This is a genomic window from Pseudoxanthomonas sp. 68-E7 (assembly GCF_057773145.1).
Genome location: NZ_JBYMTI010000008.1, coordinates 1 through 230,686, shown reverse-complemented (window position 1 = coordinate 230,686; position 230,686 = coordinate 1). Strand labels below are relative to the sequence as shown.

General features: G+C 66.5%; 186 protein-coding genes, 1 tRNA gene and 2 pseudogenes (1 of these 189 cut by a window edge). 86 read left to right on the top strand and 103 right to left on the bottom strand.

Going from position 1 to position 230,686, the window contains the following annotated elements; genetic code table 11:
- The 4 genes from AC3DE2_RS18810 to AC3DE2_RS18795 form a co-directional block, all read left to right on the top strand.
- Positions 1–658: the 3' portion of a dipeptidase gene (locus AC3DE2_RS18810; RefSeq protein WP_488427391.1), read on the top strand. Its footprint begins 578 nt before the window's first position; the window shows 658 of its 1,236 coding nt (coding positions 579–1,236); the start codon falls outside the window, past its left edge; the stop codon is at positions 656–658.
- A gap of 586 nt (positions 659–1,244) precedes the next feature.
- Positions 1,245–2,906 carry an EAL domain-containing protein gene (locus AC3DE2_RS18805; RefSeq protein WP_488427390.1) on the top strand — a complete coding sequence of 554 codons (1,662 nt, stop codon included), beginning with the start codon at positions 1,245–1,247 and terminating at the stop codon, positions 2,904–2,906.
- Positions 2,907–3,069: 163 nt separating this feature from the next.
- Positions 3,070–3,948: an RNA polymerase sigma factor RpoH gene (gene rpoH, locus AC3DE2_RS18800; protein WP_295376964.1), complete on the top strand. Its 879-nt coding sequence runs from the start codon at positions 3,070–3,072 to the stop codon at positions 3,946–3,948.
- 127 nt (positions 3,949–4,075) lie between these two features.
- A complete protein-coding gene (locus AC3DE2_RS18795; RefSeq protein WP_488427389.1) occupies positions 4,076–4,543 on the top strand; it encodes a DUF1203 domain-containing protein in 468 nt (155 codons plus the stop codon).
- Here AC3DE2_RS18795 and AC3DE2_RS18790 read toward each other — a convergent pair.
- Positions 4,537–5,805 (bottom strand): NAD(P)/FAD-dependent oxidoreductase, encoded by a 1,269-nt coding sequence (locus tag AC3DE2_RS18790; RefSeq protein WP_488427388.1) that lies wholly within the window; start codon positions 5,803–5,805, stop codon positions 4,537–4,539. The two genes, AC3DE2_RS18795 and AC3DE2_RS18790, sit on opposite strands and share 7 nt — an antisense overlap.
- 219 nt (positions 5,806–6,024) lie before the next feature.
- On the opposite strand from AC3DE2_RS18790, the gene AC3DE2_RS18785 reads away from it, so the two are divergent.
- The 5 genes from AC3DE2_RS18785 (at position 6,025) to AC3DE2_RS18765 (ending at position 13,792) form a co-directional block, all read left to right on the top strand.
- Complete coding sequence (locus tag AC3DE2_RS18785) at positions 6,025–6,708, top strand: response regulator (protein WP_488427387.1); 684 nt, start codon at positions 6,025–6,027, stop codon at positions 6,706–6,708.
- Positions 6,705–8,525 (top strand): sensor histidine kinase, encoded by a 1,821-nt coding sequence (locus tag AC3DE2_RS18780; RefSeq protein ID WP_488427386.1) that lies wholly within the window; start codon positions 6,705–6,707, stop codon positions 8,523–8,525. The genes AC3DE2_RS18785 and AC3DE2_RS18780 overlap by 4 nt, the downstream gene beginning before the upstream one ends.
- Positions 8,526–8,660: 135 nt before the next feature.
- On the top strand, positions 8,661–10,178 hold the full coding sequence (locus AC3DE2_RS18775; protein ID WP_488427385.1) for a YadA-like family protein: 1,518 nt from the start codon (positions 8,661–8,663) through the stop codon (positions 10,176–10,178).
- 296 nt (positions 10,179–10,474) lie between these two features.
- Entirely contained in the window at positions 10,475–11,023 is a 549-nt protein-coding gene (locus AC3DE2_RS18770; protein WP_488427384.1) for an ECF-type sigma factor, read from the top strand.
- Positions 11,024–11,059: 36 nt separating this feature from the next.
- Positions 11,060–13,792, top strand: a complete 2,733-nt coding sequence (locus tag AC3DE2_RS18765; protein WP_488427383.1) for a protein kinase domain-containing protein — start codon at positions 11,060–11,062, stop codon at positions 13,790–13,792.
- Positions 13,793–13,872: 80 nt separating this feature from the next.
- On the opposite strand, the pseudogene AC3DE2_RS18760 reads toward AC3DE2_RS18765, so the two are convergent.
- The 3 genes and pseudogenes from AC3DE2_RS18760 to AC3DE2_RS18750 all read right to left on the bottom strand — a co-directional run.
- Positions 13,873–14,247: pseudogene (locus tag AC3DE2_RS18760) on the bottom strand (YadA C-terminal domain-containing protein); the annotation flags it as partial.
- A gap of 105 nt (positions 14,248–14,352) precedes the next feature.
- Positions 14,353–15,483: pseudogene (locus AC3DE2_RS18755) on the bottom strand (hypothetical protein); the annotation flags it as partial.
- Between the two features lie 219 nt (positions 15,484–15,702).
- Positions 15,703–17,886, bottom strand: a complete 2,184-nt coding sequence (locus tag AC3DE2_RS18750) for a primosomal protein N' (protein WP_488427382.1) — start codon at positions 17,884–17,886, stop codon at positions 15,703–15,705.
- A gap of 442 nt (positions 17,887–18,328) precedes the next feature.
- On the opposite strand from AC3DE2_RS18750, the gene AC3DE2_RS18745 reads away from it, so the two are divergent.
- Together AC3DE2_RS18745 and AC3DE2_RS18740 are read left to right on the top strand one after the other, a co-directional pair.
- Positions 18,329–19,354 (top strand): hypothetical protein, encoded by a 1,026-nt coding sequence (locus AC3DE2_RS18745; protein WP_488427381.1) that lies wholly within the window; start codon positions 18,329–18,331, stop codon positions 19,352–19,354.
- The gene (locus AC3DE2_RS18740) at positions 19,338–19,943 is read left to right on the top strand and encodes a DUF3106 domain-containing protein (protein WP_488427380.1); all 606 of its coding nucleotides are present in this window, start codon (positions 19,338–19,340) and stop codon (positions 19,941–19,943) included. Before AC3DE2_RS18745 ends, AC3DE2_RS18740 begins: the two co-directional genes overlap by 17 nt.
- A gap of 18 nt (positions 19,944–19,961) precedes the next feature.
- Here the strand turns inward: AC3DE2_RS18740 and AC3DE2_RS18735 are convergent, their stop codons facing one another.
- Together AC3DE2_RS18735 and AC3DE2_RS18730 are read right to left on the bottom strand one after the other, a co-directional pair.
- Positions 19,962–20,276: a DUF4286 family protein gene (locus AC3DE2_RS18735; RefSeq protein ID WP_488427379.1), complete on the bottom strand. Its 315-nt coding sequence runs from the start codon at positions 20,274–20,276 to the stop codon at positions 19,962–19,964.
- Positions 20,273–21,505 (bottom strand): DUF3667 domain-containing protein, encoded by a 1,233-nt coding sequence (locus AC3DE2_RS18730; protein ID WP_488427378.1) that lies wholly within the window; start codon positions 21,503–21,505, stop codon positions 20,273–20,275. The genes AC3DE2_RS18735 and AC3DE2_RS18730 overlap by 4 nt, the downstream gene beginning before the upstream one ends.
- A 100-nt stretch (positions 21,506–21,605) precedes the next feature.
- Here AC3DE2_RS18730 and AC3DE2_RS18725 point away from each other — a divergent pair, with 100 nt between their 5' ends.
- The gene (locus AC3DE2_RS18725; RefSeq protein ID WP_488427377.1) at positions 21,606–22,976 is read left to right on the top strand and encodes an MATE family efflux transporter; all 1,371 of its coding nucleotides are present in this window, start codon (positions 21,606–21,608) and stop codon (positions 22,974–22,976) included.
- 86 nt (positions 22,977–23,062) lie between these two features.
- Complete coding sequence (gene sppA / locus AC3DE2_RS18720; protein WP_488427376.1) at positions 23,063–24,973, top strand: signal peptide peptidase SppA; 1,911 nt, start codon at positions 23,063–23,065, stop codon at positions 24,971–24,973.
- An 85-nt stretch (positions 24,974–25,058) separates the two neighbouring features.
- On the opposite strand, the gene AC3DE2_RS18715 is transcribed toward sppA, so the two are convergent.
- On the bottom strand, positions 25,059–25,283 hold the full coding sequence (locus AC3DE2_RS18715; protein ID WP_295376935.1) for a hypothetical protein: 225 nt from the start codon (positions 25,281–25,283) through the stop codon (positions 25,059–25,061).
- A 57-nt stretch (positions 25,284–25,340) separates the two neighbouring features.
- On the opposite strand from AC3DE2_RS18715, the gene AC3DE2_RS18710 reads away from it, so the two are divergent.
- Positions 25,341–26,117: an SDR family oxidoreductase gene (locus tag AC3DE2_RS18710; protein ID WP_295376933.1), complete on the top strand. Its 777-nt coding sequence runs from the start codon at positions 25,341–25,343 to the stop codon at positions 26,115–26,117.
- A gap of 182 nt (positions 26,118–26,299) precedes the next feature.
- On the opposite strand, the gene AC3DE2_RS18705 is transcribed toward AC3DE2_RS18710, so the two are convergent.
- The 12 genes from AC3DE2_RS18705 to AC3DE2_RS18650 form a co-directional block, all read right to left on the bottom strand.
- Positions 26,300–26,608: a hypothetical protein gene (locus AC3DE2_RS18705; protein WP_488427375.1), complete on the bottom strand. Its 309-nt coding sequence runs from the start codon at positions 26,606–26,608 to the stop codon at positions 26,300–26,302.
- A 40-nt stretch (positions 26,609–26,648) separates the two neighbouring features.
- Positions 26,649–27,278, bottom strand: coding sequence for a DUF4124 domain-containing protein (locus AC3DE2_RS18700; protein WP_488427374.1), 630 nt, complete (start codon positions 27,276–27,278; stop codon positions 26,649–26,651).
- Positions 27,278–27,997 carry a DUF4124 domain-containing protein gene (locus AC3DE2_RS18695; RefSeq protein WP_488427373.1) on the bottom strand — a complete coding sequence of 240 codons (720 nt, stop codon included), beginning with the start codon at positions 27,995–27,997 and terminating at the stop codon, positions 27,278–27,280. Before AC3DE2_RS18695 ends, AC3DE2_RS18700 begins: the two co-directional genes overlap by 1 nt.
- A gap of 46 nt (positions 27,998–28,043) precedes the next feature.
- Entirely contained in the window at positions 28,044–28,607 is a 564-nt protein-coding gene (tsaC, locus tag AC3DE2_RS18690) for an L-threonylcarbamoyladenylate synthase type 1 TsaC (protein WP_488427372.1), read from the bottom strand.
- A 59-nt stretch (positions 28,608–28,666) separates the two neighbouring features.
- On the bottom strand, positions 28,667–31,213 hold the full coding sequence (locus AC3DE2_RS18685; RefSeq protein WP_488427371.1) for a DNA topoisomerase I: 2,547 nt from the start codon (positions 31,211–31,213) through the stop codon (positions 28,667–28,669).
- Positions 31,214–31,385: 172 nt separating this feature from the next.
- Positions 31,386–32,366, bottom strand: coding sequence for an RDD family protein (locus tag AC3DE2_RS18680; RefSeq protein ID WP_488427370.1), 981 nt, complete (start codon positions 32,364–32,366; stop codon positions 31,386–31,388).
- A gap of 15 nt (positions 32,367–32,381) precedes the next feature.
- Positions 32,382–33,278, bottom strand: a complete 897-nt coding sequence (locus tag AC3DE2_RS18675) for an RDD family protein (RefSeq protein ID WP_488427369.1) — start codon at positions 33,276–33,278, stop codon at positions 32,382–32,384.
- A gap of 38 nt (positions 33,279–33,316) precedes the next feature.
- Complete coding sequence (locus AC3DE2_RS18670) at positions 33,317–34,414, bottom strand: RDD family protein (protein WP_488427368.1); 1,098 nt, start codon at positions 34,412–34,414, stop codon at positions 33,317–33,319.
- A 107-nt stretch (positions 34,415–34,521) separates the two neighbouring features.
- Positions 34,522–35,223 (bottom strand): GYF domain-containing protein, encoded by a 702-nt coding sequence (locus AC3DE2_RS18665; RefSeq protein ID WP_488427367.1) that lies wholly within the window; start codon positions 35,221–35,223, stop codon positions 34,522–34,524.
- A 30-nt stretch (positions 35,224–35,253) separates the two neighbouring features.
- A complete protein-coding gene (locus AC3DE2_RS18660; protein WP_440468954.1) occupies positions 35,254–35,727 on the bottom strand; it encodes a DUF494 family protein in 474 nt (157 codons plus the stop codon).
- 42 nt (positions 35,728–35,769) lie between these two features.
- A complete protein-coding gene (gene dprA / locus AC3DE2_RS18655) occupies positions 35,770–36,909 on the bottom strand; it encodes a DNA-processing protein DprA (RefSeq protein WP_488427366.1) in 1,140 nt (379 codons plus the stop codon).
- A gap of 78 nt (positions 36,910–36,987) precedes the next feature.
- The gene (locus tag AC3DE2_RS18650; RefSeq protein WP_488427365.1) at positions 36,988–38,157 is read right to left on the bottom strand and encodes a LysM peptidoglycan-binding domain-containing protein; all 1,170 of its coding nucleotides are present in this window, start codon (positions 38,155–38,157) and stop codon (positions 36,988–36,990) included.
- Between the two features lie 131 nt (positions 38,158–38,288).
- On the opposite strand from AC3DE2_RS18650, the gene def reads away from it, so the two are divergent.
- The 4 genes from def to AC3DE2_RS18630 all read left to right on the top strand — a co-directional run bounded on the left by def (position 38,289) and on the right by AC3DE2_RS18630 (position 42,884).
- Positions 38,289–38,804: a peptide deformylase gene (def, locus tag AC3DE2_RS18645; RefSeq protein WP_488427364.1), complete on the top strand. Its 516-nt coding sequence runs from the start codon at positions 38,289–38,291 to the stop codon at positions 38,802–38,804.
- Positions 38,805–38,914: 110 nt separating this feature from the next.
- On the top strand, positions 38,915–39,835 hold the full coding sequence (gene fmt, locus AC3DE2_RS18640) for a methionyl-tRNA formyltransferase (RefSeq protein WP_488427363.1): 921 nt from the start codon (positions 38,915–38,917) through the stop codon (positions 39,833–39,835).
- The gene (rsmB, locus tag AC3DE2_RS18635; RefSeq protein ID WP_488427362.1) at positions 39,832–41,139 is read left to right on the top strand and encodes a 16S rRNA (cytosine(967)-C(5))-methyltransferase RsmB; all 1,308 of its coding nucleotides are present in this window, start codon (positions 39,832–39,834) and stop codon (positions 41,137–41,139) included. Before fmt ends, rsmB begins: the two co-directional genes overlap by 4 nt.
- 74 nt (positions 41,140–41,213) lie before the next feature.
- The gene (locus AC3DE2_RS18630; protein ID WP_295376912.1) at positions 41,214–42,884 is read left to right on the top strand and encodes an ArnT family glycosyltransferase; all 1,671 of its coding nucleotides are present in this window, start codon (positions 41,214–41,216) and stop codon (positions 42,882–42,884) included.
- A gap of 13 nt (positions 42,885–42,897) precedes the next feature.
- Here AC3DE2_RS18630 and AC3DE2_RS18625 read toward each other — a convergent pair whose 3' ends face one another.
- From AC3DE2_RS18625 to AC3DE2_RS18595, 7 genes are all read right to left on the bottom strand, one after another.
- Positions 42,898–44,037, bottom strand: a complete 1,140-nt coding sequence (locus AC3DE2_RS18625; RefSeq protein WP_488427361.1) for a glycosyltransferase family 4 protein — start codon at positions 44,035–44,037, stop codon at positions 42,898–42,900.
- A gap of 10 nt (positions 44,038–44,047) precedes the next feature.
- Positions 44,048–44,887 (bottom strand): glycosyltransferase family 2 protein, encoded by an 840-nt coding sequence (locus AC3DE2_RS18620; protein WP_488427360.1) that lies wholly within the window; start codon positions 44,885–44,887, stop codon positions 44,048–44,050.
- Entirely contained in the window at positions 44,884–46,089 is a 1,206-nt protein-coding gene (locus tag AC3DE2_RS18615; protein ID WP_488427359.1) for an O-antigen ligase family protein, read from the bottom strand. Before AC3DE2_RS18615 ends, AC3DE2_RS18620 begins: the two co-directional genes overlap by 4 nt.
- A 280-nt stretch (positions 46,090–46,369) precedes the next feature.
- Positions 46,370–47,281: a glycosyltransferase family 2 protein gene (locus tag AC3DE2_RS18610; RefSeq protein WP_488427358.1), complete on the bottom strand. Its 912-nt coding sequence runs from the start codon at positions 47,279–47,281 to the stop codon at positions 46,370–46,372.
- A complete protein-coding gene (locus AC3DE2_RS18605) occupies positions 47,278–48,225 on the bottom strand; it encodes a UDP-glucuronic acid decarboxylase family protein (RefSeq protein WP_295376900.1) in 948 nt (315 codons plus the stop codon). Before AC3DE2_RS18605 ends, AC3DE2_RS18610 begins: the two co-directional genes overlap by 4 nt.
- Before the next feature lie 133 nt (positions 48,226–48,358).
- Positions 48,359–50,287 (bottom strand): asparagine synthase (glutamine-hydrolyzing), encoded by a 1,929-nt coding sequence (asnB, locus tag AC3DE2_RS18600; protein WP_488427357.1) that lies wholly within the window; start codon positions 50,285–50,287, stop codon positions 48,359–48,361.
- Between the two features lie 2 nt (positions 50,288–50,289).
- Positions 50,290–51,105, bottom strand: a complete 816-nt coding sequence (locus AC3DE2_RS18595; protein ID WP_295376976.1) for a glycosyltransferase family 2 protein — start codon at positions 51,103–51,105, stop codon at positions 50,290–50,292.
- Between AC3DE2_RS18595 and AC3DE2_RS18590 the strand changes: the two genes are divergently transcribed.
- Positions 51,101–52,165, top strand: a complete 1,065-nt coding sequence (locus tag AC3DE2_RS18590) for a CDP-glycerol glycerophosphotransferase family protein (protein WP_488427398.1) — start codon at positions 51,101–51,103, stop codon at positions 52,163–52,165. The genes AC3DE2_RS18595 and AC3DE2_RS18590 overlap by 5 nt on opposite strands.
- 5 nt (positions 52,166–52,170) lie before the next feature.
- On the opposite strand, the gene AC3DE2_RS18585 is transcribed toward AC3DE2_RS18590, so the two are convergent.
- Genes AC3DE2_RS18585 through AC3DE2_RS18570 form a run of 4 tightly spaced genes read right to left on the bottom strand, consistent with a single transcriptional unit; the run spans position 52,171 to position 56,593 of the window.
- Positions 52,171–53,664 (bottom strand): PH domain-containing protein, encoded by a 1,494-nt coding sequence (locus AC3DE2_RS18585; protein ID WP_488427397.1) that lies wholly within the window; start codon positions 53,662–53,664, stop codon positions 52,171–52,173.
- A gap of 44 nt (positions 53,665–53,708) precedes the next feature.
- A complete protein-coding gene (locus AC3DE2_RS18580; protein ID WP_295376896.1) occupies positions 53,709–54,218 on the bottom strand; it encodes a PH domain-containing protein in 510 nt (169 codons plus the stop codon).
- Entirely contained in the window at positions 54,218–55,657 is a 1,440-nt protein-coding gene (locus AC3DE2_RS18575) for a tetratricopeptide repeat protein (protein WP_488427356.1), read from the bottom strand. Before AC3DE2_RS18575 ends, AC3DE2_RS18580 begins: the two co-directional genes overlap by 1 nt.
- A gap of 36 nt (positions 55,658–55,693) precedes the next feature.
- Entirely contained in the window at positions 55,694–56,593 is a 900-nt protein-coding gene (locus AC3DE2_RS18570) for a lauroyl acyltransferase (RefSeq protein ID WP_488427355.1), read from the bottom strand.
- Between the two features lie 52 nt (positions 56,594–56,645).
- On the opposite strand from AC3DE2_RS18570, the gene dtd reads away from it, so the two are divergent.
- The 4 genes from dtd to AC3DE2_RS18550 all read left to right on the top strand — a co-directional run bounded on the left by dtd (position 56,646) and on the right by AC3DE2_RS18550 (position 61,852).
- Positions 56,646–57,086, top strand: coding sequence for a D-aminoacyl-tRNA deacylase (gene dtd, locus AC3DE2_RS18565; protein ID WP_295376890.1), 441 nt, complete (start codon positions 56,646–56,648; stop codon positions 57,084–57,086).
- Between the two features lie 112 nt (positions 57,087–57,198).
- Positions 57,199–59,055 carry an RNA polymerase sigma factor RpoD gene (gene rpoD / locus AC3DE2_RS18560; RefSeq protein ID WP_488427354.1) on the top strand — a complete coding sequence of 619 codons (1,857 nt, stop codon included), beginning with the start codon at positions 57,199–57,201 and terminating at the stop codon, positions 59,053–59,055.
- Positions 59,056–59,149: 94 nt separating this feature from the next.
- Positions 59,150–59,225: transfer RNA gene (locus tag AC3DE2_RS18555), tRNA-Ile, on the top strand.
- Positions 59,226–59,647: 422 nt separating this feature from the next.
- Positions 59,648–61,852, top strand: a complete 2,205-nt coding sequence (locus AC3DE2_RS18550) for an AAA family ATPase (RefSeq protein ID WP_488427353.1) — start codon at positions 59,648–59,650, stop codon at positions 61,850–61,852.
- A gap of 561 nt (positions 61,853–62,413) precedes the next feature.
- Here AC3DE2_RS18550 and AC3DE2_RS18545 read toward each other — a convergent pair.
- The 8 genes from AC3DE2_RS18545 to AC3DE2_RS18510 form a co-directional block, all read right to left on the bottom strand.
- The gene (locus tag AC3DE2_RS18545; protein WP_488427352.1) at positions 62,414–62,605 is read right to left on the bottom strand and encodes an antitoxin VbhA family protein; all 192 of its coding nucleotides are present in this window, start codon (positions 62,603–62,605) and stop codon (positions 62,414–62,416) included.
- A gap of 4 nt (positions 62,606–62,609) precedes the next feature.
- Complete coding sequence (locus tag AC3DE2_RS18540) at positions 62,610–63,914, bottom strand: TniQ family protein (RefSeq protein ID WP_488427351.1); 1,305 nt, start codon at positions 63,912–63,914, stop codon at positions 62,610–62,612.
- Positions 63,911–64,933 carry an ATP-binding protein gene (locus tag AC3DE2_RS18535; RefSeq protein WP_488427350.1) on the bottom strand — a complete coding sequence of 341 codons (1,023 nt, stop codon included), beginning with the start codon at positions 64,931–64,933 and terminating at the stop codon, positions 63,911–63,913. The genes AC3DE2_RS18540 and AC3DE2_RS18535 overlap by 4 nt, the downstream gene beginning before the upstream one ends.
- 2 nt (positions 64,934–64,935) lie before the next feature.
- Positions 64,936–67,080, bottom strand: coding sequence for a hypothetical protein (locus AC3DE2_RS18530; protein ID WP_488427349.1), 2,145 nt, complete (start codon positions 67,078–67,080; stop codon positions 64,936–64,938).
- A 1,608-nt stretch (positions 67,081–68,688) separates the two neighbouring features.
- Complete coding sequence (locus tag AC3DE2_RS18525) at positions 68,689–69,462, bottom strand: SDR family oxidoreductase (protein WP_295383190.1); 774 nt, start codon at positions 69,460–69,462, stop codon at positions 68,689–68,691.
- A 494-nt stretch (positions 69,463–69,956) separates the two neighbouring features.
- A complete protein-coding gene (locus AC3DE2_RS18520) occupies positions 69,957–72,836 on the bottom strand; it encodes a TonB-dependent receptor domain-containing protein (protein WP_488427348.1) in 2,880 nt (959 codons plus the stop codon).
- A 23-nt stretch (positions 72,837–72,859) separates the two neighbouring features.
- Positions 72,860–73,855 carry a FecR domain-containing protein gene (locus tag AC3DE2_RS18515; RefSeq protein WP_295383193.1) on the bottom strand — a complete coding sequence of 332 codons (996 nt, stop codon included), beginning with the start codon at positions 73,853–73,855 and terminating at the stop codon, positions 72,860–72,862.
- Positions 73,852–74,412, bottom strand: coding sequence for an RNA polymerase sigma factor (locus AC3DE2_RS18510; RefSeq protein ID WP_203322825.1), 561 nt, complete (start codon positions 74,410–74,412; stop codon positions 73,852–73,854). The genes AC3DE2_RS18515 and AC3DE2_RS18510 overlap by 4 nt, the downstream gene beginning before the upstream one ends.
- 699 nt (positions 74,413–75,111) lie before the next feature.
- Here AC3DE2_RS18510 and AC3DE2_RS18505 point away from each other — a divergent pair.
- The 5 genes from AC3DE2_RS18505 (at position 75,112) to AC3DE2_RS18485 (ending at position 87,130) form a co-directional block, all read left to right on the top strand.
- Positions 75,112–75,327 carry a helix-turn-helix transcriptional regulator gene (locus tag AC3DE2_RS18505; RefSeq protein WP_203322824.1) on the top strand — a complete coding sequence of 72 codons (216 nt, stop codon included), beginning with the start codon at positions 75,112–75,114 and terminating at the stop codon, positions 75,325–75,327.
- Between the two features lie 272 nt (positions 75,328–75,599).
- Complete coding sequence (locus tag AC3DE2_RS18500; protein ID WP_488427347.1) at positions 75,600–79,706, top strand: DUF7507 domain-containing protein; 4,107 nt, start codon at positions 75,600–75,602, stop codon at positions 79,704–79,706.
- A gap of 20 nt (positions 79,707–79,726) precedes the next feature.
- Positions 79,727–83,455, top strand: a complete 3,729-nt coding sequence (locus AC3DE2_RS18495) for a hypothetical protein (RefSeq protein WP_488427346.1) — start codon at positions 79,727–79,729, stop codon at positions 83,453–83,455.
- Positions 83,456–83,570: 115 nt separating this feature from the next.
- On the top strand, positions 83,571–86,387 hold the full coding sequence (locus tag AC3DE2_RS18490) for a right-handed parallel beta-helix repeat-containing protein (RefSeq protein WP_295383199.1): 2,817 nt from the start codon (positions 83,571–83,573) through the stop codon (positions 86,385–86,387).
- Between the two features lie 521 nt (positions 86,388–86,908).
- Positions 86,909–87,130, top strand: coding sequence for a helix-turn-helix transcriptional regulator (locus AC3DE2_RS18485; protein WP_203322820.1), 222 nt, complete (start codon positions 86,909–86,911; stop codon positions 87,128–87,130).
- 1,115 nt (positions 87,131–88,245) lie between these two features.
- On the opposite strand, the gene AC3DE2_RS18480 is transcribed toward AC3DE2_RS18485, so the two are convergent.
- Positions 88,246–89,130, bottom strand: a complete 885-nt coding sequence (locus tag AC3DE2_RS18480) for a LysR family transcriptional regulator (protein ID WP_488427345.1) — start codon at positions 89,128–89,130, stop codon at positions 88,246–88,248.
- Between the two features lie 126 nt (positions 89,131–89,256).
- Between AC3DE2_RS18480 and AC3DE2_RS18475 the strand changes: the two genes are divergently transcribed.
- The 7 genes from AC3DE2_RS18475 to AC3DE2_RS18445 all read left to right on the top strand — a co-directional run bounded on the left by AC3DE2_RS18475 (position 89,257) and on the right by AC3DE2_RS18445 (position 94,851).
- The gene (locus AC3DE2_RS18475) at positions 89,257–90,306 is read left to right on the top strand and encodes an NAD(P)-dependent alcohol dehydrogenase (RefSeq protein WP_295374652.1); all 1,050 of its coding nucleotides are present in this window, start codon (positions 89,257–89,259) and stop codon (positions 90,304–90,306) included.
- Between the two features lie 26 nt (positions 90,307–90,332).
- Positions 90,333–91,412, top strand: a complete 1,080-nt coding sequence (locus AC3DE2_RS18470; RefSeq protein WP_488427344.1) for an alpha/beta hydrolase — start codon at positions 90,333–90,335, stop codon at positions 91,410–91,412.
- On the top strand, positions 91,409–92,620 hold the full coding sequence (locus AC3DE2_RS18465; protein WP_488427343.1) for an MFS transporter: 1,212 nt from the start codon (positions 91,409–91,411) through the stop codon (positions 92,618–92,620). The genes AC3DE2_RS18470 and AC3DE2_RS18465 overlap by 4 nt, the downstream gene beginning before the upstream one ends.
- Positions 92,621–92,647: 27 nt before the next feature.
- On the top strand, positions 92,648–92,914 hold the full coding sequence (locus AC3DE2_RS18460; RefSeq protein ID WP_488427342.1) for a hypothetical protein: 267 nt from the start codon (positions 92,648–92,650) through the stop codon (positions 92,912–92,914).
- A gap of 8 nt (positions 92,915–92,922) precedes the next feature.
- Positions 92,923–93,168, top strand: a complete 246-nt coding sequence (locus AC3DE2_RS18455) for a cyclophilin-like fold protein (protein ID WP_488427341.1) — start codon at positions 92,923–92,925, stop codon at positions 93,166–93,168.
- A 150-nt stretch (positions 93,169–93,318) separates the two neighbouring features.
- Positions 93,319–93,735, top strand: coding sequence for a (R)-mandelonitrile lyase (locus AC3DE2_RS18450; RefSeq protein WP_488427396.1), 417 nt, complete (start codon positions 93,319–93,321; stop codon positions 93,733–93,735).
- Between the two features lie 837 nt (positions 93,736–94,572).
- Complete coding sequence (locus AC3DE2_RS18445) at positions 94,573–94,851, top strand: hypothetical protein (RefSeq protein WP_488427340.1); 279 nt, start codon at positions 94,573–94,575, stop codon at positions 94,849–94,851.
- A gap of 346 nt (positions 94,852–95,197) precedes the next feature.
- Here AC3DE2_RS18445 and AC3DE2_RS18440 read toward each other — a convergent pair whose 3' ends face one another.
- The 4 genes from AC3DE2_RS18440 to AC3DE2_RS18425 all read right to left on the bottom strand — a co-directional run bounded on the left by AC3DE2_RS18440 (position 95,198) and on the right by AC3DE2_RS18425 (position 100,479).
- On the bottom strand, positions 95,198–96,100 hold the full coding sequence (locus AC3DE2_RS18440) for a LysR family transcriptional regulator (protein WP_488427339.1): 903 nt from the start codon (positions 96,098–96,100) through the stop codon (positions 95,198–95,200).
- Positions 96,101–96,160: 60 nt separating this feature from the next.
- Positions 96,161–97,897: a gamma-glutamyltransferase family protein gene (locus AC3DE2_RS18435; protein WP_488427338.1), complete on the bottom strand. Its 1,737-nt coding sequence runs from the start codon at positions 97,895–97,897 to the stop codon at positions 96,161–96,163.
- Positions 97,898–98,240: 343 nt separating this feature from the next.
- Positions 98,241–99,161: a D-alanyl-D-alanine carboxypeptidase family protein gene (locus AC3DE2_RS18430; RefSeq protein WP_488427337.1), complete on the bottom strand. Its 921-nt coding sequence runs from the start codon at positions 99,159–99,161 to the stop codon at positions 98,241–98,243.
- Between the two features lie 52 nt (positions 99,162–99,213).
- Positions 99,214–100,479 (bottom strand): peptidoglycan DD-metalloendopeptidase family protein, encoded by a 1,266-nt coding sequence (locus AC3DE2_RS18425; protein ID WP_488427336.1) that lies wholly within the window; start codon positions 100,477–100,479, stop codon positions 99,214–99,216.
- 709 nt (positions 100,480–101,188) lie between these two features.
- On the opposite strand from AC3DE2_RS18425, the gene AC3DE2_RS18420 reads away from it, so the two are divergent.
- The 3 genes from AC3DE2_RS18420 (at position 101,189) to AC3DE2_RS18410 (ending at position 107,243) form a co-directional block, all read left to right on the top strand.
- Positions 101,189–103,990 carry a TonB-dependent receptor plug domain-containing protein gene (locus tag AC3DE2_RS18420; RefSeq protein ID WP_488427335.1) on the top strand — a complete coding sequence of 934 codons (2,802 nt, stop codon included), beginning with the start codon at positions 101,189–101,191 and terminating at the stop codon, positions 103,988–103,990.
- A 129-nt stretch (positions 103,991–104,119) separates the two neighbouring features.
- Positions 104,120–105,859 carry a gamma-glutamyltransferase gene (ggt, locus tag AC3DE2_RS18415; RefSeq protein WP_488427334.1) on the top strand — a complete coding sequence of 580 codons (1,740 nt, stop codon included), beginning with the start codon at positions 104,120–104,122 and terminating at the stop codon, positions 105,857–105,859.
- A gap of 211 nt (positions 105,860–106,070) precedes the next feature.
- Positions 106,071–107,243, top strand: coding sequence for a serine hydrolase domain-containing protein (locus AC3DE2_RS18410; protein WP_488427333.1), 1,173 nt, complete (start codon positions 106,071–106,073; stop codon positions 107,241–107,243).
- A 155-nt stretch (positions 107,244–107,398) separates the two neighbouring features.
- Here AC3DE2_RS18410 and gltS read toward each other — a convergent pair whose 3' ends face one another.
- The 11 genes from gltS to AC3DE2_RS18355 form a co-directional block, all read right to left on the bottom strand.
- A complete protein-coding gene (gene gltS / locus AC3DE2_RS18405; protein ID WP_488427332.1) occupies positions 107,399–108,592 on the bottom strand; it encodes a sodium/glutamate symporter in 1,194 nt (397 codons plus the stop codon).
- A 50-nt stretch (positions 108,593–108,642) separates the two neighbouring features.
- Positions 108,643–110,316 (bottom strand): N-acyl-D-amino-acid deacylase family protein, encoded by a 1,674-nt coding sequence (locus AC3DE2_RS18400; protein WP_488427331.1) that lies wholly within the window; start codon positions 110,314–110,316, stop codon positions 108,643–108,645.
- A complete protein-coding gene (dgcA, locus tag AC3DE2_RS18395) occupies positions 110,313–111,323 on the bottom strand; it encodes an N-acetyl-D-Glu racemase DgcA (RefSeq protein WP_488427330.1) in 1,011 nt (336 codons plus the stop codon). Before dgcA ends, AC3DE2_RS18400 begins: the two co-directional genes overlap by 4 nt.
- Positions 111,317–112,363: an N-acetyltransferase DgcN gene (gene dgcN / locus AC3DE2_RS18390; RefSeq protein WP_295374690.1), complete on the bottom strand. Its 1,047-nt coding sequence runs from the start codon at positions 112,361–112,363 to the stop codon at positions 111,317–111,319. Before dgcN ends, dgcA begins: the two co-directional genes overlap by 7 nt.
- 309 nt (positions 112,364–112,672) lie before the next feature.
- Positions 112,673–113,494: a pyrroline-5-carboxylate reductase gene (gene proC / locus AC3DE2_RS18385; RefSeq protein WP_488427329.1), complete on the bottom strand. Its 822-nt coding sequence runs from the start codon at positions 113,492–113,494 to the stop codon at positions 112,673–112,675.
- A complete protein-coding gene (locus AC3DE2_RS18380) occupies positions 113,491–115,491 on the bottom strand; it encodes a S9 family peptidase (RefSeq protein ID WP_488427328.1) in 2,001 nt (666 codons plus the stop codon). Before AC3DE2_RS18380 ends, proC begins: the two co-directional genes overlap by 4 nt.
- The gene (locus AC3DE2_RS18375) at positions 115,488–116,480 is read right to left on the bottom strand and encodes an alpha/beta hydrolase (protein ID WP_488427327.1); all 993 of its coding nucleotides are present in this window, start codon (positions 116,478–116,480) and stop codon (positions 115,488–115,490) included. The genes AC3DE2_RS18380 and AC3DE2_RS18375 overlap by 4 nt, the downstream gene beginning before the upstream one ends.
- Positions 116,477–117,115: an FMN-binding negative transcriptional regulator gene (locus AC3DE2_RS18370; RefSeq protein WP_488427326.1), complete on the bottom strand. Its 639-nt coding sequence runs from the start codon at positions 117,113–117,115 to the stop codon at positions 116,477–116,479. The genes AC3DE2_RS18375 and AC3DE2_RS18370 overlap by 4 nt, the downstream gene beginning before the upstream one ends.
- Positions 117,115–118,554 (bottom strand): amidase family protein, encoded by a 1,440-nt coding sequence (locus AC3DE2_RS18365; protein WP_488427325.1) that lies wholly within the window; start codon positions 118,552–118,554, stop codon positions 117,115–117,117. Before AC3DE2_RS18365 ends, AC3DE2_RS18370 begins: the two co-directional genes overlap by 1 nt.
- A complete protein-coding gene (locus AC3DE2_RS18360; RefSeq protein WP_488427324.1) occupies positions 118,551–120,086 on the bottom strand; it encodes an amino acid permease in 1,536 nt (511 codons plus the stop codon). Before AC3DE2_RS18360 ends, AC3DE2_RS18365 begins: the two co-directional genes overlap by 4 nt.
- Positions 120,087–120,108: 22 nt before the next feature.
- Positions 120,109–122,358, bottom strand: a complete 2,250-nt coding sequence (locus AC3DE2_RS18355) for a TonB-dependent receptor (RefSeq protein ID WP_488427323.1) — start codon at positions 122,356–122,358, stop codon at positions 120,109–120,111.
- 266 nt (positions 122,359–122,624) lie between these two features.
- Here AC3DE2_RS18355 and AC3DE2_RS18350 point away from each other — a divergent pair, with 266 nt between their 5' ends.
- From AC3DE2_RS18350 to AC3DE2_RS18320, 7 genes are all read left to right on the top strand, one after another.
- Positions 122,625–123,128 carry an Lrp/AsnC family transcriptional regulator gene (locus tag AC3DE2_RS18350; protein WP_295374709.1) on the top strand — a complete coding sequence of 168 codons (504 nt, stop codon included), beginning with the start codon at positions 122,625–122,627 and terminating at the stop codon, positions 123,126–123,128.
- Between the two features lie 131 nt (positions 123,129–123,259).
- Positions 123,260–125,077 carry an N-6 DNA methylase gene (locus AC3DE2_RS18345; RefSeq protein ID WP_488427322.1) on the top strand — a complete coding sequence of 606 codons (1,818 nt, stop codon included), beginning with the start codon at positions 123,260–123,262 and terminating at the stop codon, positions 125,075–125,077.
- Positions 125,074–126,369, top strand: a complete 1,296-nt coding sequence (locus tag AC3DE2_RS18340; RefSeq protein WP_488427321.1) for a restriction endonuclease subunit S — start codon at positions 125,074–125,076, stop codon at positions 126,367–126,369. Before AC3DE2_RS18345 ends, AC3DE2_RS18340 begins: the two co-directional genes overlap by 4 nt.
- The gene (locus AC3DE2_RS18335; RefSeq protein WP_488427320.1) at positions 126,366–129,314 is read left to right on the top strand and encodes a type I restriction endonuclease subunit R; all 2,949 of its coding nucleotides are present in this window, start codon (positions 126,366–126,368) and stop codon (positions 129,312–129,314) included. Before AC3DE2_RS18340 ends, AC3DE2_RS18335 begins: the two co-directional genes overlap by 4 nt.
- Positions 129,311–129,658, top strand: coding sequence for a M48 metallopeptidase family protein (locus AC3DE2_RS18330; protein WP_488427319.1), 348 nt, complete (start codon positions 129,311–129,313; stop codon positions 129,656–129,658). Before AC3DE2_RS18335 ends, AC3DE2_RS18330 begins: the two co-directional genes overlap by 4 nt.
- Before the next feature lie 551 nt (positions 129,659–130,209).
- Entirely contained in the window at positions 130,210–130,515 is a 306-nt protein-coding gene (locus AC3DE2_RS18325; protein ID WP_295383403.1) for an XAC0095 family protein, read from the top strand.
- A 270-nt stretch (positions 130,516–130,785) separates the two neighbouring features.
- Positions 130,786–133,554 (top strand): TonB-dependent receptor plug domain-containing protein, encoded by a 2,769-nt coding sequence (locus AC3DE2_RS18320; RefSeq protein WP_488427318.1) that lies wholly within the window; start codon positions 130,786–130,788, stop codon positions 133,552–133,554.
- Positions 133,555–133,729: 175 nt separating this feature from the next.
- Here the strand turns inward: AC3DE2_RS18320 and AC3DE2_RS18315 are convergent, their stop codons facing one another.
- Positions 133,730–134,044, bottom strand: a complete 315-nt coding sequence (locus AC3DE2_RS18315; RefSeq protein WP_488427317.1) for a hypothetical protein — start codon at positions 134,042–134,044, stop codon at positions 133,730–133,732.
- A 623-nt stretch (positions 134,045–134,667) separates the two neighbouring features.
- Here AC3DE2_RS18315 and AC3DE2_RS18310 point away from each other — a divergent pair.
- The 4 genes from AC3DE2_RS18310 to AC3DE2_RS18295 all read left to right on the top strand — a co-directional run bounded on the left by AC3DE2_RS18310 (position 134,668) and on the right by AC3DE2_RS18295 (position 138,500).
- Complete coding sequence (locus tag AC3DE2_RS18310) at positions 134,668–135,039, top strand: YciI family protein (protein WP_295379364.1); 372 nt, start codon at positions 134,668–134,670, stop codon at positions 135,037–135,039.
- A gap of 298 nt (positions 135,040–135,337) precedes the next feature.
- Positions 135,338–136,318: an amidohydrolase family protein gene (locus AC3DE2_RS18305; RefSeq protein WP_488427316.1), complete on the top strand. Its 981-nt coding sequence runs from the start codon at positions 135,338–135,340 to the stop codon at positions 136,316–136,318.
- Positions 136,319–137,157: 839 nt separating this feature from the next.
- A complete protein-coding gene (locus tag AC3DE2_RS18300) occupies positions 137,158–137,349 on the top strand; it encodes a hypothetical protein (RefSeq protein WP_488427315.1) in 192 nt (63 codons plus the stop codon).
- A gap of 383 nt (positions 137,350–137,732) precedes the next feature.
- Positions 137,733–138,500: a nuclear transport factor 2 family protein gene (locus tag AC3DE2_RS18295; protein WP_488427314.1), complete on the top strand. Its 768-nt coding sequence runs from the start codon at positions 137,733–137,735 to the stop codon at positions 138,498–138,500.
- A 10-nt stretch (positions 138,501–138,510) separates the two neighbouring features.
- Here the strand turns inward: AC3DE2_RS18295 and AC3DE2_RS18290 are convergent, their stop codons facing one another.
- A complete protein-coding gene (locus AC3DE2_RS18290; protein WP_488427313.1) occupies positions 138,511–139,878 on the bottom strand; it encodes a sensor histidine kinase in 1,368 nt (455 codons plus the stop codon).
- Positions 139,879–140,418: 540 nt separating this feature from the next.
- Here AC3DE2_RS18290 and AC3DE2_RS18285 point away from each other — a divergent pair.
- The 5 genes from AC3DE2_RS18285 (at position 140,419) to AC3DE2_RS18265 (ending at position 145,119) form a co-directional block, all read left to right on the top strand.
- Complete coding sequence (locus AC3DE2_RS18285; protein ID WP_295379111.1) at positions 140,419–140,718, top strand: XAC0095 family protein; 300 nt, start codon at positions 140,419–140,421, stop codon at positions 140,716–140,718.
- A gap of 478 nt (positions 140,719–141,196) precedes the next feature.
- The gene (locus tag AC3DE2_RS18280) at positions 141,197–142,033 is read left to right on the top strand and encodes a hydroxypyruvate isomerase family protein (RefSeq protein ID WP_488427395.1); all 837 of its coding nucleotides are present in this window, start codon (positions 141,197–141,199) and stop codon (positions 142,031–142,033) included.
- Between the two features lie 32 nt (positions 142,034–142,065).
- Positions 142,066–143,751 carry a GMC oxidoreductase gene (locus AC3DE2_RS18275; protein WP_488427312.1) on the top strand — a complete coding sequence of 562 codons (1,686 nt, stop codon included), beginning with the start codon at positions 142,066–142,068 and terminating at the stop codon, positions 143,749–143,751.
- Positions 143,751–144,332, top strand: coding sequence for a gluconate 2-dehydrogenase subunit 3 family protein (locus tag AC3DE2_RS18270; RefSeq protein WP_488427311.1), 582 nt, complete (start codon positions 143,751–143,753; stop codon positions 144,330–144,332). Before AC3DE2_RS18275 ends, AC3DE2_RS18270 begins: the two co-directional genes overlap by 1 nt.
- A gap of 43 nt (positions 144,333–144,375) precedes the next feature.
- Entirely contained in the window at positions 144,376–145,119 is a 744-nt protein-coding gene (locus tag AC3DE2_RS18265; RefSeq protein WP_488427310.1) for a 3-keto-disaccharide hydrolase, read from the top strand.
- 166 nt (positions 145,120–145,285) lie between these two features.
- Here the strand turns inward: AC3DE2_RS18265 and AC3DE2_RS18260 are convergent, their stop codons facing one another.
- From AC3DE2_RS18260 to AC3DE2_RS18240, 5 genes are all read right to left on the bottom strand, one after another.
- Positions 145,286–145,462 carry a hypothetical protein gene (locus tag AC3DE2_RS18260; protein WP_488427309.1) on the bottom strand — a complete coding sequence of 59 codons (177 nt, stop codon included), beginning with the start codon at positions 145,460–145,462 and terminating at the stop codon, positions 145,286–145,288.
- Positions 145,462–146,316: a sugar phosphate isomerase/epimerase family protein gene (locus AC3DE2_RS18255; RefSeq protein WP_488427308.1), complete on the bottom strand. Its 855-nt coding sequence runs from the start codon at positions 146,314–146,316 to the stop codon at positions 145,462–145,464. Before AC3DE2_RS18255 ends, AC3DE2_RS18260 begins: the two co-directional genes overlap by 1 nt.
- Positions 146,317–146,385: 69 nt before the next feature.
- Positions 146,386–147,510: a Gfo/Idh/MocA family protein gene (locus AC3DE2_RS18250; RefSeq protein WP_488427307.1), complete on the bottom strand. Its 1,125-nt coding sequence runs from the start codon at positions 147,508–147,510 to the stop codon at positions 146,386–146,388.
- Positions 147,511–147,522: 12 nt separating this feature from the next.
- Entirely contained in the window at positions 147,523–148,740 is a 1,218-nt protein-coding gene (locus AC3DE2_RS18245; RefSeq protein WP_488427306.1) for a nucleoside permease, read from the bottom strand.
- 27 nt (positions 148,741–148,767) lie between these two features.
- Positions 148,768–149,820, bottom strand: a complete 1,053-nt coding sequence (locus tag AC3DE2_RS18240) for a sugar phosphate isomerase/epimerase family protein (RefSeq protein ID WP_295383054.1) — start codon at positions 149,818–149,820, stop codon at positions 148,768–148,770.
- A 92-nt stretch (positions 149,821–149,912) separates the two neighbouring features.
- Between AC3DE2_RS18240 and AC3DE2_RS18235 the strand changes: the two genes are divergently transcribed.
- A complete protein-coding gene (locus AC3DE2_RS18235) occupies positions 149,913–150,917 on the top strand; it encodes a LacI family DNA-binding transcriptional regulator (RefSeq protein WP_295383055.1) in 1,005 nt (334 codons plus the stop codon).
- Between the two features lie 44 nt (positions 150,918–150,961).
- On the opposite strand, the gene AC3DE2_RS18230 is transcribed toward AC3DE2_RS18235, so the two are convergent.
- Positions 150,962–152,545: a winged helix-turn-helix domain-containing tetratricopeptide repeat protein gene (locus tag AC3DE2_RS18230; protein ID WP_488427305.1), complete on the bottom strand. Its 1,584-nt coding sequence runs from the start codon at positions 152,543–152,545 to the stop codon at positions 150,962–150,964.
- A gap of 232 nt (positions 152,546–152,777) precedes the next feature.
- Here AC3DE2_RS18230 and AC3DE2_RS18225 point away from each other — a divergent pair, with 232 nt between their 5' ends.
- The 3 genes from AC3DE2_RS18225 to AC3DE2_RS18215 all read left to right on the top strand — a co-directional run bounded on the left by AC3DE2_RS18225 (position 152,778) and on the right by AC3DE2_RS18215 (position 156,266).
- Positions 152,778–153,539, top strand: a complete 762-nt coding sequence (locus tag AC3DE2_RS18225; protein WP_295383059.1) for an SDR family oxidoreductase — start codon at positions 152,778–152,780, stop codon at positions 153,537–153,539.
- A 70-nt stretch (positions 153,540–153,609) separates the two neighbouring features.
- Entirely contained in the window at positions 153,610–154,689 is a 1,080-nt protein-coding gene (locus AC3DE2_RS18220) for an HlyD family secretion protein (protein ID WP_488427304.1), read from the top strand.
- On the top strand, positions 154,686–156,266 hold the full coding sequence (locus tag AC3DE2_RS18215) for an MFS transporter (protein ID WP_488427303.1): 1,581 nt from the start codon (positions 154,686–154,688) through the stop codon (positions 156,264–156,266). The genes AC3DE2_RS18220 and AC3DE2_RS18215 overlap by 4 nt, the downstream gene beginning before the upstream one ends.
- 37 nt (positions 156,267–156,303) lie before the next feature.
- Here the strand turns inward: AC3DE2_RS18215 and AC3DE2_RS18210 are convergent, their stop codons facing one another.
- From AC3DE2_RS18210 to AC3DE2_RS18155, 12 genes are all read right to left on the bottom strand, one after another.
- The gene (locus AC3DE2_RS18210) at positions 156,304–157,338 is read right to left on the bottom strand and encodes a sialidase family protein (protein ID WP_488427302.1); all 1,035 of its coding nucleotides are present in this window, start codon (positions 157,336–157,338) and stop codon (positions 156,304–156,306) included.
- Positions 157,339–157,343: 5 nt separating this feature from the next.
- On the bottom strand, positions 157,344–158,903 hold the full coding sequence (locus tag AC3DE2_RS18205) for a sodium/sugar symporter (protein ID WP_488427301.1): 1,560 nt from the start codon (positions 158,901–158,903) through the stop codon (positions 157,344–157,346).
- A gap of 27 nt (positions 158,904–158,930) precedes the next feature.
- Positions 158,931–159,833: an SMP-30/gluconolactonase/LRE family protein gene (locus tag AC3DE2_RS18200; RefSeq protein WP_295383067.1), complete on the bottom strand. Its 903-nt coding sequence runs from the start codon at positions 159,831–159,833 to the stop codon at positions 158,931–158,933.
- Entirely contained in the window at positions 159,830–160,618 is a 789-nt protein-coding gene (locus AC3DE2_RS18195) for an SDR family NAD(P)-dependent oxidoreductase (RefSeq protein WP_488427300.1), read from the bottom strand. Before AC3DE2_RS18195 ends, AC3DE2_RS18200 begins: the two co-directional genes overlap by 4 nt.
- 5 nt (positions 160,619–160,623) lie before the next feature.
- A complete protein-coding gene (gene dgoD, locus AC3DE2_RS18190) occupies positions 160,624–161,772 on the bottom strand; it encodes a galactonate dehydratase (RefSeq protein ID WP_295383071.1) in 1,149 nt (382 codons plus the stop codon).
- A complete protein-coding gene (locus AC3DE2_RS18185) occupies positions 161,769–162,404 on the bottom strand; it encodes a 2-dehydro-3-deoxy-6-phosphogalactonate aldolase (RefSeq protein WP_488427299.1) in 636 nt (211 codons plus the stop codon). The genes dgoD and AC3DE2_RS18185 overlap by 4 nt, the downstream gene beginning before the upstream one ends.
- 10 nt (positions 162,405–162,414) lie before the next feature.
- Positions 162,415–163,131 (bottom strand): FadR/GntR family transcriptional regulator, encoded by a 717-nt coding sequence (locus AC3DE2_RS18180; RefSeq protein WP_295383073.1) that lies wholly within the window; start codon positions 163,129–163,131, stop codon positions 162,415–162,417.
- Positions 163,132–163,233: 102 nt separating this feature from the next.
- Positions 163,234–164,802 carry a sialidase family protein gene (locus AC3DE2_RS18175; protein WP_488427298.1) on the bottom strand — a complete coding sequence of 523 codons (1,569 nt, stop codon included), beginning with the start codon at positions 164,800–164,802 and terminating at the stop codon, positions 163,234–163,236.
- Complete coding sequence (locus AC3DE2_RS18170) at positions 164,799–167,555, bottom strand: TonB-dependent receptor (protein ID WP_488427297.1); 2,757 nt, start codon at positions 167,553–167,555, stop codon at positions 164,799–164,801. The genes AC3DE2_RS18175 and AC3DE2_RS18170 overlap by 4 nt, the downstream gene beginning before the upstream one ends.
- 68 nt (positions 167,556–167,623) lie before the next feature.
- Complete coding sequence (locus AC3DE2_RS18165) at positions 167,624–168,784, bottom strand: cellulase family glycosylhydrolase (protein WP_488427296.1); 1,161 nt, start codon at positions 168,782–168,784, stop codon at positions 167,624–167,626.
- A gap of 92 nt (positions 168,785–168,876) precedes the next feature.
- Complete coding sequence (locus AC3DE2_RS18160) at positions 168,877–170,004, bottom strand: aldose epimerase family protein (protein WP_295383079.1); 1,128 nt, start codon at positions 170,002–170,004, stop codon at positions 168,877–168,879.
- Between the two features lie 165 nt (positions 170,005–170,169).
- Positions 170,170–171,090 (bottom strand): 2-dehydro-3-deoxygalactonokinase, encoded by a 921-nt coding sequence (locus AC3DE2_RS18155; RefSeq protein ID WP_295383080.1) that lies wholly within the window; start codon positions 171,088–171,090, stop codon positions 170,170–170,172.
- Positions 171,091–171,271: 181 nt separating this feature from the next.
- On the opposite strand from AC3DE2_RS18155, the gene AC3DE2_RS18150 reads away from it, so the two are divergent.
- Complete coding sequence (locus tag AC3DE2_RS18150; RefSeq protein WP_488427295.1) at positions 171,272–172,273, top strand: glycoside hydrolase family 43 protein; 1,002 nt, start codon at positions 171,272–171,274, stop codon at positions 172,271–172,273.
- A gap of 90 nt (positions 172,274–172,363) precedes the next feature.
- On the opposite strand, the gene AC3DE2_RS18145 is transcribed toward AC3DE2_RS18150, so the two are convergent.
- The 4 genes from AC3DE2_RS18145 to AC3DE2_RS18130 form a co-directional block, all read right to left on the bottom strand.
- The gene (locus tag AC3DE2_RS18145; protein WP_488427294.1) at positions 172,364–173,197 is read right to left on the bottom strand and encodes an alpha/beta fold hydrolase; all 834 of its coding nucleotides are present in this window, start codon (positions 173,195–173,197) and stop codon (positions 172,364–172,366) included.
- A gap of 109 nt (positions 173,198–173,306) precedes the next feature.
- Positions 173,307–174,608, bottom strand: a complete 1,302-nt coding sequence (locus AC3DE2_RS18140; RefSeq protein ID WP_488427293.1) for a choice-of-anchor Q domain-containing protein — start codon at positions 174,606–174,608, stop codon at positions 173,307–173,309.
- 408 nt (positions 174,609–175,016) lie between these two features.
- A complete protein-coding gene (locus AC3DE2_RS18135; protein ID WP_488427292.1) occupies positions 175,017–175,880 on the bottom strand; it encodes an MBL fold metallo-hydrolase in 864 nt (287 codons plus the stop codon).
- Positions 175,877–176,803 carry an MBL fold metallo-hydrolase gene (locus tag AC3DE2_RS18130; RefSeq protein WP_488427291.1) on the bottom strand — a complete coding sequence of 309 codons (927 nt, stop codon included), beginning with the start codon at positions 176,801–176,803 and terminating at the stop codon, positions 175,877–175,879. Before AC3DE2_RS18130 ends, AC3DE2_RS18135 begins: the two co-directional genes overlap by 4 nt.
- A gap of 26 nt (positions 176,804–176,829) precedes the next feature.
- Here AC3DE2_RS18130 and gcvA point away from each other — a divergent pair, with 26 nt between their 5' ends.
- The gene (gene gcvA, locus AC3DE2_RS18125; protein WP_488427290.1) at positions 176,830–177,744 is read left to right on the top strand and encodes a transcriptional regulator GcvA; all 915 of its coding nucleotides are present in this window, start codon (positions 176,830–176,832) and stop codon (positions 177,742–177,744) included.
- 5 nt (positions 177,745–177,749) lie between these two features.
- On the opposite strand, the gene AC3DE2_RS18120 is transcribed toward gcvA, so the two are convergent.
- On the bottom strand, positions 177,750–178,340 hold the full coding sequence (locus AC3DE2_RS18120; RefSeq protein ID WP_488427289.1) for an NADPH-dependent FMN reductase: 591 nt from the start codon (positions 178,338–178,340) through the stop codon (positions 177,750–177,752).
- A gap of 23 nt (positions 178,341–178,363) precedes the next feature.
- Positions 178,364–178,963: a LysE family translocator gene (locus AC3DE2_RS18115; RefSeq protein WP_488427288.1), complete on the bottom strand. Its 600-nt coding sequence runs from the start codon at positions 178,961–178,963 to the stop codon at positions 178,364–178,366.
- Positions 178,964–179,039: 76 nt separating this feature from the next.
- Between AC3DE2_RS18115 and AC3DE2_RS18110 the strand changes: the two genes are divergently transcribed.
- From AC3DE2_RS18110 to AC3DE2_RS18100, 3 genes are all read left to right on the top strand, one after another.
- Entirely contained in the window at positions 179,040–179,936 is an 897-nt protein-coding gene (locus AC3DE2_RS18110) for a LysR substrate-binding domain-containing protein (protein ID WP_488427287.1), read from the top strand.
- Between the two features lie 361 nt (positions 179,937–180,297).
- The gene (locus tag AC3DE2_RS18105; RefSeq protein WP_488427286.1) at positions 180,298–180,717 is read left to right on the top strand and encodes a VOC family protein; all 420 of its coding nucleotides are present in this window, start codon (positions 180,298–180,300) and stop codon (positions 180,715–180,717) included.
- Positions 180,718–180,822: 105 nt separating this feature from the next.
- Positions 180,823–181,266, top strand: a complete 444-nt coding sequence (locus AC3DE2_RS18100) for a nuclear transport factor 2 family protein (RefSeq protein ID WP_488427285.1) — start codon at positions 180,823–180,825, stop codon at positions 181,264–181,266.
- A gap of 18 nt (positions 181,267–181,284) precedes the next feature.
- On the opposite strand, the gene AC3DE2_RS18095 is transcribed toward AC3DE2_RS18100, so the two are convergent.
- On the bottom strand, positions 181,285–181,683 hold the full coding sequence (locus tag AC3DE2_RS18095) for a winged helix-turn-helix transcriptional regulator (protein ID WP_295383094.1): 399 nt from the start codon (positions 181,681–181,683) through the stop codon (positions 181,285–181,287).
- 51 nt (positions 181,684–181,734) lie between these two features.
- On the opposite strand from AC3DE2_RS18095, the gene AC3DE2_RS18090 reads away from it, so the two are divergent.
- A complete protein-coding gene (locus AC3DE2_RS18090) occupies positions 181,735–182,319 on the top strand; it encodes a hypothetical protein (RefSeq protein ID WP_488427284.1) in 585 nt (194 codons plus the stop codon).
- A gap of 23 nt (positions 182,320–182,342) precedes the next feature.
- On the opposite strand, the gene AC3DE2_RS18085 is transcribed toward AC3DE2_RS18090, so the two are convergent.
- Both AC3DE2_RS18085 and AC3DE2_RS18080 read right to left on the bottom strand, forming a co-directional pair.
- Positions 182,343–183,341 carry a hypothetical protein gene (locus AC3DE2_RS18085; RefSeq protein WP_488427283.1) on the bottom strand — a complete coding sequence of 333 codons (999 nt, stop codon included), beginning with the start codon at positions 183,339–183,341 and terminating at the stop codon, positions 182,343–182,345.
- Positions 183,334–183,885 (bottom strand): RNA polymerase sigma factor, encoded by a 552-nt coding sequence (locus AC3DE2_RS18080; protein ID WP_488427282.1) that lies wholly within the window; start codon positions 183,883–183,885, stop codon positions 183,334–183,336. Before AC3DE2_RS18080 ends, AC3DE2_RS18085 begins: the two co-directional genes overlap by 8 nt.
- Before the next feature lie 126 nt (positions 183,886–184,011).
- On the opposite strand from AC3DE2_RS18080, the gene AC3DE2_RS18075 reads away from it, so the two are divergent.
- The 3 genes from AC3DE2_RS18075 to AC3DE2_RS18065 all read left to right on the top strand — a co-directional run bounded on the left by AC3DE2_RS18075 (position 184,012) and on the right by AC3DE2_RS18065 (position 186,350).
- Positions 184,012–184,683 carry a dioxygenase family protein gene (locus AC3DE2_RS18075; RefSeq protein ID WP_488427281.1) on the top strand — a complete coding sequence of 224 codons (672 nt, stop codon included), beginning with the start codon at positions 184,012–184,014 and terminating at the stop codon, positions 184,681–184,683.
- Positions 184,680–185,237 (top strand): cytochrome b, encoded by a 558-nt coding sequence (locus tag AC3DE2_RS18070; RefSeq protein WP_488427280.1) that lies wholly within the window; start codon positions 184,680–184,682, stop codon positions 185,235–185,237. Before AC3DE2_RS18075 ends, AC3DE2_RS18070 begins: the two co-directional genes overlap by 4 nt.
- 240 nt (positions 185,238–185,477) lie before the next feature.
- Complete coding sequence (locus tag AC3DE2_RS18065; protein ID WP_488427279.1) at positions 185,478–186,350, top strand: alpha/beta fold hydrolase; 873 nt, start codon at positions 185,478–185,480, stop codon at positions 186,348–186,350.
- Between the two features lie 49 nt (positions 186,351–186,399).
- Here the strand turns inward: AC3DE2_RS18065 and AC3DE2_RS18060 are convergent, their stop codons facing one another.
- The 7 genes from AC3DE2_RS18060 to ompR form a co-directional block, all read right to left on the bottom strand.
- Complete coding sequence (locus tag AC3DE2_RS18060) at positions 186,400–187,020, bottom strand: pentapeptide repeat-containing protein (RefSeq protein ID WP_488427278.1); 621 nt, start codon at positions 187,018–187,020, stop codon at positions 186,400–186,402.
- Positions 187,021–187,160: 140 nt separating this feature from the next.
- Complete coding sequence (locus AC3DE2_RS18055; RefSeq protein ID WP_488427394.1) at positions 187,161–187,517, bottom strand: VOC family protein; 357 nt, start codon at positions 187,515–187,517, stop codon at positions 187,161–187,163.
- A gap of 2 nt (positions 187,518–187,519) precedes the next feature.
- A complete protein-coding gene (locus AC3DE2_RS18050) occupies positions 187,520–188,140 on the bottom strand; it encodes a TetR/AcrR family transcriptional regulator (RefSeq protein ID WP_488427277.1) in 621 nt (206 codons plus the stop codon).
- 55 nt (positions 188,141–188,195) lie between these two features.
- Positions 188,196–189,473, bottom strand: coding sequence for an outer membrane protein assembly factor BamB family protein (locus AC3DE2_RS18045; protein ID WP_488427276.1), 1,278 nt, complete (start codon positions 189,471–189,473; stop codon positions 188,196–188,198).
- Positions 189,474–189,526: 53 nt separating this feature from the next.
- On the bottom strand, positions 189,527–190,381 hold the full coding sequence (locus tag AC3DE2_RS18040; RefSeq protein WP_488427275.1) for an alpha/beta hydrolase: 855 nt from the start codon (positions 190,379–190,381) through the stop codon (positions 189,527–189,529).
- Between the two features lie 2 nt (positions 190,382–190,383).
- Positions 190,384–191,664, bottom strand: a complete 1,281-nt coding sequence (locus AC3DE2_RS18035; RefSeq protein WP_488427274.1) for an ATP-binding protein — start codon at positions 191,662–191,664, stop codon at positions 190,384–190,386.
- Positions 191,661–192,377 (bottom strand): osmolarity response regulator transcription factor OmpR, encoded by a 717-nt coding sequence (gene ompR, locus AC3DE2_RS18030; RefSeq protein ID WP_295382608.1) that lies wholly within the window; start codon positions 192,375–192,377, stop codon positions 191,661–191,663. The genes AC3DE2_RS18035 and ompR overlap by 4 nt, the downstream gene beginning before the upstream one ends.
- A 277-nt stretch (positions 192,378–192,654) precedes the next feature.
- On the opposite strand from ompR, the gene AC3DE2_RS18025 reads away from it, so the two are divergent.
- Positions 192,655–193,080 carry a hypothetical protein gene (locus AC3DE2_RS18025; RefSeq protein WP_488427273.1) on the top strand — a complete coding sequence of 142 codons (426 nt, stop codon included), beginning with the start codon at positions 192,655–192,657 and terminating at the stop codon, positions 193,078–193,080.
- A 46-nt stretch (positions 193,081–193,126) separates the two neighbouring features.
- A complete protein-coding gene (locus AC3DE2_RS18020; protein WP_488427272.1) occupies positions 193,127–193,408 on the top strand; it encodes a hypothetical protein in 282 nt (93 codons plus the stop codon).
- Positions 193,409–193,493: 85 nt separating this feature from the next.
- Here the strand turns inward: AC3DE2_RS18020 and AC3DE2_RS18015 are convergent, their stop codons facing one another.
- The 3 genes from AC3DE2_RS18015 to AC3DE2_RS18005 form a co-directional block, all read right to left on the bottom strand.
- A complete protein-coding gene (locus AC3DE2_RS18015) occupies positions 193,494–194,216 on the bottom strand; it encodes a glutathione S-transferase N-terminal domain-containing protein (protein ID WP_488427271.1) in 723 nt (240 codons plus the stop codon).
- A gap of 24 nt (positions 194,217–194,240) precedes the next feature.
- On the bottom strand, positions 194,241–195,128 hold the full coding sequence (locus AC3DE2_RS18010; protein ID WP_488427270.1) for an alpha/beta fold hydrolase: 888 nt from the start codon (positions 195,126–195,128) through the stop codon (positions 194,241–194,243).
- A gap of 63 nt (positions 195,129–195,191) precedes the next feature.
- On the bottom strand, positions 195,192–195,665 hold the full coding sequence (locus AC3DE2_RS18005) for a MarR family winged helix-turn-helix transcriptional regulator (protein ID WP_295382603.1): 474 nt from the start codon (positions 195,663–195,665) through the stop codon (positions 195,192–195,194).
- A 57-nt stretch (positions 195,666–195,722) separates the two neighbouring features.
- On the opposite strand from AC3DE2_RS18005, the gene AC3DE2_RS18000 reads away from it, so the two are divergent.
- Positions 195,723–196,652: a S41 family peptidase gene (locus AC3DE2_RS18000; RefSeq protein WP_295382602.1), complete on the top strand. Its 930-nt coding sequence runs from the start codon at positions 195,723–195,725 to the stop codon at positions 196,650–196,652.
- Positions 196,653–196,670: 18 nt separating this feature from the next.
- The gene (locus tag AC3DE2_RS17995) at positions 196,671–197,171 is read left to right on the top strand and encodes a Gar/GrdA family gentamicin resistance ATP-binding protein (RefSeq protein ID WP_488427269.1); all 501 of its coding nucleotides are present in this window, start codon (positions 196,671–196,673) and stop codon (positions 197,169–197,171) included.
- An 85-nt stretch (positions 197,172–197,256) separates the two neighbouring features.
- Here the strand turns inward: AC3DE2_RS17995 and AC3DE2_RS17990 are convergent, their stop codons facing one another.
- The 5 genes from AC3DE2_RS17990 to AC3DE2_RS17970 all read right to left on the bottom strand — a co-directional run bounded on the left by AC3DE2_RS17990 (position 197,257) and on the right by AC3DE2_RS17970 (position 202,002).
- A complete protein-coding gene (locus AC3DE2_RS17990) occupies positions 197,257–198,387 on the bottom strand; it encodes a M23 family metallopeptidase (RefSeq protein WP_295382600.1) in 1,131 nt (376 codons plus the stop codon).
- Between the two features lie 68 nt (positions 198,388–198,455).
- Positions 198,456–199,856, bottom strand: a complete 1,401-nt coding sequence (locus tag AC3DE2_RS17985) for an MBL fold metallo-hydrolase (protein ID WP_488427268.1) — start codon at positions 199,854–199,856, stop codon at positions 198,456–198,458.
- 236 nt (positions 199,857–200,092) lie between these two features.
- On the bottom strand, positions 200,093–200,800 hold the full coding sequence (locus AC3DE2_RS17980) for a DUF6058 family natural product biosynthesis protein (RefSeq protein WP_488427267.1): 708 nt from the start codon (positions 200,798–200,800) through the stop codon (positions 200,093–200,095).
- A 31-nt stretch (positions 200,801–200,831) separates the two neighbouring features.
- The gene (locus AC3DE2_RS17975; RefSeq protein WP_488427266.1) at positions 200,832–201,638 is read right to left on the bottom strand and encodes an SDR family NAD(P)-dependent oxidoreductase; all 807 of its coding nucleotides are present in this window, start codon (positions 201,636–201,638) and stop codon (positions 200,832–200,834) included.
- A complete protein-coding gene (locus AC3DE2_RS17970; protein ID WP_488427265.1) occupies positions 201,625–202,002 on the bottom strand; it encodes a VOC family protein in 378 nt (125 codons plus the stop codon). The genes AC3DE2_RS17975 and AC3DE2_RS17970 overlap by 14 nt, the downstream gene beginning before the upstream one ends.
- A 132-nt stretch (positions 202,003–202,134) precedes the next feature.
- Between AC3DE2_RS17970 and AC3DE2_RS17965 the strand changes: the two genes are divergently transcribed.
- Positions 202,135–203,028 (top strand): LysR family transcriptional regulator, encoded by an 894-nt coding sequence (locus AC3DE2_RS17965; RefSeq protein WP_488427393.1) that lies wholly within the window; start codon positions 202,135–202,137, stop codon positions 203,026–203,028.
- 42 nt (positions 203,029–203,070) lie between these two features.
- Here the strand turns inward: AC3DE2_RS17965 and AC3DE2_RS17960 are convergent, their stop codons facing one another.
- The 3 genes from AC3DE2_RS17960 to AC3DE2_RS17950 form a co-directional block, all read right to left on the bottom strand.
- On the bottom strand, positions 203,071–205,410 hold the full coding sequence (locus tag AC3DE2_RS17960) for a S9 family peptidase (protein WP_488427264.1): 2,340 nt from the start codon (positions 205,408–205,410) through the stop codon (positions 203,071–203,073).
- A 62-nt stretch (positions 205,411–205,472) separates the two neighbouring features.
- Entirely contained in the window at positions 205,473–208,295 is a 2,823-nt protein-coding gene (locus tag AC3DE2_RS17955) for a TonB-dependent receptor domain-containing protein (RefSeq protein ID WP_488427263.1), read from the bottom strand.
- A 164-nt stretch (positions 208,296–208,459) separates the two neighbouring features.
- Positions 208,460–209,206 carry an AraC family transcriptional regulator gene (locus tag AC3DE2_RS17950; protein WP_295382592.1) on the bottom strand — a complete coding sequence of 249 codons (747 nt, stop codon included), beginning with the start codon at positions 209,204–209,206 and terminating at the stop codon, positions 208,460–208,462.
- A 369-nt stretch (positions 209,207–209,575) separates the two neighbouring features.
- Here AC3DE2_RS17950 and AC3DE2_RS17945 point away from each other — a divergent pair, with 369 nt between their 5' ends.
- From AC3DE2_RS17945 to AC3DE2_RS17885, 13 genes are all read left to right on the top strand, one after another.
- Complete coding sequence (locus AC3DE2_RS17945) at positions 209,576–210,532, top strand: proline racemase family protein (RefSeq protein WP_488427262.1); 957 nt, start codon at positions 209,576–209,578, stop codon at positions 210,530–210,532.
- A gap of 47 nt (positions 210,533–210,579) precedes the next feature.
- Positions 210,580–211,689 (top strand): NAD(P)/FAD-dependent oxidoreductase, encoded by a 1,110-nt coding sequence (locus tag AC3DE2_RS17940; protein WP_488427261.1) that lies wholly within the window; start codon positions 210,580–210,582, stop codon positions 211,687–211,689.
- The gene (locus AC3DE2_RS17935; protein WP_488427260.1) at positions 211,686–211,934 is read left to right on the top strand and encodes a (2Fe-2S)-binding protein; all 249 of its coding nucleotides are present in this window, start codon (positions 211,686–211,688) and stop codon (positions 211,932–211,934) included. Before AC3DE2_RS17940 ends, AC3DE2_RS17935 begins: the two co-directional genes overlap by 4 nt.
- A complete protein-coding gene (locus tag AC3DE2_RS17930; RefSeq protein WP_488427259.1) occupies positions 211,927–213,237 on the top strand; it encodes an FAD-dependent oxidoreductase in 1,311 nt (436 codons plus the stop codon). Before AC3DE2_RS17935 ends, AC3DE2_RS17930 begins: the two co-directional genes overlap by 8 nt.
- Positions 213,234–214,142 (top strand): dihydrodipicolinate synthase family protein, encoded by a 909-nt coding sequence (locus tag AC3DE2_RS17925; protein ID WP_295375784.1) that lies wholly within the window; start codon positions 213,234–213,236, stop codon positions 214,140–214,142. The genes AC3DE2_RS17930 and AC3DE2_RS17925 overlap by 4 nt, the downstream gene beginning before the upstream one ends.
- Entirely contained in the window at positions 214,139–215,737 is a 1,599-nt protein-coding gene (locus AC3DE2_RS17920) for an aldehyde dehydrogenase family protein (RefSeq protein ID WP_488427258.1), read from the top strand. The genes AC3DE2_RS17925 and AC3DE2_RS17920 overlap by 4 nt, the downstream gene beginning before the upstream one ends.
- Positions 215,734–216,936 carry a M24 family metallopeptidase gene (locus AC3DE2_RS17915; RefSeq protein WP_488427257.1) on the top strand — a complete coding sequence of 401 codons (1,203 nt, stop codon included), beginning with the start codon at positions 215,734–215,736 and terminating at the stop codon, positions 216,934–216,936. The genes AC3DE2_RS17920 and AC3DE2_RS17915 overlap by 4 nt, the downstream gene beginning before the upstream one ends.
- Positions 216,937–217,023: 87 nt before the next feature.
- A complete protein-coding gene (locus AC3DE2_RS17910) occupies positions 217,024–218,334 on the top strand; it encodes a glycoside hydrolase family 2 TIM barrel-domain containing protein (RefSeq protein ID WP_488427256.1) in 1,311 nt (436 codons plus the stop codon).
- A gap of 369 nt (positions 218,335–218,703) precedes the next feature.
- On the top strand, positions 218,704–219,666 hold the full coding sequence (locus AC3DE2_RS17905) for a LacI family DNA-binding transcriptional regulator (protein WP_488427255.1): 963 nt from the start codon (positions 218,704–218,706) through the stop codon (positions 219,664–219,666).
- Between the two features lie 385 nt (positions 219,667–220,051).
- Positions 220,052–223,072 carry a TonB-dependent receptor gene (locus tag AC3DE2_RS17900; RefSeq protein ID WP_488427254.1) on the top strand — a complete coding sequence of 1,007 codons (3,021 nt, stop codon included), beginning with the start codon at positions 220,052–220,054 and terminating at the stop codon, positions 223,070–223,072.
- 81 nt (positions 223,073–223,153) lie between these two features.
- Positions 223,154–223,861, top strand: coding sequence for a SapC family protein (locus AC3DE2_RS17895; protein WP_488427253.1), 708 nt, complete (start codon positions 223,154–223,156; stop codon positions 223,859–223,861).
- Positions 223,848–224,864 (top strand): cupin-like domain-containing protein, encoded by a 1,017-nt coding sequence (locus AC3DE2_RS17890; protein ID WP_488427392.1) that lies wholly within the window; start codon positions 223,848–223,850, stop codon positions 224,862–224,864. Before AC3DE2_RS17895 ends, AC3DE2_RS17890 begins: the two co-directional genes overlap by 14 nt.
- 11 nt (positions 224,865–224,875) lie before the next feature.
- The gene (locus tag AC3DE2_RS17885) at positions 224,876–226,396 is read left to right on the top strand and encodes a tryptophan halogenase family protein (protein WP_488427252.1); all 1,521 of its coding nucleotides are present in this window, start codon (positions 224,876–224,878) and stop codon (positions 226,394–226,396) included.
- A gap of 8 nt (positions 226,397–226,404) precedes the next feature.
- Here the strand turns inward: AC3DE2_RS17885 and AC3DE2_RS17880 are convergent, their stop codons facing one another.
- Both AC3DE2_RS17880 and AC3DE2_RS17875 read right to left on the bottom strand, forming a co-directional pair.
- The gene (locus AC3DE2_RS17880) at positions 226,405–226,647 is read right to left on the bottom strand and encodes a hypothetical protein (RefSeq protein WP_488427251.1); all 243 of its coding nucleotides are present in this window, start codon (positions 226,645–226,647) and stop codon (positions 226,405–226,407) included.
- 56 nt (positions 226,648–226,703) lie between these two features.
- The gene (locus AC3DE2_RS17875; protein ID WP_488427250.1) at positions 226,704–228,485 is read right to left on the bottom strand and encodes an EAL domain-containing protein; all 1,782 of its coding nucleotides are present in this window, start codon (positions 228,483–228,485) and stop codon (positions 226,704–226,706) included.
- Between the two features lie 243 nt (positions 228,486–228,728).
- Between AC3DE2_RS17875 and AC3DE2_RS17870 the strand changes: the two genes are divergently transcribed.
- Positions 228,729–230,686, top strand: a 1,958-nt coding sequence (locus tag AC3DE2_RS17870) for a methyl-accepting chemotaxis protein (RefSeq protein ID WP_488427249.1), incomplete at its 3' end; no start/stop codon positions are given.

Genomic DNA, 230,686 nt, shown 5'->3' with positions numbered 1-230,686 from the left:
GTGGAACGGCCTGAGCCCCAAGGGCAAGGCGCTGGTGGCGGAAGCCAACCGGCTGGGGCTTATCCTGGATGCGTCACACGCCAGCGATCTGGTGTTCGACCAGTTGCTGGAATACTCGAAGACGCCCATCGTGCTCTCGCACACCAGCGCCGACGCGGTTTTCGATCATCCGCGCAATATCGATGACGCACGCATCCGCAAGCTTGCGGCCAAAGGAGGCGTCATCCATGTCAACGCCTACGGTGGCTACCTGATCTCCATTCCCAAGAATCCCGAGCGCGAATCCGCCCTGGAGGCACTGGCGGAAAAGTATGGCGACGAGAGCAACCGGGACGACGCCAGGATCCAGGCATATCTCAAGGAACGCACCGAGATCGAACAGCGTTATCCCGCACCCAGGGCAACGCTCGAGGACTACATGCGCCATCTGCTGCACATCCTGAAAGTGGCAGGGCCACAACATGTGGGCATCGGCGCGGACTGGGACGGCGGCGGTGGTGTCGCGGGCCTTGAGGATGTCGCGGCACTGCCGAAGATTACCGAGCGTTTGCTGAAAGAGGGCTACTCCGAAGCGGATGTCCGCGCCATCTGGAGCGGAAACCTGTTGCGGGTCATGCGTGCCGTGGAAGCTGCCGCACAGCCGGTACCCAAGTCGTAGGAGTTTCCTGCCGCCGTGTCATGGGATGGCGAGCCCCATGATGCCGCGCACGCTTTCATGCCAGGGCGAGGCCAGCGGAGCGCCGGCCTCGCGCATGCTCGCAAAGTCCAGTGCATGCAGTGGCACAGGATGGGCGACCGACCGCTCGTACAACGCGCACATCCACGGTGGTTCAGACGGCCACCGTCCGAGGCCAGCCGCGATGAGCCGCGCGTTCCGCACCGACGGTTCCCGGCGCTTCGCGCGGCGATGCGGGCTTTCAACCATCAGCGCGAACGACGACACGGTGGGACCATCACCGCCATCGCCGACTTAAGTCACAAGGCACCGTTTCATTTCCGTACCCAAGACAGGAAGGGCCGCAGGGCGCGCGTGGGCCTGACGCCTCTGCTTTCTGCCGTCCATTTCGGAAAGTTCCGATTCCTGCGCGGAATCAGATGGGTGACATTACAGGTCGCGACATGGAAGTCGCGGTCGAATTCCTTCCTGCTCCCGCACAAGGCGACACATCGGTCCCTTGCCATTCCATGGGGGCCTCTGCGCAATCCTGCGCGCGTCCAGATGAAAGCATCACGTCTTTTCACCCATGCATGCCATTCACGCCAAGCTCGAAGCGACTGGCCGCCCGCAGCGGGGCGGTTGGGTTGGTACGCGTGATACCGGTTGCGCAATTGGGCATGGTCTCCACTCGGGCAGGTGGAGGCGTCTCGCGCGTGCGGGGCTTGTCTGGCTGGTGATCCTGATCCCTGGATGGATGGGACTGTCGTTGCTTCAAGACGATGTCCTGCAGACACGCCAGCTAGAAACCTCGCAGGAACAGCGACGCGTGCTGTCGCAACTGGAGATGATGCTCGACGAGGTCCATGCCGCGGCCGTGGCTGCAATGCCGCTTGCCGATGCGCCTTGTGAAAGCGTGCTCGGGGCACTACGCCGGCAGGCTGCCGTGGTTCCACAGGTGCGTTCCCTGCTACTGGCGCGGGATGGCGAGGTCCATTGCGCCAGCCTGTCGGGTGAAAGCGGCGGGGACCTGGGGATGTTCTGGGGTGGCCAGGAAGCATTGGCATTCGTTGCCGGCAGCGCGGTGGCGCCGGAACGTCCGCTCCTGCTTTACCGGTGGCGGCAGGGATCGCAACAGGTGATCGCCGTGGTGGACGCACGGCATGCCTGGCGGGCAGCAATCGGTCGCGACGTTGGCGACAGCGCATGGCGCGTGGCGGGGATGCAGTTGGGGAATGATGGACTTGCACCGTCGCCAACCCGTCCGGACGCGGCAGCGATCGCTTCATCGCGCTATCCCATCGAAATCGTCGCCGATGCGCCAGGCGCGATGCCGCGCCCGCCATGGCGTTCGTTCCACGTTGGTGTCCTGCTGGTGTTGCTCGCCGGTATTCCCGGCGGCTATCTGATTCACCGCCTGATGCCCCGCCGGCAGGGCCGGCACCGCGAATACGAGCGCGCCATCCGGAAAGGCGAGTTCGTTCCCTACTACCAGCCGCTGGTACGTGCCGCGGACATGGAATGGGCAGGTGTGGAAGTACTGGCGCGCTGGCTGCATCCGAATCGGGGCCTGCTGGCGCCCGACAGCTTCATGACTGGCCTGGAACGATCCAGGTTTATCCTGCCCGCGACGGGGTACCTGATGGAGCGGGCCGCCCATGAGCTCGCGGGCATGCTTCCGCAGCTGCCGGTGGGCTTCCATGTTTCCTTCAACATCACGCCTGCGCACTTGGCCGGGCGATGGTTGCCCGAACAGTGTCAGCGCTTTCTGTCTGTCTTTCCGCAAGACAGGATCATCCTGGTCCTGGAGCTGACCGAGCGCGAAGGCGTGGAAGCGGATGAGGACGTGCACGCGGTGCTGGAAGAACTCCGCCGGATGGGCGTGCGGATCGCGCTCGACGATTTCGGGGTGGGGCATTCCAACCTCAGCCATCTCCAGGACCTGCGGGTGGATGGCCTGAAGATCGATCGCGGCTTCATCGCCCGGCTGGGCCCACCCGCCGGCATGACGCCGATCCTGCGGACGATCCTGGAGTTGGCCGAGCGCATGGATCTGGATGTTGTCGCCGAAGGAGTGGAAACCCGGGCACAGGCCGATGCGCTGATCCGGCACGGGGTGACCCTGCTGCAGGGCTACCTGTTCGCCCGGCCGCTGGCGGGCCAGGATCTGCCGTCTGCACTGTCCCGGACGCCACTGCCGCCCGGGGCCCAGCATGTGGATAGCACGCTAAAGGTCAACCAATTGATTTAAAACAAAATTTAAAGTTCTGGTCCTAAGCTGGCCGGGATGTCGGCACTGTTGCCGTTTCCCTTACAGAACCTGAACATCTTTGGTCCATCGTTCCAGATCCGGAATGATGGGGAACTCTTTTACCGGTTAGCAGTCAAACAACCCGACTGCTAAGATGACCCCCATGACCCAGAATGCTCCCGCCACCGCCCTGGTGGCCAACAGCCTCCCCATCCCCAGTGCGCTCGGTTCACTCGAGGCCTATATCGGTGCCGTGCACCAGATTCCGGTGCTGACGGTCGATGACGAGCAGGCGCTGGCCCGTCGCTACCGCGAAGACGAAGACCTGGATGCCGCCCGCGAACTGGTGCACTCGCACCTGCGGTTCGTGGTGCATGTGGCCCGGGGTTACAACGGCTACGGGTTGCCGCTGGGCGACCTGATCCAGGAAGGCAACATCGGCCTGATGAAGGCGGTGAAGCGTTTCGATCCGGACATGGGCGTGCGCCTGGTGAGTTTCGCCGTGCACTGGATCCGTGCCGAGATGCACGAGTTCATCCTGAAGAACTGGCGCATCGTCAAGGTCGCGACCACCAAGGCGCAGCGCAAGCTGTTCTTCAACCTGCGCAAGTCCAAGACCCGCCTGGGCTGGATGAATGCCGAGGAAGTCAGTGCCGTCGCCAAGGACCTCAACGTGTCCGAGCGCGAAGTGCTGGAGATGGAATCGCGCTTGTCCGGACGCGACATCGGTTTCGATGCGCCGGGTGACGAGGACGATGATCATGCCCCGCCGTCGCCCGTGAACTACCTGGTGGCGGGCGACGAGGATCCGTCGCAGGCCTACGAGCGCGCCGACAGCGAGGACAACCAGCTTGAACTGCTGCGCGAGGGCCTGGCCGGCCTGGACCAGCGCTCGCGCGATATCGTCAAGCGCCGTTGGCTGGATGCGGACAGCAAGATCACGCTGCAGGAACTGGCCGATGAGTACGGCGTGTCCGCCGAACGCATCCGCCAGATCGAAGCCAATGCGCTCAAGAAGATGAAGGCGTTGTTCGCCGCCTGAGCGAACGGACCCGACGCAATCCACGACGGCCCCGGAAACGGGGCCGTTTCGTTTTGGGCGCGCAAGAACCGGATGGCGACGCATCCGCACACGGGGGATGCTGCAGGCCCCCTTAGGAGTTTCCGCCATGTCCTACCGCATCACCGGCCTGTCGCCCGACCTGTTCACCCACCTTTGGCCGCTGGATGACGCGGCGCTGGGGCGCCAATCGATGCGGCGTGTCGTTGCCGACAGCGATCGCGGCTTCCCGTGCAGGGTTTCGCTGGACAACGCCCGGGTGGGCGAGGTCCTGCTGCTGTTGCCGTTCCAGCATCATGACGTAGCCGGCCCGTATCGCGCGGGCGGACCGATCTTCGTGCGCGAGCGTGCCGGCGAAGCCGCGGTGTTCGAGAACCGGATACCGGAGTCCTTCCTGCGTCGACTGCTGTCCGTGCGAGCCTACGATGCCGACGGCTGGATGCAGGCCTCCGAGGTCGTGGAGGGTACCCAACTGGTCCAGGCGATCGAAGGCTTCTTCCAGCGCGTCGAGGTGAACTACCTGCACCTGCACAACGCACGCCCCGGTTGCTTCGCGGCGCGCGTGGATCGTCATTGATCCGGTGGTTCTTCCCCGGCGGCGCCGAAGATGATGCGCGCGCCACGCTGGTAGCTCCAGTAAGCCCACGCCCAGTTGAGCAACACGACCAGCCGGTTGCGGAAGCCGATGAGGAAGAACACGTGCGCGGCCAGCCAGAACCACCAGGCCAGCAGGCCGGACAGTTTCAGCCGGCCCAGGTGCACCACGGCCGCCATCCGGCCGATGGTGGCGAGGTTGCCGAAATCCTTGTAGCGGAACGGCGTGGCAGGCTTCCCGGCCAACCGTGACCGTACGGCCGCCGCGATGTGCCGCCCCATCTGCTTGGCCGCGGGAGCCACGCCGGGTACCGGACGCCCGTCGCTCTGCACGGACGCCAGATCGCCACCAACGAAGATCTCGGGATGACCCGGCACGCTGAGGTCGGCCTGCACGATCACGCGTCCGGCCCGATCCAGGGGAACCCCCAGCGAGCGCGCGAGCGGGGACGCGGCGACGCCGGCCGCCCACACCACCGTGCGGGCCGGTACGAAACTGTCGCCCAGTTGATAACCCGTGTCGCTGATGGCGGTGACCGGCACGCCGGTGCTGACTTCCACGCCCAGTTTTTCCAGCTGGCGGCGAGCGCGCCCGGAAAGATCTTCCGGGAATGAAGCCAGGACGCGCGGGCCGGCCTCGATCAGGCGCACGCGCGCCTCGCCCGGATCGATGTTGCGGAACTCGTTCTTCAGCGTATGCCGCGCAATCTCGGCGAGTGTTCCCGCGAGTTCGACACCGGTGGGACCGCCGCCGACGATGGCGAAGTTGAGCCATGCCGCGCGACGGGCGGGGTCGGGCTCGGCTTCGGCGCGCTCGAAAGCGACCAGCAGGTGGCGGCGCAGCCGCAGGGCGTCGTCCAGCGTCTTCAGCCCGGGCGCATGTTGGGCCCATTCGTCGTGGCCGAAGTAGGCATGGGTGGCGCCGGTGGCCAGCAGCAGGTAGTCATAGTCCAGGACGCTGGTGTCACCCAGCCTTAGTTGGCGCGATGACGCATCCACGGCGGTGACTTCCGCCAGGCGCACTTCCACATTGGCCTGGCGGCGCAGGATATGGCGCAGCGGCGCCGCGATGTCGGGCGCCGACAGGCCGGCAGTGGCCACCTGGTAGAGCAGCGGCTGGAAGAGGTGATGGTTGCGGCGGTCGATCAGGGTGATCCGGACGGGCGCCCTGGCCAGTGCCCGTGCCGCCCACAGGCCGGCAAAGCCGCCACCGACAATGACCACATGCGGGCGAGGGGTACTCATCGCGATGCTCCATTGGCATGCGACGAGCCGGAATCCCGCCCGTTGGAAGGCAACGGGAACGTCGATAGGGAAAAAACGACAGTATCCATGCAGCGAATTCTGGCATGGACACGGGCATACGCAAGCGGAAAGCGAGCACCCGTGCAGCACGCGAGTTCTTCAAGGCACGTTAGACTGGGTTGCCGGCGCCATCGAGGCTGCGTCGGCGCAGGGGGAATGATGCAACCACAGCCGATCACACTGGATGCAGTGCTGGTCATCGAGGACGATCCCGGCGTACGCCGCCGGATTTCGCGACTGGTGGCCGCGGTCGCGGAGCCGGAAGCGAGGATCGTGGACGTCGACTGCCTGGCATCCGCGCGTTCCTGCCTGCGGGAACGTCCGTTCGCACTGGCCCTGGTGGATGTGCAATTGCCCGATGGCAGTGGTATCGACCTCATCGCCTGGATGCAGCGGCATGCGGCGGCGACGCAGGCGGTCATCGTGTCCGCGTGGGCGGAGGAGGAAACCATCCTGGCCGGGGTGCGTGCCGGCGCGGTCGGTTACCTGCTGAAGGAACGCGATGACGCCGAGATCCTGATGTCCCTGAAAAGCCTGCGCAGTGGTGGCGCGCCGATCGATCCGATGATCGCGCGCCGCATCCTGGCGTTGTGGCCGGCGGCGACGAAGGCTCCCGCTGCGGCGCTGTCGCGGGAGATCGGAAAGGACGTCTATCTGTCCGAGCGGGAGCACGAGATCCTGGGACTGGTGGCGCAGGGATTCAGCAACCGCGAGATGGCGGAGCTGTTGTCGCTGTCCCGGCTCACCATCGAGTGCCATACCAAGAACATTTACCGCAAGCTCGCGGTCGGATCGCGCACCGCGGCGGTGTTCGAGGCCCGGGCGATGGGACTGCTGCCGTGATCCTGCGGGGATGGGTGATCCTGCTGTGCCTGCTGTGGCCCTGGCTGGCGAACGCGCAAACGCTACCCGCGATCACCATTGATCGCGCCGAGGCGGCGCGATCGGACTGGGAGGCTGCCGCGCCGCCAACCGACAGTTGGGAAGCCGTGCAACTGGTGGACTTCTGGGACGCGCGTTGGCCCGATCACGATGGCGTCGTCTGGTATCGCCTGAAGTGGCAACAAGCCGACACCCGCCAGCCGGTCGGCCTGCTGGTGAATTACATCTGCCTGTCCGGTGCGATCTACGTCAACGGCAATCTGGTCGCGCGCGATCCGGTCCTGGTCGAGCCGCTTTCGCGGGCGTGGGTGGCGCCGTACTACCAGTTGATTCCGGCGGCGCTGCTTCGACAGGGCGAGAACACCTTGCTGGTGCGGGTCTCGGGGCTGGCCGCATACCAGCCGGGATTCGGCACGGTGACGGTCGGCGAGCCCGCCGCGGTGCAGGCACTGTACCGGCAGGAGCGTTTCGCGCGCCACGACATCAAGCTGATCAATGTCGCCATGAGCGTGGTGATGGGGGGCCTGTTCCTGATGCTGTGGTTGTTCCGGCGGCAGGATTCGGTCTACGGCTGGTTCGCGCTGTCGGAGCTGGCGGGATCGCTGTATGGCGCCAATTACATCGTGTCCAGTCCCTGGCCGTTCTCCACCACCGATGGCTGGCAGGCCTTCGTGGCGGCGATGTATCTGGTGACCGGTGCGAGTTACACGTTGTTCCTGTTCCGCTATGCGGAAAAGCGGTTCCCGCGCATCGAGGCGATGATGGCGCTGGCCAGCGTGATCGCCGTGTCGACCGCCCTGCTGGCGCCCGCCTGGATGGGGCCGGCACGCACGCCGTGGATCGTGCTGGGCGGCCTGTTCTTCTACGCCGGCATCGGCTACTTCCTGGTGCAGGCCTGGCGCCGGCGCCGGATTGATTTCCTGGTACTGGCGGCCTGCCTGTTGCTGCCGGTGCTGGTGTCGTTCTATGACTTCGCGCTGTTCTTCGGATGGGTACACAGCGATACCTACCTGCTCAGCCTCACTTCCGTGCTGACCCTGATCGGCATCGGCTTCGTGCTGTCCCATCGCTTCGTCACCGCGATGCGGCGCATCGAGGGATTCAACCAGGAACTGCAACGGGAAGTGTCGGCCGCGACCTCGCGGCTGTCGGAGACGCTGACGCAGCAGCATGCGCTGGAACTGGCGCATGGACGGGCGGGAGAACGGCTGCAACTGGTGCGCGATCTGCACGATGGTTTCGGTGGCACGCTGGTGGGTGCCATCGCCCAACTGGAGAACGCGCCGGAAGAGACGACCAAGGCGCAGATCGTGGGCACGCTGAAAGAGATGCGCGATGATCTGCGGCTGGTGATCGACAGCACGGCCCGGGAGCACGCGGCGCTGGCGGCTCAGTTGGCGCCGCTGCGACACCGCCTGGGCCGATTGCTGGAGACCGCCGATATCGACAGCCGGTGGCAACTGGAAGGATTGGATGGCATCGAACTGGGCCCGGCCCGCAGCCTGGATCTGATGCGGTTGTTGCAGGAGGCGCTGACCAACGTGTTCAAGCACAGCCGGGCCCGCCAGGTGAGCGTCCGCCTGGCCAGGACGGATGACCACCTGCGGTTGCATATCGAGGACGACGGGCAGGGGTTGCGGGAGGAGGGCGACACGCGGATGCGTGGGGCCGGACTGGGCAGCATGCGGGCGCGGGCCCGGCGGCTCGGCGGGCAGCTCCTCATCGACTCGGACACCGGCGGCACCCGGCTGCAGTTGGAGTTTCCGGTACTGGCCTGAGTGGTGCACGCAAGCGGGAGCGGGACTACCTGATTCCGGGGATATCCGGATGCGGGCGACGAAGGCAGGCTCTTGCGCGCCCGGAAGGCAACAGGTCTTCCCGGGGTTCCTGTCAGCCACTCTGGAGCGCATCTCATGGATTCCGTCCGCCCCGCCCGCCGTCGATTGCCGACGGTTTCCGTCCGTGTACCCGGAATCTGTGCTCTGCTTCTGGCCGCGGCGCTGATGGCGCCGATGCCTGCGGCACTCGCGCAGGCAACCGGTGGGACCGGCACCGAGCCCTGTACCCAGAATCCAGGCAGCCAGGACATCGCATGCGGCGCGGGGAGTTCCGCGAGCGGTGCCGGCGAGCCCGGACCCAACCAGTCCGGCTGGACCAGTTCGGCCTGGGGGGCCGGCGGCACCGGCAATACCGCCATCGGCAGCAACGCGCAGGCCGGCGACGGCGGCAATGGGGCGAACGGAACGGCTGGCGGCACTGGGGGGATTGGCGGCGCGGGGGGCTCGCGCAACATCGCCATCGGCGAGAACAGCCAGGCCGGGCTGGGAGGCAATGCCGGCGACGGTTACGCGGGGGGGACGGGGGGTGCCGGCGGCGCTGGCGGCAATGACAACATCGCGTTGGGCAACAACAGCGTGGCCGGGTCGGGGGGGGACGGACCGGACGGGTGCTGCGGTTTCGGGCAAAGGCCGGGTACGGCAGGCACGAACGGCAACACCGCGCTGGGCAACGGGGCCAGCGCCACGGGCGGAAACTCCGTGGCCTTGGGGGCCGGCAGCGACGACGACGGGGCGGCGAATGTCGTCGCGGTAGGGTCCGCGACCTCGCAGCGTCGTGTCATCAATGTCGCGGCGGGTACCGCGGCGAACGATGCTGTCAACGTTTCGCAGATGAACAGCGGCAATGCCGCGACGCTGGCTTCGGCCAATGGCTATGCCGATGCCCGCGAAGCGGCAGTCCGCGCCGACATCGCAACGGGCAGCGCGACCACCCTGGCCGATGCCCAGGCTTATGCGGACACCGCGACCGCGAACGCACTGACCGCTGCCAACAACCACGCCGACGCGGGCGACGTGCAGACATTGAATGCGGCGCGTAGCCACGCCGACGCGGGTGACGTGCAGACGTTGAACGCGGCGCGTAGCCACGCCGACGCGGGCGACGTGCAGACGTTGAATGCGGCGCGTAGCCACGCCGACGCGGGTGACGTGCAGACGTTGAACGCGGCGCGTAGCCACGCCGACGCGGGCGACGCACAGACACTGGACACCGCCAGGAATCATGCCGACGCCGGCGATGCGGCGACGCTCGCTTCCGCGAATGCGTACACCGATGCCCGCTTCTCCGAACTCACCGGGCTGGCGGATGATTTCGAAGCCTTTCGCGGCGACGTGGATCGCCGCATCAACCAGATGGACCGCCGGCTCGACAAGATGGCCGCGATGAGCGGCGCCTATGCCGGCATGGCAATGAACACCGCAGGTCTTGCAGGCAGGAACCGGGTTGGCGTGGGCGTGGGTTCACAAGGCGGCGAACAGGCGATGGCGATCGGCTATCAGCGCGTGGTCGGAAACCGTGCCAGCGTTTCGATTGGCGCGGCATTCGGTGGGGGCGAGAAGAGCGTGTCGGCGGGCGCGGGTTTCAGCTGGTAAGCCAGATTGCGGGGCGATGGGACGCGTCCTGCGGGCGCGCCCTTTCGCCAATCCCGCGGTGAAGCGCCGGCGTATGCATGACCTTCGTGGGTGTCCCGCCGGAATGCCGCGGACAGTTTCGTGATGACGCCCTTGACGCGAATCAGGGCGGTCCCGGGTGAAGAGCGACCACCGGGAACCGGCCGGCCTGTCCGCCGTGGCGGGAAAACCCCGTTGATCCCACCATGCAATACGCCGCGCCGAAGAACTTCGCTACCATGCGCTCGGCCTCCTTGCCGGGCCGCGATGGAGGGGCGATGGGAGACAACCTCACCCGCTTGCTGCAGGGCTGGCGCGCCGGCGATGCGATGGCGCGGGACCGCCTGCTGTCCGACGTCTACGACACGCTGCGCGACATGGCGCGGATGCGCTGGCACCGGCATGGCGCGTGCCACACCCTGCAGCCCACCGCGGTGGTCAACGAAGCGATGATGCGCCTGCTCGATCACGAGATCGACTGGCAGGATCGCGCGCACTTCTTTGCCATGGCGGCGCTGAAGATGCGCGCGGTGATGGTCGATCATGCGCGCGCGCAACTGGCCGAGAAGCGGGGCGGCGAGGTGGCGATGCTCACGCTCTCGCATGCCGAATCGGCCGCGGGGGAGGATGCGTTCGACGTCCTGGCGCTGGACCTGGCGCTGCAGCGCCTGGCCCGCAGGGACCCGCGGGCGGCCCAGGGCCTGGAAATGGCCTATTTCGGCGGCATGGAACGTGACGAAATCGCCTGTGTGCTGGGGGTCTCCGCCTCTACCATCGATCGCGATCTGAAGGTGGCCAAGGCCTGGTTGCGCAAGGAACTGGCCTGATCGGCCACGCGTTCCTGGGGGGAGACGATGGAATCCGTGCACTGGGAGTCTTTGCGGCACCTGTTCGAATCCGTCTGCGATCTGCCGCCTTCCCGATGGCGTGAGGAGCTGGAGCGCGTCAGCGACGACCCGGTGCTGATCGAAGAGGCGATGGCGATGCTGCAGGCGCGCACCGCCAGTTTCGAGCGGGCGCTGGAGCCGCTGCGCGATCTGCTGAGTGCCTCGCCGGAACCCGAGCTCAACGTGGGCGAGCGCATCGGTCCCTGGCGCCTGGTGCGGCGGCTGGCCAGTGGCGGCATGGGCACGGTGTTCGTCGCCGAACGCGATGACGAATCGTTCCGGCAGTGCGTGGCGATCAAGCTGCTGCGCAGCGCGCTGGCCGATCCCGCGCTGGTGCAGCGGCTCATCGCCGAGCGCCAGATCCTGGCCGATCTCAGGCATGCCAACATCGCGCGGTTGTACGATGGTGGCACCACCCCGGCGGGACAGCCCTATCTGGTGATGGAGTATGTCGAGGGTGTGGCGCTGGATGCGTATTGCCAGGCGCACGGCCTCGATCTGGATGCGCGCATCAACCTGTTCCTGAAGGTCTGCGAGGCGGTGCAGGCCGCGCACCGGCAACTGGTGGTCCACTGCGATCTCAAACCCAGCAACGTGCTCGTTCGTGCCGACGGTGAACCGGTACTGCTGGATTTCGGCATCGCCCGCTGGATGGGCGCCGGCGGCGAGGAGGCGGCCGGGTTCTGCACGCCGGCGTACGCCAGCCCGGAGCTGCGCAGCGGCAGCGCACCGGTGAATACCGCGAGCGACGTGTTCAGCCTGGGCGTGCTGCTGGCGGAACTGCTGGCGGGCAGGCGCATCGAGCGGGGCCTCCAGGATGCGTTCCAGCCCATCGCGGCGCCGAGTGAAGCCGCGGCGGCGGATTGCCCCTGGCGCCGCCATCTGCGCGGGGATCTCGACGCCATCGTGGCGCGCGCCTGCGCGATCGAACCGGCGTCGCGATACCCCTCGGTGGAAGCATTGGCGGGCGATCTGCAGCGCCACCGCAGCTACCATCCGATCACCGCGCGCGCGGCGACGTTTCCCTACCGCCTGCGTTGCTGGGGGCGCCGTCATTGGCGCGCGGTCGCGCTGGCGGGCGCGGCATCCGTTGTTGCGATGGCCTTCGTCGGTCGGCTGGAGGTCGAGCGCGCGCGCGCCGAGCGCGAAGCCGCGACCGCCGAGCAGGTCAGTGACTTCCTGGTGGATACGTTCAATGCCGCGGACCCGCGCATGCGCGGGGCGAAGGGCACGGAGGAGCCGACCGCACGCAACGTGCTGGACGTGGGGGTCGCCAAGGTGGACGCCGAACTGGCGCAGAGCCCGGCGGTACTGGCGCGCATGCGCCTGGTGCTGGGCCGCGCCTATGCCAACCTGGGCGAGCGGAAGCGGGCCGAAGCCATGCTCAGGCAGGCTGGCGACGCCTTGCAGCAGCCGTCGATCGGGCGCCCGGATCTGGCCGCGCAGGCCTACAGCCATCTTTCCACGCTGATGAGCAACCAGATGCGCGCCGACGACGCGCTGGCGGCCGCCGAGCGTTCGCTGGCGTTGCGGACGGCGCACGATCGCACGCCGGCGGCGCTCGCCGATGCCTACAACGTGCTGGGGCTGGCGAAGAAGACGGCGGTGGATTTTCCCGGCGCCCAGGCCGCCTACGCGCAGGCGCTGAAGCTGCACCTGCAGGTGTACGGTCCGGACTCGCTGGAAACCGCCGGCCTGCTGCACAACATGGCGCTGCTGTATCGCACCGAAGGTGATGCCGACGCGGCCGAGTCCCACTATCGCCGTGCCCTGGCGATCAAGGTGCGGAAGGCGCCGCGCAGCGTGACCCTGCACACCAGCCGGCAGGGATTGGCGATGGTGCTGGCCTCGCGTGGCCGCTTCACCGAAGCGGCGCAGCTGCTGCGCGAGAACGTGGCGCTGGCCGAGGCGCTGATTGGCCGCGAGAGCGAACGCGTCGCCGATACCGAAATGAAACTGGCGATGGTGTTGCAGCAATCCGGCGATTACATCGGCGCCGGCCACCACTATCGCGAGGCCCTGGGGATCACCGAGCGGGTGCTGGGCAGGGACAGCATCGACTACGCGGTGGTGGCCAGCCAGTTGGCCACGCTGGAGGAACAACGCGGCGATCTGGCCGCGGCCGAGCCGCTGTATCGCATCGCCACCGAGATCCGGCGCGCGCGTCGCCCTGCCGGTGATCGCACCCGTGTCCGCAACGAGGTCTACTGGGCGCGGGTGTTGGCACGGATGGGGCGGATGCCGGAAGCCAGCGCGCTGATGGAACGCGCGCTGCCCGCCTGGCAGGGATTCTTCAGCGCCGACAGCGATTCACCGGAGCGGATAAACACGCGGCTGGTCCAAGCCGAATGGCTGTTGCGGAAGGGGCGCTGGGACGAAGCACGGGCATCTCTGCCGGAGGTCCCGGCCGACAATCCTTCCGCGGCGCTGGAACGGCAGTCGCTGCTGGCCGAGATTGCCAGCCGGCGTGGCGCGCCGGAAGCGTTGGCCGAGTGGAAACGCGCGGTGGCGATGTCGGCCGGATTCACCGGCGCGGACAGCGCGGTGACCGCGCAACTGCGCGTGCCGTACGCGGAGGCGCTGCTGGCGTCGGGCGATCTCGCCAACGCGCGGCGCGAGCTGGCCAGCGCCGAGGCGCCGTTGCGGCGACAGCTCAGCCCGCACGCGGAGGAGTTGCGGCGGATCGCGGCGGCGCGGGCGCGCCTGTGACCTCCGGTGCACGACGCGCGTTGCGTCGTGCACCATGAAGGCCTTTCGGAAACGAGCGCCATGGGGCCAGCCGCATGGCGTCAGAGATCGACGCCGAAACCGATGCCGGCGGACTTCTCGCTGCCGCTGAAGGCACCTCCCAGCGAGAATGACGCGCGCTGGCCGATACGGCGGCCGTAGCCGACCGACAACGCCTGCTCGCCGCCCTGGAAGCCCGCGCCCACGGCGACGCGTCCACGCGGACTCTGCGAGCCGGCGGCGTTGATGGCCATGTTGAGCATGGCCGAGCCCATCGCTCCCTGGCGATCGATGCGGCGATCCTGGTGCTGCAGCCTGCGATCGATGTTGTCGAAACGATCGTTGATCGTGCCTGCATCCAGGCCCACCAACTGCGCGATCCGGTTGTCGGTGTAGGCGTTGGCCGCCGACAGCGTTTCGGCATCGCCGGCTTCCATGTCGTCGCGGATGGCGGCCTCGCGGTTGTCGGTATAGGCGTTGGCGGCGGTGCCGCCGGTGGCCACCGCGGTGTCGGTGTAGGCATTGGCCGTCGCCAGGGTAGCCTGCAACTGCGACAGGTTGACCGCGTCGGTGGCGCCGGTGCCGGCGGCCACGTTGACGATGCGGCGCTCGCCGCCGACGCTGCCGATCGAGACGGTGTTGGCCTGATCGGCGATCGAACCCGTACCCAACGCCACGGCGTTGTCGCCCTGCGTCGTGACCATGCTGTGCGCGCCCAGCGCGGTGCCGTTCTGGGCATGGATGGCCGAGCCGGCGCCGAACGCGCTGGTCGATTCCGCATTGGCCTTGGCGCCGGCACCGAACGCGCTGCTGTCGAGCGCGGCGGCCTCGGTGGATTCCTCGTTCTGGCGGATACCATCGCCGTTGACGTCGCGCCAGCCGCCCACCGCGGTACCGTTTTCGCCGCCGGCTTCGCTGTTCTCGCCAATGGCGATCGCGCTGCGGCCGAGCGCCGTGGCGAACGTGCCGACCGCCGCGCTGCCCGCGCCGCCGGCGCGGCTCGAATAACCCACTGCCGTGCTGTCTTCGCCATCGGCGTAGCTGTGCGCGCCCAATGCGGTGCTGTCGCCCCCCGTCGATTCGGCATAGCGGCCTATGGCGGTGCCGCCATCAGCGGTGGCGCGGCTGGCCCAGCCGACCGCGATGCTATGGCCGCCGGAGGCATCGCCCAGAACACCGATGGCGGACTCGCCGCTGGCGTCGCCGGCGATGGCCAGGCTGCCTCGGCCAGACGCGGTGGCATTGCCACCCAGCGCGGTGGCGAAATCGTTGGTTGCCTGCGCCGAGGCACCGACCGCGGTGGCGCGCTGGCCGCTGGCGATGGTGATCTCATCCAGTCCCACCAGGCCGTCGTTGTTGAGATCGCGCCAAGTGCCGAGGGCGGTGCTGCCGAAGCCGGTGGCGAGGGCGCTGGTGCCCAGCGCGGTGCTCTCGAAGGTGGCCACGCTGCTGGTGCCCAGCGCGACGCCGCCGATGGACGCGTTGGCATTGGTGCCGCAGGCCAACGAGTTGTTGCCGGGAGCCGCCGCGCCCGCGCCGTCCTCGCCGGCGGTGGCCAGATCGCAGACATCGCCGGCCCAGGCCGGCGACGTGATCAGCAGGGACAGGACCAGCGCCAGCGGACGCAGGCGCGGGCGGGCGGGAAAAACGGAAGCAGGTTGCGGGGCTTGCATGGACGCATCTCCAGGAAGGGTAGGGAAAGCCGCGCGCCGGGGTGGTTTCCGGGCGTGTCTGGTTCCCAACCGCGCTCCGTGGCGGCCGAGCGTCATTTTTTTCCGGAGGACGCCGGGGCGCGGGCGACCATGCCTGGGTTTGTGCCTCACCGATTGCATGAGGCAAGCCGGGAAGCGCCCACTGTGCCGCACGCAGGGCGACGCCGGACGGGTCTTCCCTCAGTACAAATCCAGTGGATCCACGTCCAGCGACCAGCGCACCCGGCGCGCTTCCGGCGAGGCGTATAGCTGCGGAATGGCGGCATCGAGCAGCCGGTGCAGCAGGCGCCGCTCCGGCGAGGACAGCACCAGCTGCACGCGGTGGTAGCCGGCGCGGCGCGGCATCGGCGCGGGCAGCGGGCCGTGCATGTCCAGCTTCGGATCGTGATCGCGCAGCACCTGCCGCGCCGCGAGCAGGAATGCCTGTGCCACATCGACCTGCTGGGCTTCCGCGCGCAGCAGAGCCAGGTGGGCGAACGGCGGGAAGCCGGCCGCCTCGCGCTGCGCCAGCTCGGCTTCGGCGAAGGCGTGGTAGCCGCCCTGGATGAGCGTGTTGAGCAGCGGATGGTCCGGATGATGCGTCTGCAGCCAGACTTCGCCGGGCTTGTCGGCGCGTCCGGCGCGTCCGGCGACCTGGATCAGTTGCTGGGCCAGTCGCTCGCCGGCGCGGAAGTCGGCGGAGAAGAGGCCCTCGTCGATGCCGACCACCGCCACCAGGGTCAGGTGCGGCAGGTCATGGCCCTTGGCCAGGATCTGGGTGCCGACCAGGATGCCGGGTTGCTCGCCGAGCGTGTCCAGGTGCCTGGCGAGCGCGTCGCGTCGCTGGGTGGTGCTGCGATCGATGCGCAGCACGGGTACATCGGAAAAGGCGGCGACCAGATGCTCTTCGAGGCGTTCGGTGCCGATGCCCTGCGGCTGCAACGCCAGGCCGCCGCAATCGGGACAGGCCAGCGGCGCCGGCTGGCGCGCGCCACAGTGATGGCATTGCAGGCGGCGGCCACCGGCGTGCACCGTCATCGGTGCGTCGCAGCGCTTGCAGTGCGCGCTCCAGCCGCAGTCGTGGCACAAGAGCACCGGTGCGTAGCCGCGGCGGTTCTTGAACACCAGCACCTGGCCGCCGGCTTCGAGCGCCTGGCGGATGGCCTGCTGCAGTTCGCGCGAGAGGCCGGCCTCCAACGGACGCTTGCGGACGTCGAGCACGCGCACGCGCGGGGGCTGCGCGGCGCCGGCGCGACGCCGCAGGCGCAGGTGCCGGTAACGGCCGCCGTGGGCGTTGTGCAGGGTTTCCAGCGAGGGCGTGGCGCTGCCGAGGATGATCGGCACGTCCAGCGCCTTGGCCCGTACCAGGGCGAAGTCGCGGGCGTGATAGCGGATGCCGTCCTGTTGCTTGTAACTGCCGTCGTGCTCTTCGTCGACGATGATCAGGCCGGCTTCCGGCAACGGCGTGAATACTGCCGAGCGCGTGCCCACGATCACCCGCGCCTCGCCGCGCGCGCATGCGCCCCAGGTGCGCGCGCGTTCGTTGTCGTTGAGGCCGGAATGCAGGACGTGGACCGGCACGCCCAGGCGGGTCCGGAAGCGTGCCAGCGTCTGCGGGGTCAGTCCGATCTCGGGCACCAGCACCAGCGCCTGCCGGCCGCGGGCGAGGCAGGCGGCGATGGCACCCAGATAGACCTCGGTCTTGCCGCTGCCGGTGACGCCATCGAGCAGGAACGGGACGAAGCCGCGGGCGGCGGCCAGCGCTTCGGCGGCAGCCTGCTGTTCCTCGTTGAGTGCCGGACCCGGGCGCGGCACGGCTTCCCCGGCACCGGCCGGCGCCGGGATCCGTTCGGCCAGTTGCCGCGTGGCCAGCGCGCGCGCGGCCTCGCGCCAACGCTCCATGCGCGCCGCGAGCTGATCCTCCGATTGCGGGCCGGCGGCCAGGTATTCCGCCAGTTGCCGGGGTCGACTGCCGGCACGCAGCCGCGCCAGACCGGTAAGGCCGGCCTCGGTCAGTTGCCATTGCCAGGCCTGTTCCGCGTCGGGTACGGGCTCGCCCTGGCGCAGGGGCGCGGGCAGGGCCGTGGCGAAGGTTTCGCCCAGGGGCGCGTGGGTGTAGCGGGCCAGCCAGCGCAGCGAGTCCAGCAGTTCGCCGTGCAGCAGCGGGGAGGCATCCAGCCATTCCTGCGCGGCCTTCAATTCGACGGCTTCGGCGGATGCGCCGGTCCCGGCCACCCAACCCACCAGTTCGCGACCTCCGAAGGGCACACGCACGCGCCGGCCCACGTCGCCGGCCGAGACGACCGAGCCCGCAGGCGGGTGGTAGTCGAACAACCGGGGCAGTGGAACGGGCAGGGCGACGCGGAGAACGACGGGTGGCGACATCGGCTCCAGTGTAGCGAGCCGGTCAAGCCACGCGGCGGGGTGGGGGTTGCGGGATCAATCTGTCAAAAAAATGACGAAGATCACGCAAGTGCAGGTGAGCTAAAGAGATTCCAGCTTATCCACACAAGCTGTGGATAAATCTGTGCATGTCGCCAATGCTCCACGCGCCGATGACCCATTTTCAGGCCTCCCGTGGTGGTTGGTGAAAAAAACGCCAAAACAATATTCTTCTTTTGAATCAATAATTTAATTGTGAAACCAAGCTGAAATGTGACGGCTGGCCACACCGGCCCGCACGATCGTGACACCCGCGTGACTGCTGTGCACAACGCAAATCCGCGAAAGCCTTGCGGCGCTTGGGAGAGCAGGATTCCAAGCAGTGTCAAGCGCACGGAATCACGTTGGCGACCGCTATGATTCGAGGTGATGAGCCCGCGCTTCCATGACTGATCCGTCGCCGTCCGCCGCCCCGGCGCCCCCCGCCCTGGCCGCTTTCCTGCGTGGCGTCGAGCGCCGGAGCGCCCTGTTCGCCCAGTTGCAGTGCGGAGACGCCGAACACGGCGATGTCGCCCTGGCGACCGCGATGCGGGCGTTCTCGGAACAGGCTCCCGGACTGCCGATGGCGGACTGGCCGCGCGGCTTCTGGCAGCGCCTGATGGCGTCCCCGGTCCTGCACCGGGCTCCCGCCGCGGCGCATTGGCCGGAGCCGCTGGCGCACCTCGGTACGCTGGCGCCGGAGGATCGCCGCGCGCTCCTGAGCCGCCTGGCGGCGGGCTTGCCGGAGGATGAAGCGGTCGAGGTGCTGGGCATCGATCTGACCCATTACCGCGCGTCGCTGGCGGCGGCCTGCCCGCTGGATGCGACCGGGCAGCCCGACCCCATCGGTTGGCGGGCGCTGGCCGACGCGATCCAGCAGCAGATGCGCGAGCTTCCGCCGGAGCGGATGGCGCGGTTGGCGCGGCTGCGCGAGCGCGCACTGCGGCCGGAGCCGGCAGCGCCGCGGCCATCGCGCACCCCACCCGTTCCCGTATCGGGCGGACGCGCGCCCCGGAAGGCAGCGTCCACGCCGGGCCGATGGCGGCGCTGGGCGGTGGTGGCCATCGTGCTGGCATGCGCGGGTGGGCTGGCGGTGACCTTTTTCGCACCACCGGCCTGGTGGGGACGGATGGGCGGTACGCTGGAACAGGTCGGCGAGACCGGCTTGGGGTTGGCCGAGGAACCCGACATCCGCAGCGAAGCATTGGCGCCGGCCGATGCGCCGGCGGCCTCGGTCGCGGCGGAGGACGCCCTGCCGCTGCATCCGGATCTGGACCTGCTGCTGGACCCGGAAAGCGAATCGCTGTCGGGCGAGGCCGCGTTCCTGGCCTGGTACCTGGCGGGCCGCAGCCAGCCCTTGCCGGCGGACCCGGCAACCACCGCCGCCGATGCGGCGGCCATCGGGGAGGAAGGCCGTGACACGACGTTCTGAGTGCCTTGCGCTGGCCCTGGCCGTGTTCGCCGTCTGCGCGGCCTGGTGGGCCCATGCGCTGCCGCCCGGGGTGGAAACCGTGTTGGCGGACAGCCGCGCGCGCTGGTCCGCGCTTTCCGGGCCACAGCGTGCGCAGGTCGCCGCGCGTGCGCAGGCGTGGGATGCGTTGGCGCCGATGGAACGGGCGCGCCAGCGAGGCCGGTACCAGTCCTGGCGCGCACTGGACGAAAGCCAGCGCGCGCAACTGCGCGCGGCGGCGCAGGCATTCGCCGCCCTGCCCCCGGAAGAACAGGCACGCCTGCGCACGCTGTACGCCCAGCAGGATGTCTCGCAGCAGCATGGCTGGGAACTAGGCCCCGAACTGGGGGCGGACTGGCCACGCCTGCAACCGCTGTTCGCCTACGTGCCCGAGGATCAGCGCGCGATGCTGCTGGCCCTGTTGCGGCAATCGGATGCGACGCAGCGCGATGATCTCGCCGCGCTGGCGCAGCGCATTCCCCCGCAGGAGCGCGCGTCGTTCCTGCAGGCGTTGCTGAAGACCGAACCTGCGCGCCGTGGCGATTGGCTGCATCGGCGGCGGAGCCAATAGCCTGCGGAACGACGCGGCTCAGCGGCGCGCGGCGCTCGCGAGAATCCGCCGGCTGGCGCGCACCCGATCACCAAAGCGGGCGACGCCCTCGGCACGCATGCGCGGCGCGTGATCGCGCAGATAGGCGTCGAGCGCGGCGCGATCGGTCAGTCGATAGCGGACACAGCGCGCCACCCAACCGGGATCGGCGGGCGGATCCAGCCGCTCCAGGATTTCCGCTTCCAGGAACCCCGCGAAACCCAGCATTTCGCGCACGTGCGCGTCCAGCCAGCGCGCATGCGCCTCGGCGATGTCCGAGGCGATGGCGAGGTCGACCTCGTAGATGATCGTCATGCATTGATGAAGCTGGTGAGGAGGACGAACATCGCCGCGAAACTCACCAGGAACAGGTAGATCATGCCGACGGCGAGGTACTTCAGCATCGTCAGCCACCACGCCTGGCCATAGACCCGTTTCTGCATCAGCAGCAGGTAGATCGGCATCCACCACCAGAGCACGAACTGGAGCAGGCCGGTGATGCTGGCGAACCAGGCGGCATGCGGCGTGATCCATTCGTCCAGCGCCATCAGCAGGAAGATGCCGAGCAACGCCAGGCACAGCCACGCATGGCTGTACAGGGCGACCACCAGATGCTCCAGGTACAGCCGGCCCGAGCCCAGGTAGGCGATCTTCAGGAACACCGCGAAGATCGGGACCATGAAGAACAGCGCGGTGGGAATGGCCTTGAGTCCGGCGTTCTTGATCAGCTCCGGATCCTTCTGGAAGCGCTCCCAGTTTTCTTCCGCGCGATGCGCTTTCTTCTTCAGCCAGCGATCGAGGAATCCCTTGGGTTCGGCCTGCGCGTCCTCGTCCTTGTCCGTGGTCGCGGACGAGGCGGGGGGCAGGGAGGACGCAGGCGAAGCGGACGGTTCGCCCGTGGGCGTGCTGTCCGGTGGCGGAGTGGACGGCGCGTCGGCGGTTTCCGGCGCCGGTGCGGCGACCGGTCCGGTGGATTCCAGGGGCTGCTGCAGCGAGGGATGCTTCGGATCCAGCTCGGCGATGCGTTCCCGCGCCTGCAGGCGCAGCGCCTTGATGCTGCGTTCGAAGCCGATGGCGGCGCCGGGGATGTTGCCGACCGCGGCCTTGCCTTCGAGCAGGCCGCGGATGGCCTCATCGCGCTGGCGCTCCACTTCGGCGACCGTCGTCGCCTCCTCGAAATTGCCCTTGACCACCGCGTCGGGCGTGGGCTCGCCGATATGCACGGCGAACTGCGCGATGAAGAACGTCAGTACGCTGATGATGACGAACAGCCGCAACGGCGCGACGTAGGGAGCGCGATGGCCGGCCAGGTAGGCATTGGCCAGGCGACCCGGCGAACAGAGCGTGCGCAGGGTGCGGAAGATGCGGCCGTCCAGGTGCCAGAACGATTCGAATACTTCCTCGATCGCGTGGCCGGCATGGCGCAATGGATTGTGCGAGGACTGGCCGCAGTGATGGCAGAACTCGCCCTGCAATGGCGTGGCGCAGTTCTCGCACCCGGCGGGCGCATGGTCGTGCGGCAATACGTCGGTCTGGCTGCTCATCTGCGGTTGTGCTTCCCCTGGCGCGAGCGGGTAAGATACCGGCCTCCCGTGACCCGGTGCCAGCGCGCGACCGCGCGACCGTAGTCCGGCGGTCTCCCCCATGTCTTCCACCGTCTCCCATTCGCCGCGTTTCGGCGATGAGGTCCGCGCTTCCGCGAAACTTGCCCTGCCGCTGGTGCTGGGCCATGTCTCCACCGGTCTCATCGGCTTCGTCGACAACGTCATCGCCGGACACCACAGCACCCAGACCCTGGCCTCGGTCACGGTCGGCACCGCCTTGCTGTGGCTGCCGATGATGGTGCCGATCGGCACGCTGATCTCGCTCACCGCGTCGGTCTCGCAACTGGACGGCGCCAACCGGCGCGACGAAATCGGACCGCTGTTCCGCCAGGCGCTGTGGCTGTCGCTGGGCCTGGGCGTGCTGATGTTCGGCTTCCTGACCCTGGCTCCGTACGCGCTGGGCGCGTTCGGCATCGCCCCGGACATCATTCCCGGCGCCACCGGCTTCCTGCACGCGATCCGCTGGGGCGTGCCGGCGCTGACCTTCTATTTCTGCATGCGTTACCTGAGCGAAGGCATGCACTGGACGCTGCCGACCATGCTGCTGGGCTTCGGCGGCCTGCTGGTGCTGGCGCCGCTTGGCTACGTGCTGACCTTCGGCAAGTTCGGCCTGCCGGAAATGGGCGCGGCCGGGCTCGGCACCGCTTCGGCGGTCACCATGTGGGTGCAGGCGGCCTGCTTCGCGCTGTACCTGTGGCACTCGCGCCGGTTTGCCCATCTGAAGTTGTTCAGCCATTTCGAACCCCCGCGCTGGCCGGCGATCGCGCAGCTGCTCAGGACCGGCCTGCCGATCGGCATCACCGTGCTGATGGAGGGCAGCCTGTTCATCGTGACCGCGCTGTTGATCGCGCGGCTGGGCGCCGTCTCGGCCGCCGCGCACCAGATCGCCATCAACGTGGCGGCGCTGTGCTTCATGGTGCCGATGGGCGTCGCCGAGGCCACCACCGTGCGCGTGGGCCACGCGCTGGGCGCCAACGATCCGGCGGGTGTCCGGCGGGCGGCCCACGCCGGTTACGCCATCGTGCTGTGCACCCAGGCGCTGTCGGCGCTGGTGCTGCTGTTCGGGCATGACGCGGTGGTGTCCCTGTACACCCAGGATCTGGCGGTGGCGGCCCTGGCCGGTACGCTGCTGCTGTACGCCGCGGCATTCCAGTTCCCCGACGGCATCCAGGTGCTCTCGGCGGGCGCGCTGCGCGGCCTGAAGGACACCCGGGCGCCGATGTGGCTGGCGATGTTTTCCTACTGGGGCCTGGGCATGCCGCTCGGGGCCGGTTTCGGGCTGGGCCTGGGCTGGGGACCGCAGGGCATGTGGCTGGGCCTGATCATGGGACTCACCGCCGCCGCGGTCAGCCTGGGCTGGCGTTTCAACCGCAGCAGCCGGCGCCTGCTGGCCACTCCGTGCGCTGACTGACATCGGCGCACGGTGACTAAAGGGGCATGCCGCCCGCCAGGCCGAACCGTTAAGCTGGCCCCAGGAATACCGGAGCCTCCACCCCCATGAACCAACCGCCTCCCGTCCGCGGACCCGTCGCCACCTTCTTCGTGGGCGCCTGGAACGTGGTCAATTTCGCCCGCAAGCTGTTCCTTAACGTGCTGTTCTTCGGGTTCCTGCTGTTCCTGATCATGTTCATGATCCTGCTGGCCGGGATCAGCTCCAGCAGCGCGGTCAAGCCGGTCATCGATCGCACCACGCTGGTGGTCGCGCCGGAAGGGCGCCTGGTGGAGCAATACAGCACGGATCCGGCGACCCGCGCGCTGGCCAAGCTGCTCAACGACAAGGATGCGGAGGAGATCCAGCTGCGCGATCTGGTGCGCGCGATCGACGCCGCGCGCGAGGACAAGAAGATCGAGCGGATGATGCTGCGCGTCGACCGGCTGCAGCCGACCGGCTACGCCTCGCTGCGCGAAGTCGCCGCGGCGCTGGAGCGCTTCCGCGCCTCGGGCAAGCAGATCGTGGCGTTCGGCGAGAACCTGGGCCAGCACCAGTACCTGCTGGCCGCGCAGGCCAACGAGGTCTACCTGGATCCGATGGGTGGATTGCTGCTGGAAGGCCTGGGTCGCTATCGCCAGTATTTCCGCCAGGCCCTGCAGGAAAAGCTGGGCGTGGACGTGCACGTGTTCCGGGTGGGCGAGTTCAAGTCCGCGGTCGAACCCTACGTGCTGGACGCCGCCTCGCCGGAAGCCAAGGAAGCCGATCTGTTCTGGATGAACGACGTGTGGCAGCGCTACCTGGGCGACGTCGCCAAGGCACGCAAGCTGACCCCGCAGCAACTGGCCGCCGGCATCGACACGCTGCCGGAAGGCATCGCCGCCGCCGGTGGCGATCTGGCCAAGTTCGCCCTGCAGCAGAAGCTGGTGGACGGACTGAAGACCCGCGAGGACGTGGAGAACCTGCTGATCGAACGCGGCGTGGCCGACGAGGACTCCGACACCGGTTTCCGCCAAGTCACCCTGGACGGCTACCTCGCCCACCTGGACGCGCAACGCGCCGCCACGCTGGACAAGCGCGCGCAGATCGCGGTGGTGGTGGCCGAAGGCGAAATCACCGACGGCGAGCAGCCGGCCGGCCGCATCGGCGGCGAATCGACGTCCGCGCTGCTGCGCGAGGCGCGCGACGACGAGGACGTGAAGGCGGTGGTGTTGCGCGTGGATTCCCCGGGCGGCGGCGTGTTCGCATCCGAGCAGATCCGCCGCGAAGTGGCCGCGCTTAAGGCCGCCGGCAAGCCGGTGGTGGTGTCGATGGGCGATCTGGCCGCCTCGGGTGGCTACTGGATCTCGATGAACGCCGATCGCATCTATGCCGATCCCTCCACCATCACCGGTTCCATCGGCATCTTCGGCATGATTCCGACCGTGCCGCGCACGCTGGAGAAGATCGGCGTGCATACCGACGGCGTGGGCACCACCCGATTCGCGGGCGCGTTCGACATTACCCGTCCGCTGGATCCGGCGGTCGGCCAGGTGATCCAGTCGATCATCAACAAGGGCTATGCGGACTTCACCGGCAAGGTCGCCGACGCGCGCAAGAAGCCGGTCGAGGCGGTGGACGAAGTCGCCCGCGGCCGCGTCTGGAGCGGCGCGCAGGCCAAGGAGCGTGGCCTGGTCGACGAACTCGGTGGCATGCAGGCGGCGACCGAGTACGCCGCGCAGTTGGCCAAGCTGGGTGGCGCCGACAAGTATCGCGTGCGCTACATCGAGCAGAATGCCTCGCCGTTCGCCCAGTTCATGGGCCGGATGGCCGGCTCGCGCATCGGCGCGCTTTGGCTGAAGGATTCGGACATCGCCCGCGCGATGCTCGCGCAACGCCTTCCGGAAGCGAACACGCAACTGCGCTTCGTGGAAGAGGCCCTGCAGGATCGCCAGGGCACGCCGGTCAAGGCGCTGGCCTATTGCTTCTGCGGTTACTGAGCGCTTCCCGCGTCCTGCCGCGCCAGACGAAAAAGCCCTCCGCAAGGAGGGCTTTTTTCATGCCGGCCCGCCGATGCGATGCAGGCTACTGCCGCTCGGCGGCATCGATGGCCGCGCGGGTGTCCTCGGTGGCCTTGCGGGTGGTCTCCTGGACCGCCTTGGCCTTGTCCAGCGGCGCCTGGATGGCGTCGCGCAGTTCGGTGGCGCGCACGGCCTGCGGTTCCGGCGGATGTTCCGTCGGCGGCGGCGTCGGCCGGCACGCGCACAACGGCAGCAACAGCAACAGGCAGGTGATCGGATGCCTCTTCATGCGATGCTCCTCCGGAATGGCTGGCGGTATGCTACCCCCATTCTGACGGAGCGACGCATGGCATCCCATCGGTGGCGACTGGACGGGCAGACTGCATTGATCACCGGTGCCAGCGCCGGCATCGGCCTGGCGATCGCGCGCGAACTGCTGGGTTTCGGCGCGGATGTGATGCTGGTCGCGCGCGACGAGGATCTGTTGGATGCCGCGCGCGAGGATCTCGCCGAGGAATTCCCCGGAAACGAAGTGGCGACAATGGCTGCCGACGTGGCCGACGATGAGGACCGGCGTGCGATCCTCGATTGGGTGGAAGATCACGCCGATGGCCTCAACCTGCTCATCAACAATGCGGGCGGCAACGTCACCAAGGCCGCGGTGGACTACACCGAGGACGAATGGCGCGGGATCTTCGAAACCAACCTGTTCTCCGCGTTCGAGCTGTCACGCTACGCCCATCCGCTGCTGACCCGGCATGCCAGTTCGGCCATCGTCAACGTCGGCAGTGTGTCCGGCATCACCGCCGTGCGCAGTGGCACGCCCTATGGCATGACCAAGGCCGCGCTGCAGCAGATGACCCGCAACCTGGCGGTCGAATGGGCCGAGGACGGCGTGCGGGTGAACGCGGTGGCACCCTGGTACATCCGCACCCGCCGGACGTCCGGGCCGCTTTCGGACGCGGATTACTACGAGGAAGTCATCGCGCGCACGCCGATGCGCCGGATCGGCGAACCGGAGGAAGTCGCGGCGGCGGTGGGCTTCCTGTGCCTGCCGGCGGCCAGTTACGTCACCGGCGAATGCATCGCGGTGGATGGTGGATTCCTGCGCTACGGATTCTGAGTCCATGCCCACGCCCAAATAGCTGCTTCCGCTGAAACTCGTGTTGACCGCCGGTGTGGGCGGAGGCGCTGTGGCCTGCATTCCGGGTCGCGCCGGAAGGGCGGGGCATCTTCGGCGAAATCGCGCTGTACGGGCCGTATGGCGCGCTGGCCGGTGATCCTGTTCCTGGCCGTGGTGTTGTTCTACGGCCGTGATCTCGGGCGGACATTGGCGGCGGTATCGCCCGCCGCGCGCAAGGCGTCGCCTGCTTCGGTCTGGTGGAGGTTCGTGCTGCCGTACAACTTCATCGAGCGCTTTTTCATCATCCGCAGCGTTTCGGCCAGCCTGCGTGCGAAGGGACAGCGGCATGCCGGCTTCGCGAGCTGGCGGGGCTTCGGCGAAGGGACCGGCCTGGGCTGGTGCGGCACCCAGATCCTCTCGCTGGTGCCGAACCTGCTGGGTTCGACCGCCGGACTGGTCGCATTGGTGCTGTGGCTGATCCACCGGCGCATGATCCGCCGCGTGCTGTGCCGGACCGGCGTCCGTCGCCTGTCAGCCGCCGCAGGTACTCTCGGCCAGGATGCGCTGGACGCGATCGAACTCGGCCTTGTTCTTCTCGCTGGTTTCCGCACGGGTGAAGCGCCAGGCCACTTCCGCTTCGTCGCGCAGCTTCGTCCACGCCTCGCACAGTCCTTCATCGGGAACCCGCGCGCAGGTGTCGTGCACCACCTCGCAGGCCTGGCCGGCACCGCCCTGCGGATTGCCGTCCAACCCGGTGGTCTGCAGCGGTTCGCAGCGGGAGGCCGGCTCGCTGTCCTCGGTCACGTAGCCGCCGCCGTCGCGGGTGGTGCAGCGGAACAGATTGGGAGGCGGCAGGCGCGCGGCGGTGTCCGCCGCCGGTGCGGAAGACGCGCTGGTGGCTGTGGGCGTCGCGGGAGTCGCGGGAGTCGACGCGGGTTCGGTGGGTACGGCCGCGGGTTGCGTGGACATGGCCGGCGTCGGTGTCATCGGCACGGTCACTAGCGCCTGCATCCGCTTGATCTGCTGCTTGCTGCCCTTGGGGCAGGGCATGTTCTGCACGGTGAGCGCGCCGGCGGCATCGGTGCAGCGGTAGATCACCAGTTCGTCCGCATGCGCGACGGGCGCCGCGAACAACAGCAGCCAGGCAAGGCGATAGCGCATCAGGGGTTCCTGCAATCGTTGGCCATGCGCGCGTCGATGCCGCGCTGCTCCAGATCCAGCGTTCGCCGCTCGCTGGGCATCGCGCTGCCGTAGCGGCGCAGGATTTCGTAGCGGCGATCGGACAGGCGCGCGCAGACTTCCGCCTGCGGCAATGCATGGCATTCGTCGCGGACCCACATGCCGCCGGCCGGAACGATGATGTTGCCGGGTGGATGTCCGGGTGGCCGTGGAGTGGGAGGGAGCGGCGTCGGGCTTCCACTCTGGAAGGAAATGCTGCCGCCGTTGCCGATGCTGATATTGCCGGAGACACCACCGCCGTGGTGGCGTGGCCAGGCGCCATGGGGATAACCGCCGACCCAGTACGGCACCCAGCGCGGCTGCCCTTCGCCGTTGTCGCTGACATAGCGCTCGCCTTCCAGGGTGACGCACTCGTACATCGGGCGCGGCGCATTGCGATAGACCACCCGCTCGGCGGGGGCCACCGGCGTCGCCGGCGCTTCGGGACGGCGTTCCGGCGGTATCGGCTGCGTTCCGGCGGCGGGATCGCGAGGTCGCTGCATGCTGCGGGTCTGCTGCGTTTCCCCGGGCGCACAGGGAGAATCACGCAAGGTCAGCTGCCCCTGCTTGCCGACGCAGCGGTAGATCACCACTTCCTGCGCGGCCACGGACCGGACAGGACAGAGCGGGAACAGCAGGCAGGCGATCAGGGCGATGCGCATGGCGGCATCTTGCGCGCGAAGCGGGATGTGGACAATGCAGACCGGTTCAGAGCCGAAGCGGCTGCCCGGTCAGCGCGTCGCGAATCGAGGACGGGCGTTCCAGACCGCCGGTTTCGCCTTCACTGACGCCATCGAGGCGTTCCAGCAGCGCGGGATCCAGCCCGGGGCGTTCCCGCGGCGCGGGTTGCCCGCTCAGGTTGGCGCTGGTGGACACCAGGGGGCCGCCGAAGCCCCGGCACAGGGCAATCACCGTGGGATGCGCGGTGACCCGCACGGCGATGCCGGCGTGTTCCCCGGTCAGCCAGCGCGGGACACCGGCGCTGGCCGGCATGACCCAGGTATGCGGGCCGGGCCAACTCGCCAGCACTTCGGCCAGGCGATCGACCGGCAATGCGTCCAGACCCAGGCAGGGCCGGAGCTGTTCGAGATCGGCGGCGATCAGGATCAGCCCCTTCTCGACCGGGCGCTCCTTGATGGCCAGCAGCCGCAGCACGGCGGCCTCGTCGAAGGGATCGCAGCCCACTCCCCACACGGCTTCGGTCGGGTACGCGATCACGCCGCCATGCTGGAGCCATTCCACGGCGGCGGGCAGGGACAGGGACGCGCTCATGGGGCGATTCTGCCACGGATGCCGCGGTTCACCGCGACATCCGGATATGCCGGGGCCGCTCAGAACGGCGCGTCGTCGCTCTGCTTCTTCTTGGCGACCCGCTTCTTGCCTGGTTCCACCTTGGCCGGCGTCAGCAGCGACTTGGCCGGTTCGGTGACGGTCACGACAGCCTTCTTCGCCGTGGCTTTCGTGGTGGCGGTCTTCTTGATCGCAGCTTTCTTCGTCGCGGTCTTCTTGGCCGCGGCCTTCTTCGGCGCCGCTTCCTTCTTCACCGCGGCCTTCTTGGCGGTCGCCTTCTTGGCGCCGAAACCACGACGGGCCGGCTTGCCGGTTTCCTCCAGCAACTGCTGGACTTCGGCCAGGGTGAGCGAGGCGGGTTCGCGATCCTTGGGAATCTTGCCGTTGAGCTTGCCGTCGCTGATGTACGGGCCGAAGCGTCCGTTCAGCACCTGGATGTCGCTGCCGTCGAATTCCTTGATGATGCGGTTGCGGGCGATTTCTTCCTTTTCGTTGATCAGGAAGACCGCGCGGGCCAGATCGATCGTGTACGGATCGTCTTCCTTCTTCAGCGAAGCATAGGTGCTGCCGCGCTTGGCGAACGGGCCGAAGCGGCCGATGCCGACGCTGACTTCCTCGCCGTTGTCCTGGCCGAGCTTGCGCGGCAGCTTGAACAGCTCGATCGCCTCGTCCAGGGTGATGGTGTGCATCGACTGGCCCGGACGCAGCGAGGCGAACTCGAGCTTCTCGTCGGTGTCCTTGTCGCCGATCTGGGCGTAGGGTCCGAACCGGCCCAGGCGCACGCTGACCGGTTTGCCGGACTTGGGATCGGTGCCGAGTTCGCGCGCGCCGGTGGCTTCGCTGCGATCGACCGATTCCTTCTTCTCTTCGATCAGTTCCTTGAACGGGCCCCAGAACTTCTCCATCAGCGGGACCCATTCCTCCTCGCCGCGCGAGACGGCGTCCAGCTCGTCCTCGAGCCGGGCGGTGAAGTCGTAATCCACGTACCGGGTGAAGTGGCCACTGAGGAACTTGGACACCGCGCGGCCCACGTCGGTGGGCTTGAAGGCGCGGCCTTCCATTTCGGTGTACTTGCGGAACAGCAGGGTCTGGATGATCGAGGCGTAGGTGGACGGCCGGCCGATGCCGTACTCCTCCAGCGCCTTGACCAGCGCCGCTTCGGTGAAGCGCGGCGGCGGCTGGGTGAAGTGCTGGTCGGCATGGATGCGATCCAGCGGCACCCGGTCGCCCGGCTTCATCGGCGGCAGCTTGCGGCCTTCGTCGTCGTCCTCGGCGCCCTTCTGGTCCTTGCCTTCCTCGTACACGGCCAGGAAGCCGGGGTCGACCACGGTGGTGCCGCTGGCGCGGAAGCTGTGCTCGCTGCCGGCGGCCAGATCGACACTGACGGTGTTGAGCGTGGCCGGCACCATCTGGCAGGCCACGGCGCGCTTCCAGATCAGTTCGTAGAGCTTGCGCTCGTCGTCGCTGAGGAAGCGGGCGACCTGGGACGGAGTCCGCAGCGCGGAGGTCGGGCGCACGGCTTCGTGCGCTTCCTGCGCGTTCTTGGACTTGGTCTGGTAGGTGTTGGGCTTGTCCGGCAGCGCCTGGGTGCCGTAGTCGCGGGCGATGACGTCGCGGATTTCGTTCAGCGCCTCGATCGACAGGCTGACCGAGTCGGTACGCATGTAGCTGATCAGGCCGACCGTGCCTTCCTCGCCGATGGCCACGCCTTCATACAGCTTCTGCGCGACCTGCATGGTCTTGCGGGTGGTGAAGCCCAGCTTGCGCGCGGCTTCCTGCTGCAGGGTCGAGGTGGTGAACGGCGGCGCGGGCCGGCGCTTGCGCTCCTTGCTGGTCACGTCGGTGACGTGCAGCGAACCCTGCGCTGCCTGCTGGATGCGCATGCGCGCGGCTTCGGCGGTGTCGCCGTCGGTGACCGTGAACTGCTCGAACTTCTGCCCGTCCAGGCGGGTGAGCTTGGCGGTGAAGGACTGGCGCGGGTGCGCGCACTCGGCCTCGATGCTCCAGTACTCTCGCGCGACGAAGGCCTCGATCTCCTCCTCGCGCTCGACGATCATGCGCAGCGCAGGCGACTGCACGCGGCCGGCGGACAGGCCGCGCTGGACCTTGCGCCACAGCACCGGCGACAGGTTGAAGCCGACCAGGTAGTCCAGCGCGCGGCGCGCCTGCTGGGCGTCGACCAGCTCGTTGGCGATCTGGCGCGGCTGGTTCATCGCCTCGCGGATGGCCCGCGGGGTGATTTCGGTGAACACCACCCGGTGAAGCGGCTTGTCCTTGAGCAGGCCGCGCTCCTTCAGGATTTCCGCGATGTGCCAGCTGATCGCCTCGCCCTCGCGGTCCGGGTCGGTTGCCAGGTAGATGTCTTCGGCCGCCTTGGCCGCCTTGGCGATGGCATCGACGTGCTTCTCGTTCTTGTCGATGAGGTCGTAGCGCATCGCGAAGCCGTTGTCCGGATCCACCGCCCCCTCCTTCGGCACTAGGTCGCGCACGTGACCGTAGGACGCCAGGACGTGGAAGTCCTTGCCGAGGTATTTGTTGATCGTCTTGGCCTTGGCCGGCGATTCGACGATGAGGAGGTGCTTGGACATGTCCTTCCGATGGGCGGTGGGGGCGGCGCGTGGCCGGCAAGGGTGGCGCAAAAGCGGGCGGCAGAGAAGCCGACGCCCGGAGCCGTGGCCCCGGGCGTTCAGGTTTCGCTATTTACTAGTGGAATCATGCCCGGGGACGGCTGTCAACCCTGAACGGATTCCGTGAAGGCCATCACTCTCCGAAACCACCGCCCAGCGCCGCGATCAGCGCGCCCATGGCCAACACGCCCAGGAGGGCCAGCAGTCCCCCCAGGATCAGGACGACCCAGGTGACGGTGCCCAATTCGGGACGCTGGCGCTCGGGATGGTGGGTGTAGGCCCACTTGTCCACCACCAGGGTGCCGCAGATCAGGTCGTGCAGGGCCTGCTTGCGACGGGTGAAGGCCGCCATCAGGTAGCCCGCCAGCAGCAACAGCGTGCTGACGAAGGTGGCGAAGAATCGGCCGATCCCGCGCCAGAAGCTGATCGTCGCGCCGTGCCTGTCGACCACCTTGATGCCGATCGCCATCTTGCCGGGCGTGGCTTGGTGGCTGGAGGCGTGGAACCAGGCGAAATAGACCGCCATGATGACGATCTGCGCCAGATAGGACAGGCCCTGCAACGCCCACCATACCGGCGAGTCGAGGGTGGCGCCGCCGTTGCTCATCAGCAATCCGACCATCGCCATCCCGACAACCATGCCGACCACGGTGTTGATGATGGTCATCACGAAGGTGTCGATGATGTAGGCCGCGACACGCTTCCAGAAGCCCGCATAGACGATTTCGCCGCCCTGGACCGCGCGTGGCGCCATCTCGATCGTGGCGTGCGGCGCGGAGTACGGGGAAGCCTCCTGGGTTGGCAGGACTTCCGCGTTGGTCGCAACGGTGCCGGCGCCATCGAACGATGAAGGAGAAGGTGGGACATCGGATGGCCCAGGCGACGCCAACGCCGGATCTTCCGGTGATTCGGGCGACAAGGAGGTTGACCGCGTCGCAATGCCCAGTTCGAGCTCGTCCGCGAAGTCGGCGGCCGCCTGCCACTGCGACAGCCCGTCGCGCCAGATCAGCGTGGCATGGGATATCTGCCCATCGGTCAGCAGTTCCCGCAGGGTCGCGGCATCCACCGGGCCCTGTGGTTGCCGCGCTTCATCGGCGTAGTACCAGTGCTTCATCGTGCGGATCTGGCCTCAGCGGCCCGCCACCGCCGCCATGCCGACGGCGAACACGAAAAAGCCGATGTAGGCGATCACGAACAGGCCGGCCAGCACGATGATCGTCCAGGTCACCGCGCCCAGATCGCGGCGTTGCCGTTCCGGATGCGCGGTGAAGGCCCAGCGATCGACCACGAGGGTGTCGGCGATCATGTCGTGCAGGCCCTGCTTGCGTTCGGTCAGGCCGACCGTGAACGCCGAGATCAGCGTGGTCAGGCCGCAGCTGACCAGGTTGAGGAAGAAGTACGCGCACCAGCGTCCGAAACTGCGGCCCAGGGCCAGTCCCTCGCCGTTGCCGCGGGCGACCTTGATGCCCACCGCCAGCTTGCCCATGGTCGCCTGCGAGGCGGAGGCATGCATCCAGGTGAAATAGGCGGCCTGCGCCAGGATGGGCAGGATGTAGAAGGCCAGGATGAAGGTCAGGCCAAGCGTGCCGCGCATCATGTCGTTGGCGAAGGCCTGCGGGCTCAGCGCGGCGGCGCCACCGGTGAGCATGACACCCACCATGACGACCACCAGGGTCACGACCATCATCACCATGCCATCGATGAAGGAAGCCGCGAAGCGCTTCCAGAAGCCGGCGTGCACGATGTCGCCGCCGAACACCGGTGCGGCCTGCAGCGGAACCTGCGCCGAAGGCGCCGCATAGGGCGAAGCCGGTTCGAGGGCCGGCATGGCCATCGACGTGGCGTGGGCCGGTACGGCAAGGTCGAGCTCCGCCGCCATGTCGCGCACCGCGCGCCAGCCCTCCATGCCTTCGCGCCAGACCAGCGTGTCCGGCTGGATCTCGCCGCGCTGGAAACGCGCGCCGAGTTCCTCCGCGCTGATGGGACCCTGGCGCTGCTCGCCGACGGCGAAATACCAACTGCTCATTGTGCTTGTTGCTCCTGTTGCGTGATTCGTTGCGTGGTTCAACCGAACCGTTGCGTGGTGGCGGCCAGCCCGATGACGAAGAAGATCAGGACCGCGCCCGCCACGACGACGAGACCATACAGGGCCAGCACCACGATGGCGACCACGCCGAGTTCGCTGCGCTGCCGCTCCGGCTCCGTGGTGTAGGCCCACTTGTCCACCACCACGGTGTCGCAGATCACGTCATGCAGGGATTGCTTGCGTGCCGTGAACGCGGCCATCAGGTAGCCGATGCACAAGGTCAACGTGCTCAGGATCGTGGCGAAGAACCGCGCCAGCGCGCGCAGGAAGGAAATCGGCTCGCCGTGGCTGCGCACGACCTTGATGCCGATCGCCATCTTGCCGGGCGTGGCGTAGTTGAAGGTGGAGTGGAACCAGGCGAAATACAGGGCGTTGAGCGCGATCGTGCACAGCGACGTGGTGATCGCCGTCGCCAGTTCGCCGCCGCCGGCCAGATCGCTGAGGATCATGCCGAACAGTTCGCCGCACAGGCCGACCACCAGCGACAGGATGAAGCCATCGATGATCGTCGCGGCCACGCGCTTCCAGAACCCCGCGTAGACCACGTCCTGATCCGCGACGAATGAAGGCTGTGCCTGCAGCGGTGCGCGCGCCGCCAGGTACGGATTACGTGCCGTCGCGGATTCGCCGGAGGTGGCGGCAGCCATGCGCTCGATGATCTCGGGACGCTCGTACACCGGCGTCGGCGATGGATCGCTGCCCAGGTTGAAAACCGCGCGGCCACCCGCGGGCGCAGGCGCCTCCAGTACCTTTTCCGGAGCGGGAGGCATGGCGGTGCGCGCCTCGTCCATTTCGAGGTTCGCGGCCGGGGGCGGCGACGGCGCGGGAGCCGGCATCGGCGGCACGCCAGGGCCAGACGGGAATGCGGGCGCGGCGTCGAACGGTTCAGGACGCGGCATCTCCTGCAGGCCAAGCTGCTGGGCGAGATCCGCCAGCGGCCGCCATTGCATCATGCCGTCACGCCAGACCAGCGTGTCCAGCGCGATCCGTTCATTGCGGAAGTATTGTTTCAGTTCATCCGTCGACAACGGGCCGAGCGGCTGCCGCTCGGCCCCGGCGTAATACCAAGTGGACATGCTGGTTTCCCCAAACCTTGCGCTGCGAACGTTACCGCAAGCGGTTGTCGCCGCCTAGATAGCCCGCGCCCATCGTGCCGGGCCGCGGGACTGCATCGACCCGTGTTTCAGCCCCGGCACCGGACCGGCAGGAACCGGTCCTCGATGTCCGAGGTGCATCCCCACTGCCGGCTCTGGCCATCGTAGAAAATCCAGATGGCGTGATCGTCCATCCGGGTGTTGCCGGTGCCGCGCACCCGCACTTCGACGCCACAGGTGCCATCGTCGAACTCGCCAACCAGGATGCCGGCGACATGTTGCGAAGCGTAGGCGGCTTCCGGCTGGAAGCCGTCGGTTTCGTTGTCGGGGCACTGGCCCGCGGCGAGATGGCGTTCGACCAGCGGCTTCAGCGCATCGCCCGCGGCGATCGGCTCCATCAGCTTCGCGCGCGAGGTGTAGTCGTGGTAGGCGGGCAGGGCGATCGCCGCCAGGATGCCGATGATCGCGACCGCCGGGATGATCGCGGCGAGACAGACGATCAGGATGATCATCCCGCGACTCATCTTGCGTGGCGCGGGTGCGGCGTAGGCGGCGCGCGGCGGCGCGTTCATGGGCCGGCCCGGCAGTGGCGGCGGCAGCGACGAAGCGGCGCCGCCGTCCAGCCCCAGTTCCGCGGCGACGCCGCGCAGCGGTTGCCATTGCGCCATGCCTTCGCGCCAGACCTGGGTATCCAGGAATATCTGGCCCTGCCTGAAACGCGCGGCGATTTCATCCGCCGTGAGTGGTCCGACGTTGCGTCCCGGTCCTTCCGCGTAATACCACTGGGCCATGCTTTCCCCCGAAAGCAGGTTTAAGTCGGCTCAGTGTACCGGTTCAGGTTCGTCGACGAACATCTGCGTTTCCATCCAGGCGTAGGCCGCTTCGGAACCGGGCTGGTTGAACAGCACCATCAGCACGACCCACTTCAGGTCGTCCAGATCCAGCTCGTCCTGGTCCAGCGCCATCGCCCGGTCCAGCACCAGTTCGCGCTGGTCGGCATCAAGGATGCCGTGCTGTTCCAGGAACATCAGGAAGCCGCGGCCTTCCACGTCCAGCTTTTCCAGCTCGGGGCCATGGAAGATGCGGGTGGGACCGCCCGCGCGCGGTTGCGCCGCGCTGGGCCGCTGGTCGGCCAACGCGTCGAGCCAGTCGAAAGCCTTGTTGATTTCGGCGGGGCTGAAACCGGCCTGGATCAAGCCGTTCTGGAGAGAGTCGCGATCACGGACGGGGTCCGCGTCCTCGGTGAAATAGTGTTCAAACAGGTACAGCAATACGTCCAGGATGCTCTCTTTCATTGCCCCTCGGCCTGCGCACGGTGGCGCTGTGGAGGAAAGAAACTAGCCTTTGCGGCAGTAACGGCCGTGTTCGACCGATACGCGCCCATCCAGTTCCATGGCGAGCAGCATGGAGGACAGTGCGGCGGTCGTCAATCCGGTTCGTTCGGACAGTCGATCCATACCGGTTGGGTCATGACCGAGCGCGTCCCACAACTTCTGGTAGTTGGTCTGTCCGGCCAGCGGGCCGTGAACCGGTCGGCCGGGCGGGCTCCGTTCAGGTTCGTGGAGGCGGTCGCGCAGGATTCGGGCGCAGCCGGCGAGTTGGGGTGCGAGCGCATCGAGCACCTCGCCGGCCTGTTCGACCAGGCCGGCGCCATCGCGGATCAGCCGATGGCAGCCGCGCGCCAGCGGGTTGTGGATGGAGCCGGGCACGGCGAATACGTCGCGCCCGCTGTCGGTCGCCTGGCGGGCCGTGATGAGGGCGCCCGAACGCTCGGCGGCCTCGATCACCAGGGTGGCCAGGGACAGCCCGGCAATGATGCGGTTGCGCCGCGGGAAGTGGCTCGGATGGGCGCCCGTGCCGGGCGGATGCTCGCTGACCACCGCGCCCTTGCTGGCGATGCGTTCGCGCAGGCGATCGTGCCGACGCGGGTAGGCCTGGTCCGGACCGGTACCGAGCACGGCGACGGTCGTCCCGTCCGTCTGTTCCAGGGCGCTTTCATGGGCGGCGGCATCGATGCCGGCGGCCATGCCGCTGACCACCACGACGCCGGCGCGGGTCAGCGCGCGGGCGAACGCGGCGGCGTTGTCTCGCCCGCCCGCGCTGGGCGAGCGGCTGCCGACCACCGCCACCGAGGGTCGCCACAGCAGCGTCGGATCGCCATCGACGAACAACGCCAGCGGCGGATTGGGACCGTCGCGAAGCAATGGCGGATAGTCCGGCGAATTCCATCCCAGCAGGTGGTGGCTCTCCGAGGCCGCCAGCCAGTCGCGGCCGGTGGCCAGGGGCTCCGGCGGTGGCGCCAGGAGCGCGCCGACCTGCGTTTCGTCCAGGCCCGCCGCCCGCCAGGCGCCGGCGCCGGCGCGGATCGCGGCCCGGGGCGTGCCGTGCCGTTCCAGCAGGCGCCGGCGAACAGGGGTCGCGCCGCCGGCCAGGACCAGCCGCAGGAGGGCGTCGGGAGCGTCATCAGGGCAGGACATGGAAGCAGCCTAGTCCGGAGACGACGACGGCGCCCTCGGGCGCCGTCGCGATGTTGCGTAGGGTTTGTCCGAACGAGATCAGTAGGTCGCGTCCGGATGCTTCAGTTCGTAGCCCACCCGTGCGGCCTTCACCCCTTCCATCACCAGGCCGTAGCTGACCTTGTCGAAGGTGCGGAACACCATCACATGGGCGGCGTATTCGTCCGGCAGGCTGACCCGGCCGGCGCCGTTGCGCGGGGAATCGTCCATGCGCGAGGAATTGGGCCAGCGCACCTTGTTGGCGACGTGATCACCCTTGCGCCACACCGACAGCACGGTGCCGTTGTCGATGCCTTCGCGGCTGCCGCCGGAGATGGCGACCACGTCGCGCGGGCCGCCCGAGGTCAGCGCGTTGGCGACCGCGAGGATCTGCAGCTTGCCTTCGGCGATGGCGGAGGCCGGCGGGTGCGGGAAGAACTGCAGGTCGTACGGCTTGGCTTCCACCGGCACCACGCGATCACCGGCGCGCACTTCCTTGCCGCTGTCCTCCAGGGTCAGGGTGACGGTTTCGCTGCCGGGCACGCTGCCGCGGGTGATGGTGCCGACGTTGACCTGCTCCAGCTCGTAGCCCAGCAGTTCGACCGGACCGCCGTCGGACAGCGCGGAGCTGGACCACTGGCGGTTCCAGTCGGCCGGCGCGCCCTTGATGCGGGCGCCGCGGAAATCCAGGTCTTCCTTGTAGGTCAGGTACTCGCCGCTCGACTTAACCCGGGTCTGGGTGTAGCGCAGGCCCGGCCGCACGACGGCGTAGCGCTGGCCCGGCTGGGCCTGGTCCAGGCCCAGCACGTAGACGCTCTGGCCGGCGGTGGCGCGCAGCATGTTCTCTTCCAGCCCGGCGACGTACGGCAACTGCTTGAAGCTGTCGGTGATGCTGAGGTTCTTCAGGAACGGCTCGACATCGGCCAGCGGAATCGCGTTCAGCGGGGCTTCCTGGCGCGGACCGGCCTGGACGGCCACCCGATCCAGGTAGGCCAGGCTCAGCACGTCGCCCGGGTAGATGAGATGGGGATTCTTGATCTGCGGGTTGGCCTGCCAGATCTCCGGCCACAGCCACGGCTTCTTCAGGAAACGGGCGGAAATGTCCCAGAGGGTGTCCCCCCGCTTGACCACGTAGGTGTCCGGGTGGTCCCCCGCCATTTCGGCGGCGGCGGCATAGCTGCCCACGGTGATCGCCGCAACGGCGAGAACCGTACGAAAATGTTTAAACATGGCTGTATCTACCTGATTCCCCGACAGGTGGTCCGCACTATAGTCCAGAAAACCCGGCGCAACGCAAGCGCCCGAGTTAGAATCCGTGAGGCCTTGCCGGATTCCACTGGCGCCCCCATCTCGGACACACCATGGCACTGCTTCCCATCCTCGAGTTCCCCGATCCCCGGCTGCGCACCAAAGCGGTGCCGGTCGAGCCTGTGCGGGTGACCGAGCCGGCCTTCCAGCAGCTGCTGGACGACATGTTCGAGACCATGTACGAGGCCCCGGGCATCGGCCTGGCCGCCAGCCAGGTGGACGTGCACCAGCGCTTCATGGTCATCGACATCAGCGAAGAAAAGAACGAGCCCCGGGTGTTCATCAACCCGGAGATCATCGAGCGCGCCGGCGACCAGGTCTACCAGGAAGGCTGCCTGTCGGTCCCGGGCATCTACGCCGACGTCACCCGTTCCAATGAAATCACCGTGCGCTTCGTCGACCGCCGGGGCCAGGCGCAGGAACTGCGCGCCGATGGCCTGCTGGCGGTCTGCATCCAGCACGAGATGGACCATCTGGACGGCAAGCTGTTCGTCGATTACCTCTCGCCGCTCAAGCGCGAGATGGTGCGCAAGAAGCTGGCCAAGCAGCGTCGCCAGGCCGCAGCCTGACGGCCCGACGGCCGCGGGATTGGTGAGTCGGGAATCGGGATTCGCAAGGGCAAGCCTGCGGGTCGCGTCGACGGCCATCTCCTCCCTTCCTTCCCGGATATTCCACCTCCATGAGAATCGTTTTTGCCGGTACGCCGGCGTTCGCCGTTCCCAGTCTGCGCGCCGCGCATGCGCGCAATGAAGTGGTGGCGGTCTATACCCAGCCCGATCGTCCTGCCGGCCGCGGTCGTGGCCTGACTCCTTCGCCGGTCAAGCTGGAGGCGATCCAGCGCGGCATCCCGGTGCTGCAGCCGGAATCGCTGCGCAGGAAATCCTCGCAGGAGGCACTGCGCGAACTGGCACCGGATCTGATGATCGTGGTGGCCTACGGCCTGATCCTGCCGCAGGCGGTGCTGGACATCCCGCGTTACGGTTGCTGGAACGTGCACGCCTCGCTGTTGCCGCGCTGGCGCGGCGCCGCGCCGTTCCAGCGCGCGATCGAGGCGGGCGATGCGGAAACCGGCGTCTGCCTGATGCAGATGGAAGCCGGGCTGGATACCGGCCCGGTGCTGTTGTCCCAGCGCACGCCCATCGGCGAGCAGGAAACCGGCGGGCAGCTGCACGACCGCCTGTCCGAACTGGGCGCGCGCGTGCTGGCCGACGGCCTGGGCCTGCTGCGCGCGGGCATGCGCCCGATGGCGCAGCGGCAGCCGGAAGCCGGCGCCAACTACGCGCACAAGCTGGAAAAGCACGAAGCGCGGCTGGACTGGGCGCAGCCGGCCGACGTGCTGGCGCGCAAGGTGCGCGCGTTCGAACCCTGGCCGGTGGCCGAGGCCAGCGTGGCCGGCGAGCGCCTGCGCATCCATGGCGCGGTCGCGCTGGATCTGGCGCATCGCGCCGAGCCCGGCACCCTGCTCGCCGCAGGCCGCCAGGGCCTGGACATCGCCTGCGGCCAGGGCGCGTTGCGCCTGCGGGTGGTCCAGCGCGAGGGCGGCAAGGCGATCACCGCCGCCGACTACCTCAACGCGCGCCGGGATCTGGTGAGCGCGTGAACCCGGGCACGGGCGCCCCCGTCCGCGCGCTGGCCGCGCAGATCCTCGACGCGGTCGCGCACCGCGGCCGATCGCTGAAGGCGGAACTGGCGGCGGCGCTGCCGCGGCTGGAAGATCCGCGTGATCGTTCGCTGGCCGAGGCGATCTGCTTCTCCGCGCTGCGCCAGCGCGTCCGTTACGACGAAGCGCTGAAGCGCTGGATGCAGAAACCGCTCGGCCGCCGCGACGGCGAACTGCGCGCGCTGCTGTGGGTCGGCTTTGCCCAGATCGATGCGCTGCAATTGCCGGCGCACGCGGCGCTGTCGGCGACCGTGGAAGCGGCGCGCGTGCTGAAGCGCACGCATCAGGCCGGCATGGTCAACGCGATCCTGCGCCGCGCCCAGCGCGAGGGACTGCCCGTGGCCGCGCCCGGACAGGCATGGCCCGAATGGTTGCGCGCGCGGGTGCGCGGGGACTGGGCGGAGCAGGCGGACGCCATCTTCGCCGCCAGCGCGGAAGCCGCGCCGCTGTGGTTGCGGGTCAACCGCGCGCGCATGCCGGTGCCCGATTATCTGGAACGGTTGCGCGAGGCATTGCCGGGGCTTTCGGCGCAGACGACATCCTTGGCCGCCGACGCGATCCGCGTCGATACGCCGGTGGCGGTGGCCGCCTTGCCCGGCTTCAGCGCGGGCGATGTCTCGATCCAGGATGGCGCCGCGCAACTGGTGGCGGATGCGCTGGCGCCAGCGACCGGCGCGCGGGTGCTCGACGCGTGCGCCGCGCCGGGCGGCAAGGCCGCGCATCTGCTCGAACGCGATCCGGGCCTGCGCCTGCTGGCGCTGGACGTGGATGCGCGCCGCCTGCAACGGGTCCGCGACACGCTGGCCCGGGTCGGTGTGCAGGCACGCCTGCAGGCGGCCGATGCCGCGGCACCGGGCGCCTGGTGGGATGAACAGGCATTCGACGCGATCCTGCTGGACGCACCCTGTTCGGCGACCGGCATCGTCCGTCGCCAGCCGGACGTGCTGCTGCATCGCCGGCCGGAAGACATCGACGCCCTGCGCGCGCTGCAGGCGCGCCTGCTGGATGCGGCCTGGACCGTGCTGCGGCCCGGCGGCGTGCTGCTGTATGCCACCTGCTCGATCCTCAAGGACGAGAATGAACGCCAGATCGACGCCTTCCTGGCCCGCACGCCCGATGCCCGCGCCGAAGCACTGGATGCGCGCTTCGGCCATGTTTCCGGTGCGGGACGCCAGCGCCTGCCCGGCGAGGACGGCATGGATGGTTTCTTCTATGCGCGCCTGGGTCGCACCGCCGGGGCGTGAGCCGGCCGACATTGATGGAACGGGGACGCCGGTTCCGACAATTGGCTAACGGTTCGCCGGTATCATCGCGCGCCATGATCAAGACCGACGACAAGACTGCGTTCTGGTGGTTCCTGCTGTTCGCGCTGGTGGTGATCGGCGCGGGGCTGGGCATGCGCGCGCCGTGGCCGGCCGACGAGCCGCGTTTCGTGCTGGTGGCCAGGCAGATGTGGGAGTCCGGCCAATGGCTGTTCCCGCACCGCGGCCAGGAGCTGTATCCGGACAAGCCGCCGCTGTACTTCTGGATGATCGCGTCCACCTACGCGGTGGTGCGCAACTGGAATGTCGCCTTCCTCATTCCCTCGCTGCTGGCGGCGCTGGGCACGCTGGCACTGACCTACGACTTCGCACGCCGCGCCTGGAACCGCCAGGCCGCGTTGTGGGCGGCCGGCGCGGTGCTGTGCGCGATGCAGTTCGTCTACCAGGGCAAGCGGGCGCAGATCGATCCGACCGTGGTGTTCTTCATCACCCTGGGCATGTACGGACTCGGCCGGCACCTGTTGCTGGGGCCGAACTGGCGCTGGTACTGGCTGGGCTGCTTCTCCGCCGGCCTGGGCGTGATCAGCAAGGGCGTGGGCTTCCTGCCGCTGCTGGCGCTGGTTCCCTACGCGCTGATGCGTTGGCGCGGCTGGCAGGGCCTGAGCACGCCGGCGCCGAAGGGCGCGGGGCGGTGGTGGCTGGGCGGGGCCAGCTTCCTGCTCGCGATCGCGCTGTGGTTCGTGCCGATGGTGGTGACCGCGCTGACCAGCGGCGATCCCGAACATCGCGCCTACCTCAACGAAATCCTGTTCCGCCAGACCGCGACCCGTTACGTCGCCGCCTGGCACCACCAGGCGCCGCCGTGGTACTTCCTGGAAGTGATCGCGCTGTTCTGGCTGCCGTTCTCGATCTTCATTCCCTGGCTGATCAAGCCCTGGCGCGAGGCCTGGCGCCGGCGCGACGCACGGGTATGGTGGCCGCTGGCGTGGATGCTGCTGGTGCTGCTGTTCTTCAGCGCCAGTCCCGGCAAGCGCGACATGTACATCCTGCCCGCGTTGCCGGCGCTGGCTTTGGCGGCCGCGCCGTTCCTGCCCGCGCTGGGCGAGCGACGCGACGTGCGCGCCGCGTTGCTGGCGTTCGCGATCGTACTGGGCGGGCTGTTGCTGGTGGCCGGCGGCATGGCCTTGTCCGGCGACCCGCGTTTCGAATTGAAGCTGGAAGCCGAGCGCGGCCTGGCCGGCGATCCGCATGCGGACCGGTTGTGGCTGGCGCTGGCCGTGATGGGCGGGCTGATTGTCGCCGCCGCGCTGTGGCTGCGGCGTGCGCGCGCGGTCGCGTTGACCCTGGTGACCGTGCTGGTGCTGTGGGTCGGCTACGGCATGGTGCTGGCACCACTGCTGGACGGCGAGAACTCGGCGCGCGACGTGATGGCCCAAGCGCGTGCGCGCGCCGGCCAGGACACCGCCATCGGCCTGGTCGACTGGAAGGAACAGCAGTTGTTGCAGGCCCGGGGCGAGGTCACCGAATTCGGTTTCCGCGCGCCGGTGGAACAGCAATGGCAACGCGGCCTGGCCTGGCTGCACGAGGCGCCCGCGCAGCGCGTGCTGATGGCGCAGGACGCGACCTTGCCGGCCTGCGTCGATCGCGAACGCGCACACGCGCTGGGTTCGGCCAATCGCCGCAGCTGGTGGCTGGTGGACGAGGCGGCGGCGGCGGCCTGCCGCTGATCGCCGACGGCGATCAGGGCTCTGCCAGCAGCGCCCGATAAACCGCTTCGGTGGCGTCGGCGAAGCGTTCGATACCGAACTCGGCGAGCGCATGCGATCGCGCGGCGATGCCCATCGCGGCCACTACGTCGCGGTGGTCGAGCATCCAGCGCAGGGTCTCCGCCATGGCTTCGTGGCCATGTACCGGCACCACCCAGCCATCCTCGCCCGGTTGCAGGTTCTCCGGCAGGCCGGCGTAGTCGGTCACCATCACCGGCTTGCCCATCGCCATCATTTCGCGGCAGGCGAAGGAAATCGTCTCGATGTCGTGCGAGAGCACGAAGCCGGCGTCGAGCGCGGCGATGATCGGACGCACGTCGTCCAGCAGGCCGGGGAAATGGAACTGCGGTTCCAGTCCAGCCCCGCGCACGATCTCACGCTGGCGCGTGGAAGGCGGCTGGCCCGCGATCACCACCTGCACGCGGCGGCGTTCGTCGGCGGACAACAGCGCCAACGCGGCGACCAGATCGGTCCAGCCCTTGTAGTCGGCGGTGCCGGCGCTGCTGCCGATCAGCAGCGCGCCCGCATCCGGCGCGAAGTGTTCCCGCTCGTCGCGCGCGTCCTCCGGCGACCAGGGCGCGAAATGCGCGGTGTCCACCCCGTTGTAGACCGTCTGCGGATGGCAGGCGCGGTAGGGCGTGGCGTCGAGCTGGTGGCGCACGTACTCGCACACCGCAATTGCCTTGTCGGTGTGAAAGCGCGCGCGCCAGACGTGCTGCAGGCCGCCCATGGGCTTGGTGTTGTGCTTGGTGAGCACGATGCGCGGGCGCGGTGATATCCCGCGCAGCGCGGCGATGGCGATGCGGTGATCAGCCGAACCGTTCACGTGCACGATGTCGAACCGGTGCCCGCGCAGGTAATCGCGCAATTGACGGACGGCGCGGGCACGCTCGCGCAGACGGCGCAGGCCATTGGGAAAGGGCTGGGCGAGCGTGTGCACGCCGGGCAGCGCGGCGGCTTCGGCCAGCAGGCGACTGCCGGCGGGCGCGGCGACATGGACCTCATGCCGGGGTCCCAGCGCGCGTGCCAGTTCGCGGATGTAGGTGGTGTGGCCGCCGCCGCTGCCACTGTGGAAATTGGTGTAGAGCAGCTTCATCGACGATGCGGTTGCCATGCGGGGCGGGCTAGGGGACCCCGGGATCCTGCAACAACTCGGGATGGCCGTCGATGCCGCGTTCGCAACGGGTGATCTTTTGCGTGCGGGTGGCATGGAACAGGCGGTTGTTCGGCAGGCTCATGTCGTCCACGTCCGGTGGCGCGCGCGAGTTGTGCCACAGATGCACCGCCAGCGCGGCCCACTTGAGCGCCCGCCGGCGCAGGCCGGTGTTCTCCAGCCGCGCGGCCAGTTCGCGATCCTCGGCGCCGTAGCCTTCCATGCGCTCGTCGAAGCCATTGACCTTCAGCAGGTCCGCGCGCCAGAAGCTCATGTTGCAGCTCATCACCCGGCCACCGTTGCGCGAGCGCGCCTTCCAGCGCGCCAGCCAGGGCTGGCGGAAGGCATACAGCCGGCGGGTGCCGTCGAACTCGTCGAAATCCGCCTTGACCCAGGGCGCGAACACCGGCCGGCCACCGGCCAGCAGGCGCGTGCTTTCGGCGACGGTGGCCTTCAGCCGGCCACCCTGCAGGAAGCATCCTGGTTCGGCGAAGCGTTCGTGATCACCGACGAAGTCCGGGTGCAGGATCATGTCGCCGTCGAGCAGGATCACGTAGTCACCGCGGCTGGCGGCGATGGCGCGGTTGCGGCAGCGCGCCGCACGAAAACCGCGATCCTCCTGCCACAGGTGGCGCACCGGCACCGGCAGCGCCTGCTGCCAGCGGGCGACCACTTCGGCCGTGTCCGGCCGCGAACCATCATCGGCGACCAGTATTTCATCCGGCATCCTGCGCTGGGACGCGACGCTTTCCAGCACCCGTTCCAGGGCTTCGGGCCAGTTGTAGGTGAGGATCGCGAGGGAAATCTTCATCGGATGCGCGGCCGGTCGGTGGATGCGGCCGGCAGCGACAGGCTGAGCGCCAGCGGCAGCCAGATGATCAGCCAACCGGGACGCGGGCTGTCAATCAGGTGCGGCAGATCGAACTGCACCATCACGCTGGCGAACACCCACAGGCCCAGCACGACCCGGCCGATCACCTCGTCGCGATGCCGCCAGGCGCGCCAGCCCAGCGCCAGCCAGAGGGCCGACCACAGCAGCAGTCCGGGCAGGCCGAGCTCGACCGCGATCTGGGTGAACAGATTGTGGGTATGGACCTGGTCCATGCCCATGCCGCCCTGGACCGGGATGGTGAAGCGCGCGCCCTGGCCCATGCCCAGCCAGGGATGCTGTTCGAACAGACGCCACGCGTAGTGCATGATCTGCGGGCGGAACGACCAGCCGCGTTCACTGAGTTCGGGGTAGGCCGCCGCGATCACGCCCAGCCCGACCACGCCCAGTCCGAGCAGCTGCCGCCAGGCGCGCTCGCGGTTGCGGATGGCGAGCAGCACGAAAATCGCGGCGAACAGCGCGGCCCATGCGCTGCGGGAGTCGGCCAGCACCAGGCAGGCGACCATTACCGCCATGGCCAGCCACTTCAACGCGCGCCGTCCCGGTGTCTGGAAACGCCACGGCCACAACCACAGGAAACCGGCGCCCATCGCCGCGGCGATCAGGTTGGCATTGGCCATCACGCCGAATCCGGTCACCCGGCCGTCGGCCGGCGGGTGGATGGCGAACCGGATCATCGCCGCGACCGCGGTCGCCGCCAGCACGCCCGCGCCGCCCACCAGCAACCAGCGTTGCCGGCGCGAATCGTCGCCGACGCCGTGAAACCAGGCGAACAGGAACACCAGCACGCTGAGGGTGCGCAGGATTTCATCCAGCGGACGCGCCGCGTTGGTCCAGGCCAGGCTCAGCGTGGACCAGGCGAACAGCGCCATCAGCCAAGGCATCAGCGGCCGCCGCCCGAATTCGCGCCAGCGTTCGAAGCGCGCGAATCCCAGGATCAGCGCCGGCAGGTACAGGCTCAGCACCAGCAGGTACTGGTAAGGCTTTCCGGGGTTGAAAGAAGCGCCAGCCGGCAGCGCGCACATGCCGGCGACCAGTGCCATCAACCCCACGCACAGCGTGTTGCGCCAGCGATCCGCGATTCCGGCGCCGCCGATGGTGGCTGCGGCTGACGCGTCTTTCACTGCCGGCATCTCGCGCGGTCCGCGCACAGGCGATGGCGTGCCCGCCGGGGCATCCGGATCGCGTGCGCGTGACAGGGAGGGGCGGTGGGGTTGCGCCGGCGGCAGGTCAGGTGCGGGGGAAGAGGGAGAAGTTCGGGAGGTCAAACACGGCGTCCGGCAGGCCACGGGGATGCGGGGGCAATCCACCAAGCGTAAGGCAAGCTACGGCCCGGGACAAAACCAGGATCGGGTTTTGTTGAGCGGGTGTGAAAAGAAGGCGGCGTCCCCGACGGGCGGTCGCCTAGCCGGAGCGCTTGCGGCTGCGGACGATGCTCAGGATGCGCTCCAGGCGCTTCCACCAGGGCAGGCGCGCGCGCCAGCACAGGTCGATGTAGCGGCGCGCCTCGGCCCAGTCCGGATCCGGCTTGGTCCGGTACTCCAGCTTGGCCAGTTCCAGGCAGGAATCGTCCATGCCGGCGGTCCGCGCGTAGTGGGCGATCAGGCCACGCGACTGCAGCAGGCCCAGGAAGGTCGTGCTCCGGTTCTGCTGCGCCCACCAACCGTTGTTGCCGTGGATGCGATAGCCAACCTGGCCAGTCGGCAGGAAGTACTTGCGCGCGCCGAAGATGCTGGCGCCGAACACCAGGCAGTTGTCGGCCGAAATGCGCCAGGTCGCACTCACCTGCGCCGGCAGATCCATGCACTGGCGCGCGTAGCGCAGCCGCAGCGACAGCGCCGAGGTCGGCGCGCCGTACCAGTAGGTCAGGGCATAGGTGCTGATCGCGGTATAGCCGAGGTCGACGGCCTGCCTGGCGAAACCGATGCGACCTTCCTCGTTGCCGAACAGATCGATGTCGGAGAACACGAAGCCGACATCCTTGCGCTCGTCGTAGATCGCGCCGATCTTCTCCAGGTAATCCGGCTGCCAGCGGTCGTCGGCATCGAGGAAGCAGACCACGTCCACGCCGGCATCCACGGCGGCCACGCCGCGCTGGAAGGCCGCCAGTTGGCCGCCGTTCTCGCCGAACAGCAGCTGCACGCCCGGATGCTGGCCGTAGTGTTCGGTCAGCAGGGCCTGCGAGCCATCGGTGGAGCCGTCGTCGACCACCAGGATCTGCGCCGCGCGCCGCCCCTGCGCCAGCACGCCGTCGACCGCTTCGATCACGAAGCGGGCATAGTTGTAGTTGGTGATGATGACCGCGAAGCGGGTCATGCCTGGCCCTCGGCCAGCAGTTTGCGGAAGTAGCCGATGGTTTCCTTCAGGCCGTCCTCCAGTGCCACCTTCGGCTCCCAGCCCAGCTTTTCCCGGGCCAGGGTGATGTCCGGCTGGCGCTGCTTCGGATCATCGGAAGGCAGTGGCTGGAAAACCAGCCGCGATGTTCCGCCGACCAGGCCGAGCACCTTCTCCGCCAGTTCCAGCATGGTGAACTCGCCGGGATTGCCGATGTTGACCGGGCCGGTGAAGCCGCGCTCGGTTTCCATCATCCGCACGATCACCTCCACCAGATCGTCCACGTAGCAGAAGCTGCGGGTCTGGCTGCCATCGCCATAGATGGTGATGTCCTCGCCGCGCAGCGCCTGCACGATGAAATTGCTGACCACCCGGCCGTCATTCGGATGCATGCGCGGGCCGTAGGTGTTGAAGATGCGTACCACCTTGATGTCCAGCCCATGCTGGCGGTGGTAGTCGAAGAACAGCGTCTCGGCGCAGCGCTTGCCCTCGTCGTAGCAGCTGCGCAGGCCGATCGGATTGACCCGGCCCCAGTAGCCTTCCTGCTGCGGATGCACTTCCGGATCGCCGTAGACCTCGCTGGTGGAGGCCTGCAGGATGCGCGCGTCCAGGCGCTTGGCCAGGCCCAGCATGTTGATCGCGCCGTGCACGCTGGTCTTGGTGGTCTGCACCGGATCGTGCTGGTAATGGATCGGCGAGGCCGGGCAGGCGAGATTGAAGATGCGGTCCACTTCCACGTACAGCGGGAAGGTCACGTCATGCCGCATCAGCTCGAAGTAGGGATGGTTGAGCAGGTGCGCGACATTGCGCTTGCTGCCGGTGAAGAAGTTGTCCGCGCACAGGACGTCGTGTCCGTCCCCGATCAGGCGATCGCACAGGTGGGAACCCAGGAAGCCGGCGCCGCCGGTGATCAGAATGCGCTGCATGAACCACTCTCGAAGAAGGAAGAACGCCGCCAGCGGCCACGCGGTGGCGCGCCGGGCAGGCGCATATTGTCACGGCAGGGTCGATGCGGGGGAAGGGCGCGAACGCGCGCGGGGCCGGTTCAACGGTGCCGGTTCATGCCGGCGGACGGATCGCCTGCAAGCGTTCGCGCCAGGCCTGGAACATCAGCACGCCCCACAGGTGGGTGTGCCATTTGCGCTGGCCGGCCTGGAACTCGTGCCAGATGGCGCGGATCGGCGCCGGATCGAAATGGCCTTCCTCGCGCAGGCGGCGCTCGTCCAGCTGGGCCTCGGCCCAGTCGCGCAGCGGGCCGCGAAGCCAGTCGCCGACCGGCGCGCCGAAGCCCGATTTGGGCCGGTGCACCAGCGAGGCGGGCAGGTAGCGCTCCAGCAGGCGCTTGGGCAGGTGCTTGAGCTGGCCGTCGCGGTATTTCATCGCCAGCGGCAGCGACCAGGCGAACTCGACCACCCGCCAGTCCAGCAACGGCGCGCGCGCCTCCAGGGCCACCGCCATGCTGGCGCGGTCGACCTTGGTCAGGATGTCCTCGGGCAGGTAGCAGGCGAAATCCAGCGCCATCAGCCGGTCGGCGGGTCCGCCATTGGCCGGCAGCGCGGCGGGATCGTCGTAGGCGGTGATCGCGCGGCGGGCGCCGCGCACCACCCGTTCCGGCTGCCGCCAGCGGCTGACCCGTTGCAGGGCGACGCCCTGCAGATCGCCGGTGGCCAGTTCCGCGCGCGCCGCCGCCAGGCCGCCCAGCCGCGAGCGTTCGCCGGGGTTGCCGGCCAGGCGCGCCAGCAGGCCTCGCGGCAACCGCGCCAGGCGCGCGTCGTTGCGCAGCGCGCGCAGGTAGCGGCCATAGCCAAAGAACAGTTCATCGCCGCCATCGCCGGACAGCGCCACCGTCACGTGCTGGCGGGCCAGCCGGCACAGCAGCGCGGTCGGCAACTGCGAGGAATCGGCGAACGGCTCATCGAACATCCGCGCGATGTCCGGCACCAGGTCCAGCGCGGCGCGGCCATCGGCGTGCAGCTCGGTGTGATCGGTGCCCAGGTGCTTCGCCACCGCCGCCGCATAGGCGCTCTCGTCGTGGTCGGTGTTGTCGAAACCGATCGAGAAGCTGCGCACCGGGCGGGTGGACTGCGCCTGCATCAGCGCGGTGACCAGCGATGAATCGGTGCCGCCGGACAGGAACGTCCCCAGCGGCACGTCCGCTTCCATGCGCAGGCCGATCGCGTCGCGCAGCAGCGCATCCAGCGCGTCCAGCGCCGCGTCCTCGTCGCCAACGAAGCCCTGCGCGATGGCCACCTCCTGACGCTGGCGGGCATTCCACCAAGGCTGGGGCGCGCGCACCGGATCATGGCCGGCATCGCCCGCCGCCAGCGTCGTCGGATCCAGGCGCAGCAGGGTGCCGGCCGGCAGTTTGTGCACGCCGCGCAGGATCGCGTACGGCGCCGGGATATAGTCCAGTCGCAGCAGCAGCGCCAGCGCGTCGGGATTGACCTCCGTGCGCAGGCCCGGATGGACCAGCAGCGCGGACAGTTCGCTGCCGAACACCAGCGTGCCATCGGTGGTCCAGCCGTAGTACAGCGGCTTCTTGCCGACCCGGTCGCGCGCCAGCCACAGCGTGCGTTCGCGCCGATCCCAGGCCGCCAGCGCCAGCATGCCGTTGCCGCGTTCCAGCGCCGCCTGCACGCCCCATTGGGCAATGGCCGCCAGCAGCACCTCGGTGTCGGAATGGCCGCGGAAGCGGTGTCCCAGCGATTCCAGCTCGGCGCGCAGCACGGCGTGGTTGTAGATCTCGCCGTTGAAGGCGAGCACCCAGCGGCCATCGGCCGACACCATCGGCTGGTGGCCTTCCGGGCTCAGGTCCAGGATCGACAGGCGCCGGTGCGACAGCACCAGGCCGGCGTCGGCGTCGACCCAGGTGCCGCTGTCATCCGGACCGCGGTGGGCGATGGCCACGCCCATGCGTCGGCCGAGGGCATGGAGTTCGTCCGCGTCGCTGCGCGGTTGGGGCGACCAGGCGCCTGCGATACCGCACATGGTCAGGGCTTGTCCTGGTCGGAAGGCGCGGGCGAGACCACCGGCTGCCCGTTCTGCAGCAGCCACAGCATGATGGTCTTCTGGCGCACGTAGTTGGCGCGCACATAGGCATAGACCAGGCCGTGCCAGCCGTCGAGGAAACCGCCGCGCAGCAGGTAACCGCGCCAGAAGCGCCAGGCCGGCGACAGCACCAGCTTGGCCAAGGTGGCGCGCTTGCCGCGCGCGAAATCGTGCTCGGCCATCATCCGCGCGTAGCGCTGGGTCTTGAGCAGTTGCTGTTCCAGCGAGCGGTAGGGGTAGTGGACCAGATCCCCGCGCAGGGTCTTCACCGCGCCGTCCACGCTGGCGGCCTCGTGCACCTCGCGCTTGCCGCGCCAGCCGCCGCGGCGGCGATCGAACAGGCGCAGCACCCGATCCGGGTAGGCGTTGCCATGGCGCAGGAAACGACCGAAGTAATCCGACAGTCGCGCGAACCGGTAGCCGGCAGCGCCGTCGAAGCCCGCGTCACGGGCCGATTCGATGGCCGCGCGCAGGGTGCCGTCCACGCGCTCGTCCGCGTCCAGGCACAGCACCCAGTCGTGGCGGGCCTGCTCGACCGCGAACTGCTTCTGGCTGCGGAAGCCGTCGAATGGCCGCTGCAGCACCCGTGCGCCCGCCGCCTGCGCGATCGCCACGGTGGCGTCGGTGGAGTACGAATCCACCACCACGATTTCGTCGCAGAACGCCAGCGAGGCCAGGCAGTCGCCGATGCGGTCCGCTTCGTTAAACGCGATAATGCAGGCCGAAATCGGGACCCGGTGGTTCGAGGAGGCGTTGATGGCGGATTACCTGTTGTTTGCGACGGAACGCTATGCGCTGCCCATCTTGCAGCCGCTGGCCGATGCGCTGCAAGCCGCGGGTCATGGCGTGCACGCCTGGTTCGTCGACGGCGCGGCGGGCGCGCGCCTGCCCGCGCCGGTGCGGATGATCGACACCCCGCGCCAGGCCGTCGAACTGCGTCCGCGCGCGGTGTTCAGCGCCGCCAACTGGGTGCCCACGTTCGTGTCCGGCGCCAAGGTGCAACTGTTCCATGGCTTCAACGTGGAGAAACGTGACGCCGCCCGCGGCCATTTCCGGGTGCGCGGCATGTTCGATCTGTACTGCACGCAGGGACCGGCGACTACCGCGCCGTTCGAGACGCTGGCGCGCGAGGCGGGTCACTTCAAGGTGGTCGAAACCGGCTGGCCCAAACTGGATCCGCTGTTCGGCCCGGAAGACGCGCGGTCGCGGCAATGGCGCGCGCAGGCCGGCGGCCGGCCGGTGGTGATGTTCGCCTCGACCTTCACCGAGCGGCTGAGCGCCGCGCCGCACCTGTACGACGCGATTGCCGCGCAGGTGGCCGCCGGCGAGCGCTTCTGGCTGCTGACCCTGCATCCCAAATGCCCGCCGGAATTGTTCGAACGCTATCGCGCGCTGGCCGGCGCGAACGCGGTGTTCGTCGAAACCGAGGATCTGATCAGCGCCGAGCGTGCGGCCGACGTGCTGGTGGCCGACACCACCTCGGTGGTCAGCGAGTTCGTGGTCCAGCGCAAGCCGGTGGTGACCTTCCGCAACCGCGCGCCCAAACCGCACATGATCGACTTCGCCGATCCGGCGCGCCTGCCGGAGATGCTGGCGCGCGCTTTCGCCCCGGACGATGCGCTGCGCGCCGCGCTGGCCGACTATGCCACCGCCATCCACCCGTACCACGACGGGCATTCCTCGCAGCGGGTGATGCTCGCCACCGAGCGCCTGCTGCGCGGGGAACTGGGACCGCTGGGGCGCAAGCCGTTCGGCAGCCTGCTGCGCGGGCTGCAGATCCGCAAGGATCTCGGCTACTGGGGGCCGGCCGCGCGCTGAGCGCGCTACCAGCGCAGGCGGCGGCGGGCGAGGGCGTCGGCCAGGCGCAGGTAGATCGCCTGCACCTCGGCTTCGGGCAGGAAGCGCAACCGCAACGGCGGGCTCAGGCCACGGTCGCCGGCGGTGTCCAGCCACAGCGTCGCGGTGCCCAGCCAGCGATCCACCGGCGTGCGGCTCAACCGCAACGCCTGCAATTTGTCGACCTCGGCGAACCGCCACCAGCGCGACCACCAGCCGCCACGCACCGCGATCAGTTCATCACCGATCGCATGGCCGGAACGCCGCGCGTTCTGCCAGGCGGCCCATCCGGTCAGCGGCCAGAGCAGCAGCGCCAGGGTGGCCCAGGCGCCGAGCGGGAACCCGATCGCGATCGCCAGCAGCGGCGTGAGGACCAGTCCGGGCAGCCATAGTCGCCACGCCGCCCGCATCGGCATGGGGCGCCACTGCGTGGGCGGCCAGGCCGAATGCGGCAACAGATGGCGGACGAGGACGTCGCAGGCATCCGGCGTGGCAATCGGCGCCAGCACCTTGAGCGCGCGGCCATCGTCGTGCTCGACGCGGCTGGCGACCGCGGTGTCGATATGCAGGCTGCGCCGCTTCAGCCAGCGCTGCACCACGCCTTCGCGCAGGGTCCAGGCCTGGATGCGTCGTCGCGACACGCTGTTGCGCAGTCGGGTCAGCAGGCCGCGTTCGACGGTCAGCCGGCGATCCGCCTCGCTCAGGCGGAAGCCATGGAACTGCACCAGTGCCAGCAGCACCGACAGCAGCCGGGTCAGCACCACCACCAGCGCGATCACCGCGAGTGCGGCCAGCACGCCACTCTGCCAGCTCCATTCCAGGTGGCTCGCATAACCGAACGCCTCGCGCGAATAACGCTGCACCAGCCGCGCCATCATCTTGTCGGGCAGGACCTGCCAGGCCAGGCCGAATGCCGCCGCGACCACGACCATGCCTCGATTGGACGCCAGTCCCAGCCGGATCACTTCCGCCAGCGGCAGCGCCAGCAGCGTGTTCGCGGCGGGCGCAACCGGTGCGTCGACCGACGTGGCCGGCGTGGTCTGGCCGCGATGCCGGATCAGGTTCTCCAGCGCGTTGGCCGCCGACAGGCTCAGCACCCGCATCTCCGCTTCGGGCTTCTGCCCGCCGGCCGATTCCAGCCGCACCTCCGCCACCTGGAACAGGCGATGCAGCAACGACTGGTGGATGCCCACGTTGTGGATGCGTGCGAACGGAATCTCGCGCAGGCTGCGATGCAGCCACCCACTGCGGATGGTCAGGCCGTCGCGGCCGATCCGGTAGCGGTAGGTGAAGTACTGCACCACCGACACCACCACCAGCACGCCGACCGCGATCACCGGCCCCAGGTTCGCCCACAGATTGTCCGGATCGCCACGTCCGCCGAACACCACCAGCGCGATCAGCGGCAGGATGAACTGCTTGAGCTGCTGCACCAGCACGAACAGCCACGACCACGGATGCAGCCGCTGCTCCACCGCCATCGGCAGGGCATCGGCGGAGGGAAGGGGAGGCGGCTCGGGAGCGCTCACAACGCGTCGTCGAGATCGAGCTGGCGGGCCAGCCGATCGCGCAGGCGCTCGGCGTCGGCGGCATCCAGCGCCTGCACGTTGACCGTGGCCTGGCGGGTGCCGGCGGTATGCACCACCAGGGTGGCCAGGCCGAGCCCGCGTTCCAGCGGCCCGCGCTTCAGATCCAGGTGCTGCACGCGCGAAATCGGCACATGGGTTTCGCTCTGCCACCAGTTGCCGCGCCGCACGGCGAAGCCGGAATCGTCCAGTTTCCAGCGCGTGCGTAGGTGCCGGCGCACGCTCACCCACGCGCCCAGCGCCGCGCCGATCAGCAGCGCGGCCGGCGCGCTCAGCCACGGCGAACCCCAGCCGCTGGCCTGGCTGACGAAGGCGGCGCCCACCGCCAGGGGGATGCCCAGCATCACGCCGCCCAATGCGGCCAGCCACGCGCCGCGCGTCGGCAGCGGCTGCCAGCCCGGTGCGGTATCCGGCACCGCGACCGGCACGACGGGAGGCAGGTCGCTCATCAGTATTTCCCTTCCTTCGCTTCGTTGTAGACGCTGTAGTCGAGGACGTAGTCCTGGCCCTTGCGATAGCTGTTGAGTCGCTGCCGCATGCGCTTGATGGTCGCGACCTGCGCCTTGCGTTCGGTGATCTCGCCAGGCACCTTCGCGATGGCGTCGTTCTGGTAGGCGATGGCCTTGTCGAAGCGTTGGTTGGCGGCCAGCGCCGCGGCCACGGTGTCAAGTTCGCTGGCGTCCAGCTTGTCCTTCCGTTCCATCATGAACTTCGCCAGTTCCAGCGCGCGCGCTGGATCGCGCTGCGCGGGAATCGGGCAGGTCGCCAGCGTCCATACCTGTTCGTTGCGCGCATGCTCGATGCCCGCCTCTTCCGCGCGCGCCTGCCAGTCGGCGGCCTGCCGGCAATCGCGGGGAAGCCCGGCCAGCCCTTCGGCATAGAAATGCGACAGTTCGATCATCGCCATGCCGTTGGACGCATTGGCTGCGCGCTGCAGGTGCGGCAGCACGCGCCGGTAGTGGGCATCGCCGAACTGCGACGGGTCCTGCATCAGCAGGCCGGCGGTGTACATCGCCGCGCGCGCGTTGCCGTTGTTGCTGGCGCGCTCCAGCCATTCCAGGGCTTTCTTCGGATCGTGCCGCACGTACTGCGGATTCTCGTCCAGCATCATCGCGCCCAGCGCCAGCTGGGCCAGGCTGTCGTCGGCTTCGGCCTTGCGTTCCAGCGCTTCCACCCGGAAGCGGAACACCGTGTCGTAATCCGGCCACTGTTCGTTGAGGCGGATGCGCGCGGCGGCATCGTCCACAGGCGCGCGATCCAGCACCGCCAGGCGCGGAGGCTCGGCTTCCAGGATTCGCCCGAGCACGAACTCGGTCATTTGGGTGTTGGTCACGCCCGCGTTGGTGGTCGATCGGTCGAAGGCCGCCGATGCCTCCAGCGTGGAGGATTCCAGGCGGTACTTCCAGCCGTCCTTCTCGTGCACGAAATCCGGGCCGAACTGGAAGTTGCTTTCGGTGGGAGATCCAATTTCGGACACCGCGTGCTCGCCGGAAATGGTCACGTGGGTCAGCGAAACGGGACCATCCTCCTCGTCGCTGCGCACCGAGATCCAGCCCTTGCTCGCGAACAGCCGCGCCACTGCGATGCCATCCAGCTTCTTCAGCGCGGCCTCGTCCTGGGTGGCGCGCAGCAGATAGACCTTGACCCGATCATCCGAAGGCAGGCGCCGCAGCTGTTCGGCCGAGGCGTACAGCGCGGCGTCGCGCAGGAACGTGAAATGGGTGAAGCTGGAGGCCGCCAGCAGATCCGCGCTTTCCGGCTTGCTCGCGTTCACCAGTTCCGCATAGCGATCCCAGGCGCGGCTGACCGCGTTGATTTCGGCCAGATCATCGCCCGCCGCCAGTGCCGGCGCCGCCCACAGCGCCAGCCACACACCCATTGCACGCATGTCGTCCCCTTGTTGCGTTCGAATCGTCCTGCGGGTTCAGAGGTAAGGATTGTCCTCGCCGCTGCCCGGTGGCCGCAGCGTATAGCGTTTGTACGTCCACTGGTACTGGGCCGGATCGCGGCGCGTGATCCGCTCCACGCCGGCGTTGAGCGCGGTGACCGCCACCACCGGATCCGAATCGGCGATCGCCGGCTCGGCCGGCTCGATGTGCAGGGCGAAATCCGGGCCGTCGCCGATCCGTTCGCACCAGGCGAACAGCACCACCGCGCCAGTGCGCTCGGCCAGCCGCGACAGCAGCGTCATGGTCAGCGCCGGTACGCCGAAGAACGGCGCGAACTCGCCGTCGCCCGCCTTGGGCTGCTGATCCGGCAGGATCGCCACCACGCCGCCATCCTTGAGCTGCTTCCACAGCTGGCGCACCGCCGGTCCCTCGGCGCGCACCTGGGTGATGTTGGCCGCGCCGCGCGCGCGCAGCAGGAAGGCATCGCCCACCGGCGATTCGGGTACCCGGTACACGAACGCGTACGGCCCGCGCGAGGCCAGCCATTGGTTCAGCAGCTCCCAGTTGCCGTAGTGGGGCGCGGCGATGATCACGCTGCGGCCTTCGGCGCGGGCCTGGTCGTAGAGCTCGGCACCATGCAACTCGCGCAGGCAGGCCAGGTTCCGGGCATGCGGTTGGGTCCAGAAGCGCAGGGTTTCCATCAGCTGGCGGGTGGTTGCGCGCAGGATGTCCCGATGCAGCGCCTCGCGCGCGGTCGCGTCCAGGTGCGGAAAGGCCAGTTCCAGGTTGCGCCGCGCCACCCGGCTTTCGCGGGCGTCGGTGCGCCGCCACAGCCAGGCCAGCCGGTCGCCCAGCCAGCGCAGCAGCGGCCAGGGCAGGCGCATGAACCCGGCGATCGCGGTGTGGAGGAGTAGGGCGGTGGTCTGCGGCTTCATCCGGATCAGTCTAGCGGTTGACCGTGACCGCCCGCGCCGCGAGCATGGCCGCATGCTTGCCTTGATACAGCGGGTCACCCGGGCGTCGGTGACCGTGGACGACGAAACCATCGGCGCCATCGGCGGCGGCCTGCTGGCCCTGGTGGCGGTGGAGCCGGGCGATGCCGAGCCGCAGTTCCAGCGCATGGCCGAGCGCCTGCTGGGCTACCGGGTATTCGCCGACGCGGCGGGGAAGATGAACCGTTCCCTGGCCGATACCGGCGGCGGCCTGCTGCTGGTCAGCCAGTTCACCCTGGCCGCCGACACCCGCTCCGGCATGCGCCCCAGCTTCACCACGGCGGCCCCGCCGGAGGAGGCTGAACGGGGATTCAACCGGCTGGTCGAAATCTGCCGGCAAAAACACGCGCCAGGGGTGGAAACCGGGCGTTTCGGTGCCCATATGGTCGTCAGCCTGGTCAATGACGGGCCTGTGACCTTCCTCCTGCGGCCCTGACGTTCAGGGAAGCGGGAACAGCGTGTCCTCCCGGGTTTCCGGGGACGGTGGCTGGTCCGGGCTGGTATAATACTAGGTTCCTTCCTCCTCTCATGCCGGTGGCGCAACCTCCATGGCCAACGAACGTCCTGCCCAACAATCTGAAATCAAGCTGCTGATCAGCAAGGGTCTTGAGCAGGGCTACCTGACCTACGCCGAAGTCAACGATCACCTGCCGGACGACCTGGTCGACCCGGAACAGATCGAAGACATCATCGGCATGATCAACGGCATGGGCATCGACGTCCATGAAGTCGCCCCCGATGCCGAAACCCTGCTGCTGTCCGACGGCAACACCGGCGGTCGCGAAGTCGACGAGACCGCGGCCGAGGAAGCCGCGGCCGCGCTGACCTCGCTCGACACCGAAGGTGGCCGCACCACCGATCCGGTGCGCATGTACATGCGCGAGATGGGCACGGTCGAACTGCTGACCCGCGAAGGCGAAATCGCCATCGCCAAGCGCATCGAGGAAGGCCTGGGCCAGGTCCAGGCTTCGCTCGGCAACTTCCCGTGGTCGATCGAACTGCTGCTGGAAGAGTACGAACTGCACAAGACCGGCAAGAAGCGCCTGGCCGAAGTCGTGGTCGGCTTCAACGACGTCGAGGAACCGGCCGAAGAAGTGCCGGAAGCCGTGGAAGCGTCCGACGGCGACGCCGACAGCGACGACGACGACGATGACAGTGGCGACGACGCGGCCGAAGAGGCCGCGCCCACCGGTCCGGATCCGGAAGAAGTCGCCCGCCGCATGCAGGCGCTGGCCGACGGCTATGCCAAGTTCAAGAAGGCGCACGCCAAGAACGGCCCGGACAACAAGGCCGTCACCAAGATCCGCACCGAAATGGCCGAGGTCTTCGTCACCCTCAAGCTGCCGCTGGCCCTGACCGACACCCTGGTCCGCAAGCTGCGCGACGTGGTCAACGAGATCAAGGACCACGAGCGCCGCGTGATGCACCTGTCGGCCAACATCGCCAAGATGCCGCGCAAGGACTTCCTGCGTGCCTGGGAAGGCAACCAGACCAACCTGGGCTGGGTGGACGAAGTCCTCAAGCGCAAGCAGAAGTGGTCCTCCGGCCTGCGTGAAGTGAAGGATCAGATCATCGCCGAGCAGGAAGCCACCATCGCCGTCGAACAGGCGATGCACCTGCCGCTGGCCGAGATCAAGGAAATCAGCCGCGCCATGGCCTACGGCGAAGCCAAGGCCCGCAAGGCCAAGAAGGAGATGGTCGAGGCCAACCTGCGCCTGGTGATCTCCATCGCCAAGAAGTACACCAACCGCGGCCTGCAGTTCCTCGACCTCATCCAGGAAGGCAATATCGGCCTGATGAAGGCCGTGGACAAGTTCGAATACCGCCGCGGCTACAAGTTCTCGACCTACGCCACCTGGTGGATCCGCCAGGCGATCACCCGCTCGATCGCCGACCAGGCGCGCACCATCCGCATCCCGGTGCACATGATCGAGACGATCAACAAGTTGAACCGCATTTCCCGCCAGATGCTCCAGCAGTACGGCCGCGAGGCTACCCCGGAGGAGCTGGCCAAGGAAATGGACATGCCCGAGGACAAGATCCGCAAGGTGATGAAAATCGCCAAGGAGCCGATCTCGATGGAAACCCCGATCGGCGACGACGAGGATTCCCACCTGGGCGACTTCATCGAGGACACCAACGTGGAGTCCCCGATCGACAACACCACCAACATCAACCTGCAGGAAACCGTCCGCGACGTGCTGGCCGGCCTGACCCCGCGGGAAGCCAAGGTGCTGCGCATGCGCTTCGGCATCGACATGAACACCGACCACACCCTGGAAGAAGTGGGCAAGCAGTTCGACGTCACCCGCGAGCGCATCCGCCAGATAGAAGCCAAGGCCCTGCGCAAGCTGCGCCACCCCAGCCGCTCCGAACAGTTGCGCAGCTTCCTGGACATCGACTGATTCCAGCCAGCAGGCAAGCCGAGCAAGCAAAGAACCCGCCGCAAGGCGGGTTCTTCGTTTCCACCCCCGCCCCCCGCTACAATGGCCCGGCAGCGGGCCTATAGCTCAATGGTTAGAGCAGAGGACTCATAATCCTTTGGTTCCAGGTTCGAGTCCTGGTGGGCCCACCACAAAGCAGTCCTAGGTTGCCCGTTGGTCGTTTCGACATAAGTTGCTCCAAAAGGTCAACTTATGTGAGATTTCCAGCATAAGTTGAAGACAAGACCAACGTTGGGCCTTGGGAATCAACGGATTACTCTCTGAGGTGAATTGGGAAGGTCGGAGAGGTTTGAGGACATCCCGGGGGATTCCTGATTTCCGGGCTTGCTGGCCAGCGCTCAGCCGAAGCGGACTCTGGTTGACCATTCTCCGCAGCCACTCTTTCACGGCGGCGACCGGGGGTTCGAACCCCCGTGGGGAGGTCGACCTTGGTGTAATGTCCCTTTCGACCCAAAGCGGTCGTTGCTCGGTCAAGGCAGCGGACGTATGTGAACTGCGTTAGATTGTCGAGAAGAATAGGTGGTCATGACGAGTCATGCTCGTAGGGGAAAGCATGTTTCGGCGAATTGAATCCATCTCTCAAGCGGCAGTCTGGGACGGCTACGACGGGCGAACGAGCGCAGCACCAGACTTCGCGCGTTACAACCTGATCTATGGCTGGAATGCTTCCGGCAAGACGACCCTTTCCCGTGTCTTCGGGCTATTGAACGGGCCGACCATAAGCGGGCTGCCGGCCGGCGCACATGTGCGTGTCAGCATGGGACAGGGCGTGCTGGATAGTCGGAAAGAGCAAGATCGGGGGCAGGTTCCCGTGCGCATCTTCAACCGGGACTTTATCGACGCAAACCTGCAGCAGGCCGATTACACGCACGCACCTGCCTTGTTCATCGTGGGCGAAGACAACATCCGGCTGAGTAACCGCATTGTGTCGCTGTCCCGACGGCGGGACCGTGTGGCGGCGATGTATCGCTCGGTCCAAACAAAGCAGAGTGAGACCAGTACCGCCAGGGAGAAAGCGGCCACGGACTTGGCTAGGGAAGGCGGAACGGTGCTAGGTGTCCGCGACTTTCGTGCGCCCAATCTGAAAGCTATCCACCAACGGCTGACCGCGCCGGCTAACCACCTTCTCAACGCCGCCACGTTGCAAGCAATGGTTAACCAGGCGCGCGACCAGAGTGAGTTCGCTCCCATTGGCAACCTGCCAGTGGTGGTGCCTCCGCTCCCGCCTAGGGTAGATGACATCGCGAAGTTGTTGAAGGAGACACCAAAACAGAAGACGATCAAACGCTTGTCTGACGACTCCGCGCTGAGCGACTGGGTACGCACCGGTCTGCGCTTTCATGAGCACAATACGACCTGTGCCTTCTGTGGAAACGATGCAGCGCAAGCGCTGGAAGCCTACGCGAACCACTTCTCCGACGAGTATCGCCACCAGCACGCAGCCATCACGGCGGCAATCGGGCGGTTGGAACAGCGCAGGCCGGCGCACACCTTCCCGCATGAGAAGGAGTGGATCCCCGATGTCCGGGCCAAGGTCCAGGCTGCACTGGGTCGGCTCACGGCTTGGGAAGCTCGGGAAAGCGAGATCCGTGCGAGTTGGGCTGGCCTGCTGAAGGAGAAGCTTGCCAATATGGAGACGGCCTACACCGTGGAGGCAGTTGAAGATCGAGCTCCCGAGTTGGCGGCTATCCTTGCGGAGCTTCACCAGGCAACAGACGACCACAACCGCGCGTGTGACGAACTTGCCGCCAGACGCCGAGGCGCAGCCGAGAAAGTGAAGGAGCACTTCGCAGCCCGGTTTGCGCTCGACCCCGGAGCGGCGGAAGCGGTCTCGTTCTTGAACCAGGCTGAAGCGGAGCTTGGACGTATCAAGGCTGTCGGTCAGAAAATTGCAGGGCAAGTGGCGGCGGTAAATTCCGAGCTACAACGTAGCTCGGTGGCCGCAAGTCAGATCAATGGACTACTGAAGCGCTTGCTTGGACCGCGCATCTCCGTCGAGCAGGCTCAGGACAATCGGATCCAGTTCATCCGCGAAGGTCAACCCGCCACCAATATGAGCGACGGTGAGCGGACAGCGATCTCGCTGGCTTACTTCCTGGTTAGCTTGGGGCAGAACGGTCAGCGACTTGAGGACTTGGTCGTTTTCGTGGATGACCCGATCTGTAGCCTAGATGCCAACCACATCTATGACGTGGCCTACCTACTCATTACGAGTCTAAAGGTGTGTCGGCAGCTATTCATTTCGACGCACAACTCGGAGTTCTTCAACACCGTCAAGCAAGATTGGGCTGACCGTGCAGGAAAGTTTCACAAGGATCATGTGGCGTATCTTGTCCATCGTGAGAACGACGGTGCTAGCCAGTTGATGGGGCTTCCAGCCCACTTGGCGAAGTTCCGATCAGACTATCATCACGTCTTCTTCTGCCTTCGCCAGTTCCAAGCGAGCACAAGACCCGATGTGGAAGCATACCTAGGTTGCCCAAACCTTCTCCGGCGTTTCTTGGAGATGTATCTTGGGTTCAAGCGTCCTACGCCGAAGAATTATCTCTCCAAGTTGGACATTTTATTCGATGACGAAGTGGAGAGAAACGCGGTCGCAAGATACGTAGACGAGGGGTCGCACAGCGCATCAACGCTCCGTCTGCTCGAGTTTTCCGACTTCCCCGCAATGTCGCGGGGAATGGTCGAGCGCGTGATGCGGGCAATGGAGCGTGTGGACCCAGATCACTATTCAGTGTTGATGGAGGAGACTGCCTAGATATCTATGTCCGCTTCTGGCCGTTGGCGGACACTCGTTATGTTCGTGCGATTATCTGCACTTGTAATGCTGGCCGCTTTTCGGAACCAAGGACGCAATCGTGGCGATTGGGAAGAACAGCAGCCTGCCGTTAAAGGATTGCTCCGTTTGTAGCGGCACCTGCAAAGTGAAATGCCCCGAGCGCGGCGCGAGGGCAAACCATACGACTGTCAAACTTGCTGGGCCATTTCCAGATAGCTGCGCGAGAGTTGTTGCCGAAGCTGTACACGCTGCCCTGCCCATAGCGCCGGTCGGCCCTGGACTGGGTTGTCAGTTGGCGGCCGCGGCACGGAACACTGCCGCGCCGGCGTTGTGTCAGCGCAAGCGCATAGCGGTCTTCGCGCCTTTACGGAGGACGTGCTTGTTGACGGTTCGCATCAGGATATCGTTCTGGATGCCAAGGCGGTCCAGCTCTCCCGCGTGGCGAACGTTGAGGGCAGCCACTCATTAAAATCGAGATAGTAGCGTGGCCGCTGCGAGAGCAAAGATCACGCCGTCTGCGTCTGCCGACTGGATCGTAAGTTAGAACTCATCCACGCCATGGTAGGGAGCTTTGTGAATGCACTCAAGAATTATGTCTTTTGCAGTGGCAAAAGAGATTTCGCCTGCCGCGGCACGCTCAAGAATGGCTCGCATTTCTTTGGGTACCACCAGCCCGGCGAGTTGCACCGATGCAATCGCATCGGCCAATGCGTCCTGAGGTGATAGCTTCATCATCTCAGTTCTCCTGCGGAGGTTTCGGAACGTAGAGCATGCCATTTCGTGTGCGGGGTCGATGCTGGCCGCAGGACGCAAGATAGCGTTGCCTGACGAGCCATAAGGGCGAAGCCGTCTCCATCGCAATCCTCTCTAGACGACGTTTAATAGGGCCGTGCGTCTCCGAAACGGGCAAACGCGAAAGCGACCTATCGATTTTCCGGGTTTGTGTTACTCTCGCCGAAGAAAGCTGTAGCTTTCTTTTCGCCATAAGCTTCATCACAAGGTCCCTGCCACGTTGATTGACTGTGCTTTGGCAAAATCCATGGTCCTGACAGAACTGTCGGAGTGTAGGTGCCAGGTCTTTGCTATTTAGACACTTCTTCAGAGCGCACTCGATCGCCGATTTGCGCGCTCCGCGAGGGAGATAGTTCCCCCGCAAGCGCCGAGGTAGCCGAGGCTTTCCCACATTAAGGCTGGCTACGTTGGCGGCCTGCTCGGGCGAGGAGAGTATCAATGTCGTACTTACGTCAAAGTACTCAGAGATGTGAAGCAACGAGCACAAAGACGGCCGAGCATGTTCCGCTTTGCGAAGAATCCTACCTAGCCGTTCTACTGCATCACGCATATCAACATGTTTGCTGATGCCGAGAATGAATGCTCCGGCAGCCTCTTGTCGGAAGTTGGGAAAGGGAACGGAAGCCGTGCACTCCAAAAGCTCCACGATATGACGCTCACCCGGGTCTGGCGGCAACAGCCGCGCCGACCGGGGAAGGCTCATCAATGAGCGGCCGCAGTCGCCGCACGTGTCTGGCGTACTGCAGCGCTGCCAGTGCTGCTTCCCACCACATTGTCTGCAGCAAACCTCTAAGCGAGTTCGATGCACGCTACATCGGTGGGTACCCACTAATTGCCATATCAATCGTTCGTAAGGCGGCCGGCCAAGATCACGGTCCTCGCGAAGGCAGGCCGGGCACCAAGCGCGGTAGGGCTTGATGCTGTCACTGTTGTTCTTGGCGCACACCTGTTGAAGGGGAAGAAGTGTACAGGCTGAAAGGTCAGTACGGTTTGTAGCGTTCTGCAGCGCCTGAACGAGGCGCTGGACATTAGGGCTATAGCCATTGACCCGGATGCTGAAGAACCGGGGAACAATTGAATTGTACGTCTGTCGGTACCATGCATCTAGGCAGCTCAGCAACTGGTGGGGGCTCATCCCGTGTCGTTCCGAGAGGCGGACCAGATAGGATGCCAATGATTCGACCTCGAAAGACCCCAGTCCCTTGGGGTCGAGATCGAACAGGAAGGTTGTCGGGAGCGGTCGCTTCATGCGGGCGTTACCCCGACACTATCTCGTGTGAGCGAGCGCTGCCCCGGGCGCCGGCGCCCAGGTGGAGCGGTGTTTCTCACAGCCTCTTCCTCAGGAAGAGGAGAAGCTGACTCAAACATGTCAGTACGCATCTTCTTGAGCAGGTGCCGCCGCTGATTGAGATCATGGAACGATTCGGCTTGGGCGACTCGCCGGGATGACTCAAAATCAGCGATCGTCAAACGATGTCGCTCATGTGCGCCCATCTGGGCTAAGGCAAGTTTCGCCCACTTGATAATTGAGCCGACGCATCCGGCCGTACCCGCATACACCAGGTCCCGATAACTCATCAGGCACTGGCCTGATTTCCAGGGCAAGAGGCTGTCTATACTAGTTAGGATGCGATTGAAGTCAGCGCTGTCAGCCTTGCTGGTCGAGTAACCCGGAAACTCAAGGACAACCATCCGGCCATTGAGGTGTGCCGACAAGAAACATCGGTCAAGCATCGTGTAGTCGCCGCAAATGACAATAGCTACATTGGTCTCGTTGCCTAGGCACTTAAGCGTGTCCAGTGCGGCCAGCGGACCACCGCGACTGCGCGATGAGAAGATTGGCATGGCCTCGTCAACCGCCAGCAAGGCGGTGCGACGAGCTTGCAAGGTTCTCGCAATGATCGACCGTAGGGCGGCTTCGGTGTGAGAATGACGTGGTAGATAACTGCTGTCAGTGAAAGCCGGGTGTTTGAGCACCGCCAGAAAGTCAGCCCACAATTGCTTCAATGAGATGGAGCCCTGATTGGTCTGAGACGCATCAACGCAGGCGTAGGGGATATATCGTTCGTCATGATGGCCCTTAAACATATCGTGGATGCACTCTGCCAGCAACGTGCTCTTGCCGACACGGGATGGGCCTACAAGGAAAATAACATCCCCGCCATTGGCAATCTGCAGGTTGGCATAGGCCAGCCGATACGTTTGCTCATACAGGCGATGCCGGATTCGTATGCGGGTCAGTTTGTTGGCCAAGTCAATGTAGTTCATGGTCACTCCTCCTCAATGTCGTACGGCAGAGGGGAGATTTCCGTGTCAGCAAGCCGGATGGAACTAAGTTTACTCTGCTGCTTTCGGGGACGATTTCGGTCCTTCGCAGCGCCAACGACAGACTGAACTGCCTGCGCCATATGCAGCGCCTTCTTGTCGGTCAAGCGGCGCTGAACGTCAGTGCACTCGATGTGTGGGATGGACTGGAAGGCTAGTTCCGCGGTTTCCTTGGCTGTAGGCTGGTAGGACCAATTGTGGTGGCAGGTCACCAGTTCAGAACCCACCAAAGCATAAAGACGGTTGGTGTCCCAAGGTTCCTCAAAAGCCGTGACCGAGGCGCCATCTTGTAGTGTATTGAGTGCTGGATGCCGGTAGTAGCGGCCTTTGTGGCGAATGCCACGTGCTTCATCTAGCTGGAGGCTGCGGCGGAGCTCAGGCGCGGTTAGCGACAAGAAAGCGTTGTCGAAACTAACTGCGTTTCCACTCATCGGAAACCGGTCCATTCCCGCCTTGAACAACTGGGCGGGTGACTGCAGACCTTTGATGGCATGTGTGTTGAAGATGTCGATGTAGTCAGCCACCGCTTTGCATACGTGCTCAAAGTCCAGGCAGGCATGTGCCTTGCCCTTGTGCGAGGCACTGCTCGCGCGGCCAAACCCGTCGTTGCGTTTGTTGCCAGGAAAGGACTCTATATGAGATTGCATGGAGCCGAAGGCGGACTCTATGCAGCTGCCATATCGCGGAGCGCCGGGTGGACGGCTTTGTTTGCTGATGGCCAGATAGGCCAAGGTGGTTTCAAAGTAGACCGAGCCAAACTCTGCACCATTGTCAACAATTACAGATTCGGGCAGACGTCCGTGTCGGTAGGCACAGTCCCTAATGACCATGCAGCAGGCCCGACGACTGGGAGCATAAAAGCTAAGAATGTAAGCCAAATATAGGCCGGAATATTCATCCCGCATGGCCGTCAGCCAGGGGGATTTGAACATCAGATCTTCTCCCTCGCCGGCAACCACGACGTTGATCGCAAGGTACTGATGGTCGATATGCGCGCGCCTGAACGGTCTGTCGGGCGGGATGTCACGCAGTGTCGGATCCACTGGCGAACGAACGGAATTTGCGCTGCGGCGACCATTGCGAGCCAAGGCGAGCTGATATGGGTCTAAGGCTTTGATCCAGTGATAGAACGTGCTTCTGGCGACCGGCTCCTCCTGTTCATGCACTGGGATTCTGCTTAGGGCTTGGGCATGAGCCAGGAAGTACTGTCGATACGCTGCCGCCTTGGAAATCGACTGAGGGCTGACGAAGTGCTTCTGGATGATCTGATTGGCCAATTCGGAATGCCACGGTGCGTGTCGCGCCTGACGATTTCCCTTCAGGCGATGCTTTGGTATCAACGCCGAGATGCTGTTGTTGTTTCTGTATGCTTTTTGCCATCTGCATCTTGTGCTTTTGGAAATAGAAATCTCTAGCTCGCCGCGTAAAAACTGAAGACGAGTAGCGGCAATCAGCCCATCTTTGGATTGTGGAGCGACGGCGTTTGGTTCGGTCGAGAGTTCGGTGTCAAGATAGATGGCGTCCCTTAGCTTTTGGGCATCCGCTGCAATCAGGAAAGTATGCGGCCGGGTGATGAGGCGCCGTTCCATGTCCCCTACAATCGCGCCGGCTCCAATGAGCTGAATCAGTGGGCTAAAGTCTGTAAGGTCAAGGCACTGGGCTAGCTCAGCCAAGGGCATGGCGCCGCGCTGTTCAAGAATGCGGGTGACCTCGTTGCATACTCGTTGCCCGACGGACGTCGTCCCGATATCCAGCGTGCGAGCGACGAGGTCAAGGTTCTCGGTGAGAATCGGGCAAATGGTTCGTTCTGTCACCACGGCATAGCGCAGTCCCAGGGCCGCGAAGGCGTCCCTTGCGGGCACGAAATCCCAACACTCTTCGCCCGAGTCCTGCCATTGGTCCGGACGCTCTTGGCCAAGCCTCTTGCACTCTCGCAGAAACTTAACCTCGGCAACCCAGGCGCCAGTGCGAGTAATGACCAGGAAGTCCGCATGGTAAGGGCGTTGGCGTTGTTTGCTCCCAACGCGTATGGTGATGGGTGGGGGCTGGTCCCAGTACTCCAGCACATCATCATTGAATTCGCAGCTCATCGCGAATCGCTGTTCTATTGCGCTCTCACACCCCACGGTATGTCCCATTTTCCGGCTCGCATATCGGACCGGCGTGTTTTGGGGCTTCTCCCCCGAGCGTACGCGTCGGCTAGGTGGTGAGTGGCGCGCGGCATGGATGTATTGCATGGCGGCGTTCTGCAGTTGGGCCGACGCCAGGACCTGGTCGATGAGATAGTCAGAGGTAGGCATAACCCCTCCCAACGATATGCAGTGGGAATGGAGCCCAGCACGACTGAGTTGCAGGCGGCTTGGAACCGGCACGGCACCGGCAAGTGCGGTCACGTGAATTTCGATGAAGCGAGAAGGGGAGCCGCTCGGGGGGCTGGGGGCTATGCGTAGCCCGGTTTAATGGGCTTGGAGCAGGCAAACAGGCCTGCACGACGCGTTCGGTCGTGTTCATGGATGTCCTCACGAATAGGGCGCGCGAAAAAAAGCGCGAACTGACGGCACACACCCCAAATTCGCGGGTGCGTGTACTTGACATTCAATGAGAACGCCTAGAGCATAGGCCGCAGCGAGGGTCACTACCCGCGTCGACCTCAGAAGCCCCGCACGGCAAATGCGGGGCTTTTGTTTGTTCCAAGCGTTCGATGAGCTACTTGGACATGGGCTGCTCCTCTCGCGAATAAAGGGTAGATGGGGCTACACGGTCCCTGGCACTTGGCCTGCACAGCAAAATGCGGCCCGTGCGTCAGAAAATTCCAATCATTTCAATTACCTGCTGTCTGCCTGCGGCCCCTTCACTCGGGATGCCTAGAACCAGCTAGCGTAGAGGTGTTTCGGAGGCATTGACTTTCGGAGAGGATGCGCGCAAGAGGAACGGACACCAAACCGTTATCGAGGGGCCGACCATTCGCATTGGCGGCCCTTCGTCCTTTGAGGTTCTGCGATTGGCTGCATATTGGGTCAGCTCATCGCGGTGTCCTCCTCATTCAAGAACGCTTCCACCCAAGCGCAAACCTGTTGCCGTGAGGCAAACCAGCCGCGGCGTCCGGGTAGCTTGAACATGCGAATCGGTAGGCGACCGGCGGCCCTAGCCTTTGAAAGCGCCTCCCTGGTTGGGAAGCCCATTAGGCGAGCCGTGTCTGCAGCCGACAGAAATGGACTGTCGGGTATGGAAGCAGTGACCACGCGCAGGGCTTCGGCGGACCTCATCGGTGTTCCTATCGTTGACGCTGATGCGCCATAGGCACCTGCGGTTAGCCCTGTTCAGGCCGTTACCGCTCTGTCCCTATTTGGCTTGTAAGCGACCCTGCCACCACGAATGGGTCAATGCACGCTGCAGTGCAGCGTAAGATATTGATTTGTAAGATATATTTATATCAGACTAGAGCCGTCTTGGGTGACGGGTCGGCTAGAATAGGCAATCCCGAAGGGGCAACGAAATGGGTGACGTGATCGCCCCCTTCGGGGGGGCCATCGCTGACGCCTACGGCCCAGCTTCCTGCTCCGGACCTGCACACTTCGCTTGCGTGCGGGTTCTACCCCGTTTCCACGGACGATTGGTTAAGAATCTAAAGGCCTGATCCCTGGCATCGAATGCGCGATCCGGTCCGTGGACCGGATCGCATGGCGCATCATGCGGGTTCAACGGGTGGTGTAACCACCGTTGGCGAAAATGGTCTGTCCGGTGACCCACCAGCCGTCGGTGACCAGGAACTTGACGAGCGGTGAAATGTCTTCGATGTCGGTCAGGCCGGTCTTGCTGTACTTGCTCAGGGCCGCGGCGGATTTGTGATAGGCCACGGCATCCGGTTTCTCCTGCCCATAGAAGAAGGGCGTATCCATAGGGCCAGGTCCGATCGCATTGACTGAAATGCCTCGCTCGCCAAACTCCTTCGATGCGGCGCGTGTGTAATGCTCAACCGCCGCCTTGCTGCCGGGATAGATAGCGTAAAAAGGCGTATACGCCGCCAGCAGTGAGCTGACGATGGTGACAATCTTGCCGCCGTCGGCCAGCGTGCGGCCAGCTTGCTGGATGAAGAAAAATGCCGCTTTGGCATTTGCGTCAAAGCTCTTGTCGTAATCGGCTTCGGTGACGTCGGCGATAGGCTTCTTGATCACTACGCCCGCCGTATTTATCGCGATATCCACTTGGCCGAAGTGGGCCTTGGCTTGGTCGAACAGCTTTACGTTGTTGTCGACCACCGCCAGATTGCCCTGGAACAAGATCACCTCCGCACCTTTGGCACGCAGTTCGCCAGCGGTGTGCTCGGCCTCGGCCTTTGAAGCGTCGCTGTTGTAGTGAACTGCGATGCCGCGGGCGCCCGCATCCACAAACTGGTGAGCCACCAGGGCGCCCAGGTTCTTGCCTCCGCCGGCGATGACCGCAACCCTGTTTTTCAGTGAATGGTCGGCCATTTGAGTCTCCTCGTGTCGTGGGTGTGCTGTGAAGAACGCAATGCGGCGACTGGCCTGAAACTTCACGAAAGCCGGCCTCCGGCAGAGAAATCCTAATCGGGCAAAGTCGAAAAGTGCGTCGCCAATCACATTTGGTGACCGATAATCACGAGGCGCACGCGCTGGGGCCGAATATCGGCTCTGGCCTGCCATGGCGTTTGTACACACGCATCCGAGAAGAATTCCTAAGAGGCCTGGAGCGCGAGTGAGTGATGGACGAGCCAGGAAACGCGGCCAATGACCGACATGCGACTGGTGCGGATGCGGTCATACCCCAGCGCTGCTAGGGCTAGACCGCAGAAGTCGTTGAACCAGGAAGACCATCGATCTAGCGCGTCAGACATACGCCATTTCCAAGCAAGATCCCGCCCAAAATCTACGGGGATGCCGCAGGGGCTAATGTGGCCAGTACGGACTCAACCATGTGTGCGAAAGAACGATGGCAGCGTTGAGACTTAGAAGCGGTAGGTCGCGGCCAAGGTGAAGTAGCGTCCGTAGACGTCGTCGACCGCCATGTTGTAGCCGCCGGTGTAGAAACGATAATTCACGGGACGCCTATCCAGCAGGTTGCTGACGTTGAGCGAATATGACCAGCCTTCCGGGCCTGAGTAACCGGTATTGAGGCCCAGAAGCGTCGCCGCCGGGCTGGCGCACTTGCCGGCGTCGCGATTCGCCTTGGGGCATGTCCCTCCGGCGGGATAGGCGTACGAGGAGCCGAAATGGCGCACGGTCAAGGTCGCGGTCCAGTGGCCATATCGCCATTGCACATTGCCCAGCAGGGTCAGCTTGGGGGTGTCATGTCCGGCGTTTTCGACGGCCTTGGGTTGGATGATGCTGGAAGTGGTATATCGGCTGAGATAGTGCGCCGCCAGATGGAAGCTGAACTCTCCCAGCTCATCGTGCCGCAGCAGGTAATTGGATTCGAACTCCCATCCGCGGGTTTCGGACCTGCCGATATTGGCAAGGAACCGGTTGGCGCGATAAAGCACGCCATTGGCATCGCGAACCAGCCCGTCCGGGAAAAGGGAGGGGTACCGAAAGGCATCCGCGATGCCGAACTCATCGGTGCGCGATACGTGGTAGCGGTCCAGACTCGCGCTGAAGGATGGTGTCGGAGCCCAGGCCACGCCGAACGTCAGGCTGCGCGAAAACTCCGCGCGCAGATGAGGATTGTCGCCCACCCCGTACTCGACCCGGCATCGATCGGACCCGACCAGGACGCAAGGCAGCAACTGCGGCGTGGCGCGCATGTGCAGAATATCGATACCTTCGTCAAACGGTACACGTACGTCGTTCAGACTGGGGGCTCGATAGCCTTTGCCAAGGCTGGCGCGTGCCAGAAACGTTCGATCCGGGGTCCACTTGAAACCGATCCGGGGAGAGGTATTGGACTGGAATCCCTGGTGATGGTCGAGGCGGGCCGCCAGATCCACTTGCAGCGTCCGGTGCAGTGGCAAGTTGAGTTCGGCGAAAGCGGCAGAATCGTGAGCATGAATACGGTACGGTTCAATGCCGACCGAACCGAAAAGAAGGCCGCCATTGACCTGCAATGGATCCGGAGTGCTTCGCCGCCGGGCGAACTGATGCGCCAACCCCACCACAACCTGTGCGGTCGCGCCAAAGGCGTCAAACAGCGAGCGGTTGGAAGTCGCTTCCAGTGTGTCGATTGAATAATACCCGGCGGAGTGGAGGGTCCCCCGCAGCGCGTTCATGACCTCCGTATTGTCCGACCCATCGATGCGGATACGATCGATATTCTCGGCCACCTTCTTTCGCAGCATGACGTTGTTGATGGTGCTGCGAACCCGGCTCTCGCTGCGGGACAGCGCGATGTTCCAGTTCCATCCGTGGGCCAGACCCTCCAGGCCAACCGACACGTCATTCGTGGTGCTGGCGGTATGGTTTCGAGGAACCCCGAATTCATAGAAAGCGTAATCGACATCCGAGTCGGGGCCGGGAGCCTTGGCATAGTCCGGGTGGGACGGTGTAATCCGGAAGAAGCTGAAAATGGGCGAGTACTGAAGTGTCTGTTCGCTCTGGGTGCGCAAGCCGGAAACATACAGCGAAAGTGAACTGCCAAAATCCTGATCCCAGCGGAAATATGCGGATTTGTTGCGCGCGCCGGGCTGCAAGGTCCGATATCTCGCGGAATCCAAGCGACAGTAGGGGGAGTCTGGATTTTCCCCAGCCGCCAGGCATCGCGGAAGCGGGGCCAAAGGAACCCCGAACCGGCTTGAGAATCCGATGAATACGCGCTCGTCCGGCAGTCCGAATCGGGAGCGATCGTTGGTGTGCCATTCGCGGCGATCGCCGCCGAGTTCGTCCTGCGAAGAAGTGTTCACCGCCAGCAACAGGTTTCCGCCGGATCGTGTGCGCGTACCGAACATCACGGAGGTCTGGCGGGATAGGGCATCTCCCTGCTGGGAAAGGCCGAGGCGCGAGGAGATCTCGCCTCCCTCATGACCCTTCTTCAGGATGATGTTGAGCGTGCCGGCCATTGCATCCGCCCCATAAATCGCGGAGGCGCCGCCGCGCAGCATTTCGATGCGGTCGATGAAACTCAGGGGAATGCTGTTCAGATCGATCAAGCCGCCGAGATCATTGGATGCGAGTCCGAATGAGGCAATGCGCTTGCCATTGAGCAGGTAGAGTGTCGCCCTCGGTCCGAGCGAATAGAGGCTGGCGCCGGAGGCAACCACGGTTGGATAGTATCTTCCATCGCTGGAAACGTTCATGGGGTGATGGCTCACCAGGCCGGGACGTTCGCTCAGAAAATCGTAAAGCGTTTGTCGTCCGCTGCGCTCGATGTCGTCCGCCGTTATCACAGTCATGGGGACGGACAATTCCAGCGAGGTCCGCGGAATGCGGGTTCCGGTGACGTCGACCGTGGCAAGCTCGGTCGTGCTGGTCTGAAGGCTCGTTCCCGGGTTCCTGACGGGATCGCCGGCTTCGCGAACCTGATTTCCGGCGCCCCGTAGAAGGTAGGTGTTGGCGTTCACCGCGACCGCCGTCAGGCCGTGCTCCGCAAGCAGCCGGGCGAGCCCGGCGACCGGGGTGTGGTTGCCCCGCAAGCCGTCACTGTATCTGCCGCGCACTAGCATGGGCGAGTAGAGCAACTGGATGTTCGACTGATTGGCGAACGCCTGCAGGGCTTCGTCCAGCGTGCCCGCGCCGATCTCATAGCGGAATGACGTGGGGGGACTCGCCGGCCCCGCGATGGCGCTCTGCGTGGCAATCGCCAGGAACGCCAGAACGAACAGGCGCACCAGGCTGCATTTGAGGGATTCACGATAGGCAGCCGTTACGCGGCGTCCGCCGCAAGGACTGATCGGCATGGTCGACAGTGCTCCCCCGGCACCTATTGCTTCGATGCGGACAACTCGATCCGATTTCCGCCGACGGGTTTCGCCTGCACGCCCCAACCCTGGCGCAGGGTGGTGAGCAGCCCTGACTGGTCGCCGGCATTGAATACGCCGCTGACCCGGATCTCTCCCAGTTCGGCCTGGGACAGCACCAGCTGATCATGGGAGTATCGATTGAACTCCACGACCAAGTCCGCGAGACGTTCTTCCTTGAAGACCAGCCGCCCCCGCGTCCAGCTCTCCGCGACATTGCGGTCAATGCTTCTGGGGGATCCGAGCTTGCCATCGGCGTCATAGACGAGTTGTTGCAACGGGTGCAGCTCAATGGCATGACGAGGGGGATGGCCTTCCGTATTCACGATCACACGCCCTTCCAGCAGGGCAACGACAGTCTTTCCATCCTGTCGTTCCACCTGGAATACGGTGCCCAGCGCACGGACGCTGCCGATTCCCGAGGTCACCACGAACGGCCGATTGGCATCGTGCGCGACGCTGGCCTGCATGCGGCCTCTCAGCAGAACGACGCGGCGCTGCGAACGCTCGTAGACCACCTGAACGAGCGTATTGGTATCCAGCACCAGCGCGGAACCGTCCGGCAGATCGACACGGCGCTGTTTCCCTATCTCCGTCGCGTAGGGAGTGGCTGGGGTGCTCTGGAAATCAGCAAGAAGCCAGAGCCCGCCGCCCACGGCCAGCATCAGGGCGGCGGCCCAGGCCACGGGACGGTACCAGGTACGCCTGCGTCGCGTGGTCGGCATGCGGGTGGTCGGGATGGGTTCCGCACCACGCAGCGTCGAATTCACTCTCAATGCGCCGGCCAACTGGTGAATACGTTCGACCTCGGCGTAGTCGAGCGCATTGCGAGAGGACATGGCCAGCCAGTCCTCGAAAGCGGCGTGGTCGGACGCGTTGCAATCAGGTGACAGCAGGCGTGCCAGCCAACCTTCAGCCGAATCGGGAAAGTCCTGGTGGGAAGGTGTCGCGGTGTTCATGGGAGCTGCCCGGGTACGCCCACGGGGCGCGTCTGATGGGAGAGCGACTTCCTCAGCGAGGACAGCGCCTTCCCGATATGTTTCTCGACCGCCTTGACGGATATGCCGCATTGTTCGGAGATCTGGCTGTAACTCATCCCTTCAATACGGTTGAGCAGGTAGACCTCCCTACAGCGTTCCGGAAGGAGGCTGATGGCGGCTCGGACACGCTCCAGCTCCTCCCGGTTTTCCGCCCATTGTTCCGGTCGCGGCATCTCATCCTGGATGTCATGCGCCTGGAGGCCCATATCAGACAGGGATGTCTGGGGCATGCCGGACTGCCGCCGCCGGGAATCGTGGAGCGCGTTGAGCGCAATCCGGTATAGCAGTGGTTTCAGGGCTTCGACCGGCAAGTCGCGATAGCGCGTCAGCTTGTAGAGGCTTTCCTGCGCGATGTCCTGGGCATCATCGAGGGAAATCCCCCGGCCGCGCAAAAAACTGACCAACATGGGGCGTTGCTCGCCCAGAAATCGCTCGAAGAGCTGGTGACTGATCCTGGCGTCAAAAGTGGCACTCATTTGCCCCCGCTCGCAGAAGGAAGTCGCCTTTGTGACTGATTTTAACCAACCACCCAAGTAATTTCACCCGCTTCATGGACCGGCAACCGTTACCGGTTCGGGCCTGGTGGGGGCGACGACCATCCGGCGATAAGGGGCGAAAGCCGCGGTGATGGCTTGTCCAGATGCGGTTTCAGAACGAATCGGGTGTTGATGACGGCTGGCCGGACAGGAGAACTCACCTGGCATCAGACCGCCCTCCGAAAATCCAACCCTTGCCTTCTGCCGGCGCTAGTTGGTCGGAGGTAGGGAGGTGGGAGCCATTCTGCGTTTCCAAGAGCTACGGGGATACCGTCTGCTTTCAGCAGACGGCAAGGGTGCAAGCGTGGGAATCCTGTGGACCCGGTGCCGGGGATGTCCGCAGATTGATTGTTGTGGCGGACCGAAGTGGGCGCCATGCAAGGCAACTGCGTGGGCGGGATGGTGGATATTGGTCGCAAAGGGTGATGGCCAACACGATTTTGCTCCCCTCATTGGGGTTTCCCAGCGGTTCCTTGCTAAGGGCTGCGCGCAAATACGGTTGAGGAGTTCACACGCGAAATCCTGGTGTCTTCGTCTCGACAAGGAGATTTGCCCGTCGTCGCACACGGAGGTAGGGAGGGAGGGCTGATGCTGCGTTGCTGGAGGGAACCTTGATCGGGGGCGGGGACGATGGAAGACATGGCGGCGCGCATCCGCATCGCGCGCCTGCGGGCGGAAATGACGCAAAGTCAGTTGGCGGAGCGGATTGGGGTGACGCGCAGCGCGGTTTCCAACTGGGAAATCAGCTCACGTCCCAAGCCCAACGTCGCCAACCTAGCTTCCATCGCGATAGAAACGAATGTTTCGTTTGAGTGGATCGCCTTTGGCCGTGGGGATATCGAACTAAAGGTGTGAGTCGATGGCTTTGTGACTTCCAATCACAAGGTGCGACCCGCAGAAAATTTCTGTGCTTGGGGCGATGCGATTTATCAGTGTTGCCGGCTCCTGGGTCAAGGGGAGGGGCCCAGGAGCCGATTTTCAACTTTTCTTGTGCGACGCCTGCATGGCGCATCGCAGGTGTGTAACGGACTGGACGCCAAGCCTGGGGGTCGTTCTGCGTGTCGCCTAATTCCAAATTCATGCTGTGGTCGCGCCGAATTTCATCGTGTGCGTTCGCGGGCTGGCTCATGCTTGCCGTCGCGTCGGCGTTCGCCCAGACGGCAAGCAATACGGTTACGTTGGCCCCGCCAACGGGGGTGATCGATCCCGTATGCGACGTTGGGAATCCGCTTTGCAATAGCGCGACGGATACCGACACGGTCCTGTACGGGATCACACTGGGCAAGCAATGGTCAGGCGGGGTTGCCGGCAACACGGTGGCCCTGACCATGGGTGGCGCGGATGTCGTCAACGCGACGGCAGGGAGTTCCACCGCGCCCGGCACGACCACACTGGCGACCGCCAATGCGCCCGGCGGCACCTCGATCACCCTCACGGAGGCCTTTTCCACCGGCAACGTGGCCGCTCATGTGGTCACGTTGGTGTGCAACGGCACGTCCGTACCGGTGACGGTCAATACCGGCGCCAATGCCGCAACGGCGACTTTCACCACCCCAGCCACCGGCGCGGTCGCCTGCGAATACACGAATACCGCGCTGAGCCAGGCGCTGACGAAGGCGATGACCAACAACGCCGACGGCGACAACAGCGGAACGGTGAGTTTGGGTGACGTGCTGACCTATACGGTCACCGTAACCAACACCAGCGTCACCGGCAACCTGGCCAACGTGGTGGTGAGCGACAGCAAGATCACGCCCGGCACGATCACCTGCACCAGCGTGGCACCGGGGGCGACCTGCGTGCTGGCGGGCACCTATACGGTGACCGCGGCGGACGTGACGGCGGGCAGCATCAGCAACACCGCGACCGCGACCAGCCCGGCCTGCCCGGTGGGCAGCACGGGCCCGGCGTGCAGCACGACCGTGGTGACCTCGACGACCGCGATGAGCCAGACACTGACGAAGGCGCTGACCGGCAATGCCGATGGCGACAACAGCGGCACGGTCAGCCTGGGCGACGCGCTGACCTATACGATCACCATGACCAACACCAGCGCCACCGGCAACCTGACCAACGTGGTGGTGAGCGACAGCAAGATCACGCCGGGCACGACTACCTGCGCCAGCGTAGCGCCGGGCGCGACCTGCGTGCTGGTGGGCACCTATACGGTGACAGTGGCGGACGTGACCGCGGGCAACATCCGCAATATCGCGACCGCGACCAGCCCGGTCTGCACGGTGGGCAGCACCGGTCCGGGGTGCACAACGACCACCGATACGCCGACCGCGCATCGGGTCATCGATGCCACGGGAGACGCCTATACGGACATCAGCGGTGCGACAGGCAATTCCAATGCGGGCAACGCCTACACCGAGAACGACACGTTGAACAACCAGCCGGTGAATCCGGCTGACATCGTCGGCGCGGTGACGACGCCGGCGACGCCAATCAACGGTAGTCCGGTACCGGTGCTTGATCCGGCCACGGGCGTGGTGAGTGTGCCGGCGGGTACATCGGCGGGTACCTATTCGATCACGTACCGGATCTGCGAGAGAGTGGATCCGACGAACTGCGATACGGCAATCATCACAGTGACCGTGATCGCGGCGACGATCGATGCGGTGGACGACAGTTCGCCGTCGATAAACGGCAGCACGGGTGGCACGACGCCGTCGGTGTTGATCAACGACACACTGAACGGCCAGCCGGTGAATCCGTCTGACGTGACGCTGACGCCAGGAACCAGCCCGAATCCGGGCTTGACGATGAATCCGGACGGCACCATCACGGTGGCGCCGGGAACGCCAGCGGGTACGTACACGTATCCCTACCAGATCTGCGAAGTGCTGAACCCGGCCAACTGCGATAGCGCCAACGCCACCGTGGTGGTGGGGGCGGCTCCCATCGTGGCCAACGATGACACGTACTCCGGCATCAATGGCGCGACCGGCAATGCCGACGCGGGCAACGCGTACACCAACGATACGTTGAACGGTCAGCCGATCACGGATGTGTCCCTGATCACGGGTACGGTGACGACGCCGGCGACGCCGATCAACGGTGGCCCGGTGCCTGCGCTGGATACGATCACAGGTGTGGTAGGCGTGTCGCCGGGGACGCCGGCGGGCGCCTACGCGATTACGTATCAGATCTGCGAGAGGTTGAACGCGACCAACTGCGACACCGCCATCATCACGGTGACGGTGGTCGCACCGGTCATCAATGCATTGGACGATACGCCGGAACCGATCAGCACCGGGGCAGGTGGCGTCACGCCCAGCGTGTTGGTCAACGACACGCTGAATGGAAGTCCGGTCGCGTCCATCGCCGTCACCCTGGTTCCGGGCGCTCGTCCGCACCCGGGTCTGACGATGAACCCGGACGGCACCATCACGGTGGCGCCCGGTACGCCGATGGGCACCTACACCTATCCGTACACGATCTGCGACAGGGTCAACCCGACCAACTGCGATACGGCGGTGGCCACGCTGACCGTCGTGGGTCAGGCACAACTGCGCCTGGTTAAGACCGCCGGGGTCCGCGAAGCCAGGATCGGCGATTTGATCCGTTTCACCATCACGGCTGAGAACGTGGGCGACGCCGATCTGGTCAACGGCTATCTCGTTGATACGGCGCCGGCGGGCTTCACTTACGTGGAAGGTACGTTGTCGGTGGTCGATGGTGACAACGCGGCCACCGTGTCCGGTCAGAGCCCGGTCCGGTTCGGCGGCCTGGATATCGGCGTCGGCGAAACCGCGACGCTGGTCTACCTGATGCGCGTTGGCGCGGGCGTCCGCCCTGGGACTCATGTCAACCAGGCTCAGGGTTACTCGCTGACGGATCGACCCATCTCCAACGTGGCGACCGCCGAAGTCACCTTGGTCGCGGACCCCTTGGTGGACAACAGCCTGATACTCGGCACCGTGTTCGACGACCGCGATGGTGATGGCTGGCAGGACAGCGCGGCGCTGAGTGGGGTCCGCGTGCAGGGCGGCTTCAACCCGTCCGCCTACGTGCTCAACTCGACCACGATCGATCGCGGCACGGGCCCGCAGCCCGAGTCCGATGCGAGCGCGCCGATGCTGCACGGCATTACCGTAGGCACGATCGATGGCCGCCAGTCGGTGGCCGATCCGGAGAGCGCGCACCAAGCGGTGATCCGACAGACACTCAGCTCGCCAGATTTCACCGACGACTTCGTGCTGACCAGCGCGCAGGGCGTGACCGTACGCATGGACAAGGCGGGCAACACGACGGTCGAGAAGTCCGGTGAAGCAGCCAAGGGACTGAATGCGGCGGCGCCGAAGGTCGAGCGCAGGATTGCGCGGAGCGCGCACGGCTACGTGGTGGATTACATTCTCTCCAACGTCGGCGTCGACGAGCGCGGCATTCCGGGGGCGCGCATCGCGTCGGTGGAAGGCCTGTTGATCGAGACCGATCAGTTCGGGCGTTATCACCTGCCGGATACGTTCGGTGGTGCCGATCGCGGCCGTAACTTCATCCTGAAGGTGGATCCGACCACCTTGCCGGCCGGTACCGGGTTCACCACTGACAATCCGTTGCTGCGTCGCCTGGTGCCGGGCTTGCCGGTGCGCTTCGACTTCGGCGTGAAGCTGCCGGTTGAGCAGATCCCGGGCGGCAGCGAGCAGATCGAGCTAGAGATGGGTCAGGTGTTCTTTGCCCCGGGCAGCGCCGACGTGCGTATCGAGTTCCTGCCCGCCATCGACAGGATGGCGAACAAGGTCGAGCAGTACCAGGGCGGCGAGGTGGTCATTGCCGCCAACGGCGAGACCGACGCGCTGGCGTTCGACCGGGCCATGGCGGTGAAGGTCGCCTTGATGGGCAAGCTCGGCGCCGAGTCGGCCAAGGCATTGAAGATAAGCGCGCGCACCCATGTCGATGATCCGGACTCGCTGCTGGTCGGTGTGGAAGACGGTGGCGCCCTTCTGGGCACCGTGCTGTTCGACACCGACAAGTCAGTGGTCCGGCCCGAGTTCGAGCCGTTGTTGGACAAGGTCGCGGCGGCGCTGGAAAAGATGGGCGGCGGCCAGATTGGCATCGTCGGCCATACCGACGTGCGCGCCTCGCGCGAATACAACATCGCCCTGGGCCTGCGCCGGTCCAACGCGGTGTACGAGGCATTGACCAAACGCCTGAGCCCGGAGGTGCGAGCCAAGGTCCGTGTGGAAGTGAATGACGATCCGACCGCCGCTGTCGGCGCGAAGCGGAAGTGAGGGGGACGCGGATCATGCAGATGAAAATGAAGCTGCTGGATTACACGCTGATTGGCGTCCTGGCGGGCATGACGCCGCTGGCCGGTGCGCAGGAAGCGGACACGCGGACGCAGCCGCCGCAGGACAAGGCGGAGGGCACGGCCCAACTGCTCGAATGCACCGATGAATCCTGCGCTTCGCAGGAGGGCCTGCTGTTTCGCCTGCGTACCCGCAGCTACGACAAGCCGGTCACCCAGGGCACGGGCAAGCAATCCTCATCGGCGGAACTGCAGCCGGATCGCCGCGTGACCGTGGCGATCGAGCAGCCGGGCAAGGCGGTCGCGCTGGGGAAATTCTCGATCCCGCTGCCCGGCGGCGGCGCGATCTGGGCGACCGAAGACCCGACGCTGGGTGACGCATCGTTGACCGTTTCGGCGCCGTCACTGGTGCCGTTCGATGGCCAGGCGATCGTCCAGCCGGTGCAGTTCTATGTGCGCAGCAACTACTCGGCATTCGTGCAGCGCTACGAGCTGTATGTGTACCGTGCGGCAGACGCGGACCTGATCGAGCCGATCGCCACGCTGCCGCTGAAGGTCGGCAACGTCGCCAACTACGAATGGGACGGAAAACTGCCGGCGAAGTATCCATTCCGCCAGGGAGACGAGCTGGTCTACGTGCTGCGCGCCTACGACGCGCAAGGCAACTTCGACGAGACGTTCCCGAACAGGTTCCAACTGGTCAAACCGGAGGAGTTCGAGCGCGGCGCCAGGCTGCTGCGCGACAGCAGCCAGAGAACCCTGGGCACATCGATGAGCGTCGAACAGGCGCAGGCCCGGAGCCTGATCGACGCGGCGTTCGCGCAGAACGGCCTGCGTCAGCAGAACATCCCGTTGTACGGTTCGCGCATCCGCATCCAGGGCCGCAATCTGCCCGGCCAGACGCAGCTGCGGATCAACGGTGAAAGCTATCCGGTCGACATGGAGCGCAAGTTCGTCGCCGAGTACCTGGTGCCGGTGGGCAGCCACCGCTTCGATATCGTGGTTGGCGAAGGGTCCACCGCCGAAGGAGCGACACACGATGCCAGGAATGGCGTCGCATCGCATACGCTGAACGTGGACGTCACCGGGAAGTACTTCTTTGGCGTCGGTCTGGCCGACGTGACTGTCGAGAAGAACAAGGTCAGCGGTTCACCGGCGTTGTCCGTCACCGACGTTCGCTACGACGACGACGTGATCAGCGACGGCCGCCTGGCGTTCTACGGCAAGGCCAAGTGGGGAGGGAAGTACTTGGTCACCGCGCAGGCGGACACCACCGAGAAGGATCTCGAGCATCTGTTCGATGGCTTCGGCCAGGCATATCCGCAGGACATCTTCCGCCGCCTCGATCCAGACCTGTACTACCCGGTATACGGCGACGACTCTACGGTGTATCGCGATGTGGACACCATGGGCCGCTTCTACCTGCGTGTGGACTGGGACAAGAACCAGGCACTGTGGGGCAACTACCAGACCGGCATCACCGGGACCGAGTACGCGCAATACGTGCGCTCGCTGTATGGCGCGGCCTTCAACTGGCGCTCGCGCGGCACCAATCCCTGGGGTGACCCGAAGAGCGAGTTGCGACTGTTCGGCTCCGAGGCGCAGAGCGCGCCGGGGCACAACGAGTTCATCGGCACCGGCGGCAGCCTGTACTACCTGCGCCACACCGACATCCTGCCGGGATCGGACGTGGTCGTGCTGGAGGTGCGGGACCCGACCACCGGCCGCGTCGAGCACCGCGCCACGCTGGCCCGTGGCGCCGATTATGAGATCGACGAACTGCAGGGCCGCGTCCTGCTGACCCGGCCGCTGTCGCAGATCACCCGCGACAACGTGTCCACGCTGACGCGCGACACCCCGCTGGACGGGTTCGAGCAGCGCCTGCTGGTGGACTACGAATTCATCCCGTCCGGGTTCGATCCCGACGACATCGCCGCCGGCCTGCGCGGCAAGCAATGGTTCGGCGATCATGTCGCCGTCGGCGCCACCTACGTGGACGAGAACCGCGCCGGCGAGGACTACACCATCGCCGGCGGCGATCTGACCCTGCAGGCGGGCAAGGGCACCTACCTCAAGGCGGAATACACGCAGACCGAATCGTCCGCCGCACCGATATTCTTCTCCGACAACGGTGGCCTCAGCTTCAGTCAGATCAATGACGCCGCTGGCCGCCGCGAAGGCGATGCCAGGGCGATCGAAGCGCGGGCCAATTTCAAGGAACTGGGCTGGGTCGAACAGGACTGGAGCGCGGGCACCTGGTGGCGCAAGGTCGGTGCCGGCTACTCGACCGGCCGCTACGGCAGCGGTGAGGAGATTACCGAGTACGGGGCCGAAGTGCTGGGGCAGTTCACGCCGGACGTCGGCGTGTACGCGCGATTCACCAAGGCCGAGCGCGGCGATGAAAGCCTGACCCAGGCCCAGCTGAGCGGCGAGTGGCGCATCGACGAAGCCAGCACGCTCAGCGGCGAGTTGCGTCGCGTCGAGGAGCAGCGCGTGGGCGGCGATGCCGCCGGCACGCTGGCCGCCCTCAAGTACGCACAGCGCCTCGGCACCCGCCTGGACCTGTACGGGCAGGCCCAGCTCACCGTGGACGACGATGGTGGCCGCTATGCCGACAACGATCTGTACACGCTGGGCGCCAAATACCTGTTCAACGGCCTGTCCAGCGTGGGCGCGGAAGTCAGCAGCGGTGACCGCGGTGACGCGGCCACGGTCAACGCCGAATACCGGCTCGATCCCGAACACACGATCTACGGCAGCTACACCTACAGTACCGATACCACCGAGTACGACCCGCTGTTCAACCCCAACCGGCAGACGGGCTGGACCTTGGGCCAGCGCTGGCGCCTGTCCCATCAGGTCAACCTGTTCAACGAGAGCCAGATGCTGAAGGGGCGCGGCGAATCGGGCCTGGCGCACACCTTTGGTATGGATTTCTATCCGGCGCAGGGTTGGAACACGGGCTTCACCCTGATGAAGGGCGACCTGACCCACGTGGACGGCGGGCAGGTGCGGCGCAAGGCGGTCAGTCTCAATGGCGGCCGCACCTCGCCGGCCATCGATTGGCAGAGCAAGATCGAGTGGCGCAAGGACACCGGCGCCGAGCGGCGCGAGCAGTGGGTCAGCACCCACCGCCTGACCCGGAAGATCAACGATAGCTGGCGCATCGCCGCAAGGCTGAACTATTCGAAGACCACCGATGAGGTGGATGCGGCGGCCGGCGCGAAGTTCATCGAAGGCAACTTCGGCTTCGCTTATCGTCCGTGGAACAGCGTGCGCTGGGGCTTGTTCGGGCGCTACACCTATCTGTACGACCTGGCCACGCTGGGACAGGTAGGTGGCGCGGACTACGACCAGAAAACCCAGGTGGTATCGCTGGAGGGCACGTACAAGGTGACCGCGCAGTGGGAGTTCGCCGCAAAGGTGGCACGCCGCGAAGGCGAGGTGCGCCATGGTCGCAATGCCGGCAACTGGGCCGACTCGACCACGAACTTCGCCGCGGTTTCGGCGCGCTACGACCTGGCCGGGCAGTGGCACGCACTGGCGGCGTATCGCTGGCTGGACGTGAAGCGCGGTGGCAGCACGGGCGGCGCGCTGATCGGGCTGGACCGTGACATCGGCAAGAACTTCCGTATCGGCGTTGGCTACAGCTTCACCGATTTCAGCGATGACCTGACCGACTTCGACAACGACCACAAGGGCTGGTTCATCAACCTGACGGGCCGGTATTGATTCGGCGGCGGTTCACGGCACGAACGCGGCAGGCGCAAGCCGACGGCCATTTCCAGTACGAAGCGTTTCGTCAAAGGTAGTGGGGTTGGCATTTCATGGCAAAAACAGAAAACTCATGCGTGCATTCATGATGCCTATCAAAATCTCGAAGGTCCTACTGATCGCTTTGGCGCTGTTCTCCTTTCGCGCCCAGGCGGATACCTATACGGTGACCACGCTGGGCGATGCGGCGGGGTCATGCACGGGCGTCAGCCCAAGCTTCAGCTGTACCACGCTGCGCGCGGCCATTGACGAGGCCAATGCCACCACGGGGGTGGCTGACACCATCGTGTTCAGTGTGTCAGGCGCCATCGTGCTGGGTTCGACGCTTCCCGGTGTCATTGATACCGTGATCATCAACGGCGGCAATGTCGTCAGTCTTGCGGGTGGACCTTTCGACACCTTGAATTTTGAAGATTCGGGAGCCGACGACAGCCAGCTCCTGAACATGGGGTTCACCGGGACCACCAGCCCCGCCAGCACGGTGCGTATCAATACTGTCTCGAACATGCTGGTTCAAGGAAACACATTCGTCATGGGCGTGACGACGGGTAGTGCCATCCTGGTGCGTGATAGCGACAACGTCACCACTAACGGCAATCAGGTTACCGGCGGCGTCTACAGTATCAATTATTACAACACCGCCAGCTCGCCCTACCTCGCGAACCCAGCTTACAACGGCACCATCACCAACAACACGGTCACGGGTGGAACTTCCGGCATCGTACTTTTCACGGCTGACAACATATTGGTTGACGGCAACAACATCACCAATAGCACGGGTATCGGCATCCGGTTGGGCATGCAGTTCGACGGCCCCTACGGAGCCAGCAACAACATCATCACCAACAACACAGTGAGTGGTGGAGGCGGCCCTGGCGTCTCCGTCACCGGTTACGGCGGTGGCGCCCAGATGGGCGTATTCAACAACAATCTCATCCAGGGAAACACGATCACCAATAACTCCGGGTCCGGCGTGCTGCTTCCCAGCGCGACCCTGGCTCAGATCAACGGCAACGTCATCACCGGAAACATCATCACAGACAACCGAGGCGACGGCGTAAACATCACCGGCGTTAATGCTGCAAACAACATCGTATACGCCAACACGAACATCTCCGGGAATCTGGGATTGGGCATCGACCTGGCCAACAACGGTGTGACTCCGAACGATGCCGGTGACGTGGATACCGGCCCCAACGGTGTGCAGAACTTTCCGGTGGTCACCGGCGTTTCGGGCAACACCGTCAAATTCGTTCTCGATACCGTCGCAAACCCCAACGGTTATCGAATCGATTTCTACAACAACCCCGGTGGCGTGGATCCGACCGGCTACGGCGAGGGCCAGGTCTGGTTAGGGTCGTGCATCGTCGCCAGTCCCAGCGCCACCGTTCCCAGCAGCTGCAGTGTCGCGAGCGTGGACGCCGCCACCCTGCGCATGACCGCGACCCGCTGCCTGACCGCGGCCTGCGATTCTGGCGCGACCTCCGAATTCAATGGTCCGTCCACTACTAACCTGACCATCACCAAGACCGACGGACAGGCGACGTATGTCTCCGGACAAAGTCTGATCTATACGATCGTGGCGACCAACAATGGCAACGTCACGGTCAGCGATGCGGTCTTCACCGACCCGGTGGTGACCGGCCTGTCGGTGAACGCCGTGACCTGTGGAAACGCCACGCTCGGTTCGCAGTGCCCGGCCGCAGCCAACACCACCGTGGCGCTGATGCAGGGCCCGGGCATCGTCGTTCCCCTGCTAACCCAAGGTGGCAGCGTCACCTTCACGGTCACGGCGACAGCCACGGCCACAAGCGGCAGCCTGACCAACACGGCCGTCCTGGCTGTGCCGGCCGGCGTGACCGAGTCGACCCCGGCCGACAATACCGCCAATGACACGGACGTGCAGAGCGGCAGCATCACCATCGTCAAGGACGCGCTGCCCGACGACGCGCAGGACTTCGCCTTCGTCACCACGGGCCTGGGCTTGAGCGACTTCAGCCTGGACGATGACGCCGACGCCGCCTTGCCGAACACCCGGACGTTCATCGGCTTGGCCGCGGGCAGTTACAGCGTGGCCGAAACGGCAGTGGCTGGCTGGACCTTGACTGGCCTGATCTGCGCCGACCCGGACAGCGGTACCACGGTGAACCTGGGCACGGGCGTGGCCACCATCGACCTGGACGCGGGCGAGAACATCAACTGCACCTACACCAACAGCAAGCAGGCCATCGTGCGTCTGCAGAAGTCGCTGCCCGGCGGTCGTTTCAATACCACGGACCAGTTCACCTTGGGCATTGCCGGTATGGGGGCGCCCGCGCCCGTCACGACCGGCGGCAGCGGCGGCACGGCAACCGGGATGGTGACGGTGGGGGTGGCGACCCTCGGCGCGACCTACACCCTGTCGGAGTCGGCCGCGGCTGGAGCGGATCTGGCGAATTACGCCACCACCTACAGCTGCATCAATGCCGCCTCGGGTGGGCAAACCCCGGCCGGCAGCGGCACCAGTTTCAGCGTGACGCCGGTGGCGGGCGACGACCTGACCTGCAGCTTCATCAATACGCGGAAGCCGAAGGCGGATTTGTCGGTCACCAAGACCAATACGGCCTCGTCAGGGCCGGACGACCTGGCCAACGATACGGTGACCAGCGGCACTGCGACGAGCTATACGATCGTGGTGAGCAACGCGGGTCCGGACGCGGCGGATGGCGCGCTTGTCCGCGATACGGTCAGCGGGCTGAACTGTACGGCGGTGAGCTGCGGCGGGGCGACGGGGGGCGCGATATGCCCGTCCGCGCTGGATGTGAGTACCCTGCAGGGGCCCGGTGTGGCCATCCCCACATTTCCGGCCAACAGCAGCGTCACCTTCATCGTTACCTGCAGCGTGCCGTAGGCGTGCGGCGATGATGCACCGGCCGATGACGGCGCTGCTGGCCGTCCATGCGGGAGGTGGCGAACCCGGTCGTCGGCCGCGCTTGCCGGCCGCGCGGCTGGAAATCCGAACGTATTGATCTCTTCAGGGAGCGGGTGGCGCGAAGCGGGATCGGATGCGGGGATAAGACCCCGGGCGGCGGATGAGGCGCGATGCGGGAATGCGCGCTTTTCCTTCACGGTCTGGCGGGACAAGCGAAGGACCTTCCGGATAACGCGTCGAGCGGTCACCCGTCCGCGCGCATCCTTGCACGCGCGTGTCGCCGTCGTATGGCCATTTCCCGCAATCAGTCGTGGCGGCCGATCGTGGATTCGGACGGCTGCAAGGCGGCATGGCGCTTCTCGTCTCCGCTGGGGACCTTCTACGCAAACGCAGGCGGCCATCCCTGAATGACTCATTCCTGTCGCCCGCGAAGGGAGGTAGGGAGGCAGGGGCCAGTCCGCGTTTAACTCCAGAAGAGAACTCGGCGGAGACGAAAAACCATGGACATGGCGACGCGTGTGCGTGTGGCGCGCCAGCGTGCGGGGATGACACAAAGTCAGCTGGCGGAACGGATTGGCGTATCGCGCGGTGCGGTCGCCAATTGGGAGGTCAGCCAACGTCCCAAGCCAAGTGCAAGCAATCTGGTGGAAGTGGCGACCACGACAGAGGTCTCGGTTGAATGGCTGGCGACCGGTCGCGGCGAGATCGCGCTTCCCAGATGAACGAGGCAATCGGTTCCAAGGCATGGTGATTGTCAATCACGAAATGTCACGCACGGATTTTTTCGCGATTCGCCGTCGTTACGCTTTCCCGTTAGTCAGTTGTCGAGTCCGAGCCCACCATCTTTTTCGCGGCCGGTTCCAACTCGTCGATCAATCTCCATAGAAGCGATTTCAATGAGCGCCAATTCATGTGGTCAGGCGATGCGTTCACCGGGTGTCTACGTATGCAACGGGTCGCCGTCACGCGGGCAACGGAATGCGCCAACGCGCGGCGGCCCGTCCTGCGACTGGCCGGCACTCTGGCCCCGATTCGGCAAGCGGAGAATCAAGTGAAAATCCGCGCCGCCCTGTTGGGGTTCGTGTTTCCGTGCCTGGTGGAATCCAGCTGCCCCCCGTTGCCCCAGGACGCGCGCGGCTTGCCGGAGTTGACGGATCACGGCTGCTTGCAAAGCGCCGAGGGCAGGCAGGACATTCCCGTGGTCCCGAGAAGCAGCGCCACTTTCGGTTAGACGGGGATGCCGAGTGGCGGAAATCCGTTCCCGGCACGATGCGGCATGCGGAGAAGCCCGGAACCCGGCATTCCCTGGTCCATAGGGGCTCGTCGAGCACATGCGGACGAACCGAGTGGCAATGATCCGGCCGATGACACGCGGAGCTGTCGCATCCAGCTGCTGGCGAACCGCAGCGACAGGCAGGATGCCGGAATCCGGGCGGTGGGAAACCGAACGAACAAGGAAGTGGGTAAGCCCACTTCGAACCCCCATCTGCCCGCTCCCGGAAAGCCGCCCCCCAAATCAGAATAGACAAGACGCGTCAGGCCCTGCAGCCGTCGATTGACCAGTAGCCCCACCGGAATTTCGTCCTTGGCCGCGCCAGAGGGGCCTGGGGCCCGTTCTGACCATCCGCGTCTTTCGCATCTGACCTTGGTCAACTTATGCGAGAACGCAAAAGCAACTTATGCGCTAAAGCCCACCGTCAGTTGTGCGATCAACCATAGTTTGTCCGTAATGGCCAAACTATCACGGACGTCCGAAAACACTGTCCGCCTCACTGGATCACAGTAGGTTTGTGCCTGGCGGATGTCCGCTTCCGACCCTAAGCGGACATTTTCGCTATTACATCCGCAGCGCATCCACGACCAGCGAAAACGCCGGCGAGTGCTGGCGTCGGCTCGGGTAGTAAAGGTGGTATCCCGAGAACGGCGGACACCAGTCCTGGAGGACGCGCACTAAGCGACCTTCTTCGATGTGAGGCGCAAATTCTTCCTCCGGTAGGAACGCGATGCCCGCGCCGCCGAGGGCTGCCAGCACGATATGCGGCGAGGTATTGAAGATCGCCTGGCCCTGGACACGCACGTTCACTTGTCGGCCGCGGCGCTCGAATTCCCAGACGTACACGCCGCCGGAAGGGAAACGGATGTTGATGCAATTGTGTCGCGTCAGGTCCTCGGGAACCTTTGGCGCGGGATGCTTGGCGAAGTAGGCAGGCGATGCCACAGCCGCCATACGCAGCTTGGGACTGATCGGTATCGCGATCATATCCTTGTCGATGCTCTCGCCCAGACGCACACCGGCATCGAAGCGGTCGGCGACGATGTCGCGGAGCCCATAGCTGACGTCGAATTCGATGCGGATGTCCGGATAGTGATCCATCACCGGCATGAGCTTGGGCAACAGGATCGTGCGCAGAACCCAGTCGCCGCAGGTGATGCGTACCGACCCCGCGGGTTTGTCCCGCAGTTCGGTCAGGGCGTCCAGTTCCGCCTCGATCTCGTCGAATCGATTGCCGATGGCCTGAAGCAGTCGTTCGCCGGCTGGCGTCGCCGACACGCTGCGCGTGGTGCGGGTCAGCAGGCGGATCTCCAGCCGCTCTTCCAGGGCCTTGATGGCTTGGCTCAGTGCCGACTGGGATACCCCCAGCACCGCGCCGGCGCGGGTGAAGCTCCCTTCCCGGGCAACGGTGACGAAGGTCAGCAGGTCATTAAGGTTGCGTCGCGCCATGGGCCTAGTCTGGCACGGCCAATTAATTAGTAAAGCTAATATGGTCTAAAAGCATTAATCCACTAATCAAGCGAATCGCGCGAGGGGAGAATTTCCGGACCCTGCTTCCTGGCCCGGAGAAACCCCATGTCTGTCAAAGCGTACGGCGCCTACGCCGGCGACAAGCCCTTGGAGCCGATGGAGATCACCCGTCGTGCGCCCGGTCCGCACGACGTGCAGATCGAGATCGCCTTCTGCGGCATCTGCCACTCCGACCTGCACCAGGTCCGCGCCGAATGGGCGGGTACCCGGTTTCCGTGCGTACCTGGCCACGAGATCGTCGGATGGGTCTCGGCCGTGGGCGCGCATGTCACTGGCTTCCAGCCCGGCGACCTGGTCGGCGTCGGCTGCATCGTCGACAGCTGCAAGCACTGCGAGGACTGCGCCAGCGGCCTGGAGAACTACTGCGATGGCATGGTCGGGACCTATAACTTCCCGACGCCGGACGCCCCCGGCTGGACGCTCGGTGGCTACTCCCAGCAGATCGTCGTCCACGAGCGTTACGTGCTGCGCGTGCGCCACGCGGAAGAACAACTGGCGGCGGTCGCGCCGCTGTTGTGCGCCGGCATCACCACCTGGTCGCCGCTGCGGCACTGGAATGCCGGTCCCGGCAAGAAGGTCGGCGTGGTCGGCATCGGCGGCCTCGGGCACATGGGCATCAAGCTCGCCCATGCGATGGGCGCGCACGTCGTGGCCTTCACGACCTCCGAGTCCAAGCGCGAAGCCGCCATGGCCCTCGGCGCGGATGAAGTCGTGGTTTCGCGCAACGCAGGCGAGATGACCGCGCACGCGAAGAGCTTCGACCTGATCGTCAATACGGTGGCCGCGCCGCACGACCTGGATGCCTTCCTCGTCCTGCTCAAGCGCGACGGCGCGATGGTGCTGGTCGGCGCGCCTGCCACGCCGCATCCGTCTCCGGGCGTGTTCAACCTCATCACCAAGCGTCGCACGCTGGCCGGCTCGATGATCGGCGGCATCCCGGAAACCCAGAAGATGCTCGATTTCTGTGCCGAGCACGGAATCGTGGCCGACATCGAACTGGTCCGGGCCAACGAAATCAATACCGCCTACGAGCGAATGCTCAAGAGCGACGTCAAGTATCGCTTCGTGATCGACAACGCCACGCTTGCCGCTTGATTGCGGCACAACTCGAAGGAACCGCCATGAACAAGCACAAAGTCGGACGCCGCGGCCTGATCAAACTGGCCAGCCTGGCTGTCTTGGTCGGCGCGTCGCCGGCCTTTGCCCAATCCAATCCGTCCGTAACCGGAGCAAGCACCATGCAGTTGACTCAGGAGTGGGACAAGGTCTTCCCCAGGAGCAACAAGGTCGACCACCGGAAGGTGACGTTCAAGAACCGCTATGGCATCACCTTGGCGGCTGACTTGTACGTGCCAAAGAATGCCGATGGAAAGCTGGCCGCGATCGCCGTGGGTGGCCCCTTCGGCGCGGTGAAGGAGCAATCATCCGGCCTGTATGCGCAAACGATGGCCGAACGCGGTTTCGTCACTTTAGCGTTCGATCCGTCGTATACCGGCGAAAGCGGCGGCGAACCGCGCAACGTCGCCTCGCCGGACATCAACACCGAGGATTTCAGCGCTGCCGTCGATTTCCTGGGCCTGCAGCCCAATGTTGATCGTGAGCGCATCGGCATCATCGGCATATGCGGCTGGGGCGGCATGGCGTTGAACGCCGCCGCCGTGGACAAGCGCGTCAAGGCCATCGTGACCAGCACCATGTACGACATGACCCGAGTCATGTCCAGAGGCTACAACGACAGCGTGACCCTCGAGCAGCGTACGCAGAGCCTGGAGCAACTGAGCCGGCAGCGTTGGCAGGACGCGGCGAATGGAATGCCCGCGTACGGCCCGCCTATGAACGAACTGAAGGGCGGCGAAGCGCAGTTCCTGGTGGATTACCACGACTACTACAAGACGCCGCGCGGATTCCACCCGCGCTCGGTCAACTCGAACGGATCGTGGACGCTGACCAACCCGCTGTCGTTCATGAACATGCCGCTGCTGACCTACATCAAGGAAATCTCGCCACGCCCGATCCTGTTCATCCATGGCGAGAAGGCCCACTCGCGCTACTTCAGCGAAGCCGCCTACGCGGCCGCAGCGCAACCGAAGGAGCTGATGATCATTCCCGGCGCCAATCACACGGATCTGTACGACCGGGTGGACGTGATTCCGTTCGACAGGATGACGGCCTTCTTCCAGCAGAACCTGGCCGCGAAATGACTGCGCCGGTGGATATCCGTGTAGGTGCTGGCCAATACGAGGCTGCGACGACGCCCGCCCGCTGGGGCGGCGTTTTCGCGATGTCGCTGTGCGTCTTCGCGCTGATCGCGTCGGAGTTCATGCCGGTCAGCCTGCTGACGCCGATCGCCGCCGACTTGCGCGTCAGCGAAGGCCTGGCAGGGTATGGCATCGCCATTTCCGGTGCGTTCGCGGTATTCACCAGCCTGTCCATCTCCACGCTGGCCGGCAGCATGAACCGCAAGGCGCTGCTGCTGGTGCTGACGGGATTGATGGCGCTGTCCGGCGCCGTGGTGGCGCTGGCGCCGAACTACTTCGTCTACATGGTCGGGCGTGCCCTGATCGGCGTGGTCATCGGTGGTTTCTGGTCCATGTCGGCTGCGACCGCGATGCGACTGGTGCCGGCGGCGCAAGTGCCGCGTGCCCTGGCGATCTTCAACGGCGGCAATGCGCTGGCCACAGTGGTCGCCGCGCCTTTGGGGAGTTATCTCGGATCGGTCATCGGCTGGCGCGGCGCCTTCTTCTGCCTGATCCCGGTGGCGGCCATCGCCCTGATCTGGCAGTGGGTCAGCCTGCCGAGCATGACCGTCGACCGCACCGGTAATTCCGGCAACGTGTTCCGCCTGTTCAAGCGCCGATCCGTCGCGCTGGGCATGGCCGCCTGTGGCGCGTTCTTCATGGGGCAATTCGCGTTGTTCACCTATGTGCGGCCTTTCCTGGAAACGGTGACGCGGGTGGACGTGTCCACGCTCTCGCTCATCCTGCTGGGCATTGGTGTGACAGGTTTCGTCGGCACCTTGGTCATCGGCAGTTTCCTTGGGAGAGGCCTGTATCGCACCCTGATCGTCATTCCTGTCCTGATGGCAGTGATCGCGCTGGCGTTGATCCCCTTGGGCGCGTGGGTGTTACCTGCTGCGATCCTCTTCGCGTTGTGGGGACTTTTGGCCACCGCGGCGCCCGTGGGCTGGTGGAGCTGGATCGCTGAAGCGCTGCCGGCCGATGCCGAAGCTGGCGGCGGGTTGATGGTGGCAGTGATCCAGTTGGCTATTGCCCTGGGCTCCACCGCGGGCGGGGTGCTGTTCGACCACAGCGGCTACCGAAGCACCTTCGTGGCAAGCACGATAGTGCTGTTGTTCGGCGCCTTTTTAACCGTGCTGACCGCGCGCGCGCAAACGCCGCGCGCGGTCTGAGCGCGATGCCGAGCTACGAGGTGCATCATGACCTACAACCACCTTTGTTCACGCTTCGACCTGCCATCTAGGCATCGACTCATGCTTGGGTTAAGCATGACGTTCGGGCTGTTGGCGTTGACCGGGTGTAAGGCCAGCCTGCCTGCGGTGCCCGCAACTGCTGCCCAGGATGCTGGCAGAGCATCCACCAATACGGAGGAAATCCGAATGTGGATGACCGTCGGCGAACGTCGCTTCGCCATTAATTTGGCCGACAATGAAACCGCCCGCGCGTCGCGGCTCATTCGCCGTTGACGCTGGACATGGCCGAACTCAACGGCAACGAAAAGCATGCCGACCTGTCAGAGCCGCTGCCCACCCATTCGAGTCGACCAGGAACCATCCGCAACGGCGATCTGATGCTTTACGGATCGAATACGGTGGTCATCTTCTACGAGACCTTTCGTTCCCCTTACGCCTACACGCGCCTGGGGTGGGTGGAGGAGCCGGATGACCTGAGTCGAGTATTGGGCCGCCATGATGTTCGAGTGGTTTTTTCAGAGCAGTAGATGCGGGTTGTCAGCCCGGGATTGGCCCGGCGAGGAGAAATGACCATGCCTATCCCGAAGCAGCGCTGGCTGCGCTCAACGTTTTCCACTCTCTTGATCAGCGCAGAGATTATTCCGCTCTCGCTTGCATCAACCAAAGGAGCCGGCACCATGCACATTGATCGAAACGGTTCTCTGCCATCCAGCAAGGGTCATCCGGAATACTTCACCGGAAATGTCAGGATCGACATGCAATTCCAGCGGGGAGAACCATCGCGCGTTGCCGGAGCCACGGTGACCTTCGAACCGGGCGCGCGCACCGCCTGGCATATCCATCCGCTGGGACAGACCCTGATCGTCACATCCGGGAAAGGGTGGACGCAGTGCGAAGATGGCCCCGTCGTCGAGATCAATGCCGGGGACATCATCTGGTGCCCACCCGGCCATCGTCATTGGCACGGCGCGACGCCCACAACCGCCATGACACATATAACCATCCAGGAGGCGCTAGACGGAAAGGTGGTCACATGGATGGAACACGTGAGCGATGAGCAATACCGCGCGAGATCCTCAACGCCTCTCGAATAGGTCGGGTTCGAATGGTCGCTTCTGGCCGAAAGCCGCCCTCAGATCTGTTTGTCCTGCATCGACCGGCTGGCCCTGGCGGATCGGTCTTGGTGATCAACCCTACTGGCGCGCGGGAGTCGGCGAGAACCGAGATATACAGGCTGGGAGGCGGGTGCTGTTGCCGTCGAGTTCGCAGAGCACCCACGAGCGACACTGGCGTGCTTGGCCGCAGGTGGCTTTGCCCTCAAAATGTCCGAGGTTGTCCAATGAAGTCCGATTCACACCGACCCAAAAGTGAGTCAAAAAGTGAGTCGGATTTCAAGTGATTTCAAGACAATTCTCGCCAGAACAAGTAGATGCGTTATCTATTCGTGTGCTGGTGGGCCGCCAGATAGACACCAGTGTTCCCGTCAGTTTTTCTTGGAACCATAAGTTGGCCGTTCGCCGTACGGAGAACGAGCGCCAACCCTTCAGACAGTCGGTTACTGACCCAGGAAAAAGGGGAACGGGTCAGCCCTGGCGAAGGTTGCTTTTGTCTATCCAATGAGTCGTACGGCTGGCGCGAAGTTGGACCTGGATTGGGCTCCATCACACGCTCGAATACCTCCCAGGTTTCATGTGGCAGGAGTCCGGGCTAGGGAGTCGGGACTTCTTTAGGATCGATCGAGCGAGCAACATGGATTGGCATGGTTGCAAGCTGGGGCACAAGCCTATCAACTGCCGCGCAGTCATGTTTCGTCAAGGGTAAGCTAGCGTGCGAATAGCAGCGATTGCCCCGCCGGTTCGACCTCCCCGCCTCGCCTATGCTTCCATTCCCGGTACTTGTGGGAAGATGAGCAAGAAGGCGGTAGTTTTACCATGCGCCTCTTGTTGAAGAATTTCTTGCGCCTTGCGCCTAGCACCGTCGCGGGAGGTGCCAATGGACATTTCCATGCCGATGGCAGTGCGATTCGAACGGTCGAGGGCTGGATGAATGGTGCGGCGGACTGGCTTGGGGGAAATGCAGGTGTCAATCAAGTTCTGGTCGAAGCAGCTGTCTCTTCTTGTTTTTATCGGGATGATCGCCTACCTGCCGGCGCGCATTTCTGGCGAGCTATTTTCCATTGTCGCCAGGCATTATGGACCACCGGAAAGTGACGTGGCGTTTTCCATGGTGGGTACGTTGTTTGGGTTCTGCGTAATCTCTCTGCTTCTGATAGGGGTAATTGCCATTCCGGGAGAGCTGTCCGGCTTGATTAGGTCGTACAGGCAAGCGGACTCGAATGTTGCGGAGGCCCGGTCGATATCGCGCAAGGTCCTTCTTGTCGCGGTGTCCGTGCTTGCCTGGGGGGCGTTTCTTACGCTTGTGGTATCGGTGTTCTACTTCCGACGTGGATGATGGTTGGCCAGGTCAGTCCGACAGGGTTTGGCCGACGCATCCGCAAGACAGCCACCCGGCATGGCGCACGCTACCGGATAGCGGCACGCCCGCCACGGCCTGCGGTCATGCGGTGCCGCCGCCGCGGATTTCGCCGAGGACCTTGGAAAACATCGAGATGAACTGGGTCGCCGCCTTGGACGGTGGCCGGTCCTCCAGGTACACGCATTGCACGTTGAAGCGCAGCGGGGGCGCGAACGGGCGGAAGTCCATCGTGTCGTCGACGCTGGCGCGCGCGGTGAATTCATCCACCACCGCCATGCCCGCGCCGCAGCGGGTCAGCGCGGCGGCCACGTAGAACGTCTGGTTGGAAACCACTTCGCGCACGCTGATGCTCTGGCGCTGGATTTCGCGATTGAACAGTTCGCCGACCGGGCCGCCCATGGTCAGGCCCACCATGTCCTGGCCATCGAGCTGCTTGAGCGAAACGCGCTCGGCGACGTGCGGCATGCTGTCCTTGCGGAACAACAGGGTCAGTTCCGCGCTATCGAGGTCGCGCCGGCGGACGCGGGGATGCGAAGGCGGGTCGTAGGCGATGGCGATGTCGCAGGTGCGTTCGTACAACGATTCGAACAGGGCATCGTGGTGCAGCGTCTGCACCTCGAAGGTCGCGTCGGGGTATTGCTTGCGGAAACGCGCGATGGCCAGTGGCGCGGCGTGCAAGCCCAGGGAAGGCACGACCGCCAGCCGGATGTGGCTGGCGGTGAGGCTGCGCAGGTTGCCGACGGTCTTCTGCAGTGACGTCAGGCGGTTGAACACTTCCGAGACTTCGATGAACAACGCGTGCGCTTCGTCGGTGGCGATCAATCGCCCGCGCACCAGCCGGAACAGCTCCAGCCCAAGCTGCTGCTGGGTATGGTGCAGCACCTTGCTCACCGATGGCTGCGAGACGTGCAGTGACCGCGCCGCCGCGCTGATCGAGCCGGTGGTGTAGACGGCGTGGAAGACTTCGATCTGTCGAAAACGCATGCTTTTTCCGAAGAAGGACTGGATGCCAGTATCGCCGTCGCGTCCGGCGATGTCCCGTGCCTAGAGTCCTGCCGCGACGCCTTCGCGGCGCGGATCGGCGGCGCCGGCCAGCTTGCCGTCGCGCCATTCCACGCCATGCAGGCCCGAATCCTCGCCCGACCCGGCGACGATGTCGACGCCCAGCTTCGACAACGCCTCGCGCAGGCCGGGTGCAAAGGCATCGGCTTCGCCGTTGAAGTTCTTCCCGCGCGCGACGAGGTTTGGCAACGCGACCGCCTGTTGCAACGGCATTTTCCAGTACAGCCAGCCGACCAGGGTCTTGGCCACGTAGGCGGGAATGGCGTTGCCGCCGGGTGAACCGAGCGCACCGACCAGGCGGCCCTCTTGGTCGAGCACGATCACCGGCGACATCGACGAACGCGGGCGCTTGCCCGGCGCGATCGCGTTGGCCGCGCCGGCGGCCTCGCCCCATGAAAAGTCGGTCAACTGGTTGTTCAGGAACATGCCGCCGACCGTGCGCCCCGAACCGAAGAATGATTCGATGGTCGTGGTCATCGAGACCGCGTTGCCCGCCGCATCCACCACCACCAGGTGGCTGGTGCCGGCGGGCTCGTCGGTGGCGTCGCCACCACGCCAGGGCGCGCCACCGGGTTCACCATGCAGGGGCGGCCTGGCGGCGGCATGCGCGCCGATCAGTGCCCGCCGCGCGGAGATGTAATCCGGCGCGAGCAAACCGTCGACGGGCACGTCGACGAAGCGTGGGTCGCCGACGTAACGGTCGCGGTCGGCATAGGCGAGTCGGCTGGCTTCGGCGAACAGCAGCCACGCGCGCGGATCGTCCGGGCCGCGGTCGGCGATGTCGGTGCCGTCGAGGATCATCATCAGCTGCAGCAAGCCCACTCCGCTGGCCGGTGGCGGTGGCACGCAGACCGTGTAGACGCGCAATGGGCGGCAGATCGGGGCAGTGTGTTCGGCGACCTGCTGCTGCAGGTCTTCCGCGGTGACGCGGGCCCCGTTCGGCGCCTCGGCCAGGCGCGCGATGAGCGCGTCAGCGAGCGGACCGGTGCGCAGAGCCTCGGCGCCACGCGCGGCCACCACGCGAAGGCTTTCCGCATAGGCGGGATTGCGGAAGGTGTCCCCGGGCTGCAACTGCGTGCCGTCTTCGCGCGCGAACATCGCCTTCACGTCTGGCGCCGACGCTTGCGGGAACGTGCCGGCGATGTGCCGGTGCATGCGCGGCGTCACCGCGAAACCCTGTTCGGCGCGTCGCTCGGCCGCACCGAACAGGCCCGACCATGCCAGCCTGCCGTGCGCCGCGTGGGCCATGGCCAGCGCCGGCAAGGTACCGGGCACGCCGGTCGCGTGGCCGCTGAGCATCGCGTCGCCGCGCGACAACGGACGGCCTTCGGCATCGTTGAACATCCCGGGTCCGGCGGAGGCCGGCGCGCGCTCGCGGCCGATGTAGCTGTCGACGCGCCCGGAGGTGGCGTCGTAATGCAACAGGATCGCCCCGCCCGTCAGGCCGGAGCTCTGCGGTTCGACCAGGCCCAGCATCGCCTGTACCGCAACCGCGGCATCGATCGCGCTGCCACCGCGCCGCAGCACGTCCAGCCCGGCTTCCGTGGCCAGCGGATGCGCGCTGGCAACGAAACCGGTGGTGGCCGGGGCTGGCGGGACCGCGGACGCCGACGGCACGACGGGGGGGCGTGCGCCACCGGCACAGGCGGCGAGGGTGGAGAGCGCGACCGCAACGAGCAATCCGTGCAGTGCGCGGGGGAGGTTGGAAGTGAAGGCCATGAACGCGGGTCCCCGGGGGAACGGATATGCGCGTCGGCGGGTGACGCGCATGCGACAGGGTATCTCCGTCGTCGCGCGCGCACCCGACCTTTTGATGAGGTCCAGGATAGCCCGGGGTTATGGCATGAATCTTCCGCCGACGCGCCCCGCGATTGCAGGACGCGTGCAGTGTTCTCCAGCGGATTCATGGGGCGAGGTGCTTTCCACCACCCGTCCCGGGCCCGTCATCGACAATGATGCGGGACAGCGACCGCCGGCCACGGGAGGTGCGCGGCGGGCGCGGCCTGCCCCAAGCCGTCGTTTGTGAACCGGAGTGCCCGTCCCATGATGGGCCTGGGCGGGTTCAGTGAGCTTGTACCGGAACGACCTGCTTCCATGCCCAACGGAAAAGGTCCTTGCTGTCCGTGAAGCGGGATTGGTCCGAGGAGGAGCCCAGGGTGACGACGATGAGGCGCCTGCCCGCATGGGTCCCGCTGGCCACCAGGCAGTTCTCGGCCAACTTCGTACTGCCGGTCTTGATGCCGTCGTAGCCGTCGATTTCCAGGAGACGATTGGTGTTCGCCCAGGCCAGCCGACGCAGGCTGCCGTCCGGTAGATGGACCCTGATGGCCTTGTCCGTGGTGGCCACCACTTCGCGGAACAAAGGGTGCTTGCGGGCGGCCACCGCCAGGGTGACGAGGTCGCGGGCGGTGGTGGTTCGATCCTCCGGGGTGCCCCCGTCCCCGTAGGGGCTGCGGTAGTGCGTACCGTTCATGCCAAGCCGCCTGGCCGTGCGATTCATCTCCGCGATGAAATTCACGCGCGTTGCGTTGGCCTCCGTCTTGGCGTTTTCCGGAGTCTCGTCGCCGGGCGCCCCAAGACGCGCATTGAAATGCTCGGCAAAGGCGTTGCCCATGTCGTTGCCCGACGGCAGCATCAGGGCATACAGACCGTCGCGGATCCCGATTTTCTCGCCTTGCCTGAGTCCGGCAATGGAGCCGGTGGTGGATGCGGCCAGCGGTGAAACCTCTATCTGTTCGTCGAGCACCGCGGCATCCCGGGCCAGTTCCAGGACCACGTAGGCGGCCATCATCTTGGTGGTGCTCGCCGCCTTGCGTGGTTCATCGGGCAGGTGCGCCCAAAGCAGTTTGCCGCTGTCCGCATCGGCGATGGCCCAGGAACGGGCGGTGACCACCGGCGGTGCCTCCGGATTTCCCGCCGCGTAGGCGATATTCGCGACGGCCAGCAGGCCGGTGACCAAGGTGACGAAAACGTGTCGGATCATGTGATTCAGGCTCGTGGGAAACGGGGAAATGGACGGGAATTCGAGCGAGTGCTTATTGCGATCCTGCCGTCTGCCACCCCCGTATCCATCCGATCTGGCCACTGAACTGGAACTTGTACCAGCCGTTGCGGGTGCCGGTGACGGTGATTCCACTTCCCAGGCCAAGGGTGCCGATGATGGTGGATAGATCGCGCATGTCCTCGCCGCCGACCACCTGGTTCGCATAGACGGATATGCTGCCCCTTATGACCCTGACGCGGAAGTTGTCCGTCAGGATGGCGGGTACTCCGACCCAGCCATACTTGTTCCCGTAGTAGCCGTTCGAGCACCCGCCCACGTCACTCGCGTTGTCCGACGCGTCGGTGCTCCGGTTGCTCGTGCCGTTGCACCACCACTGCACCTTGTACCATTCGCTACCTGAGAAATCGAATCCCGTCAGCAACGTGCCCGCGGGCACCACGCCGATCTCGGGATGCGCGGCACTCGGGCCTTTTCTGATGCTGATGACGCTCGCGCTGGTGACACCGAAGATATTGGATCGGGAAGGGACGGTGGAGGAATGCGTGATCCAGCCCAGGCTGTTGTCAGGCAGCATCACCTTGTACGCACCAGCCTGGCTGTCGATGACATCCAGATCGGTCCCGTAGGCAACGGAGCCTGTGATCGTGGACAGGGCGCTCGAGGAGTAGATGCTGGCGCCCAGGGGTTCCGACACGACCACATCGAACGTTCTGGCCGCTTCCCCCGCCAGGGGCGCCAGTCCCGAGAACACGCCGGGAATGAACTTGCCGTTCTTGATCCAGTCGCCCCGGCTGATCGCGGGAATCGACATGAGCTCGCTGGTGGTGCTTCCGTCCGGTGTCCGCCTGATCGAGAAGTGCACGTGGGGACCGCCGAGATCCGCGTTTCCGACCCGTCCCACGTAGCCGATCACCGTGCCGCCGCCGGCGGTGGCGTCGACGACGTCGTTGACCTGGACGACCGGCTGCTCGATGAAATGGGTATAGCTCGTCGTATACGTGTATCCAGTCCCGGGATGGCTGATGGTGACACTCCATCCGCCGTTGTTGGTATAGGCGACCTTGGTGACGGTGCCGGACCGGGCCGGTCGAACGGGCGTGTAATGCGGTGCGGACAAGTCGGCGGTGCCGTTATGGGGCTGGCCGCTTTGATAGGTATCGCTTGTCGCGACCCATCCATCGATCGGCCACAGGAATTGCTCTCCGGCACCCGGGTCGGCGGGGACGTGCTGGGAAAAGCATACTGCCGGCCAGGACATCGCCGTCAGTGCAAGTGCGAGAACGACGCGATTCTTCATGGTGTTTCTCCAGTTGTCTGCGCGGGTATCGGGTCGTGCGGTATTCAGATGCTTGCTGGATTTCCTGGCGGTTCTGATCGAGATTGCTTTGCGGGACCGGCTCCGCCGGACCGGTCGATTTCGATATCGGATCGTGCGCGCTGCAAATGAGGCCAACGCAAAGGTCTGGGATGGCTGGGGAGAGGCAGGCATACGCGGCAAACTTTCGTGGCCGCGGCGGGAAGAATTTCATCTTCCATCCTGTGTACGCGCTCCGCCATTGAAAAAATGGACGTCGGGCATAGCATCAGGCTATGTCATCGTGCCTGGGGCCACGCGTGCGCTTCCCCGCCCGGATCGTTGCTGCGGACACGGCATCCTTCACGCCCATCCGGCTGCAGCGCACGATGGGCTGTCGCCTGCGATGAGCGTCGCATGGGGAAGTGGATGCTCGCGTTCGCCGGCGGCACGACGGGAAATGGCCCCCGCAACTCCAGTACAGGAAAACGCGCGGCTGACAAGCTGCGCGGAATCATCGTCCAGGCGCGCTCGTCGATCAGTCCGACCATAGCATAAGGCTATGGCCTGGCAATGCATTTGTACTGGTGGCAATGGGAATAACGTCTTAGCGTTCGGCCATGGGAGCAGAAGCTCCAACGAGGCTCGGCGGTGACGCGAAATACAGCCGACCGATTCCAAATACATTCAAAAACGGTCGGGGGTGGTCGTGATGCGCGGATTGAAGGGTTCAAGGAAACATCTCGGCAACACCCAACCGCGTCGCGCCCGGCTGGCCCGGTGTTGCCTGATCGCGATGGCGGTGATGTCCGCGGAGGCGGCCGCGCAAACCGCACCGGAACAGCCGGTTGGCGATGCGGCGAAGGAAAAGGCCACGGAACTCGACAGCGTGCAGGTGACCGCGTCCCGCGTCGCGCGCGAAGGCTTCTCGGCGCCTACGCCGACCACCGTGCTCGACCGCGAAGCACTTGACGTGGCCGGCAATGCCAACATCGCCGATACCATCAACGAGCTGCCTGCGGTGCGGCCGTCGATGACCCACACCAGTACCACCAACAATAGCGAGTTCACCGGTGGCAATTTCATGGACTTGCGTGGTCTTGGCTTCCGTCGCGCGCTTGTGCTGGTCGACGGCAAGCGCTTCACGCCGACCAGTGCGCAGGGCGCGGTCGACATGAACATGATTCCGCAGGGCCTGATTTCCAAGGTCGAAGTGGTGACGGGCGGCGCATCCGCGGCCTGGGGTTCCGATGCCATCGCCGGCGTCGCCAACATGGTCTTCAACCACGACTTCATCGGCCTGAAGGGCACCGTCCAGGCGGGCACGACAACCTACGGCGACCGCAACACCCGCGGGCTGTCGTTGACCTGGGGCAACGAGTTCGCCGATTCGCGCGGCCATTTCATCATTTCGGCCGACATGGACAAGAACGACGGCATCCGCTGGATGCGCGAACGCAAGTGGGGCGGCTGGAACAAGATCGCCAATCCGGCCTACACCGCGACCAATGACGAGCCCCGCCAGTTGCTGGTCTACGGTGGTCGTTCCTCGGCAATGGCTTACGGGGGGCTGATCAACAGCGGGCCGCTGGCGGGCACCGCCTTCGATGCCAATGGCAATCCGTACCGGTTCACCTACGGCGACCTGCGGACGTCTTCCACCATGCGCGGCGGCGACGGCAGTGCCGACATCGAGAACCTGCCGCTGCAGGCGCCGGTCGATCGCTATACGGCCTATTCGCGCGCCTCGTTCGATTTCACCGACAACCTCACCGGCTATCTGGAAGCGTCATGGGGCAAGTCCAGCGGCGTCAGTCCGTCGCTGACCCGCACGGATTCGGGCCTGACCATCCGCCGCGAGAATCCGTTCATCCCGGATGCCATCGCCGAGCAGATGGACGACCTGGGATTGGCCTCGATCCGCGTCGGCCGCTACAACCGCGACTACGGCACTTCGATCGTCGATCGCAGCACCGAAACCAAGCGCGTGGTCGCCGGGCTGGAAGGCGCGTTCGGTGACAGCTGGACCTGGGATGGCTATTACACGGCCGGCAAGACCGCCATCGAGCGCAATACCCGCGACCACCGCATCACGGCCCGGCTCGCGCCCGCTGTCGACGCCATTGCCGATCCGGTGACCGGGCAACCAATCTGTCGCAGTGCCGCGGCGCGCGCGGAGGGCTGCCATCCGATCAACCTGTTCGGCGAACACCAGATGTCGCAGGAATCCCTCGACTACCTGCTGGGCACGGCGTGGACCCGGGTCAAGCTGCGCCAGCAGGCGGCGGCGTTCAGCCTGCGCGGCGAGCCGTGGACGCTGCCGGCGGGCCCGGTATCGGTCGCCACGGGTGCCGAGTGGCGTCGCGAGACACTGGATCAGGATACCGACCCGATGTCGCAGATGCAGGCGTTCGCCACCGGCAACGCACTGCCGTATTCGGGCTCGGAATCCGTCAAGGAGGCATTCGGCGAAGTCGTCGTGCCGTTGCTCTCCGGCCACGCCATGGCGAAGAACGTCGAACTCAACCTGGCCGCGCGCATCACCGACTACGGCCTGTCGGGAACGGTGAACACCTGGAAGGCGGGCCTGACCTGGGCGTTCAACGACGTGTTCCTGCTGCGCGCGGCCAAGTCGCGCGACATCCGCGCGCCTTCGCTCAGCGATATCTATTCGCGGGGCTCCACCTCGCTGCTCAGCGTGTTCGACCCCCAGCTCAACATCCAGTACCAGGTGAGCAACGTGTCCTCCGGCAACAAGGACCTGGTGCCCGAAGAAGGAGACACGCTGACGGTTGGCATGGTCATCACGCCTAGCGAGGCCTTCGGCTTCTCGCTGGACTACTACGACGTGAAGCTGGACAAGGCGCTGATCACCCTGGCGGCCGCGGAAACCGTCGAGCGCTGTTACTCGACCCAGCCGCAGTTGTGCGGGCTCCTGGATCGCGACCCGACCACGGGGCGCATTACCGCGGTCCATGTCACCCCGCAGAACCTGGAGCAGTTGCACCTGAGCGGCGCCGATTTCGAGGCCACCTGGCGCATCCCCCTGCCCAAGTCGCGCCTGACCCTGCGCAGCCTGATCTCGTACATCGACACGCTGACCATGGATGACGGCATGACGTTGACCCAGATGGCCGGCCAGACCACCCAGCCGACCGTGAGCGGTATCGGTGGCCAGCCACACTGGCGCGGCAGTGTTTCGGCCAGCTATTCCCGTGGCCCGCTCCACTTGAATGCGAGCGCACGCTATGTGGGCGGTGGCGTGATCGACCATACCTACACCCACAAGGATCTGAACATCCTCGAACATTCGGGCCGCACCTATCTCGATCTGGGTGCAAGTTACGACTTCATCCGCGACCGTGAAGGCCGCCGGCTCACCGCGTTCGTCACCATCAAGAATGCGGCCAACAAGGATCCGCCGATCAACGGCGTGGGCGGTTACGCGACCACGCGCGCCTTGTACGACGTGATCGGTCGGCAGTACCTCGCCGGAATCCGCTTCGGATTCTGACCCGGGGGCGAAGGAGGGGCCGGGCGCCCCTCCTTTCCGCTGATTGCAGCGGGAGCTTCTGCGGACGGATGCGCCGAAGGGCGCGTGCATGCGGAAGGCCAATAGATGCGACTGTGCGGGGAGAAAAACGTGGGATCCATCAAGCGCCTTGAAGCGGCCTTGCACCGGTACGCAGTGCTGCTGGCATTCGCGCTGCTCCCCTCGGCGGCGGCCACGGCGCAGACCGTGCAGTTGCTCAATTACGAAGAGATCCACAAGCCGGTGGTCTCCGAAGGCGGCATGGTGGTCAGCCAGAGCGGCTACGCCAGCGATGTCGGCGCGCAAGTGTTGCGTGACGGCGGCAACGCGGTCGACGCGGCGGTGGCGATGGGCTTCACCATGGCGGTGACCTTGCCGCGCGCCGGCAACATCGGCGGCGACGGCTACCTGTTGATCCGCCTGGCCGATGGCCGTGCCGCGGCGGTCGACTTCCGCTCGATGGCGCCGGCACTGGCGAAGCTGGATTTATATGTAGACCAGACGGGCAAGCTGCAAGGGCACAACGCCGGTATCCGTGCCGCGGGCGTTCCGGGCACCGTTGCCGGCCTCGCGCTGGCGCACCGGAAGTACGGACGGTTGCCATGGAAACGACTGCTGGCGCCGGCGATCCGGTTGGCGGACGAAGGCATGGTGCTGACGCCTGACGAAGCCTTCGCCCTGGACTGGGGCAGGCGGCGTCTGGCGCGCAGTGATGCCGGAGCGAAGGTGTTTCTGCATGGGGACGGTTCCGCGCTGCGCGCCGGCGAGCGGCTGGTGCAATCGGACCTGGCGTGGTCGCTGCGGCAGATAGCCGAACACGGCGCGGATGCGTTTTACCGCGGCGAGATCGCCAATCGAATCGACGCAGGCATGCGCGCGAACGGCGGTCTGCTGCGCAAGGAGGATCTTGCCGCCTATCGCGCGATCGAACGCGAGCCATTGCGGTCCAGCTACCGTGGCCATGAGCTGCTGACCATGCCGCCATCCAGCGGCGGCGGGCCCGGCGTGGCGATGACCCTGAACATCCTGGAGAACTTCGACCTGGCATCGATGGGCGCGGGTTCGGCCGATGCCCTGCACCTGATCGCCGAGGCCAGCAAGCGCACATGGCGCGACCGGCAGGCTTATGTGCGCGATCCGGCGACCGGACGGGTACCGCTGGAAGGTATCGTGTCCAAGGCCTATGGTGCGTCACGAGCGAAGGAAATCCGCATGGATCGCGCGACGCCGGCCAGGCAGGTGCGCGCCGGCGACCTCTGGGGCCAGGAAAGCCATGAGACCACGCAGTTCTCGGCGGCGGACCGCGAAGGCAACGTGGTCAGCGCGACCTATACGATCGGTGCGGACTTCGGTTCCGGAATGATGATGGAAGGCACCGGTTTCCTGCTCGGCAACCTGATCGGCAATTTTTCGCTGCAGGCGCAGCTGGACGCCGTCCGCGCGGGAAGCAAGCCACCGGCGAACGCACTGCGCGCCGGCGCCCGCCCGGTGTCGAGCATGTCGCCGACGATCCTGCTGCGCGACGGCAAGCCATGGCTGGTCACCGGCAGTCCGGGCGGCAACACCATCCCGGGCACGGTCGTGCAGATGATCGTGGACGTGGTGGATTTCGGCATGAACATCGCCGAAGCCACCAGTTTCCCGCGCATCCACCAGACCATGGGCGCGGACGGCGAACTCCAGATCGAACGCGGCTTCAGCCCGGACACCTTGCGCATCCTGCGCGGGCGCGGCCACGCCATCAAACAGGGCCAGACCATCGGCAGCACGCAGACCTTGCTGCTGACGGGGAATCACGTCGAAGGCGCGGCCGATCCGCGCCGGCCCGGTGCGGCGGCCGCGGTCCAGTGACGGGCCCCGGGGTTGCCGGGCATGCCGGATTCCGCCGCCCCGCTTCACGGTGCGCCCGATCGCGGCGATCGCCTGGCGGCGCCACGGCACCGCGACTGATCCGCCCTTCATTGTGTTGTCGAACCACTTTGCGACGACAGCGCGGCGAGTGCCCTGCCATGCGGCGCATGCCGGTCGGCGCCGCGAACCCTCAACCCCGCCGGAGGCCACCATGAACCGATGCATCCGCCACGACCGCGCGCTTTCGCTGTGCGCGGCTTTCCTGTTGTTCCTGCTGAGCCTGCCGGCGCTGGCCGGCGAGATCGAGGACCGCCTGCACTCGCTGATGCGGGAATACGACACCGTCGGCCTGGCGGTGGTGGTGGTCCGCGACAACGGCATCGTGTATCGAAACAGCCTCGGCTGGAAGGATCGCGATGCGAAGATCCCGCTGGAACAGGACGACCTGTTCCGGATCGCATCGATTTCCAAGTCGTTCGCGGCCGTTTCGATCCTGCAGCTGGTCGAGCAGGGCCGCCTGTCGCTGGACGACGACGCCGGCACGCTGGTTGGGTTCCCGGTACGCAATCCCGCGTTCCCGGACACGCCAATCACGCTGCGGATGTTGCTGAACCATACCTCGTCGATCACCGACGCCCAGAAGTACAAGAGCCTGGACGTCATCAATCCGGACACCAACGCAAACTGGCGGGGCAGCTACGCCGGCCGCGCGCCGGGCGAAACCTACGAATACTCCAACCTCGGCTACAACATGATCGGCACCATCGTCGAACGCATGTCGGGCCAGCGCTACGACGCCTACGTCAAGCAGCACGTGCTGGATCGGCTCGGGCTGCGAGCCGGCTACCTGCCCGAGGCGCTGGACGCGAACCGCTTCGCGCAGATCTACCTGTGGAACGGGGAGCGGCAGGCGTACCTGCGTTCCGAGGCGGCCTATGCGCCGCTGGGCGAGCGCCTGGACGGTTATCGCCCGGGCTACGACACGCCGATGTTCTCCCCGACCGGCGGACTCAAGATATCCGCGCCTGACCTGGCCACCTGGATGCTGCTGCACATGAACCGCGGCGAGTGGAACGGCGTGCGCCTGCTCTCGGCCGAGCACTCGGCGCTGATGCAGACGCGATCGACCCGCTCCGACGAGAACGGCGACTACGGCATGGCCATCCGCCTGGACCGGGCGCTGATCCCCGGCGTGGAAATGATCGGGCACACCGGTTCGGCCTACGGCCTGTTCAGTTCCATGTATTTCAATCCGGAAAAGAAGTACGGCTTCGTGGTGATCACCAACGGGGCCCGCGACGTCCGGCTGCGCACCGAAGTCAATCGGGCCCTGTACCAGCACTTCATCGTCGATGCGGCGCCACCGGCGCAAGCATCGAACTAAGGCGATTGCGGATCGGGCCTTCGCCGGCCCGATCCACTCATGCGTTCTGAGGTGAGCCGGGATCTCCGGATCCGCAGGCGATGGTTGCCGACCGCGCGTGCGCGCCGCTTCCCGGCCCGCACGGAAAAGAACCGATCACGACGGCCCTGCGCCCCTCATTTCCAGAAGTTGATGAAGCCGGTGATGATGAGCGCGTTGGTGAAGTCGATGAAGAACGCGCCGACCAGCGGCGCGACGAGGAAGGCGCGCGGAGCGGCGCCATAGCGCTCCACCAGGGTGCGCATCACCGCCATCGCATTGGCGGTGGTGCCGAGCATGAAGCCGATGAAGCCGCCGCCCATCACCGCCGCGTCGTAATCGCGGCCCATCACCCGGAAGATCACCCCGCAGAACGCCACCACCATGATCACCTGCAGCCCCAGGTTGACCATCAGCGGCAGCGCCAGCCCGGCCAGCTCCCATAGTTTCAGGTTCATCAGCGCCACCGACAGGAACAGCGCCAAACAGACGTTGCCGATCAGGTCGGTGGTCGGCACCGACATGCCGATCCAGCCGGTCTGGTCGTCGATGTTGCGGATGACCGCGCCCACCAACATCGCCCCGACGTAGGCGGGCAGGGTGATGCCGAAGGACGAGATCAGGCTGCTGACCCAACTGCCCGCCCACATGGCGACCAGGATGACGACGATGCTCTTCAGCGCGCCGAATTCGCGCTGCGCATCGGTCTGCATCGGCAGCGTGGTTTCTTCGCCGGGCGCGGTATGGTCCTGCGGCCGCGTGGATACCAGCCGGAAGCGGCGGATCAGCACGGTGATCGCGGGGCCACCGACCAGTCCGCCCAGCACGATGCCGGCCATCGCCGCGGCCACCGCGACCGATTCGGCGCCTTTCACGCCAGCCGCCTCGAACAGCGGCGCGAACGCCAGGCCGGTGGCGGGGCCGCCGGTCAGCGTGGTCGAGCCGGCCAGTACCCCGAACAGTGGATGCAGGTCGAAACCCGTCGCGACCGCCATGCCCAGCAGGTTCTGCGCCACCGCGAACATGCTGGCCAGGATCAGGAACACCAGCACCTGCTTGCCGCTGATCTTCAACAGGCGCAGGCTGGCATTGACCCCGATGGTGGTGAAGAACGCGATCATCAGCGGGTTCTGCAGGCTGGTGTCGAGCACGAACAGGGTGGCGCCGCGATGATGCGCGAACCAGGCCGCCAACGCGAATACCAGTCCGCCGATGACCGGCGGCGGCAGGTTGTAACGCCCCAGGACAGGAATGACGCGGCACAGCGCGTAACCCAGGAACAGGGCGAGCCCGGCGAAAGCCAGGGTCTGGACGGCATCGAGTTGCAGCACGGAACCTCCTCGGTCTTACGTGGACGGCGCCCGCGCGCGGCAGGCGACCGTCACGGGCAGGTGCCGGATGGCGGACGATGCTGCAGCACCTTCCCCGGCAATGCATCGGTCGCCTGGCCGTCGACGATCATCGGCGTGCCGTTGACGAACAGGTGGACGACACCTTCCGACAGGACGTGCGGATGCACGTAGTCGGCCTTCGGCGCATAGGTGTCCGGGTTGAACACCAGCACGTCGGCGAATTGCCCGGCGCGCAGGAAGCCCCGATCCTCGATGCCGAAGGTCGCGGCCGTCAACCCCGAGGATCGGTGGATGAACGCGGCCAGGTCGATCACGTGGTCGGTCTTCACGAAGCGCGCGTACTTTTCCGGGAAGGTGGCGTACTGGCGCGGATGGCCGTCGCCGCCGTCCGACGCGGTCATCACCCACGGTTGGCGCATGAGCCGGTCCACGTCGTCGCGCCGCATGTTGAACGAGGCGATCCGTTGCGCCGAGCCGATCGGGCCGGTGCCGCCTTCGCCGATGATGCGCAGCGCGGCTTCGATGGAATCGACGCCGGCCTGGTCGGCGTAGCGTTGCAGGGTGAGCGCGCTCCACGGCCAGCCGGTGCCGGTCATGAGGATCGAATCGGCGCCGCCACGACGCTTGAGGTTGTCGCGCATCTCGTCGCGGATGCGCTGGGCGGTGGCCGGGTCGGCGAGGCGCTTGAACAGGGCCGGACGTCCGCCATCCACGGCCCAGCGCGGCAGCAGCGCGGAGCCGAGGCCGGTCGAGGACGCCAGCCAGGGATACTGGTCGGCGGTCACCGCCTGGCCTTCGGCGCGCGCGCGCTCGATGCGCGCGATCACGTCGACGGATTGGCCGTGCACGTCCGCGCCCAGCGCCTTGATGTGGGCGAAGTGCACCGGCAGGCCGGCGCGCCTGCCGATCGCCAGTGCCTCCTCGACCGAGCCCATCAGGCCGATGCTGTAGTTGGATTCGTCGCGCTGGTGGCTGTCGTACACGCCGCCGCGCACGGCCGCTTCGCGGGCCAGCGCGACCACTTCGTCGGTGGTGGCGAAACTCTGCGGGGCATAGAACAGGCCGGTGGACAGGCCCAGCGCGCCCTCGCACATGGCCTTGGCGACCAGGTCGCGCATGGCCTGCAGTTCCCGTGCATCGGGCGCGCGCGCGTCCTGGCCCAGCACCCGCGCACGCACGGGTCCCAGCCCGACGTAGGCGGCGACGTTGATACCGATGCCCGCGGCCTGCAGCCTGGCGCGATCCTCGGCGATCTCGGGTTTGCCGTTGCCGTCGATGCCGATGAAGACCGTGGTCACGCCCTGGTGCAGCCACGGCAGGATGCGCCGCATCGCCGGATCCCGCGAGCGCAGGTAGGTCTCCGGATGGGTGTGCGAGTCGATCAGGCCGGGCGACACGATCATGCCGGTGGCGTCGATCCGGCGTGCTGCGCGGTAGCGCGCGCGCAGGCCGGGGCCGACATCGAGGATGCGGTCGCCGCGGATGGCGACATCGGCCACGCGGCCCGGGCCTTCGCCACCATCGAACAACAGCCCACCGAAGATCAGCGTGTCCGCCTCCTCGGCGGGAACGGCCGGCGTGACCTGCGCCACGCGCGGACCGGCGCAACCGGCCAGCAGCAGCAAGACGGCAGAGACGGAGCGTGCCAACCCGCGTTGCGGCGATGCGATCTCCGGCGCGCGGGAAGGCTTGCGATCGGTCATGCGCTACCGGTCTCGTACAGGTGCTTGCCGCCGCCCCAGAGCGTTGCCGCCGGCGGTTGCAGCAGGCCGTCGCGCATCACCGCGCCGCCGGGGTGATCGTGCTTCAGCCATAGCGGGCCGTCGAGGTCGACGAATTCGGCGTGGCGGGCGATGTGCCAGGCGGGCGCGATCGCCAGCGAGGAGCTGATCATGCAGCCGACCATCACCCCGAAACCCTGCGCGCGGGCCGCGCCCAGCAGATCCAGCGCGGTGGTCAGGCCGCCGGTCTTGTCCAGCTTGATGTTGATCACCTGGTAGCGCCCCTGCAGGCGCGGCAGGTCGGACGCGACGTGGCAGGACTCGTCGGCGCACAGGCGCGCGACCGAGTCGAAACCGGACAGGGCTTCGTCCTCGCCCACCGGCAGGGGTTGCTCGATCAGGTCGATGCGGGTTTCGGCCAGCACCGGTTGCAGCGAACGCAGCAGTTCGAGGTTCCAGCTTTCGTTCGGATCGACGATCAGGCGCGCGTTCGGCAATTCGCTGCGCACGGCGCGGACCTGCGCGGCCGGATCGACGGCATCGACCTTGATCTTGACCAGGTCGAGGTGCGCCAGCGCGCGCGCGGCGCTGGCCATGCGTTCGGGGGTATCCAGGCCCACGGTTTGCGCGCTGATCAGCGGCGGCAGGGTTTCCGGCTGGCCGAGCAGGGCCGCGACCGATACGCCCGCCTGTCGCGATTCGAGGTCCCACAGCGCGCAATCCAGCGCATTGCGCGCGGCGCCCGGAGGCAACAGGTCGCGCAACTGCCGGCGTTCGAAGCCATCGCCGAGGGCCCGCGAAAGCGTGTTCGCCTCGTCGAGTACCGATGCCACGCTCTCGTTGTAGCGGGCGTAGGGCAGGGATTCGCCGCGGCCGGTGAACCCGTTGCTGCGGATCGTCGCTTCCACCACTTCGGCCGAGGTGCGTACGCCGCGCGAGATGCGGAAAGGCGTGGCGAGGGGGTGGCTGACGTGCGCCAGGTTCAGCACGGGAAGGCTTCCAGCAGCCGGTCGATGATGCGTGCGGTGCCGTCGCGCACGGGATCCTGCACCGGCAGGCCGAGCAGGTCCTCGGCGTCGCGGCAGGCGCGCGCGGCCCCGGCATCGTCCAGTTTCGAGGTGTTCAACGCCACGCCCACCGCGATCACGGCCGGATTGGTCAGGCGCGCGGTGGCGAGGTTCGCTTCCAGCGTGGTGCGCAGGTCCGGTACCGGATAGTGCTTGAGGCCGCGCATGTGCGGGCGGCCCGGCTCGTGGGTCAACACCAGCGCGTCGGGCTGGGCGCCGTGCAGCAGGCCGGTCGACACGCCGGCGAAGGAGGGATGGAACAGCGAGCCTTGGCCCTCGATCAAATCCCAGCCGCCATCATGGCGATCGGGCGAGAGCCATTCGATACCGCCGGAAATGAAGTCGGCGACCACCGCGTCGATCGGTATGCCGCGCCCGGCGATGAAGATGCCGGTCTGGCCGGTGGCGCGGAAATCGGCCTTCAGGCCGCGCGCGCGCATTTCGGTTTCCAGCGACAGCGTGGTGTACATCTTGCCGGTCGAACAATCGGTACCGACGGTCAGCAGCCGGCGCCCGGCGCGCTTGAGGCCATTGCCCACCGGCGTGGCCGGCGGATTGCGCGCATCGAACAGGTGCTTGCCGTTGCGGCGCGCGGCTTCGACGATCTGCGGATGCGCGGTCAGGCGCTCATGCAGGCCGGAGGCGACGTTCATGCCCGCGTCGAGCGCGGCGACGATGTCCGCCACCGTTTCCGGGCCGAACCGGCCGCCGGCATTGGCCACGCCGACGATCATGGTGTTGGCGCCGGCCGCGCGCGCTTCGGCGAAACCCATGTCCGGCACGTGCACGCTGGTCCTGCAGTCGGGGCCACGGAACTGGCCCACGCACCATTCGGGGCGGAACTGCACCAGCCCGCGCGCGGTCTTGGCGGCGAGATCGTCCGGTGCGTTGCCCAGGTACAGCAGGAATGGCGGCGGCCAGTGTGAATCGGCGAGGGAGGCAGACGGGGGGAGCGGGTTCATGGGGGCGAATGGGTCGAAAAGGGTTCATGGCCATCTTCGTGCCTGCCCGGTGCCGGCGCCATTGAAAAGACGCCGACCACGCATAACTGCAGGTTATGGCTGGGGCACGTCGCCGTGACGAACGGGCGGGTCGCCGGACGTCCACGCGCACGCCTGCGAGGGGTTGGCTCACTGGTCCGGGTCGGGCACCGATGCGGGGACCACGACATATCAATATGCCCGTCGGAGATCGTCCCTGCGAATGAGCAGCCTACGTATCATCGTCCCACCCGGGCGGTGTGCTCCGGCGGGTGGGAGCGGTTGCCGGGTTCAACCGAAGTGTTCGGCCAGCGTTCGTCCGTGTGCATGCGCGGCATCCACGGCCTCATCGACCAGTTTCGCCCAGCCACCCTGGTCCAGGGCCTGCATGGCCGCTTCGGTGGTGCCGCCGGGGGAGGTGACCCGTCCGCGCAACTGTGCGGGTGATGATCCCGGGACCTCCAGCATGCGCGCGGCGCCCAGCAGCGTTTGCACCACGAGCTGGCGCGCGACCGCGGGCGACAGGTCGCGTGTGCAGGCGGCGTCCTCCATGGCCTCGGCCAATCGGTACAGATAGGCCGGGCCACTGCCGGAGATCGCCGTGACCATATCCATCTGTGTCTCGCGCGTGATCCAGACGGTCGTGCCCGCGCCACGGAACACCGTTTCGGCAACGGTCCGCAGGGTGACGTCCAGCGAGGGATCCGCATACAGCGCGGTGATGCCGGCGCCAATCGCCGCAGGCTGGTTCGGCATGCTGCGCACGAGGGTGTCGATTCCCAGCCATTGCTTCAACTGCGCGTGGGTGATGCCGGCCATGACCGAGATGACCAGCGGTCGCGTCCGCGCCGCTTGTCCGGCCAGCGCCTCGCACACCGCGCGGGCCACCTGGGGTTTCACCGCCAGCACCCACACCGGCGCGGTGGCGACGGCATCAATGCCCTGCTCGAACACGTTGACGCGCAACTGCGTGGACAACGCATCGCGGGTGGCGGCGACGGGATCGGCCACGGCGATCCGCGCCGGATCCCGGCCCTGGCTCAGCCATCCCTCCACCAGGCAGCGCGCCATCTGCCCGCCCCCGATGAAGGCGACTTCACTGCCGGCACTCATGGCGACCGCTCCACTCGCAGTTGCAGATCCAGCCAGTCCAGCACGCGTTGCTGCACATCGCGGCCGTGCGCGGTTTCGAAGAACCAGTGCGGTCCTCGCGGGTAGGTGACCATAGTCACCGGCGTACCGTTGAAGACGAGTGCGCGATGGAACATCTCGCCCTGCGACAGCGGCACGCGCTTGTCTTCTTCGCCATGCAGGATGAGCACCGGGACGTTGACCCGGTCGGCGTAGCGAATCGGCGAATGCGCGTCATAGCGCGCCCGCTGCGTGACGGGATCCCCGAAGTAACCGGGAAGATAATCGGGCGTGTCGGTGGTCAGGGCCATGGCGCCGATGTCGATGACGCCCGCGCCGACGATCGCGGTGCGGAAGCGATCGCTCTGCGTGACCGCCCAGGCCGCCATGTAGCCACCGTAGCTCCAGCCGCCGATGGCCAACCGCTGCGGGTCGGCCACGCCCTGCTTCTCCAGCATGTCCAGGCCATCGAGGATGTCCTGGAAATCCCCGCCGCCCCAGTCGCCACGCGCCATTTCGGCGAAGGCATGGCCGCCGCCTTCCGAGCCGCGTGGATTGGGCAGGAACACCGCATAGCCGCGGGTCGCCAGCAACTGTGCCCAGTCATGCCAGGAGCCCAGCCAGCCCGACCACCAGGCCCAGGCCGGACCCCCGTGGCCCTGCACCAGCGTGGGCAGGGGCGTGCCCCGCTTCCAGCCCGGCGGCGTCACCAGCAGGCCGGTGATCTCCAGGCCATCGCGCGAGGAAGTCCAGGCCAGCTCCTGCACCTGGCCGTGCGCCCATCCGGCGACCTGCGGATGGGTGTCGGTACGCGCGGCGAGTTTGCCGCCATCCAGTGTCCACACCTCGGCCGGCTGGTCGTCGCGAATACCGAGATAGGCGGTTCGGCCGGATCCCGTCGTGGTGAAGGAAGCAAATGGAATCTGCGGCCGTGCGATCTCGCGCACATGACCGGTCGCCGCGTCCAGGCGCAGGAAGGCGCCCCGGACACCACGCTGGCCCAGGCCCAGCAGGATGCGATCATCCTGCCAGCGCGCCAGCCACAAGGTGCCATTCCAGCCAGGCGCCAGCACCGTCTTCCGATCCCGCGCGATGTCGTGAACGGTGACGTCGGCGACCATGCCGTATTCGCCCAGATGGCCATACAGCAAACGCGTCCCGTCGGGTGACCATTGCAACGGATGCGCCGACGCGCGTGCTTCCAGCACCCTGGCAAGCTCGCCGGTATCGGCGTCCACCAGAACCACGCGCGAGCGATACCAGTAGTCATTGAGGGTGGTGCCCTGGGAGACCCGCAGGGCGAGCCTGCGGCCATCCGGGGACCAGGCCAGATCGTGGACCTGGAGATCCGGCGCGGTCAGCGCGCGGGCTTCGACGCCGCGCAGGTCACGCAGCCACACACGCGAGAACCGGGTAGGGTGATCCGCCAGCACGGCGTCATCCTTGGCCTCGCGCGCGGCGACGCTGGCGGCCGTGGGTGCGTCCGCGGCCAGATAGGCGATGCGGCTTCCGTCGCGCGTCACGTCGAACGCACTGACGTCACTTTGCGAATGTGTCAGGACGGTTGGATGGTCGCCGTTCGCATCGACTCGCCATACCTGGCTAGCGGCCACGCCTTCCGGGACGTCGGCCGCAAAAGAAGATCGATTGGAAATGAGGTACAGGGAACGGCCGTCCGCACTCCAGCGCGGATGCTCCTCGTGCGCGCCTGCGGGCGCGGGAATTTCAAGGGCGCCGCCTTTTCCCGTCGCCGACACACGCCAGATGCGGCTGAGCGGTCGCTTGCCGTGGCTTTGGGGCGTGCCCACGGTGTAGGCGATCCAGCGGCCCTCGCGATCGATCTGCGGATCGCCGACGACCTTGAGCGCCATGATCATTTCCGGCGTAGGAATCACCGGCGTTGCCTGCGCCAGGGCCAAGATCGGTAGCGCCAGCATCATCAGGCCGATGACGATCAGGCGGTGAAGCATCGGCCTCATGCGGAGAGTCCTTGCGAAGAGAAAACCTGGGTGTGCCGGCGTATCCATTCTGCCCCACGGGCAATGGCATCGCGCGCCTGCTCGGAGACCGACATCGCCTCGATGAAGCTGTGGGGCGCGCCGGGATAAACATGGGCATGCACCTGCACGCCCGCCTGCACCAGCCGTTGCGCCATTGCCTGGTTCTGTTCGGCCAGCACGTCGCGATCTCCCCAGAGCAGCAGCGCCGGTGGCAAATCCTGCAGTTCCGCAAGAAGCGGCGCCGACAACGGAGTGACAGCGCGCTCGGCCTCGGGTCCCAGATACGCGGTCCAGAATTCGTCCATCTCCGCGCCGCTGAGCATGTCCTCGGAGGTCCCAAGGCTCTGGCGCGAAAGCGCGGAAAGAACCGGCGTCCAGGCGCCGTAGTTGAGGACCAGCGCGGATACGCGCGCCAGTTGTCCGGCCAGGCGAAGGCGCAGCGCCGCCGCCACGGCAAGATTGGCGCCGGCGGAATCACCGCCCAACGCAATACGCTGGGCATCGATACCCGCATCCGCGCCGTGCTCGTGCAGCCATTCCAATGCGATGACGGCCTGGTCGAGCGCCGCCGGGTAGGGATGCTCGGGGGCCAGGCTGTAGTCGATCGCAACCACCACCCGTTGCGACGCATCGGCGTACTCGCGCAGAAGACGGTCATGCGTATCGAGCCCGAACATGCACCACCCGCCACCGTGCAAGTACACCAGCGCGGGGGATGGCTGCACCTCCAGGGTTCGCGGATACAAGACACGGAGGCCGAATTCCCCGTGCGGAGAGGCCAGGCGGTAGTCCCGCATGGCGGCCATGCGCGGGCCGCCTTCACGCCAGGGCGCGCGCGCCCGGGCGGCGATGAGCCGGCGTTCGGGCCAGTCGAGTTCGCGGCCACCGCGCAGGCGGGCGCCTTCCCGGCAGACGTCTTCGATGAAACCGCGGATCTGCGGATCCAGCGCCTCCAGGCTGCGGCTCATGCGCGCTCCTTCGCATCACCCGCGAAATCGCGCATCCAGCCCACCAGTGCGTGCTCGCCACCGGCTTCCAGTCCGATCAGGAGTTGGGCGAAGTCATGCCGCGCCTCGTCCTGGCCGAGCTTGAACGTGGCACGCACCTCGAGCACCGCGCCGCGCAACGAAACCACGCCGGCGGCCAATCGCGCATAGCGCTCGCCCATTTCATCCAGCGACCAGGCATGCGGACGACCCGACTCCATCTGCGCCGTCAGTGCCTCCAGTTCAGTACGGATATCCGCTTCTTCCGAACTTACGCCGACCTCCAGATCGAAAACCGCGGCGGCATAGTTCCAGCTCGGCGCCTGGGTCCGGTCATCGAGCCAGCTGGGAGACACATAGGCCTGCGGCCCCATCACCAGCGCCTGCGCGCGGCCGTCGCGTTGCAGGCGGGCGACGTGCGGATTGCGCTTGGCCAGATGGCCACGCAGCGCCACCAGCGTGCCGTTGGCGTCGCATTCCGCCCGCAGCGGAAGCGGGGTAAACGCGGCATCCTCGCCGCCGGACGACACCAGCCAGGCCAGCGGTTGGGTGGCGAGCAGGCGCAGCACGTCTTCCTGCGTTCGTGCCGCGTAGCGGCTGTCACGGGCATGTCCCATCAGCGCAACTCCTTCAGCGCGGTGGCGGTGGAAACTTCGGGCCAGCGGTCGTGCCAGGGCGCCGCCTGTTCCAGCTCGGCGGCCAGCTGCAGCAGCAGCGGCTCCTGTCCGCGGTCGGCGGCGAACTGCACGCCGATCGGCAATCGATCGCGCTGTCCCAACGGCAGCGATATCGCCGGGGTGCCCGCCAGATTCTGCAGCGGGGTATAGCTCATCCAATGGAACATCGCGGGAAGCAATGCCTCGAAGTCGCGATCCGGCGCCAGTTCACCCAGCCGGGGAGGAGGGCTGCGGAGGGTGGGTGTCAGCAGTACGTCGACCTGTTGATGAAGCGCGGCGAACGCGGCGGGCAGCGCGGCCACGGTCGCGTAGGCCTGCTCCAGTTCCGCGACGCCGCAACGCGTGCGGTGGTAGTGGGCGAGGCCGTGCGTCCACGGTTCCAGCGACAGGGCGGCGAATTCATCACCGCCCTGCGCGGCGGCGATCTCCACGGCATCCAGGCCCAGCCTGGACCACAACGTGTACAGCGCCTGCCATACCTCCGGACCGGGCAGCGGATACGCGGTGGTCTCGACCTGATGGCCGAGCGAAGTACATAGCGCGACCGCCTTCTCCAACACATGGGAAACCACGGGGTCCGGCGCCAAGCCGGGCAAGGAGGTTTCAATCACGCCGATTCGCAGACGCCGGGGCGGGCGCGTCAGCCCCTGCACGCTGAAGTCCGCATCCGGGTAGGCGGCCGCGAACGCCCAGGCCGTATCGCGCACGCTGCGCGACATCAAGCTATCGGCGACGATCAGATCCTCGATGGCATGACGGCCGCGCACCGCCACGGTGGCGCCCCGCCCGGGCTTCAGGCCGACCACGCCGCAGGCCGAAGCCGGAATACGGATCGACCCGGCCCCGTCGCTGCCATGGGCCAACGGCACGATGCCGGCGGCGAGCGCGGCGCCCGCGCCACCGCTGGAACCGCCGGGCGAATGCTCCAGGCTCCAGGGATTGCGCGTGACCGGGCCGAGCAGCGGCTCGGTGGATCCCATCAGGCCGAACTCGGGCATGGCGCTCTTGCCGATGGCCACCAGCCCGGCCGCATCGAAACGCTGGACGAAGGGCGGCGCATCGGTTGCCGGGATGCCGCTGCGCGAACGCGAGCCGCCGCGCGTGGGCATGCCCGGATAGCGCAACGAATCCTTGGGCAGCCACGGCACGCCGGCCATCGGCGCATCGGCAGGAACGCGCGCGGCGCGATCCAGCGCACCCTCGAAGTCGGCATGACTGAGCGCGCCCAGCGTGGGATCCAGATGGCGTGCGCGCACGATGCCGGCCGCGGTCAGCTCGCGTGGCGAGAGCTCACCGCGACGCACCAGCGCGGACTGATCGTGCGCATCCAGGCGGCCCAGCTGCAGCGCCTGGGCCAAGGGAAAAACGTCTGAAGTCATGCGTTGGAATCCTGCATTTGCCGGCGTGCCCGGCGCTGGCCATAACCGAGATAGAGCAGGGCGCCGGCCAGGATGTAGACCACCAGGATGGTCGCGGGCAGCACATCGCCACGCCGCACCTGCGCCACCATGTCGCCGAGGACCGGGGCCATCATCGCCAGGCACATCACGATGCCCAGCACGGGAACCACGCCAATCCACGTGCGGCCTATCCACACGCCGCCCAGCGGCACCCGGAATCCGCCGCGCAGATCCGGGCGCCGGGAGCGCAGCCACATCACCGCGATGCACACCACGATGAAGGCCGAGGCGATGCCCAGGCAGATCAGATCGCCCAGGATGCTGATGGGCAGCAGCGCCGCCAGCAGCGCGCTGGCCGCGCCAAAGGCCACGCTGGCCAGCCAGGGCGTGCCCAGCTTCGGATGCACGCGGGTGAAGAACGCCGGCAGCAGACCGTCGCGGGCGATGCTCAGGCTGATGCGGGAGGCGCCATAGGCATTGGCCAGCAGCACCGAGCCCAGTCCGGTCAACGCGCCGATCTTGATCAGCACCGCGAAGCCGGGCCAGCCAATGCGATCGACCGCCAGCGCCACCGGATCCGGCACGCCGAGTTCGCGGAAGGGCACCAGCCCGGTCAGCACCGCGCCCGCGGCGATATAGAGCACCGTGCAGACCACCAGCGAGCCGAGGATGCCCACCGGCACATCCCGACGCGGTTGGCGCGCTTCGGCGGCCGCCATCGAGACGGTCTCGAACCCGAGGTAGGCGAAAAACAGCATGGCCGCGGCCCGCAGCACGCCGGGCCAGCCATAGGCAAAACCGCCTTCGTTCGGCGGAAGAAACGGTCGCCAGTTGGCCGCATCGATGAACTGCGAACCCACCGCCACGAACGCCAGCAACACCGCGATCTTGATCAGCACCAGCACCAGGTTCGCCCAGGCCGAGCGCCCGACACCGGCAATCTGCACGGCCGCCGCGGCCAGCACGGCCAGCAGGGCGACCAGGTTGATTCCACCGCTGAAGGCAAGCTCGGTATGCCCGCCCTGCTGGCTGGCGGTGACGCTGGAGGTGGCCAACGCCAGCGGCACCGCGACGTGCCAGTCGCCGAGCAGGCTGGTGAGGTAACCGGCAAACCCCGCCGCGACCGCCGCGGCGGCGAGCAGATATTCCAGGATCACCATCCACGCCAGCGCCCACGCCGCGCCCTCGCCCAGGGTCACGTGGCAGTACGAATACGCCGATCCCGACACCGGGATGACCGAGGACAGCTCCGCATAGCACAGCCCGGTGAAGCCGCAGGCCAACGCCGCCAGCACGAAGGCCAGCACCACGGCGGGACCGGCGAAGCTGGCCGCCGCCGTGCCCGTGACGACATAGATGCCGGCGCCCAGAATGTTGGCCACGCCCAGCACCAGCAGACTGCCGGCGCCCAGCCGCCGGTGCAGGCCGGCACGCTCGCCATCGGCCACCACCGCTTCCAGCGATTTGCGGCGGACGGCCAGCTGCCAGCGTCCGATCGAACGCGCTTTCACGACGGCACTCCCTTCCATCGGGTCAGTAGCGCCAATGCACGGTCACGCCGTAAGTGCGCGGTCGCACCACGCCCTGGCCAATGCCATTGGTCTCGGGCACGGTGCGGGTAATACCGCGCTTGTCGGTGAGATTGCTGCCGAACAGGGTCACCTCGGTGTTGCCGAAGGTCATCCGGTAGCGCAGATCGAACAGGTTGTAGTTGCCCTGGCGATTCGGGGCGACGCCCGGCACGGCGGAGTTGAGATCGCTGATGCCGCCGCCGACATACTGGTGCGACAGCGAAATGGTCGGCGAGAAGCGCGTGTCGAAGTGGTAGCTCAGCAGATTGCTGACCGTCCAGTCGGCCGAACCCGGCAGTTGCGAGCCGGCCGGCGCGGTGCCGTAGTAGAGGATGAACAGATCCTCGTCCAGCCGCGCATGCTGCCAGGTGGCCGAGCCCTGCCATTCGAAGGCATCCGTCGGACGCCAGGTCGCCGCCACCTCGATGCCGCGGCTGTAGGCCTTGCCGCCATTGCTCGCATAGTTGAACAGGTCCGGCGTCTGCAGACGCAACTGGATGTCCTTCCAGTCCACGTAGAACAGCGTCGCGTCCAGCAACAGGCGGCCATCGGCCCAGGTGGTACGCGTACCGAGTTCGTAGTTGACCAGGCTGTCGCTCCTGGAACCCGACGGCACCGGATACGCGCTGAGGCCGGCAGTGTTCGGCTCGCCGAAGCGGAAGCCTTCCGAGACCAGGCCATAGACCATCACATCGGCGCTGGGCTGCCAGGTCAGCGACAGCTTCGGGTTGAAGCCGTCCTCCTCGGTCTGCTGCCGGGAAATGATCGGGTTGCCGGGATAGGTCGAGAAGCCGACCTGGGTGCTCGTGGTGCGCACCTTGTTGCGAAACAGGCGGCCACCGGCGGTGAGCTTCCATTGCGCGTTGAAATGAAAGCTGGCCTCGCCAAAAAGCGCGGCCTCCGAGCCGGCGAGATCGGTCAGGAAACTGTTGAATATCTGCCCGTCCGGCGCGATGACCGCACCGCTGCCGGGCCCGAACAGCGGCGACCGGTCGAACGCTCCCGCCGCGCCTTCGGCGCCGATGCGCTCGTACAGATCCTTGTCCGAGTCGAAGTACATGCCGCCGATCAGCCAGTCCACGCGGCCGCCCGGCTTGGATGCCAGACGTAGCTCGATGCTCTTGCCCCGGCTTTCGCCACCGGACACGATGTACAGCGGCGTGCTCAGGTCCAGGCCCAGGTCGGCGTTGTAGGCCGCACGGATGGGCGTGTAGTCGAACCGCCAGTCCTGCTGCTTCTTCTGGTGCGCCAGCAGCGCCGTCAGATCCGCAAAGCCGAGATCCTGATCCAGCCGCAGGCTGTGCACGGCAATCTTGGTGTTGGTGAACTCCGGCAGCGCGGTGTTGCGCTCCAGATCGCCCAGGCCGACGATCCGGTAGCTGTTGTCGTCGCTGTCGCTGTTCTGCAGCAGGCTCAGCCAGGTCAGGGTGGTCGCTTCGCTCGGGGTGAGCACCATCGACAGGCGGCCACCTTCCAGCGTGCTGTCATTGGCGCCTTTCCGGCCCGTGCCTATGTTGTCGAGGAAGCCTGGCGCATCGCGGTACTGCGCCACCGCGCGCACGGCCAGCAGGTCCTCCTTGAGCGGCACGTTCACCATCGCCTTGGCGGCAAAACCGACGTCGGCGTTCTTGGTCTGGCTGACGGTGAGCTCGGCGGAGGCATCAAACCCGCTGGCATCGGCCACGTTGGCCACGTAGTTGACCGCGCCGCCCATCGACGCCGACCCGAACAGCGTGCCCTGCGGCCCGCGCAGCACCTCGACGCGGTTGAGATCGAAGGCATCCACATCGGGAATGGCGATGGTCCAACCCGGCTCGGTCAGCGGTACTTCGTTGAGAAAGTAGCCCGTGGTCGGCTGGCCCTGCACATTGCCCGCGCTGGTGGCGATGCCGCGCATCACCACATGGGACACGCCGGGCTGGTAGCTGTTGAAGACCACGCCGGGGGTACGCTGGATGTAGTCGGCCAACGACTGCGCGCCCAGGTCCTGCAACTGCTGGTCGGTGACCGCCGAGACCGAACCGGCAATCTCGCGGACGGACTCGTTCAACTTGCCGGCGGTGACCACCACGGTTTCCAGGTTGGTGGCGGCGTCCGGCTCGGCCTGCGGCGCCGCGTCCTGTCCCCAGGCAGGGGTACTGGCCATCAGGCCGAAACAGCAACCGAAACGGATGGCGCGGGTGAGCTTGCGAAGACGCGGATGCGATGACATGACACGGTTCCCCGGGATGGCGATGGAAAGGGCCGCCGGCGGCTTTCGCGCCTCGGCCAACATGGCTGACCCGAGTGAAAGTGAAAAAGGCTACCGCTGTCCAGCAGAATCAACGGGCGCCAGAGTCGCGGTAACTGATTGATTCAAATGATGCTGCTGTGCGGAAGGCCGAAGATGTGGTTGGTCTCCCGCAAAAAATATGCAGAATCTGCGGCAAGGACCGCCAAATGGTGAACAACCTGCGGCCCCCCAACCACCGGACGCCCATGACCGCCAAAACGCCGGACCGCATCGACCTGAAGATCCTGGATGTGCTGCAACAGGACGCGCGCATCACCAACCAGGCCCTGGCCGAACGGGTCGCGCTCTCGCCCAGCGCCTGCCTGGCCCGCGTGCGCACGCTGGAGGCCAGGGGACTCATCCGCGGCTACCGCGCCCACGTGGCCGTGGACCGCATCCGCTCGGCGACCGTGGTGCTGGCCCAGGTCTCGTTCAAACAGCACGCCCTGGAAGAATTCACCGAATTCGACCGCCGCATCCTGGCCATGCCCGAGGTGGTGGAGGCCTGCAGGATCTCAGGCGCCTACGACTACCTGCTGCGGGTCATCGTCAACGACGTGCACCACTGGAAAGACATCGCCCGCCTGCTGCTCGGCGGCGACTACGGCGTGGAGAAGATCGTCTCGTACTTCCTGATGGACGAGGTCAAGCCGTTCAGTGGGTATCCGCTGGTGGAGGCGGCGACGACGCGGGGTGGGGGGCGGGGGTGATCTGAGGGATTCCAGAAATCAGCCACTTGCGACAGGTGGGTCGCCGGTGGGACCGAGCAGCTCGCTGAGGTTATTTAAAAGGATGTGCGAGGGGGTTGACAATTATTTGCTATATATCAAATATCGCAAATATGACAAATAAAGCCACCACCGCCAACACCCTGCGTGCCATCCGCGCCAAGTTCGATCTGACGCAGGAGCAGCTTGCCGACCGGCTTGGCGTCTCCTTCGCCACAGTAAACCGCTGGGAGGGCGCAGCCAGCAAGCCCCAGCGCGCCCAGGCGGAAGCTATTGCTGCGCTGGCTTTGGAGGCGGGTGTCGACGAGGAGGGGGCGGCCGCCGCCCCCGCTTTGGCGCGCCGCCCCCGTACCCGTGTCGAAACGGCCCCCTCGACCAAGTCGATGGAGCAGATGCTCTGGGACGCGGCCTGCTCCATTCGGGGGGAGAAGGACGCCGCCAAATTCAAGGACTACCTGCTCCCGCTCTTGTTCCTGAAGCGCTTGTCAGACGTGTTCGATGACGAAATTGCGCGTCTGGCCGAAGAGTACGGTGACAAGGCCACTGCGCTGGAAATCGCCGAAACGGATCATTCGCTGCTGCGGTTCTACTTGCCGCCAGAAGCGCGCTGGACGGTGATCAGCGGACGCGAAACCTACAACTGGCCGGTGGACGACAAAGGTCGCCCCACGGCCCCACGCGACATTGGCGAGCACCTGACCAAGGCGGTGCGCGCTGTGGTCAAACAGAACCCCGACCTCTCGGGTGTCATCGATGTGGTGGACTTCGCGGCGGAGCGCAATGGCGAGCGCGATATCAACCCCGCCAAGTTGCGGGGTGTGGTCGAGACTTTCTCCGACCCGCGCTATCGCCTCGGCCTGGCCGATGTGCAGCCGGACTTCCTGGGCCGCGCCTACGAATACCTGCTACGCAAGTTTGCCGAAGGCTCGGGTCAGAGCGCAGGCGAATTCTTCACTCCGACCGAGGTGGGCTTCCTGATGGCGCACATCCTGCGCCCGCGCCCAGGCGAAACCTGCCACGACTATGCGTGCGGTTCGGTGGGTCTGCTGATTAAGCTGCAGCTCGTGGCGCGGGAACTGGATCCCACCAGCCGCGTGCCGCTCAAACTCAGTGGCCAGGAGCTGCAAGCCGAGAGCTTCGCAGTGGCGCGCATGAACGCCATCATCCATGACATGGAGGTGGAGCTGGCGCGCGGCGACACCATGATCAATCCCAAGTTCCGCGATGCCAGCGGGAAGATTCGTGGGCACGACATCGTGGTGGCCAACCCGATGTGGAATCAGCCGTTTGCGCCGGAGCTGTTCAAGAATGACCCGTTCGACCGCTTCCAAACGGCGGGGGGCATCACTAGCGGCAAGGGCGACTGGGCGTGGTTGCAGCACACGCTTGCCTGCCTGTCTGCCGATGGCCGTGCGGCGGTGGTGCTGGACACTGGCGCAGTGACGCGTGGCTCCGGCAGCAAGAACGAGGATAAGGAGCGAAACGTCCGTAAGTGGTTCGTCGACAACGACCTGATCGACGGCGTGATCCTGCTACCCGAAAACTTGTTCTACAACACCCCAGCAGCGGGCGTGATTGTTGTGCTCAACAAGCGCAAACCGGCGGCTCGAAAGTGGAAAATCACACTGCTCAATGCCAGTAAGCACTTCCGCAAGGGGCGGCCTAAGAACTATTTGCCAGAGGAAGAGATCAAGCTTCTGGCGGCGGCTTATCTCAATGGTGAGGCGGTGGATGGTGAAGTGGCAGTCATCACCATGCAGCAGGCAGAGGAAGCCGACTACAACCTGAGTCCAAGCCGGTGGGTAGGGCAGAACGATGCTGCTGAGCACCGTGACTTGCCGCAACTGATTGCCGAATTGATGAAGCTGGATGCGCAGGGGGCTGAGGTAAACAAGGCTCTCTACCAACTGCTTTCTGGGGTGGTCCAATGATGGAATTGCCGGAAAGCTGGACGGTCGAGCCGTTTAGTGATGTCGCACGCTACGCGACGGGGCGCACGCCTGCCCGTGCAAATCCTGCGTATTGGGCGGAGGGCGCTAATCAGGTTCCATGGGTGGCGATTTCGGACATGGAGGAATACGGCACTCTCATTGAAACGGCGGAGTCCATTTCGGAAGCTGCTTTCAAGAATGTTTTCCGCGAACGCATCGCTCCTGCGGGTACGCTGCTGATGAGCTTCAAGCTCACCATCGGGCGCGTGGCGACGCTTGGTGTTCCGGCATGCCACAACGAGGCCATCATCTCGATCTACCCGAGGCAAGGCGTCGATCAGCGGTATCTGGGGTATTTCCTGTCGCAGGTCGATTACACCGACCACCAAGACCGGCAGATCAAGGGCAATACGCTCAATCAGTCCAAGATCGACCAGATTCAGGTCGCGTTGCCGCCGCCCGACGAACAGGCCCGCATTGCGGATGTTCTCGACAGGTGCCGTCTCGGCATCGATACCGAGCGCACGGCAGAAGCAACCGCGCAAGAACTCAAACGCGCCGCCATGCGCGAACTGTTCACGCGCGGCCTGCGCGGCGAGGCGCAGAAGGAAACCGAGATCGGGCTGGTGCCGGAGAGTTGGGAAGTCGCTGAGTTCCAGTCGGTACGCGAGTGGTTGCAATACGGCACATCCATTCACTGCTCCGTTGAAAAGCGCCGCTATCCCGTGTTGCGCATCCCGAACGTCGAGCCGGGTCGCGTGAATGCCGCAGACTTGAAGTATTGCGACCTCACCGCTGAAGACGCCGCCAAGTACGTCCTTCAGAGCGGCGACCTTCTCTTTATCCGCACCAATGGCGTTCTGGAACGGCTGGGCTCTTGCGCCGTCTATCAAGGCGAACCTGCGGAGGCACTCTTTGCGTCCTACCTGATTCGCGCTCGCCTCAAGTCGGGTATCGAACCGCGATATGTCGCGTACTTCTACGCCTCCGATATGGGAACGTCCTTGGTGGCGGGCCGGGCAACCCCGGCCGCTGACGGCAAATACAACTTGAACACCGGCACGATTGATTCGCTGCCCTTGCCGTTGCCGCCCACACTCGACGAACAGCGCGAAATCGTCGCCATCCTCGATGCCATCGACCGCAAGATCGACCTGCACCGGCAAAAGCGCGCCGTGCTCGAAGAACTGTTCCAGTCCCTGCTGCAAAAGCTGATGGCCGGTGACATCCGCGTCGCCGACCTCGACCTGTCGGCGCTGGAGCAAGCGCAAGCCTCGGAGACCACAACATGAACAAGCCCCTCAAAATCAGCGAAGCGGGCACTGTGCAGTTTCCGATGGTCAAGCACGCCGCCGAAATCGGCTGGACGACGATCACGCCCGACGATGCCCGCGCCAAGCGCGGCGGCGACGCAGGTACCTTCTTTCGCGACGTACTGGAAGCCAAGCTTGCTGCCTTTAACCCTTGGCTGACGGCCGATGCTGTTCGTTCGATCGTCGAAACCTTGGACGCCTTCCCGGCGACTATCGACGGCAACCGCGAATTGCTCTCCTGGTTGCGTGGAGAGCGCTCCTGGTACGACGAGGACGAAAAGCGGCACCGTCCTGTCACGCTAATCGACTTCGATCATCCGGCCGCGAATGAATTCCACGTAACTTGGGAATGGAAGATTAAGCCGCCTGCACGACCCAAGGGCAACCGCGCCGACGTGATGTTTGTGATCAACGGTATCCCCGTGGTTATCGTCGAGCACAAAAACCCGAAAGACGGGGGCGCTATCGAGCGTGCGATCAAGCAACTGCGCCGCTACGAGATCGAAACGCCCGAGCTGCTGGCAACTGCTCAGTTGTTCAACGTCACTCATCTGCTGGATTACTGGTATGGCGTAACGTGGAACGCCACCCGCCGCGACATGGCGCGCTGGAAGCAGGCGCCTGAGGAAACCTATCGCTTCGCCGTCCAGGCGTTCTTTGAGCCGACCGACTTCTTGCGCACCTTGCAGCACTGGATCCTGTTCTATGTGCAGGATGGCGAAACCCGGAAGTCCGTGCTGCGCCAGCACCAGCGTCGCGCCATTGATGCCATCCTCGACCGCTGCGCCGATCCCGTCAAGAACCGCGGCCTAATCTGGCACACCCAGGGCTCTGGCAAGACGTTCACTCTGCTGACGGCCGCGCGCCTGATTCTGGAGGATAAGGCTCGCTTCGACAATGCCACCGTGCTGCTGGTGGTGGATCGCACCGAACTGGAGGGCCAGCTAAAGGGCTGGGTCGAACGCCTGCTGGGTGAAATGCAGCAGCAGGACATCGCTGTCCGGCGCGCAAACAACAAGGCAGAACTGCAGGCTCTGCTGGACGCTGATTTCCGTGGCTTGATCATCTCGATGATCCACAAGTTCGAGGAGGTCCGCAAAAACAGCAACCTGCGCGAAAACGTCTACGTCTTCATCGACGAGGCGCATCGCTCTGTGGCTAAGGACCTGGGCACGTACCTAATGGCGGCCTTGCCCGAGGCCACCATCATCGGGTTCACCGGCACGCCTATCGCCCACAGCGCCCAGGGCGAGGGCACGTTCAAGATTTTCGGTACTCAGGACGAGACCGGCTATCTCGACAAGTATTCGATTGCCGAAAGCATCGCCGACGAGACCACACTGCCCATTAAGCATGTGATGGCCCCCAGCGAGATGACCGTCCCTGCGGAGCGGCTGGACAAGGAATTCTTTGCCCTGGCCGAGGCCGAAGGCGTCACCGATGTGGAGGAGCTTAACAAGGTGCTCGACCGTGCCGTGGGCTTGCGCACCTTTCTAACCGCTGACGACCGCATCGAGAAGGTAGCAGCTTTCATCGCAGAGCACTTCCAGGAAAACGTGCTGCCGTTGGGTTACAAGGCATTTGTCGTCGCAGTCAACCGCGAAGCCTGCGCCAAGTACAAGCAGGCGCTGGACAAACTGCTGCCGCCGGAGTGGAGTGCGCCGGTCTATACGCAGAACGCGGCGGACGTGATCGACCGCCCACTGGTGGCGAAGCTCCAGCTTTCCGACGAAGCCGAAGAGCAAGTGCGCTTGCTGTTCAAGAAGCCGGCCGAAGACCCGAAAATCCTGATCGTCACCGACAAGCTGCTCACCGGCTACGACGCGCCGCCGCTTTACTGCCTTTATCTCGACAAGCCCATGCGCGACCACGTGCTGCTGCAATCTATCGCGCGCGTGAACCGGCCCTATGTGGACGCTAACGGCGTGCAGAAGCGAGTCGGCCTGGTAGTGGACTTCGTCGGCGTATTGCGCGAGCTAAAGAAGGCGCTTCAATTCGACTCCAGCGACGTGGGTGGCGTGATCGAGGACTTGGATGTCCTGTTGCAGGACTTCCTGCAACGCATCGCGCAGGCTAAGCAGGAATACCTTGATGCCAACATGGACGGTGCACCGGACGAGCGGTTGGAAAAGCTTGTGTTCGGTCGTTTCCTCGAACCGGAAGCGCGCAAGACTTTCTTCGAGCAGTACAAGGAAATCGAGGCGCTGTGGGAGATCCTCTCGCCATCGCCGGAGCTGCGGGATCACATCGCCAGCTACAAGCAGTTGAGCCAGCTTTACGCGGCGGTGCGCAATGCCTATGCGGAGAAGGTTGGCTTCGTCGCCGACTTGGCTTACAAGACGCGGCGGCTCATTGAGGAAAGTGCCGAGCAGCAGGGCTTGGGGCGGCTGACTAAGAGCGTGACCTTCGATGTGGCGACGTTGCAATCTTTGCGCGGCGACAAGGGTTCGGACGAGGGCAAGGTGTTCAACCTCGTGCGTGGCTTGCAGAGGGAAATCGACGATGATGCCGCCGCCGCGCCGGTGTTGCAGCCGTTGAAGGAACGCGCCGAACGCATCCTGAAAGACCTGGAGGAGCGCAAGACCACGGGCCTTGCCGCGATGGATCAGCTTGCGGCGCTGGCGGCCGAGAAGGACGTCGCGATGAAGGAGGCGCGCGACAGCGGCCTTTCGGTGCGTGCCTTCGGCGTGTTCTGGGTGCTGCGCGAGGACGCTGCGGTCAAGGCAACTGGCTTGGACACGATGGCGCTGGCGAAGGACATCGAGGAACTGTTGGGCCGTTTCCCCAATGCCCAGGTCAATCCCGACGAGCAGCGTCGCTTGCGCGCGGCGATTTACAAGCCATTGCTCGGATTGCCGCATGAGGAACGTGCGCGCACCGTCGATCTGGTGCTCAGATTGCTAATTGAGGACTCGGACGGATGAAGTCACCCCTCTATCCAGATCAAGAACTGAAACGTCGCGCATTGGCGTGGGCGCTCAAGCTAAAGGTCAATCCTCGGGTAGTTCGAGTGCAGGAAATGCGTCGAAAGTGGGGATCCTGCTCTTCGTCGGGGATAGTCACGTTGGCCTGTGATCTCCTCGAACAACCGCCAAAATTCCAGGATTACGTGATCGTCCACGAGTTGCTACATCTGCGCTATGCAACTCATGGGCGGGTCTTTAAAGCGTTGATGAGCGCGCATGTTCCGGGGTGGCAGATGATGGAAGTGAGACAGATGAGGGATCAAGCGTGCACCGATGGTGGAAAAATGATTTCGACAAACTGAGGTGAGAAGGTATCCGGATGAAGGCTCTCTTATCTGAGTAACTTGCCTGTACACCGCTTCTGTCGCGAGTTTCGAATATCCTGCGAGACATGTGTGTGATCGACCATCTGCACAACCCATTTAGCAACGGATTTTCACGTCTCGGGATTTAGCCGTTGTATGGGACATATGAAGCGATTAGGGTCGATTGCCGGAACCACACTAGCAAGCGCTGCAACAAACAAAACAAGAGTTGCAGGATGAGTGAGTCAATCCACTAACATTGAACAGCAAAGCATTGAACGCGTTCGGTCGCGAAGGCAGACTCGTCGCCGGAGCCTAAGAACTCCTCTGTAGCGCGGGGCCACCGATGAAGTTCTCGGTGGCTCTTCTGTACCGGCACTATCGGTACTCCGACGCGGCATCAGTTCCACGTCGGGAGGGCGGCTAATACAAGACCTCTTCTTGAGGGAATACGCCCGGCCGACGCTACGCGGTTTTCTTAGCCTCCCGACATCCCCGTTCGCGCTTCAGCGAACGGGGTTCTTTCCCCACGGACTGGAGTACCGCCGATGAGTTCCGACGCCCCCGCGACCCCGTTGCCACGCACGGGCTATTTCTTTTCCGAAGCCGCGATCTACGAGTTGAAGCAGTTGCGCAACCAGCTCAGTCTGATGAGTTGCCTCAGTGCCGCGTGCGCGGGCGATGAGGATCATGAGCCGACCATGGCGATTCACCGCTGGTACGCCAGTTTCGAGAACATGGGGCACCAGGTGGATCGGATCATGGGTCAGTCGGTGTGGATATCGGTGCGGCCGCCCGGCGCCGGTGACGGTTCCCGGCGCAAGGTGCTGAAGCGCAAGCGCGCGATGCGCTAGCGCCAATCTGTGCTCATGCCGGGGCGATGCGCGCCGCCCTGGCATGAACCGTCTGGAGGTCGATTCGATTGCGGTCGCGTGGCTTGCGCTCAAACTTGGTCGCGCTTCAAATGTGAGATTAAATACTTTGAAATCAAATACTTGCATGTAGTTCGTCCTCTTCCTATGTTCGTGGCCCGAACCATTGGAGGTTCGGACGCAGGGCGATTCGCGCTCTGCCTCGACTAAGGGGAAGTCATGCAAGTCCATCACGTATCAAGCCGCCGCCCTATGAGCGTGGCCATCGCCTTTGCTGTCGCGGCACTTTCCTTCCATGGGCCGACGCTGGCGCAGGAAGACAGCGATAAATCCGACCACACGCCATCCACCACCAACCTGGACAAGGTCACCATCACCGGCTCCCGCATCAAGCGGGTCGACGTCGAAGGTCCTTCGCCGGTCACCGTCATCACCGCGGACGACATCCAGAAGGAAGGGTTTTCGACGGTCTATGAAGCACTCTCCACGCTCAGCCAGTTCACCGGCAGCGTGCAGAACGAGCTCAATCAGAGCGGCTTCACGCCGAATGCGCAGTTCATCAACCTGCGCGGCCTGGGCCCGGGTTATCAGCTGGTCCTGCTCAACGGCAAGCGGATGGCCGACTATCCGATGCCCTACAACAGCCAGTCCAACGCCGTCAGCCTGAGCAGCATTCCGGCGGCGGCGGTGGAGCGCATCGAGATCATGACCGGTGGCGCCTCCGCTATTTATGGTTCCGATGCGGTGGCGGGCGTGATCAACATCATCACCAAGTCCAATTTCGAAGGCGACTCGCTGTATGTCCGGGGCGGCACGACCTCGCGCGGCGGCGGCGATACCGGCCTGTTCCAGTGGACCGGCGGCAAGTCCGGCGAACGCTGGAACCTGATCTACGCGCTGGAGTACTTGAACCGGGAATCCATTCTCGCTTCGCAGCGCGATTTCATGGATTCCTACCATGACAATCCCCGATACCGGGACGACCCGCACAACGCGACCGCCGCCAGCGGCGTGTATCTGTACCAGAATGGGCCGGGTTATGTGTGGCCCGACGCGAACGGAAAACTGAGCGGGTCGGTGGATGCGCTGCGCTCGGCCTGTGCGGCGACGTCCCCGGACTTCCAGCCCTTCCGGTCCGCGCGCAATATCGCCGACGAGAACCGCTGCGGTTACTTCGGCTATCCGGCCACGCAGTCCATCCAGAACGGTTTCGACAAGGCGTCGGCCTACCTGTCCGGGACGCTGGATTTCGGCCAGAACCTGCAGGTCTACGGCCAGCTGCTGTACACCCGCTCGAAGAACACCGGCGCGAGCGCGACGCGCTTCTGGCAGACCGCCGGCTGGGTGCATGACCCGGACCTCGGATACCTGCAGGCGCAACGCATCTTCACTCCCGCCGAGACCGGGGGGCCGCAGAAGTCCGTGTTCGAGGAAGAAACCTTCAGCCTGAACCTGGGACTGCGGGGCTCGTGGTGGGATGGGCGTTTCGATTGGGATGCCGGCCTCTCGCACGCGCGCTACGACATGACCATCGAGATGCCGTACTTCACGACGGACCGCATCAACGACTACTTCTTCGGCGACCTGCTCGGGTATGTCGGGACAAACAAGTATCCGAGCTATCACGTCCGGGTGGACCGCCTGTTCAGTCCGATGTCGCCGGCGGACTACCAATCGCTGATCACCACCGTCCATTCGACCGCCGAATCCCAATCCACCCAGGGCCAGTTCGCCGTCACCGGCGATCTGTTCGATCTGCCGGCCGGGCCGGTCGGCATGGCGTTCGTGCTGGAAGGCGCACGCCAGAAATACGCGATCAATCCGGATCCGCGCAGCACCCCTGACTACACCGGCAAGGACAGCATCTACAACCTGACCAGTACGCGGGGTGGGGGAAGCCGGGATCGCTACGCGCTCGGCCTGGAGTTTGGTGTGCCCATCCTGCACAACCTGAAGGCCAACCTGGCCGGACGCTATGACCGCTACGACGACCAGACCGATGTGGATGGCGCATTCACCTGGCAGGCGGGGCTGGAGTGGCGTCCCGTGAGTTCGCTGCTGCTGCGTGGCACCCACGCGACCAGCTTCCGGGCGCCCGACATGCACTATGTCTACTCGGGCAACTCCGGCGGCTATACCTACATCACCGACGCCTACCTCTGCCGGACGAAGGGCATCGACCCGACCTCCCCGGATTGCTCGGGTCCGGACTACAACTACCAGGTGTTCCGCACCTACGAGGGCCGGAAGGACCTGGTGGAGGAAGAGGGCCGCTCCAACACCGTGGGCGTGGTCTGGGACGTGATGGACCAGATGTCCGTGAGCCTGGACTACTACAGCATCAAGCTGGAAAACCAGGTGGGCGAAATCGATTCCGACTATCTGATGCGCACCTACGCCGACTGCCGCCTGGGCACGGACATCCGGGGCAACCCGGTGGACGGCGGTTCGCCTTCCTGTACCCACTTCATGGGTCTCATCAGTCGTGACGAGTCCTCCTTGGGCAATGGCAAGGTGGATCGTTACTCCGCCTATCCCGTCAACCAGTCGATGATCCGCACGGACGGATTCGATGTCGCCTGGAAGTACGCGCTGGACACGGACCGCCGGGGCAAGTTCAGCTTCCAGGCCAACTACACCCATGTCACGAAGCTGGATCTGCAGCGCTTCGCCGACGACGAGGTGGAGAACATCCGCGACGGCCGGCGTTACTTCAACTTCCGCAGCCGCGCCAACTGGATGGTCGGCTGGGAGAAGAACGACTGGCAGACCAACCTGTACGGATACCGCTACGGATCACTGCCCAGCTGGGACGAATCCACCCGCATCGCGCCGTACTTCCTCTGGAACCTGGACGTGCAGAAGAAGATCACGCCGAAAGCCACCATCGGCGTCAGCGTGGTCAACGTCTTCGACAACCTGCATCCCCGCGATGACAGCTACACCAGCTATCCCTACTTCTGGCGGGCCTTCAGCCCGGTGGGGCGACAGGTGTTCGCCAACTATCGGTATACATTCTGATTGCCGAACGCTCTTTGTGGTTCCCTTGGACCCGGCGCAAGCCGGGTCTTCTTTTTTCCCGGACAAACCCAGTGTTGGTCCGGCGGGTCTCGATATCCTGAAAGGCCCGGGCGTCCGGGGGTCTTCAGGGAGCATGGAAGGGCCGGCGGTAGCCGGCCCTTCCGCGAACGAGGGCCTAGTCGAAGTCCTCATCCTCGTCGTCATCTTCATCGACGGAAACTTCCTCCAGATCGTCTTCAATGTAGGTGGCATCGGACACCGTCGGCGTGTAGGCGCTCACCACCCCGTTTCGACTCGCGACCTCGAACCGGACTTCGATGTTGACGTCATCGGTCGAGATGTTGGCCACATACAGGCGTTCGAACTGGTATTCCCCGTCGCCAAGATGGCGTCGCCCGCTTTCCGCGAGTTCAAAGTCGGCTGCCTCCACGTCATAAAACTTTCCGTTGTCGGCGCGCACGCGTACGCCGCCACTGAGTGAATTGCTCATAGCACGTTCCTGATTCGTTGAAATTTATGGAAATGCCCGTCAGGCCGTGACAGCGTCAAAGCCGGATAGAGCATTCATGGGTCGGTCTTGACCGGTAAAGCGTGTGTAGCCAGGTAGATCTATCTCTATGGCGAGCCGCGGACTCCGAGATAGAAGAGGAGAATGTTCGCCGTGGCGTAGGCCTGGAACTTCTCACAGGGGGCCGGCGCCTGGAGCCGGCCTGTACCTTTCGCTTATGAGCAGGGCTCATTGAATCCAGGATTCCGTAGCGAAGCAGGCAATCCGCCTGCGAATCAATACTTCATGCTCGAACAGGAGGGTGGGAAGTGCTGGAACGCTATCACGGCGCCTGATCAGCCTGCAAGGGAGGCGGGCCGGGCCAAGATGCTGGGGGCAAAACCATGTCTGAGCCACAAAGGGTAGTGCTCGCCGGAATACGGCGGGCCATGAATCGAAATACGGCGCGCAAAGTGCGCGTCGATTGAAGCTGAAAAAAGGAGGAAGCGTATCTTTCATGGCGGGTAGCCCCGCAGGAAACGGTATGCCGCCCCTTTTTCCCGAGCACGGTCGATTTCCGGCCCTCCGCTTCGTCGTCAAACACACACTCATGCAAAGGAGCTCCCATGAAGTACCTCGGCCTGGCCTATTTCTCCCCGGAAAAGTTCGCCGCCATGAGTCCTGGCGACATCGAAGCGCTGGAGAGCCAATGCCCCGCGCTGGACGAGAAGATGCAGGCCACCGGCAAGATGCTCGTGTCCGCGTCGCTGGGCGATGCCGGCAGCTGGCGGACGCTCCGTCCGCGCAACGGCAGGACGCATGTCACCGATGGGCCTTACGCCGAGGCGAAGGAGGTCGTGGGCGGCCTGTTCATCATCGAGGCGGATAGCCCGGAGGAGGCACTGCGCATCGCCTCCATGCACCCGGCCGCCCAGCTGGGTGAAGAAGGCGGTTGGGCCGTCGAGCTCATTCCCATGGATTTCTACCTGGCACCCTGAGGGATCGAGCGCCGGCCGTGCGCCATCGCCGGGCTCGCCGGATATCAGGGGGGATTGAAGACGTGGACGACTCCCGTCGTCCGCCCACCCTCGATCTCCCATGCGACTCCGGAAGGCAACGGGGCCGGCGGCCCCACGGTCCAGCCGTAACAGCGGGATGGTCCAATACGGCGCGCCAAGGACAAGTCGATTGGCCGGATGGGGTTCCGTATCAGGCAGTCAGCGAACCCACTGATGCATTGGCCGTTGCTGCCCCGGAGTCGCGTTTCGCCCTGAAAAGTCCCTGGCGGATCAAGCGATGACTCGGCGCGCGATGATGAATGGCTACCACGCATATCCGTCCGGAAGACCGCAGCCAGCTGTCGGCCGTAGGAAGGGCAACGCCTGCCTGAGGCGGGTGCCGCTGCTGCTCTCGTGTCTGCTCGCCAGTTGCGCGACGACACCGCCATCGGGTGTCATCGATGTGCATGTGCACGGCGACCGGGATCCGGTCGCGCAGCTTGAGGCACTGCGTGCCGGTGGAATCACGACCATTGCGGTCAGTACGTCCTGGGAGGATCAACAGCGTTATGTCGAAGGGAAGCCGATGCGCGTATTGCATGGGCTCATGTTTCCCTGCCCCCTGGGCAAGGTGCCCTACAGCCTGCAGGACTGCCATGCCGATGGCCGCGAGTGGCCGGGGGTCGAATGGACCGAGGCGCAGATAAAATCCGGGCGCATCGACTTCCTGGGTGAAATTCTCACCCAGTACTACGGAGTATCGCCATCGGATCCCCGCATGGATCCCTATTATTCCCTGGCCGTCCGCTACGACCTGCCTGTAGGCATTCATACGGGATCAGCCGGCCCGGATCATGGCAGCCCGAACTTCCGCGAAGACCTGGGCAATCCCGTGTTGCTGCGGGATGTGTTGGTGCGCCATCCCGGCATGCGCCTCTGGATCATGCATGCGGGCGCACCGTTCTTCGACGAAACGCTTGCGCTCATGCGCGAGCACCCGAATGTCCATGCCGATATCTCGGTCATCAACAATCCGCGCATCGTGCCGCCCGAGGCCTTCGCGACCATGATGAAAGCGCTGATGGACGCCGGCCTCGGTGATCGGCTCATGTTTGGCAGCGACAACGCGGATATCGCCACAGTACACGCGTCGCTCGACGCGCTCACATTCCTGGATGCCACGCAGAAGCAAGCCATTCTGCGCGGCAATGCCGAGCGCTTCTTTCGTATTGAACATGGCGCTCGGGAAATTACCCCTGGCCGTATGCGGAAAGACTAGCGTGGTCTGACCGGTTCACCGAGGCCGAAGCCACTGACTGCGGTCGGCATCGACACCGGACAGAGGCGGAAGCTTCTGCCACCATCCCCCCAATCCGGCGAAAGCCGGATTTTTTTGACGTTCAGCGGAACGAATCGTATACGGGGTTCGCCCGGCAAGTAACTCCAGCGTGGGACACCAGGTTATCGATTGCTAGTTCATGCAGACCCGCAAGAGACGCGGATCTCATCAAAGCATGTCAGAATGATAAGCAAGACTATAGCGTCGACGCGAAGAGCCAGGATGGGAACAGGTCAATGTGCGGACACAGTCATTGGGGTTTTTTGGGCGAATGAGCGGGTGTTTTTTAAAAGAAAATGTGCTTCATCCTATAAAACAGACTTCGGTTCGCAAAAAAACAAGAGGTCTGCGAAGAGCTTCTTGAGTGTACTCCCTATCAAAACTACTGGGGCAGTCATGCAGGGCGGGCGAGGGAGAGCATGATGCTTGACGAGAGATCGCGACGCGCTTTTGGGACGCTGTTCCTTATATTCTCAGTCATCATCTTCTGCGCGGCCGCGAACGGGCTTTACGAATACTATCTAACGGGACATATCAGTTTTGGGCGTGGTGTTCGAAGGATTGACGGTCCCTTGGCCGCGGTAGTGCATGTTTGTGCTTTGTTCGGCGCCCCGGTTGCATGTCGGAATTCACTAAGAATGATGTTTTCACACAAGCCGTAGAATAGATTGACGGTCCGGATGATCGCTAGGCACATGGTTGAAGGGTGCCGTGGAATTAGTATGTGGATTGGTCGGAAATCCCTGTGATCCCTGTGAGGGAGAGGAATGGAGCCGATGATGCTCAAGAAGAACCTTCTGTCGATCGCAGCAGTTCTTTTTGGATTCCTGGCCGTGAACTGCGTAATCGGGCTTGCATTGATGATCTATTTCAAGCGCGCTTTCACACCGGAGATGGCTGCTTTGGCTTGCCTCATCGCCTTTTTTTCAGGATTGGCCAAATACACTTGGGGACTAGCCAGAGTAGGGTAGGGCCTGCATCAGGTCTTGCCGCGCCGCCCGGTATTTCCGCGAAGGGCTTCCTGCCAGCTCCGGGTACAGGATGTGCGTAAGGCTTGGGTGCTTACGCCATTGTCGTGCCGTGATCGCATTCAAGCCAGCGCCGCTTCGCGGCGCGGCTTGATTCAGGCATTGCTGACGTCCGTTCCCGGCCGGCATCGGAACTCCAGCGTGCAACAGGGGCCAGAGCAGCCTTTCATTCTCGGTAGCTGATCAGGAAAAAAGGCTCTGGCCCCTGTTTTTTCGCGGCAAGATGCTGAATCCGAATCCTGCTCCTCCGGCAGGGTGACCTCTGGCCCGTGACACAGGTACCTGGCTGCTCTCCAATCGTGTTCGTCCGTCATGAGGATGGGAACATGAAGATCACCCCGTACCTGATTGCCCTGCCGCTTCTCATGGCCGCCATGGCAGCGGGTGCGGCCGATAACGAAGAGGGACAGGTCCGCGCGGCCGATGCCAGGTTCTGGCAGGCGTACAACGCCTGCGACATGAAAGCGATGGGAGACCTGCTCACCGCCGACGTCGAGTTCTACCACGACAAGACCGGTTTGACCGCTTCACGCCAGGCGTTGGTCGAATCGCTGCGCAAGGGCCCTTGCGCCGATCCGCGCATGCGACTGCGGCGCGAGGCGGTTGAGGGAAGCCTGGAATTCCATCCGCTCAAGGGTGGCTATGCCCTCCTGTCCGGGACGCACCGTTTCCATGTTCGGGAAGGGGATCATCCCGAACGGCTGGATGGACAGGCCGAGTTCACCAGTGTCTGGAAGCTGGGTGACGGGCAATGGCGCATGCATCGCGTGCTAAGCTACGACCATGGCCCGGCACCCTACACGCCGCCTCCCGTTTCGTTGACGCTTCCTGCATCGATACTGGCGACGTACGCGGGTCGTTATCGTTCTTCCCGCATCGGCGACATACTCGTCGCCATCGAAGGCGACCACCTGAAGCTCACGGCGGGCAGCTTCGTGGCAACGCTCTACCCGGAAACGCGGACCCGCTTCTTCGCCATGGAGCGGGACCTGCGTTTCGAATTCGAAAACAGGGAAAACGGAAACGCACGGGCATTGGCCGTGTACGAGAATGGCGCGGTCAGCGAACGCGCGACGCGGGTCGGGCCGGATTAGACGCCAGCCGTCACCCGGCGGCCGACGCCAGGGGAAGCGTGACAACGACGGAGGTGCCGCCCGTGGGCGGGCATTCGATCCGGATCCCGCCGCCCGCATCCACCACGATGTCGCGCACCACGGACAGGCCCAGGCCGGTGCCTTCGCCTTTGGGCTTGGTGGTGAAGAACGGCGTGAACACGCTGGCCCGTATCGATTCGGGTATCCCGGGGCCGTTGTCGCTGAGGGTCAGCGTGAGCGAGTTGGTCGCGTCGTTCCGTGCGGCGATGAGGCGGAAGGATCCCCCTTCCGGGAGCGCATCCCTGGCATTGCCGGCGATGTTGAGCACCGTCAGCTCGAAGTTGCCCTTGTCCATATGAAGGGGAAGGGGAGCCTCCGGCCGCTCCAGCGACAGACGGATCTCCGGGCCGAGCAACTGGTGAAGCATCGTCTGCAGTTCGTGCAGTGCGGCGCCGGCATCGAAGGTTTCCGGATGGGAGACGTCCAGGCGGCTGAAATTCAGCAGCTTCCGGCTGACCGCCATGGCGCGGCGGGCTGCCATTTCCACGCGTTCCAGCGCCGATACGAGTGCCGGCGCACCGCCATCGGCGGCCAGCCGATCCCGTTTCTGGGCGTAGCCCAGGATGATGGTGAGGACGTTGCCGAAGTCGTGTGCGAGACCGCTGGCCAAGCGTCCCGTCAGATCCATCTTCCGCGAATGGAACAGTTGCTCGCGCGTGCGATCGCGCTCGGCGATTTCTTCCTCCAGGCGCGCATAGGCCAGTTCCAGCGCCCGGTTGCGCTGTTCGGATTCCTCCAGGCTGTTGCGCAGCGCGGCCACCGTGCGATCCAGCACCAGCGCGATGATGAGCCAGATTCCGGCAATGGAAATGGTCTTGCCGACGGTCGAGGCCACCGGCGCCGCGTCGGCGCGGAACATGTCCAGGGCCATGCAGGCCAGCAGCATCACCGTCAGCGCGCCCAGCATCATCCACAGGGCACGCCGGCCCATTACCAGGCCGGCCAGCGACAGCAGCACCAGCGGGATCGGGTCCAGGCCAACCCGCACCAGTCCGACGCTGGCATAGGCGATGCCGACGCACACGGACGCCACGGAGAGAAACAGCGCCACGCCCTTGCGGAAACGACCCCGGCGGATCAGCCACAGGGCAACCCATGCCGAACCGACGAGCAGGGTATCGGTGGCCAGGTCCGCGGACAGCTGCAGGGTGCCCGGCCGGGGAGCCTGTCCTGAACTCACCGCGTAAAGGAAGATCGCCTTGTTGAGCGGGACGAAGATGCCGAAGAAAAGCAGGAGCACCTGCAGGAACGGCGCATTGCGCCGATCCACCGGGTGGGACGAGGGCGCGCTCCGCAACCAGCGAAGAAAGCGCTTCATGGCGCATCCTTCGTAGCGCTGGCAGTGGGCTCGGCAGGCGCTGTTTCCAGCGTGCGTTCGGGAACGGGCGAGGCACGCGTGGGGTCCGGCATTTTCCACCGCTGTCTGGAAGATGGACGATTATAGGCAGGGCAGGCCGGGAAAAAATGAGGCGGAACACGCGCTGGATCCGAGCCTTTGCAATCGGGTGCCCGGGTATCGACATTCGCCCGGGACGCGGTCGGCGCGGGTACCCACCAGTCATCCCACTAACATTGAACGCCAAGGCATTGAACGCTTTCGATGGCGAAGGCAGACTCGTCGCCGGAGCTCCAAAACTCCTTCGTAACGTAGAGCCACCGACGAAGCTTCTGGTGGCCTTCTTTTGTACCAGCATCATCGGTACTTCCGACGCAAGGAAAGTTCAGCGTCGGGAGGGCGGCTAATACAAGACCTCTTCCGAGGGAATACGCCCGCCGACGTTACGCGGTTTTGGCCTCCCGACATCCCCCTGCCCCTGCGGCAGGCGGGATTCTTTCTCTACGGAATGGAGTACCGCCCATGAGTTCGACCTCCCCTTCGCCGGCTGCGCGCCGCACCGGCTTCCTGTTTTCCGAATCGGCTTTCTACGAGTTGCGGCAGTTGCGCAACCATCTCAAGTTGATGGGCTACCTCAGCGCCGCGTGCGCGGGTGATGAAACGCACGAGCCCACCATGGCCATCCATCACTGGTATGCAGGCTTCGACAGTCTGGAACGGCAGGTCGGGCAGCTCATGAGCCGGGCGGAGTGGATATCGGTCGGGACGGATGGAGCCGCGAAGAGACGAAGGCGCTCACGGCGCAAGCGCGCGCCGCGCTAGCCACGCGGATTCGTTCGCCATGCCAGGCGGCGGAAGTCCGTCCTGGCATGTGCGGATCTTCAAGAATCAGCGCGGCGTGCCTGCACAACCGGACCGGGTCACGCAGACGACTCGGTCGCAAGAATCTTTGTCGCATTCCCCTGCATGGTTTTGCATGAGTTGCGACGACGCGCGAACCTGCGTTGTGCCGTGCAGCATAAGATCCTGTGCGCGGAGTCTTGCATGAACACGCGGGGCTGCTTTATGGTGCAATCGATTGCATCAGGGCGAATCTTCGAGGTTTCGTGCCGGTTGGGAGGCCGGGGATGGATGGATGTCTATTCGATCGGACCGGTGCGCCGCGTGGGCGGCCGGTGTGCTTCCCGTGGCAGGGGCGACGCCTCGAAAGATTCGTTTGAGCAAGCTTTCTTTTGGTGAGGACGCCGGGATGAGCCCCCTGGACCCGAAGTTCACAAGACGAAGCGCGTTGCGCGCGGCGATGTTGGGCGGCCTTGGACTGGCGACCGCCGGTGTGGTGCCTGCCGGTTTCGCCGCCGAGAAGCCGCTTGCGTTGAAGGGCAAACTGAAGCATTCGGTCGCCCGCTGGACGTTCCCGGACCTGTCCGTCGCGCAGCTTTGCCAGGCGGTGAAGGACATCGGCTTTTCCGCCATCGACCTGGTCGGCCCGGACGACTGGCCGACGCTGAAGGCGCATGGCGTGTTCAGCTCGATGTGCAATGGCGCGGAGATCAACCTGGTGAAGGGTTTCGCCGGGGCCGAATTCCACGATGAACTGGTGGCGCGCTACACCCGCCATATCGATCTGGTCGCCGATGCCGGCTACCGCAACCTCATCTGTTTTTCCGGCAACCGCAACGGCATGGATCCCGAGCAGGGGCTGGCCAATGCCGAGGCGGGACTGAAGCGCATCCTCGGCCATGCCGAGAAGCGCGGCGTGATGCTGGTGATGGAACTGCTGAATTCCAAGGTGGATCACCACGACTACCTGTGTGATCACTCCGAGTGGGGCGTGGCGCTGTGCAAGCGGCTGGGGTCGAGGAACTTCAGCCTGCTGTACGACATCTACCACATGCAGATCATGGAAGGCGACGTCATCGCCACCATCCGCAAGCACCACGAATTCTTCACCCATTACCACACGGCGGGGGTGCCGGGGCGGCACGAAATCGGCGACGACCAGGAACTCAACTATCCCGCCATATGCCGCGCCATCCGCGACACCGGTTTCGACGGGTACCTGGCCCAGGAGTTCATGCCTGCCGCGCCGGATCCCGTCCGCTCCTTGCGTGAGGCGATTCGCCTCTGCGACGTCTGAAACAGCTATCCACCCAGGGAAAAAGAGTACCCATGGCAGACAATCACTACGACGCCATCGTCGTTGGCTCAGGAATCAGTGGCGGTTGGGCTGCCAAGGAACTGACCGAGAAGGGCCTGAAGGTCCTGATGCTGGAGCGCGGTCGTAACATCGAGCACGTCAAGGACTACGTCAATGCGATGAAGGAGTCCTGGGACTACCCGCATCGCGGCCGGCCGACCCAGGCGATGAAGGCGGATCATCCGGTGCTGATGCGCGACTACCCGCTCTCCGAGGAAACGATGGGGATGTGGGCGGACGAGAAGGATTGCCCGTATACGGAAACCAAGCGCTTCGACTGGTTCCGCGGCTATCACGTCGGCGGCCGTTCGCTGCTGTGGGGCCGGCAGAGCTATCGCCTGTCGGAGATGGACTTCGAGGCCAACCTCAAGGAAGGCATCGCCGTCGACTGGCCGGTCCGCTATGCCGACATCGCACCCTGGTACGACTACGTCGAGAAGTTCGCCGGCATCGCCGGCACCCGCGAGGGGCTGGACGTGCTGCCCGACGGCGAGTTCCTGCCGCCGATCCCGCTGAACATCGTCGAGAAGGACGTGGCGGCGCGGATCAAGCAGGCTTTCGGCGGCACCCGCCACATGATCCATTCGCGCACCGCCAACATCACCCAGCCCAAGCCCGAGCAGGGCCGGGTCAACTGCCAGTACCGCAACAAGTGCATCCTGGGCTGCCCCTACGGCGCGTACTTCTCGACCCAGTCGGCGACGCTGCCGGCGGCGATGAAGACCGGCAACCTCACCCTGCGCCCGTTCTCGATCGTCAAGGAAGTGCTGTACGACAAGGATCGCAAGCGCGCGCGCGGCGTGGAGATCATCGATGCCGAGACCGGCCAGACCTACGTGTACACGGCCAAGGTCATCTTCCTCAATGCCTCCTCGTTCAACTCCACCTGGGTGCTGATGAACTCGGCGACCGACGTGTGGGAAGGCGGCCTGGGTTCCTCGTCCGGCGAGCTGGGCCACAACGTCATGGACCATCATTTCCGCGTCGGCGCGTCCGGCCGGGTCGACGGCTACGAGGACAAGTACTACTTCGGCCGCCGTCCCTGCGGCTTCTACATTCCGCGCTTCCGCAACGTCGGCAACGACAAGCGCGATTACCTGCGCGGCTTCGGTTACCAGGGCGGCGCCAGCCGCTCGGGCTGGTCGCGCGAGATCGCCGAACTCAACGTCGGCGCCGAGCTGAAGGACGCACTGACCGTGCCGGGCGACTGGTCCATTGGCATGACCGCTTTCGGCGAGATGCTGCCCTACCACGAGAACCGGATCAGCCTGGATCCGGACCGCAAGGACAAGTGGGGGCTGCCGGTGCTGGCGATGGACGTGTCCATGCGCGAAAACGAGTTGGCCATGCGCCACGACATGGGCGCGGACGCGGCCGAGATGCTGGAGGCCGCGGGCGTCAAGGACGTCAAGACGCACGACAGTGACTATGCGCCGGGCATGGGCATCCACGAAATGGGCACGGCGCGCATGGGCCGGGATCCGAAGAGCTCGGTGCTGAACAAGCACAACCAGGTCTGGGATGCGTCCAACGTCTATGTCACCGATGGCGCCTGCATGACCTCCAGCGCCTGCGTGAATCCGTCGCTGACCTACATGGCGATGACGGCGCGCGCAGCCGACCACGCGGTGCGCGAACTCAAGGCGGGGAACCTGTGATGGAACGTCGTGAACTCCTGAAGATGATCGCCGCCGCCACCGGCGCGGCCATGATTGGCGTGCCGGGCCTGGTGTTTTCCCAGGCGCCGGGTACCGCGGGTGCGACGGGCGCCTTTTCGGCCACCGACATCGCCCTGCTGGACGAGATCGCGGACACCATCCTGCCGCGGACCAGGACGCCCGGCGCGAAGGATGCGGGCGCGGGCCCGTTCATGGCGCTGTACGTGACCGATTGCTACACGCCGGAGCAGCAGGCGATTCTCCGCGCGGGGCTGGCCGACATCGACAAGCGCGCCGGCGGCCGCTTCATCGCGCTCGCGCCGCAGGCCCGCACGGAACTGCTGCGCAGCCTGGATGCCGAAGCCCGCAAGCAGATCAGCGCGACGGCGGCGGCCGCCGGCGGAACCCATCAGGGGCCGGTCAAGCCGCATTACTTCACGATGCTCAAGCAGCTGTCGATCTTCAGCTTCTTCACCTCGCAGGTGGGCGCGAACGAGGCGCTGCAGTATGTCGCGGTGCCGGGTCGTTACGACGGCGACATGCCCTACGTGCCGGGTACGCCCGCGTGGGCGACCGACTGAGCGACTTCACCGATTTGCCTGATCCGCGTACGCGGGGGACATGATGAGCAAACCAATCTTGATGGCTGCCTGCCTGCTGGCCGCGGGCCCCGCGTTCGCGCAGGCGCAGCCCGACCCGGCGCGTGATCCCGCGAAGACCGAGGTCTGGAAGCCGGTTCCGGCCAGCGTGGCGACGCCCGAGCACGCCGCCCCGTCCGATGCGGTAGTGCTGTTCGGCGGCAAGGATCTTTCGGCCTGGGAAGGCGAGCAGGGCGGCCCCGCGCCGTGGACCGTCGCCGATGGCGCGGTCACCGTGGTGCCGGGCAGCAAGGGCATCCGCACCAGGCAGCGCTTCTGCGACATCCAGTTGCACGTCGAATGGCGTACGCCGACCGAGACGAAGGGCTTCGACGGCCAGCATCGCGGCAACAGCGGCATCTTCCTGCAGGAAGTCTACGAGCTGCAGGTGCTGGACAGCTGGAACAACCCGACCTACGCCAACGGCCAGGCAGCCTCGATCTACAAGCAGTCGATTCCGCTGGTGAACGCTTCGCGCGCGCCGGGCCAGTGGCAGGCCTACGACGTCATCTGGAAGGCACCGCGCTTCTCGGAAGGCGGCGGCCTGCTGTCGCCCGCGCGCATCACCGTGCTGCACAACGGCGTGCTGGTGCAGGACGACACCGTGCTGTCGGGCAAGACCGAATACATCGGCGCACCTTCGTATCCGCCGCACGGCTGCGCGCCGATCTACCTGCAGGACCACGATTCCAGGGTCAGCTACCGCAACATCTGGGTGCGCGAGCTGTAAGCGGCCGGCGCGGAGCTGGCCTCCGCGCCTTCACGATTCATTGCTGCAGGAAGGCCGCGGAGGTCGTCGACCCACCGGTTCTGACAGATCGCCGAAGGGTGGCGTCATGCCGCCGCCCTTGCAGGTGCGTTCCTTGATCGGGTGCGGGTCCAGCCACGTGCCGACATCAATCAGCGCAGGGAATGCCTGCGCGGTTGGCGCCGTGGCGGACCACGCAGTTCGCGACATGAACCCAGGCATCCACCGCGGTGTTATCGATGAAAGCGGCGCTGACCGCCGCCGCCAGGACAAGCAAGGGCAGGCTGGCGACGCCGATGGATTCCGGCGTCGCCAGCCCGCGCATCACTGCGTGGCGGCGGCCGGCAGCTGTTCGCGCAGGAAATCCGCCCCGACCTTGACGACGGCGGCGGGATCGCGCGGTTCATCGTGTTCGATGACGTACCACTGCACACCGGCCTTGCGGGCGGCGGGCAGGATGGCCTTCCAGTCCAGCACACCCTGGCCCAGCGCGGCGAAACCGCCTTCGTCCCTGGCCTCGCCCTTCGGTGCGTTGTCCTTGGCGTGCACCGCGAACACCCGTCCGCTGAACTTGGCCAGCATGGCGGCCGGGTCGTAACCGGCGCGCGCCACCCAGGCCAGGTCCAGCTCGGACTTGAGCGTGGGGCCGGCCGCGTCGAACAGCAGCTCCAGGCCGGTCTTGCCGCCGAAATCGACCAGCTCGAAGTCATGGTTGTGATAGGCCAGGGTCATGCCCCTGGCCTGGACCTGCTTGGAGATTTCACCCAGTTCCCGGCCCAGCGCGGTCCAGCCGGCGGCATCGGTCGGGCGCTCCTTGTCACCCAGGTACGGCACGACCAGATAGGTGTTGCCGAGGGCCTGGTTGAATGTGACCACGCTGTCGAGGTCCTTGCGCAGATCGGCCAGCTGCACATGCGTGGAGACCGCCTTGATCGCGTACTTGTCCAGCAGCTGCTTGAGTTCCTGCGCGGTGACGTTCTGGGTGCCGACCGTCTCCACCGCGTGGACGCCCGCGTCATGGACGATCTTCAGCTGTTCGTCGAGCGTGGCGACGTTGCGCAGCGTGTACATCTGGACCGCGATGGGCGGGTCGTGGCGGGCGGCGTCCCTGGCGAAGCCGGGCGCGGCGGCCAGGAGCAGCAGCGCGGCGGCCGCGATCTTGCGTGGGGTGGTGCTCATCATGGTGTCCTCCCGGGATGCTGATGACTGCGGACTGGGAAATGGAACAGGAAAGGGAATCACCTTCGTTCAACCGATGGAGGTCCAGGCGCGCGTCCTGGCCGAGGCGATGACGCGATCGACGATCAGCGCCGAGCGCAGGCCGTCCTCGAAGGTCGGCAGGCCTTCCGGCCGCTCGGCGACGATGGCGCGATAGGTGTCGGCGACGAAGGCCTCGAAGCAGTTGCCGTAGCCCTGCGCATGGCCGGCCGGAAATACCGACAGCCGGCGCTGCTCGGCGCTGCCGGCGCCCGGACCGCGGGTGAAGATCTCCTCGCGCTGATCGGGCAGGCCGATCCATAGGCGCTCGCAATCCTCCTGGTCGAACGCGACCGCGGCCTTGGCGCCGTCGATCTCGAACCACAGGCGGTTGCGACGTCCGGCCGAGACCTGGCTGACGGTGAGCGAGGCGAGGGTGCCGTTGCCGGTCTTGAACATCGCGGCGGCGACGTCCTCGCTCGACACCGCCTGGGTCGCGCCCCCCGCCGCCGGGGTGGCGAAGCTCTGCCCGGTGGCGGCGGCGCGCTCGGCGATCACCGTCTCGAAGACGGCGCTGACGTCGACGAAGCGCTCGCCGCTGACCCATTCCACCAGGTCGCACCAGTGCGAGCCGATGTCGGCGAACACGCGCGAAGCGCCGCCCAGCGCCGGATCCACGCGCCAGTTGTTGCTGGCCGGATCCAGCAGCCAGTCCTGCAGGTAGCTGCCGTGGATCAGGCGCAGCGGGCCCAGTTCACCCTGGGCGATGCGCGCGCGTGCCTCGCGCACCACCGGGTGATAGCGGTAGACGAACGGCACCGTGGCGACCAGGCCCGTGGAGGCGGCCAGGGCCGCCAGGGCGCGGGCATCGTCCAGCGTGGTGGCCAGCGGCTTTTCGCAGATCACGTGCTTGCCGGCTTCCAGCGCGGCCTGGGCCATCGCCCGGTGCAGATGGTTGGGCGTGCACACGTGGACGACCTGCACCTGCGGATCGGCCAGGGCTTCCTCGATATCGTGATAGGCGCGCGGGAGGTCCCACGCCTGCGCGATGTCCTTCGCGCGCTCCGGCGAGGAGCCGACCACGCCGCGCACGGCGGCGCCGGCCAGCAGCGCCGCGCGACGATGCACGGCGCCGATCATGCCGGTGCCCACGATGACGATGCCAAGCTTGCTCATCGGTCTGGATTCTCAGTGTGTGGAAGGTGCGGCGGCGGTCGCCGGCTTTTCGCGGAACAGGAACAGGAAGGCGATCAGTACGATCAGCGCGACGCCCGCCGGGAACAGCCAGATCTGGCGCCAGTCCGGACCCGCCGCGGTGGTGTAGTGCTCCACGACCGCACCGGACAGGAAGGTGCCGATCAACATGCCGACGCCGTAGGTCGCCAGGGTGATGAAGCCCTGCGCGCTGCTGCGGGTCTCGGGGCCGGCGTGGGCGTCGGTGTAGATCTGGCCGGTGACGAAGAAGAAGTCGTAGCAGATGCCGTGCAGCACGATGCCGATCACCAGCAGCGGGAAGCCGCTGCCGGCGTCGCCGTAAGCGAACATGCCGTAACGCAGCACCCAGGCCGCCATGCCGACCGCCAGCATGGTCTTGACCCCCAGCCGCACGAACAGGAACGGCATGGCCAGCATCAGCAGCACTTCGGATACCTGGCCCAGCGACTGCAGGCCGGCGGCGCCGCGCACGCCCAGATCGTTGAGGTAGGGATTGGTGAAGTTGTAGTAGAACGACAGCGGCACGCAGATCGCGATCGAGGCCAGGAAGAACACCAGGTACGAACGCGACTTCAGCAGGCGCAGCGCGTCCAGTCCCAGGATCTGCCCGAGTCCGGCGTTGCGCTGCCGCGCCAGCGGCGGCGTGTGCGGCAGGGTGAGCGCATACAGGCCCAGGGCCAGCGAGGCGGCCGCCGCCATGCGGAAGGTGAGCTCAAGCCGGTGCGCCTGTTCCCAGCCCAGCCAGCCGATCAGCACGCCGGCGACGATCCAGCCGATGGTGCCGGAGACCCGCACCAGCGGGAACTGCTTTTCCGGCGACTGCATGTGCCGCATCGCGATGCTGTTGACCAGCGCCAGCGTCGGCATGAACAGCAGCATGTAGATCATCACGCAGGTCGCGAAGGTGTTGAAGCTGGTGGCCGTGGAGGCGACCCACATCAGCACCGCGCCGGCCAGGTGCAGCGCCGCCAGGATGCGCTGCGCGGCGAAGTAGCGGTCGGCGATCAGGCCGACCAGGAACGGCGCGACGATGGCGCCGATGGACTGGCTGAGGAAGGCCGTCGCCACCTGGCTCGCGCTGGCCTGCAACGGGCCCTGCACCAGGTAGGTGCCCAGGGTGACGAACCACGCACCCCAGATGAAGAACTGAAGGAACATCATCGCGCTCAGGCGCGACATGGTGAACGTCATGACTTCCCCTCCCAGGTCGGTGTTGGTTCAAATCCCCAGCATGCCGCGCAACGCTTCCGGATCCGCGCCGCTGTCGGCGAAGTCGTCGAAGGCGCGCTCGGTGACGCGGATGATGTGGTCGCGGATGAAGGGCGCGCCTTCGCGCGCGCCGTCTTCCGGATGCTTCAGGCAGCACTCCCATTCCAGCACGGCCCAGCCGGGGAAGTCGTACTGGGCGAACTTGGAGAAGATCGCCTTGAAGTCGATCTGGCCATCGCCCAGCGAGCGGAACCGGCCGGGACGATCGATCCAGTTCTGGTAGCCACCGTAGACGCCGCTGCGCGCGCTGGGGCGGTACTCGGCGTCCTTGACGTGGAAGACGCCGATGCGGTCGTGGTAGCGATCGATGAAGCCGAGATAGTCCATCTGCTGCAGCAGCAGGTGGCTGGGGTCGTAGAGGATCTTCGCGCGCGGATGGTGGTCGACGACGTCGAGGAAGCGCTCGAAGGTCGCGCCGTCATGCAGATCCTCGCCCGGGTGGATTTCGTAGCACAGGTCCACGCCGCAGGCGTCGAAGACATCCAGGATCGGGCGCCAGCGGCGGCCGAGTTCGGCGAAGGCTTCCTCCACCAGGCCGGCCGGGCGCTGCGGCCAGGGATAGAAATACGGCCACGCCAGCGCGCCGGAGAAGGTGGCATGCGCGGTGAGTCCCAGGCGCTGGCTGGCCTTGGCCGCCAGCTTGACCTGCTCGACCGCCCAGGCCTGCCGGGCGGCCGGATTGCCGCGCAGTTCCGGCGGCGCGAAACCGTCGAACAGGGCGTCGTAGGCGGGGTGGACGGCGACCAGTTGTCCCTGCAGGTGGGTGGACAGCTCGGTGATCCGGATGCCGTGCCCGGCGAGCATGCCGGCGACGTCGTCGCAATAGGCCTGGCTCTGCGCGGCCTGGGCGAGATCGAAGATGTGGGGCGCGCTGGTCGGCACTTGTACGCCAGAATAGCCAAGCCCGGCGGCCCATCCGGCCAACGTGTCCAACCGATTGAAAGGAGCCTCGTCACCGATGAACTGCGCCAGGAACAGCGCTGGACCCTTGAGTGTTTTCACGGCAATCCGCCCTGATGCAATCGATTGCATTATCCTAGCATGGGCCCACCGGAACACGTGTTGTGCGCCGCATCGGGGAACCCGGGACTGACATGGCGACCATCTACGACATCGCGAAGCACGTCGGCGTCTCGGCCGGCACCGTCTCGCGCGCGCTGTCGCGGCCGGAGAAGGTCCTGCCGGCCACGCGCAAGCGCATCGAACAGGCCGCGGCCGCGCTGGGCTATGTCCCCAACACCGTGGCCCGGACGCTCAAGACCCAGCGCAGCAGCAAGATCCTGGTCACCGTCCCGGACATCGCCAATCCGTTCTTCGCCCAGATCCTGCAGGGCGCGGAAGAAGCCGCGCAGGCCGCCGACTACGCGGTCCTGCTGGGCGATACCCAGCACCAGCCGGATCGGGAGGAGCGCTACGCGCAGATGCTTCCCCGCAACGAGGCCGATGGCCTGATCGTGCTGGGGCACCGGCTGCCACCGACGGCGCAGGAACTCGTCCGGCAACTGGGCGCCAATGCGCCGGTGGTCAACGGCAGCGAATTCGATCCGGCGCTGGGCATTCCCAGTGTCCACATCGACAACGCCGCCGCTTCGCGCACGGCGATGGAACATCTCTACGGATTGGGCCACGAGCGGATCGCCGTGGTCGGTGGCCCGACCGACAATCCCCTGCACCAGCAGCGATTGGAAGGGGCCAGGCACGCGGCCCGGGCGCGCGGTCGCCTGCGCCAGCTGACGGTCGTCCCGGGCGATTTCTCGGTCGAATCCGGCTACGCGGCGGCGAAACAGCTGCTGGGCCAGGCCAACCCGCCGACCGCCGCGTTCTGCTTCAGCGACCAGATGGCGCTGGGCATGCTCGCTGCGTGCCGCGACCTGGGCATCCGCGTGCCCGAGGATTTCTCGATTGTCGGCTTCGACGATCTGGCCTCCTCGCGCTATCTCAATCCGCCGCTGACCACCATCAGCCAGCCCATGCGCGAGATCGGCGTGCGCGCGGTCAAGCTGCTGCTCGCGATCATCGAAGGCGTGGACGTGCCGCACCAGCAGACCCTGGATTTCAGCCTGATGCTGCGCGGATCGACCGCTGCGCCCGCGGGGTAGGGCACGGCGACATCGGCATCTGCGTGGCAGCGGCCGAACTGCCGCTACGGCAGCCCCGCCAGGCGCAGGCCTTCCGTCAGCCTGGCGAGATCCTGCGGGCGATGGATGGGCAGCCAGTCGGCGAGGGTGGACAGGGACAGCGAGGGATCCAGGCCGCGTACATGCGCCATGGCGTGGTGGGCTGCTTCCTGTCTTCCCGCCAATGCATGGCTGGCCGCCGCGACCACCGCCGCGACCAGCAGCGAAGGCAGATTGCTGAGGGCCTTTTCCGCCGAGGCCGAGGCAGTATCGAAATCGCCGGCGAAGAAATTGGCCAGGGCGATGCCGGCCTGCATGCGGAACATTTCCGGATCCAGCGGACTCAGGCGGACTGCGTGGGAAAACAGCGTCATCGCGCTTTCGGATTCACCATGGAAGATGCGCAGGAAGCCGCCCAGGAACCAGGCAGGCGCGAAATTGGGGTTCAGCAGCACCGCCCGATCCAGCAAGGCGATGCCGCCATCCAGATCGCGGGTCAGGTGTCCCAGCGCGTGGCCGCCGCGCGTGAGCGCCACCGCATCGTCGCGTCCCCAGGTCACCGCCAGCCGCGCCAGGCGCACGCCTTCGGCGATTTCCGCCGGCCGATCGACCATCCAGCCATTGACCTTGCGCCAGACGTAGCACCAGGCCGCGGCGCCATAGGCCGATCCGTATTCCGGATCCAGCTCGATGGCGCGGTTGAACTGGCGCAACGCTTCCTCGATACGCGCGCGGCTTCCGCCGTGCAGGTTCGCCACGCCGCGAAGGTAGTAATCGTAGGCGTCAAGGCTCTGGGTCGGCTTGCGCTTGGCGCGTTCTATTTCGGCGCGCTCCAGTTGCGGCGAGATGGCGCCGACCACGTTCTCGGCCACTTCCGCCTGCAGCTCGAAAATGTCGTCCAGCGTGCCTTCGAAGCGCTCCGCCCACAGGTGCGTGCCGGTGGAGGCGTCGATCAGCTGACCGGTGATCCGCACCCGGTTGCCGGCCTTGCGCACGCTGCCTTCCAGGACGTAGCGCACGCCCAGTTCGCGGCCCACCGTCCGCGGATCCACCTGCCTGTGCTGGTAGGCGAAGCTGGTGTTGCGCGCGATGACGAACAGCCAGCGCACGCGCGACAAGGCGGTGATGATGTCCTCCACCACACCGTCCGCGAAGTACGCCTGGCCGGTATCGCCACTCAGGTTCTGGAACGGCAGCACGGCGATGGAAGGCTTGTCGGGCAGGACCAGTGCCGGCAGCGCGGTGCTGCCGTCGTCGTCGCCGCCAGACGGGCCGGGCGGCAACGAGGCTGGCCGCGTGCCGCCCTCGCGGAGTTCGCCCACGAAGCGGAATCCCTTGCGCGCCACGGTCCGCAGCAGGCGTTGTTGGGAGCCGGTGTCCTCGATGGCCTTGCGCACGGCGTTGATATGGCTGGCGATGGTCGACTCGGAAACGATCCGGCCGCTCCATACCGCCCGCAGGAGTTCGTCCTTGCTGACGACGCGGTCATGGTGGAGCAGCAGGTACAGCAGCAAATCGAAGACCTGCGGCCCGATGGAAACGGGCTGCCCGCGCAATGTCAGCTCGCGGCGCTCGTCATCGAGCAAGCAGTCTTCGAACGCGAATCGCACGGTCAGCGCCTTTGCCCAACCCCCGGGATCGGGTGCCCGAAGGAACCGCGCCATGGTACCCGATTGATTCGCCGCCCTTGTCCCGCGACCCATGCCGCCAGGCCGCTTCCGGCGAATCCAAGCGATTTCCAAGATTTCCTGAAGGTCGCCGCAAGGACTTCGCCGCAGGGCACGCGCATCCTGCCGCCATCGACGGTACATCCGGCCGCCGAACCCAGCGGAGAACACCCACATGAAGATCATCGTCATCGGCGGCACCGGCCTGATCGGCTCCAAGCTCGTCGCCACCTTGCGCAGTCACGGCCATGACGTATTCGCGGCCGCGCCGAGCACGGGGGTGGACACCATCACCCGCGAAGGGCTGGCCGAGGCCATGGATGGGGTGGAGGTGGTGGTCGATGTGGCGAACGCGCCGGCGTGGGACGATCAAGCGGTACTGGCGTTCTTCGAGACTTCGGGCCGGAACCTGCTGGCTGCCGCGACGGCTGCCGGCGTGCGGCACCACGTGGCGCTGTCCATCGTCGGCAGCGAGCGCAATCCGGACAACGGTTACTTCCGTGCCAAGGTGGCGCAGGAAGCATTGATCAAGGCCGCGGGCATTCCCTACACGATCGTGCGGGCCACCCAGTTCCACGAGTTCGTCGCCGGCATCGCCCAGGCGGCCGCCATCGGCGACGAGGTCCGGTTGTCGCCGGCGCTGATCCAGACCATCGCTTCCGACGACGTTGTCGCGGCGCTGGCGGACGCGGCGATGGCGGTGCCGATCAATGGCACGCTGGAAGTCGCCGGGCCCGAAGCCACGCCACTCGACGAACTGGTCAAGCGCCTGTTCGCCGCGACCGGTGACATGCGCAAGGTCGTGCCGGACGTGCATGCGCGCTACTTCGGCGGCGAACTGGATGACCAGTCGCTGACCCCCGGTCCCGGCGCGCGCCTGGGCGCGATCCGTTTCGAAGACTGGCTGGCCCGCGCGAACGCGCCCACGGCGGGCTGAATCCGGCCGATGACCGCGAACCGTGCCGACCTTTCCCGCGGGTACCCACATGCAAGCGCCTGAAGAAAACATGTCCCCCGCCGCCGCCGCCGCCGGCGACAGGGCGGTCCCGAATCCGCCGCCGCGCCGTCGCGCGCGGAAACTCGGCGTGCTGCTGTGCCTGGGCGCCATCGTGGCCGTGGGCGCGGGCTGGGCCTGGACGCGTGCGGACGCCAGCATCTCCACCGACAATGCCTACGTACGCGGGGATGTGACGTCGCTGGCGCCCAAGATCGCCGGCTACGTCAGGGAAGTGAATGTCCAGGACAACCAAGTGGTGCGCGCGGGCGAGGTGCTGTTCCGCATTGACGATCGCGACTACCGGGCGCGGCTGGCCCAGGCCGAGGCCAACGTGCAGGCCGCGCAAGCGCGGCTGGTCAACGTGGATGCCGAGGCGGCGCTGCAGCAGGCGTTGATCCGGCAGGCCACGGCGCAGCGGCATGCCCAACTGGCCGAGATGCGGCTGGCGGCGAAGATCTCCGATCGCCGCCGCGAGCTCATCCGCGGCCGGTTCGTCAGCCAGGACCAGGTGGATGAAAGCGACGCGGCGCGGTCCCGCGCCGAGGCGGGCGTATCGGCGGCCTCGGCCTCGGTGGAGGCGCAGATGCGGAAGATTTCCGTGCTCGCCAGCCAGCGCGAAGCCGCACTTGCCGCGGTGGCGCAGGCCATCGCGCTGCGCGATCTGGCGCGGATCGATCTGGACGGCACCGCGGTCCGCGCGCCGGTGGCGGGCGTGGTCGGCAACCGCCAGGTGCGGGTCGGCCGCTTCGTCACCGCGGGCACGCCCCTGCTGGACATCGTGCCGGTCGATGCGTTGTGGCTGGTGGCGAACTTCAAGGAGACGCAACTGGCCCAGCTTCGCCCCGGCCAGCGCGTCCGCATCGAGATTGACGGTTATCCGGATGCGGATTTCCAGGGCGTGGTCGACAGTTTCGCGCCGGGCAGCGGCTCCGCCTTCAGCCTGCTGCCGGTCGACAACGCCACCGGCAACTTCGTCCGGGTGGTGCAGCGCGTGCCGGTGAAGATACGTTTCGCCGGCCATCCGTTGCCGGCGCGGCTGGTGCCGGGCCTGTCCGCCCGCGTGTGGGTCGAGCGGCGGACCGGATCGTGAACCCCGCCGCAGCCGCGCCCGAGCGCGTCGCCGCCACGCCTGGCCCGTTACTGGTCGTCGGCGTGGTGATGGCGGTGCTGACCGAGGCGATTGCCGGCACCGTGTTGTCGCTCGGGCGCAACGACATCATCGGCGATACGCATGCCACGCCGGACGAGTTCGCGTGGCTGGACGTGGGTTATGCGGCCATGAAGTTCGTCGGTTTCCTGCTGGCGCCGTGGGCGATCGCGCACCTGCGAACCCGCCGCGTGATGATCGGTGCAACGCTGGCGATGGGATTGGCTTGCCTGATTGCCGCCGTCAGCGTGCGCCTGGATCTGCTGATCGCGCTCCGGGGCCTGCAGGGCCTGTCCGGCGGCCTGTTGCTGGTCACCGGGCAGACCCTGCTGTTCCTGGCCTTTCCGGCGGCTCGGCAACCGCTGTTGCAGGCCGTGTTCGCGATGGGATCGGTGGTGGCGCCTGCCACCTTGGCGCCCGCGCTGCAGGGCTGGTTGATCGACATGCAGTCCTGGACCTGGATATTTTTCGGCGTGTTTCCGCTTGCACTGGCTGCGGCGGGCATCCTGTTGATGTCGGATGTGGCGGACACGCCGGCAGGTGGCGGCGCCGCGCCATTCGACGGGCCGGGGTTCCTGCTGCTGGGCACCACCGCCGTGTGCCTCTCCTACGTATTGATCCAGGGCAACCGATGGGACTGGTTCCAGGAACCACGCATTGCCTGGCTCGCCGGAATCGGCGCAGCGGCGCTGCTCGGGTGGTGCGGCCGGCAACTGTGGATGGGCGGCGGCAGCCTGCCCCGTTTTTCGGTGTTCACGAACGAGGAATTCTGTTTTGCCTTCGTCGTCAGCTTCGTGGCGGGCGCGGCGCTGTTCGGCAGCGGCTTCCTGATTCCTTCATTCGCGGTGTCGGTGCTGGGATTCACCCTGGCCGATGCCGGGCTATTGCTGCTGCCCAGCGGTGCGCTGTTCGTCATCGCGTTGCTGCTGGCGGCCTACCTGATGCAGGCGCGCCGTGTGCCGCCGGTGGCGACGGTGCCATTCGGCATCCTGATGATCATGGTGGCCATGTGGATGCTGTCGGGATCCAGCCGCGAGAGCGGAGCTGACGACATGATGGCCGCCATCCTGCTGCGCGGATTCGGGCTCGGCCTGCTGTTCCTGTCGATCACGCTGATCGCCTTCAGCCACCTGCGTCCACACCAGTTGGCCAGCGGCATCGGCCTGTTTGACAGCGGCCGCCAGGTGGGTGGCCTGGTGGGCGTGGCGGGCTTGCAGACCCTGATTGAACACGAGACCCACGCCAACGCGACGGTGCTTGGCACCCACCTGGCCAGGGGTGGAGTGGCGGTGGCCGAACGGCTGGCGGCGGTGACCGCGGTACTCGCGGACCGCGGCCTGGATCCCATCTCCGCCAGTCGCGCTTCCCTTGGCCTGGTGGGCCGGGCGATGACTGGTCAAACCCTGGCCATCGCCTTCGAAACCGCGTTCATGGCGGTGGCGCTGCTGTTCGTGGTCGCGGTGCCGGTGCTGGTTGCCACCAAGATTGTCCTGGCGAAGCATGCCGCTCGCGCAGGCTGATGCCCCGGGGCAAGGGCGTCTTGACCGCGCCTGATGCTCAATAGCTTCCGAACCGGATCTGCACGCGACCGCCCTCGGTGACGTTGACGACGCCGATCTCGTCGGGCGCGATCTCGTAGACGGCCGGCCAGGAGTGACGGAAGCCGATCGGCCAGGCGGGTTCGGGCAGGCGTCGCCAGTGTCCGCCCCCGTCCTCGCTCACGCTGATCTCGTTCTGGCAGGAGGTGACGAACATCGTGCCGCGGGTGGTGGTGGTGATCTGCGGCCCGCAGCGCTGATCCGCCAGCGGCGTGCCCAGGCCGGCTGGCCAGTCGCGGCCATCCGGCGAGATCTTGTACGAGACCGGGCAATGCGTGTCCTCGCCGCAGATTTCGAACACCAGTACATACCCGCCCTGCGGCCGCCGCGCCATCACCGGCATGCCCGGCCGCAACGCGCCGCCACCAGGTTGGGCGACGATCGTGGTCTTGGCTTCCCAACTGCGTCCCCCATCGCGCGAGAGGCGCTGGGACACGACCTGATTGTAGGGTGGCTGGCCGTCGGCCAGGGTTTCGTCGGCATACAGGACCGACAGCGTGCCGTCGTCGAGCAGGCCGAGCACCGGCTCCCATACCCCGCGATCATCGCGGCCGCCCGGCGCCTCGTTCCGGTCGATGACGCTCAGGAATCGCCAACTGCGGGCGCCGTTGTCGCTGGAGTAGAGATGCAGGCGGTACGAGGCACCGTCGATCAGCGAACGCATCGCCAGCAACACGCGGCCATCGGGCAGGGCAAGGACTTCGCCGTTGTCTATCTTGCGTCCGGGTTCGACGACCTCGGACCACGGCTGCCAGTCGCGCGCGCGGTCATCGCCGACGGACAGCACGAGCGTGGTCGGCCGGTCCGCGTGGAAGCGCGTGGTCACCGCCAGCCAGCGCCCATCCGCCAGCCGGGTCATGCGTCCCCAGCCCGCATCCCGTGCGGCGATGGTGGCGGTGTCGGTCCAGCCGACCTCGATCGCCCAGACCGGCGCCGTGGCCAGCATCAGGCCGGTGAGCAGCATGCGCCGGAACGGTGCGCGGAAGCCCAACATGCGCATCACCAGAAGGTCGCGTACAGGGCGAGCAGGATGGCGACCACCGCCAACGAGGCCACGTTGAACGAGGGCGCGGTGGTATAGCTGACGTCGTCGGTGCGGATGCGATCCCGGTCACCGGTCGAACGCGTCGCCAGCGCCACGCCAACGGCCAGGACCAGCGCCAGCAGGAATACCAGGCCGATGCGATCCATGAAAGGCAGCGACGGCCAGGCCAGCTTGAGCACCAGCGACAGCAGGAACGAGCCGATCGCCGCGGCCAGCGCGCCGGCTTCGTTGGCGCGCTTCCAGAACAGTCCCAGCAGGAAGATCACCACGATGCCCGGGGTGAAGAAGCCGGTGAATTCCTGGATGTACTGGAAGCCCTGGTCGAAACCGCCCAGCAGCGGACGCGCGGTCAGCACCGCCACCAGGATCGCCACGGCCGCGGTGATCCGGCCCACCCGCACCAGCTTGGCCTGCGAGGCCTCGCGATCGCGCTTGGCATAGAAATCCAGGGTGAAGATGGTCGCCACCGAATTGATCTTGGAGGCCAGCGACGCGACGATCGCCGCCACCAGCGCGGCGAACACCAGGCCCAGCACGCCGCTGGGCAGCAGTCGCATCATGGTCGGATAGGCCGCGTCCGGGCGCTCGAGCTGCGGTGCCAGCACTACCGCGGCGATGCCCGGCAGCACCACGATCACCGGCATCAGCAGCTTCAGGAACGCGGCGAACACCACGCCCTTCTGCGCCTCGCGGATATCCTTGGCGGCGAGCGCGCGCTGGATGATGTACTGGTTGAAACCCCAGTAGCTCAGGTTGGCGATCCACATGCCGCCCAGCAGCACCGACAGGCCGGGCAGGTCCTTGTAGAAGGGATTGTCCTGGTCCAGGATCATCTCGAACTTCTCCGGCTGCTGCTGCCACAGCGTGGTGAAGCCATCGATCACGCTGCCGTGGCCGATCTGCCCCAGGGTGATGCCGGTGACCAGCAGGCCACCCAGCACCAGCAGCGACACCTGCACGATGTCGGTCAGCGCCACCGCCTTCAGGCCGCCATACAACTGGTAGGCCAGGGCGAAGGTGCCGAGCAGGATCAGGGCCAGGTCCTGGTCGATGCCCGCCACCTGCGAGACCGCGATGGATCCCAGCCACAGGATCGAGGTCAGGTTGACGAACACGTACAGGCCCAGCCAGAACACCGCCATCAGCGTGCGGATGCGGTTGCCGTACCGCTCTTCCAGGAACTGCGGCATGGTGGTGATGCCGTTGCGCAGGAAGATCGGCAGGAACCACTTGCCGACGATCAGCAGGGTCAGCGCCGCCATCCATTCGTAGGAGGCGATGGCCAGGCCGATGGCGTAGCCCGAGCCGGACATGCCGATGATCTGTTCGGCGGAAATGTTGGCGGCGATCAGCGAGGCGCCGATCGCCCACCAGGGCAGGGCGCGGCTGGCGAGGAAATAGTCCTGCGCGGATTTCTCGTGGCCCGCCTTCTCGCGCGACACCCATTGCGCGAGGATGAAGATGGCGGCCAGGTAGGCCAGCACGATGCCGACGTCGAGGGTGGAAAGGGTCATGGAATCTCCGGGCGGGAATGCGCGGCGTCAGCGGCGCGGCTTGGCGTCGGGGTCACCGGCGAACCGGGGCTCGGGCAGCCCGGCGATGCCGGGGATGAAGGCGAACACGTCGCCGGCATGGCGGTCGCGCCCGCGCGCATCCGGGTCCAGGCCGTCATGCGCGCTGGTGACGAACAGGGTGCGCAGGTCGGCGCCGCCGAAAACGGGGCGGGTCGGTTGCGTGGCGGGGATGGCGACGCGGCGATCCTCGCGGCCGTCAGGCCGATAGCGCACCACCCGCGCCGCGCCCCACTGCGCGTTCCACAGGCCGCCTTCGGCGTCGACCACGCTGCCGTCCGGCTCGCCGTCCTGCGCGGTCAGATCGACGAAGGTCGACGCGGGACCGGGCACATCGCCGTAGTCGCAGCGCTGGATCGTCTTCTGCAGCGAGTCGCAGAAGTACATGGTCGCGCCATCCGGACTGAAGGCGATGCTGTTGGCGATCGCCACGCGCGGCAGCGGCAGCGCTTCCAGCGACAGATCGGCGTGCAGCCGATGGAACCCGCCCACCGCGTATTTCGGACCCCGCGCCGGTTCGTGCAGGGTGCCGAACACGAAGCGTCCCTGGCGATCGCAGGCGCCGTCGTTGGCGCGGGTCTCGGGCACGATGCCGATGCGGTGCAGTTCGCGCAGTTCGTAGCGCTGTGGGTGGAAGAACGCCAGCCGCGACGCCAGGGCCAGCAGCAGCCAGCCCTCCGCCTCGCACAGCGCGAACGAAGCCAATCGTTCCGGCAGCGGCCATTGGTCGACCGCGCCGCGCGCGGGCACGTATCGCCACAGTCGCGCGGCATGGATGTCGGTCCAGTACAGCGCCTGCTCGCGATCGCACCAGAGCACGCCCTCGCCGAGCCGGTTGCCGGCGGGCACCACCACGCCCACGTCCATGCTCATACCCAGCCGCCGTCGACGATGAAGTCCTGGCCGGTGCACATGCGGCTGTCGTCGGCGGCCAGGAACAGCGCCGCGCGGGCCAGATCGTCCGGTCGCAGATAGCCCGGCAGGCATTGCGCGCGCCGGATCTGCGCTTCGCCTTCCGCATCCAGCCACAGCCGACGCTGCTTTTCGGTGATCACCCAGCCCGGCACCAGCGCGTTGATGCGGATGCGGTCCGCGCCGAGTTCGCGCGCCAGGCCGTTGACCAAGCCGTGCACCGCGGACTTGGCGATGGCGTACATCGGGTAGCCGGCGTTCTTGATCATCCAGCCGGTGGAGCCGAGGCAGATCACCGAGCCGCCGCCAAGCGCGCGCATGTCCGCCGCCACCGCCTGGGTGGCGAAGTATTGGTGGCGCAGGTTCACCGCCATGTTGCGCTCGAAGTCGGCCGCCGTGGTGTCGCCGAAGCCGTGCCGGCCGTCGTTGGCGGCGTTGTTGACCAGTACGGCGATGGGACCGATGTGCCCGCGCGCCCGGTCGATGGCGGCATGCAGCGCATCCAGATCGGTCACGTCGCAGCGCAGGTAGACCGGAACGTGATCGACCGGGCCGAGTGCATCCAGCAGGGCCTGCGCGCCATCGTCGTCGATGTCGAGGAAGGCGACGCGCGCACCCTGGCGGGCGAAGTGTCCGACGAAGCTGGCGCCGATGCCGGTGGCGCCGCCGGTGATCAGGACGCTGCGGCCGGCGAGGCTGGGATAGCGCGCCATCGCGCCAGCAGGCAGGGGATTCTGTTCGGTCATCGCGGTCACCATTCCGCCACGCTGCCATCGGCGTGGCGCCATACCGGATTGCGCCAGCGATGGCCTTCGGCGGCGCGTTCGTCCACGTAGGCCTGGTTGATTTCGATGCCCAGGCCGGGCCCGTCCGGGATCGCCACGTAGCCGTCGTTGTAGGCGAACGGCGCGCGGTCGGCCAGGTAATCGAGCAGGTCGTTGGCGGCGTTGTAGTGGATGCCCAGGCTCTGTTCCTGGATGAAGGCGTTGTAGCAGACCGCATCGAGTTGCAGGTTGGCGGCCAGCGCGATCGGGCCCAGCGGACAATGCAGCGCCAGCGCCACGTCGTAGGCTTCGGCCATCGCGGCGATCTTGCGGGTCTCGGTGATGCCGCCGGCGTGCGAGGGATCCGGCTGGATGATGTCGACACCGCCGGTCTGCAGCACCCGCTTGAAGTCGAAGCGCGAGTACAGGCGCTCGCCCAGCGCGATGGGCGCTGGCGAGAGCGCGGCCAGCTCGGGAATCGCTTCGAGGTGTTCGGACAGCACCGGTTCCTCGATGAACATCAATCCGAACGGCGCCAGTTCGCGCATCAGCACCTTCGCCATCGGCTTGTGCACGCGACCATGGAAGTCCACCGCCAGGCCGATCTCGCGGCCGACCGCCTCGCGCACGGCCTGCACGTTCTCCAGCACGTGGGTGACCTTCTCGTGGGAATCCACGAACTGCACCTCCTCGGTGGCGTTCATCTTGACCGCGGTGAAGCCGCGCGCCACCGCTTCCTTCGCTGCGCGCGCGGTATCGGCCGGCCGGTCGCCGCCAATCCACGAGTACACCCGGATGCGATCGCGCACCTTGCCGCCCAGCAGGGCGTGCACCGGAACGCCCAGGGCCTTGCCGTGGATGTCCCACAGCGCCTGGTCCAGGCCGGCCAGCGCGCTCATCAGCACCGGACCGCCGCGATAGAAGCCACCCCGGTACAGCACGTTCCAGTGGTCCTCGATCAAACGCGGATCCTTGCCGATGAGATAGTCGGACAGTTCTTCCACCGCGGCGGCCACGGTGTGCGCGCGGCCCTCGACGATGGGTTCGCCCCAGCCGCTGATGCCCGCATCGGTGTCGATGCGGACGAACAGCCAGCGGGGCGGCACGAGGAAAGTCGTGATGGCGGTGATCTTCATGGGGTGGGGTCCCGGTTGGTCTTGTTCCATGCGTCGATGAAGGCATGCGCGCGCCGCGCCGCTTCGGCGGGCGGGGTGCCGGGCGCATACAGCGCCGAGCCGATGCCGAAGCCGGCCGCGCCCGCGTCGCGGTAGGCGGCCATGCGTTCGGGGGTGATGCCGCCCACCGGCAGTACGCCGGTGCCGCGCGGCAGCACGCTGAGCCAGGCTTTCAGCACCGGCGGCGGCAGTTGCTCGGCGGGAAACAGCTTCAATGCGTCGGCGCCGGCGCGCAGTGCGGCGAAGGCCTCGGTGGGCGTGGCGACGCCCGGCGTGCAGCGCAGGCCACGCGCGTGCGCGGCGGCGATCACCTCGACGTCGGCGTGCGGCATCACGATCAGCCGGCCGCCGGCCTCCGCCACGTCCTGGACCTGGCGCGACGTGAGCACGGTGCCGGCGCCGACCAGGCATTGCCCGCCCAGCGCACGCGCGAGCAGCGCGATGCTCTCCAGCGGTTGCGGCGAGTTGAGCGGGACTTCCAGGATCCGGAAGCCGGCCTCGGCCAGCGCCGTGCCGATGGCCGGCGCTTCCTGCGGGGTGAGCCCGCGCAGGATGGCAACCAGAGGGAGGGGTTGCATCCAGGCGGTGCTCATGGGGACTCCGTCAGCGGGTGGACTTGCGCGCGCGCCTTCGTCCCTTGATGTTGGCGCGCGAGTCCTCGATCATGCCGAGCATCGCCTCGCGCGCGGCGTCCGGCCGCTTGAGCCGGATCGCGTCGTAAACGTCGAAGTGACGCGGCAACGAATACTTGAAGTCGGCCGCGGTCTGCGCCGACAGCAGGAAGTACGCACCCAGGGCCGCATCGATGACCGAGAACAGCGAACCCATCAGTTCGTTGTTGGTCGCGTCCAGCACGCACTCGTGGAAAGCCAGATCCGCTTCGGCCCAGGCGTCCTGGTCCGTGGCCGCGGCCATCGCTTCGTAGGCCGCCTTGATCTTCGCCAGTTGTTCCGGCGAGCGCCTGCGCGAGGCGGCGGCCGCTGCGGCCGGCTCGATGATCTCGCGCATCTCCACCAGCTTCTCGACGAAATCCTCGGTCGGCATCGACGCGCAGCGCCAGGCCAGGATGTCCGGATCGAGCTGGTTCCAGTGGCGCGGTTCGCGCACCCGGGTGCCGGTCTTCTGCCTGGTTTCGATCAAGCCCTTGGAGCCAAGCACCTTCAACCCTTCGCGCAGCGCGGTGCGGCTCACCGCCATGCGCTGGGCCAGTACTTCCTCGCGGGGCAGGAGCTCGCCCGGCTTGATCTCGCCGCTGACGATCATCCGGCCGATGGCCTGGATCACCTGATCGTAAAGATTGCGTACCGCGATTTGCTTCACTGGATCCCCTTGGGTTCGGTGCGCCGCATCCGGCGGGCACTCTGATTATCCGACAATAGGGGTATAGCACGACTGGGGACATGGGATGGGAACCGTGGGGGGTCATGGCGCCACCGGGGCGATTTCGAGGTAGTCGTAGTCCAGTGGCCGGTCGCCGTTGGTCACCACGATGCGGTTGCCGCCGGCCCGCAGGGGCGCGGTGAATTCGGTTTCGCGCCAGCCGGTCCGGGGCGCGGGGGCGGGAGGAGAGGGAAGCGATTGGCCGTTCACCTGCACGCGTGGCGTGGCGGCGAAACCGGTGTCGGCATGGCGCAGGCGGATCTTGCGGTCACCGGTGCGACCGGCCTGGACCTCGAACACCAGATCGGCATCGGCGCCGCTGGCCAGCCGTACCTTGCGGCCGGCCGACGCGGTGGCGTCTTCGATCTGCGCGGCGCGGCGACGGACCGCGTTCTCGGCTTCGTACCGGCCCAGGGCCAGCGGCGCGGTGGCCTGCAGGATCTCGTTGGATTCGGCGCGCTCGGGGGCCGAGGCGACGGAAGAGGACGTGACGTGCAGCAACTGGCCGTCGGCGCGCACCAGCATGGCCTGCGTCCAGCCGGCGTGGATGTTGCCGCTGGCCTTGCGCACCGGCGCTTCGACTTCCCACCAAGGACCACGGCCACCGCTGTCGTTGCGGTAGAGGGTCCGGCCGCCGGCATCGCCGCCGCCGCCGGCCCGTTGCGCGGCGACCAGCAGCACGCCGTCCGCGGTTTCACCAGGCAGCCAGCGGATGCTCGGGCAGGCGGCCGGCCAGGCGCCGGCGGCGGTACGCAGGGCGATGCCCGGATCCTCCGGCGCGCCCCAGTCCAGTCCGTCGGCGCTGAATTTCAGATGGACCTGGCCATTGCGCTCGCCGTCGATGTTCTCGAACACCATCGCGTAACCGCGGCCGGGAACGCGCTCGACGATGGCCATGCCGGGCCGTTCGACACCGCCCGGGAGTGCGACGTCCACGGTTTCCGATCCCCAGGTGCGGTCACCGTCGAGAGAAACCTTGTGGGCGAGCAACTGGTTGAAGCCGTCCTGCTTGTGCCGCTCGCTGGAATAGAAGGCGACCATGCGGCCGTCGTCCAGGACCACGATGTAGGGCTCCCACACGCCCTGGTTCAGGCGGTCGGAGGGCTGGCCGCCGCCCTGCACGATGCTGCCACGGTATTCCCAGCGCTGGCCGCCATCGCGGCTGGCGTAGAGCTGGAGATCCTGCGCGATCACCTGATCGTGCTCGTTGCGGCCGGTGGAATTGGCGGCGAGCAGCAGGGTGCCGGCGGGAAGATCGCCGCTGGTGCGCGCCAGTTCGCTCAGGTGCGGCTGCCAGCGCAGTTGCCAGCGGCGCGCATCGCCGTGCGGCTGATCGACGACCTCGCCCACCTGTCGCCAGTGATCACCCTCGTCGCGGCTTTCATACAGGGGGATGCCGCCCGGCGCGGAAGGCTCGAACACCAGCAGCATGCGTCCGTTGTCGCGTGCCCGCGGCTGGTGTGCCAGCTGGAGCGCCGACGCATAGCCGATGCCCGCGGCCACGCGCGTGCCACGCGGGGCCTCGGCCGTGGCCGGCGCGGCGGAGGCCGCACCGGCGCACAGCAGCGCCGGTGCCAGCCACGCCAGCCGGGGCGTCGCGCCTTTCTTCACAGCTTGAACCGCAGGCCCAGGGCGATCGTCTTGTCCTGGAAGCGGATGTCGCGCGGACGTGTGTCGCCATCGCCCCAGAACTGGTGCAGGTTGTTGCCAAGCAGGTTGGTGGCCGAGAACACCAGCGTGGTCTGCGCGGTGACGTCGTAGCTGACCGAGAAGTCCAGCGAGCTTGCCGGCTCGACCTGGTCTTCGTTGCCCGACACCGTGGGCTGGGTGAAGAAGTCGATGTAGCGGCTGCGGTAACCGTAGGCCAGGCGCGCGGACAGGGCCTGGTTCTCGTAGAACAGGACCGCGTTGTAGTTGTTCTTCGACACGTTCTGCAGGGGGCGCGAGATTTCCGGTCCGCCGATGAACTGCGGCGAGCGCGTGGATCCGTCGATGTAGGTGTAGTTCAACTGCGCGCCCAGGCCGCTCCAGGCGCCCGGCAGGAAGTCGAAGGTCTGCTGGTAGGCGAGCTCGACACCCTGCAGGTGGCCGCTGCCCGCGCTCTGGGGCGAGGACAGTTCGAACGGGGCGCCGCCGATGGTCACGTTGGTGACGTAGGTCTGGATGTAGCCGTCGATGTCGCGATAGAACACGCCGGCGCTGGCGTAGCCGACCGGCGAGAAGTACCACTCCAGCGAGGCGTCGTAGTTCATCGACTCGATCGGGCTCAGGTCCGGGTTGCCGCTGGAGGCGATGCCGGGCCGGTTGATGGTGCCGGGATTGAGCGAGATGGACGGATTGAGCGCGCCGAAGTCGGGGTAGCTCATGGTCTTGGCCGCCACCAGGCGCAGTTGCCATTCATCGCTGAAGTGCAGGTTCATGCTGGCGTTGGGCAGCGTGTTGGTGTCGTCGGTCTGGCGGGTGATCGGGCTGTAGACGCCAGTGCCGGCATCGAAGGAAAAGGCGCTGAGATCGCGCTTGACCTTTTCCATCCGCACACCGACCAGGCCGTCGACCGGCAGGCCGAACAGCTCGAAGTCGTACTTGGCCTGCAGGTAGCCGGCGGCCTTGCGCTCGCCGATGTCGAAGAAGCGGCCCGGATTCTCCGGCGCCAGGCCGGTGGGCAGCCCATAGAAGGACCGCAGCGCGTCGGCGTTGTCGATCAGGTAGTCGTAGCAAGGCACCAGGAACTTCTGGTGCAGGGCGGCATTGTCGCGCTTGCTGCAGAAGAAGCTGGACGCGGGGAACAGGCCGACGACCTGGTTGTCCGGGTTCGGGTTGGCGGTGATGTTGCCGGTGCCCGCGCCACCCGGCGGCGGGGTGGAGATCTCCACGCTGCCCTTGGCGCTGGCGGTGCGATCGGCATAGCGCAGGCCGAACTGGATCGAGGCGATCGGGCCATCGAGGAACTCGAAGCGGCCGTCACCGCGCCAACTGTTCTCCTCGCCGCGCGAATGCGCCCAGGTCTGGAACAGGCCGTTGAGGTAGAAGCGCGACGGATCCAGCGCCGGATCGCCGGCCAGGTACCAGTTCTGGTGGCTGCCGGAGGTGCCTTCCCAGACCGTGGTGATCGAACCGCTGAGGAAGGTGTCGATGATGAAGTTCTCGTCGCGGTAGTAGCCGGACGTGCGGGTGACCTCGGTGGACAGGTGCAACTGGTCGCCATCCCACTTCACCCCCAGCGCGTTCTGGATGTCCTGGCCGCGCTGCTTGTGCGCCTGGGTGCTGGTGGCGGCGTAGGTGTCGCCGGTCCAGGAGCCGCTGGTCGCGTCGCAGACGGTCTGGCCGGCCAGCGGTCCATCCAGCTGGTTGGCGTAGCAGTGGTTGCCGACGCCGAGCTGCGACGGGGCCACCGCGCCATTCGGGAACGAGAAATAGAACGCCTGGTCGAAGTCGTCGCGGACCCAGTCGTACAGGCCTTCCAGGTAGACCTCGGTGCGATCGTTGGGCTTCCACTGCAAGGCGTAGTTGAACGCCCCGCGCTTGCGGTCGCCCTGGTTGTACGCGGTGCCCCAGCCGTTCGGAGCGGCGATCAGGTTGCCATCCGCGGTCCGCATCGGCGTGCCGCCGGCATCGGTCACGATCTTCGGGAAATCGCCCCACACCGCGTCGTAAGCGTAGTGCTTGCCGAGGTAACCGAAATTGACCAGTGCGCCAAACTCGCCGGCATCGGTATCCCAGCGGTTGCTGAGCAGCAGGCTGGCGTTGGGATCGACCTTGCCGCCGTACTCGCTGTGCGTGCCGGTGAGGGTGCCGGCGATCTCGGCGCCGTCGAAATCGAACGGACGGCGCAGCTCGATGTCGACCAGGCCGGCGATGCCGCCGAGCGGCAGGCTGGCCTCGCTGCTCTTGTAGACCCGCAGCGTCTTTACCGCGGTGGCCGGCAGGTTCTGGAAGGCGTAGCCGCGACCGGAACCGCTGAAGATCTCGCGCCCGTTGAGGGTGCTGATCACGTTGGGCAGGCCACGGATCACCACCGAGGTCGTCTCACCCTGGCCACCCTGCGCGATCTGCACGCCGGTCACGCGCTGGAGCGCGTCGGCCACGCTGTTGTCGGGCAGCTTGCCGATGTCCTCGGCGACGATCGAATCAACCACCATGTCCGCGTCCTGCTTGATCGCCTGCGCGGTCTGCAGGCTCTGGCGCAGCGCGGTCACCACCACCGTGTCCAGGTTGGTGGCGTCCTGTGAGGACGCGTTCTGATCGGCCGGCGCCTGCTGCGCGCCGGCATTGGCACCGCCGTCCTGGGCCATGGCCAGGGACGGCAACATGAGGGCGGACAGGATGGAAAGCGACAGCAGCGAGCGGGGAAAACGAGCGTTCATGACATCTTCTCCGGAAAAAGGGCGTGAGCGATCCGCCGGCCGCGTCGCGGCCGGAGGAAGGTCTCGGTTCAGGGGGTGGAAACGGCGTTCCCGGGCGTGCCGGCAATCTTTCGGAACAGCTCGGCCTCACGCGCGCGGTAAGGCGTGCCGTCGGTCTTGAGCAGATCGTGGAACCACAGGGTCGGTTCCTGCAGGGTGTAGGGGCGCTGCCAGCTGTCCCACGGGAAGCGGGTCTGGATGGCGCCGTCGACGAAACCCCAGTTGATCATGCCGATGTTTTCGCGGCGCGCGATCGGCAGGATGGTGTCCACGTTGGAGCCGTTGCCGCGCGCCAGCCATTCGGTGCAGATCAGCGGACGGTCGTAGCCACGCAGCTGGGCGACGCGGGCCTCGAACGCCTCGGGCTGCTCATAGTTGTGGAAGCTGATGACGTCGGACTGCTCCAGCTGGGTGCGCTGGATGGCGGTCAGGCTCTTCGCGCCCGGCGACCAGTCATCGCCGATCCAAACGCCGCTGGTGAGCGGCTGCACCGGCTTCTTCGCGCGCGCCCATTCGAACACCTTCGGCAGCAGTTCCTCGATCCGGGCCTGCTCGCGATCCAGTTGCTTGTCCATGTAGCTGCCGCCGCCCGGATTGTCCGGCTCGTTCCACAGATCCCAGGCCAGCACGCGCTTGTCGTTGGCGAAGGCGCCGACCACGCCCTGCACGTAGGCACGGAAGTGCGCGTCGTTGGCCGGGTCGACCAGTTCGTGGCGGCCCGGGCTCTGCACCCAGCCGGAGTTGTGCACGCCGGGGATCGGGCGATGCTGCGCACCGAGGACCGGGTCCGGGTCCCAGCAGCTGTCGAACAGCACCAGCATCGGACGGATGCCATGCCTGGCGGCGATCGCGAGGAACTGGTCGAGGCGCTTCAGGAAGCCTTTCTGATCCTGCTTCCACAACAGGTCATGCAGGTACACGCGCATGGTGTTCATGCCGAACTTCTCGCGCGCCCAGCCGAGTTCGCGATCGATCGCCACCGGGTCGAAGGTGTCGGCCTGGAACATCTCCAGCTGGTTGATCGCGTTGGAGGTGGTGTAGTTGGCGCCCACCAGCCAGGGTTGCTGTTCGTACCAGGTCTTCGCTTCGGCCGGCGACCAGCGATCGCCGCCGGCGGCCGACGCCATCGGCGCGGCGGCGGCGAGCAGGATGGCCAGCAGGGGTTTCAGCCACTTTTGCATCGGATGCATCTCCATTACCTGAGAGGATTCGGGCATGCCTCCGGCATCCACGCCGGCCGGGGCCGTCGCGGGGGGGCATGCGGCGCCGGAAGGCGCCGGGATCAACGGGTGTCGCTGGCGTCCTTGTCCGTGGAGAACCGGTAGACCATGCGGTTCACGTACTGCTGGCCGGGCGCGAGCCGCGCCGAACCGAAGGCAGGCTGGTTCGGCGTGTCGGGAAACAGCTGGGGTTCGAGCGCGATGGCATCGCCCTGGCGATACACGCGGCCGCTCTTGCCGACCGTGGTGCCGTCCAGGAAGTTGCCGGAATAGAACTGCAGGCCGGGCTGGGTCGACACCAGCGACATCACCCGTCCGGAACGCGGGTCGTGCACGCGCGCCACTTCGCGTGGCGCCTTGGCCGGCTCGCGGCTGATCACCCAGTTGTGGTCGTAACCACGCCCGTGCAGCAGCTGCGGTTCGGCACCGGTGCGCAGGTCCCGGCCGATCGGCTTGGGCGTGCGGAAGTCGAACACGCTGCCGGCCACCGGCCGGAACTCGCCGGTGGGAATCAGGGTCGCGTCGACCGGCGTGTACGCGTCGGCGGGAATCATCAGTTCGTGATCCATCGCCGTGCCCGAGCCTTCGCCGGACAGGTTCCAGTACGCGTGGTTGCTCAGGTTGACGATGGTCGGCGCATCGGTGCTCGCGCGGTATTCGATGGCCAGGCGGCCGTCGCCTTCCAGCGCATAGGTGGCGGTGACCGTCAGCGTGCCCGGATAGCCCTGGTCGCCGTCGGCGCTGACATGGCGCAGGGTGGTGCGGTCGGGCTTGGCCTCGACCACGTCCCAGACCACCTTGTCGAAGCCGCGCGTGCCGCCGTGCAGGCTGTTGGGGCCGTCATTGGCGGGGACCGTGTATTCGCGCCCGTCGAGGCTGAACTTGCCGTGCGCGATGCGGTTGGCGAAGCGCCCGACGATGGTGCCGAAATACTGCGGCTTGGCCAGCGTGGCCTGCAGCGTCGCGTCGCCCAGCACCACGTCGGCGTACTTGCCGTCGCGATCCGGCACTTCCAGCGCGTGCAGCGCCGCGCCCAGCGTCAGCACGCGCGCCTGCATGCCGCTGCCGTCGCGCAGCAGGATGGATTCGACCTTCGTTCCGTCCGGCAGCATCCCGACGACCGTGCGCTGCTGCGCACCCGCCGTCGCGGCGACCGCGAGCGCCATCGCGCCCATGCAACCAACTGCCATCCCCTTGCCAAGCAACATCGCTCTTGACCTCTCCCAACGGCGTGGAATGCTACAAAAACATATAATCAGACAATATGCACGTTGCGGCGCAGCACACCGGAAAAGAACCGGGTTTCACGTGCGCCGAAGAGCGGACACCGGGGACGAAGGATGCTGCCGGGGGGCCTAGCCACGCATCGCATGGAGGCCGGCGAAGCCGCGAACGACGGCATCGGCGGAGGCCACCGGCGTCGATGCGACGCCCAGCGCCGCCAGCGCGGCCTGGTACAGGGCGCACACGGGCGCCGAGCCGACCAGCGGCACGCTGGCGCCCCGCAGCTCGGGAAACAGCGCCAGCGCATCGGCGATCTCCGAGCCGATCAGCAGCCCGCGCAGGTAGGCGCTGGCATCCGCGCGCGCCAGCACGCCCCGAATCACCCGCGCGCGCACGCCGAACAGCAGCGCGCCCAGGCCCAGGGTGCGCGTCGCGGCCGCGCGTACGCCCCGTTCGAAAGCCGGGCCATCGTGGCCGGGGCCTTCCACCACCGAAGCGAGCAGGCCCGTCGCGGACAGGCGATCATGGATTTCTCCCGACATCGCGGTCATGAAATCGCGTACCCGTCCATCGCGCAGGCGTACCCATTTGGTATGCGTGCCGGGCAGGGCGACCACCGGCGCGCCGCCGAGGCGGTCGGCGGCGAGCAGGCCGAACAGTTCGGTTTCCTCGCCACGCATGATGTCCGGCGCACCGTCGGCCTCGCGCACGCAGGCCAGGCCGGGGACGATGTGCAGTGGCAGGTCGCCGATCCGCGTAGGGACCAGGCTGTCGCCCAGGAGGCGCATGTCCGCCGGGCAGTCGACATATCCCGCATCCACCCAGCCGATGTTGGAGCCGATCATGCCGGCCGCGTAGACGGCGCCGGCCTGCGGCCAGCGAGCGCGTACCTGGTGCGCGGCTTCGATCATGCCTTCGCGCGAGAGCGTGGTGATGCCCGCGGTGGATTCGAGGGTATCGGCCATCCGCCCATCGGCGGCAATCAGGTAGGCCCTGAAATTGGAACTGCCCCAGTTGATTCCGACGATGGGGTCCGCGTGCGAATGGCTCATGGCAAGACTCGAATGTGGGCGGTGCGATCCAGCGCCGGGGCCCGCGCGGTGGTCGCTTGTATATTGTCGGATTATATGGTTAGTTGGACGGCCCGATGCAAACCGGTCGGATGCCATCGTTTTCCGCGGCTGCGTGAGGCGTCCGGCGGCGCTGGCTGCGACCCGATTCCCAGGAGGAAGCATGTCCCATTGGTCCGCGCGCCTGTTGCTGGCCGCAATCCTGCTGCATGCAACGGCAGCGCATGCCGGTGAACCGCCGGCATTCCAGAATCCGCTGCTGCCCTCCGGCCCGGATCCGTGGATCGCCCGCGATGGCGACACCTATTACTACATGGGCACGCACGGTGATCGCCTGGCCATCCGCAAGACCCGCGATCTCGCGCGCCTGGCCGAGGCAACCGAAACGACGATCTGGCGACCGCCGGCGACCGGGCCGAACGCCCAGTCGATCTGGGCGCCGGAACTGCACCGCATCGACGGCAAGTGGTACGTGTACTACACCGCGGCCGCCAGCGGCCACGACGACGACGATCACCGGGGCGTGTTCGTGCTGGAAAATGAAAACGCCGATCCGACCACCGGCCAGTGGCAGGATCGCGGCCGGCTGGCCACCCGCCATCCCGGCATCGACGGCACCACCTTCAGCGTGGGCGAACAGCGCTACTTCGTGTACTCGCCCTACGTCGGGCCGGACAGCGTGCTGGCGATCGTGGCGATGTCCAATCCCTGGACGCTGGCCGGCGAGGAAACCATCATCGCGCGCCCGGACCAGGCCTGGGAGCGGCAAGGGGGGCGGCAGATCCTCGAAGGGCCGGAATTCCTTGCCGGGCCCAAGGGCGATCTGTTCCTTTCCTACTCGGGCAGCGCCTGCTGGTCCGATGACTACGCGATCGGCCTGCTGCATGCGCGCCCGGGAAGCGATCCGCTGGATGCGGCGTCGTGGTCCAAATCGCGCGAGCCCATCTTGGCGAAGAATCCTGCGGGCAACGTGCACGCGCCCGGCCACAACGGTTTCTTCGACATGCCCGACGGCTCCACCTGGATCGTGTACCACGCCAATCCGGCGCCGGACATGAAATGCACCGCCAGGCGTTCCCCACGCATCCAGCCGGTGAACTGGCGCGAGGATGGAATGCCCTGGCTGGATCCGCCGGTGGGCGCGGGACTGCCCGCGGCCAGATAAGGCGTGCCACGGGCCCGGCGAAACATGGAAATGCCCGCGATGCCGACTGGCGGGTGATCGCCGGCCAACGCGATGGGTGGATGCGCGAGGTCAGCCGCAATCGCCGGATGCCCGCACCCGCTGCATGAATCCACGGACGCTGTCGACGAAGGCCGACGGATTCTCCAGCGGCAGCAACTCGCCGGATTCCGGAATCGTATGTCCGACCAGGTTGAGCACGCCGCCTGCACGAAGCCCGTCCAGGTAGGCCTGCAGATCGGCATGGTCCGCGTCGCCGCGGACATAGGCGACGGGTATGTCGATGGCCACGCGTTCGCGGTTGCGAACGGCGTCTTCCGGCATGGCCCGGTACCACTCGAACCCGGCGCGCAGTGCTTCCGGCCGCCGGTAGGCGTCGGCGAACCGCTGGCGCATGTCGTCGCCGATGGCCTTGGCGTTGTCCGACAAGGCATCGATGAAGAAATCGAAGTAGATGCGCTGCCGGTCCGACACCAGCGCTTCGGGCAGCTTGGGCAACTGATGGAAGGCGAAATGCCAGATGGCCGGGTTGGCGATGACCTTTTCCCAGGGCGGCAGGCCTGGCACCACCGTGTTCATCACCATCGCGCCGGCGATGCGCTGGCCATGATCGCGGGCGGCCGAAAACGCGATCATTCCGCCGACATCGAGGCCGGCCACGACCGGGCGTGGCGCATCCAGGCGCTCGGCCGCGGCGATGGCGATGTCGGCCAGGGTGCGCTTGTCGAAGCCGGGCGGCGCCCCGCGCGAGTCGCCGATATCCGGCAGGTCGATGGCGATCACCCGCGCCTGTTCGCCCAGGGCCTCCATCACGGGCCGGTAGAGCCGGCGGCAGTGTGGCCAGCCATGCAGCAGCAACAGGGACGGCAGGTGCTCGCTGCCGGCGACCGTGGCACCGACGGTCATGGCGTCAATCCGGATGGCGAGATCGCGCACGACGCCTAGGCTCCGGACACCCGCGTTGCCGGCGGTGGCGAATGGTGCATCGCAGGCCGGGGCATCGCGCGGAACAGGCTCATTCGGCGCGGAAACGGCTCTCGGTGGCGCCGATGTCCGCCGCGCCGCCGCGCACCCGCGCGAACGGGCGGCCACGCTGGTCGTATCGAAGATCCAGCAGGTTGCTGCCACGATCGATGGCCGGGCTTCCGCGCTGGAGCAGGTGGGTGGGGGAAGGTCCGCCGTTGTCGGCGAGCGGCGCCAGCATCGGGTCGGCGCTGATCGTGTCGGCGGGCAGCGTGGCGCTGGAAGCGCCGATCAGGTTGCGGGCCCCGATCACGCCGCCGATGTACACGGAGAGGTCGGGCGCCGCTGCGCCGGAGCACGTGTTGGCGGCGGCGATGGTGCTTTCGAGGTCGAGCTCGAGTATCGAACGGACCGCACCCCGGCAGTCCAGCGTGTTCTGGTTGAATGCGATGGTGCTGTTGAGGATCCGGGTGCCTTCTCCCTGGATCAACATCGCCGCCCAGTACTCGGCCGAATTCCCGCTGAAGGTGCTGTTGACGATGATGGGACCCGAGTAGGCGCTCAGGCCGCCGGCGGCCAGCGCTTCATCGCGGGCCGGGTGCTGTGGTTCGGATGCCATGTTGCCGGCGATCGTGGTGTCCTCGATCAGCACCGCGCCCTCGGCATGCACGCCGCCGCCCACGCGCGCGCGGTTGCCGCTCACCAGCGAACGCCGGAGGGTCAGCCCGTTCGCGGCGATGCCGCCGCCGTAGTACGCGGAGCTGTCGCGGATGTCACTGTCCAGGACGGTCACCGTGCCGCCCGCGTTGACCGCACCGCCGTAGCCGAACGTCATCACATGGCCATCGGACACGATGCTGCGATCGATCAGGAGATTCCCGGCGGCGTAGATCGCGCCGCCGCGGCCTTCCTCGGTCCAGTACACGTCATCGCGCACCACCAGCAGGCAATGGTGGACCCGCGAACGGATCAGCTCGACGTTGCCCAGCGAACGGATGCATCCACCGGCATCCTGGGAGAAACCGACCTCGTCGCGCGCGTTCTCGATGGACAGGTCCTCGATGCGCAAGGTGCCCCGGCCCCAATGCTCGATGGCGCGATTGCCCATCCAGTTGCCATCGATGGACAGCCGGCTTCGGCCGGGCCCCTTGAAGGTCAGATCGTCCTGGCCGAAGTACACGGTGCCTCCGGCAAGCACGATTCGGTTGCAGGCCAGGCCGCGCAGATCGATGACGTCGCCGCCCGTGGCCGAGGCCACGGCCGCGCGCAGGCTGCCGGGACCGGCGTCGTTGCAGTTGGCCACCGTGTGGGTGGCGGCCTGCGCGTGGCCCGACACGGCCGTGGCTGCCAGCAAGCACGACGCGGAGAGGAGCAGCCCTGGAAGCGAGAGGCGCATCATGGGAAGAGTGTCCGGAGCACGGCACGGTGCCAGCGGAGCCTGCGGCCGCCCGCGTGGTCCGGTCGTGAAGAGCGGTTGCTTCCGACGTACTGGCGTGCGCCTGGGCGACAGTTGGCTTCGCAGCGAACTCGACCATGGGGTGAACTCCGCTCGAAGCGTCTTCATGGTCGATCCGGCGGACGTCCGGCATGAGGGCGGAGGACGGAACGAGGATCGGGAAAGCAAGGAGCCCGCCCCCGGCTTGGCGGACACGGGATGCTTGCTTCGCGCCAGGTCGTTCGGCGGCCGGGGCAGCATTGAACGGCGGCGTGGCCGTGGCCGAATGAACAGCCCATCCCCGATGCGGGAGATTCGTCGGTGGCGCTAGCGCCAGTCCAGCCATGCTCCCGGCGCCAACGGCTGGATCTCCACGCGCCGTTCGCGCGCGGCCTTCCGCAGTTGGCCGAGCGGATCGATCACCTCCTTGTATTCCTTCATGCCGGTGATGCCGTAGTGGATCGGCACCAGGACGCGGGCACCGAGGAGGGTGGCGGCGGCCACGGCCTGTTCGGGCGTCAACACCCCGGGCAGTCCACTGACGGGCTCGCGCCAGCCGAAGCGCGCACCGTTGATGGGCAGGAATGCCACATCGAATGGTCCGAACTGGCGGCCGATACGCCACCAATGCCCGTGCCAGAGTGTGTCCCCTCCGTGGAAAATGCGTCGCCCGCCTGCGGTGACCACCCAGGACACCTGGGTGTCGCCGTAGCCATCCGACGCAGGGACGGGCGTGGCGGTGAAATCGCCCAGCAGTTGCGGCTCCCAGAGCGGGCTGGGCCTGACGCGAGCGCCGTCGGGAACGGGCAAGGGCTGGATGCCCGCCGGGTATGCCAGCACGCCGCCGTGACGCAACGCGGCGGAGGCCGCCTTGGCGTCGAAATGATCCGGGTGGGCATGGGTGATCAGCACGCTGGTTTCTCCTCCACCGTCGCCCACGGGAACGAGCCGATCCGGGAGGGCGTCGCCCCAGGCGTCCGGATTCGTCAATGGATCGATGAACAAGCTCGCATGCGGCAGTTGCAGGCGAATGCCGGCCCAGGCCATGCGCTGGGCGCGCAATGCCGGGCTGCGGCTCGACGACCCTGCCGTTCCCGCGGGCAGCGCCGCCGCCGCCGCCACTCCCGCGCAGCTGGCCAGGAAGCGTCGGCGGCTTTCGCGGCGGGATGGCTTCTCCGCGCCCTGGTTCATGCGACGCGCCTCCGCGAGGCCAAGGCCGCATCGAGCCCGAAAATCGATTGCGCCACGATGACGCCCAGGTTGTTGCCGTGCCATTCGCGCTCAAAGGGCGAGGGTTGCACCTGCGGCGCCAGGCAGTCCTCGATGCGGATGTCGGCGATGAGGGAATCGACCGCCGATGACGGGGCATTGGCACGGAGGGAAACCACCCTGTCCCTCAGTCGAACGAGATAGTGCAGCGCGTTGTCCAGGACCTCGGCGCCAAACATGCCCATGTGGCCGCCAATGACCCTGGCCCGACCGAACCGGCGGATGCGGTCGATGGCCGCATGCAGCAGCGCCGGGTCCGACTTCGACAGATAGACGATGTTGCCGACGATGTTGTCACCCGCGCAGACCAGGTCGGCGGTCGGCACGTCCACGCTCAGGTGATCCATCGTCTTGCCGGGATTGTGGAGCAGGCGCAGCTCATGCGCTCCCCAGCGGAGGGTCATGTCGTCGAATACCAGGTCCGGTTCCCGGTAGAACGCATCGGCGCGCAGGTCCTGGGACAGGAATGCGTGGCGGTGATACCGATGGGCAAGCAACAGGGCATCCGGAAACAGCGACATCCCGGCGATGTGATCGCTCATGTAGTGCGTCGCCGCCAGGACGCGCACGGTCTTCCCCATCTGTCCGCAGATCACATCGCGCAGCCAGGCGGCGTCGCGTGCGCTTGCCAGCGAATCGACCAGCAGAACCTCGTCGCCGTGGATGAACGCCGTGGCGACGGATTCGACTTCCTCGCCGACGAACATCAGTACATGGGAATCCGGTTCTTCGATGCGCATGGCGATTGCCCTCGTTGGGAGCGACATGGTCGCGAAGACGATGTGGAGCGGCAAACGAGTTGTTTTTCCCGTTCGCATTAGAAAAACTAAAGCGATACGATGCATGCCAGCTGCCGCCGACCCATGCCTCCATGAAGTCCCGCCACCCCGCACCGCTCAATGCCTTGCGCACGTTCGAGGCGGCGGCGCGCCATCTCAGCTTCAACACCGCGGCGCGACAGTTGTTCGTGACCCCGGCGGCGGTGAGCCACCAGGTCAGACACCTGGAAACCTACCTGGGCGTCGCGCTGTTCCGGCGCAACCATCGCTCGGTGGAATTGACGCCCGAAGGCCGGGCCCTTTCGGCGACGTTGGGCGAGTTGTTCGGGCAACTGGATCTGGCGCTCGACCGCACGATGGCGCGGACCGTGGCGGACCTGCGGGTATCGACCGTGGAATCGTTCGCCGCCAAATGGTTGGCGCCGCGGCTGCATCGATTTCACCACGCGCGGCCGGATATCCGCGTGCGCGTCGATACCGGCGATGTACACGCCGATCTTGTCCGCGGCGACGTCGATGTCGGCATCCGCTATGGAACCGGTGACTATCCGGGATTGCGCGTCGATCCGCTGATGAAGGCGCAGGTGTTTCCCGTCTGTTCGCCTTCGTTGCTCGCCAGTGTGGAATTCCCCCTGGCGGTGCCCGGGGATTTGCGCCACTACACGCTGCTGCATGACGAGAGTTCCGCGGGGCGCCCCGGTGTACCGGACTGGTCCGGCTGGCTGCGCGCGACGGGGGCGGTGGACGTGGATGCCACCGGCGGGCCCGTCTTTGCCAGCAACTACCTGGCGCAGGAGGCTGCCGTCGCGGGACACGGCATTGCGCTGGGGATCGCGCCCCTGGTGGCCGATGATCTGCGCCACGGCCGTCTGATCAGGCCGCTTGGCCCGGCGTTGGACAATGCGTATGCCTTCTGGCTCGCCCGTCGCGATGGGCCGGAACCCGACCCGGCGGTCGAGGCTTTCTGCCAATGGTTGCAGGATGAGGCGGGCGACATGCCCGCGTAGCGTGTTCAGGCCGTTGGCCGGGACAGCCTGATCCAGGCCTGGAAGGCGTCGAGAACGGCGTGCAGCCTGTCCCGCGTGGCGTCATCGTAGCGTCGGGCAACGGAGTCGTATGCGCGCGCTGCGTCGCGCACGAACAACATCGGCGCAGGCAGTGTCAGGGAACCGGTGGCCGCCAGGGCGTGGCGCAGTTGCGATTGGGCGATCCGCGTGCCCCATGGCCCCGTGGTGGCCCCCACAATGGCGATGGGCTTGGCTTCCAGGACCTCCTTCCCGTTTGGACCCGGGCGGGAAAGCCAGTCGATCGCATTCTTGAGGACCCCAGGCAACGACTGGTTGTACTCGGGCGTGGCAATCAGCAGTCCGTCCGCCGCCATGACCGCCTCGCGAAGACGGCGCACGCCATCCGGACCGTCGACACCCGCCGCCTCCTGGTCCTCGTCGAACAACGGTACTTCCGCCAGGCCTTCGTACACCGACAGGGACATGCCCGGTGGCGCGATTGCGGCCGCGGCTTCGACAAGACGGCGGTTGTAGCTCTCGCGTCGCAGGCTGCCGGCGATGGCCAGCACGCGGATGGCGGCGTGGTCGATCTGCATGGTTTTTGTCTCCGATGGTTGATTCAGGGCAACAGGAGCACCGCGTTCACAAGCAGGGCCATGCCCATGACCCGGTCGATCCGGCGGCGGACGACGGGCTCGCGGACATGCGTGGCGAGATACCGCCCCGCGATCGCCCAGAGCCACAGGCATGCCGTGGGTATCAACAGGAACGCAGGTGCCAGGCAGATGAAAGTCGTCGACATCCCGAGTGGCGGGAATGCGGACACGACGGACAACACCATCACCCAGCCTTTCGGATTGAGGAACTGGAAAACGAAAAGCCCGACCGCGCCCGTGGGCAGCGGAGCGTGCCCGCCGTCGCCGGTGCCGGTGCGCATGAGGCCGATCGCCAGCCAGCAAAGATAGGCGGCACCTCCCGTTGCAATCGTCACCCGCAGGAACGGCCATTGCGAGAAGACGGTCGCCAGGCCAAGGACGCCGAAGCCGAGCATCACGATCCCGCCGGACACCACGCCGAGAATGGCGGGCCATGCGGCGGAAACGCCGCCGCCCGCGGCGGCGCGCAGCACGACGAAGTTGTTGGGGCCGGGGGTCAGGGCGGCAACCAGCAGCAGGCCGGCAGCCGCCACGAAGGCATTGGAGAGCATGTCGCGCGTCATGGGCAATGAGGTCGACGGGGATTCTGGGCGTCGGGGCTGGCGCATGCGTGCGTGCGGGTGGTCTAATAATCAGACCATGAAGACCCTGCCCCTGAATGCGCTTCGGGCGTTCGCACTGGTGTACGCGCACGGAGGCGTACGTGCGGCCGCGCGCGAACTCGGTGTCTCGCACTCGTCGGTGAGCCGGCATCTGGCGGAGCTCGAAGCATGGATGGGCGTGCCGCTGTTCGAACGCGGCGCCGCATCGTGGACGCCCACCCGGCAAGGAGCCGAACTGGGGCGGCGGGTTGTCGTCCAGCTGGAGGACATGCTGGCGGCCACCCGCGCGACGCGCGAAGTGCGCCGCTCGTTCTCGGTGACGGTCACGGTAGCGCCGTCGTTCGCGACGCGCTGGCTGCTGCCACGCCTGCCGGCGCTGGAGCGCGCGCATCCGCGCGTCGAACTGTCGGTGCTGGTAAACCAGGAACTGGATCTGCCGTCCGACGGCATCGACCTGGCGGTGAGGATGGGGGCAGGCAACTGGCCGAACGTCCGCAGCGAGCCATTGATGGACGACCGCCTGTATCCGGTGGCGAGTCCGGGCTACTGGCAGGCTTCCGGCGGCACCGATGATGTGGCGTGCCTGCACGATGTCCGTCTCCTGCACGATCGCGATCCGACGGCGGGATGGGACCGCTGGCTGCAGCTGCATGGTCCGGCGAACCTGTCGATCGGACGAGGGCCGCGGCTTGCATCGTCCGACCTGGTGTTGCAGGCGGCGGAACTTGGACAGGGCGTTGCGCTGGCGCGCGGGCGCTTGGCGGCAGGCGCCCTGGCAAGTGGTGCGCTGATCCGCCCATTCCGTGATCTCGAAGTCAGGGTGCCCGATGCCTACTGGCTCGTGCGTCCCCGGGATCCGGGCGCGGGAAAGGTGGCCAACCGGCAGGCAGTCGACACCGTGATCCGCTGGCTGAAGGATCAGGCTGCCCACTGAGTGGGATCCGGTGTCGACCGGCGGCCCGCGCAAGCGCCGGCGGTAATTTCCGCGTTGCCCGCGTCGATGTGGCTGTTGCCGGTCGCGGGCCGAAGGGACGGGCCATCGTCCGGATGAAGGCGTCCCTGCGCCCGGCGACGGACCGGATGGGCCTGGCCGCATGGCCTGAAAATGAGACCGGATCGGTGCCAGCAAGGCACCGGTGTTCCAGCCTAGTCTCTTCCGCACCATGCGACGGCTTGGCCCCCTCCCGCGGAATCCGATATCGGCTTCGCGTCGAACTGGCAGTGAGCGCGTCGAGTCCGGCGAACGACCGCCGCCGCACAGCGGGCCGTTCTCCAGTCAAATACGGAGAAACGCAATGCCGAAGATGATCTTCATCAACCTGCCTGTGACCGATCTTTCCGCCTCCACGCATTTTTACGAGGCGATCGGGTGCGCGAAGAACGAACAATTCAGCGACCACCAGGCATCGAGCATGGTCTGGTCCGATACCATCACGTTCCAGTTGTTGGCCAACGACTACTTCGCCACCTTCACGCCCAGGAAAATCGCCAACGCACAGGCGAGCAGCGAGGTGCTCATCGCCCTCACGCGTGACAGCAGGGAAGCGGTGGACACGACGGTGGAAGCCGGCGCGGGCGCGGGCGGCCAGTCCGATGTCCGGGAACGGCTGGACATGGGATTCATGTATAACCGGTGCGTGGCCGACCCCGATGGCCACATCTTCGAGTTCATCTGGATGGACATGGACAGCGCGGAATGCGGCAGCGCTCCGTAGCATCCTCCGCGCCGAGAAGGGACAAGGCGGGCTTGGCCCGCCGCATGGGTGGCAAGCAGGTGACCCGGCCCTGGAAGCATGGCCGGGCAACGATCCGGAGCCGTCATGATCAAGATTCGATTCCTTGCGTGTTGCCTGGCCTTCCTGTCCCGTGCACCGGCAATGGATGTCGCCGGCGCCCGGGAGGATGACTCTCCGGGGAACGCGATCGCGCGCTATGACATCGCCTGGGCCGCCCGCGACAAGGCGGCACTCGAAAACCTGATAGCCCCGGGGTTTGTGTACTTCACCTCCAAAGGAGGGGAATGGTCGCGCGCCCGCTGGCTGGACTTCATGCTTTCCCCAGGCTACCGGCTCGAAGCGGCCAAACGCGTCGAGGTCGTCGTGCATGCCAGTGGCAACGTCGCCGTCGCGAGCACCCGCTGGATCGGCAACGGCAGCTTCGAAGGACGCCCCTTCCGCGACGATCAGCGATGCAGCATCACGCTGGTTCGGGATGCCGGGACCTGGCAGATCGTTTCGGAACACTGCACCCGGATTCAGCGATGAACGGCCTGGCCGGGGCCGCTAGATGATCCGCGTGCCGCACCCCATGCCGTCGGACCGCGGCTGCACCGACATGCGCCGCAAATGGGTTTCGCCCCACGCGCGCACGCCTTCGACGACGGGCAGCAGGGTCCTGCCGTATTCGGTCAGCCGGTAGATCACCGGGGCGGGCACCGCGCCGGTGGGAATGCGATCGATCAGGCCGTCGGCTTCCAGTTCGCGCAGCTGTTCGGTCAGTACCTTGCGCGAAATCGGCGTGACCCGGCCATGCAGGCCGGCGAAGTGCAGTTCGCCCCGCGCCAGCCAGTACAGCAGGGTCAGCTTCCACTTGCCGCCGATGGCGGTGAAGGCCGCCGCCAGCGGACAGCCTTCCAGTGGATTGGGCCGGATGGAGTTACCTGCGGGTGCCTTCTTGTTCATGGTGAACGCGCGCTCGTATCGTGCCGCCATCATGGGAGACGGGACGAGACGATGCAAAATTCCGCGCGGACCCGGCTGGGCGGAATCTGCCTGGCCACGGCGCTGCTGGCCATGAGCGCGCCGATGCAACCGCTGCAGGCCGCCGCACCGGCCGCGCCGGCCGATGGCCAACGGGATTTCGACTGGGAAATCGGCACCTGGAAGACCGAACTGCGCCGCCTGGCCAAGCCGCTGTCCGGATCGCAGGCGTGGATCGAATATTCGGGTACCAGCGTGGTACGGAAGGTGCTGGACGGACGCGCCAACCTGGTCGAACTGCGCGTGCGGGGACCGGCCGGAACGATCGAGGGCGTGAGCCTGCGCCTGTACAACCCGCAGGCGGGCCAGTGGAGCCTGAACTACGCCGGCGTGCGCAGCGGCGCCCTGACCCGTCCGGTCCATGGCGGTTTCCGCGACGGCCGCGGCGAGTTCCACGGCGTGGAAGATCTCGACGGCAAGGCCGTCCTGGTCCGTTTCGTCGTCGTACCGATCAATGCCGATTCCATCCGCTTCGAACAGGCCTACTCGGAAGACGGCGGACGGAACTGGGAGACCAACTGGATCGCGATCGATACGCGCATCGGGGATGCCGAATAGGCGATCCACGCACCGGACCGCGGTCATCCCAGCGCATCGCGCCAGTTGAGCCACCACGCCTTCGGTGGCCGCGGAATCTGTTCCCACCAGCGATTCATCGCATGCACGCTGCCGTGCCGCCAGGCGTCGCGGTGGGCGGGATCCGGTGCGGGCTCGCCGAACATCGCGGCGAGGCGGGGGTAAATCGGTCCGGAGGCCAGCGCCGGATAGCGGGTGAGCAGGGTGAGCAGGGTGAACCGGTCCGACGCCGCGGCCTGGCGGGCGACCATCGCCTCGATGCCGGACGGGCGCTGTCCTTCCGACATCGCCCGATCCAGTCGCGCGACGGCATCGCCGAAGCCGGCGCTGGCGGTGATGGCCAGCGGAATGCCACTGCGCGCGTCGTCGAAATCGAGGATCGTGCCGGCCGGCACCAGTGTTTCCTGTCCACCCACGCGATGCATCACCCAGCCGCTGGTCACGTGGATGGATCCTTCGCCGCGCGGGTTGCGGGTGATCTCGAACGCGCACCCCATGTCGACGGTTTCACCGTCGCCGGCGGCGATGCCGAAATGACCGGGCGGGGCCCAGACCCGCGCGCGCACGCGTCCTTCCAGTAGTTCCAGGCGATGATGGCCCGTGCGCGTATCCGAAAGCCGTATCCGCGTCCCCGGCATCACCTCGATCCGGCCGATGCGCGCTATCCGGACCGTGGTCGACTGCGAGGCGGAGGTGGCCAGGGTCTGGCCGACGTTCCATGTCCGTGGAAGCGTTTCGGCGCTTGCCTCGATCGCCCATTGGCGGTGTTCGCTCCACTGCAGGCGCCAGGGCACCCAGGCGGCGACGCCGGCCACGCATGCGGCGAGCGCGGCGGCGGCGGCCAGCGCGACACGGCGCCTGCGGACCCGCGACGGGCGCGGTCGTGGCCAGGCGATGCCGACCCGTGGCACGTGGCGATAGGTTCCCAGCAGCGCGCCCAGGCGTTCGAGCTCGGTGTCGCCAGGCAGGTTCGGGTCCCACAGCGGATCGGGTGTCTCAACCATCGGCGCTCTCCTCGTGCCGGCTGGCGATACCCAGCGCGCCACGCAACCGGCTCATGCCGCGATGAAGGTTCACCCGGACCGACTGCGGCGTCAGTCCGGTGAGGCTGGCGATTTCCGGACCGCTCAGGCCCTCGACCAGGCGCAGGATCAGGGTCTCGCGGTAGGCCTCGGGCAGATCGCGGATGGCGCGCAGCGCCTCGCTGGCCTGCGCGCTGGATTCGGGTCCCGCGCCCGGCCAGGCCGGATCATCGGCATCGACAAGCTCCCGCGCGTCGAGCGTGGCCGCGGGCCGGGTCCTACGCGCGATCATCGCGATCCAGGGACCGAAGCGCGCAGGCTCGCGCAGCTGATCCAATTTGCCGAAGGCGATGACGAAGGTTTCCTGGGTCAGGTCATCGGCGCGCGAGCGTGCGTTCGTGCCCAGGTGGATGGCATGCACCAGCGGCGCGAACGTGCGGTACAGCCAGGCGAAGGCCGCCTGCGATCCCCGTCGGGCATCCTGCACCTGCCTGGTGATGTCCTCGGGCGGGATCGCGGCCTTCATGTCCTGACAAGTCGGAGTGACCCGGGAGTAGAGGGAATCCGGGGGCACAGTGTTAACACGGCGGGCGTGGTTAACGCCGCACCGCGATGCCCGCTCTTCATCGGCACATTCCCGAGGAGAGCCGCCATGCCCCCCACTCCACCCCGCGCCCTGGGCCTCGCCGCGGATATCGCGCGGATTCCGGCCCTGTTCCTGCTGCTGGCCGCGTGCTCCCGCGCCGATGCCGGCACCACGCCCGTGGTCGGCCTGCCCTGCGAGGACTGCGAAGTGCCGCTGATCGGCATGCCGGCCCAGTCGCCCGCGGTCGCCCGCCTGGCGCCCGAGGAAGAGCCGGGCGAACGCCTGCGCCTGACCGGGCGCGTGACCGACGCGCAGGGGCGCCCGCGGCCGGGCGTGATCGTCTACGCGCACCAGACCAACCAGCGGGGCGTCTATCCGGGCGAGAAATCGGACGCCGATCCGGGCGCCCGCCGGCATGGCCGGCTGCGCGCGTGGGCCACGACCGACGCCGACGGAAACTACACCTTCCTCAGCATCCGTCCCGGCAGCTATCCGGGCACCCGGATGCCCCAGCACATCCACCTTTACGTGATCGAAAGCGGTTGCGCGCTGTACTACATCGATGACGTGCTGTTCCGCGACGATCCACGCCTGACCCCCGCGGCCGCGCGCAAGGCGGACCAGGGGCGCGGCGGCTCCGGCATCGTGATGCCCGAGCGCGTCGCCGATGGCTGGCGGGCGCGCCGCGACATCGTGCTGGGCAGGCACATTCCGGACTATCCCGGATGCGCCCCATGAAAGCCGCGTCCCCGCAGCGCTATCCGCTCGCCCTGCGGGTGCTGCACTGGCTGCTGGCGGTGCTGCTGGCGGCGCAGATCGCGCTGGGATTCGCTGCGGAGCACGGGACTCCGCGCGCGCTGTCCGATGTCCTGTTTTCCTGCCACTTCAAGCTGGGCGTGATGATCCTGGGCCTGATGCTGATGCGCCTCGGCCTGCGCCTGGTGTTGCCGTTGCCCGGCGAGGATGACGGTGAATCCCGGTGGCGCCGCCGGATCCGGGCCGTGGTCCACGGCCTGCTTTACCTGCTGGTGCTGGTGCTGCCGATCAGCGGCCACGTCATCTGGGTCTGGATGGGGGCGGATCGCGGCCTGTTCGGTGGACTCGAAGTGCCGGCCCTGTTCGTTCCACCGGAAGCGGACGAAACCGGACGGGCCATCGCCTGGTACGTGCACGTGTACGGCGCCTGGACCCTGCTGGCACTGGCGGGGCTGCACGTCGCGGCGGCGACATGGCGGCAGAGGCGTGGAATCATCCGCCAGCGCATGGGCTTTGGAACCATGTCCCGGCGATGATCGAAGTTGCGTCGCAGGATCTTCCTGCTGCTCGTATCCCACCCTGAAAACCGGGCACGGCAGCGGACGGAGCCGCTTGCGAAGTCGTGCCTGCTTCGCGCAGGCGACGGCGGGACGCGACCGGTGACTGCATAGGTTGGCGGACCTGCACCTCTTTTCCAGGCGCGACGCATCACGACGTGGTGACGTTCGCTGCGCTATAGCCGGAAACCGATTATTGCCGCGACCGCCGGAGGGCCCATGCAACACCTGCGCCGCCAATACCTGCGCCTGGCCGATGGGACGCAGCTTGCGTTCGTGACCGCGGGCGATCCGCGTGCGCCCGCGCTGTTGCTGCTGCATGGCTTCCCCAGTTCCGCCGACACTTTCCGCGAGGTGATTCCCGCATGGGCGGATAGCGCGTTCGTCATCGCGCCCGACCTGCCCGGGTACGGGGAGTCCGAACCGCTGAAAACCGTTTCGTTCGAGGCTTTCGGAGAAGCGGTATTCGAACTCCTGGCCCACCTGGATGCCGGGCCGAGGTTCGTCTACCTGCACGATTGGGGGGCGCCGGTCGGCCTGCACATCGCCATGCGCGAACCGGACGCGGTGCTGGGCCTGATCGTGCAGAACGCCAACGCGCACCGCAGCGGTTTCGCGCCGCAGTGGGACAACACCTTCGCCTTCTGGAAACACCCCGGCAAGGAGACCGAGGCGGCGGCCATTACCTTCCTGAACCAGGAAGGCGTTCGCGACCAGTATGTGGCCGGCGTCCCCGACGACGTGGCCGCGCGCATCCCGCCGCAGGTCTGGGAGGAGGATTGGCGGGTCATGCAGTTGCCCGGCCGGATGGCGACCCAACGCGCGCTCCTGGCCGACTACGGCAAGTACGTCGAACGGTTCGACGTGATTGCGAAATACCTGGCCGACCGGCAACCTCCCGCGGTCATGGTGTGGGGACGCCACGATGCGTTCTTCGAAATCGACGAGACGGTGTCCTGGATGAAGGATCTGCCGCGCATGGAAGCGCATGTGCTCGACGGTGGGCACTTCCTGCTGGAGACGCATGCGGCGCCGGTCGCCGCCATCATCGCGAGGTTCATCACCCGGCACGCCCAACGGTCATCGAGCTGACGAACGCGTTTGCAGCGGGAGTGGCCGAACCTGTGTCGCGCGCTGGCGTCTATTCCACGCGCACATCCAGTCCCAGTGCCTCGGCGATCGCCAAGGTCTGGTCGATGGTGATGATGGCGCCCTTGATCTGGCTGTTGCCGGGTTCCAGGGCGCTTAGATCGGAGCCGCGCAGATCGCAGCGGGAAAAGTCGGCGCTGTGCAGCCATGCGCCGGAAAGGTCCACGTCGCGGAGACTGCCGCCCTGGCAGCGTGCACCGGTCAGGTCCGCCTCGCGCAGGCGGGTGTCCTTGAAACCGGCGCGGCGCAAGTCCGCGCCGGGTAGGCCGGCGAACGACCAGTCGCCACCCGCCACCTGCATGCAGTCGAACTGGCAGCCGTTGAACATGCTGCCGACGAACTTGCAGTCGTTGAACCGGGCATCGAAGAAATTGCACGACACGAACGTGCAATTGGTGAAGGCGCCGCGGTCATGCACGGAACCGTTGAAGCGCGCCCGCCGGAACGTGCATTCGTTGAAGACCGAGCCGGTATTCATCGCCTCGGTCAGATCGAGGTCGGCGAACAGCGTGCGCTCGAACCGCTGGCGCTTGAGCTCGCGGCCGTACCAGTCCGCGCCCGCGATCGTGTCGACGGTCTTCGGCGCAGGTTCGCCATATTTTCGTTCTGCCATGGTGTCCTGTCTGTCGGCCGCGTGTTGACCGCCTCGGAGGCGGGAAGACCCCGCGCGATGGTACCGACCCCCGTCGGCAGCGTCATCCTCCGGCTGTCTTTCCGGTTGCGGCGGGGATCGCGGGCGATGCCGCGGGCGCCCTAGTCCACGGCTTCGTTCTTCTGCCCGATCCACAGGCGGTTGCCATCCGGATCCTCGATCCGGAACTCGCTCATGCCGTAGAACGGATGGGTGATCGACGGCACCTCCAGCCCGCGCCGGCGCACCTCGCGGTGGTAGCCGAAAATGTCGTCCGGATAGAGGTAGATCACCGAGGTGCGCGGGGCGTCCGGGGGCTGGTTGATCGATTCGTCCAGCATCAGCCGGCATCCGTCGAAGGCCAGCATCGCCCAACGCCACGCGTCGTTGCGGTTCTCCACGTGGAAACCCAGCTTTGCGTAGAACGCCACGCTGGCGGGCATGCTGCGGACCGGCAGCATGGGAATCAGGCCTTGCATCTTCACGCGGATCCTCCGTGGTCGGGATGGGGTGGGTGGCCCGTCAGCAGTGCATGCGCCGAAGCGGCCGTGGTCAGTCGCAGGGCGAGCGCCAGATCGGCAGCCGCGCACTTCGCCTCGCCGGACAACCAGGCGATGAGCGGCGAGAGCATGCCGTCGGCGAGCGCATGCGCGGCCAGCCGTGGGGGGATCCGCAGATGGTTGCGTTGTCCGCGAACCAGCGCGGTTTCGACGTGGCCGACCAGGGTGCGGCGGACGATGCGCAGCGCGGTGCCCTGGAACAGGCTGCGGGCGAGCGCGCGGTTCTGCCAGAAGTGTTCGAGGATGGCCTGGACTCTGCCGGCATCCGCATCGGCGCGCACCAGGCCGGCGAGGATCCGCAAGGGATCGGCCAGGCTGGCGGCCAGCAGTTCGTCCTTGTTGCGAAAATGTTCGTAGAAGGTCGAGCGGCTGACGCCGGAGCGCTCCAGGACGTCGGCCACGCGGATTTCGTGGTAGCGGCGGCTGAGCACCAGCGAGAAGAACGCCGCCAGCAGATCCTGGTGTGCGCGCCGCCAGCGCGGGTCTTCGGTGGAGTCGTCCGGGCCCATGCCGGGCATCTTCCCATGAAGGGTGGCGGACATTGGGCGCGGAATGTCCGGGAAACGAACCTGCCTGGCTTGCGCGTGCCGAAGGACGTCAACGTTCGGGCCGGAAGGCATGGAGCGTGCCCCGTATCGAAGGCACGTAGACCGTTCCGTCCGTATCCACGGTGGTCCCCACGGTGAACATCGGTTTGCCTGGCAGCGCATCCCTGTCGAGTATCTCGCCGGTGCGGGTATCGACGACGACGAGATCCAGCGCACCCCCATTCCCGGCGACGGTCGCATAGGCGCGGTGCTGCGCCGCCTGTGTCGCGATTCCCCGGTTCCGGAGGCCTTGCCGGCGCCAGAGTAGCTGTGGCCGATCGCCCAGATCGCGGACGGCCATCAGCGGCGCTTCGCCGCCACCGGCCGGCATGATGATGCCCTCGGGCGAGACCGAGGGGCTGCCCCCCGCGGGATAGCCGATGTCGATGCTCCACAGTTGTTCACCGGTGCGGATGTCCAGCGCCCGCAGCCGGTGCGCGTTGTCGGTCAGATAGATCCGCGTACCGTCGGCCGACAGGCTTGGACTGGCGGCGCTCCCGCCCGGCAGCGTGTCGTTGCGCCAGTCGGCGACGACCGCCTTGGCCCCGGCATCGGCGAGGATCTTCATCGAACGGATGCCGGCCGCCGCCGCGCCCGGCGTCCAGAAGGTGAAGATCAACCTGCCGCCGCGTGCATCCACCGCCGGCGTGTTCGCGCCGGGGCATGCGTGTGTTCCCCGCATGCAGGCGAGTGCGCCGGAGGAGGAATCGAAGGCGGGATTCGGGATCAACGCAATGGGGTCGGCGACGGATTTTCCGGTCCCGCGATCCAGTCGATAGACGACACCCACATGGGTGACGAAGATGAGATCGCCGTCGGGCGTGAACTGCGCCGAGAGCGGGAACCCGGTGATGGGCGACCGCCAGCGGACGCCGCCGTCGGTCCGGAATGAATGCATGGCCGCGCCATCGGCGAGATACAGGTTGCGTTCGGCGTCGAGCAGGGGAGAGGAGGCGACCGCGAGCCGGTCCACTGCCTCGGTGCACCAGATCGTCCGGCCCGTCGTCCGATCCAGCGCATGGAGCCGGCAGCCCGGACCGCTGGTGGTGAGGTAAAGCCGCCCTTCGCCGTCGCTGGTCGGCCCCAGGTTGATCAGGCCGCCGAAGCTGCGCGACCACGCGTGGGTGATGCGCGAAGCGCCGGCCACCGGGCTGTAGTCGCTGTTGGACGCGTCGGCGTGGGTGGCCGACCAGCCGCGCGCATATACCGGGTTTGCGGAGGGCGTGCCGACGGGCGTCACGGCCACGATGGCGAGGGCGTGGGCCAGGGTCCATGCGAACAGGGACATCGATTCGGGCTCCGGAAAAAGGATCGAGGCAGCGCGCGCATGCAAGCGCACATCTAGCCGTCGATGTCCGCGATGAAGGCATCCACCTGTCGCGTGTAGGCGCCCGGCAGGCCGAGTTCGCGGTTGATGGCCATGTGGGAGAGATCCTGTTCCATCACCTCGACGCGCGTACCCAGCCCGGCGGCCTTGCGCGCGAACCGCCACGACGGCGGACAGGCGTCCCGACGACGCGACGAGCACACGATGAGCATCGGTGCCGCGCCCCGGACCAGCGCGTGGTGCGGCGACGCCGCCCTCCAGTACGCCGGGGAGTCGCCGAACGCATCGTCGAACAGCGAAAGATGCGGCCTGGCCTGCATGATCCCGACGACGTCGAGCGCGCCGCTGTCCAGGGACACGACACCGCGCGGCGGGCGCGCCCCGTGGGCCGCCAGCAGGGCCGGATTGGATCCCAGCAGCACCACCAGGTGCGCGCCCGCCGAATGGCCCATCAGGATGAAGCGATCCGGATCGGCGCCCCAGGCCGGGGCCAGCCGCTGCGCCTTCGCGATCGCCCGTGCCACGTCGTCGGCCTGGATCCGCGGGTCCGCCTCCGGGAGCAGGCGGTAGCCGGTCGACACGATCACGTAGCCTTTCGGAATCCAGTGGAACGCCTTGTTGGCGATCAGGCCGGGATGATCCTTCCAGCCATTCCGCCATGCGCCACCGTGGACGATGAACAGCACCGGTGCGTTCTCCGCCCCCGGCGGTAGATAGACGTCGAACCGCTGCCTGCCGTCGTCTCCATAGGCGATGTCGGCAAGCACCCGCGTGCCGGCGGGAAGATGCGTCTCGGCCGCATGGCCCAGGATCGGCAGGAGGGCAAGGGCGGCAGCGAAGAGGCGCGCGCGCAGCATCGGAAGCGGCATGATCATTCCTGGTTCGATTTCAGTCGCAGGGTGGCCCGCAGCCCGTGCGGCAGGTGCGGGATGAGCTGCAGATCACCCGCATGCTGGGCGGCGATCCGCTCGACGATGACCAGGCCAAGGCCACTGCCACCGCGGGAGGCGTCATGGACGAAGGGCTTGCGGGCGTCATGCGGGCGCCCATCGAGCAGGCCCGCTCCGTGATCGATCACCTCGACGCACCAGGCGTCCCCCTCGCGACGCACCCGCAGGTGATAAGGCGCGGCGCCGTGGCGAAGCGCGTTGGTGATCAGGTTCTCCACGGCACGCAGCAGCGCCATCGGCCGGCCGCGCAGCCAGGCCTGGTCGGGAAGCGCCAGTTGCCAGTCCCCACCGACGGCAACCACCGCCTGTCGGCAGATCGCCACCAGGTCGAGGACGCACGGCGCCTCGTCCCGGCCATCGCGGGCATAGGCGATGAACTGCCTGAGGATGCCGTCCATTTCCTCGATATCGCGATGCACGCCCGCGCGGAGTTCGGGATCGGTGTCCGGGAGCAGTTCGACCGCGTACTGCAGGCGCATCATCGGCGTGCGCAGATCGTGCGAGATGCCGGCCAGCATCAGGTGGCGCTCGTCCATCATCGTGCGAAGCCCGTCACCGGCTCCGGCGAGCGCCTGCGCCAGTTCGGCCACCTCGCGCGACGCCGCGGGCAGCGGCACGCGGGGACCTTCGCCACGAACGATGGCGGGGGCATGCAGGGCCAGATCGCGCAAGGGCACCACCAGCCGGCGGGCGAAGTATCCGGCCGCCACCAGGACCGCCAGCGCGCATGCGCACAGGATCAGGATCGGCAGCCAGCGGACCTCGCCGTCCGCCCGCTCCCGCGCGAATGAAATCCATAGCGGTGAAGTGGTTTCCAGCCTCAGCCAGAGGACGGGTCGCCCGCCGGGGCCGTCGGCCACGCGCATCTCGCGCGACGGCGCACCGTCCGCACCGGGCAGTGACGCCAGTTCGCGGAGGTAAGGGGCCAGGCGCGGACGGGAATCCACGGGCGGCTCGATCCGCAGGCGCAGGCCGGCGTCCTCCAGCCGGCTCATCGTGGCTTCGAGCGGTTCCTTGCGGGCCAGTGTTTCAATCGTCCGCGCGAAGCCGTCCATCACCCGATACGACTGATCCGCCGCCGGCCGGATCCACAACTCGCGCACCAGCAGGAAGGTGAGCACGAACGCACCCAGCAGGCACAGCGAGATGACCGCCACCAGCTGGCCGAAGACCGTCGACGGGCCCCTTGCGCGCGCCCTCATGCTTCCTCCGCCGGCGGGACGAAGACATAACCGGCGCCCCAGACCGTCTGGATCACGCGTGGCCGGCGCGGATCGTCCTCGACCAGTTTCCTCAACCGGACGATGGTGATGTCGATGCCGCGCCCCATCGCATCCAGGCCGCGGCCGCGCGCCAGGCTCATCAGGCGATCCCGGCTCAGGGTCATGTGCGGGTGGCGCACCAGCACCGAGAGCACCGCGTATTCGCCGCCGGTCATCCGCAGCGGGCGTCCGCGCCGATGCAGGGTCCGCGCCGCCAGGTCCAGGCTGAAGTCGCCGAAGCGCACGCAACCCTCCGCGGGCGCGCCCGGGACACGGGCGGATCGGCGCAGCACGCTGCGAATCCTGGCGACCAGTTCGCGCGGATTGACCGGTTTGGGAATGTAGTCGTCCGCGCCCATCTCCAGTCCGACGATGCGATCCACGTCGTCGCCCCTGGCGGTGAGCATGATCACCGGCGTGGTGTCGCCCTGCGAGCGCAGCCGACGACACAGGGCCAGCCCGTCGTCGCCCGGCAACATGAGATCGAGGACGACCAGATCGTAGTGATCCCTGCTGAGCGCGACGTCCATCTCCCGGCCATCGGCGACACCCTTCGCGTGCAGATCCGATTCGCGCAGATAGCGGCACAGCAGATCGCGAAGGCGAATGTCGTCATCGACGATCAGGATGCGCGGCGGCGTGGTTTCGTTCATGGCGTTCACTATGTCGCCAGCGCCGGCCATCGGTGGCGGTGCGGCGGCGCCGATTTGTAAGCGGATGTTTCGGAAACGCGCGCGGGAAACGGCGGTTTACATCCCCGCGCCACGGGCGCGCCGGGGCAGGGCTAGCGTGGACGGGCCGGAATTCCCGGCTTGCCCCCACCTGAAAGGAGCCGCCATGAGCACAGTCCCTGTTTGGGCCAGGATCTTCGTTTTCACGATTGCACTCGCGGGTTGCCAATGGGCGATGGGACGGGAGCGCTCGCGCCACGTGGAGCGAAGTCCCCACGCCGGCGCCGTCGAGTCCGCCCGTATCAATGCCCGCTTCCAGTCGCAGCGCGCCCGTCACTGGCAGGCCGACGCCCACGGAAACGCGTCGATGCATCGGCAGGGATCGATGCAGGGATATCGGGGCGGATCCGGCAGCTACCAGGCGTCCCGACAACGCGACGAGGCCGGAAACGCGAGTCGCCAACGCAGCGTCTCGCTGCATGGACCCGGCGGCGCCGGCATCGATCGTTCGGGTACGGCCAGCCGGAACGCGGACGGCAGTGTCTCCGCCAGCCGCGCCACCACCGTCACCGCGCGGGATGGCGGCCACTACTCCGGTTCGCTTGCGCTCTCCGGCGGCCGGATCAACTACTCCGGAAGCTGCGCTGACGCGGATGGACATCCGGCGCCCTGCCGGAACCGCTGACGACCTTGAACGCCGAACACTCCAACCTCTCAACAGGACTACAAGCATGAAAATCATTGCCTTCACCCTGCTGGCCTCCTTCTTGCTGGTCCCCGGTGCCGCGGACGCCCAGCAGGGGCGCGGCGCGCGCAAGCAGGCCCTCCAGGAACGCCTGCAAGCCGCGGATGCGGATCAGGATGGCTACATCAGCCGCGTCGAGGCGGATGCTTCCCTGCCAAGGCTGGCGGAACATTTCGATCGCATCGATGCGGATGACGACGATCGGATTTCGCGCGACGAACTGCGTGCGGCCGCCAGCGAACTGGCGGGAAGGCGTCGCGGACGCTAGCGACGGGCCGGGTCATGGGGAGGGCGGGAACCCTCTCCGTGGCCTGGTGAAACCGGGACGCACGACGCGGCGCGTGCCAGTGATGCTAGCGATCGGCGCGACCGGAACGATACGGGTGCAATCCATCCCGCCAGTCGAGGAGATCCCGGAACTCTTGCGCCAGGGCAACGTCCCGCCAGCAGTGGCGGTGGGTTTCACCGGGGAACACGGTCTCCGGTTCGGGCGCCACCGCGTCCAGCAGGACGCACAGGCTGATGTCGGCGTAGCTGAAGCGTTCCAGCACGAATCCCGTTGCGGAGGCCCGCAGGCCACGGCGCAGGGCAAGCAAGGCGTTGCGGTGATTGCCGGCGCCGCACAGGTGCGCGTACTTGCGGTCCAGCGCCTTCACCGTATGGCGGATGATCGGGCGGAGCATGGGCCTGAGCGGCGACGGCAGTTGGGGAAGCGATTCGTCGAGCGCGGCGTCGTTCGCGGCGATTGCCCGGATCACCCGGGTCCTGGCCGCGGCCAGGCCCGTCTCGCTGATGTCGTCCCAGGACCGGATCCGATCGAAATCACCCAGCCGATCGTCGCCCGCCGCCTGTGCCGCATGCCGGGCGATGTCGAACGAGCCACGCACCACGCCCGCACCGGCAAACAGCACCGGCACCGATACGGTGCCACGCCACTGCCCCAACTTCATCCTGAGCGCCGGTTCACCGAGGAACGGGATGTACTCCCGGTAGCGATACGCCACCCCGCAGTAGTCCAGTGCCCATCGGGCCTTGCGCGTCCAGGGCGAGAAGGATTCGCCTATCAGCAGCGCCATGCATGTTCCTCGCGAAGCCGGGCTTCAGTCATCCAGCGCAGTGTCCAGGGCGCGGGCGAACTCCACTGGCTGGTCGAGCATCAGGTAGTGGCGTGCATCCTTGATCTCCACCGAGCGCGCCTGGCTGCCCGCGTATTGCGCCTGGTAGCGCGCGGCCATGTGGCCCGCCGGCGCGCCGAGCGGCGACTGATCCGCGAAGATGACGGTCAACGGTGGGCGCAGGCCCGCCATCCCTGCCCGCAGGTCCGTGGTCGACAGGCTTTCGTACAGGGCTGCATAGGTGTCGCGATCGCTGCGCGCCCCCGCCTGCGCGATCCGGCTGGCGGCGTCCGGATCGCCGATGGCCGACGACGCCTGGCCTTGCATCCGCTGCGCGAACGCGCTGGCGTCCTCGGCGCGCATGTCGCGTGCTTCGGCGGCGATGGCGGCGCGCAGTTCCGCATCCACGCCGGTGCTGCCGCGGTTGGCCGACATGAAGGGCAGGGCGTCCACGATCACCACGCGATCGACCAGATCGGGTTGCCGCAGCGCCACCATCAGCGCCGCGACGCCGCCGGCCGAGTGCCCGACCAGGGCCACGGGTCCGCTGGCGTGCTGCCGCAGGTACGCCGACAGCGCATCGGCCACGTCATCGATGGAACGCGGCGTGGCGCGGCCGGTCGCCGGAAGTTCGAGCCCGGCGATGCGGATCCGGTGCACGCGGTACCTGCCGGACAGGCGCGTGGCGGTGTCTTCCCAGGAGACGGCGCCGCCGGACAGGCCCGGAACCAGCACCAACTCGCGCGGACCTTCGCCCGATAGGTCGGCTGCGATCGGAGGCGTGCCGGGGGAGGTCGGGTTTCCGGCGCCGCCAGGCAGCGGCAGGAACGACAGCAGCAGGGCGAAAGGAAGGAGATGGCGAAGGCGATGCATCGGGATTCTCCGGTGGTCGTGGCGATCGGATGGTGGTGCGGTCGTACGGTCGATGCGGCCGGATCAGGCGCCGCCGGCTTGGGCGGCCTTCCGGATGCGTTCCTCGAACGATTGTTCCTGCAATGCCTTCAACGCGCTGCGCAGCACCTCTTCCAGCGACAGCCCGATGTCCTGGTTGAGGCTGGCGGCCGCCTTCGCGGTGTTCGCCCAGTGCTGCTCAAGCCGCGGCAGGCGCGCCTTCGCGTAGGGCGTGAGGTGCACGATGCGTTCGCGGCTGTCCGCGCCGGGCTGGAGCTTGACCCACTTGGCGCGCACCAGCGCACTGATGGTCTGGCTGACCGCCGAATGGCTGACCCCCATGCCGTCGGCGATGTCCTTGATCCGGGAAGGACCGTGTTGCGAGAGCGCGCGGATGATCGGAGTGAAGCGCGGTTTGTAGTCGAGCCCGGAAGCGCTGTACGCCTCGGCGACGGCCGAGTCGAGCTGATCGATGAGGGTACGCAGCAGCGTGCCCAAGGTCGCATGCGGTGTTGTCATGCCAGAAAATATATGTTAGCACTTATATATTGTCAAGAACGGTGCGGGAGGTGCGTCATGAGCCAGGCGTTGTGGTTGGCGGCCCTGCTGGCGGGCGGTTGTCCCCAGCAGGAGGCCGTGCTGGAACAGATGGCGAAAGCCATCGAGAAGGACTACGTGGTCGCGCCGGAAGCGCGGCAGATTGCCGAAAGCGCGCGCGAATGGGCGCGCCGGGGACGCTATGCCGACGCCTGTGGCGACTGGCGGGCGTTCTCCACCCGGCTCAACCGGGATCTGGACGCCTATGACGGGCATTTCCACGTGGAGCGGGTGGTCGAGGAAAAGGCCGGCGGTGACGAGGACTGGCTGATGGCGTGGCGCGCCGCGGGCGTGCCGACCAACATGGGCGTGCGGGAAGTGAAGGTGCTTGAAGGCAACATCGGTTACTTGCGGCTCGCGTCCTTCTATCCGTGGGACATGGCCCGGCCCAAGCTGCTGGCCGCGCTGGAACTGCTCAAGGACACGCAGGGACTGGTGCTGGACCTGCGCCAGAACGGCGGCGGCGACGCGGAAACCGCGGGCCATCTGGTCAGGGCCTTCGTGGGCGACGCGGTAACCTCGGTGCAGGACGTGCAGTCTCGCGCCGGCCGCCGGCCGGAACCGCTGCCCAAGCGCGATATCCCCGAATACCGCGGCGGGGTGGTGGTGCTGCTGGACCGCCGATCCGCGTCCGCATCGGAATACGTGGGCTATTCCCTGCAGGCCGCCAACCGGGCGGTGGTGATCGGATCGCCCAGCGCGGGCGCGGCGACGTTGATGAGTGATCCCAAGCCATTGCCGCATTCGTTCCAGATCTTCATTCCCGATGCGCAACCGATCAACGCCAGGACCGGCGGCAACTGGAACCGCGAAGGCGTGACCCCGGACGTAAAGGGAGGCGATGATCCGCTCCATGTCGCCCGGCGCGTCCTGGCCGGGGATCTGACGATCGGCGAGCCCGCGCGCTGAGGCGCGCTCGGAGACCCCATGATCATCGTGCTCAACGGCCCCCTCGGCATCGGCAAGTCGACCCTGGCCGAAGCGCTGTCGGAAAGCATCGATCGTTGCGCCATGCTGGACGGGGACGCGCTCGTCGCGGTCAACCCGCCACCGCTGGACGTGCGGGAACATTTCCACGCGGGAATGGCGCAGCTGGTGGCGCATCACCGGCGATTCGGGTATCGCCACTTCGTCATCAACCACCTGTGGGAGGCCGAGGCGGACCTCGAGGATCTCCGCCGTCGCCTCGCCGGTCCGGACGAGCGCTGGGCCTGCTATCGGCTGACCCTGGATCGGGCGGAGAACCTGGCCCGGATCGCGCGCCGGGCCGACGCACGCGCACTCGACGAGCGGGCCGGCGAAGCGGGGATCTTCGAGCGCGAGCACGATCTCCTGAATCGTGCCGTGGGGAATGGACTGGGCGAACCCTTCGACGTTTCCGATCCGCCCGGACAACTGGTCGAACGCCTGTTGGCGAAACTGGGATGAAGCCCTGGCGGGCAACGCATGCCCGCACGGAGGCGTCGTGAGCAGGGCGATCAGTTAATCCGGAGCTGCGGGCGGGACACGAGACTCATTCCCGCCACTCGATGACACGCATCGGCGCCGGCATGGTCGCCCGCGCGGGTGCCGGCTCGGCCGAAGGCGTCCAGCCGGTCGTGCCGATCAGGGACACGTCGTCGTATCCGCCCAGCAGGCGATAGCGTCCGAAGGTGTAGGCAAGCCCCTCGCTGGCCAGCTCTTCAGGACCGTCGGTCAGCGCGAAATGGAGCTGCGGATCGGAGGCGCTGCCGCTGAAGCCGACCTCGGCGATCTTCTCTCCCGCCTTCACGCGCGCGCCGGCTGGGACGCGCGCGCTGCCGGGCCGCAGGTGGCCGTAGTGCGCGTACTGTCCGCCCGCCAGCGCGAGAACGACGCGATTGCCTTCCACGCCATCCACCCGATCGGACAGGCGGGTCCGTTCGGGAAATCCATCCTCGACACGGACGACCACGCCGTCGGCCACCGCAAGGACGGGCTGTCCATGGCTGTAGGCGCGGGCCGCGAGGTGCTCGCCGGCCGGCGCTTTGCGCCCACTGGCGTCGAGCTTGACGAAGTCGATTGCATGGCGGCCCGGGGTACGCAGTTTGCCGGCCAGTGCGTAGCCGACGCGGCGGTGGCCGCGTTGCCAGCGCGGATCATGGATGGCCACCCACGGACCGCCTTGCAGCGGTGGCGCCAGCACGGGCGTCCTGCCGGTGATGACGGCGATTTCGCCGCCTTCCACCACGTGCACGGTGGTGTCCGTGCGGTCGTCCAGATAGCTGATCCGATGACGCAGCGTGCGCGGCGGCGCGCCGGCCACCGTCAGTTCGATGAACACCACGCCCCGGCGGCCGGATGGAATGGCCCGCAATACCCCGGCTTCCCATTGCAGGCCGGAACGATCCAGCCGCTGTTCCAGCGCGGCACCTTCATGGCTTGCGAGGGTGCGCCCATCCGCGCCATCCAGCACGTCCACGCGGATGGGCTGCAGATCGTGGCGGGCGAAGTTGCCCAGATGCAGCTCGTAGATCAGTTGGGTTCCGTCCGCCACGGCCATCGCCATCGGCGCGGCAGGCACGTGGAGATCGAAGGACGCGGCCTGCTTTGGTTGCGCGCCGGCGGCGAGGGCGGCGAATGACAGGATCGCGGTCAGGGCGGTTTTCCGGAATGGCGTCCGCATGCTTCGTGACCGGTGGAAATCCGACGCGGCCGGTCGCGGGGAGGATGAACCCATCGTCGGTGGGCCCATCAATCCGCCGGGACGGAGCAGACCGCCGTTCCGGTCATCTGCTCGCCGACGCAGCCGCGATCATTGCGCGCCGGCATCCGCGCCACCGCATCGCGCAGATCCGCGGGCGTGCCGGAGCGGCCGTGCACGCCGACGAGCGTGCGCACGTCCAGATGGGCGCTTTCGATCAATGCAACGAGTTCGCGGCCGGTGGTGAACGCGACCGGCACCGGGCCGCGTTGCGGGAGGTAGAACAGATCGCCCTGGAACAGGGTGCCGGATGCCGGATCGAAGCCGACCAGCATGGTGGCGGCGTGATCGCTGGCGAGCGGCAGGACCTGGACCCGGCGATCGCCGAGATCGATGGTTTCGGCTTCCCGCACTTCGCGCACGCGCGGCGGCAACCGGTCCCCCAGTTGCCGGCGCAGCGCGGTCGCGCCACCGGCGCCGACCCGCACCTCGGCCTCGGCGTAGGCCGGCAGCCCGGCGACGTGATCGCCATGGACATGCGAGACCACGACATGGGTGATGGCGCGGCCCGGGGCGGTTTTTTCGATCACCGCACGCACGCGCCTGGCCTCGTCGACATCGATCGGGGCATCGAACAGCACGATGCCTTTTTCGCCCACGACGAATCCGGTGTGGTAACCCGACGGTGCGCCGTCGATGCGGTATGCGCCTTGGCCAAGCGGTGTCGCGTGCAGCGGCGGCGACGGGTCGGCCGGTCGATGGCCATCGGGCAGGGACAGCAACGCGGTGTCGCCCGAGCGCGCGGGGCGTGCGCGAACCACGGTCCAGCGTTCCCGCTCGCGACCTTCGCGGAGATGGACGACGCGGGCGGGAATGCGGACGCCGTCCTGCGCGGACCAGTCTTCGTAGCGGTAGAGATCGGCGTCCCGTTGCGCGCTGGCGGGATCGCCGGACGCGTCAAAAGCCAGGGTCACGTCGCGCCCGGCGCCATCCTTGAAGACGATCGCATCGCCCGCCGCCGGCTTGCCCCGGTGCTGTTCGATGGCGTCGCAGGCCAGCAGGCCGGGTGCGAGCATGCGCAGGTCCGCGAGATCACGGGCGACGGTGGCGGCATCGTCCTGTTGCAGGGTGTCGCCATCGCGCCAGCCGAGTTCATCGATGGTGCGTTCGCCGCCGCGATCGCCCAGCGTGCGATAGCGGAACTCGATATCGCCCGGATACAGGTTGGAGGTGCGCAGCAGGAAGCGTCCGTCGGGCAACAGCAGCATGGATTGACGCGCGTCCACGGTGGCGACGGCGTCGCCCGGGGCGTACGCCTGTTCGGGCCGGTAGCTGATGCCCGCCAGATCCATCGCCACGCCCTGGCGCAATGGGGCGCACAGGGATTCAAGCCGGTCCGCCTGCGGGGAGGCGGCTGCGGCCAGCGCCGCGAGCAGGAACGCATTCACCATCTGTCACTCTCCAGCGCCGGCCGATCGCCAGCGGCGTTGCGGGGAACGGGAGGGAACATCGGCAGGCCCCGGAGCGGCCTGGAGGCAGACGCTAACGGCAGGCCGTGCGTGGGTGCAATGGCGCGATGCCTGGTCAGGATCAGGCGGTTCAGGTGCCGGCAGGCATGCGCGTCGTTGCCAGGCCGTGGTGGCTCATTCCACTCCGCCGTGGCCTCGGCCGGGGCGCACGGGCGGTCTCAGGCGACGGGTGGCGCGCCGGCCAGTTCGGCGCCGAAATCCTCGACCAGGCGCCTGCGGCTGCTGCGCGGGTACTCCAGTGGCGAGAACGGCATGGCCGCCTCGGCGTAGCGGGCGATCAATGCGGGGAGGTCGGCGTGGCCGCCGGGCGCCGCGGGATCCTCGGCCAGGGCCTGCCGGCGCGCGCTCAGGGTTTCCTGCAGGATTTCCTTGATCGCGATGGCGCACTCGGTGGTGGGGTCCGCCACGCACAGGCCGAAGATGCCCTCGCGGAAGGCATCCCACGCATCGGCCGTGCGCGCCTCCAGGCCGGCGGCGCGTGGCGCGCCCTGGTCGTCGAAACTGTCGGGCAGGCGCGCGAGGGCGCGGTCGAGATCCGCCAGGGCGGCGGCGAAATTGTGCCGGAACCGCTGCTCCAGCTCGGCCCGCGCGGCATCGGCGTCGTGGTCCGCGAGGACTTCCCGCGCGCGTTCGACCCAGGCCACCGTACCGGGATGGAAGTAGCGGCCCGGAGTCGCCCCGGCTTCCGGGAAATCACCGAACGCGGCGGATTGCAGGCTGCCGTCGGCACGGACCACATACGACGGCGCGGGCACCAGTCCGTGGTCGAGCAGTGCGTCCAGTTGGGCGGTTTCGATGCCACAGGCGTCGGCCAGCCGCTCGGCGGTCCAGTAGTGGCGCCGCAGATAGGCGTCGGTCTGGTTCATGGCGATCCGGAAGGGGATGGGGGAGAACGGATCAGAGCATGATCCGGCCGCCGGCGACATCCAGCACGACTCCCGTGATCCAGGAGGACGCGTCGCTGAGCAGGAACAGCGATGCCGCCGCGATGTCCTCCGGCGTGCCCAGCCGGCCCAGTGGAAACCCCGCCAGCATCCGCGCCTGTCGTTCGGGCGGCAGGTGCGCGCGGGTGCGTTCGGTCAGGACCGCCGAGGGCGAGATGCAGTTGACCCGCACGCCGCGCGGCCCGGCTTCCTGGGCCAGGTGCCGGGTCAGCATGATCACCCCGGCCTTGGCCGCGCCGTAGCCGGCCGGCGCACCCGCGGCGACCCGGCCGCCGGCCGAGGCCATGGTCAGGATCGTGCCGCGGCCGCGCGCCAGCAGATCCGGCAGGAAGGTCCTGAGGGTGAAGAAGGTCGAGGTGAGGTTGTTGTCCAGGCTGGAACGCCAGTCCTGCTCGCTGATCTCCTGCAACGGCACCGGCCGGCCGCTGCCGCCACCGGCGAAGGCCAGCACCAGATCCACCGCGCCCCAGTGTTCGCCGATGTGCTCGCGCATGCGTTCGACCTGGGCCAGATCGGCGCAGTCGGCCGGTGCCGCCATGGCCTCGCCGCCGATCGCGCGCACCGCCGCCACGCTGGCCGCCAGCGCATCGGGATCGCGTCCGTTGATCGCCACCCGCACGCCGCTGCGCGCCAGGGCCAGGCAGGTCGCCGCGCCGATGCCGCGCGAGCCGCCGGTCACCACCGCGGTGCGGCCGGCCAGATCGTCGAAGCGCGGCATCGCGCGGGTATCGGGCGAGGGAATGGCGTCAGCGTGGCTCATGGGTCCTGATTTCCAGGTTGTGGTGGTCCGGGTCGTGGAAGTACAGCGCGTCGGCCCAGCCGCCGGCGCCGAACTGCGCCCGGATGCGGCCATCGCGCGAGAACGGATCGCCACCAAAGGCGATGCCGGCGGCGCGCAGGCGTCCCAGGGTCTGTTCGAAACGCAGCGGGTCCATGTGGAAGGCAAGGTGGGCCGGATCGCGTGGTTCGGCCTGCAGCAGATCGATCACGCTGTCCGCGCCGATGCGAAGCACATCGAACGGTCCTTGTCGTCCCTCATGCGGAAAGCCGAGCACCTCGCGGTAGAAGGACACCGAAACCGGAATGCTGCGGACGCGCAGGATGAGATGATCGAGCCGTACCATGAATCGGACGAGTGCGCCGGCGGCGCGCCTCCTGAGTGGGTGTGGGGAACTGGACTCTAGGCGCGGGATCGCCACGGACCCAGCCCCGCGCGCGCATGGCCCCCCTGCGGAAATGCATAGGCGAACGTGTCGATGGATTGGGATGATCTGAAAACCGTGCTGGCGATCGTGCGCGGTGGCAGCCTGAGCGCGGCCGCGCGCGCGATGGGCACGACCCAGCCGACCATCGGACGCCGGCTGGAGGCACTGGAGCGGCGGCTGGAGGCGAAGCTGTTCGAGCGCGAGACCGGCGGCCTGCGGCCGACCCCGCTCGCGCATTCGCTGATCGCGGGGCTGGAGCAGATGGAGGCCGGCGCGCAGGCGATCCAGCGCCAGGTGGCCGCGCGCGATACCGGCCTGGGTGGGGAAATCCGGGTGACCAGCCTGGACTGGCTGGGCGACGAGGTCATCGCACCGATGCTGGCGGATTTCGCCAGCCGCCATCCGGGCGTGCTGATCGAGTTGATCAACGACACCCGCGTGTACAACCTGGCGCGGCGCGAAGCGGATCTGGCCTTCCGGTTCGGCGCATTCACCCAGGAAAACCTGGTGGATCGCCACGTCGGCGACGTGGCCTATGCGCTGTACGCGTCCACCGGCTATCTGCAACGCCATGGAATGCCGGATCCCGCCGACGGCTTCGACGGACACCGGATGGTGTTGCTGGAGCGGGCGGCGGGCGAGGTGCCGCATGAAAGCGGCCTGCACGGCCTCGCCCATCGCGCCCGCACCGTCCTGCACGGCAACGGCCTGCGCACGCACCTGGCGGTGGTCCGCGAAGGCATCGCCATGGCGATGCTGCCGTGCCTGCTGGGTGACAGGGAAGCGGGGCTGCGCCGGCTGCCGCTGGCGGAGACGACGTCGGTGCGCGCGGTGCGCGTGGGGTATCACGCCGACATGCGCGACACCCCGCGCCTGCGCGCGCTGATCGGGTTCGTCGCGCGTGAATTCGAGGCGATCGCCGCGCGGCTCAATCCCCTGGCCTGACGCCGTCCGTCCCGCTCCGGGTGGACGGACGGCGAACCCCGATCAGGGCGACGTCGGCGCCGCGTTCCAGCGCGGCGTGGCGCGATCCTGCAGATGCCGGATGAAGAAGTCGTAGTGCCGGCGCTGCACGTAGTCGAACGGTTCGGCCCAGCGGCCGACGGCGTGGCCGGCGCCGGGCATCATCAGCAGTTCGAAGTCCTTGTCGGCGCGGATCAGCGCATCGGCCACCTGGAGGGTGGAGGCGGGATCCACGTTGGCGTCCTGTTCGCCCACGATCAGCAGCAGGTCGCCGCGCAGCTTGCCCGCGTGCTCCACGCCGGACGCGGCCGAGTAACTGGCGTTGACCGGCCAGCCCAGCCACTGCTCGTTCCACCACAGCTTGTCCATGCGGTTGTCGTAGCAACCGTTGCTGGCCACGCCGGCCTTGTAGAACTCCGGATGGAACAGCAGCGCATGCAGGGTGTTCTGCCCGCCCGCCGACATGCCATGGATGCCGACCCGGGAAATGTCGTAGGACGGATCCTGCGCGGCCATCGCGCGGTGCCAGGCGATGCGATCCGGGAAGCCCGCGTCTTGCAGGTTCTGCCAGGCCACGTCGTGGAAGGCCTTGGAACGGCCGGTGGTGCCCATGCCGTCGATGCGGACCACGATGAAGCCCAGATCCGCCAGCGCCTGCATCCGCACCAGGCTGTCGCTGCCGGAGTCCATGTCGAACGGCCAGAAGCGCTTGGGCACGAACGCGCCATGCGGGCCGGCGTAGATGGACTCGATGACCGGATAGTGCCTGGCCGGATCGTGATCGCGTGGGCGCACCGCGATGCCCCAGATGTCGGTGGCACCGTCGCGTCCCTTGGCCGAGAAGATCCGCGGCGGCTTCCAGCCCGTGGCCTCGAGCGCGCGGACATCGGCGCGTTCCAGCACCGAGACCAGGCTGCCGTCGGCGCGCCGCAGTTCCGAGACCGGCGGCAGGTCCACCCGCGAAAAGGTGTCGAGGTAGTAGGCCATGTCGCTGGAGAAGGCGACGTCGTGCCAGGCGTCGGCCCGGGTCAGGCGGGTGAGGTTGCCGCCGTCGAAATCGACCCGGAAGTAGTGCTGCAGGTAGGGATCCTTGCCCGCATCCATGCCGCCGGCGGTGAACCAGATCTGGCGCTTCTCGTCGTCGACCTTCACCACGTCGCGCACCACCCATTCACCGCGCGTGATCTGCCGTTTGACCTGGCCGCTGGCGTCGTCGAACAGGTACAGATGGCGCCAGCCATCGCGTTCGGAGATCCACAGCACCTCGCGTCCGTCCTTGCCGACGTCGTGGCGATAGAGGTTCCAGGCGTTGACGAAGGTCGGGCTGTCCTCGCTGACCGCCGCCCGCGCCTGGCCGCTGGCGGCGTCGACGCTGATCACCCGGACCTGCTTGAAGCCGCGCTGGATGTACTCGAACGCGAAGCTCGCGCCGTCCTTGCGCCACTGGATCTCCCACAACTGCAGCGGGTTGGGGAACAACGCGTCGTCGATGACCTTGACCGTGCGCGACCCGATGTCGATCAGCACCGGCCGTTCGATGTCGACCTCGTCGCCGGGCTTGGGATACAGCTGGGTGTGGACGAGCGGCTGGATCTGGTTGCGCGGAGTGGACTCGACGCGGGTGACCCGGCGGTCGGTGCCCGGCTTGACCCGATAGACCGCCAGGTGCCGCGAGTCGGGCGACCACGCGATGGATTCGGGATCGTAGAAACCATCGGCGCGGCCGTCGCGGGTCAGGGGCTCGGCCTGCGTCGCGCCGACCGCGCGGATGACCAGATCGTGCCCCTCGGCGAAGACTTCCCATTTGCCGTCGGGCGAGCGGCGCGGCGAATTGTCGGCGGGCTGGGTCATGTCCCGGACCACGCCCCAACCGCGCGGGCGGGTGGGCGTGCCGTCGTCGCGCGCGCAGGTGTAGTCCTCCAGATCGCAGCGCCACGGGCGCGGCTCGGCCAGGCCGATCTTCATCTTGATCGCGCGGCCTTCGTCGGCGAACTCGAAATCGCGGAACGGCAACCGCAGCGGCTCGTAACGCTCGCCGGTCGCCTTGCCCAGCGCCGCGGCCAGGCGGGCCTGATCGAACGCCGGCCGCTTGCGCTGATCCTTCGGATCCACGATCACATAGCTGAAACCGCCCGGCACCGTCTTGCGGTAGTAGAAGCGGCCGTCGTGGGTGGCCTTGGCCGCGAACGGCAGGTCGCGGGTCAGGTACATCCATTCCTGCCCCAGGTGCAGCGAGCGCTGGTAGTCCGCGTCGGTGGGAGCGGTGTCCGCCGCTCCCGCGGCGAAGGGCGGGAGCAGCGCCAGCGCGATCAGGGCCGCGCGGAGTCGGCGGGTGGCGGGACGCGGGCGAACGGTATCTTTCATGCGGTTTTCTCTGAAGCCAAAAAGAAGGGGCCGGCCACCTGCCGGCCCCCGGGGAACACCGGTTACCGGAACCGGTAGGCCAGCTGCGCGCCAATCTCCCGCCCGATAGGACTGTAGGTCCAGTAGAAATACGGGTAGTCGGCGTAGCTGTCGTCACGCGGATGGATCTTGTCGAACACGTTGTTGACGAACAGGGTCAGCGACATCTTGTCGGTGATCTTCTTCGACACGTTCGCATTCCACAGCAGGTAGGGTGCGATGCGGCGATCGAGGTCGTAGCTGGGGATGGAGCCCATGCGCGAGCCATAGACATTCGCGCCCCAGTCGCCGCGATCCCAGTTCACCGACAGGTTGGCGCGGCTGCGCGCGTTCCAGTTGTACGAACGGTTGTCGCGGTCGTACAGCACGCCGTCCTCGGCGTACTGGGTGAACTCGTAGCTGAGCGTGTGCGACCAGCCGAGCAGGAAGTTGAAGCGGCCCAGGCGATCGGTGTCCCAGCGGTAGCGGACGGTGGCGTCGATGCCGGTGGTCTTCTCGGTGGCGGTGTTGATCGGGCCGACCGTCAGCAGGGTGACCGCGGTGCCGTCAGGATCCGTCGGCGAGGGCCGGCGCTGGACGAAATCCAGCGCGGTCTGGCACAGCAGCGAGTTGGTGTCGACCGGATTGCCGCTGCGATCCACGCCCAGCCGGCAGTCGGCTTCGCGCTTGAGCACATAGCCGTTGGATAGATCGTTGACGCCCTGGTCGAGCTGGATGCTGTAGTAGTCGGCCTGCACCGACAGGCCGTCCAGGATGTCCCACACGAAACCGGCGGTCCACGACTTGGAGGTCTCTTCCTCCAGCAGGCGATTGCCGCGCCGCCCGCCCTCGGTGTAGTAGTAGTAGTCGGTGTTGCTGTTGTCGCGGCAGGCCGTCGCCAGCACGTCGTTGTTGTTCTCGGCGCGGCAGCGGTACTCGTCGAAGATCTGGATGTAGTAACCCGAAGGCTCGGCGAACACGTAGTGCATGTCCGGCGCGCGGAAGCTGGTGGCGTAGCTGCCGCGCAGCAGCAGGCCGTCGGTGGGCCGCCATTCCAGGCCGGCGTTCCAGGTCACCGCGCCATCCACCTCGGTGATGTCGTCGTACTTGTCGTAGCGCGCGGCCAGTTGCGCCTTCAGGGTGCTGAAGATCGGCACGCTGAACTCCACGCCCAACGCGTAGCGATCGCGCGCGCCGCGGCCGCCGGTGTCGTTCCAGTTGTAGGCCTCCTCGGCGGGATCGGCATTGGGCAGGGTGCGCGGATCCGCCACCAGCCTGTACTTCTGCGAGCCCCATTCCAGCACCGAGGCCATCCCCACCGGGCCGGCGGGCAGTTCGAACAGATCGCCGCTCAGGGTGGCCTGGAACTGGCTGGCCTCGGAATAGCCGCGCGGGCGGATGGTCGCCGACATCGCGGCGAACTGCGCGGGCGTCAGCGGGGTGGTGAAGCGTTCGTAGTCCAGCCGGTAGGCCGGGTAATAGTCGTAGACCGGATCGTTGCCAAGGCGCGGGCCGAGGAAGTAGTCGGCGACCTTGCTGGCGATCAGGCGCGGGGTGCGGGTGTCGGTTTCGTACTCGGCGTGGCTGTAGGACAGTTCATAGTCGAAGTGGTTGTCGAACACGCTGCCGCGGATGCCGGTGGTGACGCTCCACGACTCCTCGTCGGTGTCGGTCATCAGGCCGCCGCGTCCGGTTTCCTCGGACTGGAACACCCGCAGCGCATCCATCAGCGCGCCGCGGCCGACGTCGTAGTAGTAGTAGCCGGTGTCCTCGTTGTAGGGCGACCACCACTGGGTGCCGGTGGAGTAGCGCGCCTTGGACTTCCACCACATCGCGTCCATGAACAGCTGGGTGCCCTCGCCGATGTCGAACGCGCCGGATCCGTACAGCGAGAGATTGTCGTCGGAACTGCGGATGGTCGAGTCGGCCAGGCGGTCGTACTGCGCGCAGCGGCTGCCGGAAGCGGTGGTGTAGACCACGCTGTGGCCGAAGAAGCGATCGCAGGCGCTGGCGATGTCGTTGACGTAGCCGGGCGCGTCGAAGTCGTACAGGTACAGGTTGGCCCACGGCGTGCGGCCGCTGGCGATCGGACTGTCCCGCATCGAATCCATGAAGTCGCGCTGGCGGGTGAAGATGGCCTCGCGGTTCATGTACTCCAGCGCGTAGGTCAGGGTCCAGCGGTCGCCGGACTTGCCGCCTACGATCTGCAGGTTGCCGGTATCGCCGCCGCCGCGGGTGGTGGTGCTGCCATACAGCTTGGCCTCCAGCCCTTCGTAGTTCTTCTTGGTGACGATGTTCATCACGCCGGCGACCGCGTCGGAACCGTAGATCGCCGAGGCGCCGCCGGACAGCACTTCGATGCGCTCGACCGCGCTGCTGGGAATCGCGCCCAGGTTGATGAAGTTGCTCTGGCCGCCATAGGGCAGCGGGTATTCGGCGACCCGGCGACCGTTGATCAGCACCAGCGAGCGGCCCGGGCCCAGCCCGCGCAGATTGATGATGTTGGCGTTGGGCGCGAAGATTGACTGGCTGGCCAGGGTCGATTCGTTGACCACCGTGCCATTGGCCTGGGTGAGCGTGTTGAGGGCGTCGAAGACGGTCTTGAAGCCCTGCCTCTCGATGTCGTCGGCGGTGATGACGGTAACCGGCGCGGGCCCCTCGACCTCGGCGCGCTTGATGCGCGATCCGGTGACCGTCACCTGCTCCAGGGTCTTGGCGGGCTTGTCCGTTGTTCCATCGGACGAAGCCTTGTCTTCTTCGACGTCCGCCTGCTGGGCGAACGAAAGCTGCGGCGTGGCGGCCACCAGGGCCAGCAACAGGGCGTTGTACAGCAGGCTGGAACGTGGACGCGTGGAACGGTGTTTCATGCGATCTCCCCAATGGACATGAAAACGCGGCGACCGTCCTTCCTGCCCCTGCCAGGAAACGGGCCTCGTGCTTTTTCATATTGGGAGCGCGATCGCGGGTGGTTCTAGGCATCCATGCCCGCGCGCCGTGCGGAAATTCGCACAACGACGCGGCGCCCGCGCATTCAGGCGAGAGCGACGGTGCGCGTGCGTTCGTTGCGCGGGGAGCGGCCCAGCGCGCGATAGTCGCGGGGGGTCATGCCCACCGTGGCCTTGAACTGGCGGGTGAAGGCGCTCTGGTCGGCGAAGCCGCAGGCCTGGCCGATGCTGGCGATGCTGTCGTCGTCCTGCAGCAGGCGCATCGCGGTCTCGATCCGCAGCTTGGTCAGCAACTGCTGCGGGGTGAGCTGGAAGACCCGGCGGAAATGCCGCTCCAGCTGGGCGACCGACAGGCCGGCCAGTTCCGCCAGCGCGGTGACGCGGACGTTCTCGCCGTGGTGTGCCTGCATGTATTCCACCACCTTCATCAGTCGCGGGAAGGTCGAGTGGCGGTTGTCCGGTTGGCCGAGATCGCGCGAGATGCCGATGACGCCGATGATTTCGCCCCGCTGCACCACCGGCCGCTTGAAGGTCAGCGCCCAGCCTGGCATGCGGTTGGGAAACAGGTGGACTTCCAACTGGTTCTCGATGGTTTCGCCGCGCAGCACCCGCAGATCCTGCTGCTGGTAGCTGTCGCCGAACCGCTGCGGGAACACTTCCACCGTGGTCTTGCCCAGCACGTCGCCGCGCTGCTTGCGGCCGAGCCGGCGCATCAGGGTGAGGTTGCAGTGGGTATACCGCCCCTGGGTGTCCTTGATGAAGAACACCACATCCGGCAGGGCGTCGTAGAGCACCTGCAACTCCTGTGACGGAATATCGATGTCGACTGGCATGGGACGTGGACTCCGTGGGACGGGGTGATGCGGAACCACCACGCGCAATCGCGATGCGCGGGCTTCCAGGGAAAGCGTGCACCCTGCATCGCGTGCCGATGGCCGCGCGTTCGTCGCCATGCTGCGGCATTCGTCATCCGCCGCGATGGCCCGCCCGCGCCGCGTGCCGCGGGCCTGAATCGCGCGGCCCGCCGTGCCCCCTCTTCGCGAAGCACCATAGCAGTGATTCGCGCGCATGCGCCAATGACTTACGGCATGCGGGGAATGCTGCGCCGCACCGTGGACAGGCGCGCGCATCATGCCGAATTCCGCATCGCCCCGGGACATTGCCGGCTATCCGCCCCGGCGGCCGGATGAAAGCATGGCGGGATGCACACACTCGACGTCATCGACTCCCATACCGCCGGCGAACCCACCCGCGTGGTCATCGCCGGTTTCCCGGATCTGGGTGGCGGCGATCCCGCCGCGCAGCTGCAACGGTTCCGCCGCGATTTCGATCATTGGCGCAGCGCCATTGTCTGCGAGCCGCGCGGATCGGACACCGTGGTGGGCGCGCTGCTGTTGCCGCCGACCGAACCGGATGCGGCGGCGGGCGTGATCTTCTTCAACAACGTCGGCTACCTGGGCATGTGCGGGCACGGCACCATCGGTCTGGTGCGAACCCTGCACGCGATGGGACGGCTGGGGCCGGGCCAGCATCGGTTGCAGACCCCGGTGGGCACGGTCGGCGTCGAACTGCATGGCGATGGCCGCGTGTCGGTGGACAATGTGGAGAGCTACCGGCTCGAAGCGGGGGTGGCGGTGGATGTGCCCGGGCATGGCCGCGTGACCGGCGACATCGCCTGGGGCGGCAACTGGTTCTTCATCACCGCATGGACGCCGGTGCCGCTGCTGCTGCGCCACCAGCGCGAGCTGACCGCCTATACCGAGGCGATCGGCAACGCGCTGCGCGCCGCCGGAATTACCGGTGCCGACGGCGCCGACATCGATCACATCGAGGTCAACGCGCCGGCCGCCGACGGCAGCGGCGTGCTGGCCAACTTCGTGCTGTGCCCGGGGCTGGCCTACGATCGCTCGCCCTGCGGCACCGGCACCAGCGCCAAGATGGCGTGCCTGGCCGCGGACGGCAAACTCGCCGAGGGCGAGACCTGGATCCAGCAGGGCATCCTGGGCACATGCTTCGAAGGCCGTTACCTGCACGGAACGCGCGGCATCCTGCCGCGCATCACCGGGCAGGCGCACATCACCGCGAAGGCGCAACTGTGCATCGACGATGCGGATCCGTTTGCCTGGGGCATCGGCGCCACGGGTGAAGCGGCGCGGTGAACACGTCCGGTCTTGGCACGCCCGGTCCGAGCACGCCTGGTCTGAACATGTTCGCTCCGAACACGTTCGATCTGATCGTCGTCGGCGGCGGCATGGTGGGGGTGGCCTGCGCCGATGTGGCCTGCGCCGAAGGCCTGAAGGTCGCGCTGGTGGAACCGGGACCGATGGGCGGTGGCGCGACGGCCGCCGCGATGGGGCACCTGGTCGCGCTGGACGAGGATCCGGCGGAACTCGCGCTGGCGGCGTATTCGCTGGCGCTGTGGGAACAGTTTCCGGATCCGCGCGCCGCCGAGTTCAGTCGCTGCGGCACGATCTGGGTGGCGCGCGACGACGCCGAGATGGCGCGGGTGCCGCCGAAGATCGTGCGCCTGGCCGCCGCCGGCATCCAGGCCGAGTCCCTGGACGCGAAACAGCTGCGCGAGCTGGAACCGCAGCTGGTGCCCGGATTGGCGGGCGGAATGCGGGTGACGCGCGAGGCCGTGGTCTATCCGCCGCGCGCGGCGCGCTGCCTGGTCGAGCGCGCGTGCTCGCGCGGCCTGCGGCTGTTCGCCGGCCGCCGGGTCGACGCGCTGCAGGACGGCGGCGCGCTGCTCGATGACGGCACCCGCCTGCGCGGGCCGGTCCTGCTGGCGACCGGCTGCGCATTGCCGGCGCTGCTGCCCGGCCTGCCGGTGCGTCCGCGCAAGGGCCAACTGGTCATCACCGATCGCCATCCCGGGCTGGTGCATCACCAGTTGCTGGAACTGGGCTATGCGGATTCCGCCCACGGCAATGCCTCCAGAAGCGTCGCCTTCAACGTGCAGCCGCGGCCCACCGGGCAACTGCTGATCGGATCGTCGCGCGAAGAAGGCGCGATCGATGGCGAGGTGTCCGGCCCCCTGCTCCGGCGCATGCTGGCGCGCACCCTCGATTACCTGCCGGCACTGGGCTCGCTGAGCGCGATCCGGGTATGGACCGGATTCCGCCCGGCCACGCCGGACGGGCGCCCGTACCTGGGCGCGGTGCCGGACACGCGGGATCGCTGGGTGGCGGCCGGGCACGAGGGACTGGGCATCACCACCGCGTTGGGCAGCGCGCGCCTGCTGATGGATCTGTTCCTGGGCCGCGAGCCCGCCATCGACCCCGCGCCGTATTCGCCCGCCAGGAGATTGTCGTGAGCGTGACGGTCCGGCTGGAGGTCAATGGACGCGCCGTGGAGGTGCCGGCCGGCAGCAGCGTCGCCGCCGCGATCGCGCAGGCGGGCATCACCGTGTTCCGGCGTTCGGTGACCGGACAGCCGCGCGCGCCGCTGTGCGGCATGGGCGTATGCTTCGAATGCCGCGTACGCATCGACGAACTGGGCCAGCAGCGCGCGTGCATGACGCCCGCGCGCGAGGGCATGCGGGTGGCCACCGATGACTGAGCGCGTGCGCGAACACGATGTGCTGGTGATCGGCGCCGGACCGGCAGGATTGGCGGCGGCGCACGCGGCGCGCAGCCATGGCGTGCGGGTGGGACTGGTGGATGCGCAGGCCAGCGCGGGCGGGCAGATATGGCGGCACGCGGTCGGGCAGGCGCCGACACCGGCGGCATCGCGCCTGCGTATGTTGATCGAGGCCGGTGTCGACTGGCTTCCGGGCACCCGCATCGTGATGGCCGAGGACGGCGAACTGCTGGCCGAGGATGCTTCCGGTCCGCTGCGGCTGCGTCATCGCAGCTTGATCCTGGCCACCGGCGCGCGCGAACTGCTGCTGCCGTTTCCCGGCTGGACACTGCCGGGCGTGACCGGCGCGGGCGGCGCGCAGGCTCTGGCGAAACAGGGCCTGCCGTGCGCCGGCCAGCGCTGGCTGGTGGCCGGTCGTGGTCCGCTGCTGCTGGCCGCCGCGGCCACGCTGCAGCGTCATGGCGCGCGGGTGCTCGGCATCTGCGAACGCACGCCCGGCGAACGCCTGCGACGGTTCGCATATGGCCTGCCGCGCTGGCCGGGCAAGGCCGCGCAGGCATTGGCGCTGCGCCTGCAACTGGCGCGCGTCGCGTATCGGCATGACAGCGAGGTGCTGGCCGCATACGGCGACGGACGTGTCGAGGAAGTCGAGTTCCGCCAGGGAACTTCGCGCCGGCGTGTTGCCTGCGACGGGGTGGCGGTCGGCCAGGGACTGGTGCCGGATGTCGAGCTTGCGCGCCTGCTGGGCTGCGCGCTGGAAACGCCGGCGCGGCATCCGCGCGTGCGCGTGGATGGCTGGCAACGCACCAGCGTGCCGGGCGTCCACGCCGCCGGCGAGGCCTGCGGCATCGGCGGGCGCGACTGCGCGCTGGCCGAAGGCGCGATCGCCGGCCACGTCGCCGCCGCCGGCGAAAATGCGGTTCCCGCCACCCTGCTGCGGCAACGGCGGCACGCGCGCGCATTCGCGGCGTGGCTGCAGGCGTGCTTCGAGCCCGTGCCGCAGACCTGGCCCGCGCTACCCGCCGACACCCTGATCTGCCGATGCGAGGACGTCACCCTCGCGCAACTGGAAGGCCTCTCCGATGCGCGCGACGCCAAGCTGGCGACGCGCTGCGGCATGGGCGCCTGCCAGGGCCGCGTCTGCGGCACCGCCATGGCCGAACTCGGCCTGTCCGCCGTCGCGGACAGTCCGCGACGGCCCCCCCTGTTCCCGGCCTGGCTCGACACGCTGGCCGGTGTTTCCCGCTCAACCGATCCCAACCCACCAGGTGCATACCGATGAATCCAAGCCAGTTCCTGCGCGGCGTCCTGCCCGCCATCACCACGCCTTTCAAGGAAGACGGCAGCGTCGATCACGCCTTCCTGGCCGACCATGCGCGGCAACTGGTCGATGCCGGCTGCACCGCGCTGGTGCCGCTGGGCTCGCTCGGTGAAGCCGCCACCCTGTCCTTCGACGAGAAGATCGCGATCATCCGCACCCTGGTCGCGGCGGTGGGCGATCGCGCCCCGATCGTGCCGGGCATCGCCGCGCTCTCCACCGCCGAGGCGGTGCGCCTGGCGCGCGCGGCAAAGGACGCCGGCGCCGGCGGCATGATGGTGCTGCCGGTGTATGTCTACACCAGCGACTGGCACGAAGCCGCCGCGCACGCACGCGCGGTGCTGGAAGCGGTCGATCTGCCCGCCATCATCTACAACAACCCGATCGCCTACCGCACCGACATCACCCCGGCGCAGATCGCGGAGCTGGCGCGCGACTACCCGCACGTGCACGCGGTCAAGGAATCCTCCGGCGACGTGCGCCGCTTCGCCGCGATCAAGGAACTGACCGGCGATCGGCTGGTGCTGCTGGTGGGCATGGACGATGCGATCGTGGAAGGCCTGGGCATGGGCGCCGAAGGCTGGATCGCCGGCCTGGTGAACGCTTATCCGCGCGAGTCCGTGCGCTTGTTCGAACTCGCCCGCGACGGCGGCTATGCCGCCGCGCGCGAACTCTACGAATGGTTCCTGCCGTTGCTGCGGCTGGATACGGTTCCGAAGTTCGTGCAGTTGATCAAGCTGGTGCAGGCGCAGGTCGGCATGGGCAGCGAGCACGTGCGCGCGCCGCGCCTGCTGGTGGAGGGCACCGAGCGCGAGGCGGCGCTGCAGGTGATCCGCGACGCCGCGGCCCGCCCGCCGCGCCTGTCATGACCGGCGCGGCGGCACCGGTCCTGCTGGCCGGAGAGTGGCGCCAGAGCCTGGATGCGGCCGGCACGTTCCGCGCCGACGATCCGGATCGCGGCGAAGCGTTCGGTGATGCGTTTCCGATCAGCGGCGAGCGGGATCTGGAAACCGCCATCGCCGCGGCCACGGCGGTGACGGAGGAACTGGCCGCAGCGGATCCGGCGCGCATCGCCGGTTTCCTTGAAGGTTACGCCGATGCCATCGAGGCGAACCGCGAGGCGCTGGCGGAACTGGCGCAGCGCGAGACCGGCCTGCCGGTGTCGCCGCGTTTCCTCGGCGCGGAGATTCCGCGCACCTGTGGCCAGCTGCGGCTGGCCGCCCAGGCCGCGCGCAGCCACGGTTGGACCCTGCCGACCATCGATACCGGCAACGGCCTGCGCTCGTGGCTGGCGCCGCTGGGCAAGCCGGCGCTGGTGCTCGGCCCGGCCAACTTCCCGTTCGCGTTCAACGCCATCGCCGGCAGCGATTTCGCCTCGGCGCTGGTTGCGCGCACAGCGGTGATCGCCAAGGCGCATCCGGGTCATCCGGGCACCAGCCGCGAACTCGCGCGCCTGGCGCACGCGGCGCTGCTGGCGTCCGGGCTTCCGGCCGCCAGCGTGCAGCTGCTGTATCAGTTGCCGGCGCCGCTGGGCCTGCGCGCCGCCGGGGATCCGCGCATCGGCGCGGTCGCCTTCACCGGCAGCCGCGTCGCCGGCCAGGCGCTGAAGGCCGCGGCGGACGCGGCCGGCGTGCTGTTTTACGGCGAGCTGTCCAGCGTCAATCCGGTGTTGATGCTGCCGGGAGCGCTGGCGGATCGCGCCGGGGCGCTGGCGCAGGAACTGCTGGCTTCCTGCACGCTCGGCGCCGGGCAGTTCTGCACCAATCCGGGCCTGGTGCTGCTGCCCGAAGGCGTGCAGGGCGATGCCTTCGCCGACGCCGCGCGGCGCGGATTCGCCGGTGCGCCCGAGGCCTTGCTGCTGTCGCGCGGCGGACTCCAACATCTGCGCAGCGCGGTGGACGCGTTGATCGCGGCCGGCGCCATGGTGCTGGCGGGCGGTGGCGACGGCAGCGGCGGCGGTTTCCGTTGCCGTCCGGCGCTGCTGACCGTGGACGGGGACCGATTCCTCGCCAATGCGCCAGCGTTGCAACAGGAGGCATTCGGTCCGGTCACCCTGCTGGTGCGGGCACGCGATCCGGCCCAGATGGAAGCCATCGTGCGAGTGCTGGAAGGGCAACTGACCGGCACCGTTTACGCGGCCGATGATGGCCGTGACGACGCGCTCTACGATCGGCTGGCGCCGCTGCTGCGCGCGCGGGTGGGCCGCCTGATCGGCAACCGCATGCCGACCGGCGTGGCGGTGAGCGCGGCGATGAACCATGGCGGGCCCTGGCCCAGCGCCAGCCATCCCGGCTTCACCGCGGTCGGCATGCCCGCCGCCATCCGCCGTTTCGCGGCCCTGCACAGTTACGACCACGTGCCGGACGCACGCCTGCCGGCATTGCTGCGCGATCGCAATCCGGGCGGGATTGCGCGCCAGATCGATGGCCGCTGGACCGACGCGGACGTGGGAGCGGGCGCATGAGCGCGCAGATTGGCCATCTCGCCCGCGCGGATGCCGAGGCATCGCTGCGCCCGTGGTCCACGCACGCGCCGGCGATCCAGGCGGAGGAATACCAGCAGCGCATCGAACGCGCGCAGGCGCTGATGCGCGCGCGCGGCGTGGATGCGCTGCTGGTCAACGCGGGCGCGTCGTTGCGCTATTTCTGTGGCGTGCCTTGGGGCGCCAGCGAACGCCTGGTCGCCCTGCTCGTCACCGCGCGGGGCCTGCCGGTGATCATCTGCCCGGCGTTCGAGGCCGGATCGCTGGAAGCGGTGCTGAAGATTCCGGTGGAAGCGCGCCTGTGGGAGGAGGACGAGGACCCCCATGCGCACGTGGCACAGGCGATGAAGAGCCGGGGCGCGCGCACCCTGGCGCTGGATCCGCTGGCCGCCTTCGCGATTCATCACGGCCTGTGCGATCACCTGGAAGCGCGGATGATCAGCGACGCCACGCCGCTGATCGACGGTTGCCGGATGCACAAGTCGCCGGCGGAACTGGCGCTGATGCAGCAGGCGTGCGACATGACCCTGCAGGTTCATCGCCTGGCCGCCGGCATCGCCCGCGAAGGCACCACCACCGCCGAGCTGGTCCGCTTCATCGACGAGGCGCATCGCGCGCTCGGCGCCGATGGCGGTTCGACGTTCTGCATCGTCCAGTTCGGCCACGCCACCGCGTTTCCGCATGGCGTGCCCGGCGTGCAGTCATTGAGGGAAGGGGATCTGGTCCTGATCGACACCGGTTGCAGCGTGCAGGGCTACAACTCCGACATCACCCGCACCTGGATCCATGGCCGCGCCGATGACGAACAGCGCCGCATCTGGGATCTGGAGCAGGCCGCGCAGGCAGCCGCGTTCGCGGCGGTGCGGCCAGGGGTCGCCTGCGAAGCGGTGGATCTGGCGGCACGCCGGGTGCTGGAGGCCGCCGGACTGGGCCCGGGCTATCGCCTGCCGGGATTGCCGCACCGGACCGGGCACGGCTGCGGCCTGGCGGTGCACGAGGCGCCGTACCTGGTGCGCGGCAACGCGACCGTGCTGCAACCGGGCATGTGCTGCAGCAACGAGCCGATGATCGTGGTGCCCGGACGCTTCGGGATCCGGCTGGAGGATCATTTCCACGTGACCGAAGCGGGTGCACAGTGGTTCACCCCGCCGTCGCCGGCGATCGATCAACCGTTCGCCTGACAAACGAACGAAGCGGGCGGTGAGCCGCGAGCAAGTTATCATCGGGATGCCCTGCGGACATCGCCGCGCGATCCTGGTATCAAGCCGATGAGAAGCCTCATGCTGTGGTGTGGGCTGGCGCCGCTCGCGGCGCTGGCATGGTCCGGCGCCACGGAAGGGCCGTCGCAGGTCCGCATCCACGAAGGGCCGGAGGGCTATCGGCTTCTCGTCGATGACCAGCCTTTCGTCGTCCGCGGAGCCGGCCTGGTGGACGGAAACCAGGAAGAACTTGCCGCCCGGGGCGGGAATTCGTTTCGTACCTGGAGTACCGGCATCGACCGGGACCGGGTGCTTGCCATGCTTGACCGCGCCCGTCGCAACGGATTGAGGGTGGCGATGGGCATCGAGGTGGCGCGTGAACGCCACGGCTTCGACTATGACGATGCGGTGTCGGTCCGGGAACAGCTGGAGCGTATCCGTCAGGAAGTGCGGCTCTACCGCCACCATCCGGCGGTGCTGATGTGGGTGGTGGGAAACGAATTGAACCTGGAATCCCGCAATCCTCGCGTCTGGAACGCGGTGAACGACATCGCGGTGATGATCCACGAGGAAGATCCCCGCCATCCGGTCATGACCACGCTGGCCGGATTCGATTCGGCATTGGCCACGCAGCTAAGGACGCGCGCACCCGCCCTGGATCTCATCGGGATCCAGTTGTATGGCGACATCGTGGGTTTGCAGGACAAGTTGGCGCAGGGCCGGTGGACCGGACCCTATATCGTGACCGAGTGGGGACCGACCGGGCACTGGGAGAGTCCGGGGACCACCTGGAACGCGCCCATCGAAGCGGATGCATCCACGAAGGCGGGCTGGCTGCTGGAGCGTTACCAGCGACATATTGCCAGTGACACGCGCCAGGGCTTGGGGTCCTATGTGTTCCTGTGGGGTGACAAGCAGGAACGCACGCCCACCTGGTACGGCTTGTTCCTGCGTAGCGGCCAGAGCACGCCCGGCGTGGATGCGATGCAGTACCTCTGGACCGGCCGCTGGCCGGCCAATCGCGCGCCTTGGACCACCCCGATCCTGCTGGAGGGGAAACGGGCGGAGGAGAGCGTGATCTTGCGGCCCGGACAGGCCGCGGTGGCACGGGTGGAAAGCGTCGATCCGGAGGGCGACCCGCTGTCATTCCGTTGGCAACTGCTCGAGGAGAGCACGGCCACGACCGTGGGCGGCGACGCCGAGCAGGTGCCGCCGCAGGTGCGGATGGAGACCCGCGAAGTGATCCCGGGAGGCCTGCGCTTCCAGGCACCCGTGGGCGTCGGCAACTACCGCTTGTTCGTGGAAGTCCGCGATGGCGCAGGGCACGCCGCGTATGCAAACTTCCCTTTCAGGGTCGATGGAGTGGAAGTACCGCGTTGACGCGTACGGCAGTGTTCGGCGGGCGCGCGCCCGGCTTCCGACGGCGCCGAAATGCCGGCATGACGGGTAACCCGTCCATCGTCCCGTCCACATCAGCCTCGGCGCTTACGCGAAACCTTTTCGGTCGCAGGATGCGCCGCGCACCCGCGTGCCACGACGACGCGCGGTGCGAACGCTCCGGAGAACCTGGCACATTCGTCGTTGACAGCGCTGTCAAGGGCTTGTTACACCTTGCCACCGCTCCATCCGCCCAGGCCGGCCGAACAGGCCCATGCGATACCCCGCGGGAGGTGGGAGCAACATCGCCAAGGGATCGCAGGAACCATGCGTAGTCGAATCGAGGATGTCGCCGCCGCGGCCGGTGTGTCGATGAAGACCGTATCGCGCGTACTCAACCATGAGCCGAACGTGCGCGAGGAAACGCGCCGGCGCGTACTGCAGGTGGTGGACGAACTGCAGTATCGGCCCAACCTGTCCGCGCGCAGTCTGGCTGGACAGCGCTCCTACACGGTAGCGCTGATCTACAACAACCCCTCGCTCAACTACCTGATGGAAGTACAGGGCGGCATGCTCGATGCCTGTCGTGCCAACCATTACAACCTGGTGCTGGTGCCGTTGGGCGCATCACGTCCGCGCAGGATGGCGGATCTGGACGCGGCCTTCGAGCATTTCGCGCCGGATGGCGCTGTCCTGATTCCGCCGTTGACCGACGATGCCGTCGTGCTCGAATTCCTGCAGGAGTCCGGGGTGCCATTCGCCTGCATCGCACCCCGGCAGGGAGAAGGCCGGATCGGCGTGACGATGGAGGAGACCGCGGCGGTGGTCGAACTGATGGAAGGCCTGATTGCGCTGGGCCATCGACGGATCGCCCATATCAAGGGCGCGCCCACGCACGGCGCATGCCAATGGCGCTTTCGCGGGTACCGACAGGCAATGCGCGAGGCCGGCCTCGCCGAGGATCCCGCACTGGTGGTACAGGGGGCGTTTTCCTTCGAGTCCGGCATGCTCGCCGCACGTCACCTGCTCGACCTCGCCGAGCCGCCCACCGCGATCTTCTGCGCCAATGACGACATGGCGGCGGGCTGCGTGCGCGTCGCGTCCGAGCGTGGATTGCGCGTTCCCGCGGACGTGTCGATTTGTGGTTTCGACGACTCTCCCATCGCACGGCACATCCATCCTGCCTTGACGACGGTACGCCAGCCGGCCGCCGAGATGGGGCGCCTCGCGACCCTCGAACTGCTGAAGCGAATCCGCATGTCTGGCACCGGGACCATGGTCCGCGTTGCCCACGAAGTGCTGTTCCGCGAATCGACGGGTCGACCGGGTCGTTGATGCGGGCGCCCGCACCTCATCCGGTGGAACAGGACAACGATGGGACAGGTAGTGGACATTCGTGGACTTCTCGTCCGGTCATGTCGAAAAAAACAGGCAGGCGTGTTTGGGATCCCGGATTGATGCACAACCGTGCATCGCATCCGAAGGCCATCTCACGAGCAAGAAATTTTTCGGGGAGGCTCGCGCGAAAACGGTTTCAGCTGCAATGCACCATGTGCCGGAAGGCCAAAAAAAAGGGGTTTTTCGCCAAAAAAGGATGGGATGCCTGAAAAGTTGACAACGCTGTCAATCGAGCGTCCAATTCGGCGCCATGCAGTGGTGACAACTATCGATTGAGCAAACGCGCGTCATGCGGTTCGTGAATTTCCGGGGAGGAAGATCCATGAAGCAGGTGCAGTTCGTTCCGAAGAAGAAGCTCCTGACGTCTGCCTTGATGCTGGCCCTCGCCGGTCAGGCCTGGTCACAGGAGACCACGCAGAATGCCGACGACGCGCAGGCTGCGCCGCCGCAGGCCGATCCCGCAACACTGGATACCGTGACCGTCACCGGCATCCGCGGCAGCTTCATTTCCTCGATGAACCTGAAGCGCGATGGACAGGGCATCGTCGATGGCATCGTGTCCGAGGACATCGGCAAGTTCCCGGATACGAACCTCGCCGAATCGCTCCAACGCATCAGCGGCGTATCCATCGACCGATCGCTTGGTGAAGGCTCCAAGGTCACCGTTCGCGGCGTGGGACCGGACTTCAACCTGGTGCTGCTCAATGGCCGGCAGATGCCGGGGGCGCTGCTGGGGTCGGGAGGCGCAGGCGTCTCCAACTCGCGTGCGTTTGATTTCGCCAACCTCGCCTCCGAGGCGGTCAGCGCCATCGAGGTCTTCAAGACCGCCCGCGCCAGCACGCCCAGCGGCGGCATCGGCGCCACCATCAACATCAGGACCGCGCGCCCGCTGGACAATCCGGGGCTGGTCGCCAGCGTGGGCCTCAAGGCGGTCAACGACACGACGGTCGACAACCTGCCGCGCACCTTCAAGGGCGAATCCGTCACGCCCGAGATTTCCGGCATTTTCAGCAACACGTTCGCCGACGGCCGGTTCGGCGTGGCGATTTCGGCCAGCTACCAAGAGCGCGACTTCGGCTTCAGCCAGGCTTCGGTCGCCAACGGCTGGGCCAAGTTCCGCGGCGACGACACCACCAGCTGGAACCGCCTGCCGCAGCCGGGCGAGCCCAATTCCGAACTCATCACCAACCGCCCGGGATCCGGTGATGTCTATTCCCGGCCGCAGAACACCGGCTACAGCGTCAACGGCGTCCAGCGCCAGCGCACCAATGGACAGCTCGTCCTGCAATGGGCGCCCACGGATCGGGTGACCACCACGCTGGACTACACCTACTCCGAGAACAAGATCCAGCAGCAACGCAGCGAGCTCTCGGTATGGTTCAACTACCAGCCGGGCCAAAGCAGCTGGACCGATGGCCCCGTGTCGGCGCCGATCTCCTATTCGGAATTCACCTCGGGTACGGCGGACGTGGCGATGGGCGGCGCGCAGTTCGCGACCAAGAGCGAGAACAAGTCGCTGGGCTTCAACGTGGAATGGGAAGTCAACGATTCGCTGAACCTGGAGTTCGACTACCACGATTCCACCGCCGAGACCCTGCCGGACAGTCCCTATGGATCGGCCGGCGTGCTCGCGGCCGCGGCGTTCGTGCGCGGCACCACCACGGTGGATTACAGCCGGCCACTTCCGATCGTGCACATGGAATTTCCCAATGGGGGCGTGGAGCCATCGCGCGCGGTGGTGACCGGCTCGGTGTTCCACAACAGCTATACCAAGTCGGAAGTGGAGCAGGGCCAGGTCAAGGGGCGTTTCAAGTTCGGCGACTATTCCGGTCTCGACTTCGGCGTGGCTTCGACCGAGGTGCAGAACCGCACGGCCTACGGCTACATGCAGCGCGACACCTGGGGAGGTGTCGGGTCACCGGCGGACTACGACGACGATATCTGGTACGCCGACGACATGTCGCGCTACTTCAGCAGTTTCGACAACCATGGCGACCCGCGCTGGAGCAGCCGCTTCCTGGTATTCGATTTCGAGCGGCTGCGCCAGCGTGCCGCGCAGGTCGGCAACGACGCCAATCCGGCGTGTCCCACCTGCTATGTGGCACCCGACGAGTTCACCCGCGACATGCGGACGACCGAGAAGTCCAGGAGCGCGTTCCTGCAATGGACCACCACCTGGGACTGGAAGGTGCCCATCCATGCGGCGGTCGGCGTGCGCTACGAGAAGACGGACGTGACCTCGACCGCACTCGTCCCGATCGGCCAGAGCATCACCTGGCTGTCGGCGAACGAGATGGTGGTCAATTATGGCGAAGCCGGCTTCACCCGGCTCGAGGGCGACTACGCGTACTGGCTGCCCAACCTGGACTTCAGCGCGGATCTCACCGACGACATGGTCCTGCGTGCCAGCTATGGCCGCACCATCGGCCGCCCGGGCTGGGAGCAGATCCAGGGTGGCAAGACGATTGCGAATATCGTGCGTGTCGACGGCGGCGATGGCGCCCAGGGCAATCCCGGCCTGAAACCGCTGGTGTCCGACAACTTCGATGTTTCCTTCGAGTGGTACTACGACGAGGCCAGCTTCGTCTCGGTGGGCTACTTCCGCAAGAACATCGACAACTACATCGGCACCACGCAGATCGCGGATACCTCCTTCGGCCTGCACACGCCGGTCGGCGGCGCTTATTGGAACAATGCCATCACCGCGGGAGGCTGCCCGGCCACGGACATGGTGTGCATCCGCAACTACATCTTCCGCAACCATGCGGGCGATCCCGGCGTCACCCATACCGGCACCAACACCAACGGGGAGGAGACCGGCACCATCGTGGGCCAGCCCGGAGACCCGGTCGCCAGCTTCGACATCACCGTGCCCGCGAACCAGCAGTCGGCCTCGCTGGATGGCTGGGAGTTCAATTTCCAGCACATGATCGAGGACACGGGTTTCGGGCTTGCCGCCAATTACACCATCGTCAATTCCAGCCTTGCCTACGACAACTACAACCTCGGTGAACAGTTCGCGCTCGAAGGGCTGAGCGATTCGTTCAACGTGGTCGGCTTCTACGACAAGGACAAGTGGCAGGTAAGGCTGGCCTACAACTGGCGTGACAAGTTCCTGTCCGGGCGTTTCGACGGACAGGGGCCCAACCCCAATTACACCGAGCCTTATGGCCAGTTGGATGCCAATGTCAGCTACCAGGTCAACGATCACCTGATCCTGAGCCTGGAGGGCATCAACCTGACCGACGAGACCCAGCGTGTCCATGGGCGCCACGAGAACCAGGCGCTGTGGGTGACCCAGAACGGGCCGCGCTACATGTTCGGCGTCCGCTACAAGTTCTGAGGGCCGGCCGTGCCAGCTGCCGGGAGCGCAGCGACGCGCTCCCGGCCTATCATGCACGGACCCGGCCGGTACTGTTCAGCGATGACCCGACATGTCCTGCTCAACAACATCGATCACCGCGACCTGCGCATAGACACGCGGCATGGCGCGGAGCTGGGCGACGCGGTCATGCTGGCGCCGACCTTTCCGGCGGAGTTCCGCGCGCTGCAGGCGCACTACCCGATCGTGTTCCAGCGCCTCCAGGACGGTGGCTTCCAGCCGGTGGCGCTGTTTGGATTCCAGGCCGGCGAGAACCTGTTCCTCGAGGCCGGCGACTGGCAGGCGCCGTATCTTCCGCTGGCGATCCAGCGGCAACCGTTCCTGATCGGGGCGGTCGGCGGGGAACTGCTGATCCATGTCGACCTGGACCATCCGCGCGCGAGGCACGGGGACGGGGAAGCCGTATTCCGTGAACATGGCGGCACGACCGATTACCTCGAACGCATCAACTCGGTATTGCTGGCGCTGCATGAGGGGCTGGCGGCGAACGGGGATTTTTCGGCGGCGTTGCAGGGGCATGGCCTTCTGGAATCGTTCGTGTTGGACATCACCCTGGACGATGGTTCGCCGTGTCGGATGGCGGGCTTCCACGTGATCCACGAGGAGCGACTGAAGGCGCTGGATGCGCAGGCACTGGGCCGGCTGCACGCGGCCGGCTACCTGGAAGCCATTTACATGGCGACGGCGTCGCTGTCCAACCTCCGCGATCTCATCGCCCGATTTAACCGCCGCCATGTTGCCCGCACCTGAGCCCATCGAGGAAGCGGATGCCGGCGAACTGCAGGCCCGCCGGGAAGACCTGCTGCGATCGCCGCGTCCCTTGATCCTGCGGGACGCGGTGGGCCACTGGCCGATGGTGCAGGCAGCGCGCCGATCGCCACGGGAGGCGATTGCCTACCTGAAGGAATTCGAACGCCCGGACGGGCCGCCCGTGGTGGCGACCGTGGGACCACCCGGGATAAGCGGACGGTTCTTCTACGACGAGCATCTCCAGGGTTTCAATTTCCGCCAGGAGCACGTGCCCCTGCGCGTGGCCCTGGATACGTTGCGAAAATACCTGGACGACCCCGCGCCCCCCGCGATCTACCTGGCATCCACGACCCTGGACACCTGGCTGCCCGGGTTCCGCCAGCACAATGACCTGTCCCTGGGCGACCGCGATCCGCTGGCGAGCATATGGATCGGCAACCAGACCCGCATCGCGGCGCACCAGGATGTTCCCGACAACCTGGCCTGCGTCGTCGCGGGCAGGCGGCGGGTCACCCTGTTTCCCCCGGAGCAGCTGGCGAACCTGTACGTAGGGCCGCTCGATTTCACCCCGGCGGGACAACCGATCAGCCTGGTGGATTTCGCCGCGCCTGACCTGGAGCGCCATCCGCGGTTTGCCGAAGCCTGGCGGCATGCGCGCGCCGCCGAGCTGGCCCCCGGGGACGCGGTGCTGATTCCCAGCATGTGGTGGCACCACATGGAAGGGCTGGAACCGTTCAACGTGCTGGTCAATTACTGGTGGCGGCAATCGCCGGCGTGGATGGACACGCCGATGAATGCCCTGATGCTGGCGCTGATGACGGTACGCGACCTGCCACCGGGACAGCGTGCGATCTGGCGCGAGGTGTTCGATCACTACGTCTTCCGGCCCGGCGACGCCACCGCCGCGCACATTCCGGAGCGGGCGCGACGCGTGCTGGGGCCGATGGACGAGGAGCGGGCGCGCGACCTCCGCGCCCGGTTGTTGAAACGACTCAACCGCTGAGGACATATCCCATGCTCCAAACCGCCGGCATCCCGGAAAAGACCGTCAGGCGCGTCGTCATCGCCGGAGGCGGCACGGCCGGCTGGATGGCGGCCGCGGCGCTGTCACGCATGCTGGGCAAGGTCCTGGACATCACCCTCGTGGAGTCCGAGGACATCGGCACCGTCGGTGTCGGCGAGGCAACGATTCCCACGCTGGTGACCTTCCATCGCCTGCTGGAGATCAACGAGCAGGAGTTCATGGCTGCGACCCAGGGGACGATCAAGCTTGGCATTTCGTTCGAAGGCTGGCGGGACGCAGGTCACCGCTACATACACTCGTTCGGGGTGACCGGACGCGATCATTGGATGGCGAATTTCCATCATTTCTGGATGCGGGCCCACGCCCTGGGCCTGGCCGGAAGCTACGACGACTACTGCATCGAGCTGCGCGCGGCGCAGGAAGGGCGGTTCGCGCACCTGCCGCGCTACCAGATGAACTACGCCTATCACCTGGACGCCAGCCTGTATGCCCGGTTCCTGCGCAGGTTCAGCGAAGGCTATGGCGTGCGCCGGGTCGAAGGCAAAATCACCGAGGTCATGACCGATGAAGCCGATGGCTTCATCACCGCGCTGCGCCTGGAAGACGGCGCCATGATCGAGGGCGACCTGTTCCTGGATTGCACCGGGTTCCGCGCGCTGCTCATTGGAAAGACCCTCAATGTGGGCTTCACCGATTGGTCGCACTGGCTGCTCAATGACAGCGCCCTGGCGACCCAGACCACCGCGGTGCGCGACGCGGTGCCATACACCCGCGCCATCGCCGGCCGCGCCGGCTGGCAATGGCGGATTCCACTGCAGCATCGCGTCGGCAACGGCATCGTCTATTCCAGCCGGTTCACCAGCGACGAGGAGGCCCGCGAAGAATTCCTGTCCAGCCTGGAGGGCGAAATCATCAAGCAACCTTGGCCGGTGCGGTTCCGGCCTGGCCAGCGGCACCGGTGCTGGAGCCGCAATTGCGTGGCGCTGGGGCTGGCCGGGAGCTTCATCGAACCGCTCGAGTCGACCACCATCCATCTCATCCAGCGCGGCATCATCCGGCTGCTGCACGCCTTCCCGCACGTCATCACGCGGGAAGCGATTGAAGACTACAACGCGCGACTTGACGCGGAGCTGCAACACGTACGGGATTTCGTGGTCCTGCACTACCACGCCACGCAGCGGCGCGACACCGCCTACTGGCGGACCGTCGGCACCATGGAACTGCCGCCCTCGCTGCAACGGCGAATCGATCTCTTCCGCGAGACCGGCAACGTCTACCACGTGCCGACCGAATTGTTCGCCGAGAATTCGTGGATACAGGTCATGACCGGGCAAGGCATCACGCCAAGCCGGCACCACCCGCTGGCAGGGGTGATGGGCGAGCCCGAACTGGCCCGCTTCATGCGCGAGATCAAGGAAGGCGTGGATGCCACGGTGCGCCAGTTGCCGGCGCATATGGATTATCTGCGGAGCTACTGTCCCGGCATGCCCCCGGTGGCCATGCCGGCCTGACCCGTCGCTTATAGCCGGTAATGACTGGCCGGTGGCTGGAAGCGATCACCCGGGCCGGTCGCCGGCATCAATCCGGCGCCCAGTTCCATCAGCCGCGACCAGACATAGGGCTGCAGATCCACCGGGGCGCCGGTATAGATGTGCGTCCACAGCTCGTCGAGGAACTCCTGCGGCGGCTGGCGTACGAGACCCCGCGCCAGCCGGTCGCTGGCGGTATCCAGAGCGGTCCGGATTTCGGCCAAGGTGTCCATGCGGCGGACTATACGAAGGCCGCGTTCTGATTGTGTGACAGCCGCGGACGACCTGCCTATTCCGTGACCGGTTCCCCGCTTGCCACCGAATGCAGGCCGATTCCATGGCGCTTGGCGTGGCGCTTGGCCGCCGCCGCGTCCGAGGCGACCTGCTCGGCGCTCTCGTAGCGGGCCGGATCCACCTGGACGATGCCGATGGTCAGGGTGGTCAGCGGGAAGGTGGTGTAGCGGCCGCTGCGGTCCTCGCTTTCCAGCACCCCGCGCGCCAGGTCCGGTTCGTCGAACAGCGCCCGCGAGGCGGCGTTGAAGTCGGCGATGATGTCGCGGCAACGGCGTTCCCAGTCCTCGCTCTGCAGCAGCACCACGAAGTCGTCGCCACCGACATGGCCGACGAAATCCATGCTCGACTGCACGTGCTTGAGCAGGGTGGTGGCGACCAGCCGGATCATGCGGTCGCCGCGGAAGTAGCCGTACTGATCGTTGTAGGGCTTGAAGCTGTTGAGGTCGCAGTAGGCGGCGACGAACGGACGACCGGCTTCGAGCAGGCGGCCGATGTGTTCGGAGATGGGGATGTTGCCGGGCAGCAGGGTCAGCGGATTGGCGTAGCGCGCCGCCTCGATGCGCAGTTCCGTCACCCGCCGCACCAGCGCCTCGCCGGTGCCCACGCCCAGGTAGCGACCGTCGCGGGTGATGATGAAACCATCCGACAGGTAGCGCTGGTCCTCGCCGAGCAGGATCTCCGACATCGCGTCGATGCTCTGGCCCACGTCGCAGACGATCGGCGCGGCATGCATCAGCAGCGCGCAGGTCTTGCGCCCGTTGAGTTCGCGCGCGAACGGCACCGCCATGCGTTCGTTGAAGACGCGCCGGTTGATCAATCCCAGCGGCAGGCCGTCGCGATCCACCACCGGCAGCGAGGGCAGGTCCGGGTGGCTGCGGAACAGGTGTTCGGCGTCGAAGTTGCTGGCTTCGTCGGTCAGCGAGGGCGCTTCGATCAGCAGGTGCGCGGCGGTGACGCCCCGGAAATCCGAGGCCCGGCGCGCGCGCGGCCAGACCGGCAGCTTCTCGAAGCGCGCCTCGCGCACTTCCGCCGGCACCGCCAGCGCGACCTCGCTGGCCGGCCGGCCCAGCAGGTAACCCTGCGCGTAGGGAATGCCGAGATCCTTGACGATCGCCAGATCCTGCAGGCGCTCCACGCCCTCGGCGACCAGTTCCGCGCCCAGGCTGTCGGCCACCTGCACCAGCGCGCGGACGATGCTCAGCCGGCCCGGGCTGTCGGCGATGTGATGGATCAGGTAGCGGTCGAGCTTGACGTACTCCGGTGACAGTTCGTGCCACAGCTCGAAGTTGGAATGGCCGTTGCCGAAGTCGTCCAGGGCGATGCGGATGCCGGCCGCGCGCAGATAGCCCAACGCGTCGGCCAGCCGGCCGACATCCTCGACGATGTCGCGCTCGGTGATCTCGATGACGAACCGGCCCAGATCGCGGCCCGCCGACAGCAGGCTCTCGATCACCTGTTGCGGACGCAGTTCACCCTGCAGGATGGCGGGCGCGCTGAGATTGACCAGCAGCCGGCCGCCACGATCGAAGTCGAAACTGCGCGCCAGGATGCCGGCGGCCACGGTCTCCACCTCGCCCAGCCGCCCGGCGCCACGCGCGCGGTCCAGCAGCTCCAGCGGCGAGCAGGCGCGACCGGCGATGCGCATCAGGCCCTCGTGCGCGACCACCCGGTTGTCCTCCAGCCGGACCACCGGCTGGAATGCCGCCAGCAATTCACGGCCGCGCAGGACCGCTTCCAGCAGGGGATCGGAGGCGACGGCGGAATCGGAGAGGCACATGGGGCCGCGAACCTAGCGGGTTCGCATGACAGTTCCGCGACGGCGCTGATGGTGATCCGTCATCTCGCCAAGCCATGCGGGACTGGCGTTCCAGGCATCCGTCATCACGGTGTCGCACGTACCGGCTACAACGGCATGCAGCGCGCGGACTTCGCCACGGCCTCGGCAAGGCGACTGGAAACTGGCGCTAAAGACTCCCGGAAGCCGGCCGATACCGATGCAAAATTTTGCTCGGAGTCCCCCATGCCGACGTTGTTCCGACTGCCTTCCGCCTGGAAGCGCCCCTCGTTCCGCCTGGTCCGTGCCATGCTCGTCCATCGGCTGGCGCGGATGACCATCGCCGGCAAGCTGCGCCTGTGCGCCTGGGTGGCCGGCACGGGACTGGTGTTGATCGCTTTGTCGTACTGGCAGGCCAGCGCGGGACAGGCGCGCGCCGCCGGACTTTTCCAGCAGCAGCAGGGCTATGGTGCGCTGCTGGCCGGATGGGAGCGGCAGGTCGAACAGACCCGGCGCCTGCAGACGGTTTACGCGATTCGACTGGAAACGGCCGATCGCGATGCGCTGAAATCGGCGCAACAGCGGCTACGCCAGGATCTCGCGCAGCTGCGGCGGCATCCCGCCGGCGCCGGCGACCGTGCGCGATTGGACACGGTTGCCGCACGCATCGGTGAATTCGCCGACGGCATCGATGCGTTGAACGCGCGCGTGGACGAGATGGGGCAGGGCGACGCCAGCCTGTCCGTCCGCCTGCACGTGGCCGGACGGGCATTGGAGGACGCGGCACAGGCCGCTTCGACGCCGGAAATCGAAGCATCCCTGCAGCGCATGCGCCGTCACGAGAGCGAGTTCCTGCGCACCGGCGACGCGGCGCAGTCGGATCGGGTCAGCGAGGAAAAGCTGCCGTTCGAGCTGGCGCTTTCGTCGACGTCGCTGGACGAGGCGGTGCGCGACGACCTGCGCGAAAAGGTGGATACCTACCAGGGCGCGCTGCTGGCCTATACCGCCGCCCGGGTGGGACTGGACGTGGAAGTCGCCTCGCTGGAGGACACCGCCGCCGCCATCGCGCCCGCGCTGGCGGATCTGGCACGCGCCCGGGAAAGCGGATTGGCGCAGGCCGCGCGCGGGCAGCGTGCGCAGCGCATCGGGATGGCGGCGTTCTTCGCCGTCACCGTGGCGGTGGTGGCGCTGGTGCTCGGCGGCGTGCTGTGGGCGGTGCTGCAGGCCGTGGGCCGGCCATTGCGTGACGCGGCCGACGTCGCAGGCGCGATTGCGGACGACCGCCTGGACGATGAAGTGCGGATTGACAATCCGCACGATGAAATCGGCAGCCTGATGGCGTCGCTGTCGCACATGCAGGGTCGCCTGCGTGAACGCATCGCCGGGGAGCGCGCGGCCGCGCACGGGAACGCGCGCATCCGCCAGGCGATGGATCATGCGCATACCGGCCTGATGGTGCTGGCGGCCGATGGCTCGGTGGCCTTCGCCAACCACGGTCTGTCCGATGCGCTGGCACGACAGGGCATCACCGCGCCGGAAGGGCGCCGTCTGGATGAACTGGATGACGCGCTGGAACCCGTCGCGCGGCGGATGGATGACGAGGACGCGGGCTTCGAACAGCCGATCGCGCTCGGTGCCGATCACTATCTGCTGGTGGCGAGTCCCATCCATCTGGACGGCGAACGGACCGGCACCACGCTGGAATGGAAGAGCCTGGCGATGGAACACATGGTCGAACAGGAGATCACCGCGCTCGTGCGCGCGGCGGCGCGGGGCGATCTGGGCGGGCGCATCGACGTGACCGGCAAGCAGGGATTCCTGCAGGCGCTGGCGCATGGCATCAACGATCTGTTCGAGGTGCTGCAGGGCAATCTGTCGAAACTGCAGTACGTGCTGTCGGCGCTGTCTCAGGGCGACCTGACGGTGCGGATGGAGGGAGAATTCCACGGCGTGTTCGCCCGCATGCGCGACGACGCCAACGCCACCGTGGCCCAGCTGACCGACATCGTCAGCCGCATCCAGGACGCCTCCACCGCCATCAACACCGCCGCCGGGGAAATCGCCTCCGGCAACGCCGACCTGTCCCGCCGCACCGAACAGCAGGCCGCCAACCTGGAGGAAACCGCCGCCTCCATGGAAGAGCTCACCTCCACCGTCCGCCAGAACGCCGACTCCGCCCGCCAGGCCAACCAGCTCGCCATCGG

Bases quoted from the DNA above. Each gene is read 5' to 3' on its own strand.
- AC3DE2_RS18805 (WP_488427390.1), top strand. From the start codon at position 1,245: ATGCATGCCATTCACGCCAAGCTCGAAGCGACTGGCCGCCCGCAGCGG.
- rpoH (WP_295376964.1), top strand. From the start codon at position 3,070: ATGACCCAGAATGCTCCCGCCACCGCCCTGGTGGCCAACAGCCTCCCC.
- AC3DE2_RS18795 (WP_488427389.1), top strand. From the start codon at position 4,076: ATGTCCTACCGCATCACCGGCCTGTCGCCCGACCTGTTCACCCACCTT.
- AC3DE2_RS18790 (WP_488427388.1), bottom strand. From the start codon at position 5,805: ATGAGTACCCCTCGCCCGCATGTGGTCATTGTCGGTGGCGGCTTTGCC.
- AC3DE2_RS18785 (WP_488427387.1), top strand. From the start codon at position 6,025: ATGCAACCACAGCCGATCACACTGGATGCAGTGCTGGTCATCGAGGAC.
- AC3DE2_RS18775 (WP_488427385.1), top strand. From the start codon at position 8,661: ATGGATTCCGTCCGCCCCGCCCGCCGTCGATTGCCGACGGTTTCCGTC.
- AC3DE2_RS18770 (WP_488427384.1), top strand. From the start codon at position 10,475: ATGGGAGACAACCTCACCCGCTTGCTGCAGGGCTGGCGCGCCGGCGAT.
- AC3DE2_RS18750 (WP_488427382.1), bottom strand. From the start codon at position 17,886: ATGTCGCCACCCGTCGTTCTCCGCGTCGCCCTGCCCGTTCCACTGCCC.
- AC3DE2_RS18745 (WP_488427381.1), top strand. From the start codon at position 18,329: ATGACTGATCCGTCGCCGTCCGCCGCCCCGGCGCCCCCCGCCCTGGCC.
- AC3DE2_RS18735 (WP_488427379.1), bottom strand. From the start codon at position 20,276: ATGACGATCATCTACGAGGTCGACCTCGCCATCGCCTCGGACATCGCC.
- AC3DE2_RS18730 (WP_488427378.1), bottom strand. From the start codon at position 21,505: ATGAGCAGCCAGACCGACGTATTGCCGCACGACCATGCGCCCGCCGGG.
- AC3DE2_RS18725 (WP_488427377.1), top strand. From the start codon at position 21,606: ATGTCTTCCACCGTCTCCCATTCGCCGCGTTTCGGCGATGAGGTCCGC.
- sppA (WP_488427376.1), top strand. From the start codon at position 23,063: ATGAACCAACCGCCTCCCGTCCGCGGACCCGTCGCCACCTTCTTCGTG.
- AC3DE2_RS18715 (WP_295376935.1), bottom strand. From the start codon at position 25,283: ATGAAGAGGCATCCGATCACCTGCCTGTTGCTGTTGCTGCCGTTGTGC.
- AC3DE2_RS18710 (WP_295376933.1), top strand. From the start codon at position 25,341: ATGGCATCCCATCGGTGGCGACTGGACGGGCAGACTGCATTGATCACC.
- AC3DE2_RS18705 (WP_488427375.1), bottom strand. From the start codon at position 26,608: ATGCGCCGGTGGATCAGCCACAGCACCAATGCGACCAGTCCGGCGGTC.
- AC3DE2_RS18700 (WP_488427374.1), bottom strand. From the start codon at position 27,278: ATGCGCTATCGCCTTGCCTGGCTGCTGTTGTTCGCGGCGCCCGTCGCG.
- AC3DE2_RS18695 (WP_488427373.1), bottom strand. From the start codon at position 27,997: ATGCGCATCGCCCTGATCGCCTGCCTGCTGTTCCCGCTCTGTCCTGTC.
- tsaC (WP_488427372.1), bottom strand. From the start codon at position 28,607: ATGAGCGCGTCCCTGTCCCTGCCCGCCGCCGTGGAATGGCTCCAGCAT.
- AC3DE2_RS18685 (WP_488427371.1), bottom strand. From the start codon at position 31,213: ATGTCCAAGCACCTCCTCATCGTCGAATCGCCGGCCAAGGCCAAGACG.
- AC3DE2_RS18680 (WP_488427370.1), bottom strand. From the start codon at position 32,366: ATGAAGCACTGGTACTACGCCGATGAAGCGCGGCAACCACAGGGCCCG.
- AC3DE2_RS18675 (WP_488427369.1), bottom strand. From the start codon at position 33,278: ATGAGCAGTTGGTATTTCGCCGTCGGCGAGCAGCGCCAGGGTCCCATC.
- AC3DE2_RS18670 (WP_488427368.1), bottom strand. From the start codon at position 34,414: ATGTCCACTTGGTATTACGCCGGGGCCGAGCGGCAGCCGCTCGGCCCG.
- AC3DE2_RS18665 (WP_488427367.1), bottom strand. From the start codon at position 35,223: ATGGCCCAGTGGTATTACGCGGAAGGACCGGGACGCAACGTCGGACCA.
- AC3DE2_RS18660 (WP_440468954.1), bottom strand. From the start codon at position 35,727: ATGAAAGAGAGCATCCTGGACGTATTGCTGTACCTGTTTGAACACTAT.
- dprA (WP_488427366.1), bottom strand. From the start codon at position 36,909: ATGTCCTGCCCTGATGACGCTCCCGACGCCCTCCTGCGGCTGGTCCTG.
- AC3DE2_RS18650 (WP_488427365.1), bottom strand. From the start codon at position 38,157: ATGTTTAAACATTTTCGTACGGTTCTCGCCGTTGCGGCGATCACCGTG.
- def (WP_488427364.1), top strand. From the start codon at position 38,289: ATGGCACTGCTTCCCATCCTCGAGTTCCCCGATCCCCGGCTGCGCACC.
- fmt (WP_488427363.1), top strand. From the start codon at position 38,915: ATGAGAATCGTTTTTGCCGGTACGCCGGCGTTCGCCGTTCCCAGTCTG.
- AC3DE2_RS18630 (WP_295376912.1), top strand. From the start codon at position 41,214: ATGATCAAGACCGACGACAAGACTGCGTTCTGGTGGTTCCTGCTGTTC.
- AC3DE2_RS18625 (WP_488427361.1), bottom strand. From the start codon at position 44,037: ATGGCAACCGCATCGTCGATGAAGCTGCTCTACACCAATTTCCACAGT.
- AC3DE2_RS18620 (WP_488427360.1), bottom strand. From the start codon at position 44,887: ATGAAGATTTCCCTCGCGATCCTCACCTACAACTGGCCCGAAGCCCTG.
- AC3DE2_RS18610 (WP_488427358.1), bottom strand. From the start codon at position 47,281: ATGACCCGCTTCGCGGTCATCATCACCAACTACAACTATGCCCGCTTC.
- AC3DE2_RS18605 (WP_295376900.1), bottom strand. From the start codon at position 48,225: ATGCAGCGCATTCTGATCACCGGCGGCGCCGGCTTCCTGGGTTCCCAC.
- asnB (WP_488427357.1), bottom strand. From the start codon at position 50,287: ATGTGCGGTATCGCAGGCGCCTGGTCGCCCCAACCGCGCAGCGACGCG.
- AC3DE2_RS18585 (WP_488427397.1), bottom strand. From the start codon at position 53,664: ATGGCGGTGGAGCAGCGGCTGCATCCGTGGTCGTGGCTGTTCGTGCTG.
- AC3DE2_RS18580 (WP_295376896.1), bottom strand. From the start codon at position 54,218: ATGAGCGACCTGCCTCCCGTCGTGCCGGTCGCGGTGCCGGATACCGCA.
- AC3DE2_RS18575 (WP_488427356.1), bottom strand. From the start codon at position 55,657: ATGCGTGCAATGGGTGTGTGGCTGGCGCTGTGGGCGGCGCCGGCACTG.
- AC3DE2_RS18570 (WP_488427355.1), bottom strand. From the start codon at position 56,593: ATGAAGCCGCAGACCACCGCCCTACTCCTCCACACCGCGATCGCCGGG.
- dtd (WP_295376890.1), top strand. From the start codon at position 56,646: ATGCTTGCCTTGATACAGCGGGTCACCCGGGCGTCGGTGACCGTGGAC.
- rpoD (WP_488427354.1), top strand. From the start codon at position 57,199: ATGGCCAACGAACGTCCTGCCCAACAATCTGAAATCAAGCTGCTGATC.
- AC3DE2_RS18550 (WP_488427353.1), top strand. From the start codon at position 59,648: ATGTTTCGGCGAATTGAATCCATCTCTCAAGCGGCAGTCTGGGACGGC.
- AC3DE2_RS18545 (WP_488427352.1), bottom strand. From the start codon at position 62,605: ATGAAGCTATCACCTCAGGACGCATTGGCCGATGCGATTGCATCGGTG.
- AC3DE2_RS18540 (WP_488427351.1), bottom strand. From the start codon at position 63,914: ATGAAGCGACCGCTCCCGACAACCTTCCTGTTCGATCTCGACCCCAAG.
- AC3DE2_RS18535 (WP_488427350.1), bottom strand. From the start codon at position 64,933: ATGAACTACATTGACTTGGCCAACAAACTGACCCGCATACGAATCCGG.
- AC3DE2_RS18530 (WP_488427349.1), bottom strand. From the start codon at position 67,080: ATGAGCTGCGAATTCAATGATGATGTGCTGGAGTACTGGGACCAGCCC.
- AC3DE2_RS18525 (WP_295383190.1), bottom strand. From the start codon at position 69,462: ATGGCCGACCATTCACTGAAAAACAGGGTTGCGGTCATCGCCGGCGGA.
- AC3DE2_RS18520 (WP_488427348.1), bottom strand. From the start codon at position 72,836: ATGCCGATCAGTCCTTGCGGCGGACGCCGCGTAACGGCTGCCTATCGT.
- AC3DE2_RS18515 (WP_295383193.1), bottom strand. From the start codon at position 73,855: ATGAACACCGCGACACCTTCCCACCAGGACTTTCCCGATTCGGCTGAA.
- AC3DE2_RS18510 (WP_203322825.1), bottom strand. From the start codon at position 74,412: ATGAGTGCCACTTTTGACGCCAGGATCAGTCACCAGCTCTTCGAGCGA.
- AC3DE2_RS18505 (WP_203322824.1), top strand. From the start codon at position 75,112: ATGGCGGCGCGCATCCGCATCGCGCGCCTGCGGGCGGAAATGACGCAA.
- AC3DE2_RS18500 (WP_488427347.1), top strand. From the start codon at position 75,600: ATGCTTGCCGTCGCGTCGGCGTTCGCCCAGACGGCAAGCAATACGGTT.
- AC3DE2_RS18495 (WP_488427346.1), top strand. From the start codon at position 79,727: ATGAAAATGAAGCTGCTGGATTACACGCTGATTGGCGTCCTGGCGGGC.
- AC3DE2_RS18490 (WP_295383199.1), top strand. From the start codon at position 83,571: ATGCGTGCATTCATGATGCCTATCAAAATCTCGAAGGTCCTACTGATC.
- AC3DE2_RS18485 (WP_203322820.1), top strand. From the start codon at position 86,909: ATGGACATGGCGACGCGTGTGCGTGTGGCGCGCCAGCGTGCGGGGATG.
- AC3DE2_RS18480 (WP_488427345.1), bottom strand. From the start codon at position 89,130: ATGGCGCGACGCAACCTTAATGACCTGCTGACCTTCGTCACCGTTGCC.
- AC3DE2_RS18475 (WP_295374652.1), top strand. From the start codon at position 89,257: ATGTCTGTCAAAGCGTACGGCGCCTACGCCGGCGACAAGCCCTTGGAG.
- AC3DE2_RS18470 (WP_488427344.1), top strand. From the start codon at position 90,333: ATGAACAAGCACAAAGTCGGACGCCGCGGCCTGATCAAACTGGCCAGC.
- AC3DE2_RS18465 (WP_488427343.1), top strand. From the start codon at position 91,409: ATGACTGCGCCGGTGGATATCCGTGTAGGTGCTGGCCAATACGAGGCT.
- AC3DE2_RS18460 (WP_488427342.1), top strand. From the start codon at position 92,648: ATGACCTACAACCACCTTTGTTCACGCTTCGACCTGCCATCTAGGCAT.
- AC3DE2_RS18455 (WP_488427341.1), top strand. From the start codon at position 92,923: ATGGCCGAACTCAACGGCAACGAAAAGCATGCCGACCTGTCAGAGCCG.
- AC3DE2_RS18450 (WP_488427396.1), top strand. From the start codon at position 93,319: ATGCACATTGATCGAAACGGTTCTCTGCCATCCAGCAAGGGTCATCCG.
- AC3DE2_RS18445 (WP_488427340.1), top strand. From the start codon at position 94,573: ATGCGCCTCTTGTTGAAGAATTTCTTGCGCCTTGCGCCTAGCACCGTC.
- AC3DE2_RS18440 (WP_488427339.1), bottom strand. From the start codon at position 96,100: ATGCGTTTTCGACAGATCGAAGTCTTCCACGCCGTCTACACCACCGGC.
- AC3DE2_RS18435 (WP_488427338.1), bottom strand. From the start codon at position 97,897: ATGGCCTTCACTTCCAACCTCCCCCGCGCACTGCACGGATTGCTCGTT.
- AC3DE2_RS18430 (WP_488427337.1), bottom strand. From the start codon at position 99,161: ATGATCCGACACGTTTTCGTCACCTTGGTCACCGGCCTGCTGGCCGTC.
- AC3DE2_RS18425 (WP_488427336.1), bottom strand. From the start codon at position 100,479: ATGAAGAATCGCGTCGTTCTCGCACTTGCACTGACGGCGATGTCCTGG.
- AC3DE2_RS18420 (WP_488427335.1), top strand. From the start codon at position 101,189: ATGCGCGGATTGAAGGGTTCAAGGAAACATCTCGGCAACACCCAACCG.
- AC3DE2_RS18410 (WP_488427333.1), top strand. From the start codon at position 106,071: ATGAACCGATGCATCCGCCACGACCGCGCGCTTTCGCTGTGCGCGGCT.
- AC3DE2_RS18400 (WP_488427331.1), bottom strand. From the start codon at position 110,316: ATGACCGATCGCAAGCCTTCCCGCGCGCCGGAGATCGCATCGCCGCAA.
- dgcN (WP_295374690.1), bottom strand. From the start codon at position 112,363: ATGAACCCGCTCCCCCCGTCTGCCTCCCTCGCCGATTCACACTGGCCG.
- proC (WP_488427329.1), bottom strand. From the start codon at position 113,494: ATGAGTGCCGGCAGTGAAGTCGCCTTCATCGGGGGCGGGCAGATGGCG.
- AC3DE2_RS18380 (WP_488427328.1), bottom strand. From the start codon at position 115,491: ATGAGGCCGATGCTTCACCGCCTGATCGTCATCGGCCTGATGATGCTG.
- AC3DE2_RS18375 (WP_488427327.1), bottom strand. From the start codon at position 116,480: ATGAGCCGCAGCCTGGAGGCGCTGGATCCGCAGATCCGCGGTTTCATC.
- AC3DE2_RS18370 (WP_488427326.1), bottom strand. From the start codon at position 117,115: ATGGGACATGCCCGTGACAGCCGCTACGCGGCACGAACGCAGGAAGAC.
- AC3DE2_RS18365 (WP_488427325.1), bottom strand. From the start codon at position 118,554: ATGACTTCAGACGTTTTTCCCTTGGCCCAGGCGCTGCAGCTGGGCCGC.
- AC3DE2_RS18355 (WP_488427323.1), bottom strand. From the start codon at position 122,358: ATGTCATCGCATCCGCGTCTTCGCAAGCTCACCCGCGCCATCCGTTTC.
- AC3DE2_RS18350 (WP_295374709.1), top strand. From the start codon at position 122,625: ATGACCGCCAAAACGCCGGACCGCATCGACCTGAAGATCCTGGATGTG.
- AC3DE2_RS18345 (WP_488427322.1), top strand. From the start codon at position 123,260: ATGACAAATAAAGCCACCACCGCCAACACCCTGCGTGCCATCCGCGCC.
- AC3DE2_RS18340 (WP_488427321.1), top strand. From the start codon at position 125,074: ATGATGGAATTGCCGGAAAGCTGGACGGTCGAGCCGTTTAGTGATGTC.
- AC3DE2_RS18335 (WP_488427320.1), top strand. From the start codon at position 126,366: ATGAACAAGCCCCTCAAAATCAGCGAAGCGGGCACTGTGCAGTTTCCG.
- AC3DE2_RS18330 (WP_488427319.1), top strand. From the start codon at position 129,311: ATGAAGTCACCCCTCTATCCAGATCAAGAACTGAAACGTCGCGCATTG.
- AC3DE2_RS18325 (WP_295383403.1), top strand. From the start codon at position 130,210: ATGAGTTCCGACGCCCCCGCGACCCCGTTGCCACGCACGGGCTATTTC.
- AC3DE2_RS18320 (WP_488427318.1), top strand. From the start codon at position 130,786: ATGAGCGTGGCCATCGCCTTTGCTGTCGCGGCACTTTCCTTCCATGGG.
- AC3DE2_RS18315 (WP_488427317.1), bottom strand. From the start codon at position 134,044: ATGAGCAATTCACTCAGTGGCGGCGTACGCGTGCGCGCCGACAACGGA.
- AC3DE2_RS18310 (WP_295379364.1), top strand. From the start codon at position 134,668: ATGAAGTACCTCGGCCTGGCCTATTTCTCCCCGGAAAAGTTCGCCGCC.
- AC3DE2_RS18305 (WP_488427316.1), top strand. From the start codon at position 135,338: ATGACTCGGCGCGCGATGATGAATGGCTACCACGCATATCCGTCCGGA.
- AC3DE2_RS18300 (WP_488427315.1), top strand. From the start codon at position 137,158: ATGCTCAAGAAGAACCTTCTGTCGATCGCAGCAGTTCTTTTTGGATTC.
- AC3DE2_RS18295 (WP_488427314.1), top strand. From the start codon at position 137,733: ATGAAGATCACCCCGTACCTGATTGCCCTGCCGCTTCTCATGGCCGCC.
- AC3DE2_RS18290 (WP_488427313.1), bottom strand. From the start codon at position 139,878: ATGAAGCGCTTTCTTCGCTGGTTGCGGAGCGCGCCCTCGTCCCACCCG.
- AC3DE2_RS18285 (WP_295379111.1), top strand. From the start codon at position 140,419: ATGAGTTCGACCTCCCCTTCGCCGGCTGCGCGCCGCACCGGCTTCCTG.
- AC3DE2_RS18280 (WP_488427395.1), top strand. From the start codon at position 141,197: ATGTTGGGCGGCCTTGGACTGGCGACCGCCGGTGTGGTGCCTGCCGGT.
- AC3DE2_RS18275 (WP_488427312.1), top strand. From the start codon at position 142,066: ATGGCAGACAATCACTACGACGCCATCGTCGTTGGCTCAGGAATCAGT.
- AC3DE2_RS18270 (WP_488427311.1), top strand. From the start codon at position 143,751: ATGGAACGTCGTGAACTCCTGAAGATGATCGCCGCCGCCACCGGCGCG.
- AC3DE2_RS18265 (WP_488427310.1), top strand. From the start codon at position 144,376: ATGAGCAAACCAATCTTGATGGCTGCCTGCCTGCTGGCCGCGGGCCCC.
- AC3DE2_RS18260 (WP_488427309.1), bottom strand. From the start codon at position 145,462: ATGCGCGGGCTGGCGACGCCGGAATCCATCGGCGTCGCCAGCCTGCCC.
- AC3DE2_RS18255 (WP_488427308.1), bottom strand. From the start codon at position 146,316: ATGAGCACCACCCCACGCAAGATCGCGGCCGCCGCGCTGCTGCTCCTG.
- AC3DE2_RS18250 (WP_488427307.1), bottom strand. From the start codon at position 147,510: ATGAGCAAGCTTGGCATCGTCATCGTGGGCACCGGCATGATCGGCGCC.
- AC3DE2_RS18245 (WP_488427306.1), bottom strand. From the start codon at position 148,740: ATGACGTTCACCATGTCGCGCCTGAGCGCGATGATGTTCCTTCAGTTC.
- AC3DE2_RS18235 (WP_295383055.1), top strand. From the start codon at position 149,913: ATGGCGACCATCTACGACATCGCGAAGCACGTCGGCGTCTCGGCCGGC.
- AC3DE2_RS18225 (WP_295383059.1), top strand. From the start codon at position 152,778: ATGAAGATCATCGTCATCGGCGGCACCGGCCTGATCGGCTCCAAGCTC.
- AC3DE2_RS18220 (WP_488427304.1), top strand. From the start codon at position 153,610: ATGTCCCCCGCCGCCGCCGCCGCCGGCGACAGGGCGGTCCCGAATCCG.
- AC3DE2_RS18210 (WP_488427302.1), bottom strand. From the start codon at position 157,338: ATGTTGGGCTTCCGCGCACCGTTCCGGCGCATGCTGCTCACCGGCCTG.
- AC3DE2_RS18205 (WP_488427301.1), bottom strand. From the start codon at position 158,903: ATGACCCTTTCCACCCTCGACGTCGGCATCGTGCTGGCCTACCTGGCC.
- AC3DE2_RS18200 (WP_295383067.1), bottom strand. From the start codon at position 159,833: ATGAGCATGGACGTGGGCGTGGTGGTGCCCGCCGGCAACCGGCTCGGC.
- AC3DE2_RS18195 (WP_488427300.1), bottom strand. From the start codon at position 160,618: ATGACCGAACAGAATCCCCTGCCTGCTGGCGCGATGGCGCGCTATCCC.
- dgoD (WP_295383071.1), bottom strand. From the start codon at position 161,772: ATGAAGATCACCGCCATCACGACTTTCCTCGTGCCGCCCCGCTGGCTG.
- AC3DE2_RS18185 (WP_488427299.1), bottom strand. From the start codon at position 162,404: ATGAGCACCGCCTGGATGCAACCCCTCCCTCTGGTTGCCATCCTGCGC.
- AC3DE2_RS18170 (WP_488427297.1), bottom strand. From the start codon at position 167,555: ATGAACGCTCGTTTTCCCCGCTCGCTGCTGTCGCTTTCCATCCTGTCC.
- AC3DE2_RS18165 (WP_488427296.1), bottom strand. From the start codon at position 168,784: ATGCATCCGATGCAAAAGTGGCTGAAACCCCTGCTGGCCATCCTGCTC.
- AC3DE2_RS18160 (WP_295383079.1), bottom strand. From the start codon at position 170,004: ATGGCAGTTGGTTGCATGGGCGCGATGGCGCTCGCGGTCGCCGCGACG.
- AC3DE2_RS18155 (WP_295383080.1), bottom strand. From the start codon at position 171,090: ATGAGCCATTCGCACGCGGACCCCATCGTCGGAATCAACTGGGGCAGT.
- AC3DE2_RS18150 (WP_488427295.1), top strand. From the start codon at position 171,272: ATGTCCCATTGGTCCGCGCGCCTGTTGCTGGCCGCAATCCTGCTGCAT.
- AC3DE2_RS18145 (WP_488427294.1), bottom strand. From the start codon at position 173,197: ATGACCGTCGGTGCCACGGTCGCCGGCAGCGAGCACCTGCCGTCCCTG.
- AC3DE2_RS18135 (WP_488427292.1), bottom strand. From the start codon at position 175,880: ATGAACCAGGGCGCGGAGAAGCCATCCCGCCGCGAAAGCCGCCGACGC.
- AC3DE2_RS18130 (WP_488427291.1), bottom strand. From the start codon at position 176,803: ATGCATCGTATCGCTTTAGTTTTTCTAATGCGAACGGGAAAAACAACT.
- gcvA (WP_488427290.1), top strand. From the start codon at position 176,830: ATGAAGTCCCGCCACCCCGCACCGCTCAATGCCTTGCGCACGTTCGAG.
- AC3DE2_RS18120 (WP_488427289.1), bottom strand. From the start codon at position 178,340: ATGCAGATCGACCACGCCGCCATCCGCGTGCTGGCCATCGCCGGCAGC.
- AC3DE2_RS18115 (WP_488427288.1), bottom strand. From the start codon at position 178,963: ATGACGCGCGACATGCTCTCCAATGCCTTCGTGGCGGCTGCCGGCCTG.
- AC3DE2_RS18110 (WP_488427287.1), top strand. From the start codon at position 179,040: ATGAAGACCCTGCCCCTGAATGCGCTTCGGGCGTTCGCACTGGTGTAC.
- AC3DE2_RS18105 (WP_488427286.1), top strand. From the start codon at position 180,298: ATGCCGAAGATGATCTTCATCAACCTGCCTGTGACCGATCTTTCCGCC.
- AC3DE2_RS18100 (WP_488427285.1), top strand. From the start codon at position 180,823: ATGATCAAGATTCGATTCCTTGCGTGTTGCCTGGCCTTCCTGTCCCGT.
- AC3DE2_RS18095 (WP_295383094.1), bottom strand. From the start codon at position 181,683: ATGAACAAGAAGGCACCCGCAGGTAACTCCATCCGGCCCAATCCACTG.
- AC3DE2_RS18090 (WP_488427284.1), top strand. From the start codon at position 181,735: ATGCAAAATTCCGCGCGGACCCGGCTGGGCGGAATCTGCCTGGCCACG.
- AC3DE2_RS18085 (WP_488427283.1), bottom strand. From the start codon at position 183,341: ATGGTTGAGACACCCGATCCGCTGTGGGACCCGAACCTGCCTGGCGAC.
- AC3DE2_RS18080 (WP_488427282.1), bottom strand. From the start codon at position 183,885: ATGAAGGCCGCGATCCCGCCCGAGGACATCACCAGGCAGGTGCAGGAT.
- AC3DE2_RS18075 (WP_488427281.1), top strand. From the start codon at position 184,012: ATGCCCCCCACTCCACCCCGCGCCCTGGGCCTCGCCGCGGATATCGCG.
- AC3DE2_RS18070 (WP_488427280.1), top strand. From the start codon at position 184,680: ATGAAAGCCGCGTCCCCGCAGCGCTATCCGCTCGCCCTGCGGGTGCTG.
- AC3DE2_RS18065 (WP_488427279.1), top strand. From the start codon at position 185,478: ATGCAACACCTGCGCCGCCAATACCTGCGCCTGGCCGATGGGACGCAG.
- AC3DE2_RS18060 (WP_488427278.1), bottom strand. From the start codon at position 187,020: ATGGCAGAACGAAAATATGGCGAACCTGCGCCGAAGACCGTCGACACG.
- AC3DE2_RS18055 (WP_488427394.1), bottom strand. From the start codon at position 187,517: ATGCAAGGCCTGATTCCCATGCTGCCGGTCCGCAGCATGCCCGCCAGC.
- AC3DE2_RS18050 (WP_488427277.1), bottom strand. From the start codon at position 188,140: ATGTCCGCCACCCTTCATGGGAAGATGCCCGGCATGGGCCCGGACGAC.
- AC3DE2_RS18045 (WP_488427276.1), bottom strand. From the start codon at position 189,473: ATGTCCCTGTTCGCATGGACCCTGGCCCACGCCCTCGCCATCGTGGCC.
- AC3DE2_RS18040 (WP_488427275.1), bottom strand. From the start codon at position 190,381: ATGCCGCTTCCGATGCTGCGCGCGCGCCTCTTCGCTGCCGCCCTTGCC.
- AC3DE2_RS18035 (WP_488427274.1), bottom strand. From the start codon at position 191,664: ATGAGGGCGCGCGCAAGGGGCCCGTCGACGGTCTTCGGCCAGCTGGTG.
- ompR (WP_295382608.1), bottom strand. From the start codon at position 192,377: ATGAACGAAACCACGCCGCCGCGCATCCTGATCGTCGATGACGACATT.
- AC3DE2_RS18020 (WP_488427272.1), top strand. From the start codon at position 193,127: ATGAAAATCATTGCCTTCACCCTGCTGGCCTCCTTCTTGCTGGTCCCC.
- AC3DE2_RS18015 (WP_488427271.1), bottom strand. From the start codon at position 194,216: ATGGCGCTGCTGATAGGCGAATCCTTCTCGCCCTGGACGCGCAAGGCC.
- AC3DE2_RS18010 (WP_488427270.1), bottom strand. From the start codon at position 195,128: ATGCATCGCCTTCGCCATCTCCTTCCTTTCGCCCTGCTGCTGTCGTTC.
- AC3DE2_RS18005 (WP_295382603.1), bottom strand. From the start codon at position 195,665: ATGACAACACCGCATGCGACCTTGGGCACGCTGCTGCGTACCCTCATC.
- AC3DE2_RS18000 (WP_295382602.1), top strand. From the start codon at position 195,723: ATGAGCCAGGCGTTGTGGTTGGCGGCCCTGCTGGCGGGCGGTTGTCCC.
- AC3DE2_RS17995 (WP_488427269.1), top strand. From the start codon at position 196,671: ATGATCATCGTGCTCAACGGCCCCCTCGGCATCGGCAAGTCGACCCTG.
- AC3DE2_RS17990 (WP_295382600.1), bottom strand. From the start codon at position 198,387: ATGCGGACGCCATTCCGGAAAACCGCCCTGACCGCGATCCTGTCATTC.
- AC3DE2_RS17985 (WP_488427268.1), bottom strand. From the start codon at position 199,856: ATGGTGAATGCGTTCCTGCTCGCGGCGCTGGCCGCAGCCGCCTCCCCG.
- AC3DE2_RS17980 (WP_488427267.1), bottom strand. From the start codon at position 200,800: ATGAACCAGACCGACGCCTATCTGCGGCGCCACTACTGGACCGCCGAG.
- AC3DE2_RS17975 (WP_488427266.1), bottom strand. From the start codon at position 201,638: ATGAGCCACGCTGACGCCATTCCCTCGCCCGATACCCGCGCGATGCCG.
- AC3DE2_RS17970 (WP_488427265.1), bottom strand. From the start codon at position 202,002: ATGGTACGGCTCGATCATCTCATCCTGCGCGTCCGCAGCATTCCGGTT.
- AC3DE2_RS17965 (WP_488427393.1), top strand. From the start codon at position 202,135: ATGGATTGGGATGATCTGAAAACCGTGCTGGCGATCGTGCGCGGTGGC.
- AC3DE2_RS17960 (WP_488427264.1), bottom strand. From the start codon at position 205,410: ATGAAAGATACCGTTCGCCCGCGTCCCGCCACCCGCCGACTCCGCGCG.
- AC3DE2_RS17955 (WP_488427263.1), bottom strand. From the start codon at position 208,295: ATGAAACACCGTTCCACGCGTCCACGTTCCAGCCTGCTGTACAACGCC.
- AC3DE2_RS17950 (WP_295382592.1), bottom strand. From the start codon at position 209,206: ATGCCAGTCGACATCGATATTCCGTCACAGGAGTTGCAGGTGCTCTAC.
- AC3DE2_RS17945 (WP_488427262.1), top strand. From the start codon at position 209,576: ATGCACACACTCGACGTCATCGACTCCCATACCGCCGGCGAACCCACC.
- AC3DE2_RS17940 (WP_488427261.1), top strand. From the start codon at position 210,580: ATGTTCGCTCCGAACACGTTCGATCTGATCGTCGTCGGCGGCGGCATG.
- AC3DE2_RS17930 (WP_488427259.1), top strand. From the start codon at position 211,927: ATGACTGAGCGCGTGCGCGAACACGATGTGCTGGTGATCGGCGCCGGA.
- AC3DE2_RS17925 (WP_295375784.1), top strand. From the start codon at position 213,234: ATGAATCCAAGCCAGTTCCTGCGCGGCGTCCTGCCCGCCATCACCACG.
- AC3DE2_RS17920 (WP_488427258.1), top strand. From the start codon at position 214,139: ATGACCGGCGCGGCGGCACCGGTCCTGCTGGCCGGAGAGTGGCGCCAG.
- AC3DE2_RS17915 (WP_488427257.1), top strand. From the start codon at position 215,734: ATGAGCGCGCAGATTGGCCATCTCGCCCGCGCGGATGCCGAGGCATCG.
- AC3DE2_RS17910 (WP_488427256.1), top strand. From the start codon at position 217,024: ATGAGAAGCCTCATGCTGTGGTGTGGGCTGGCGCCGCTCGCGGCGCTG.
- AC3DE2_RS17905 (WP_488427255.1), top strand. From the start codon at position 218,704: ATGAAGACCGTATCGCGCGTACTCAACCATGAGCCGAACGTGCGCGAG.
- AC3DE2_RS17900 (WP_488427254.1), top strand. From the start codon at position 220,052: ATGAAGCAGGTGCAGTTCGTTCCGAAGAAGAAGCTCCTGACGTCTGCC.
- AC3DE2_RS17895 (WP_488427253.1), top strand. From the start codon at position 223,154: ATGACCCGACATGTCCTGCTCAACAACATCGATCACCGCGACCTGCGC.
- AC3DE2_RS17885 (WP_488427252.1), top strand. From the start codon at position 224,876: ATGCTCCAAACCGCCGGCATCCCGGAAAAGACCGTCAGGCGCGTCGTC.
- AC3DE2_RS17880 (WP_488427251.1), bottom strand. From the start codon at position 226,647: ATGGACACCTTGGCCGAAATCCGGACCGCTCTGGATACCGCCAGCGAC.
- AC3DE2_RS17875 (WP_488427250.1), bottom strand. From the start codon at position 228,485: ATGTGCCTCTCCGATTCCGCCGTCGCCTCCGATCCCCTGCTGGAAGCG.